The organism is Janthinobacterium sp. GL_088, from assembly GCF_057837845.1.
This window is the reverse complement of the sequence record NZ_CM174453.1, coordinates 5,933,949-6,160,083: the sequence shown is the minus strand read 5'-3', so window position 1 is coordinate 6,160,083 and position 226,135 is coordinate 5,933,949. Positions and strand designations below refer to the sequence as shown.

The 226,135-nt window shown below is 62.0% G+C and carries 209 protein-coding genes, 1 tRNA gene and 2 pseudogenes (2 of these 212 only partly in view); 114 read left to right on the top strand and 98 right to left on the bottom strand.

Annotated features, from left to right (window positions below):
- The 7 genes from AC3IQ7_RS27550 to AC3IQ7_RS27520 form a co-directional block, all read left to right on the top strand.
- Positions 1–419 carry the 3' end of an aspartate aminotransferase family protein gene (locus tag AC3IQ7_RS27550; RefSeq protein WP_489207869.1) on the top strand. Its footprint begins 1,042 nt before the window's first position, so 419 of the gene's 1,461 nt are visible here — the last part of the coding sequence; the start codon falls outside the window, past its left edge; it ends in the stop codon at positions 417–419.
- 134 nt (positions 420–553) lie between these two features.
- Entirely contained in the window at positions 554–1,702 is a 1,149-nt protein-coding gene (locus tag AC3IQ7_RS27545) for an ABC transporter ATP-binding protein (RefSeq protein ID WP_322425974.1), read from the top strand.
- 7 nt (positions 1,703–1,709) lie between these two features.
- Positions 1,710–2,639, top strand: coding sequence for an ABC transporter permease subunit (locus tag AC3IQ7_RS27540; RefSeq protein WP_219308314.1), 930 nt, complete (start codon positions 1,710–1,712; stop codon positions 2,637–2,639).
- A complete protein-coding gene (locus AC3IQ7_RS27535; RefSeq protein WP_489207868.1) occupies positions 2,636–3,481 on the top strand; it encodes an ABC transporter permease in 846 nt (281 codons plus the stop codon). Before AC3IQ7_RS27540 ends, AC3IQ7_RS27535 begins: the two co-directional genes overlap by 4 nt.
- A gap of 36 nt (positions 3,482–3,517) precedes the next feature.
- Positions 3,518–5,005, top strand: coding sequence for an aldehyde dehydrogenase (locus tag AC3IQ7_RS27530; RefSeq protein ID WP_489207867.1), 1,488 nt, complete (start codon positions 3,518–3,520; stop codon positions 5,003–5,005).
- Positions 5,006–5,152: 147 nt separating this feature from the next.
- A complete protein-coding gene (locus tag AC3IQ7_RS27525) occupies positions 5,153–6,391 on the top strand; it encodes a type II toxin-antitoxin system HipA family toxin (RefSeq protein WP_489207866.1) in 1,239 nt (412 codons plus the stop codon).
- A gap of 1 nt (position 6,392) precedes the next feature.
- Positions 6,393–6,719 (top strand): helix-turn-helix transcriptional regulator, encoded by a 327-nt coding sequence (locus AC3IQ7_RS27520; protein ID WP_322425978.1) that lies wholly within the window; start codon positions 6,393–6,395, stop codon positions 6,717–6,719.
- A 20-nt stretch (positions 6,720–6,739) separates the two neighbouring features.
- On the opposite strand, the gene panB is transcribed toward AC3IQ7_RS27520, so the two are convergent.
- The 6 genes from panB to AC3IQ7_RS27490 form a co-directional block, all read right to left on the bottom strand.
- Positions 6,740–7,615 (bottom strand): 3-methyl-2-oxobutanoate hydroxymethyltransferase, encoded by an 876-nt coding sequence (gene panB, locus AC3IQ7_RS27515; RefSeq protein ID WP_322425979.1) that lies wholly within the window; start codon positions 7,613–7,615, stop codon positions 6,740–6,742.
- A gap of 99 nt (positions 7,616–7,714) precedes the next feature.
- On the bottom strand, positions 7,715–8,203 hold the full coding sequence (gene folK / locus AC3IQ7_RS27510) for a 2-amino-4-hydroxy-6-hydroxymethyldihydropteridine diphosphokinase (RefSeq protein WP_322426420.1): 489 nt from the start codon (positions 8,201–8,203) through the stop codon (positions 7,715–7,717).
- Positions 8,203–9,573: a polynucleotide adenylyltransferase PcnB gene (pcnB, locus tag AC3IQ7_RS27505; protein WP_489207865.1), complete on the bottom strand. Its 1,371-nt coding sequence runs from the start codon at positions 9,571–9,573 to the stop codon at positions 8,203–8,205. The genes folK and pcnB overlap by 1 nt, the downstream gene beginning before the upstream one ends.
- On the bottom strand, positions 9,566–10,237 hold the full coding sequence (locus tag AC3IQ7_RS27500; RefSeq protein WP_322426421.1) for a histidinol-phosphatase: 672 nt from the start codon (positions 10,235–10,237) through the stop codon (positions 9,566–9,568). The genes pcnB and AC3IQ7_RS27500 overlap by 8 nt, the downstream gene beginning before the upstream one ends.
- Positions 10,237–10,905, bottom strand: a complete 669-nt coding sequence (gene hda / locus AC3IQ7_RS27495) for a DnaA regulatory inactivator Hda (RefSeq protein ID WP_034788687.1) — start codon at positions 10,903–10,905, stop codon at positions 10,237–10,239. The genes AC3IQ7_RS27500 and hda overlap by 1 nt, the downstream gene beginning before the upstream one ends.
- 76 nt (positions 10,906–10,981) lie before the next feature.
- Positions 10,982–12,064, bottom strand: a complete 1,083-nt coding sequence (locus tag AC3IQ7_RS27490; RefSeq protein WP_322425981.1) for an AI-2E family transporter — start codon at positions 12,062–12,064, stop codon at positions 10,982–10,984.
- 188 nt (positions 12,065–12,252) lie between these two features.
- Here AC3IQ7_RS27490 and purM point away from each other — a divergent pair, with 188 nt between their 5' ends.
- Positions 12,253–13,296 (top strand): phosphoribosylformylglycinamidine cyclo-ligase, encoded by a 1,044-nt coding sequence (gene purM / locus AC3IQ7_RS27485; protein WP_077408694.1) that lies wholly within the window; start codon positions 12,253–12,255, stop codon positions 13,294–13,296.
- Positions 13,297–13,360: 64 nt separating this feature from the next.
- Here the strand turns inward: purM and AC3IQ7_RS27480 are convergent, their stop codons facing one another.
- Both AC3IQ7_RS27480 and AC3IQ7_RS27475 read right to left on the bottom strand, forming a co-directional pair.
- A complete protein-coding gene (locus tag AC3IQ7_RS27480; RefSeq protein WP_489207864.1) occupies positions 13,361–14,692 on the bottom strand; it encodes an MFS transporter in 1,332 nt (443 codons plus the stop codon).
- 133 nt (positions 14,693–14,825) lie between these two features.
- Positions 14,826–16,442, bottom strand: a complete 1,617-nt coding sequence (locus tag AC3IQ7_RS27475; protein ID WP_489207863.1) for a GMC family oxidoreductase — start codon at positions 16,440–16,442, stop codon at positions 14,826–14,828.
- Positions 16,443–16,605: 163 nt separating this feature from the next.
- On the opposite strand from AC3IQ7_RS27475, the gene AC3IQ7_RS27470 reads away from it, so the two are divergent.
- The gene (locus AC3IQ7_RS27470) at positions 16,606–17,442 is read left to right on the top strand and encodes an IclR family transcriptional regulator (RefSeq protein ID WP_489207862.1); all 837 of its coding nucleotides are present in this window, start codon (positions 16,606–16,608) and stop codon (positions 17,440–17,442) included.
- On the opposite strand, the gene AC3IQ7_RS27465 is transcribed toward AC3IQ7_RS27470, so the two are convergent.
- The 5 genes from AC3IQ7_RS27465 to AC3IQ7_RS27445 all read right to left on the bottom strand — a co-directional run bounded on the left by AC3IQ7_RS27465 (position 17,439) and on the right by AC3IQ7_RS27445 (position 23,403).
- A complete protein-coding gene (locus tag AC3IQ7_RS27465; protein ID WP_099376367.1) occupies positions 17,439–18,665 on the bottom strand; it encodes a 6-phosphofructokinase in 1,227 nt (408 codons plus the stop codon). The two genes, AC3IQ7_RS27470 and AC3IQ7_RS27465, sit on opposite strands and share 4 nt — an antisense overlap.
- 116 nt (positions 18,666–18,781) lie before the next feature.
- On the bottom strand, positions 18,782–20,830 hold the full coding sequence (locus AC3IQ7_RS27460) for a sodium:solute symporter family protein (RefSeq protein ID WP_489207861.1): 2,049 nt from the start codon (positions 20,828–20,830) through the stop codon (positions 18,782–18,784).
- Positions 20,827–21,141, bottom strand: a complete 315-nt coding sequence (locus AC3IQ7_RS27455; RefSeq protein WP_489207860.1) for a DUF4212 domain-containing protein — start codon at positions 21,139–21,141, stop codon at positions 20,827–20,829. The genes AC3IQ7_RS27460 and AC3IQ7_RS27455 overlap by 4 nt, the downstream gene beginning before the upstream one ends.
- Positions 21,134–22,672 carry a sensor histidine kinase gene (locus AC3IQ7_RS27450; protein ID WP_489207859.1) on the bottom strand — a complete coding sequence of 513 codons (1,539 nt, stop codon included), beginning with the start codon at positions 22,670–22,672 and terminating at the stop codon, positions 21,134–21,136. Before AC3IQ7_RS27450 ends, AC3IQ7_RS27455 begins: the two co-directional genes overlap by 8 nt.
- A complete protein-coding gene (locus AC3IQ7_RS27445) occupies positions 22,669–23,403 on the bottom strand; it encodes a response regulator (protein WP_099376370.1) in 735 nt (244 codons plus the stop codon). Before AC3IQ7_RS27445 ends, AC3IQ7_RS27450 begins: the two co-directional genes overlap by 4 nt.
- Before the next feature lie 254 nt (positions 23,404–23,657).
- Between AC3IQ7_RS27445 and recA the strand changes: the two genes are divergently transcribed.
- From recA to AC3IQ7_RS27410, 7 genes are all read left to right on the top strand, one after another.
- A complete protein-coding gene (gene recA / locus AC3IQ7_RS27440) occupies positions 23,658–24,761 on the top strand; it encodes a recombinase RecA (RefSeq protein ID WP_099376371.1) in 1,104 nt (367 codons plus the stop codon).
- 135 nt (positions 24,762–24,896) lie between these two features.
- On the top strand, positions 24,897–25,352 hold the full coding sequence (gene recX, locus AC3IQ7_RS27435) for a recombination regulator RecX (protein ID WP_099376372.1): 456 nt from the start codon (positions 24,897–24,899) through the stop codon (positions 25,350–25,352).
- Positions 25,353–25,500: 148 nt separating this feature from the next.
- Complete coding sequence (locus AC3IQ7_RS27430) at positions 25,501–27,039, top strand: methyltransferase regulatory domain-containing protein (RefSeq protein ID WP_489207858.1); 1,539 nt, start codon at positions 25,501–25,503, stop codon at positions 27,037–27,039.
- Positions 27,040–27,317: 278 nt separating this feature from the next.
- Positions 27,318–27,878 carry a DUF2889 domain-containing protein gene (locus AC3IQ7_RS27425; protein ID WP_035822519.1) on the top strand — a complete coding sequence of 187 codons (561 nt, stop codon included), beginning with the start codon at positions 27,318–27,320 and terminating at the stop codon, positions 27,876–27,878.
- Between the two features lie 72 nt (positions 27,879–27,950).
- Positions 27,951–29,120 (top strand): ADP-forming succinate--CoA ligase subunit beta, encoded by a 1,170-nt coding sequence (gene sucC / locus AC3IQ7_RS27420; RefSeq protein ID WP_034746081.1) that lies wholly within the window; start codon positions 27,951–27,953, stop codon positions 29,118–29,120.
- Between the two features lie 13 nt (positions 29,121–29,133).
- A complete protein-coding gene (gene sucD, locus AC3IQ7_RS27415; RefSeq protein ID WP_034746085.1) occupies positions 29,134–30,015 on the top strand; it encodes a succinate--CoA ligase subunit alpha in 882 nt (293 codons plus the stop codon).
- A gap of 213 nt (positions 30,016–30,228) precedes the next feature.
- Positions 30,229–30,693: a pilin gene (locus AC3IQ7_RS27410; protein ID WP_489207857.1), complete on the top strand. Its 465-nt coding sequence runs from the start codon at positions 30,229–30,231 to the stop codon at positions 30,691–30,693.
- A 21-nt stretch (positions 30,694–30,714) separates the two neighbouring features.
- Here the strand turns inward: AC3IQ7_RS27410 and AC3IQ7_RS27405 are convergent, their stop codons facing one another.
- Positions 30,715–31,437, bottom strand: a complete 723-nt coding sequence (locus AC3IQ7_RS27405; RefSeq protein WP_489207856.1) for a flagellar brake protein — start codon at positions 31,435–31,437, stop codon at positions 30,715–30,717.
- A gap of 163 nt (positions 31,438–31,600) precedes the next feature.
- Between AC3IQ7_RS27405 and AC3IQ7_RS27400 the strand changes: the two genes are divergently transcribed.
- Positions 31,601–31,981 (top strand): DUF6713 family protein, encoded by a 381-nt coding sequence (locus tag AC3IQ7_RS27400; RefSeq protein ID WP_489207855.1) that lies wholly within the window; start codon positions 31,601–31,603, stop codon positions 31,979–31,981.
- Here AC3IQ7_RS27400 and AC3IQ7_RS27395 read toward each other — a convergent pair.
- Positions 31,982–32,179, bottom strand: a pseudogene (locus AC3IQ7_RS27395) (cyclic pyranopterin monophosphate synthase MoaC); the annotation flags it as partial.
- A 200-nt stretch (positions 32,180–32,379) separates the two neighbouring features.
- On the opposite strand from AC3IQ7_RS27395, the gene AC3IQ7_RS27390 reads away from it, so the two are divergent.
- Complete coding sequence (locus tag AC3IQ7_RS27390) at positions 32,380–33,144, top strand: hypothetical protein (protein WP_489207854.1); 765 nt, start codon at positions 32,380–32,382, stop codon at positions 33,142–33,144.
- Positions 33,145–33,384: 240 nt separating this feature from the next.
- On the opposite strand, the gene AC3IQ7_RS27385 is transcribed toward AC3IQ7_RS27390, so the two are convergent.
- The 5 genes from AC3IQ7_RS27385 to AC3IQ7_RS27365 all read right to left on the bottom strand — a co-directional run bounded on the left by AC3IQ7_RS27385 (position 33,385) and on the right by AC3IQ7_RS27365 (position 36,573).
- Positions 33,385–34,002 (bottom strand): GIY-YIG nuclease family protein, encoded by a 618-nt coding sequence (locus AC3IQ7_RS27385; protein WP_489207853.1) that lies wholly within the window; start codon positions 34,000–34,002, stop codon positions 33,385–33,387.
- Positions 34,003–34,297: 295 nt separating this feature from the next.
- Positions 34,298–35,065 carry a hypothetical protein gene (locus AC3IQ7_RS27380; RefSeq protein WP_489207852.1) on the bottom strand — a complete coding sequence of 256 codons (768 nt, stop codon included), beginning with the start codon at positions 35,063–35,065 and terminating at the stop codon, positions 34,298–34,300.
- Positions 35,062–35,736, bottom strand: coding sequence for a RipA family octameric membrane protein (locus tag AC3IQ7_RS27375; protein WP_489207851.1), 675 nt, complete (start codon positions 35,734–35,736; stop codon positions 35,062–35,064). Before AC3IQ7_RS27375 ends, AC3IQ7_RS27380 begins: the two co-directional genes overlap by 4 nt.
- Positions 35,733–36,344, bottom strand: coding sequence for a BglII/BstYI family type II restriction endonuclease (locus tag AC3IQ7_RS27370; protein WP_489210549.1), 612 nt, complete (start codon positions 36,342–36,344; stop codon positions 35,733–35,735). The genes AC3IQ7_RS27375 and AC3IQ7_RS27370 overlap by 4 nt, the downstream gene beginning before the upstream one ends.
- Complete coding sequence (locus AC3IQ7_RS27365; RefSeq protein WP_489207850.1) at positions 36,334–36,573, bottom strand: helix-turn-helix domain-containing protein; 240 nt, start codon at positions 36,571–36,573, stop codon at positions 36,334–36,336. The genes AC3IQ7_RS27370 and AC3IQ7_RS27365 overlap by 11 nt, the downstream gene beginning before the upstream one ends.
- A gap of 92 nt (positions 36,574–36,665) precedes the next feature.
- On the opposite strand from AC3IQ7_RS27365, the gene AC3IQ7_RS27360 reads away from it, so the two are divergent.
- Both AC3IQ7_RS27360 and AC3IQ7_RS27355 read left to right on the top strand, forming a co-directional pair.
- Entirely contained in the window at positions 36,666–37,934 is a 1,269-nt protein-coding gene (locus AC3IQ7_RS27360; RefSeq protein ID WP_489207849.1) for a DNA-methyltransferase, read from the top strand.
- 148 nt (positions 37,935–38,082) lie between these two features.
- Positions 38,083–38,778: a DUF4145 domain-containing protein gene (locus AC3IQ7_RS27355; protein ID WP_489207848.1), complete on the top strand. Its 696-nt coding sequence runs from the start codon at positions 38,083–38,085 to the stop codon at positions 38,776–38,778.
- A 239-nt stretch (positions 38,779–39,017) separates the two neighbouring features.
- Here AC3IQ7_RS27355 and AC3IQ7_RS27350 read toward each other — a convergent pair whose 3' ends face one another.
- On the bottom strand, positions 39,018–39,584 hold the full coding sequence (locus AC3IQ7_RS27350) for a recombinase family protein (protein WP_489207847.1): 567 nt from the start codon (positions 39,582–39,584) through the stop codon (positions 39,018–39,020).
- 553 nt (positions 39,585–40,137) lie between these two features.
- Here AC3IQ7_RS27350 and AC3IQ7_RS27345 point away from each other — a divergent pair.
- From AC3IQ7_RS27345 to AC3IQ7_RS27335, 3 genes are all read left to right on the top strand, one after another.
- Positions 40,138–40,581 (top strand): hypothetical protein, encoded by a 444-nt coding sequence (locus tag AC3IQ7_RS27345; protein ID WP_489207846.1) that lies wholly within the window; start codon positions 40,138–40,140, stop codon positions 40,579–40,581.
- Between the two features lie 470 nt (positions 40,582–41,051).
- Positions 41,052–42,080: a phosphoribosyltransferase-like anti-phage protein gene (locus AC3IQ7_RS27340; RefSeq protein ID WP_489207845.1), complete on the top strand. Its 1,029-nt coding sequence runs from the start codon at positions 41,052–41,054 to the stop codon at positions 42,078–42,080.
- The gene (locus tag AC3IQ7_RS27335; RefSeq protein ID WP_489207844.1) at positions 42,061–42,699 is read left to right on the top strand and encodes an NADAR family anti-phage protein; all 639 of its coding nucleotides are present in this window, start codon (positions 42,061–42,063) and stop codon (positions 42,697–42,699) included. Before AC3IQ7_RS27340 ends, AC3IQ7_RS27335 begins: the two co-directional genes overlap by 20 nt.
- A gap of 32 nt (positions 42,700–42,731) precedes the next feature.
- Here the strand turns inward: AC3IQ7_RS27335 and AC3IQ7_RS27330 are convergent, their stop codons facing one another.
- The 3 genes from AC3IQ7_RS27330 to AC3IQ7_RS27320 all read right to left on the bottom strand — a co-directional run bounded on the left by AC3IQ7_RS27330 (position 42,732) and on the right by AC3IQ7_RS27320 (position 43,999).
- On the bottom strand, positions 42,732–42,917 hold the full coding sequence (locus AC3IQ7_RS27330) for a helix-turn-helix domain-containing protein (protein ID WP_489210547.1): 186 nt from the start codon (positions 42,915–42,917) through the stop codon (positions 42,732–42,734).
- 244 nt (positions 42,918–43,161) lie between these two features.
- Positions 43,162–43,626, bottom strand: a complete 465-nt coding sequence (locus AC3IQ7_RS27325; RefSeq protein ID WP_489207843.1) for a hypothetical protein — start codon at positions 43,624–43,626, stop codon at positions 43,162–43,164.
- 28 nt (positions 43,627–43,654) lie between these two features.
- Positions 43,655–43,999, bottom strand: coding sequence for a hypothetical protein (locus AC3IQ7_RS27320; protein WP_489207842.1), 345 nt, complete (start codon positions 43,997–43,999; stop codon positions 43,655–43,657).
- A gap of 134 nt (positions 44,000–44,133) precedes the next feature.
- Here AC3IQ7_RS27320 and AC3IQ7_RS27315 point away from each other — a divergent pair, with 134 nt between their 5' ends.
- On the top strand, positions 44,134–44,370 hold the full coding sequence (locus AC3IQ7_RS27315; RefSeq protein WP_489207841.1) for a helix-turn-helix domain-containing protein: 237 nt from the start codon (positions 44,134–44,136) through the stop codon (positions 44,368–44,370).
- A gap of 721 nt (positions 44,371–45,091) precedes the next feature.
- On the opposite strand, the gene AC3IQ7_RS27310 is transcribed toward AC3IQ7_RS27315, so the two are convergent.
- The 3 genes from AC3IQ7_RS27310 to moaC form a co-directional block, all read right to left on the bottom strand.
- A complete protein-coding gene (locus AC3IQ7_RS27310; protein ID WP_489207840.1) occupies positions 45,092–45,739 on the bottom strand; it encodes a hypothetical protein in 648 nt (215 codons plus the stop codon).
- A 644-nt stretch (positions 45,740–46,383) separates the two neighbouring features.
- A complete protein-coding gene (locus tag AC3IQ7_RS27305) occupies positions 46,384–47,079 on the bottom strand; it encodes a tyrosine-type recombinase/integrase (protein ID WP_489210545.1) in 696 nt (231 codons plus the stop codon).
- 427 nt (positions 47,080–47,506) lie between these two features.
- A complete protein-coding gene (gene moaC / locus AC3IQ7_RS27300) occupies positions 47,507–48,013 on the bottom strand; it encodes a cyclic pyranopterin monophosphate synthase MoaC (protein WP_489207839.1) in 507 nt (168 codons plus the stop codon).
- A gap of 153 nt (positions 48,014–48,166) precedes the next feature.
- On the opposite strand from moaC, the gene AC3IQ7_RS27295 reads away from it, so the two are divergent.
- Positions 48,167–49,756 (top strand): beta-barrel assembly-enhancing protease, encoded by a 1,590-nt coding sequence (locus AC3IQ7_RS27295; protein WP_099376676.1) that lies wholly within the window; start codon positions 48,167–48,169, stop codon positions 49,754–49,756.
- Positions 49,757–49,759: 3 nt separating this feature from the next.
- Here AC3IQ7_RS27295 and AC3IQ7_RS27290 read toward each other — a convergent pair whose 3' ends face one another.
- From AC3IQ7_RS27290 to AC3IQ7_RS27275, 4 genes are all read right to left on the bottom strand, one after another.
- Positions 49,760–50,350, bottom strand: a complete 591-nt coding sequence (locus AC3IQ7_RS27290) for a DUF2946 family protein (protein WP_489207838.1) — start codon at positions 50,348–50,350, stop codon at positions 49,760–49,762.
- Positions 50,343–51,380 carry a YheT family hydrolase gene (locus tag AC3IQ7_RS27285; RefSeq protein ID WP_489207837.1) on the bottom strand — a complete coding sequence of 346 codons (1,038 nt, stop codon included), beginning with the start codon at positions 51,378–51,380 and terminating at the stop codon, positions 50,343–50,345. Before AC3IQ7_RS27285 ends, AC3IQ7_RS27290 begins: the two co-directional genes overlap by 8 nt.
- Positions 51,380–51,805: a YybH family protein gene (locus tag AC3IQ7_RS27280; RefSeq protein WP_034780622.1), complete on the bottom strand. Its 426-nt coding sequence runs from the start codon at positions 51,803–51,805 to the stop codon at positions 51,380–51,382. The genes AC3IQ7_RS27285 and AC3IQ7_RS27280 overlap by 1 nt, the downstream gene beginning before the upstream one ends.
- Before the next feature lie 72 nt (positions 51,806–51,877).
- The gene (locus AC3IQ7_RS27275) at positions 51,878–52,072 is read right to left on the bottom strand and encodes a zinc-finger domain-containing protein (RefSeq protein ID WP_034780619.1); all 195 of its coding nucleotides are present in this window, start codon (positions 52,070–52,072) and stop codon (positions 51,878–51,880) included.
- Positions 52,073–52,330: 258 nt separating this feature from the next.
- Here AC3IQ7_RS27275 and AC3IQ7_RS27270 point away from each other — a divergent pair, with 258 nt between their 5' ends.
- From AC3IQ7_RS27270 to AC3IQ7_RS27220, 11 genes are all read left to right on the top strand, one after another.
- Positions 52,331–53,077 carry an AzlC family ABC transporter permease gene (locus tag AC3IQ7_RS27270; RefSeq protein WP_489207836.1) on the top strand — a complete coding sequence of 249 codons (747 nt, stop codon included), beginning with the start codon at positions 52,331–52,333 and terminating at the stop codon, positions 53,075–53,077.
- Complete coding sequence (locus AC3IQ7_RS27265; protein ID WP_034780613.1) at positions 53,070–53,420, top strand: AzlD domain-containing protein; 351 nt, start codon at positions 53,070–53,072, stop codon at positions 53,418–53,420. Before AC3IQ7_RS27270 ends, AC3IQ7_RS27265 begins: the two co-directional genes overlap by 8 nt.
- A 77-nt stretch (positions 53,421–53,497) precedes the next feature.
- A complete protein-coding gene (locus AC3IQ7_RS27260; protein WP_322425999.1) occupies positions 53,498–54,709 on the top strand; it encodes a phosphoglycerate kinase in 1,212 nt (403 codons plus the stop codon).
- Between the two features lie 113 nt (positions 54,710–54,822).
- Positions 54,823–56,283, top strand: coding sequence for a pyruvate kinase (pyk, locus tag AC3IQ7_RS27255; protein WP_099376379.1), 1,461 nt, complete (start codon positions 54,823–54,825; stop codon positions 56,281–56,283).
- A gap of 78 nt (positions 56,284–56,361) precedes the next feature.
- The gene (gene fba, locus AC3IQ7_RS27250) at positions 56,362–57,426 is read left to right on the top strand and encodes a class II fructose-bisphosphate aldolase (RefSeq protein ID WP_010401625.1); all 1,065 of its coding nucleotides are present in this window, start codon (positions 56,362–56,364) and stop codon (positions 57,424–57,426) included.
- Between the two features lie 104 nt (positions 57,427–57,530).
- The gene (locus AC3IQ7_RS27245; RefSeq protein WP_489207835.1) at positions 57,531–58,424 is read left to right on the top strand and encodes a phosphoribosylaminoimidazolesuccinocarboxamide synthase; all 894 of its coding nucleotides are present in this window, start codon (positions 57,531–57,533) and stop codon (positions 58,422–58,424) included.
- 1 nt (position 58,425) lies between these two features.
- Positions 58,426–58,923: a 5-(carboxyamino)imidazole ribonucleotide mutase gene (purE, locus tag AC3IQ7_RS27240; protein ID WP_099376381.1), complete on the top strand. Its 498-nt coding sequence runs from the start codon at positions 58,426–58,428 to the stop codon at positions 58,921–58,923.
- A 15-nt stretch (positions 58,924–58,938) separates the two neighbouring features.
- Entirely contained in the window at positions 58,939–60,135 is a 1,197-nt protein-coding gene (locus AC3IQ7_RS27235; protein ID WP_489207834.1) for a 5-(carboxyamino)imidazole ribonucleotide synthase, read from the top strand.
- Between the two features lie 17 nt (positions 60,136–60,152).
- Complete coding sequence (locus tag AC3IQ7_RS27230) at positions 60,153–61,154, top strand: L-threonylcarbamoyladenylate synthase (RefSeq protein ID WP_489210543.1); 1,002 nt, start codon at positions 60,153–60,155, stop codon at positions 61,152–61,154.
- Between the two features lie 239 nt (positions 61,155–61,393).
- Positions 61,394–62,776 carry an SGNH/GDSL hydrolase family protein gene (locus AC3IQ7_RS27225; RefSeq protein ID WP_489207833.1) on the top strand — a complete coding sequence of 461 codons (1,383 nt, stop codon included), beginning with the start codon at positions 61,394–61,396 and terminating at the stop codon, positions 62,774–62,776.
- A 99-nt stretch (positions 62,777–62,875) separates the two neighbouring features.
- The gene (locus AC3IQ7_RS27220; protein WP_199534208.1) at positions 62,876–63,562 is read left to right on the top strand and encodes an OmpW/AlkL family protein; all 687 of its coding nucleotides are present in this window, start codon (positions 62,876–62,878) and stop codon (positions 63,560–63,562) included.
- Between the two features lie 45 nt (positions 63,563–63,607).
- Here the strand turns inward: AC3IQ7_RS27220 and AC3IQ7_RS27215 are convergent, their stop codons facing one another.
- Positions 63,608–64,114, bottom strand: coding sequence for a flavin reductase family protein (locus tag AC3IQ7_RS27215; RefSeq protein ID WP_077408668.1), 507 nt, complete (start codon positions 64,112–64,114; stop codon positions 63,608–63,610).
- Between the two features lie 176 nt (positions 64,115–64,290).
- On the opposite strand from AC3IQ7_RS27215, the gene msrA reads away from it, so the two are divergent.
- Complete coding sequence (gene msrA, locus AC3IQ7_RS27210) at positions 64,291–64,824, top strand: peptide-methionine (S)-S-oxide reductase MsrA (RefSeq protein ID WP_322426003.1); 534 nt, start codon at positions 64,291–64,293, stop codon at positions 64,822–64,824.
- A 16-nt stretch (positions 64,825–64,840) separates the two neighbouring features.
- Here msrA and AC3IQ7_RS27205 read toward each other — a convergent pair whose 3' ends face one another.
- Positions 64,841–66,088: an SAM-dependent methyltransferase gene (locus tag AC3IQ7_RS27205; protein ID WP_099376679.1), complete on the bottom strand. Its 1,248-nt coding sequence runs from the start codon at positions 66,086–66,088 to the stop codon at positions 64,841–64,843.
- Positions 66,089–66,215: 127 nt separating this feature from the next.
- Complete coding sequence (pdxH, locus tag AC3IQ7_RS27200) at positions 66,216–67,424, bottom strand: pyridoxamine 5'-phosphate oxidase (RefSeq protein WP_322426005.1); 1,209 nt, start codon at positions 67,422–67,424, stop codon at positions 66,216–66,218.
- Positions 67,425–67,536: 112 nt separating this feature from the next.
- Between pdxH and tcdA the strand changes: the two genes are divergently transcribed.
- Positions 67,537–68,382, top strand: coding sequence for a tRNA cyclic N6-threonylcarbamoyladenosine(37) synthase TcdA (tcdA, locus tag AC3IQ7_RS27195; RefSeq protein ID WP_489207832.1), 846 nt, complete (start codon positions 67,537–67,539; stop codon positions 68,380–68,382).
- Here the strand turns inward: tcdA and thpR are convergent.
- A complete protein-coding gene (gene thpR / locus AC3IQ7_RS27190; protein ID WP_489207831.1) occupies positions 68,379–68,897 on the bottom strand; it encodes an RNA 2',3'-cyclic phosphodiesterase in 519 nt (172 codons plus the stop codon). The genes tcdA and thpR overlap by 4 nt on opposite strands.
- 95 nt (positions 68,898–68,992) lie before the next feature.
- Between thpR and AC3IQ7_RS27185 the strand changes: the two genes are divergently transcribed.
- Positions 68,993–69,457 (top strand): FKBP-type peptidyl-prolyl cis-trans isomerase, encoded by a 465-nt coding sequence (locus AC3IQ7_RS27185; protein WP_035822462.1) that lies wholly within the window; start codon positions 68,993–68,995, stop codon positions 69,455–69,457.
- Between the two features lie 84 nt (positions 69,458–69,541).
- The gene (gene cysK, locus AC3IQ7_RS27180) at positions 69,542–70,474 is read left to right on the top strand and encodes a cysteine synthase A (RefSeq protein ID WP_099376388.1); all 933 of its coding nucleotides are present in this window, start codon (positions 69,542–69,544) and stop codon (positions 70,472–70,474) included.
- Here the strand turns inward: cysK and AC3IQ7_RS27175 are convergent.
- A complete protein-coding gene (locus tag AC3IQ7_RS27175; protein WP_489207830.1) occupies positions 70,435–71,733 on the bottom strand; it encodes an SGNH/GDSL hydrolase family protein in 1,299 nt (432 codons plus the stop codon). The genes cysK and AC3IQ7_RS27175 overlap by 40 nt on opposite strands.
- Positions 71,734–71,832: 99 nt before the next feature.
- Here AC3IQ7_RS27175 and AC3IQ7_RS27170 point away from each other — a divergent pair, with 99 nt between their 5' ends.
- Positions 71,833–72,738, top strand: a complete 906-nt coding sequence (locus tag AC3IQ7_RS27170; RefSeq protein ID WP_099376390.1) for a LysR family transcriptional regulator — start codon at positions 71,833–71,835, stop codon at positions 72,736–72,738.
- A gap of 89 nt (positions 72,739–72,827) precedes the next feature.
- Positions 72,828–73,229 (top strand): ribosomal maturation YjgA family protein, encoded by a 402-nt coding sequence (locus AC3IQ7_RS27165; protein WP_099376391.1) that lies wholly within the window; start codon positions 72,828–72,830, stop codon positions 73,227–73,229.
- A 6-nt stretch (positions 73,230–73,235) separates the two neighbouring features.
- On the opposite strand, the gene AC3IQ7_RS27160 is transcribed toward AC3IQ7_RS27165, so the two are convergent.
- From AC3IQ7_RS27160 to AC3IQ7_RS27150, 3 genes are all read right to left on the bottom strand, one after another.
- Positions 73,236–76,055 carry a M16 family metallopeptidase gene (locus AC3IQ7_RS27160; protein WP_489207828.1) on the bottom strand — a complete coding sequence of 940 codons (2,820 nt, stop codon included), beginning with the start codon at positions 76,053–76,055 and terminating at the stop codon, positions 73,236–73,238.
- A 77-nt stretch (positions 76,056–76,132) separates the two neighbouring features.
- Positions 76,133–76,474, bottom strand: coding sequence for a hypothetical protein (locus AC3IQ7_RS27155; protein ID WP_199534209.1), 342 nt, complete (start codon positions 76,472–76,474; stop codon positions 76,133–76,135).
- Positions 76,475–77,203 carry a P-loop NTPase family protein gene (locus tag AC3IQ7_RS27150; RefSeq protein WP_322426011.1) on the bottom strand — a complete coding sequence of 243 codons (729 nt, stop codon included), beginning with the start codon at positions 77,201–77,203 and terminating at the stop codon, positions 76,475–76,477.
- Between the two features lie 212 nt (positions 77,204–77,415).
- Here AC3IQ7_RS27150 and AC3IQ7_RS27145 point away from each other — a divergent pair, with 212 nt between their 5' ends.
- Positions 77,416–79,188, top strand: a complete 1,773-nt coding sequence (locus AC3IQ7_RS27145) for a GGDEF domain-containing protein (protein ID WP_233515985.1) — start codon at positions 77,416–77,418, stop codon at positions 79,186–79,188.
- Here the strand turns inward: AC3IQ7_RS27145 and AC3IQ7_RS27140 are convergent.
- Entirely contained in the window at positions 79,178–79,660 is a 483-nt protein-coding gene (locus tag AC3IQ7_RS27140; protein ID WP_489207827.1) for a CinA family protein, read from the bottom strand. The two genes, AC3IQ7_RS27145 and AC3IQ7_RS27140, sit on opposite strands and share 11 nt — an antisense overlap.
- A 224-nt stretch (positions 79,661–79,884) precedes the next feature.
- On the opposite strand from AC3IQ7_RS27140, the gene AC3IQ7_RS27135 reads away from it, so the two are divergent.
- Genes AC3IQ7_RS27135 through AC3IQ7_RS27125 form a run of 3 tightly spaced genes read left to right on the top strand, consistent with a single transcriptional unit; the run spans position 79,885 to position 85,118 of the window.
- Positions 79,885–80,502: a TOL_0243 family YfiR-like periplasmic protein gene (locus AC3IQ7_RS27135; RefSeq protein WP_158301069.1), complete on the top strand. Its 618-nt coding sequence runs from the start codon at positions 79,885–79,887 to the stop codon at positions 80,500–80,502.
- On the top strand, positions 80,503–82,533 hold the full coding sequence (locus AC3IQ7_RS27130; protein WP_278317131.1) for a sensor histidine kinase, YfiR-like protein-associated: 2,031 nt from the start codon (positions 80,503–80,505) through the stop codon (positions 82,531–82,533).
- Positions 82,530–85,118 (top strand): EAL domain-containing protein, encoded by a 2,589-nt coding sequence (locus AC3IQ7_RS27125; protein WP_322426015.1) that lies wholly within the window; start codon positions 82,530–82,532, stop codon positions 85,116–85,118. The genes AC3IQ7_RS27130 and AC3IQ7_RS27125 overlap by 4 nt, the downstream gene beginning before the upstream one ends.
- Before the next feature lies 1 nt (position 85,119).
- Here the strand turns inward: AC3IQ7_RS27125 and thiL are convergent, their stop codons facing one another.
- Positions 85,120–86,100 carry a thiamine-phosphate kinase gene (gene thiL / locus AC3IQ7_RS27120; RefSeq protein ID WP_489207826.1) on the bottom strand — a complete coding sequence of 327 codons (981 nt, stop codon included), beginning with the start codon at positions 86,098–86,100 and terminating at the stop codon, positions 85,120–85,122.
- 89 nt (positions 86,101–86,189) lie between these two features.
- On the opposite strand from thiL, the gene AC3IQ7_RS27115 reads away from it, so the two are divergent.
- Positions 86,190–86,795 (top strand): hypothetical protein, encoded by a 606-nt coding sequence (locus tag AC3IQ7_RS27115; RefSeq protein WP_489207825.1) that lies wholly within the window; start codon positions 86,190–86,192, stop codon positions 86,793–86,795.
- Here AC3IQ7_RS27115 and AC3IQ7_RS27110 read toward each other — a convergent pair.
- Entirely contained in the window at positions 86,792–87,313 is a 522-nt protein-coding gene (locus AC3IQ7_RS27110) for a MarR family winged helix-turn-helix transcriptional regulator (RefSeq protein WP_489207824.1), read from the bottom strand. The genes AC3IQ7_RS27115 and AC3IQ7_RS27110 overlap by 4 nt on opposite strands.
- 120 nt (positions 87,314–87,433) lie before the next feature.
- On the opposite strand from AC3IQ7_RS27110, the gene AC3IQ7_RS27105 reads away from it, so the two are divergent.
- The 3 genes from AC3IQ7_RS27105 to AC3IQ7_RS27095 all read left to right on the top strand — a co-directional run bounded on the left by AC3IQ7_RS27105 (position 87,434) and on the right by AC3IQ7_RS27095 (position 91,547).
- Complete coding sequence (locus AC3IQ7_RS27105) at positions 87,434–88,639, top strand: MFS transporter (protein WP_489207823.1); 1,206 nt, start codon at positions 87,434–87,436, stop codon at positions 88,637–88,639.
- A 34-nt stretch (positions 88,640–88,673) separates the two neighbouring features.
- Positions 88,674–89,054 (top strand): hypothetical protein, encoded by a 381-nt coding sequence (locus AC3IQ7_RS27100; RefSeq protein WP_489207822.1) that lies wholly within the window; start codon positions 88,674–88,676, stop codon positions 89,052–89,054.
- A gap of 174 nt (positions 89,055–89,228) precedes the next feature.
- Positions 89,229–91,547 (top strand): NADP-dependent malic enzyme, encoded by a 2,319-nt coding sequence (locus tag AC3IQ7_RS27095; RefSeq protein WP_289913004.1) that lies wholly within the window; start codon positions 89,229–89,231, stop codon positions 91,545–91,547.
- Between the two features lie 52 nt (positions 91,548–91,599).
- Here the strand turns inward: AC3IQ7_RS27095 and AC3IQ7_RS27090 are convergent, their stop codons facing one another.
- The 4 genes from AC3IQ7_RS27090 to AC3IQ7_RS27075 form a co-directional block, all read right to left on the bottom strand.
- Positions 91,600–92,469 carry a hypothetical protein gene (locus AC3IQ7_RS27090; protein ID WP_489207821.1) on the bottom strand — a complete coding sequence of 290 codons (870 nt, stop codon included), beginning with the start codon at positions 92,467–92,469 and terminating at the stop codon, positions 91,600–91,602.
- Between the two features lie 69 nt (positions 92,470–92,538).
- Positions 92,539–93,375, bottom strand: a complete 837-nt coding sequence (locus tag AC3IQ7_RS27085) for a universal stress protein (RefSeq protein WP_099376404.1) — start codon at positions 93,373–93,375, stop codon at positions 92,539–92,541.
- 312 nt (positions 93,376–93,687) lie between these two features.
- Positions 93,688–94,701, bottom strand: a complete 1,014-nt coding sequence (locus AC3IQ7_RS27080; protein ID WP_489207820.1) for a response regulator — start codon at positions 94,699–94,701, stop codon at positions 93,688–93,690.
- On the bottom strand, positions 94,698–98,048 hold the full coding sequence (locus AC3IQ7_RS27075; RefSeq protein ID WP_489207819.1) for an MHYT domain-containing protein: 3,351 nt from the start codon (positions 98,046–98,048) through the stop codon (positions 94,698–94,700). Before AC3IQ7_RS27075 ends, AC3IQ7_RS27080 begins: the two co-directional genes overlap by 4 nt.
- Before the next feature lie 293 nt (positions 98,049–98,341).
- Between AC3IQ7_RS27075 and AC3IQ7_RS27070 the strand changes: the two genes are divergently transcribed.
- On the top strand, positions 98,342–99,145 hold the full coding sequence (locus AC3IQ7_RS27070; protein WP_489207818.1) for a class I SAM-dependent methyltransferase: 804 nt from the start codon (positions 98,342–98,344) through the stop codon (positions 99,143–99,145).
- Between the two features lie 3 nt (positions 99,146–99,148).
- On the opposite strand, the gene AC3IQ7_RS27065 is transcribed toward AC3IQ7_RS27070, so the two are convergent.
- From AC3IQ7_RS27065 to AC3IQ7_RS27055, 3 genes are all read right to left on the bottom strand, one after another.
- Entirely contained in the window at positions 99,149–99,649 is a 501-nt protein-coding gene (locus tag AC3IQ7_RS27065) for a hypothetical protein (protein WP_489207817.1), read from the bottom strand.
- A 64-nt stretch (positions 99,650–99,713) separates the two neighbouring features.
- Entirely contained in the window at positions 99,714–100,436 is a 723-nt protein-coding gene (locus AC3IQ7_RS27060) for a M56 family metallopeptidase (protein WP_489207816.1), read from the bottom strand.
- A gap of 31 nt (positions 100,437–100,467) precedes the next feature.
- A complete protein-coding gene (locus AC3IQ7_RS27055; RefSeq protein WP_489207814.1) occupies positions 100,468–100,884 on the bottom strand; it encodes a GNAT family N-acetyltransferase in 417 nt (138 codons plus the stop codon).
- Positions 100,885–101,011: 127 nt separating this feature from the next.
- Here AC3IQ7_RS27055 and AC3IQ7_RS27050 point away from each other — a divergent pair, with 127 nt between their 5' ends.
- Together AC3IQ7_RS27050 and AC3IQ7_RS27045 are read left to right on the top strand one after the other, a co-directional pair.
- On the top strand, positions 101,012–101,404 hold the full coding sequence (locus AC3IQ7_RS27050; RefSeq protein ID WP_489207813.1) for an Imm10 family immunity protein: 393 nt from the start codon (positions 101,012–101,014) through the stop codon (positions 101,402–101,404).
- A 69-nt stretch (positions 101,405–101,473) separates the two neighbouring features.
- Positions 101,474–102,055, top strand: a pseudogene (locus AC3IQ7_RS27045) (NnrU family protein).
- Between the two features lie 299 nt (positions 102,056–102,354).
- Here the strand turns inward: AC3IQ7_RS27045 and AC3IQ7_RS27040 are convergent.
- From AC3IQ7_RS27040 to AC3IQ7_RS27015, 6 genes are all read right to left on the bottom strand, one after another.
- Positions 102,355–103,404 carry a hypothetical protein gene (locus AC3IQ7_RS27040; protein ID WP_489207812.1) on the bottom strand — a complete coding sequence of 350 codons (1,050 nt, stop codon included), beginning with the start codon at positions 103,402–103,404 and terminating at the stop codon, positions 102,355–102,357.
- A complete protein-coding gene (locus AC3IQ7_RS27035) occupies positions 103,391–104,821 on the bottom strand; it encodes an MBOAT family O-acyltransferase (protein ID WP_489207811.1) in 1,431 nt (476 codons plus the stop codon). Before AC3IQ7_RS27035 ends, AC3IQ7_RS27040 begins: the two co-directional genes overlap by 14 nt.
- Before the next feature lie 4 nt (positions 104,822–104,825).
- Positions 104,826–105,887 (bottom strand): hypothetical protein, encoded by a 1,062-nt coding sequence (locus AC3IQ7_RS27030; RefSeq protein WP_489207810.1) that lies wholly within the window; start codon positions 105,885–105,887, stop codon positions 104,826–104,828.
- Between the two features lie 405 nt (positions 105,888–106,292).
- A tRNA-Leu gene (locus AC3IQ7_RS27025) sits at positions 106,293–106,379 on the bottom strand.
- Between the two features lie 90 nt (positions 106,380–106,469).
- Positions 106,470–107,786: an enoyl ACP reductase FabMG family protein gene (locus tag AC3IQ7_RS27020; RefSeq protein WP_322426027.1), complete on the bottom strand. Its 1,317-nt coding sequence runs from the start codon at positions 107,784–107,786 to the stop codon at positions 106,470–106,472.
- A gap of 264 nt (positions 107,787–108,050) precedes the next feature.
- On the bottom strand, positions 108,051–110,414 hold the full coding sequence (locus tag AC3IQ7_RS27015) for a DNA polymerase II (RefSeq protein WP_489207809.1): 2,364 nt from the start codon (positions 110,412–110,414) through the stop codon (positions 108,051–108,053).
- A gap of 133 nt (positions 110,415–110,547) precedes the next feature.
- On the opposite strand from AC3IQ7_RS27015, the gene AC3IQ7_RS27010 reads away from it, so the two are divergent.
- Positions 110,548–112,227 carry an AMP-binding protein gene (locus AC3IQ7_RS27010; RefSeq protein ID WP_489207808.1) on the top strand — a complete coding sequence of 560 codons (1,680 nt, stop codon included), beginning with the start codon at positions 110,548–110,550 and terminating at the stop codon, positions 112,225–112,227.
- Between the two features lie 74 nt (positions 112,228–112,301).
- Here AC3IQ7_RS27010 and AC3IQ7_RS27005 read toward each other — a convergent pair whose 3' ends face one another.
- The 8 genes from AC3IQ7_RS27005 to hutC all read right to left on the bottom strand — a co-directional run bounded on the left by AC3IQ7_RS27005 (position 112,302) and on the right by hutC (position 122,939).
- Complete coding sequence (locus AC3IQ7_RS27005; RefSeq protein WP_099376416.1) at positions 112,302–113,282, bottom strand: choice-of-anchor A family protein; 981 nt, start codon at positions 113,280–113,282, stop codon at positions 112,302–112,304.
- 198 nt (positions 113,283–113,480) lie between these two features.
- Positions 113,481–115,205, bottom strand: a complete 1,725-nt coding sequence (locus AC3IQ7_RS27000; RefSeq protein ID WP_489207807.1) for an ArnT family glycosyltransferase — start codon at positions 115,203–115,205, stop codon at positions 113,481–113,483.
- A 152-nt stretch (positions 115,206–115,357) separates the two neighbouring features.
- Entirely contained in the window at positions 115,358–115,627 is a 270-nt protein-coding gene (locus AC3IQ7_RS26995) for a type B 50S ribosomal protein L31 (RefSeq protein ID WP_034746247.1), read from the bottom strand.
- Between the two features lie 227 nt (positions 115,628–115,854).
- Positions 115,855–117,117 carry a transcription termination factor Rho gene (gene rho / locus AC3IQ7_RS26990; protein WP_034746249.1) on the bottom strand — a complete coding sequence of 421 codons (1,263 nt, stop codon included), beginning with the start codon at positions 117,115–117,117 and terminating at the stop codon, positions 115,855–115,857.
- A gap of 155 nt (positions 117,118–117,272) precedes the next feature.
- Positions 117,273–117,599 (bottom strand): thioredoxin TrxA, encoded by a 327-nt coding sequence (gene trxA / locus AC3IQ7_RS26985; protein ID WP_034780502.1) that lies wholly within the window; start codon positions 117,597–117,599, stop codon positions 117,273–117,275.
- A 302-nt stretch (positions 117,600–117,901) separates the two neighbouring features.
- Positions 117,902–118,360 (bottom strand): response regulator, encoded by a 459-nt coding sequence (locus tag AC3IQ7_RS26980; protein WP_099376684.1) that lies wholly within the window; start codon positions 118,358–118,360, stop codon positions 117,902–117,904.
- Positions 118,361–118,430: 70 nt separating this feature from the next.
- A complete protein-coding gene (locus AC3IQ7_RS26975; protein WP_489207805.1) occupies positions 118,431–121,754 on the bottom strand; it encodes a PAS domain S-box protein in 3,324 nt (1,107 codons plus the stop codon).
- Positions 121,755–122,219: 465 nt separating this feature from the next.
- Positions 122,220–122,939 (bottom strand): histidine utilization transcriptional repressor HutC, encoded by a 720-nt coding sequence (gene hutC, locus AC3IQ7_RS26970; RefSeq protein ID WP_077408630.1) that lies wholly within the window; start codon positions 122,937–122,939, stop codon positions 122,220–122,222.
- A gap of 179 nt (positions 122,940–123,118) precedes the next feature.
- Here hutC and ada point away from each other — a divergent pair, with 179 nt between their 5' ends.
- The 3 genes from ada (at position 123,119) to AC3IQ7_RS26955 (ending at position 126,588) form a co-directional block, all read left to right on the top strand.
- Positions 123,119–124,174: a bifunctional DNA-binding transcriptional regulator/O6-methylguanine-DNA methyltransferase Ada gene (gene ada, locus AC3IQ7_RS26965; RefSeq protein WP_489207804.1), complete on the top strand. Its 1,056-nt coding sequence runs from the start codon at positions 123,119–123,121 to the stop codon at positions 124,172–124,174.
- On the top strand, positions 124,171–124,860 hold the full coding sequence (locus AC3IQ7_RS26960) for a 2OG-Fe(II) oxygenase (protein ID WP_489207803.1): 690 nt from the start codon (positions 124,171–124,173) through the stop codon (positions 124,858–124,860). Before ada ends, AC3IQ7_RS26960 begins: the two co-directional genes overlap by 4 nt.
- A 75-nt stretch (positions 124,861–124,935) precedes the next feature.
- The gene (locus tag AC3IQ7_RS26955) at positions 124,936–126,588 is read left to right on the top strand and encodes a mechanosensitive ion channel family protein (protein WP_489207802.1); all 1,653 of its coding nucleotides are present in this window, start codon (positions 124,936–124,938) and stop codon (positions 126,586–126,588) included.
- Between the two features lie 7 nt (positions 126,589–126,595).
- On the opposite strand, the gene AC3IQ7_RS26950 is transcribed toward AC3IQ7_RS26955, so the two are convergent.
- From AC3IQ7_RS26950 to AC3IQ7_RS26940, 3 genes are read right to left on the bottom strand one after another with little or no spacing between them, the layout of a single operon-like run.
- Positions 126,596–127,102, bottom strand: a complete 507-nt coding sequence (locus tag AC3IQ7_RS26950; RefSeq protein ID WP_489207801.1) for a hypothetical protein — start codon at positions 127,100–127,102, stop codon at positions 126,596–126,598.
- Between the two features lie 13 nt (positions 127,103–127,115).
- Positions 127,116–127,565: a hypothetical protein gene (locus AC3IQ7_RS26945; RefSeq protein ID WP_489207800.1), complete on the bottom strand. Its 450-nt coding sequence runs from the start codon at positions 127,563–127,565 to the stop codon at positions 127,116–127,118.
- A 10-nt stretch (positions 127,566–127,575) separates the two neighbouring features.
- The gene (locus AC3IQ7_RS26940) at positions 127,576–128,646 is read right to left on the bottom strand and encodes a hypothetical protein (protein ID WP_489207799.1); all 1,071 of its coding nucleotides are present in this window, start codon (positions 128,644–128,646) and stop codon (positions 127,576–127,578) included.
- Between the two features lie 120 nt (positions 128,647–128,766).
- On the opposite strand from AC3IQ7_RS26940, the gene AC3IQ7_RS26935 reads away from it, so the two are divergent.
- The 9 genes from AC3IQ7_RS26935 to AC3IQ7_RS26895 all read left to right on the top strand — a co-directional run bounded on the left by AC3IQ7_RS26935 (position 128,767) and on the right by AC3IQ7_RS26895 (position 140,037).
- Positions 128,767–129,381 (top strand): GNAT family N-acetyltransferase, encoded by a 615-nt coding sequence (locus AC3IQ7_RS26935; RefSeq protein ID WP_489207798.1) that lies wholly within the window; start codon positions 128,767–128,769, stop codon positions 129,379–129,381.
- Positions 129,382–129,448: 67 nt separating this feature from the next.
- Positions 129,449–131,122, top strand: a complete 1,674-nt coding sequence (locus AC3IQ7_RS26930) for an amidohydrolase (protein WP_489207797.1) — start codon at positions 129,449–129,451, stop codon at positions 131,120–131,122.
- 118 nt (positions 131,123–131,240) lie between these two features.
- The gene (hutU, locus tag AC3IQ7_RS26925) at positions 131,241–132,944 is read left to right on the top strand and encodes a urocanate hydratase (RefSeq protein WP_489207796.1); all 1,704 of its coding nucleotides are present in this window, start codon (positions 131,241–131,243) and stop codon (positions 132,942–132,944) included.
- Positions 132,945–132,963: 19 nt separating this feature from the next.
- A complete protein-coding gene (hutH, locus tag AC3IQ7_RS26920; RefSeq protein ID WP_322426042.1) occupies positions 132,964–134,523 on the top strand; it encodes a histidine ammonia-lyase in 1,560 nt (519 codons plus the stop codon).
- Positions 134,524–134,543: 20 nt separating this feature from the next.
- Complete coding sequence (hutG, locus tag AC3IQ7_RS26915) at positions 134,544–135,347, top strand: N-formylglutamate deformylase (RefSeq protein WP_489207795.1); 804 nt, start codon at positions 134,544–134,546, stop codon at positions 135,345–135,347.
- Entirely contained in the window at positions 135,332–136,708 is a 1,377-nt protein-coding gene (locus AC3IQ7_RS26910) for a formimidoylglutamate deiminase (protein WP_489207794.1), read from the top strand. The genes hutG and AC3IQ7_RS26910 overlap by 16 nt, the downstream gene beginning before the upstream one ends.
- Positions 136,708–137,283 carry a HutD/Ves family protein gene (locus AC3IQ7_RS26905; protein WP_489207793.1) on the top strand — a complete coding sequence of 192 codons (576 nt, stop codon included), beginning with the start codon at positions 136,708–136,710 and terminating at the stop codon, positions 137,281–137,283. The genes AC3IQ7_RS26910 and AC3IQ7_RS26905 overlap by 1 nt, the downstream gene beginning before the upstream one ends.
- A gap of 12 nt (positions 137,284–137,295) precedes the next feature.
- On the top strand, positions 137,296–138,522 hold the full coding sequence (gene hutI, locus AC3IQ7_RS26900) for an imidazolonepropionase (protein ID WP_489207792.1): 1,227 nt from the start codon (positions 137,296–137,298) through the stop codon (positions 138,520–138,522).
- Between the two features lie 69 nt (positions 138,523–138,591).
- The gene (locus AC3IQ7_RS26895; protein ID WP_489210541.1) at positions 138,592–140,037 is read left to right on the top strand and encodes a glycine betaine ABC transporter substrate-binding protein; all 1,446 of its coding nucleotides are present in this window, start codon (positions 138,592–138,594) and stop codon (positions 140,035–140,037) included.
- Between the two features lie 11 nt (positions 140,038–140,048).
- Here the strand turns inward: AC3IQ7_RS26895 and AC3IQ7_RS26890 are convergent, their stop codons facing one another.
- Complete coding sequence (locus AC3IQ7_RS26890; RefSeq protein ID WP_034746290.1) at positions 140,049–140,228, bottom strand: hypothetical protein; 180 nt, start codon at positions 140,226–140,228, stop codon at positions 140,049–140,051.
- Positions 140,229–140,329: 101 nt separating this feature from the next.
- On the opposite strand from AC3IQ7_RS26890, the gene AC3IQ7_RS26885 reads away from it, so the two are divergent.
- Positions 140,330–140,584, top strand: coding sequence for a hypothetical protein (locus AC3IQ7_RS26885; RefSeq protein WP_158301074.1), 255 nt, complete (start codon positions 140,330–140,332; stop codon positions 140,582–140,584).
- A gap of 224 nt (positions 140,585–140,808) precedes the next feature.
- Here the strand turns inward: AC3IQ7_RS26885 and AC3IQ7_RS26880 are convergent, their stop codons facing one another.
- From AC3IQ7_RS26880 to AC3IQ7_RS26865, 4 genes are all read right to left on the bottom strand, one after another.
- Entirely contained in the window at positions 140,809–141,315 is a 507-nt protein-coding gene (locus AC3IQ7_RS26880; RefSeq protein ID WP_099376427.1) for a GNAT family N-acetyltransferase, read from the bottom strand.
- Positions 141,312–142,256 (bottom strand): DMT family transporter, encoded by a 945-nt coding sequence (locus tag AC3IQ7_RS26875; RefSeq protein WP_489207790.1) that lies wholly within the window; start codon positions 142,254–142,256, stop codon positions 141,312–141,314. Before AC3IQ7_RS26875 ends, AC3IQ7_RS26880 begins: the two co-directional genes overlap by 4 nt.
- 321 nt (positions 142,257–142,577) lie before the next feature.
- Positions 142,578–143,027: an outer membrane lipoprotein gene (locus AC3IQ7_RS26870; protein ID WP_099376429.1), complete on the bottom strand. Its 450-nt coding sequence runs from the start codon at positions 143,025–143,027 to the stop codon at positions 142,578–142,580.
- Positions 143,028–143,172: 145 nt separating this feature from the next.
- On the bottom strand, positions 143,173–143,601 hold the full coding sequence (locus AC3IQ7_RS26865; protein ID WP_099376430.1) for an Mpo1 family 2-hydroxy fatty acid dioxygenase: 429 nt from the start codon (positions 143,599–143,601) through the stop codon (positions 143,173–143,175).
- 95 nt (positions 143,602–143,696) lie between these two features.
- On the opposite strand from AC3IQ7_RS26865, the gene AC3IQ7_RS26860 reads away from it, so the two are divergent.
- Positions 143,697–144,221, top strand: coding sequence for a DNA-deoxyinosine glycosylase (locus AC3IQ7_RS26860; RefSeq protein ID WP_322426051.1), 525 nt, complete (start codon positions 143,697–143,699; stop codon positions 144,219–144,221).
- A 17-nt stretch (positions 144,222–144,238) separates the two neighbouring features.
- Here AC3IQ7_RS26860 and AC3IQ7_RS26855 read toward each other — a convergent pair whose 3' ends face one another.
- Together AC3IQ7_RS26855 and AC3IQ7_RS26850 are read right to left on the bottom strand one after the other, a co-directional pair.
- Positions 144,239–145,447, bottom strand: a complete 1,209-nt coding sequence (locus AC3IQ7_RS26855; RefSeq protein WP_489207788.1) for a hypothetical protein — start codon at positions 145,445–145,447, stop codon at positions 144,239–144,241.
- A 107-nt stretch (positions 145,448–145,554) separates the two neighbouring features.
- Positions 145,555–146,421 (bottom strand): HDOD domain-containing protein, encoded by an 867-nt coding sequence (locus tag AC3IQ7_RS26850; protein WP_035822356.1) that lies wholly within the window; start codon positions 146,419–146,421, stop codon positions 145,555–145,557.
- Between the two features lie 290 nt (positions 146,422–146,711).
- Here AC3IQ7_RS26850 and AC3IQ7_RS26845 point away from each other — a divergent pair, with 290 nt between their 5' ends.
- The gene (locus AC3IQ7_RS26845; protein ID WP_489207787.1) at positions 146,712–147,290 is read left to right on the top strand and encodes a DNA-3-methyladenine glycosylase; all 579 of its coding nucleotides are present in this window, start codon (positions 146,712–146,714) and stop codon (positions 147,288–147,290) included.
- Here the strand turns inward: AC3IQ7_RS26845 and AC3IQ7_RS26840 are convergent.
- Positions 147,287–148,981: a methyl-accepting chemotaxis protein gene (locus tag AC3IQ7_RS26840; RefSeq protein ID WP_489207786.1), complete on the bottom strand. Its 1,695-nt coding sequence runs from the start codon at positions 148,979–148,981 to the stop codon at positions 147,287–147,289. The two genes, AC3IQ7_RS26845 and AC3IQ7_RS26840, sit on opposite strands and share 4 nt — an antisense overlap.
- Before the next feature lie 66 nt (positions 148,982–149,047).
- A complete protein-coding gene (locus AC3IQ7_RS26835; RefSeq protein WP_099376434.1) occupies positions 149,048–149,506 on the bottom strand; it encodes a cache domain-containing protein in 459 nt (152 codons plus the stop codon).
- A gap of 280 nt (positions 149,507–149,786) precedes the next feature.
- Here AC3IQ7_RS26835 and AC3IQ7_RS26830 point away from each other — a divergent pair, with 280 nt between their 5' ends.
- From AC3IQ7_RS26830 to AC3IQ7_RS26810, 5 genes are all read left to right on the top strand, one after another.
- Positions 149,787–151,151, top strand: coding sequence for a KamA family radical SAM protein (locus tag AC3IQ7_RS26830; RefSeq protein ID WP_489207785.1), 1,365 nt, complete (start codon positions 149,787–149,789; stop codon positions 151,149–151,151).
- A gap of 2 nt (positions 151,152–151,153) precedes the next feature.
- Positions 151,154–152,494, top strand: coding sequence for an MFS transporter (locus AC3IQ7_RS26825; RefSeq protein ID WP_489207784.1), 1,341 nt, complete (start codon positions 151,154–151,156; stop codon positions 152,492–152,494).
- Positions 152,439–153,287, top strand: coding sequence for a fumarylacetoacetate hydrolase family protein (locus AC3IQ7_RS26820; protein WP_322426057.1), 849 nt, complete (start codon positions 152,439–152,441; stop codon positions 153,285–153,287). The genes AC3IQ7_RS26825 and AC3IQ7_RS26820 overlap by 56 nt, the downstream gene beginning before the upstream one ends.
- Positions 153,287–153,853 carry a carboxymuconolactone decarboxylase family protein gene (locus tag AC3IQ7_RS26815; RefSeq protein ID WP_489207783.1) on the top strand — a complete coding sequence of 189 codons (567 nt, stop codon included), beginning with the start codon at positions 153,287–153,289 and terminating at the stop codon, positions 153,851–153,853. Before AC3IQ7_RS26820 ends, AC3IQ7_RS26815 begins: the two co-directional genes overlap by 1 nt.
- 94 nt (positions 153,854–153,947) lie before the next feature.
- Positions 153,948–155,495, top strand: coding sequence for a S1C family serine protease (locus AC3IQ7_RS26810; protein WP_489207782.1), 1,548 nt, complete (start codon positions 153,948–153,950; stop codon positions 155,493–155,495).
- A 56-nt stretch (positions 155,496–155,551) separates the two neighbouring features.
- On the opposite strand, the gene AC3IQ7_RS26805 is transcribed toward AC3IQ7_RS26810, so the two are convergent.
- From AC3IQ7_RS26805 to yjgA, 3 genes are all read right to left on the bottom strand, one after another.
- Positions 155,552–156,220 carry an alpha/beta hydrolase gene (locus AC3IQ7_RS26805; protein WP_099376439.1) on the bottom strand — a complete coding sequence of 223 codons (669 nt, stop codon included), beginning with the start codon at positions 156,218–156,220 and terminating at the stop codon, positions 155,552–155,554.
- Positions 156,217–156,846 (bottom strand): molybdopterin adenylyltransferase, encoded by a 630-nt coding sequence (gene mog / locus AC3IQ7_RS26800; protein ID WP_035822340.1) that lies wholly within the window; start codon positions 156,844–156,846, stop codon positions 156,217–156,219. The genes AC3IQ7_RS26805 and mog overlap by 4 nt, the downstream gene beginning before the upstream one ends.
- Before the next feature lie 76 nt (positions 156,847–156,922).
- Positions 156,923–157,522, bottom strand: coding sequence for a ribosome biogenesis factor YjgA (gene yjgA / locus AC3IQ7_RS26795; RefSeq protein ID WP_099376441.1), 600 nt, complete (start codon positions 157,520–157,522; stop codon positions 156,923–156,925).
- 92 nt (positions 157,523–157,614) lie between these two features.
- Between yjgA and pmbA the strand changes: the two genes are divergently transcribed.
- The 3 genes from pmbA to AC3IQ7_RS26780 all read left to right on the top strand — a co-directional run bounded on the left by pmbA (position 157,615) and on the right by AC3IQ7_RS26780 (position 162,951).
- On the top strand, positions 157,615–158,967 hold the full coding sequence (gene pmbA, locus AC3IQ7_RS26790; RefSeq protein WP_489207781.1) for a metalloprotease PmbA: 1,353 nt from the start codon (positions 157,615–157,617) through the stop codon (positions 158,965–158,967).
- Positions 158,968–159,211: 244 nt separating this feature from the next.
- Positions 159,212–161,614 carry a TonB-dependent receptor plug domain-containing protein gene (locus tag AC3IQ7_RS26785; RefSeq protein ID WP_489207780.1) on the top strand — a complete coding sequence of 801 codons (2,403 nt, stop codon included), beginning with the start codon at positions 159,212–159,214 and terminating at the stop codon, positions 161,612–161,614.
- 11 nt (positions 161,615–161,625) lie between these two features.
- The gene (locus AC3IQ7_RS26780; protein ID WP_099376692.1) at positions 161,626–162,951 is read left to right on the top strand and encodes an aminotransferase class V-fold PLP-dependent enzyme; all 1,326 of its coding nucleotides are present in this window, start codon (positions 161,626–161,628) and stop codon (positions 162,949–162,951) included.
- Positions 162,952–163,002: 51 nt separating this feature from the next.
- On the opposite strand, the gene AC3IQ7_RS26775 is transcribed toward AC3IQ7_RS26780, so the two are convergent.
- Positions 163,003–164,127, bottom strand: coding sequence for a M14 family metallopeptidase (locus AC3IQ7_RS26775; RefSeq protein WP_099376443.1), 1,125 nt, complete (start codon positions 164,125–164,127; stop codon positions 163,003–163,005).
- A gap of 141 nt (positions 164,128–164,268) precedes the next feature.
- On the opposite strand from AC3IQ7_RS26775, the gene AC3IQ7_RS26770 reads away from it, so the two are divergent.
- The gene (locus AC3IQ7_RS26770) at positions 164,269–164,523 is read left to right on the top strand and encodes a hypothetical protein (protein WP_099376444.1); all 255 of its coding nucleotides are present in this window, start codon (positions 164,269–164,271) and stop codon (positions 164,521–164,523) included.
- A gap of 97 nt (positions 164,524–164,620) precedes the next feature.
- Here the strand turns inward: AC3IQ7_RS26770 and paaX are convergent, their stop codons facing one another.
- A complete protein-coding gene (gene paaX / locus AC3IQ7_RS26765; protein ID WP_489207779.1) occupies positions 164,621–165,550 on the bottom strand; it encodes a phenylacetic acid degradation operon negative regulatory protein PaaX in 930 nt (309 codons plus the stop codon).
- Between the two features lie 267 nt (positions 165,551–165,817).
- Here paaX and paaA point away from each other — a divergent pair, with 267 nt between their 5' ends.
- From paaA to AC3IQ7_RS26665, 20 genes are all read left to right on the top strand, one after another.
- Positions 165,818–166,807: a 1,2-phenylacetyl-CoA epoxidase subunit PaaA gene (gene paaA, locus AC3IQ7_RS26760; protein ID WP_489207778.1), complete on the top strand. Its 990-nt coding sequence runs from the start codon at positions 165,818–165,820 to the stop codon at positions 166,805–166,807.
- Positions 166,808–166,835: 28 nt separating this feature from the next.
- Positions 166,836–167,120: a 1,2-phenylacetyl-CoA epoxidase subunit PaaB gene (paaB, locus tag AC3IQ7_RS26755; RefSeq protein ID WP_034746356.1), complete on the top strand. Its 285-nt coding sequence runs from the start codon at positions 166,836–166,838 to the stop codon at positions 167,118–167,120.
- Positions 167,120–167,887 (top strand): 1,2-phenylacetyl-CoA epoxidase subunit PaaC, encoded by a 768-nt coding sequence (gene paaC / locus AC3IQ7_RS26750; RefSeq protein WP_489207777.1) that lies wholly within the window; start codon positions 167,120–167,122, stop codon positions 167,885–167,887. Before paaB ends, paaC begins: the two co-directional genes overlap by 1 nt.
- Positions 167,888–167,892: 5 nt before the next feature.
- On the top strand, positions 167,893–168,420 hold the full coding sequence (paaD, locus tag AC3IQ7_RS26745; protein ID WP_489210539.1) for a 1,2-phenylacetyl-CoA epoxidase subunit PaaD: 528 nt from the start codon (positions 167,893–167,895) through the stop codon (positions 168,418–168,420).
- A gap of 40 nt (positions 168,421–168,460) precedes the next feature.
- Positions 168,461–169,540, top strand: coding sequence for a 1,2-phenylacetyl-CoA epoxidase subunit PaaE (gene paaE, locus AC3IQ7_RS26740; protein ID WP_099376448.1), 1,080 nt, complete (start codon positions 168,461–168,463; stop codon positions 169,538–169,540).
- 50 nt (positions 169,541–169,590) lie between these two features.
- A complete protein-coding gene (paaG, locus tag AC3IQ7_RS26735; protein WP_099376449.1) occupies positions 169,591–170,382 on the top strand; it encodes a 2-(1,2-epoxy-1,2-dihydrophenyl)acetyl-CoA isomerase PaaG in 792 nt (263 codons plus the stop codon).
- 1 nt (position 170,383) lies between these two features.
- Positions 170,384–171,952, top strand: coding sequence for a 3-hydroxyacyl-CoA dehydrogenase PaaH (paaH, locus tag AC3IQ7_RS26730; protein WP_489207776.1), 1,569 nt, complete (start codon positions 170,384–170,386; stop codon positions 171,950–171,952).
- Positions 171,942–172,388 carry a hydroxyphenylacetyl-CoA thioesterase PaaI gene (gene paaI, locus AC3IQ7_RS26725; protein ID WP_489207775.1) on the top strand — a complete coding sequence of 149 codons (447 nt, stop codon included), beginning with the start codon at positions 171,942–171,944 and terminating at the stop codon, positions 172,386–172,388. The genes paaH and paaI overlap by 11 nt, the downstream gene beginning before the upstream one ends.
- 68 nt (positions 172,389–172,456) lie before the next feature.
- Positions 172,457–173,785, top strand: coding sequence for a phenylacetate--CoA ligase PaaK (paaK, locus tag AC3IQ7_RS26720; RefSeq protein ID WP_070254579.1), 1,329 nt, complete (start codon positions 172,457–172,459; stop codon positions 173,783–173,785).
- A gap of 22 nt (positions 173,786–173,807) precedes the next feature.
- A complete protein-coding gene (pcaF, locus tag AC3IQ7_RS26715) occupies positions 173,808–175,013 on the top strand; it encodes a 3-oxoadipyl-CoA thiolase (RefSeq protein ID WP_489207774.1) in 1,206 nt (401 codons plus the stop codon).
- A 76-nt stretch (positions 175,014–175,089) separates the two neighbouring features.
- A complete protein-coding gene (locus AC3IQ7_RS26710) occupies positions 175,090–176,241 on the top strand; it encodes an ABC transporter substrate-binding protein (RefSeq protein WP_099376453.1) in 1,152 nt (383 codons plus the stop codon).
- An 84-nt stretch (positions 176,242–176,325) separates the two neighbouring features.
- Positions 176,326–177,204, top strand: a complete 879-nt coding sequence (locus tag AC3IQ7_RS26705; protein WP_034780386.1) for a branched-chain amino acid ABC transporter permease — start codon at positions 176,326–176,328, stop codon at positions 177,202–177,204.
- Positions 177,201–178,184: a branched-chain amino acid ABC transporter permease gene (locus AC3IQ7_RS26700; protein ID WP_099376454.1), complete on the top strand. Its 984-nt coding sequence runs from the start codon at positions 177,201–177,203 to the stop codon at positions 178,182–178,184. Before AC3IQ7_RS26705 ends, AC3IQ7_RS26700 begins: the two co-directional genes overlap by 4 nt.
- Position 178,185: 1 nt before the next feature.
- A complete protein-coding gene (locus AC3IQ7_RS26695) occupies positions 178,186–178,941 on the top strand; it encodes an ABC transporter ATP-binding protein (RefSeq protein WP_070311613.1) in 756 nt (251 codons plus the stop codon).
- Positions 178,941–179,672 (top strand): ABC transporter ATP-binding protein, encoded by a 732-nt coding sequence (locus AC3IQ7_RS26690; RefSeq protein ID WP_489210537.1) that lies wholly within the window; start codon positions 178,941–178,943, stop codon positions 179,670–179,672. The genes AC3IQ7_RS26695 and AC3IQ7_RS26690 overlap by 1 nt, the downstream gene beginning before the upstream one ends.
- A 9-nt stretch (positions 179,673–179,681) precedes the next feature.
- The gene (gene paaY / locus AC3IQ7_RS26685) at positions 179,682–180,296 is read left to right on the top strand and encodes a phenylacetic acid degradation protein PaaY (RefSeq protein WP_035822296.1); all 615 of its coding nucleotides are present in this window, start codon (positions 179,682–179,684) and stop codon (positions 180,294–180,296) included.
- A gap of 23 nt (positions 180,297–180,319) precedes the next feature.
- The gene (gene paaZ, locus AC3IQ7_RS26680) at positions 180,320–182,371 is read left to right on the top strand and encodes a phenylacetic acid degradation bifunctional protein PaaZ (RefSeq protein WP_489207773.1); all 2,052 of its coding nucleotides are present in this window, start codon (positions 180,320–180,322) and stop codon (positions 182,369–182,371) included.
- A 388-nt stretch (positions 182,372–182,759) separates the two neighbouring features.
- The gene (locus tag AC3IQ7_RS26675; protein WP_489207772.1) at positions 182,760–184,022 is read left to right on the top strand and encodes a hypothetical protein; all 1,263 of its coding nucleotides are present in this window, start codon (positions 182,760–182,762) and stop codon (positions 184,020–184,022) included.
- A gap of 10 nt (positions 184,023–184,032) precedes the next feature.
- Positions 184,033–184,440, top strand: coding sequence for a type 2 periplasmic-binding domain-containing protein (locus tag AC3IQ7_RS26670; RefSeq protein WP_070224256.1), 408 nt, complete (start codon positions 184,033–184,035; stop codon positions 184,438–184,440).
- A gap of 58 nt (positions 184,441–184,498) precedes the next feature.
- Entirely contained in the window at positions 184,499–186,076 is a 1,578-nt protein-coding gene (locus AC3IQ7_RS26665) for a methyl-accepting chemotaxis protein (RefSeq protein WP_099376457.1), read from the top strand.
- Here AC3IQ7_RS26665 and AC3IQ7_RS26660 read toward each other — a convergent pair.
- The 12 genes from AC3IQ7_RS26660 to AC3IQ7_RS26605 all read right to left on the bottom strand — a co-directional run bounded on the left by AC3IQ7_RS26660 (position 186,073) and on the right by AC3IQ7_RS26605 (position 198,747).
- Positions 186,073–187,296 (bottom strand): M24 family metallopeptidase, encoded by a 1,224-nt coding sequence (locus AC3IQ7_RS26660; protein WP_489207771.1) that lies wholly within the window; start codon positions 187,294–187,296, stop codon positions 186,073–186,075. The two genes, AC3IQ7_RS26665 and AC3IQ7_RS26660, sit on opposite strands and share 4 nt — an antisense overlap.
- Positions 187,297–187,341: 45 nt before the next feature.
- The gene (locus AC3IQ7_RS26655; protein ID WP_232731209.1) at positions 187,342–187,878 is read right to left on the bottom strand and encodes a type II secretion system protein; all 537 of its coding nucleotides are present in this window, start codon (positions 187,876–187,878) and stop codon (positions 187,342–187,344) included.
- Positions 187,865–188,248: a type IV pilin protein gene (locus AC3IQ7_RS26650; RefSeq protein ID WP_099376693.1), complete on the bottom strand. Its 384-nt coding sequence runs from the start codon at positions 188,246–188,248 to the stop codon at positions 187,865–187,867. Before AC3IQ7_RS26650 ends, AC3IQ7_RS26655 begins: the two co-directional genes overlap by 14 nt.
- 5 nt (positions 188,249–188,253) lie before the next feature.
- Positions 188,254–188,724 carry a type II secretion system protein gene (locus tag AC3IQ7_RS26645; protein WP_489207770.1) on the bottom strand — a complete coding sequence of 157 codons (471 nt, stop codon included), beginning with the start codon at positions 188,722–188,724 and terminating at the stop codon, positions 188,254–188,256.
- Positions 188,721–190,616, bottom strand: a complete 1,896-nt coding sequence (locus AC3IQ7_RS26640; protein ID WP_489207769.1) for a secretin and TonB N-terminal domain-containing protein — start codon at positions 190,614–190,616, stop codon at positions 188,721–188,723. The genes AC3IQ7_RS26645 and AC3IQ7_RS26640 overlap by 4 nt, the downstream gene beginning before the upstream one ends.
- Positions 190,613–191,152 carry a hypothetical protein gene (locus AC3IQ7_RS26635; protein WP_489207768.1) on the bottom strand — a complete coding sequence of 180 codons (540 nt, stop codon included), beginning with the start codon at positions 191,150–191,152 and terminating at the stop codon, positions 190,613–190,615. Before AC3IQ7_RS26635 ends, AC3IQ7_RS26640 begins: the two co-directional genes overlap by 4 nt.
- Positions 191,149–191,769 carry a hypothetical protein gene (locus AC3IQ7_RS26630; RefSeq protein ID WP_489207767.1) on the bottom strand — a complete coding sequence of 207 codons (621 nt, stop codon included), beginning with the start codon at positions 191,767–191,769 and terminating at the stop codon, positions 191,149–191,151. Before AC3IQ7_RS26630 ends, AC3IQ7_RS26635 begins: the two co-directional genes overlap by 4 nt.
- Positions 191,757–192,299, bottom strand: coding sequence for a hypothetical protein (locus tag AC3IQ7_RS26625; RefSeq protein WP_099401660.1), 543 nt, complete (start codon positions 192,297–192,299; stop codon positions 191,757–191,759). The genes AC3IQ7_RS26630 and AC3IQ7_RS26625 overlap by 13 nt, the downstream gene beginning before the upstream one ends.
- Positions 192,290–193,078 carry a hypothetical protein gene (locus AC3IQ7_RS26620; RefSeq protein ID WP_489207766.1) on the bottom strand — a complete coding sequence of 263 codons (789 nt, stop codon included), beginning with the start codon at positions 193,076–193,078 and terminating at the stop codon, positions 192,290–192,292. Before AC3IQ7_RS26620 ends, AC3IQ7_RS26625 begins: the two co-directional genes overlap by 10 nt.
- The gene (locus AC3IQ7_RS26615; RefSeq protein ID WP_489207765.1) at positions 193,065–194,762 is read right to left on the bottom strand and encodes a GspE/PulE family protein; all 1,698 of its coding nucleotides are present in this window, start codon (positions 194,760–194,762) and stop codon (positions 193,065–193,067) included. The genes AC3IQ7_RS26620 and AC3IQ7_RS26615 overlap by 14 nt, the downstream gene beginning before the upstream one ends.
- 10 nt (positions 194,763–194,772) lie before the next feature.
- Complete coding sequence (locus AC3IQ7_RS26610; RefSeq protein WP_489207764.1) at positions 194,773–195,966, bottom strand: type II secretion system F family protein; 1,194 nt, start codon at positions 195,964–195,966, stop codon at positions 194,773–194,775.
- A gap of 249 nt (positions 195,967–196,215) precedes the next feature.
- On the bottom strand, positions 196,216–198,747 hold the full coding sequence (locus AC3IQ7_RS26605; RefSeq protein WP_099376465.1) for a M4 family metallopeptidase: 2,532 nt from the start codon (positions 198,745–198,747) through the stop codon (positions 196,216–196,218).
- Between the two features lie 671 nt (positions 198,748–199,418).
- Between AC3IQ7_RS26605 and AC3IQ7_RS26600 the strand changes: the two genes are divergently transcribed.
- A complete protein-coding gene (locus AC3IQ7_RS26600) occupies positions 199,419–200,075 on the top strand; it encodes a hypothetical protein (RefSeq protein ID WP_035822266.1) in 657 nt (218 codons plus the stop codon).
- A 44-nt stretch (positions 200,076–200,119) separates the two neighbouring features.
- Here the strand turns inward: AC3IQ7_RS26600 and argH are convergent, their stop codons facing one another.
- Positions 200,120–201,517 carry an argininosuccinate lyase gene (gene argH, locus AC3IQ7_RS26595; protein ID WP_099376466.1) on the bottom strand — a complete coding sequence of 466 codons (1,398 nt, stop codon included), beginning with the start codon at positions 201,515–201,517 and terminating at the stop codon, positions 200,120–200,122.
- 265 nt (positions 201,518–201,782) lie between these two features.
- Here argH and AC3IQ7_RS26590 point away from each other — a divergent pair, with 265 nt between their 5' ends.
- Complete coding sequence (locus AC3IQ7_RS26590; protein ID WP_489207763.1) at positions 201,783–201,989, top strand: hypothetical protein; 207 nt, start codon at positions 201,783–201,785, stop codon at positions 201,987–201,989.
- A gap of 193 nt (positions 201,990–202,182) precedes the next feature.
- Here the strand turns inward: AC3IQ7_RS26590 and AC3IQ7_RS26585 are convergent, their stop codons facing one another.
- Positions 202,183–202,410, bottom strand: coding sequence for a HEAT repeat domain-containing protein (locus tag AC3IQ7_RS26585; protein ID WP_489210535.1), 228 nt, complete (start codon positions 202,408–202,410; stop codon positions 202,183–202,185).
- A gap of 158 nt (positions 202,411–202,568) precedes the next feature.
- Here AC3IQ7_RS26585 and AC3IQ7_RS26580 point away from each other — a divergent pair, with 158 nt between their 5' ends.
- The 3 genes from AC3IQ7_RS26580 (at position 202,569) to AC3IQ7_RS26570 (ending at position 204,713) form a co-directional block, all read left to right on the top strand.
- Entirely contained in the window at positions 202,569–202,766 is a 198-nt protein-coding gene (locus AC3IQ7_RS26580) for a hypothetical protein (protein ID WP_489207761.1), read from the top strand.
- A gap of 160 nt (positions 202,767–202,926) precedes the next feature.
- Entirely contained in the window at positions 202,927–203,352 is a 426-nt protein-coding gene (locus tag AC3IQ7_RS26575) for a GNAT family N-acetyltransferase (RefSeq protein ID WP_035822256.1), read from the top strand.
- A 155-nt stretch (positions 203,353–203,507) separates the two neighbouring features.
- Complete coding sequence (locus AC3IQ7_RS26570) at positions 203,508–204,713, top strand: alpha/beta hydrolase family protein (RefSeq protein WP_489207760.1); 1,206 nt, start codon at positions 203,508–203,510, stop codon at positions 204,711–204,713.
- A 28-nt stretch (positions 204,714–204,741) separates the two neighbouring features.
- On the opposite strand, the gene AC3IQ7_RS26565 is transcribed toward AC3IQ7_RS26570, so the two are convergent.
- On the bottom strand, positions 204,742–206,130 hold the full coding sequence (locus AC3IQ7_RS26565; RefSeq protein ID WP_322426085.1) for a YfcC family protein: 1,389 nt from the start codon (positions 206,128–206,130) through the stop codon (positions 204,742–204,744).
- A gap of 9 nt (positions 206,131–206,139) precedes the next feature.
- Positions 206,140–207,276, bottom strand: coding sequence for a succinylglutamate desuccinylase/aspartoacylase family protein (locus AC3IQ7_RS26560; protein ID WP_489207759.1), 1,137 nt, complete (start codon positions 207,274–207,276; stop codon positions 206,140–206,142).
- 201 nt (positions 207,277–207,477) lie between these two features.
- On the opposite strand from AC3IQ7_RS26560, the gene AC3IQ7_RS26555 reads away from it, so the two are divergent.
- From AC3IQ7_RS26555 to AC3IQ7_RS26545, 3 genes are all read left to right on the top strand, one after another.
- A complete protein-coding gene (locus AC3IQ7_RS26555; protein WP_099376471.1) occupies positions 207,478–208,479 on the top strand; it encodes a MurR/RpiR family transcriptional regulator in 1,002 nt (333 codons plus the stop codon).
- A 33-nt stretch (positions 208,480–208,512) separates the two neighbouring features.
- Positions 208,513–211,308, top strand: a complete 2,796-nt coding sequence (locus AC3IQ7_RS26550; protein ID WP_489207758.1) for a TonB-dependent receptor — start codon at positions 208,513–208,515, stop codon at positions 211,306–211,308.
- Between the two features lie 162 nt (positions 211,309–211,470).
- Complete coding sequence (locus AC3IQ7_RS26545; protein WP_099376473.1) at positions 211,471–212,724, top strand: cyanophycinase; 1,254 nt, start codon at positions 211,471–211,473, stop codon at positions 212,722–212,724.
- Here AC3IQ7_RS26545 and AC3IQ7_RS26540 read toward each other — a convergent pair.
- Both AC3IQ7_RS26540 and AC3IQ7_RS26535 read right to left on the bottom strand, forming a co-directional pair.
- On the bottom strand, positions 212,715–213,929 hold the full coding sequence (locus AC3IQ7_RS26540; RefSeq protein WP_489207757.1) for a DUF418 domain-containing protein: 1,215 nt from the start codon (positions 213,927–213,929) through the stop codon (positions 212,715–212,717). The two genes, AC3IQ7_RS26545 and AC3IQ7_RS26540, sit on opposite strands and share 10 nt — an antisense overlap.
- A complete protein-coding gene (locus tag AC3IQ7_RS26535; RefSeq protein ID WP_489207756.1) occupies positions 213,926–214,528 on the bottom strand; it encodes a TetR/AcrR family transcriptional regulator in 603 nt (200 codons plus the stop codon). Before AC3IQ7_RS26535 ends, AC3IQ7_RS26540 begins: the two co-directional genes overlap by 4 nt.
- A gap of 208 nt (positions 214,529–214,736) precedes the next feature.
- Between AC3IQ7_RS26535 and AC3IQ7_RS26530 the strand changes: the two genes are divergently transcribed.
- The 8 genes from AC3IQ7_RS26530 to AC3IQ7_RS26495 all read left to right on the top strand — a co-directional run.
- Complete coding sequence (locus tag AC3IQ7_RS26530) at positions 214,737–216,179, top strand: IgA Peptidase M64 (RefSeq protein WP_489207755.1); 1,443 nt, start codon at positions 214,737–214,739, stop codon at positions 216,177–216,179.
- 430 nt (positions 216,180–216,609) lie between these two features.
- The gene (locus AC3IQ7_RS26525; protein ID WP_322426091.1) at positions 216,610–216,795 is read left to right on the top strand and encodes a hypothetical protein; all 186 of its coding nucleotides are present in this window, start codon (positions 216,610–216,612) and stop codon (positions 216,793–216,795) included.
- The gene (fabI, locus tag AC3IQ7_RS26520) at positions 216,792–217,574 is read left to right on the top strand and encodes an enoyl-ACP reductase FabI (protein ID WP_489210533.1); all 783 of its coding nucleotides are present in this window, start codon (positions 216,792–216,794) and stop codon (positions 217,572–217,574) included. Before AC3IQ7_RS26525 ends, fabI begins: the two co-directional genes overlap by 4 nt.
- Before the next feature lie 10 nt (positions 217,575–217,584).
- Positions 217,585–219,033, top strand: coding sequence for an efflux transporter outer membrane subunit (locus tag AC3IQ7_RS26515; protein ID WP_489207754.1), 1,449 nt, complete (start codon positions 217,585–217,587; stop codon positions 219,031–219,033).
- Between the two features lie 18 nt (positions 219,034–219,051).
- Complete coding sequence (locus tag AC3IQ7_RS26510; protein ID WP_176387352.1) at positions 219,052–220,125, top strand: HlyD family secretion protein; 1,074 nt, start codon at positions 219,052–219,054, stop codon at positions 220,123–220,125.
- 2 nt (positions 220,126–220,127) lie between these two features.
- Positions 220,128–222,872: a ribosome-associated ATPase/putative transporter RbbA gene (gene rbbA, locus AC3IQ7_RS26505; protein WP_322426093.1), complete on the top strand. Its 2,745-nt coding sequence runs from the start codon at positions 220,128–220,130 to the stop codon at positions 222,870–222,872.
- A 1-nt stretch (position 222,873) separates the two neighbouring features.
- Complete coding sequence (locus AC3IQ7_RS26500; protein ID WP_099376481.1) at positions 222,874–223,998, top strand: ABC transporter permease; 1,125 nt, start codon at positions 222,874–222,876, stop codon at positions 223,996–223,998.
- A 47-nt stretch (positions 223,999–224,045) separates the two neighbouring features.
- Positions 224,046–226,135, top strand: the 5' portion of a protein-coding gene (locus AC3IQ7_RS26495; protein WP_489207753.1) for a DUF3141 domain-containing protein. The gene runs 163 nt beyond the window's last position; the window shows 2,090 of its 2,253 coding nt (coding positions 1–2,090); its start codon is at positions 224,046–224,048; the stop codon falls past the right edge of the window.

Sequence of the window (226,135 nt, the reverse complement as noted above, 5' to 3'; positions counted from 1 at the left end):
GCCACCCCGTGGCCTGCGCGGCGGCGCTGGAAAACATCCGCATCATTGAGGACGAGCAACTGGTGGCCAAGGTGGCCGAGGATACGGGGCCTTACCTGCATCAGTGCTTCGCCAGCCTGGGTGAACATCCGCTGGTCGGCTATGCGGACAGCTGCGGCCTGGTCGCGGGCCTGAACCTGGTGCGCAGGAAGGGCGCCACCGTGCACGAGAATGAGCTGTTCGACGAGGACCAGGGCGTGGGCATGATCTGCCGCGGCCACATGTTCGACAATGGCGTCATCATGCGCGCCGTGGGCGAGCGCATGATCGTCGCCCCGCCGCTGGTCATGACGCGCGCGCAGATCGATGAAATGGTGGGCTTGATACGGCTGTGCCTGGACAAGACGTACGCGGACGTGAAAGCGAAGGGCTGGGTGTAGGTTTTTTCCCCATTTTGCCGCCATCCGCGCATTTTTTGGACCGCAATGGCGGCAGTTCCGCTAAACTTCCATCCTGGCCGCTCATTGTAGCGGCCAGTTTTTCATTTTGACACCCACTTACCCAAAGCACTCACATGACGATAGCAACACCAGCCGCGTCGGCCAGCGACGCCCCAGCGCCTTTCTTGCTGATTGATCAACTGGTCAAGGAATTCGATGGCGTGCGCGCCGTCAATGATATTTCCGTGACGATCAACAAGGGCGAGATATTCGCGCTGCTGGGCAGTTCAGGTTGCGGCAAGTCGACCCTGCTGCGCATGCTGGCCGGTTTCGAGACGCCGACGTCGGGGCGCATCGCCCTGGCGGGCAACAGCATCGTCGATGTGCCGCCACACCAGCGCCCCATCAACATGATGTTCCAGTCGTACGCGCTGTTCCCGCACCTGTCCGTGTGGGACAACATCGCCTTCGGCCTGCGCCGTGATGGCTTGCCGAAGGCGGAAGTGGCGGCACGGGTCGAGCAGATGCTGGCGCTGGTGCAGCTGGGCCAGTACGCGAAGCGCAAGCCGCATCAGCTGTCGGGCGGGCAGCAGCAGCGCGTGGCGCTGGCGCGCAGCCTGGCCAAGCGGCCGCAATTGCTGCTGCTCGACGAGCCGCTGGGCGCACTGGACAAGAAACTGCGCGAACGCACGCAGATGGAACTGGTGAATATCATCGAGCAGGTGGGCGTCACCTGCGTGATGGTCACGCACGACCAGGATGAAGCCATGAGCATGGCCACGCGTATCGCCGTCATGAGCGAAGGGCGCATCCTGCAGGTGGGCGCGCCCGGCGAAATCTATGAAACGCCGAACTGCCGTTTCGTGGCCGACTTCATCGGCAGCGTCAACCTGTTCGACGGCCGCATCACGCAGGACGAAGCCGATCACGTGGTGATCGCCACGCCCGACGGCGAGCACTACGTTTCGCACGGCATCACGGGCAACCTGGGCATGGATGTCTCGGTGGCCGTGCGCCCCGAGAAAATCGGCATTCAGATCGCGCCACCTGCCCTGGACGAGCGCGCGTCACCAAAGGAACACGGCTACAACTGCGCCCAGGGCGTGATCGTCGCCATGGCGTATTTTGGCAATGAAACCAGCTATCACGTACGCCTCGACAGCGGCACGGTGGTGAAAGTCTCGCGCACCAACGCAGCCCGCCACGACGCCGCGCGCCTCGAACGCGAGCAGCGCGTGTGGCTGTGGTGGGATGGCGCCGACATCGTCGTGCTGACCAGCTGAGGCCACCATGACGTCCATTCTGCAAATGCTGCGCAACCTGGTGACCTTACGCTGGCTCACTGGCCGCAACGCCGTCATCGCCGTGCCGTCGCTGTTCCTCACGGCCGCCTTTTTGGTACCGTTTCTGATCGTGCTGCGTATCAGCCTGTCCGACATGGACACGGCGGGCAGCCCGTTCGGCGGCTTGCTGTCGTATGTCGACGGCATCGTCGTGCTGAAGGTGAAAATCGCCAATTACCTGTTCATCGCCGCCGATGAACTGTATCTGCTCACCTACCTGAGCTCACTCAAATACGCGGCCATCACCACGGCCATCTGTCTGTTCATCGGCTATCCGTTCGCCTACTTCATGGCGCGTGCCAAACCGTCCATCCGTCCCGTGCTGATGATGCTGGTGATGCTGCCGTTCTGGACCTCGTTCCTGCTGCGCGTGTATGCGTGGAAGGGCATCCTGGCCAACCACGGCTTGCTCAACGACCTGCTGATCGCGCTGGGCATCGTGAGCGAGCCGCTGCACATGATGAACACTTCGTTTTCGCTGGTGGTTGGCATGGTGTACGCCTACCTGCCGTTCATGATTTTGCCCCTGTATGCGAACCTGGTGAAAATGGACATGCGTTTCCTGGAAGCGGCGGCCGACCTGGGCGCCACGCCTTTGCAGGCGTTCTGGCGCATCACGGTGCCCCTGTCGAAATCGGGCATCATCGCCGGCGCCATGCTGGTCTTCATTCCGTCCGTGGGCGAATATGTGATTCCCGAGCTGCTGGGCGGCCCGGAAACCCTGATGATCGGCCGCGTGCTGTGGGATGAATATTTCACCAATAACGACTGGGCCATGGCTTCGTCGGTGACGGTGCTGGTGGTCTTGCTGATCCTCGTGCCGATGGCTATTTTTAACAAATACAAAACGGACCAGGACGCGGAGGAGCGCACATGAACGGACGTAATTTCCTGCAGCGCTGGTTCGGCCGCGGCTGGCTGTCGCTCGGCTATCTGTTCCTCTATCTGCCTATCATCGTGCTGATCGTTTTCTCGTTCAACAGCTCGCGCCAGGATATGGTGTGGAGCGGCTTCTCGCTGCGCTGGTACAGCGAGTTGATGAGCGATACGGAGATCATCTCGGGCTTCGGCCTGTCGCTGAAGATCGCCTTCCTGTCGGCCACCTCGTCCGTCATCCTGGGCACCTTCGCTGCCTTTGCCTTGACCAGCTACCAGCGCTTCTGTGGCCGCACCGTGTTTTCCGCCATGGTCAGCGCGCCTTTGGTGATGCCGGAAGTGATCATCGGCCTGTCTCTGCTGCTGATGCTCGTGTCCATGCAAAAGGTCTTCGGTTTTCCCGAGCGTGGCGTGCTGACGATCTGGCTCGGCCACACCTTGCTGGGCATGGCGTATGCGGCCGTGGTGGTGCAATCGCGCCTGCAGGAAATGAGCAAGTCCCTGGCCGAAGCGGCGATGGACCTGGGCTGCCGCGCGCACCAGGTGTTCTTCCTCGTGACCCTGCCGAATATCACGCAGGCGCTGGCGTCCGCCTGGCTGCTGACATTTACCCTGTCGCTCGATGACGTGGTGCTCTCGGCTTTCCTGTCCGGCCCCGGATCGACGACGATGCCGCTGGTGATCTTTTCGCGCGCGCGCCTGGGGCTCGACCCGCGCGTGAATGCGATTGCCGCGCTGACGATCCTCGTCGTGACGCTCGCCGTGATCGCGTATGCCGTGATGCTGGCGCGCGCCGACCGCAGACGCCGCAAGCAACTGTCTGCGGCGTATTTGGCGGACTAGGAGTAAGCTGGCGTTTTCATCTTGCAGGAGACGACCATGACGGAAAACACCAGCTGGCATGCACGGGCCGCAGCGCTCACGATCGATGGACGCGCCTTCATCAATGGCGAACGGGTAGGGGCCAGGTCAGGCCAGACCTTCGACAATCTGTCGCCCATCGACGGGCGCTTGCTGGGGCAAGTGGCGCGCTGCGATGGCGCCGACGTGGATGCGGCCGTGCAAGCCGCCCGCGCCGCCTTTGACGACCGCCGCTGGGCAGGCAAGTCGCCCGCGCAGCGCAAGCGGATATTGATCAAGTTTGCCGACCTGGTACAGAAATACGGTCCCGAACTGGCCCTGCTGGAAACCCTGGACATGGGCAAGCCGATCAAGTACAGCCAGAGCGTGGACGTGGGCGCCACGGCCAACTGCCTGCGCTGGTATGGCGAGGCGATCGATAAAATCTACGATGAAATCGCACCGACGCCCGCCAACAGCCTGGCCCTGATCACGCGCGAACCGGTGGGCGTCGTCGCCGCCATCGTGCCGTGGAACTACCCGATGATCATGGCGGCCTGGAAGATCGCGCCGGCCCTCGCGGCCGGCAACAGCGTGATCCTCAAACCCTCCGAAAAATCCCCGCTGACGGCCTTGCGGCTGGCCGATATCGCGCTGGAAGCGGGTGTGCCGGCGGGCGTCTTCAACGTGCTGCCCGGTTACGGCAACGAGGCGGGCGCCGCGCTGGCGCTGCACATGGATGTCGATTGCATCGGCTTTACGGGTTCCACGCGCACGGGCAAGTTGATCGTGCAAATGGCGGGCCAGTCGAATTTGAAACGGGCGTGGACGGAACTGGGCGGTAAATCCGCCAACATCGTCTGCGCCGATTGCCCGGACCTGGACAAGGCCGTGGCCGCCGCCGTCGGCTCCATCTTTTTCAACCAGGGCGAAAGCTGCAACGCGCCTTCGCGCCTGTTCGTGGAAGCATCGATCAAGGAAGAATTCCTGGCCAAGGCGTTGGCCATGCTGCCCCGCTTCCAGCCTGGCGACCCGCTCGACGAAGTTACCGTCATGGGCGCCATCGTCGACGCCACCCAGATGCAAACGGTGATGGGCTATATCGCGGCCGGCAAGAGCGAAGGCGCGCAGCTGCTCGGTGGCGGCGAGGCCGTGCGCGCGGAGACGGGTGGCTACTATGTGCAGCCGACCATCTTCGGCGTGGATGCGAGCATGACGATCGCGCGCGAAGAGATATTCGGGCCTGTCTTGTCCGTGCTGGGCTTTACGGATATCGCCGAAGCGGTGCAACAGGCCAACGCCACGCCGTACGGCTTGCAGGCGGCCGTATGGACCTCGGACATCACCAAGGCCATCCAGACGGCGCGCGCCCTGCGTGCCGGCACCGTGCACGTCAACCAGTACGACGGCGACGACATCACCGTGCCGTTCGGCGGCTACAAGCAGTCGGGCAACGGGCGTGACAAGTCGCTGCACGCACTGGACAAGTACACGGAGCTGAAGACGACTTGGATACAGGTGGGCTAGTGTGCGTCGATTATCGCGATAATTAGCTCCTATATGATCTAATTATTGGCAAAAATATGCTAAATTAGGCGTTATAGGGACTATTTTGGGGGCGGTATGGAGTGTCATTTTCAAATCTTTCATGAGGAAGTATGGAAAGATTGTGCATTGCTTACCCTGCTCGAACCCGCCGGCGGCAACCCCCGTACTGCCACGCTGTTTGAATACGACCTCGATTATGCCTTCGAGAAAAAAGTCGAACCCGTATCGCTGCGCTTTCCCGTCACGGCAGATATGCAGAAGCTGGCGCAATGGCCAGCCTTTGTGTTTGACCTGATCCCCCAGGGGAGCGGGCGTGCGTATCTGCTGGGGCAGCTGCAACTGACGGATGGTCCTGCCGCCGATTTTCCGTTGATGTGCGCCGGCGCCTTCAATCCCATCGGGTGTGTCCGAGTTGCCGAGGCAGTGCAATACTATGAACAGCATCTTGCCCGCCACGAGACCGATACACCCATGCACGGGTTGTCATTGGAAGACATCATTGGCCCCGGCGAGGTATTTCACGAACGCATGCTGGTACACAGCATGCTGGCAGCAGGTAGCCTCGGTGTCCAGGGCGCGGCGCCGAAATATTTGCTGACGACGGACCATGACGGAATGTGGCATGCGGATGGCGCATTGGCCGACGAGCTCGCGGCAGCGCATTTTATCGTCAAGCGGGCGCGGGGCAAGACCCCGAGCGATGACAAGGTGCTGAGAAATGAAGCGGCCTACATGCGCGTGGCGAGCGCGATGGGCTTGCGGACGGCTGGTGAGCTTCGCTACCAGGAAGATACCCTGTTCATTCCACGCTTTGACCGGATAGTCCGGGATGGCAAGGTACTTCGCCTGCATCAGGAAAGTGCGGCTTCGTTGGCCGGCATCGTGGGATTTGAAGCTTCGCCCAGCCAGTTCGAGCTGTTGCAGGCATTGCGCGCCGTCGTCAGCGACAAGACCACCGAGACCGTTGAATTCCTCAAGCGCGACATATTGAACCTGGCCATGCGCAATACCGATAACCACGCACGCAATACCGCCGTTCAAAAGATCGGTGCCAACGTGCGTCTCACGCCCTTGTTTGATTTCGCGCCCATGTATCTGGACCCGGCAGGCATTGCGCGGGCAGCGCGCTGGTACCATCCGATCGGTAAAAAAGAGCTGCATGCATGGCCTGCCATTCTGGCCGCCATGGATATTGCCGACGTGGAGCGCAATCACATTCAGCTTGAACTTTACCGCTTCGGCCAACGACTCGTCGAGCTGGAGCGGCACATGCTGCAGGCAGGCGTGGATGACGATATCGTCGCCTTTCTCAGGCCTCACATCGCCACACAGATCGAACAATTGAGCGCGCTGGGGGAGCACTGAGATGGCGCGCACCCATATCGACAAGGAACAGCTCAGGCAGCGCAGGGCGGTGCTCTACGACGCCATCGCGCGCGGTGAAGTCACGCTCCAGCATGCGGTGAAGGAGATGCGCGCCATCTCGCGCCTGACGCAGGCGCAATTTGCGGAACACCGAGGGGTCAGCCTGAAAACCATCAAGGAAATCGAGAGCGGCAAGGGTAATCCGACCATCCAGTCACTGAACCGGATAGGGCAGTTTTTTGGACTGGAGGTGGCGTTTGTACGGACAGAAACGCTACGCGCCAAGAAAATCGCCCCGGCAGTTACCGAGGCGATATCATCTGAATAGCAGCAATCAGAAGCCGTGTGTCAGAAGCAGTGTTCCAGCGCCGGGAAGCTGCCATCCTTGACTGCTTTGACGTAGCCGGTGACGGCGTCGTCGATGCTGGCCGCGCCTTCCATGAAGTTGCGCACGAAACGCGCCTTGCGGCCTGGGAAGACGCCCAGCATGTCGTGCATGACGAGCACCTGGCCCGAGCAGTCGGGACCTGCGCCGATGCCGATGGTGGGGATCGTCAGCATGTCGGTCACTTCCTTGCCCAGTTGCGTCGGCATCGCTTCCATCAACACGATGGCGGCGCCCGCGTTTTGCAGTACCAGCGCGTCGTTCTTCAGCTCCGCCGCGCTTTCCGTGCTCTTGCCCTGCACTTTATAGCCGCCCAGCTGGTGCACGAATTGCGGCGTCAGGCCGATGTGGGCGCAGATGGGAATGCCGCGCTCGGAGAGGAAACGGACCGTCTCGGCCAGCCAGGCGCCGCCTTCGATCTTGATCATGTGCGCGCCAGCCTGCATCAGGATGACGGCGTTGGCATAGGCTGTCTCGGGCGTGCCGTACGCGCCAAACGGCAGGTCGGCAACGATCATGGCCGACTTGCTGCCGCGCGCCACGGAAGCCGTGTGGTAAGCCAGTTCGGCCACGGTGACGGGCAGGGTGGAATTGTGGCCATTGCAGACCATGCCGAGCGAATCGCCGATCAGCAGGATCTCCACGCCGCAACGGTCCATCAGGGACGCGAAGCTGGCGTCATAGCAGGTCAGCATGGTGATTTTTTCGCCGGCGGCGCGCAGCGTGGCCAGCGTGTGGATGGTCACGGCCTTGTTGGCGACAGGTTTGGATGGCGCCGGCGCCGGTGTGGCGGCCTTGTCTTTTGCGGCCAGATCTGTTCCTTGCAAATAAGCGGACATAGGTATTCTCTAGAGTGAAAGGGGTACGACGCCGCTAGTGTAGTACTTTATGCGGCGTGCTGCAGGGACGGCATTGTAGTGTATGTCTGGCGCCGTGGCTCAGAGCTTGCTGATGGCCTGGTCGGCCACGCCCGGCAGGTAGTCCTGTGCCGGCCCGAGTCCGGGCACGACGATGGCGGGCGCCAGGGCCAGCAGCGGCACCAGCACGAAGGCGCGCTCGGTGATGCGCGGATGCGGCACCGTCAGGGTGGCGCTGGCGATCCGTTCCTCGCCGTACAGCAGCAAGTCCAGGTCCAGGGTGCGCGGGGCGTTGCGGTAGGGCCGTTCGCGCCCGTGCGCCGCCTCGATGGCGTGCAGGGCCTGCAGCAATTCTTCTGCCGGCAGGGTGGTGCTGATGCGCGCCACGGCGTTGATGTAGTCGTCACCGCTGGAATCGATGGGCGCCGTGCGGTAGCTGGCCGAGGCGTCCACCAGGGACGCGCCAGGCAGGCGCGCCAGGCGCGCAAGCGCATCGTGCACATTCGCGCGCGCGTCGCCCAGGTTGGCGCCGATGCCGATGTAAGCGGTGACCAGCGCAGGTGCGTCCATTATTCCTCGCTGCTGCCGGTGGTCGAGCCGCCCGTGCCCGTCTTGCTGCGCGTGCTGCGGCGTGGCGGGCGCTTTTTCTTGACGGCGCCCGGTGCGGCATTGGCGCTGACGAGCAGCGCTTCGCGCGTTTCCTCGTCACCTTCATAAAAGGCCGTCCACCATTCGCCGATATCCATGTCGATCTCGCCCGAGGCGCAGCGCAGCAGCAGGAAGTCGTAGCCGGCGCGGAAGCGCAGGTGCTCGAGCAGTTTGTACGGTGCCTTGCCGACCCGGCGCTCGAAGCGCGGCTGCATCGACCAGATGTCGCGCATGTCGGAACCGATCTTGCGCTGCAAGGCCAGTTTTTCCGTCTGCGAATCGAGCACGTCGTCGGCCGCCAGGTGCAGCGCGGGAATCGTCGATTCGCCGGCGGCGCGGTAGGCCGTCCATTTTTCCAGCACCTGGTGCCACAGCAGCGAGGCAAACAGGAAGCCCGGCGAGACGGTCTTGCCGGCGGCGATGCGCTGGTCCGTGGCGTCCAGCGCCAGGGTGACGAATTTCGCGCCCAGCGGCTGCTCCAGCACCACGTCGAGCAGCGGCAGCAGGCCGTGATGCAAGCCTTCCTTGCGCAGCTGCTGCAAACAGGCCAGCGCGTGGCCGCTCATCAGGAGTTTCAGCATCTCGTCGAACACGCGCGGCGCCGGCACGTTGTTGATCAGCGGCGCCATGATGGGGATCGGCGCGGCCGTGTGCGGCTCGATGGTGAATTTCAGCTTGGCGGCGAAGCGCACCACGCGCAGCATGCGCACGGGGTCTTCGCGGTAGCGCTCTTCCGGTTTGCCGATCATGCGCAAGGTCTTGGCGCGGATGTCTTCCACCCCGCCGTGGTAATCGAGCACTTCCTGCGTGGCCGGGTTGTAGTACATGGCGTTGATGGTGAAGTCGCGGCGCAGCGCGTCTTCGTGCTGCAAGCCGAAGGTGTTGTCGCGCAGGACGCGGCCATGTTCATCCTTGGGCGCGGAGTCTGCGCCGGCGCCGCGGAAGGTCGTCACTTCCAGCAAATCCTGGCCGAACATCACGTGCACGATCTGGAAGCGCTTGCCGATGATGAAGGCGCGGCGGAACAAGCGCTTGACCTGTTCCGGCGTGGCGTTGGTGGCGATGTCGAAGTCTTTCGGTTTCACGCCCAGCAGCAGGTCGCGCACGGCGCCGCCGACGACAAAGGCCTCGAAACCCGCTTCCTGCAGGCTGCTGGTGACGCGGATGGCATTCGACGACACCAGTTTCGGGTCGATTCCGTGTTGCGCAGGACCGAGCACGACGGGTGCCGTGGTGTCGCGCGCTGCCTCTTTTTTAACGCCGAGGATCTTGCGGATGAATTTTTTAATCATTGAATAAGTGGAGTGATGGCCAGCCGTGGAGGGATGCGTGTGCGCTCAAAGCGGTGTTGGGATTGGTCGCGACAGGGTGGGTCACGACCGACAGCAAGGGAATGTCGTTATGCGAATCGCTGTAAAAATAGCTGCGCTCGAACTGCCCCAGTTCCTTGCCCATCTTTTCCAGCCAGGCATGGGTGTGGGTCAGCTTGCCCGCGCCCAGGGTAGGCGTACCGACCAGCTTGCCCGTGACATTGCCTGCGTCGTCATACTCGGGCATGGCGGCCAGCAAGTGCTCGACGCCCAGCGCATCGGCGATGGGTTTGGTGATGAAATGGTTGGTCGCCGTGACGATGGCCAGCAGGTCGCCCGCGTCCTGGTGCTGTTTCAGCAGGGCCACGACTTCGGGGCGGATGGCCGGCAAGACCACTTCGGCCATGAATTGCTTGTGCAGCGCTTCCAGGCGTTCGCGCGGGAATTGCGCCAGGGTGCCGAGGGAAAATTCCAGGTATTCCACCGGATCGAGCGTGCCGGCCTGGTATTGCGCGAAAAATTCGTCGTTGCGGCGGGTGAATTCGGCGGCGTCCACGGCACCGATGCGTACCAGGAATTCGCCCCACTCATGATCCGAGTCGATGGGCAGCAGGGTGTGGTCGAGGTCAAACAGGGCCAGATTCATCATTCTTTCGCTTCCGCCTGCAACAACTCGCGCAACAATGGCAAGGTGATCGGGCGTTGGGTTTCAAGGGAGTAGAGGTCGAGAGAGTCCAGCATCGTTGACAGCGAACGCATGTCGCGCCGGAAATGGGACAGCAGATAGGGTAACACGCCGGGCGACAAGGTCAAGCCGCGGGTGGTGGCCGCCTGGGTCAGGGCGGCGATTTTTTCATCGTCGGTCAAGCCGTGGATCTGATAGATCAGGCCCCAGCCCATGCGCGTGCGCAAGTCTTCGCGCACGGGCAGCACGGCGGGCGGCACGGCGCCGCTGCACACCATATAGGCCTTGTTGGCGCGGATTTCATTGAACAGGGCAAAGGCGTCGATCTGCGCCAGCGGCGACAGTTTTTCGCAGTCGTCGAGCAGGTACAGGTCGACGTCGGGCGAATACACGAATTCGGACTCGATCGAGAATGGCGAAATATAGCGCGCGCGCTCGGTGCTGGCCAGGGCCTTGAGCAGGTGGCTCTTGCCGGCGGCCAGTTCGCCCCACAAGTAGGCAAAATGTTCGCGCGACGTGCGCGCGGCGAACTGGCGCATCAGCTGCGCCACTTCGGCATTCTGTCCCACCTCGAAGGTATCGAGGCTGTGCGCCTGGTCTGTGCCTAAATCGAGCACCAGTTGTTTCATGGCGTACGCCTTGTCCTGTTTTTCATTACTGCATGTGCATCGTGGTATTGCTAGGTTGATATGATATCCGCTTTTACTAGGTATTATAGAAGCTGCTGGAGAGGTAGTGGCGTCTTAGATGCTTAAAAGCGACCATCAGCACGGCAGAAGCGGGTAAAGCGAGCAAAACGCCGACGAAACCGAACAATTGTCCGAAAGCCAATAAAGCGAAGATCACGGCCAGCGGATTTAAACCGATGCGCTCGCCCACCAGGCGCGGCGTGAGGAAAAAGCCTTCGATGACCTGGCCGCAGCCGTAGATGACGGCCACGGCGATGACGCCGCTCCAGTCGGCAAACTGCAGCAGGGCGGCGATCAGCGCCAGCATCAGCCCCAGGCCGAAGCCCAGGTAGGGAATGAACACCAGCAAGCCAGTGATGATGCCCACAGGCAATGCCACTTCAAAACCGGCGATGGCCAGCGCCGCTGAGTAATACGTAGCCAGCACCAGCATGACGAGTAACTGGCCGCGCAGGTATTGCGCCAGCAGGGTGTCGACTTCCTGCGCCATGCCCACCGTGCGGCCGACCCAGCGGCGCGGTACGGCGCCGGCGATGCGCGCCAGCATCGGATGCCAGTCCAGCAACAGATAGAACAGCACCACGGGAATCAGCACCACGGTGGCCAGCCAGCCCAGCACGGCCGTGCCGCCGATGCGGGCCGAGGCGAGTACCGTGCTCCAGATTTCATCGCCGCTGGTGGCCATCTGCTGGCTCAACATGCGTTTGATGCCCGTGCCATCGAGGCGCACGCGGATGCCCAGATCGCGCAGTTTCGGCGCCAGGAACTCGTTCGCCTTGCTGAGAAATTGGGGGATTTGCGCCTGCAGCAAGGGGATTTCCTTCTGCAACACGGGCACGACGATCAGCACGAGCGCCGTAATGGCGAGGAAAAACAACACTACGACGACCAGCACGGCCAGCGGACGGGGTACATAAAAACGCTTGTAATGCAGGCGCTGCAATCGGTCCACGCCGGGATTGAGCACGTAGGCGAGGATGGCGGCGGCCAGGAAGGGCGTCAGGATGGGACCGAGGCTGACGAGCAGCAGCAAGAATGCCAGCCAGACCGCGATCCAAAATGCTGTTTGCTTCTGTTCGGCGGTGATGGCGAATGGCATGTAGTTTGTGCTGTTGCGTTAAAAAAAGGCAGTTAATTACGAAATGGCGGGGCAGTTTGATAAAATAGCGACTTGATCGACCGAATTCACCCGCTGGCGTCCTGCCGCACGATGTTGAAAAACATGCTTGCGCGCGCGTGCCGGCGGGTATCCGCCTTCTATTTTACCGCCTCCGCTGCCACCACACCATGAACCAGACTTCTAATGTTTCCCTTTCCTACCGTGACGCTGGCGTCGATATCGACGCAGGCGACGCTTTAGTCGAAGCAATCAAGCCGTTTGCCAAGCGCACCCTGCGCGAAGGCGTGATGGGCGGCCTGGGCGGTTTTGGCGCCATGTTTGAAATCAGCAAGAAGTACAAGGAACCGGTGCTGGTCTCGGGCACCGACGGCGTCGGTACCAAACTGCGCCTGGCGTTCGAACTGAACCGCCATGACACGGTCGGCATCGACCTGGTCGCCATGAGCGTCAACGACATCCTGGTGCAAGGCGCCGAGCCCCTGTTCTTCCTCGACTACTTCGCTTGCGGCAAGCTGGACGTGGCCATCGCCACCGACGTCATCAAGGGCATCGCCCAGGGTTGCGAACAAGCCGGTTGCGCGCTGATCGGTGGCGAAACGGCGGAAATGCCGAGCATGTACCCGGCCGGCGAATACGATCTGGCAGGTTTTGCCGTCGGCGCCGTGGAAAAATCGAAAATCATCGACGGCACCAAGATCGCCCCGGGCGACGTGGTGCTGGGCCTGGCCTCGTCGGGCGTGCACTCGAACGGTTACTCGCTGGTGCGCAAGATCATCGAAGTGGCAAAACCAGACCTGGAAGGCGACTTCCACGGCCGTAAACTCGCCGACGTGCTGATGCAGCCGACGCGCATCTACGTCAAGCCGCTGCTGGCGCTGATGGATGCGATGGAAGTCAAAGGCATGGTGCACATCACCGGTGGCGGCCTGGTGGAAAACATCCCGCGCGTGCTGCAGCCTGGCCTGGTGGCCGAGCTGGACTCGAAATCGTGGACCATGCCGCCGCTGTTCACGTGGCTGCAACAGCACGGCGGCGTGGCTGACGCCGAAATGCACCGCGTCTTCAACTGCGGCATCGGCATGACCGTCATCGTCTCGCAAGAAAACGCGGATGCCGCCATCGCCCAGCTGCAAGCGGCTGGCGAAACCGTCTCGCGCATCGGCACCATCCGCGCCCGCGTGGGTGATGAGCATCAGACCATCGTGATCTAAGTTATCACACGCATAGAAAAGGCAGGCACTCGCGAGAGGCCTGCCTTTTTTACGTCCGCAGGTCTTACCTTGCGTGCGCCGTCTTCATGCGGCCATCCGGTTGCGAGCCTCCTTTCCCGATCATGGCCACGCTGACGGCCGAGACGAGGGAGGCGAACAGGATGTAGCCGACGATGTGCCACGGCTCGCCATTGCCCGTTTTCAGCAGGTAGGTGGCGATGATGGGCGTCAGACCGCTGGCGAAGATGCCGGAGAACTGGTACACGAAGGAGATGCCCGTGTAGCGCACCTTGGCATCGAACAGGTCGCAGAACAGGGCCGCTTCCGGGCCATACACGGCTGAATACAGCACGCCCAGCGGTATGATCACGGAACACCACAGCAGCAAGGGATTGTCGGCGTGGTGGAGCATGATCCAGAAGGCGGGAATCGACGACACGCCCGTGATCAGCGAGCCCCAGAAAAACACCTTGGTACGGCCGATGCGGTCCGACAGGCGGCCGAAAAACGGAATGCAGAAGCACATCACGACGGCCGACGCCATCACGCCCATCAGCGCTTCCGTGCGGGCGATCTTGATGGTATTGGTCAGATAGGTGATGGAAAACACGCCGAAGATATTGAAGAACACGCCGTCGATATAGCGCGCGCCCATGCCCTTCAAGACATTGCCGGGATAGCGTTTCAGCAGGTCGAAGAATGGAATCTGCGTCTCCGCGTTCTTCTCCTTGACGGCCTGGAATTCGGGCGTTTCCATCACGTTCAGGCGTATCCACATGCCGATGAAGACGAGGGCGGCCGACAGGATGAAGGCCACGCGCCAGCCCCAGGACAGGAATTGCGCGTCCGTTAGGCTGTAGGACAGGATGGCCACCACGCCGGAAGCGAGGCACAAGCCGATGGCCAGGCCGATCTGCGGCAGGCTGGCGTAGAAGCCGCGCTCCTTCGGCGGTGCATATTCATACGCCATCAGCACGGCGCCGCCCCATTCGCCACCGAGGCCGATGCCCTGCAGCACGCGCAGGAACAGCAGCAGGCCGGGCGCCCAGTAGCCGATGTGGTCATACGTCGGCAGCACGCCGATCAGGAAGGTGGAGACGCCCATGATCATCAGGGTCATCACCAGCATGCTCTTGCGGCCGATCTTGTCGCCGAAGTGGCCGAAGATCACGCCGCCGATGGGGCGCGACAGAAAGCCCACGGCAAAGGTGCCGTAGGCCAGCATGGTCGAGACGAGCGGATCGCCGCCCGGGAAATACAGCTTGCTGAACACGATGCCGGCCACCACGCCGTACAGGAAGAAGTCATACCACTCGATGGTGGCGCCGATCACGCTGGCCATCACGACTTTCCGTAGCTCTTTGGCCTTTTTCGGATTGTTCGTATTGTTATCCATAATATCTAGTCTCCAATCGATATCGATTATGTGTTTTTTTCTGATGCTTGGCTTGTCGCCGAGTCATTGGAGGCGGGGCCGTCTGCCCGCCGCTGGCATCCTCCTTGCAGGGAATGGGATGAAAAGGGGCGGGTCAGGCTGCCTTGGGCAGGCGCACGGCGTCCGCCAGGATCATGTCGGCCGCTTTTTCGGCGATCATGATGGTGGGCGCGTTCGTATTGCCCGAGACGATTTCCGGCATGATCGACGCGTCGACCACGCGCAGGTGCTGCAGGCCGTGCACGCGCAGGCGGTCGTCGACGACGGCCATGGCATCGTGCCCCATCTTGCAGGTGCCGCTCGGGTGGTAGATCGACTGGCTGAAGCGCCGTGCCGCGTCCAGCAGCTGCGCATCCGTCTCGAACTGCGGGCCGGGCACGAACTCGGCAATGATGTGCGGCGCCAGCGAGGGGGCGGCGGCGATTTTTCTCGCCACGCGCAGGGCGGCAATCGCCGTTAGCTGGTCGCGCGGGTCGGACAGGTAGTTCGGGTAGATGCCCGGATACGCAAAGGGATCGGCGGACTTGATCGACACGTGGCCGCGGCTGTACGGACGCAGCTGGCACACGGACGACGTGAACGCGGAAAACGGATGCGCGCCTTCGCCCGGCTTGTCGGCGCTCAGCGGCTGCATGTGGAACTGGATGTCGGGCCGCTCCACCTCGGGCGAGGAGCGGGTAAACACCGTCACCTGGCTGGCCGCCAGGGTCAAAGGCCCCGAGCGGGAAAACACATATTGCATGCCCACCCACAGCTTGCCCCACAGGCTGTTGACTTCATCGTTCAGGGTTTTCAGCCGCGTCTTGAAGACGAGGCGGATTTGCAGATGGTCTTGCAGGTTCTGTCCCACGCCGGGCAAGTCGTGCACCAGCGGCACGCCCACTTCATCGAGCAGGGCGCGCGGGCCCACGCCCGAACATTGCAGGATTTGCGGCGAGCCGATGGCGCCCGCGCATAAAATCACTTCACCGCTGGCGCGCGCCTGGCGCAGCTGGCCATCCTGCCGGAATTCGATGCCGACGGCGCGCTTGCCCTCGAACAGCACGCGGGTGATTTGCGCGCGCACTTCCACGCGCAGGTTGGCGCGCTTGCGGGCGGGCCGAAGGAAGGCTTTCGCCGTGCTCCAGCGCAAGCCCTTGCTGGCCGTCTGCTGGAAGTAGCCGACGCCCTCCTGCGTGGCGCCGTTGTAATCGGCATTGAAGGGGATGCCGCTTTCCGTGGCGCCGGCAATAAAGTGTTCGGCGATGGGACGGCGCAGGCGCAGGTCCGACACTTTCAATGGACCGCCGACGCCGTGGTAATCGCTGGCACCCCGTTCCTGGTCTTCCGATTTCTTGAAGTAGGGTAAGACCTCGGCATAGCTCCAGCCTGCATTGCCCAGTTCGGCCCAGCGGTCGTAATCTTCCTTCTGGCCACGTACGTACAGCAAGCCGTTGAGCGAGCTGGAGCCGCCCAGCACCTTGCCGCGTGGCCATTGCAGCTGGCGCCCCGCGATGCCGGCGTCCGCTTCCGTGCGGTAGCACCAGTCCAGCTTGGGATCGTGCATGGTCTTGAAATAGCCGACCGGCACGTGTATCCACGGATTGCTGTCCTTGCCGCCCGCTTCCAGCAGCAATACCTGGTTGTTGCTGTCATGCGACAGGCGGTTGGCCAGCACGCAGCCGGCGGAACCGGCGCCGACAACGATGTAATCGTAGTGTGTTTGCAACATTGCTCTTGTCTCCTGCGTTGCGGTATCTAGCTGCCTCGACGGGCATTTTTTGCGATACACTGGTCTTTATTGATTATTTTTGGAACATCTGGTTCCATTTATAAAAGACGTGCAGCACCGGGACAAGCGGAAACAGCCGCATACGCGAGAGGTGAAACAGAACATGCATGATGCGTTTCAAAAACGGCCGGCCGAGGCCGAAGAAGGCAGCCAAGCGGGTGCCGGCACGGCGGCCAGCCATGGCGACGAGGCGCGGGGCTTGCGCGTGCTGCGGCTGATCGAGCACCTGGCCAGCGCCAGCCAGCCCTTGACCCTGTCGCAGCTGGCCGCGCGCATGCAGGTACCCAAGGCCAGCATGATGCGCCTGCTCGATACGCTGGAACAGCATGGTTATGTGCTGCGCACGCCCGTGGGACGCGGCTATGTGCCCGGTGCCGCTTCCGCCAACCTGGCGCTGGCGACCCTGCGCAACAATGCCCTGATCCGCGTGAGCCGCAGTATCCTGGGCAGCCTGGTGGCGGCCACGGGCGAGACGTGCAATCTGGCCATTCCCGAGGGCAATGCGATCGTCTATGTGGACCGGGTGGAAACGCAGGAACCGCTGCGCCTGCACCTGGTGCTGGGCACGCGCGCGCCCATGCATTGCACGGCGAGTGGAAAATTATTTCTGGCGCACATGACCCTGCTGGAGCGGCGCGAGCTGCTGGCCATGCTGGGCCTGGAAGCGCGCACGCCGAAAAGCATCACCGACCCCGTGCTGCTGGAACGCGAGATCGTGCGCATCGCCCGCCTGGGCATCGGCATCGACGATGAGGAATTTGTGCACGGCATGGTGGCCGTGGCCGTGCCCATCTGCGCGGCCGACGGGCGCATCGTGGCGGCCGTGGCCTGCCACGCGCCCGTGGCGAGAAAGTCCGTGGAGCAGCTGCTGCAGCACGTGCCGCAGCTCAAGGAGGCGGCCGTGAAACTGCGGCCGCTATTGCTGGCGGAAAACAGCTAAGGTTTCAAGACCTTCGCTACTTTTGCGGCGCGCAGGCGGAACGCATCGGGCATGCCCGAACCCAGCAGCGGGCGCAGATATAACCTGAAAGCATCGGTCACGTCCGTGCCGCTGGCGCTGATGAATTCGTCTTCCATGGTGCGCGTCTTGCCCGCCACTTCCGTCAGGGGCAGCAACTCGTAATCGACGGAATAAAAGCCCGTGCGCTTGATGGCGACGGAACCGTCACGGTCGCCCCACATGGCGAACTGCACCGCCTTCTCTCCCACTTCGCGCGCCTCGCGCTGGTCGACGTCGGAGACGCAACCGATGAAGGAGCGCTGCAGATAGCCAAAGGTATCGCCGCGCACGCGCTTGATGCCCAGCTTGGCCTTGATTTCGTCGCACAGCAGGTCGGCCAGCGCGCCCGTGCCGGACAATTGCACGTTACCGTGCGCATCGCGCTCCACTTCGTTGCCCACCTGTTTGGCCAGCAAGCTGGCGATCGGTTCGCCCGAGGCGTCGTGGATGCCTTCCGAGACGGCGATCACGCAGCGACCGTATTTTTCATAGGTTGCCTTCACGTCGGCAAGAAAATTCTCCAGCACGAAGACGCGCTCGGGCAGGTAGATCAGGTGCGGGCCATCGTCGGGGAACTTCTTGCCCAGCGCCGAGGCCGCCGTCAAAAAGCCCGCGTGGCGGCCCATTACGACGCCCACGTAGACGCCGGGCAAGGCGGCATTGTCGAGGTTGGCGCCGGCGAATGCTTGCGCGACGAAACGCGCGGCAGAGGGAAAGCCGGGCGTGTGGTCGCTGCCCACCAGGTCGTTGTCGATGGTTTTCGGGATGTGGATGCAGCGCAGCGGATAGCCGGCCTTGTGTGCTTCCTCGCTGACGATGCGCACCGTGTCGGACGAGTCGTTGCCGCCGATGTAAAAGAAATGTTCGATCTCGTGTGCGCGCAGCACTTCGAAGATTTGCTGGCAGTAGGCGATGTCGGGCTTGTCGCGCGTGGAACCGAGGGCCGAGGACGGCGTGGCGGCAACCAGTTCCAGGTTGTGGCTGGTTTCCTGCGTCAGATCAACAAATTCTTCATTGACGATGCCGCGCACGCCATGCAGCGCGCCATACACGCGCGTGACATGTTGAAAGCGCCGCGATTCGAGCACCACGCCCACCAGCGACTGGTTGATGACGGCGGTCGGGCCGCCCCCTTGGGCGACAAGAATTTTTCCAGACGGCATGGGATTTCCTCGTAAGTGGAACGGCCCTCCAGCCTACTCCTTTTTTGCCGGGGCGCTGTCTTTTCCGATCGTTCTGTCGAAGAATTGTTGCACGTCACCCAGTCTTTGCTGCGTTGTTATTCCGGCGCCCGGATATGCTCGACCAGCCCCGTGCTGCGGCGTCCCGGCGCCGGCGTCAGCCAGCTGACCAGCACGGCGGCGGCCAGGCCGGCCGGCACGCCGAAGATGCCGGCGGAAATAGGCGCGATATGGAACCATTGACCGCTGGCATTACCGCCCAGCATGGTGCTCGTGTGCAGCATGTAATACAGGCATACGCCAAAGCCCGTCAGCATGCCGGCCAGCGCGCCCTGGTAGTTGGCGCGTTTCCAGAACACGCCCAACACCAGCGGCGGGAACAGGGTCGAGGCGGCCAGGGAAAAGGCCACGCCCACCAGCGACAAAATGTCCGCCGGCTTTTGCGAGGCCGCATAGGCGGCGATGAAGGCCACGGCCAGCAGCAGCAATTTTGAAATCGTCACGCGCTTTTGCGTCGAGGCGGTGGGATCGACCACCTTGTAATACACGTCGTGCGACAGGGCGTTGGAGATGGCCAGCAGCAAGCCGTCCGCCGTCGACAGGGCGGCTGCCAGGCCGCCGGCCGCCACCAGGCCGGAAATCACGTAGGGCAGGCCGGCGATCTCGGGCGTGGCCAGCACCAGCACGTCGGCGTCGATGGAAATTTCCGCCAGTTGCACGATGCCGTCGCGGTTGACGTCGACGATGCTGATCAGGGGGCTGAGCTTGTCCACATTGGCCCAGTACGACACCCAGGTGGGCAGGTTCGCGTATTGCGTGCCCACGAGCGCCGAGTAAATGTCGTATTTGACCAGCACGGCCAGCGCGGGAATCGTGAGGTAGATCAACAAGATGAAGAACAGGGTCCAGAAGACGGAGACGCGTGTTTCGTGCACGGACGGCGTGGTGTACGATCGCATGAGGATATGCGGCAGGGCGGCCGTGCCCAGCATCATGCAGAACACGAGAGCCAGGAAATTGTTGCGCTTGATGTCGGACTGCTCCCGGTCGGCGGCGGGAAACGGCTGCGCGTGCGGAATGATCGGCTCGGCGCGTTTCTGGTTCTGCGCCTGCGCCGCCTGCCACAGCACGCGTGCCTCGTCCGGACTCTTCGGATAGGCGATCAGGTAGCGTTCCGCGTTGCGGATGTCGAACAGCGAGGCATTGCGCTGGCGCAAACTATCGAGCTGGCGCTGGGCCGTCAGATGGCCCTGTTCCCAGGAAGCGGGCAAGCCGGCTATGCGCGCCTGGTAGCTGATGGCGCGCTGGTGGAAGATGGCGCGCACCTCGTTTTCTTTCGGATCCGTTTCCAGCACGTGTTCGCGCGCGCTCAGTTGCGGCAGCACCTTGCCGTAGGCGATCTGCGGCACGGGATTGTCCGCATGCTTGACCGACAGCCATATGGCGGGAATCAGGAAGGCGACGAGGATGATGATGTACTGCGCCACCTGCGTCCAGGTGATGGCGCGCATGCCGCCCAGAAAGGAGCAGACGAGGATGCTGGCCAGGCCCAGGAAGATGCCGACGGAAAAATCCACGCCCGTGAAGCGCGAGGCGATCAGGCCGACGGCGTAGATCTGCGCCACCACATACGTAAACGACACGATGATGGTGGCGGCCACGGCCACCACGCGCACGCTGGCGCCCCGTTTGTCGGTGCCGCTGCCATAGCGGGCGGCGAGGAAATCGGGAATCGTGTACTGGCTGAACTTGCGCAGGTAGGGCGCGATCAGCAGTGCGACCAGGCAATAGCCACCCGTCCAGCCCATGATGAAGGCCAGGCCGTCGAAGCCGTTCAGATACAGGCCGCCGGCGAGGCTGATGAAGCTGGCTGCCGAAATCCAGTCGGCGGCCGTGGCCATGCCGTTGAACATGGCCGGCACCCTGCGCCCCGCCACATAGTATTCGGTGACGTTCGAGGTGCGGCTGATGACGCCGATGGTGGCGTACAGGGTGATGGTGACGAGCATGAACAGGTAGCCGATCCACGCGCGCGGCATGCCTTCCTGTTCCAGCACCGACAAAGCCAGCAGGAAGGCGGCGAAACCGGCCGTAAACAGCAGGTAGTAGCGGCACAGGCGGGCAAAGAAGCTGCGCTGGGTGCTCATGCCTGCTCCTCGGCATGAAAAGCCCGGTCGAGGCGCCGCATGCGCCAGGCATAGAAGGCGATGATGGCCAGGTACACCAGCGAGGCGCCCTGGGCCGCCATATAAAAGGGCAGCGGCCAGCCGAACAGGTTCAGATGCAACAGTTCGCGCGCATAAAACACGGTCAGGAAGCCCGTCAGCAGCCAGACCAGCAGCAGGATGGCCGTCAGGCGCCGCGTCTTGCGCCAGTGCACATCGAGGCGCGCCTGCAGCTCGGGGCCGGGCGTGCGTAGCGACCGTGTTGGCGGAACGGGTGGGCTCGGCTTATCCATACGTGATCTCATCCTCTTCTGGCGCGTCCGGCAACAGCAGGGCGATGCTCAGGCGCAGCAGGGTGCCCGGCAGCTTCGGCGACTGCGCGCGCGGATTGTTAAAAATATCGACTTCGGCGCCGTGCTGCTGCGCAATTTCGCGCACGATGGCCAGGCCCAGGCCGCTACCGTCGACATTGCTGCCGAGAATGCGGTAAAAGCGTTCGAACACGTGGGCCCGCTCGGCTTGCGGTATGCCGGGGCCCGTATCTTCCACTTCCAGGATGGCCAGTTCCAGGGTGCTGCGCACGCGCACGGTGACGCTGCCGCCGGCCGGCGTGTAGCGCAGGGCATTGTCGATCAGGTTGCTCAGCAGTTCGCGCAGCATCATGGCATTGCCGGAAATCATGATCGAATACGCGGGCTGCTCGAAGCCCAGGTCGATATGCTGGGCAAACGAGGCTTGCACCCAGTCCTGCACCACGCCGCGCGCCAGCTCGCTCAGCTCGATCGGCTCGAACGCCGTGCCCGCCTGCGGCTGGTTTTCCGCGCGCGCCAGGGCCAGCAGCTGGTTGACCAGGCGCGTGGCCGCTTCCGAACTTTTCGCCAGTTGCAGCAGCGAGCGGTGAATCTCGTCGTGGTCGGTCTGGCGCAGGGCCAGTTCGGATTGCATGCGCATGCCGGCCAGCGGCGTCTTCATCTGGTGTGCGGCATCGGCGATGAAGCGTTTCTGCATGTCGATCGACAGCGACAGCCGCGCCAGCATCTCGTTGAGCGATCCGACCAGCGGCGTGATTTCCTCGGGCACCTGGCCCGATTCGATGGGCGATAAATCGTCGGGCGGCCGGGCGCGTATGCGTTCCTGCAATTGCGCCAGCGGCGACAGGCCGCGCGCCAGGGCAAACCAGACCAGGGCCAGGATCACGGGCAGGATGATGAACTGCGGCAAGATCACGCCCTTGATGATTTCATTGGCCAGCTGGGCGCGCTTTTCCAGGGTTTCCGCCACTTGCACCAGCGCGCGGCTGGGCTCATCGTCGTTGCCGGAAGGGATGTCGAGATAGCTGAACGCCACGCGCACGGGCGTGCCATGGATGGTGTCGTTGCGAAACAGCACCATGCCGCTGCGGTATTTGTCGGCGTCCTGTGGCGGGGGCAAGTCGCGGTCGCCGTCCAGATATTCGCCGCGCGGACCCACTACCAGGTAATACAGGGTGTCGATATCGTCGCCGCGCAGGAAGTCGCGGCCGCTATTACTGCTGTTCTTTTCCGGCACGCGGCGCAGCATGGCGCCGTCGGCCTGCTTGACCTGCTGCGTCAGCACCGTCACGCTGTCTTCCAGCGCATGGTCGAACGGCTGATTGGCGATGCCCTTGGCCACCAGGTAGGTGATGGCAATGCTCATCGGCCACAGCAGCAGCAAGGGCGCCAGCATCCAGTCGAGGATTTCGCCGAACAGCGAATGCTCGATGGTGTCATCCTGTTCCGTGGTGGGCGGCTCGAACCAGTCGTCGTCTTCTGGCTCGTCCGCTGGCGCCTCGCGCGCCTTCACTTGCTGGCGGGTCCGCTGGCCGGGCTTGCCGACTCGCCCGCTTCAGCGTTCAGGCGCGCCGTTTCCGAGTATTTTTCCAGGCAATAGCCGAGGCCGCGCACGGTGGCGATGCGCACGCCGCCCACTTCGATCTTCTTGCGCAAGCGGTGGACATACACTTCGATGGCGTTGTTCGACACTTCTTCGCCCCATTCGCACAGGTGGTCGACCAGCTGCTCTTTCGAGACGAGGCGGCCGGTGCGGCCAAGCAAGATTTCCAGCAAGCCCAGTTCGCGCGCCGACAGGTCGAGCATCTGGTCGTTGATGTAGGCGCTGCGCCCCACCTGGTCGTAGCTGAGGGGGCCATGCTTGATGATGGTGGCGCCGCCGCCGGCGCCGCGGCGCGTCAGGGCGCGCACTCTTGCCTCCAGTTCCGACAGGGCGAACGGCTTGGCCATATAATCATCGGCACCGAGGTCGAGGCCATTCACGCGTTGCTCGATGGAATCGGCGGCCGTCAGTATCAGCACGGGCAACAGCGAGGCGCGCGCGCGCAGGCGGCGCAGCACTTCCAGGCCGGACATTTTCGGCAGGCCCAGGTCGAGGATCAGCAAGTCGAATTCCTGGGTGGACAGGGCCGTATCGGCCTCCTGGCCCGTCTTGACGTAGTCGATCGCATAACCGGACTGGCGCAGCGAGCGGGTCAGGCCATCGGCCAGCACGCTGTCATCTTCGGCAAGTAAAATACGCATGGTGCACTTCCTATGCTTGCGGCGGTAGAAGTTTGTATTGTGTTTCATTTTCCGCAAGGTGGCGAGTTTTTGTGAGAAACCAGGCTTGTATTGATCTGTTTCAAAACAAATCCACGTTCCGCTTGCATTGATCACTGTTTTTTTATACAGTACTGTCTGTGTAAAGAATTTAACCCACTGGCGCTATCGCAGGCTGCACGGTTCACGTAGATGCGTCTCGTGAATCCGCACCTGTAGAACGGCTGAAAGAACATATGGACGATAAAAAAGCTGTAGTACCCGCATCGGAAAAAGCCAAGGCGCTCGCCGCCGCACTGGCGCAGATCGAGAAGCAGTTTGGCAAAGGTTCGGTCATGCGCATGGATGCCAGCGCGGCGATCGAAGAAGTGCAAGTCGTGTCGACCGGTTCGCTCGGCCTCGATATCGCGCTGGGCGTGGGCGGCTTGCCGCGCGGCCGCGTGGTGGAGATCTATGGTCCGGAATCGTCGGGTAAAACCACCCTGACCCTGCAAACCATTGCTGAAATGCAAAAACTGGGCGGCACTTGCGCCTTTATCGATGCCGAGCACGCGCTGGACGTCGGTTACGCGCAAAAGCTGGGCGTGAACTTGCATGAATTGCTGATCTCGCAACCGGACACGGGCGAGCAGGCGCTGGAAATCTGCGACGCCCTCGTGCGTTCGGGCAGCGTCGACCTCGTCGTCATCGACTCCGTAGCCGCACTGACGCCACGCGCCGAGATCGAAGGCGACATGGGCGACTCCCTGCCAGGCCTGCAAGCACGCCTGATGTCGCAAGCTCTGCGCAAGCTGACCGGTTCGATCAACCGCACGAATACCCTGGTCATCTTCATCAACCAGATCCGCATGAAGATCGGCGTGATGTTCGGCAGCCCGGAAACGACCACCGGCGGCAATGCGCTGAAATTCTACGCCTCCGTGCGCCTGGATATCCGCCGCACCGGCTCGATCAAGTCCGGCGATGAAGTGATCGGCAATGAAACCAAGGTCAAGGTCGTCAAGAACAAGATCGCGCCACCGTTCAAGGAAGCGCACTTCGACATCCTGTATGGCGCCGGCACCTCGCGCGAAGGCGAAATCCTGGACCTGGGTTCGGATGCCAAGATCGTGGAAAAATCCGGTTCGTGGTATAGCTACAACGGCGAACGCATCGGCCAGGGCAAGGACAATGCCCGCGCCTTCCTGCAAGAGCGTCCGGCGCTGGCCCGTGAGATCGAAAACAAGGTCCGCGCGTCGCTGGGCGTGCGCGAACTGCCGCCGCTGGCCGCTGAAAAGCCGGAAAAAGCCGATAAAGCCGCCGACAAGGCTGCCAAGGCAGAAGCCAAGGCTGCCGAGTAAGCTGCCGTCAGCCACCATTCGCACTGGCGGATGGTGTCTGGCAAGGTGTGACCATGATCGCCGTCCCGCGCTGTTGCGCCGGGCGGCGATTGTGTTTGGGGGCTGTGATCGTGGAATGAAAGACAAGGTGGGTGTATGGCCGCAGTACAACTAAGCCTGAAGGGCAGGGCGCTCCGCTTTTTGTCGATGCGCGAGCATAGCCGCATGGAATTGCGGCGCAAGCTGCAGCGCCATGCGCAGGAGGGTGATGACGTGGAAGCCTTGCTCGACAGCCTGGAGCAAGCCAACTGGCTGTCGCAGGAGCGCTTTTCCGAGTCGCTGATCCACCGCCGCTCGGCCCGCTTCGGGAATAGCCGCATCATGGCCGAATTGCAAAGCCATGGCATAGCCGGCGAGGCGCTGCAGGAACTCAAGGCAGGCCTGGCCGAAGGCGAGACCGCACGCGCCTGCGAAGTGTGGCGCCGCAAATTTGGTGAAGTGGCGCAAGATGCCGAGCAACGCAACAAGCAGATGCGTTTTTTGATGCAGCGCGGCTTTTCGCAGCGCGCCGTGCAGGTGGCCTTGAAGGGGCTGGACCCCGACGAGGAATAAGGCTGGCCATGGCGGCCCCGTCGTGCCGCCATGAACTGCGCTCCCAAACGCCATCTGTTTCCCGTATGGCGACGCCGCGCGATCGGGTATGCTGGCGCTCGAACGCTGTGCGATGCGCGCGGCACCACTGATCGTGACAGGATGCAAGATGAGCAACTGGAATGCCGGCTATATGGCCGAAATCGCCTATACCTATGGCTATTACGAAGAATTGAATCCGTTGCGCCTGCGGCTGCCCCTGCTGGCCGCCGGCCTTGCCTTGCCGGCCAGCGGCACGGCTTGCGAGTTGGGCTTTGGCCAGGGCATCAGCGCCAACATCCATGCGGCGGCGTCCGCCACGCGCTGGTATGGCAATGATTTCAATCCTTCCCAGGCCGCCTTCGCGCAGGAGCTGGCCAGCGCGGCCGGCGCCGGAGCGCAGTTCACGGACGAATCGTTCGCGCAGTTTTGCTGCCGCGACGACTTGCCCGATTTCGACTTTATCTGCCTGCACGGGATCTGGAGCTGGGTCTCGGCGGACAATCGCGCGCTGATCGTCGACTTCCTGCGGCGCAAGCTGAAAGTCGGCGGCGTCGTCTTCATCAGTTACAACACGCAGCCAGGCTGGGCCGCCATGATGCCGATGCGCGACCTGATGGCCGAACATAGCCGCGTCATGAGTGCGCCGGGCCAGGGCGTGCTGGCCAGAGTCGCTGGCGCCATCGATTTCGTCGACAGGATGATCGCCGCGCAACCGCGCTTCCTGGAGGCCAACCCGCTCCTGGCGGACCGCATCGACAAGCTCAAGGCGATGGATGGACATTATCTTGCCCATGAGTATTTCAATGCCGACTGGCAGCCGATGGCCTTTTCCAGCGTCGCGGCCATGCTGGGCGAGGCCAAGCTCGAGTTTGCCGCGTCCGCCACCTATACCGCTCTGGTCGACATGCTGAACCTGACGGCCGAGCACCAGCAATTCCTGGCCGAGATACCCGATCCCATCTTCCGCGAGACGACACGCGCTTTCCTCGTCAACGAGCAATTCCGCAAGGATTACTGGGTCAAGGGCGCGCGCAGGCTGACGCCGCTCGCCCAGGCCAGCGCCTTGCGGGCCGTGCGCGTGATGCTGGCCGTGCCGCGCGACGAAGTGGTGTTGAGCGTGCATGGCGTGCTGGGCGACGCCGATATGGATGAGCGCGTGTATGCACCCGTGCTCGATGCCATGGCCGACCATCGCGTCTACACGATAGGCGAGCTGGAGCAGCAACTGGCGGGCAGCGAAGCCAACCTGGCTGCCTTGCTGCAGATCATGCTGGTGCTGGTCAGCAAGGGTAGCGTGCTGGCTGTCCAGGACGAGGCCGACATCGCCGTGGCGCGGCCGCAGTCGGCGCGCCTGAATGCGCACCTGCTGGAACAGGCGCTGGCAAGAACCGATTTGAACATTCTCGCCAGTCCCCTGACGGGCAGCGGCGTGGCTGTACCGCATTTACAACAGCTATTCCTGTGGGCGAAACTGCAAGGTTGTTCAACGCCGCAAGAATGGGTGCGCGCGACATGGCCGGTGTTGCTGCGCTTGAACCAGTTGGTGACGAAGGACGGGCAGCCCTTGTTGACGGAAGAGGAAAACCTGGCCGAACTGCTGGCGCACGCACAGCATTTCTCTGCGCGGAACTTGCCCATTTTGCGCATACTGGGCGTGACAGACTGAGGCGCGGCGCCGGCCAGGTTGTCGGTGCCTGCCTACCTGCTTCCGGGTTATTTGCATTGTGAATGTTTGTCATTCATTTTGCGATTTTCATTGATAATTTGCGGCGGGCGGCCAGACCAATAAATAATTATGTTGCGGCGCAACTAGCGCCCTGTGTGCTACACTTTTAGGGTTTTTGCGGCGCCGCAGGTGCGGTTGCTGTTCGTAGAAGCTGCGAACAGAGTGCTTTAGGCACATGGCTGCTTACTAATTATGGCCGCGCAAGCGGCATCGGTCTTATGCCCCTGTCAACTCCCGTATCCCGGCGCGCCCTACGGCACTCCCGCGTTATCGACGTCCAAGCGTATGTGCGCGACGACGGCCTGTGGGATATTGACGCCCGTATCACCGATATCAAAAGCTATGACGCGACCCTGGCTTCCGGCCCCCGTCCCGCCGGCGCCCCTCTGCATGACCTCCATTTACGCATTACCGTCGATCGCGAACTGACCATTGTCGAGGCCGAAGCTGCCTCCGATGCCGTGCCCTATCCCGGTTTTTGCGATACCATCGGCCCCGCTTACAGGGCGCTGATCGGTCTGAATCTATTGAAGAATTTCCGCCGCGACTTGAAACAGCGCCTGGCGGGAATCGCTGGCTGTACCCATTTGACCGAACTGGCGCAAGTCTTGCCGACTGCGACGGTTCAGGCATTTGCCGGCGATGTCTGGTCGACCCGCGACGGTGCGAATGCTGACTTATCGCATGAAAAGCCGTTTCAACTCGACAAATGCCACGCCCTGCGCACCGATGGCGGGGCGGTGGCACAGTATTACCCGCGCTGGGTAGCCAAGCCGTGACCCCGGCGCTTTCCTGTTTTTTTTGCACCACTAACCGTATTTTTACACATCAGTATCAGAAGGGAAGCCAGCATGAAAATCCATGAGTATCAAGCCAAAGAAATCCTCCGGCAGCACGGAGTGACGGTACCACGCGGTATCCCGTGCATGTCCGTCGAAGAGGCAGTCAAGGCTGCGGAAACCCTGGGCGGCCCGGTGTGGGTCGTCAAGGCACAGATCCACGCAGGTGGCCGCGGCAAGGGCGGCGGCGTGAAAGTGGCAAAATCGATCGAACAGGTCAAGGAATACGCTGACCAGATCATGGGCATGCAGCTGATCACGCATCAGACCAGCGCCGAAGGCCAGAAAGTCAACCGCCTGCTGGTAGAAGAAGGCGCCGACATCAAACAAGAACTGTACGTTTCGCTGGTCACCGACCGCGTTACCCAGAAAATCGTCCTGATGGCGTCGTCCGAAGGCGGCATGGACATCGAAGAAGTGGCCGAGAGCCACCCAGAGAAGATCCACCACGTCACCATCGATCCAGGCACCGGCCTGACCGATGCCCAGGCAGACGACATCGCCGCCAAAATCGGCGTGCCTGCCGGCTCCATCGCCGACGCGCGCGTCAACCTGCAAGGCCTGTACAAAGCGTACTGGGAAACCGACTGCTCGCTGGCCGAGATCAACCCGCTGATCGTTACCGGCAGCGGCAAAGTCATCGCCCTGGACGCCAAGTTCAACTTTGACCCGAACGCCCTGTTCCGTCATCCGGAAATCGTCGCCCTGCGCGATCTGGACGAAGAAGATCCAGCTGAAATCGAAGCGTCGAAATTCGACCTGGCCTATATCTCGCTCGACGGCAACATCGGTTGCCTGGTGAACGGTGCCGGCCTGGCCATGGCTACCATGGACACGATTAAACTGTTCGGCGGCGAGCCAGCCAACTTCCTGGACGTCGGCGGCGGCGCCACGGCAGAAAAAGTGACCGAAGCGTTCAAGATCATGCTGAAAAACCCAGGCCTGAAAGCCATCCTGGTGAACATTTTCGGCGGCATCATGCGTTGCGACGTGATCGCTGAAGGCGTGATCGCCGCAGTGAAAGCCGTCTCGCTGAACGTGCCACTGGTCGTGCGCATGAAGGGCACCAACGAAGACCTGGGCAAAAAGATGCTGGCCGATTCCGGTCTGCCTATCATCGCAGCCGACACCATGGAAGATGCAGCCAAGAGCGTCGTTGCCGCTGCTGCCGGTCAAGCTTAATTAAGGAATCAACATGTCCATTCTGATCAATAAAGATACCAAAGTCGTTACCCAAGGGATCACCGGCAAGACCGGCCAGTTCCACACCCGCGGTTGCCGCGACTACGCGAACGGCAAAGCTGCCTTCGTGGCAGGCGTGAACCCGAAGAAAGCCGGCGAAGATTTCGAAGGCATTCCTATTTTCGCTAACGTGACCGAAGCGAAAAAAGAAACCGGCGCCAACGTTTCCGTGATCTACGTACCGCCAGCAGGCGCGGCAGCGGCGATCTGGGAAGCTGTCGAAGCTGAAATGGATCTGGCCATTTGCATCACCGAAGGCATTCCTGTGCGTGACATGATGGCTCTGAAAGACCGCATGGCTAAAGCCAACAGCAAAACCTTGCTGCTGGGCCCTAACTGCCCAGGCCTGATCACGCCAGACGAAATCAAGATCGGCATCATGCCAGGTCACATCCACAAGAAGGGCCGTATCGGCGTGGTGTCGCGTTCGGGTACCCTGACCTATGAAGCAGTGGGTCAGCTGACCGCACTGGGCCTGGGCCAATCGTCGGCAGTCGGCATCGGCGGCGACCCGATCAACGGTCTGAAGCACATCGACATCATGAAGATGTTCAATGATGATCCAGATACCGACGCGGTCATCATGATCGGCGAAATCGGTGGTCCAGACGAAGCCAACGCGGCTTATTGGATCAAAGACAACATGAAAAAACCGGTCGTTGGCTTCATCGCTGGCGTGACGGCTCCTCCAGGCAAGCGCATGGGCCACGCCGGCGCGCTGATCTCGGGCGGTGCCGATACGGCACAAGCCAAGCTGGAAATCATGGAAGCTTGCGGCATCACCGTGACCAAAAACCCGTCGGAAATGGCGCGTCTGCTGAAAGCCATGCTGTAATTTCAGCCTGGTCACCGCAGTGCAAAAAAGGAGCTTCGGCTCCTTTTTTTTATCCGCAAGACAGGCCGATTCCCGGCCTGGGGGGACGGTGCTGGTCCGAACCTGCCCAAAAGTGTCGCTTTTCTTTCCACGTGTGCTGCCGCTGCCCGGGCGCGCCGCTGGCATGGCGCTTGCAACGTATCTGGCGTGAGCAATGCACCATGGGAGGATACGATGCGCGCGCAAAGCGGATTTACCCTGATAGAACTGATGATCGTGGTGGCTATCGCCGGCATCCTGGCGGCCGTGGCCATTCCCCAGTATGGCGACTACACGATGCGGGCCAAGGTCAGCAATGTGCTGGCGGCCGCTGCCCCCTTGAAAACGGCCGTGGCCCTGTGCGTGCAGGAAAACGGCGGGCTGGCTACCACCTGCAGCACGTCCACCCAGGCCGTACCCAGCGCCATCCCCGTGTTCAGTGCCACGCGCGAAGTGGCCAGTGCCAAGGTCGATAAAGGCAATATCGAGCTGACCCTGGCGGGCAATATGGGCAGCGGCATGGGCGGCCAGACGGTGAACATGGAGTTGCAGATTGGCACCAGCAGCCTGAGCTGGTTTAACAGCACCAGCGTGACGAATGCTGCAGCCAAGGAAGCCATTACCAGGAACAATATTCCGAAGGTGGTGGCGACGCAGTGAGCGGCGCCTGCCGCGCCAGTGTCAGACGATTTTTTGCCGGTCCGCGATCAGCGCTTCATAGGTGAGGTTTTGCAGCAGGGTGTAGTGGGTCGGTTCCAGGTCGATGAATTGCACGCCATACGTATAGATTTCCGCCACCTCGGCGGCATTGCCATTCGACGGCTTGCCCACGCTGACGTTCTGGATGCGGGCGCGCGTATTGACGCGCATCTGATGCTTGTTCGGCTGCACCAGCAGGGTAAAGCTCAGGGCCACGCCTTCGTCGTCCGGCGTGAGCATGCTGGGCGCTTCGATCAGCGCGCCCGAAACGCTGAGGTTGACGATGAACACGGGCACGGCTGCCACGTCGCGGTAGCTCAGCTGCGCCGGAATGTCCACTTTCACGCGCATGGCCGTGCGCAGGCTGGTGCCCTGGATGGCGTCGGGAAAGCTCAGGTGGACATAATTGAGCGGGCGGCCGAAGATACGCAGCACGCTGCAGGAAAACGAGCAGACGGTGACGCCGGAAAACACGCGGATGGTCAGCTTGTCGCCCTCGTTGAGCACGATGGACGCGCCGTTTTCCATGGGAATCTTGACGATCAAATACTCGTCTTTGACATAGCCGATCAGGGTCGAGAAATGCTGGATGGGTTTGATGGTGCGATGCGTGATGAACTGGATGCGTCCACCCACCTGCAGATTCATGGCCTCGAAGTCGAAGTCCTGGAGCTTGTTTTCCGCGGCGGGCTTGTTGCTTGTCATGCGATGCTCATCTGGATATGGTCGACTCGCAGTATGCATGATTTCTTGATGAAAAAGCATTTATATCAATGAAATTCATATTGGCATCGAAAAATGCCAGGTGCACGTGGCGCCGCGCGGTGCAGGCTTTACAATTGCATCAATATTGACGAATGTAAATCCTATGCCGCGCAGCTACTTCTGGACCATGTTGTTCCTGATCCTGCATCAAATCGATGCTGCCTACTGGAAAGAGTGGGAGATGTTCCATCTGCCGGGCGGCGTCCAGGGTTTCCTGGTGTTTAACCTGGCGGCCATTGCCCTGGTGCTGGTGGGCTACAAGCACGTGTTGCTGTCCACCGCGCGGGCACCTTTTTATGCGAGCTGCTGCGCTGGCCTGGGCGTGGCCACCTTCCTGATCCATACCGGCTTTGCGCTGGCAGGACAGGAGCAATTCCACTTGCCGCTGTCCAAGGCCATCATCGCGCTGTGCCTGTCCGGCGGCGCCTGGCTAGTGTACGATTTGCGCCGCTTCCAGGAGCGGCTGGCGCGCCAGGCACAATAATTACACCTCGGCGTGCCAATCGCCCGATTTGCCGCCATGCTTTTCCAGCACGCGCACGTTGGTCATGACCATGCCCCGGTCGACGGCCTTGCACATGTCGTAGATGGTCAGCAAACCGATCTGTACTGATGTCAGCGCTTCCATTTCCACGCCCGTCTTGCCCGTGGTGTCGACCTGGGCGCGGCAGTGCACGCTGTTGGTATCGTGGCTGAGAAATCTCGTTCTTGTCCCACAAGTGGGACAAAATTGGGACAGGATTTTTGCCCTGTCTGGGTCTAGTTTACGGGCTTACTCATCAAGGAGCAACCCCATAGTATTTCTGGTGTCGACTGTTATCGTTTGCAGCAGCACAACGAAGCCTCTACACTGCAAACGTATTTTAATACTTGGGCGAGACGATGAAATATGCATTGCTGAACGGCGCTCCTGTCGAAGCTAAATGGGCAGCTGAACTATCTGACGAAGCGTTTGCGAAAGTACGGACACAGTTTAGTTGCCTCGATTGTAAAGCTAGTGCCTACCTGAACAAAGGTTCGCCGCACCAAGGAGCCTACTTCGCATCGAAGAACCATGCTGACGACTGTGAAGAGGCGTATCAGGGTGACAGCGGAAGTGATGCCGCCTTAGTCGAAGCGAACACTATAGTGATTGTACTTGGAGGTAGTAGGGAATCCTTGAACGAGCTAAACACAACGAAGGATGTAAGCTCTCGCCGTCGAACAACTATATCTAAAGGAAACGAGGCTACGAGTATTCCGGCAAGACGTGGTGTAGATGCCGTACTGCAAGAGCTCCTTGTTAACCCCGAATTTGCTACCTCTTCAAAAAAGATCGTTGTCGGAAAAGTGGAAACCTTAGCCTCTGAATTTTTCGTCCCCTTCCTTCAGTTAGGTCGGCAACACACTGATCGTGTCATTGGCGTATGGGGCGAAGCTTTCTCTTTTCGCGAGCTAACCTCAATTGCTTTTCTGAATCGAGGTGACGGAAAGGTTGATATTCGAATACCTCAGTCGGTCTTTTCACAGCTGAAAAAGGAATATAATTGCACTTCAGATAACCAGTTAAATGGTGCTAAGTTCTTATTGATCGGTACTTTTAATTTCCTACTGGAATGTCACATCTCAGATGTCAAGGAAATTGCGCTTCAGAAAGCGAATATGTAAACGGAACGGTCACATTTGCTTTTGGCTGCGAAGTCGGCTTGTACCCTCCGTCTTCTAAGCTTAGGGTCACAGGTTCGATTCCTGTTGGGTAGGCCAATAAAATCAAAGACTTACGGAATTTGTTCCTGCTCTTACTGGTGTTTTCACGTTATTTTCATGCGCATGTAGGGTTGGTGTAGGATTTTATGTCTCCCACTTCCCTGTATGCGAGGTCGTACGGTTTCAAGCCGGAAATTATCCTCAGCTGTCTATTTGAGCATGCTGCCAAGTCTTCGCGAGAGCTAGAACATAGGACGCATTGAAACTAATGTCCTGGTAGGTCGACGTCTGAAACGAAATGGTTTCTGAAAGGTGGGCAAGTAGGGCGGTAATGCTTGCCTCACCCTCGCGTCGCGGTGCCTTTGATGAGCCGGGGACGAATTCCAAGAAGCATCCGTTGACTTCAACGTTAAAGGGAGTTCTCCGCGCGGTGGTTGCCGTAGTTTTTCCGTGCATCTGCCTTGCGAACGCAAACGGTGTTTCAATGCATCGGAGAGCGGGATTTGCAATGCCGGGAAGACATTTTGGTTCGTGGCGTAATTCTGGGCCACTGCTCTCCAGCGCAATGGAAGCTGGTGATGAACTCTTGTTTGCGCTGCGCCCATTCCAGGGCGGCGCCAAGGCTTGAATAAGGCTATCCTCCATGCCCGCAGCTAGATTTACAGGAAACTCTCCATGGTGCTGTGTTGCCAGCGCAAAGAGGGCAAAAATCTCGACTTTTGCGCCAGACGAAAGTGTGACGATAATGTTTCGATTGTTTTTTGCGTTTGTGGTTCCACCGCGTTCGGTATTGTTCGGAGGCGACCGATATGCATGCATGCGCTTTGGTAGACTTTGCGTCGTTTTCCGACGTATGCCAGCGCCCCATCAACTACAAATGCGTAGAGTACGTTCCGCTGGGGCGTGGCCGCTGTGGTCAAGGTCAACTGAAGTAGTCCGTTTGCAAGCGTCCAATTCCCAACTGGTTTGAAGCCAATGGCGAGTAGCTGTTCAAGATTCATTGGCATGACATGTGCTCCCTGCGTAGGCCAGTATCATTTCTAAACTGCACGTCCATAGCCCATTGCAAACCTGGCCGTTACGCCTTGTGAATTTTGGCAGCGCGGTCGAAAATCTACATCAACTCGAACGGAGATAGAACTCCGCACAAGTCTCCGTTGCGGTCCTGCACCAACCAAAGCATTGGGACATTGATATTATTATTCGCGCTCAGGAGGTTTTCCACTTTGGCCGTGGCTTCCACCATAATTGCATCTATTAATTCAAGCCCGTCGTTGACAGCGTCTTCGATTGAGCATGCCATGCGGCGTTTTCTACTCTCATGGCGGAGGTATTTTGCCATTGAAATTTCTGGTACCAATTTCCAGCTCTGTAGGAATACAGGCAAGTAGGAGAATGAATGGGTCAGCATTAGTTGCCGAGCGTGGGCGACTGGCTGCCACGGCATAACTATCATCGGGGCCTTAACCATGAAATCGGCCACGGTTTCTCTTGGGAGTTGTTGCTCTGCCATTAGTGCCTCTTCTAATCCTATACAGAGTTCAATTGCAGCAGACGTTGCATGGCGTGCGTACACGCCGGTATGCATTGCGTCATTTCTAGCGGCTTTTAAGCCCGCATATAGGGCATCAAAAGTGGTGAAGAGTTCAGGATACTGTTCTGTTAGAGTAGTTAAGACTATGGAATCGAAAATTAGCGGTTTAATTTTTTCAAAATAGCCATGCATCGTGGACTCTTTGCCGAGGAGGCGAAGTCCTAACGCCTCAACGGCAAAGCAAATCTCCCCAAAACCCTCGGAGTCCGCTAAAGCCGAATATCGGGATGCTCTTAGGCGGTCGCGATAGTGCAATCGTTCGTTCCATGACAGGGTAGGTCCAATCATGGCGTCTGTGCACCCGGCAAAATCGCAATGACTCGACTGCGAAGTGAGAATGTAGTCTTCTCATTGGATGAGATGCCCATAAAATACAACAGAAAAATTGCTACAACGGTAAGTAACGTAATTGCAATTTTACAAACGTCAACGGACAGTTCGTTGGATATCGGAAATAGTGATTTGATGAACAGGAGCACCCAAATTGACGTTACAAACGCGCTTAGAATTTGATTGAGTTTGCTAACGGAAAATGGACCTGCAGCCGTCAATGGGTTTTTATTGCCGACATCCTCTGCGACGACCTTGTATAGAGGGCTCAGAGTGATGTCTTCCAACAGGTCAACATGCCGCTCCCAATTATTCTGCCAATATTTACTGCCTCGATTGACTAAATACCATGTGAATGAAAAAACGAGACCAAGCGATGAAAACAATAGCGAAAGCCATGGCTCATGCTCGGATGAGTTTTTGTAGGTTAAGGCGTAGCCAGCGAAGGCAGCTGCGATAAATGCCCAAAAGTATGTCGCCCTTTTCCAGTAAAGTTCGATTTCGAACTTACGAATGTCCAAAGCGAAAGCTAGGGCACGCCCGGCCCTCGATTCGGCTGGCTTCGGAGGTTCCTTATCGAGCTCGGCAAATAGCTTCTTATACTGTTCTTGATTCGTTGGTGAGGTCATTCGGCTGCCACAGCAACTGCTGGTTGAAAGTTGGCCCATCCGTCGGTTCCTTTTGGAATCGCAGGGGCATCCCCAGATACCGCGTCGTGCTCTACAGCGAAGATAGCCAAGAGCCCTTGTAAGTCCGTTCTGCCGCGCCAGTTGTCAAAGTAAGGCAGGATTTCCTCGTAGTTGCCGACGCGGTCCGTCAGGAATTGATACATTGAGCGGGTAGGAAGCACAATGGCCCCTCCGCACAGCTCGTTGCGAAGCATGCCCAGGACCATCTTGTTGATTGCTCGGTGCGTTGACGAAATGTTGCCAGTTTCCCATTCAACGGCAAATTTTCTACCGTCACTGAAGGTCTTGACTGCATCCAATGGCCCCGGCGCGACTCCACCAATACTGGTGCGAACTTCCGTCTCCCATCCCTGCGCGCGTAAATGGCGAAGGAACTCGTGCTTGATGGGAGTGACGCCATTTCCCTTCTTGATTGGATTAATCGTGAAGTTGTCAGCGCCAACCGGCCATACGACCGTCGCGATACCGGCACGTATCTCGTTAATGGTTTCCAATCTTTCCTGGGTGTTGGCAAACGGCCCGTTGTCAACAAGGTACTCACTCCGCATCAGTCGCATTCATCGCCTCTTCTATGTGGGTCATCAACGTAGAGGGAGCTATACGAAGCGCAGCAGATAGCTGTACCATGGAGGTCAGCGTTGGCTGCCTCAAGCCGCGTTCAAGTAGCGAAATGTAGGTGCGGTCAAGATTCGACTCGAACGCTAGTTGCTCTTGAGTCAAGGCTGCCTCTAAACGAAGCTTCCGAAGTACCCTACTGAATGCTTGCTCTGGCGACATTTTCCCTCCACATCTCACAATGGGCTGTGGGAGGACAATAGTCGACGGACTATAGTCACAAAACTCTATTGCTCAAAGGATGTACAAAAAATATGCTGTTAGCTGCGCTAGGGTTGGACCCAAAAGATTTTCGCGGAATAAAAGCGGTATCGGCCAAGTCCGGCATTCCTTCGCAACGAATCAAGTTCTATGACGAGAAGGGCATCGAGCCAACTAATGAGGAGATGCGAAATTTGGCGCGCGCCATCAATCTAACCGAGATTGAACTCCGCCTAAAGAGCGGCTTCATCAATCGTACAGTCATAGAAGCATTGAGTTCTAATGCGCGTGCTATTGCTGAAATCATGGATGGCAGCCTGGCTAGTGCGGCTGATTCAGCTGCGGCGATTAGAAAGCCACTTACTCCTGTTTTAACGTCAGAAAATGGGACGCTGTTCCAGGGTGATTGCATGGACGCAATGGCCGGAATTGAATCGGAGTCAATTGATATGGTATTTGCCGACCCGCCGTTTAATCTCGATAAGCTCTATGCATCGGAAATGGACGACAACCTGCGGACGGAGCACTATCTTCAGTGGTGCGAGCAATGGTTAGATGAGTGTATTCGATTGTTAAAAGATGGAGGAGCGCTATTTATTTGGAACCTTCCGAAGTGGAACACTTATCTTTCGACCTATCTTAATCGTCATCTAAATTTCCGACATTGGATTGCTGTAGATATGAAATACAGCCTTCCTCTGCCATCGAAACTTTACCCATCCCACTATTCGCTTCTTTATTACGTCAAGGGGCCTCGTCCGAAAACGTTTCATGCAGACCGACTTCCTATGGACGTGTGTCCTGAATGCTTTACGGACCTGAAGGACTATGGCGGATATAAGGACAAAATGAATCCGTTGGGTGTAAGTCTTTGCGATGTTTGGAACGATATTCCTATTGTTCGTCATGCAAAATATAAGAAGCGGAAAGAGGCGAATGAGCTTTCTGTGAAGCTGCTCGACCGAGTAATAGAAATGTCTACGAACGAAGGCGATACCGTGTTTGACCCGTTCGGGGGATCTGGTACGACGTATGCGGTTGCAGAGCTAAAGGGGCGAAAGTGGGTTGGAGTCGAGCTAGGGCCCGTCGATGGCATTATAGAGCGCATGCACGATTTGGATGAGGAACGTGAGTACCTCCATCGAATTCGTTCGCGGTACAACTACTTATTCCTCCCGGAAACCGACCGTCGACGTAAAGCGCTGGGCCTCTGGACTGTTGGCAATATTCCGAAAGTGACGCGCAGGAAGGCCGAGGTATCCGAGAGCGCAATTGCTGTCTCCGAGCAGCTATCGCTATTAGCGCAATCCACGAGCACATAGACATCTTTGGTTCAAGTGTCGTCTAGGCTTCCCACTTCTCATCCCCCCCGCGTACGGGGGGGCATGCTGAACTGCGTCATCACTTGCATGCCTGCCGCCGGCCGCTGTGATTCATTCCGGATATCAAACACAACAATTGGAGAAGTCGATGAGTGAATTAGCGGCAGATTGTCCGCGTTGCGGCGTAAAACAAGTGACATTTGATGTTGTCGGAGCAGTGCAAATCGAAGATGGACAAATTCTTCATCGATTCGAGGCACAGTGCGGCTGTCGTCGGTGTAAAAGATCGACGGTGTTTGTTCTTCAGGTCGTCAGCCATGATGCGCAGAAATATGTTTACAACAATGGACTTGCTCACTGCCACGGATCAATTGATGATTTAGTCTGGGTTGTCGATTACGTAAGTGTGCGTGATATGAATACGGCGTCGCCGCCTTGCGACGTGCCAGAAGCGATAGCTAAGGTGTTCGCTGAGGGCGTAACGTGTTTGTCAGTCGGGTGTTACAACGCCGCTGCCACTATGTTTCGCTTGAGCATTGATTTGGCAACTAAGTCCATGCTTCCAGCCGACGATAACGACGGATTGAACAACAAGGTGCGCAGGAATCTTGGCCTACGACTTCCTTGGCTATTCAAGCACGGCCATATCCCTATTGCCCTGGAAGAACTTTCATCCTGTGTTAAGGAGGATGGTAACGATGGGGCGCATGAAGGGACGCTGGAACGGCTGGATGCCGAAGACATCATGGACTTTACGCGTATGCTGCTTGAACGGCTCTATACCGAACCTGCCCAGCTTGAGAAAGCAAACGCCCGAAGGGAAGCCCGACGTGCTGGCGGGTAAAGTGCTGGCATAACTGAAACAGGCTATTCTCTAAAAAACCCTAAAAATCCTAAAAAAATCGCAGTACCTTGCTCATGTCGTGGGTAGATTGCTGCGAAAAAGGATAAATATCTGCGAGGTCGAACGGGAGACTTAACGGCCGCGTGTACCTGGGAAAATACAATTTCTATGCCAGCAAAATATCTCATCGGCTGGCTGATGCTGGTGGCCCCACGCCGCGTGGCGTAGCCCATATTCGCTTACGCTGCGGCTTTGATAGTGGCGTACAAGGTGGCACGACTGATGCCGAACTCATCCGCCAGGGCGGTCTTGCTTTCGCCAGCAGCAGCACGGCTGCACAGTGAGGCAGTTTGATCGGCTGACAACTTGGCGGCACGTCCCATGTGTTTGCCTTCGGCACGGGCCTTTGCTTGTCCCTCTGCACGACGCTCGTTAATCATGGACAGTTCAAACGCTGCGACAGCGCCGAGCATCGTTAACAGCATTTGGTTTATCGGGTTGGTTTTCTCGCCCGTGAACGTCATACTCTCTTTCTTGAATACGATGGACACGCCCTTGCCGGTCAACTGCTCTACCAGTTGTAACAGGTCAGCAGTGTTACGGGCGAGGCGGCTAATCTCATGCACCACTACGGTGTCACCACGGCGGACGTGTGCCAGCATGGCTTTCAGTGCTGGGCGGTTCGTGTCAGAGCCGCTGCACTTATCGGTGAAGGTCTGGTCAAACGTCATTCCGTCCAGTTGGCGTGCGGTGTTCTGTCCTAACGAGCTAACCCGGATGTATGCAACTGTTTGGCCTGTCGTCATGGTGTTTCCCTTTGCTTGTTGTGTATATTAAGTATATAGAACTTTCTGGAATGTGTCTATAAAGTCCAAGCATATACTTATTGGACGAACTCTTAAGGGGCAAGCGACAGTCAATCCGATGTGTTCGGAATGTATAGCTTTCTGGAAATCTGGCTGATGTTCTGAACTACATGCCGCCTAGGAAATCTCGCATATGAAGCTTGTTTGACTACAAAACAGGATTATTGCATTTAAGAAATTGGTAAAACAATATTCCCGGCATTGGTTGTACAAGGTTTCAATGCTTTTCTTATTCTTATTTAGTTGGTTTTGAGAAATTTTTCATTAAGCAATAAATTTGTGCTCTTGGTTAAAGTTGCGATTTTGCACTATAGGAAGATTTTCTCGGTGAATTTTGACTAAATCTAGGTTTTTAAGGTTTGGCGCCACGAATAAATTACTCACTGGAAATATATCAACCATTTTCGTGAATTATTTCATACGCGCTTTTTGATTTTGTTTGCATTGGAAGCGGAAGTCGTTAATAATTGGGACAGGCATTGACGAGGTAGATATGAACAATTTCATCGAAGAAACAAAAGCAATGATCTCATCTCTTCAAGATGAACTCGATAGCGTGAATGTCAAAAAAAAAGGAATTGAAGTAAAGTTAGCCGCGCTGCGTGCTTACCTTGAGGCTGAGAATGTAGTGGTTGTTTCGCGACATACTGTGCCATTGGTGCAAACTAGTTTTGTCAAAAAGGCAACAATTAAGGGGAAAATTCTTGACAGTGCACTGAGGGCATTGGAGGGTGGAAGAATGCTTTCAACAGAACAACTTCTTGAACTCTTTATTGAAGAGGGCCTTGTCGTAGGCGGAGCTAACAAGTTAACTACAATCAGCAGCACACTTAGTCGTGACGAGCGATTTCAGGCTAGTCGAAGGTTCGGATGGTCGTTGCGAAAAAGAGAAAGCCCCGCTGTTAACGAGGCTTTCAATCTCCAACCTACGCCGTGAAGGCAACAGAGCAGAACTGTAATTTTTGCGGAAGGAGCTGCTAAATTACTTAAGCAAACCGCTTGAGGTGGCAGGAGTGGTAGGGATTCCCTGCCGTTACGACCATCTCATCAGTAAGCAAAAGCGTCTTGGCGGACAGCTCTAGTTTATTGTATGAGGCGATTGTAAGCAAGACATATCCCTTGACTTGTTCAAGGAGATGGTATGCATAAGCGTACTCGACTTAGGAATGTTTTCGTGCGGCAATACGTCAGGTTCCGTTTTGGCAAGCAAGAAAATGTTCGTCAGCACTGGCGGTCTCACCCGCTGCAGTTGACCTTGTTCTAGTGAACATGAGCCATGCTACGGAAAAGCCGTAGCGTGGCTTTTTTTACTTTACTCAATGTAATAAATCTTCCTCCGGGCCCTTGAATTACTATCATTTGGCCGCAGTTTTGAATTGCAGAACTGATAACTATGGAGGAGTTTATATGTTTGAACGGGCTACGCTGGTTGCTTCCATCGCAAAAAGAATCCAGTTCTATCGTCAGGGCGAGATTCCGCAACCGAATTCTGCTCATGTAGAACGTTGGATTCAACAATTCACCCCAGAAAACCAACTTCCGTTGCTTAAAGAGGTTGACTTTACCTTAAATAATGGTTTCATAACAATAGACGGAATTAATACGTTTCTTGGAAATTTAATAACAAATGAGAAATTAACCGGTGGTGATCCAGGCTATTTTTGGAAGAAAATCAACTTTCTTAGCGTTCAGCAAGATGGGGTTAGTCAATTAGAAATGCTCAAGCTTCTTGGGCTTCAGTTACAAAGTAAGCTCGGGTTAGCCCTGACTCAGTGCGGTGGCGACGATGGTAACTATATATATCTTGACGACATAATGTGCACAGGATCTAGGGTCGGAAGAGACCTAGAGAAATGGATTCTCAACGAAGCGCCACAGCAGGCAAAGTTGCATTTGGTTTTAGCGGTAATGCACTCGGGTGGTGCGTATTACTTGAGAACAACGCAACTTAAACAGGCGATTGAACGTTCTGGGAAGACAATTACAATTATGTATTGGCGTGCGTTGGAGCTAGAGGATAGGTTGTACTACAGAAATAATTCAGATGTATTGTGGCCAACAATATTGCCTGAAGGCAAGTGTGTGGAGGAGTATGTCTCTGCTTTGAAGTATCCGTTTAAGCATAGGACTCCTGGAGGTAGCTCCAAAACATTTTCTTCTGAACATGGCCGTCAAATTATGGAGAGCGAGATGTTGCTCGCTGGCATGAAAATTCTCTCACACTACGCAGGCCCCAAAGGCTCGCTTAAACCGCTTGGTTTCAGTAAATTTGGGCTAGGATTTGGCTCCACCCTTGCTACCTATCGAAATTGCCCCAATACGGCTCCTCTTGCGATGTGGTGGGGTGAGGGGGCAGCGCATGGGGCATTACAATGGTATCCTTTGCTTCCACGAAAAACCTATTCATCACCAGAGAATGTCTTCAGGTCACTCTAGAGCTAGTGTCAATCAACCACGCATTTATCAACGAAATGAATGTGTGGTTTTTCACACGACAAAAGATACTTTTGGCGGTCTATCAAACATGGCCGGGGGATTCCCGATTAATGTTAATGGGATTGCAATAAAAACAAGTGAGGCGTTATATCAAGCGTGTCGGTTTCCACTGCACCCTACGATTCAAAAAATGATTTTCACTGAAGCTAGTCCCATGACTGCAAAACGTGTTGTAAGCCCATACAAACACCTTACCCGTTCAGACTGGGACGATATACGCCATAAAATTATGCGATGGTCTTTAAGGGTGAAGCTGGCTCAAAACTATTCAAAATTTGGAGAGTTGCTGCTGGCAACCGGTGACAAACATATTATCGAGCAGTCTAGTAGGGATGACTATTGGGGGGCTTTCATGCAAGGTAGTGCTGTACTTGTTGGACAAAACGTCCTGGGCCGTTTGCTTATGGAGCTGCGCAGTCGCCTGCAAACAGACACGTCTCAAGAGTTGATGACTGTTGATCCATTGCCGATTGATAACTTTCTTATCTTAGGGCAGCAGATAAATACTATAAGTGGTAAAAACTCTGACCTTCCACATGGCCAACCTAGGCTATGGTAATCTGATGAAATGGACACGCACGAGTAAGGAATTTAGAGCTTCGCGTCAGCGGTTAGCTGAGTCACTGTTGTGTTGAGTCCATGTGCAACTTTTATCAGAGGTAGTATCGCTACATTGTTGTCGCCGCGTTCGACCCTGCCAAGATAAGTACGCTCAACTTTTGCCGCCCGCACCACCTTCTCTTGTGATATTCCGAGCTTTATTAGTACACGGCGAATTAGTATTCAGAAAATTTCTGGTCTGTTCCGTCCGGTTCCTGCTCTAACGTAGTGATAGAGGCTAATCGAAAATTCCCATATCAATTTACTCTATCTTTAGGATTTTGTTTTAATGATAATGTCATTAGAGTCTAATGTTTACACGGTATTTTAGGGGTTTTCTGCTGGCACTGGTAATCATTCTTCGAGCCCTGCCCATTTGATAGGGCAGGAGGCGCGTGACTGGAGCGATTGATTTATGGTGTCATTGCTTTCGTGGTATGTCGATGGCTTTCCTGTTGCTCTCGATCTCATCAAAAAAAGACTCTGCCGCAGAAAAACTGTCGAAACAGCGGTGCCCCACGCAGTACATTCCACCGCGAAACTCAACGCGGTCATCTCGCAAATTTTCACTGTTCCCTTTAGATTCGTTCTCGCTGGTAGGAATTCCTTTAGATGGCGAAAGAGTACCGATACCTGTAAGGATAGCTCCCACAATAGCAAGAAGGCCACCCATTATGAGTGTGTTTTGGCGTTGTGAGATTAGGTCAAGATTCGCTACTTTCATCTCAGGTGTTTGAATGCCAAAACCGAGATATTGGCTTTCAATTTTTACGCTGACATCCATATTCATAGCGTAGATCGCAAGTACCATACCTAGCAACAGCATTGCAATTCCTATTCGTTTCATTTGCAGTTCTCCATTTGATGACCTCGGTGTTGTTTTCATGGAAATGAGCTAGCCGAGTAAACGAATTTTATTTTCCTTTTTCAGGACAAAGCATCTCGATAGGGACTTCTTGCTCTCCTAGTGATACAAGCTGCCGTTTGATTCGATCAACTTGCTTGTCACAAATGGCCTTTGCTTCATATACCTCAATTGCCTTTTTACCTTCTTTAGCGCCTTCCCTCATATCTCCTAAATCACGGTTCATCTTCGCCGATAGGCTTAGATAGTCGCCATGGGCCTTATTAAAATTAGCGTCAGTCTTTGCCAAGCATAATTCTTTTAGTAGGGCATCCTTCGGCAGTTCCTTGAGTTCTTGATAATCGATTGGAAGACAAGTGCCAGCGGTAGCGATGCTTGCAACAGATGATGCCATGAGTGGAACGAGGTTCTTGAGTAACGTTCTGTACATAGTTTTCTTCGTGTATGTGGTTTTGATTGCCAACATAGTAACACAAGTAGACTCAAAGTCTGTAGACCTAAAGTCGTCATGGACGCACGATATTTGTTGTGCATACTACAAAAACTACTTCACTCAAACTTACTGGCAAGATACAGTTCGGCCTAGTGCTCAAGCACAGGCGGGAGAGCTTGCGACTGTCTCAAGAGGCATTAGCAGAGAAAGCTGGCCTTCACAGAACGTACATCAGTCAAGTGGAAAGAGGAGTTCGCAATCTGTCTATCGACAGCATGGAGCGACTAGCAGAAGCCGTGGGCATGGAAGTATGGGAAATGCTACGCCCCTAGCACATCCATATCAACAGGCAGCGCCAGCAACAGTAATGCAAATAAATTGCATAAGCATTCACGTGCCTACCATATCGGACAAAGGTGCTGCACATAGTAGTTGTTGGGGCATTTTTTCAGGGATTAAGTAGGCAGGTCTATCCATAGGCTATCTGACGGTTTGTAGGTGTATTAGATCAATGCTGTGGGCTTCTTGTGACTGGACTATTCGTAATTCGGCATGTATGTATCTTCGTACAGGAATGATGCTTGCTGTAATTGCTACGGCGTTGTACGTGATGTAGCTTTGTACTAGGGTAGACGGCTAACCTAATTGTATAAAATGGCGAAGCCATGTTGTATGGCGGTAGGCGGTATTGCTTAGTTGTTGCACGGTTATCAAGAAGAAAATTATATGTACATACTCCCCGAAGAGGGAGGAACTTAAGTGTACAAGAATATGTTGCACTACCTAGTTAATGCTATATTGTATAACTTAATATAGTATATGTTATACACTTAAGCACACCCTTTGGTGGTGTGTGGTTTTTTGTATTGGTACGTAATACAAATTTATACTACTATTTTATATTAATTATTTATGGTCAGTGATTTAGAAAATAACAAATTCACTGTGCTAATTGCAGTGAAATTCCATAAATCTTGCCAAGCGCAAAAGCGTGCTATCTAACTTATTAGGGTCTGATGCCTCGCTTCCGCACGGCTTTTATATAGGTGGCGTTTAATCGAGGTGTAATATTTCTTTAGTTTGTTCGATGAACTCTACATCGAATACTTCGAAGTCCCCATTCGATGATTCTTTCCCGAACGCTGCAAAAGCTGACCGAACTGAACAAACTGGGCAATTATCTTTGCCACACGGCTCGATCTCATACGTGTGATTAGGAGCGAGCCACTTTGTTTTTGCGATGGGGGCTAAGGCATTTTCGATTACACGGAGACATAGCGCAATCTTCTGAGCGTGACGTTCGGAACACTGCCGCAGTGTCAGCTGCATGTACTCTCTCACTGCCTCTGCTGAAATCACATCAAGGTGCTGAAGCAGCCTGACCATGAGCTTCTTTGACAGTGGTCGTGTGTTGCCAGCCATATCCAGATTAACCGCGCCGGTAACGATGTGGTCAAGATAAGGAAGGCGTGCTAGGGCAAATCCCGGAGCGCTAAACGCTGACAGGCAAGCTTTCAAGGAGTTGATGTGAACAATTTTTGGCCTGCCTCGTTTCTTGCTTGCGTGGGGCAGAATCGCGACGATGGCACTGTGCTCTGAGGAGGAGATTGTTATCTTCTCGATAGCGTCGATATGCCCGAAGAGGGCTGGAATGAACGGTGCGGAGTTACTGCTGTGATGAGGCGATGCGGATACGATCATGTAATGGTTTCCTTAATGTTTTGTTGTTCATAGATGTCTTGTGTCGTACAGTTGTGATGAGGTTTTTCATTGTTTTATTGGTAATTTTTATCTGGGTTTTCTCGCTATAGGCTTAATTATTAGCGACATGTCATTTGTTCAGGCGTGCGAAGTCATCAGTCGAATCCTTTCGAAGTTTTAAAAATTGTAGGGGGGAGCGAGAAATTGGCCTGCGTTGTGTGAGAGCTATTACAGGCAGCGCGGTAGCATATGGCAGAACGATCTAGTTGTCAATAATATACCGCAAAAAATACTTGCCGTATGCGCACGCTTTTGATAAGTAGTTCTGTAAGTTTTCTAAGTTCGTGACATAGAAAAGGGTGTGATTCACCTCCGTTGATGCCAGATCCGTATGGGCTTGATTAGCGGCCCCGTACGTTGTCCGTATGGCTGACGCTAGCTTTCACCAACCTGCCAGCGGTCGTTAACTGTGGGGCCTAGAGGGCCTCTAGGCTCCATCTCTGATTGCGCTGAAAGCCAAATTCCACTCGATTGTGGAAAGAGGGGGTATCTTGTACACCATCCAAGATCAGCTGCCATTGAATCGCGTGACATCACAATACCGGGAGCAGCAGCGTAGCTAAGGCTTCTCCCTTTGGCTTTGCTTAACCCAACTTCTTCGCCATAGCTTCAGGATTCGGATGGTAGTACCGCTTGAGCATTTGTATCGTCTGATGCCCAGTAACTGAAGCTAGTTCAATTACATTAGGTAGCTTCTGAGCTAATCTGCTCGTTGCCGTATGTCTAAGATCATGAAACTTTAGGTCAGAGATTGAAGCTCTCCGACATGCATCTACGAAGCAGTTGTGCATCGTCATGTGAGAAATCGGAAACACTACACCTTCCGAAGCGCGGGTAGATAAGCCTTCCAAAATCGCTACCGCTTTTTTTGATAGCGGTACGATCCTGGTCGATCCATTCTTAGTTAAGGTAAGCAGGACTGTTTGGGCCTCAAGGTTCACATTTTCCCATTGCATAGCTAATAGTTCGCCTCTTCTCATCGCAGTCTCTAGTGCAACCAAAACTAGGGGCACCATCCATGGACTTCGCCTGCGTACCGGTCGTAGTTCCTCTAGAAGACGCTCCTCCTCGTTTGCACTAAGTAGTCGCGTGCGACCTCTTGGGGTGGGCGGTTTGCGAACTAGCGTACAAGGGTTGTTCGTCGGTAGGCCCCACTCTTTCCGTGCGTGAGAGATGATTCCCGACAGAATGCTTAATTCGCGAATTATCGTACCCGCAGCGACAGTTTTTAACCTTTCGTCACGATAGCTCGCAACCACTGCCGGAACGAGGTTTGCCATGCTGTACGCAGCGATTTTCTGTCGTAGCATGAATTCGATTCCTTCCGCTTCACGCTTCGCTCCGCGTTTGGACGGAGTGACCTCCTTCATGTAGCGTCTAAGTATGTCGGCAAGAAGCAGGTCTTGAGCGTCGCGGATACTGGCATATGATCCTTGATCCATTCCTGCCTCAATGCTTCGTGACCACCTTTGTGCCTCCGCTTTGCTGCTAAATGACGCTACTTCGTCTGGGTAGCCCTTGCGTCGTACACGGGCTTGCCATACTCCAGATCGTTCTCTAATTGATGCCATACGCTTCCTCTTGGGACAAGCGTGGGACAAGAACGAAAGTTCAGCTTAAAACACATGCTTTAGCGGTGCAATAACAATGCAAGGCACTGAATGAGCACTGTCTCATTTGATATTTTTCATCCATTTAATCAACAGCTTACACCTCGGCGTGCCAATCGCCCGACTTGCCGCCATGCTTTTCCAGCACGCGCACATTCGTCATGACCATGCCCCGGTCGACGGCCTTGCACATGTCGTAGATCGTCAGCAAGCCGATCTGCACGGAGGTGAGCGCTTCCATTTCCACGCCCGTCTTGCCCGTCGTGTCGACCTGGGCGCGGCAGTGCACGCTGTTGGCCGCCTCGTCCACTTCAAAATCGACGGTGACGCGCGTGAGGGCCAGCGGGTGGCACAGGGGAATCAGGTCGCTGGTGCGCTTGGCGCCCATGATGGCGGCGATGCGGGCGATGCCCAGCACGTCGCCCTTTTTTGCATTGCCGGAAATGATCAATGCCAGGGTAGTGGGTTGCATGCGGATGGTGCCGGCGGCCACGGCGCTGCGGCGCGTGTCTTCCTTGCTGCCTACGTCCACCATATGGGCCTGGCCCGTGGCGTCGAAATGGGTCAGTTCCCCGGCGGGGGCTTGCTTGTCTGCTGTTGTCATGGCGTCAAAAATAGGTGAGGAGTGGGGCGCGGCACGCGTGGGAATGGGTGCCGCTAACAAGGTATGATAGCACCCGTGAATTCAAAAACTCCCCTCCAGACCGTACTTGAAAACGCCGCTGCCGCATGGCTGCGCCAGCCATGGCGTGCATCCCTGCTGGCCGCGCTGTGCTGCGCTGCCCCTTCTGCGCTGGCGCAAACCTATACGTCTGCGCCAGCGGCGCCGGCCGCCAGCGTGGCGGCCAAGCCGGCCGGCGGCTGGACGCCGCTGGCCGTGCCGCCGGCGCCCAACCTGCCGAACCTGGGCGATACGTCGCGCGAAGACCTGTCGCCGGCGATGGAGCGCAAGATCGGCGAGGAAATCATGCGCGGCATCCGTGGCGACCGCGATTATCTCGACGACGCGCCCTTGCTCGAATACCTGAATACCTTCGGCAACGCCCTCGTGGCCGCGCGTCCCAGCGTGCGCGGCGAAACGAATTACGACTATTTCTTCTTTGCCGTGCGCGATCCCCAGTTGAACGCGTTTGCCTTGCCTGGCGGCTTCATCGGCGTGCACTCGGCCCTGGTGCTGGCAGCGCAAACGGAGGCGGAACTGGCTTCCGTGCTGTCGCACGAGATCGGCCACGTGGCGCAGCGCCATATCGCCCGCATGCTGGGCCAGCAGCGCCAGGATGCCCTGATGCCGCTGGCCGCCATGCTGCTGGCGGCGCTCGCTTCCCGGGCGGGTGGTGACGTGGCCATGGGCGTGTTTGCCGCCGGCCAGGGCCTGGCCATCCAGCGTCAGCTCAATTTCGGCCGCGACGCCGAACGCGAGGCCGACCGCATCGGTTTCCAGATCATGGGCGAAGCCGGTTTTGATACCACCGGCATGGTGGCCTTCTTCGGCCGCATGCAGGCGGCCAGCCGTTCGTACAGCGACCTGATGCCCGCCTACCTGCAGACCCACCCGCTGACGACGGAACGCATCGCCGACATCCAGGCGCGCATCCGCGAACAGCCCTACAAGCAGCGTGCGGACAGCCTGAGTTTCCACCTGGCCCGTGCCCGTGCCCGCGTGCTGCAGGATGAAAGCGTGCAAGGCCTGTTGAATGCCAAGGCCATCTTCAAGACGCAGCTGGAACAGCAAAGCCGTTTCCAGGTGACGGCCGCCCACTATGGCTTGTCCTTTGTCGCCGTCAAGCAGGGCAAGCCGGCGGAGGCGCAAAAGGAACTCGATGCGGCCAATGCGGCCCTGCACCAGCCGGTCGGGCCGAATGTGTTGACGTCGGGTGGCACGCAGGGTCCCAATTCCCTGCTGGCGGCGATGGGGCTGGAAGTGCTGTTGATGCCGGGGCAGAAGCCGGAAGTGGCGCAACAGGCCCTGAAGGCGGCGGACGCTGCGCGCCAGCAGTTTCCCCTCTCGCGCGGCATTGCCCACCAGTATGCGGAAGCGCTGATGGCTGCCGGCAAGCTGGAGCAATCGACCCTGTATTTGCGCGAGCAGGTGCAGCTCTACAAGGAAGAGCCGGAACTCTACGATTTACTGGCGAAAGCCTATGCGGACCAGGGCAAGATGACCTTGCAGCACATGGCGCTGGCCGAATCCTATGTGTTGCAGGGCGCCACCATGGCCGCGCTGGACCAGCTGACGATCGCCCGCAAATCGACAGACGCGACCTTTTATGACCAGGCCGTGATCGATGCACGCGAGCGAGAATTGCAGGAAAAGCGCCGCGAACAGATCAAGGACCAGAAGGGCTGACTTTTATTCGGCTTGCGGCGCCTGCTGGAAGCCGAAGGTCTGCGCTACGCTGGCATAGGCCAGCGGTTGCACGGCAATCTCTTTGCCGGCATGCAATAACATCAAGTTGCCTTGAGCATGTTCCAGCCACGCCAGCAGGGCCTCGTCGCTCAAGGCTAGCCCATCGAGGCGCAGCGACGCCAGCACCTGGGCCATGTCGCGGTCATCCACCTGCGCCACGATGTCGCCATGGCGCAGGATCAGCGCGCCGTTGTCGCACAGATACGCTGCTTCGATGACCGCAAGCGGCGCGCCCGTCTGCAAGACAAAACCGTGCTGCGGGTCGCTGCGGGCGATATACGGCGTCGCTTCCAGGTTCAGGTAGACGCGTTGCGGGCCATTCTGGAAAAACCAGCAGCCCTGTTCGTCATGGTCGTAATTGCGGTTGATAAAGCTCAACAGGGCCACATGGGCGATCTTGTCGCCCGGCAGTTGTTGCTGTTGCGCATGCTGGTCGCGCATGCGCCAGTGGCCGCGCGCGTCCAGGCCCAGCCAGCCGTAGCAGTGGGGCACGTTCGGCCATTTGGCCAGGGCCTGTTTGACGAGTTCATCCATGTGTAGCGTTTTCCGTGTGAGTGCGCGCATCGCCAGCGTGACAGTTTTGCGGTGCCGATGGCGCCATGTTGCCGTTTTCAAAAAAAGAGAGCAGCCGTTGCGGCAGCCAGCGTGTGCTTCCCGGCAACTTGCCGGTGGCAAAGCCGACGTGGCCGCCGTGGCGCGGATACTCGAGCGTGACCGTCGGCGCGGCGCTGGACGGCAGGAAGCGCCCGGGCAGGAAAGGATCATTTTGCGCATTCAGTACCAGGGTCGGCACGGTGATGTCGTGCAAGACGTGCTTGGCGCTGGCGCGGTGCCAGTAATCGTCGGCGTCGCGGTAGCCGTGCAGCGGCGCCGTGACAACATTGTCGAAGGCGTGCAAGTCGCGCGCGGCCAGCATGGCGTCGCGCGCGAACAGGCCGGGAAATTGCTCGAGCTTGGCCAGACACTTCGGTTTCAAGGTGTTCAGGAACATGCGCGTGTAGAGCCGGTTGGCGCCGGAAGACAGGGCCTTGCCTCCCTGTGCCAGGTCCAGCGGCGCGGACACGGCCGCTGCCGCATCGACGAAATCGGCCTGGTGCTGCGACTGGCCCAGCCAGCACAGCAGGGCATTGCCGCCCAGCGAGACGCCGGCCGCGTAAAACTTGCCCGTGGCGCGCGGGCGCAGTGTGCGCATCACCCAGTCCACTTCCTGCGCATCGCCCGAATGGTAAAAGCGGGGCGCCAGGTTGGTCTCGCCCGAGCAGCCGCGAAAATGCGGCACGGCGCCCGACCAGCCGCGCGCGGCCACCTCGGCCATCAGGGCGCGCGCGTAATGGCTGTTCGACGAGCCTTCCAGGCCGTGGAACAGCACCACGAAGGGCTGGCCCGGTTGGCCATCGACCAGGTCGACGTCGACGAAGTCGCCATCGGGCGCTTGCCAGCGTTCGCGGCGGAAGGCCACGGCCGGCTTGGCAAGGCACACGGCCGGATAAATCGTCTGCGCGTGGCCGCCAGGCAGCCAGAGCGGGGCGGTATAGGGGGCGTTGTAGATAAGAGGCAAAGACATCAGTGCAGGATCTGCGCCCCGGTGGCATCGGCCGGTGCGCCGCCCGGCGCGATGGAGGCGTGGTGCAGCACGATGCGCCAGCCGCGCGGCGTTTTCACGTACACGTTCGTGGCCAGCAGGTGCGCCGGGCCGCCTTCTTCCTGGGTCACGCCTTCGATTACCGTGTGCACTGAACTCATCAGATTGTGCGTTTCATGCAGCTGCGCCGGCACGATATGCAGGCCGCCGCCGGCCAGGATGGTTTCCCACGAGGCGCGGATGGCGGCATGGCCGATCAGGCGCGCGCCGCCCGGGTGGATGCAGACGATCTCTTCATCGTCGGCCCACAGCGCCATCAGCGCTTCGAGGTCGGCGCGGTGCAAGGCATCGTAGAACGCCGCTTCGACTTCCGCGGCGCTGCCATTGAGTTCTTTCAGACGTTTCATGACGACTCCGGGCTGGTCGGTATAACTTGATACAAATAAAAACGGCGCGCTGGTGGCGCGCCGCTGGGCAGTTTAATGGTGGCCGGCGCTGGCGCCTTCCTTCAGGGTGTAGGCCGTGCCGCAGTACGGGCACTTGGCGATACCGTCCTTGTTGAATTCCAGGAACACGCGCGGATGCGACGACCACAGCGGCATGGCCGGGTTAGGGCAGTGGGCTGGCAAGTCTTTACTGTCGAGTTCGACCGCTGGCTGGGTGGTTTTTGTCATCTTGTCATGCTCCGTGAGGCTGTATGGAAGGAAGTCGGCTGCTGCCAAAAGCACGATTTTAACGGATTCAGGCAGACAGCAAAAATCATGGCTAAAATGTCGGCTCGATCATCTTCGGCTGCGGCGCGGGTTTTTGCGGAAATATGGCGGCTGCAGCGCCACACTGACTGGATTTGCCTTGCCGGTATTACCGTTGCGCCTTTGCGCCCCGCGCACCATTGTTGTGCAGTTACCACAGTACGCCTGCCGAGGGGACGCATGAACTCCCGCGTGAACGCCGTCCCGGCCGTCAAGGACGATGCCCTGCTGAAAGACGCCTGGCGCGCCGGCCTGAACCTGGGTGCGCCCACCCTGCTGGGCATCGCCGCCTGGGGCATGGTGGTGGGCGTGGCCATGGTGAAAAGCGGCCTGACGGTCGCGCAGGCAGGCGCCATGACCCTGTTTGTCTTTGCCGGCTCGGCCCAGCTCGCGTCCTTGCCCTTGCTGGCCGCGCAGGCGCCCGTGTGGGTGATCTTTGCCACGGCCCTCGTCGTCAATTTGCGTTTTGTCATCTTTTCCGTGCTACTGGCGCCGCATTTTTCCCATCTGCCGTGGCGCCAGCGCTTTGGTCTCGGCTATGTGGCGGGCGATATCACGGTGGGCCTGTTCCTGCAGCGCTACCCGCACGAAACACCGGACCCGGCCAAGCTGCCTTTCCTGAAAGGCTTGATCTACCCCAACTGGCTTGCCTGGCAAATCGGTTCCATCATCGGCATCGTGCTGGGTGCCGTCGTGCCGGCCGAATGGGGGCTCGGTTTTGCCGGCACCCTGGCGATCCTGTGCGTGACGGTGCCGCTGATCCTCAGCCGCGCGGCCCTGTGCGGCGTGGTCGTGGCGGGCACGGTGGCCGTGCTGGCCTTTAGCCTGCCGTACAAGCTGGGCTTGCTGGTGGCCGTGCTGGTGGGCATGGTCAGCGCCATGGCCGTGGAAGAATTGACAGAAAAATGGACAAAACGCCATGTTTGACGGCATAGACTGGGGCAGGGCCGATGTGTGGATCGCCATCGCCGTGCTGGTGGTGGCGACAGCCGCCACGCGCAGCACCTTCTGGCTGATCGGCCATCACATCACCATTCCGCGCCGCGTGGGCGAGATGCTGCGCTATGCGCCGGCCTGCGCGCTGGCCGCCATCATCGCGCCCGACATGCTGATGGAGGGCCAGCAAGTGCACTTGGAATTGTCCAATTTGAAACTGTTATCCGGTATTGCCGCCACGCTCTTTTTTGTGATCCGCCGCAATATGCTGCAAACCATCGTGTTTGGCATGCTGGTTTTCACGGGCTTGCGACTGTTGCACGTTTTTCAGTAAAGCAGGACAAATCGGGGATTTGGTCTGGTCATTGCGGTAAAATAGCGCACTTCCTTCCACTCGTCATCTGGATCGCCATGTCAGCTGTTCTCAACTTCATCCGTCTGCAAGATTTGATCGCCCAAAATGCACTGCAAGGAAAGCGCGTGTTTATCCGCGCCGACCTGAATGTCCCGCAAGATGACAGTGGCAAGATCACCGAAGATACGCGCATCCGCGCCTCGGTGCCGGCCATCCGCGCCGCCCTCGACGCTGGCGCCGCCGTCATGGTGACGTCGCACCTGGGCCGTCCGACGGAAGGCGAGTTCAAGCCTGCCGACAGCCTGGCGCCCGTGGCCGCCCGTTTGTCCGAGCTGCTGGGCCAGGAAGTTGCATTGAAACAAAATTGGGTCGATGGCGCCGGCCTGGAATCCCTGGCTGCCGGCCAGGTCGTCCTGCTGGAAAACGTGCGCGTGAACAAGGGCGAAAAGAAAAACAGTGATGAGTTGGCGCAAAAAATGGCCAAATTGTGCGATATCTACGTCAATGACGCGTTCGGCACGGCCCACCGCGCGGAAGCGTCCACGCACGGCATCGCCAAGTTCGCCCCCGTCGCCTGCGCCGGCCCGCTGCTGGCCGCCGAACTCGATGCACTGGGCAAAGCTTTGCACGCCCCAGCCCGCCCACTGCTGGCAATCGTTGCCGGTTCGAAAGTATCGAGCAAGCTGACCATTTTGAAAGCCCTGTCCGACAAGGTCGATAATCTGATCGTCGGCGGCGGCATCGCCAACACCTTCATGAAGGCCGTCGGCTTGAACGTCGGCAAGTCGCTGGTGGAAGCGGAACTCGTCGAGGAAGCCAAGGCCATCATCGAGATCATGGCCAAGCGCGGCGCGCAAGTGCCGATTCCCGTTGACGTCGTGTGCGCCAAGGAGTTTTCGCCGACGGCCGCCGCCACCGTCAAGGACGTGGCCGACGTGGCGGACGACGACATGATCCTCGATATCGGCCCGAAAACGGCTGCCCTGCTGGCGCAGCAGATCGCCGCCGCCGGCACCATCGTGTGGAACGGTCCGGTTGGCGTGTTCGAATTCGACCAGTTCGGCAACGGCACCAAGACCCTGGCGCTGGCCATTGCCGAGTCGAAAGCCTTCTCGATTGCCGGCGGTGGCGACACCCTGGCGGCGATTGCCAAATACGACATTACCGATAAAATCAGCTATATCTCGACCGGTGGCGGCGCTTTCCTGGAATTCCTGGAAGGCAAGACCCTGCCGGCAGTGGAAATCCTGATGCAACGCGCCGCTTAAGGCGCTGCAGTCAGCAGTTTAGTACCAAGCGCAGCCTGATCGCTGCGCTTTTACCTTGCCGGGCGGTTCAGCCGCCAGGTCTTGCTCACCTTCGCTCGCGCACAAGGACTCCTATGCCACGCGGTACAAAAATCGTAGCAACAATCGGCCCCGCTTCCACCGACTTCGATATCCTGGTGAAAATGATACGTGCGGGTGTCGACGTGGTGCGCTTGAATTTTTCCCACGGCAAGGCGCAAGACCATATCGACCGCGCGGCGCTGGTGCGCCTGGCGGCCGCCGAGTGCGGGCGCGAAGTGGCCATCATGGCCGACATGCAAGGGCCGAAGATTCGTGTCGGCAAGTTTGAAAACACGCGCATCGAGCTGGAAGCGGGCGAGCACTTCATTCTCGACGCCAAGTGGGGCGAAAACGGCGAATTGGGCAACCAGGAGCGCGTCGGCCTCGACTACAAGGCCTTGCCGCGCGATTTGCACAAGGGCGACGTGCTGCTGCTGAATGACGGCCTCATCGTGCTGATCGTCGAGCGCATCCACGGCAGCGAAATCCACACCACCGTCAAGATCGGCGGCGAGTTGTCGAACAACAAGGGCATCAACCGCCAGGGCGGCGGCCTGTCCGCGCCCGCGCTGACGGCCAAGGATATGGAAGATATCAAGACGGCCATGAGTTTCCAGGCCGACTATCTGGCCATTTCCTTCCCGAAATGCGCGACTGACATGGAAATGGCGCGCCAGCTGGCCAATATCGCCGGCGAACCGTACCACCACAAGCCGATGATGATCGCCAAGATCGAGCGCGCGGAAGCCATTCCTGCGCTGCAGGAAATTCTCGACGCCTCCGACGGCATCATGGTGGCGCGCGGCGACCTGGCCGTGGAAGTGGGTAATGCGGCCGTGCCGGCCTTGCAGAAACGCATGATCAAGATGGCGCGCGCGTCGAACAAGCTTGCCATTACGGCAACTCAGATGATGGAATCGATGATTGTCAACGCCGTGCCGACCCGCGCGGAAGTGTCCGACGTGGCCAATGCCGTGCTCGATGGCACGGATGCCGTCATGACGTCGGCCGAGACGGCCTCGGGCAAGTACCCGATCGAGACGGTGGAAATGATGGCCGCCATCTGCGTCGAAGCGGAACAGTCCGAATACAACAAGCTCGATGCCGATTTCCTCAACGTCACGTTTACCCGCATCGACCAGTCGATCGCCTACGGCGCGCTGTTTACCGCCCATCACCTGCGCGTCAAAGCCATCGTGGCGCTGACGGAATCCGGTTCCACCGCCTTGTGGATGAGCCGCCACAGTATCGACACGCCGATCTACGCGCTCACGCCCAGCGTGACGACTTTGCGCAAAGCCGCGCTGTACCGCAATGTTCGGGCGTATCATCTGATGCAGAACGCCCCCAGCGCGCAAGTGCTGAAGCAGGCGGAAGACTTGCTGGTGGAACAAGGTATCGTCCGCAAGGGCGATATGATCGTCGTTACCTGGGGTGAACCGATGGGTCAGGTGGGCGGCACGAATGCCCTGAAAATTGTCAAGGTAGGCGACCTCGAAGCAGTGCTGATCTGATGTAAAGAATTCAGGCGCCGCCGCGGTTATTGACCGCGAAGCGCCGCAACGGTTTCTATTGTTATCTGGAGTATTACCATGTCTCTCGTATCCATGCGTCAACTGCTGGACCATGCTGCCGAAAACGGTTATGGCATTCCTGCTTTCAACGTCAACAACCTGGAGCAAGTGCAAGCCATCATGGCCGCCGCCGATGCGCTGAACTCGCCGGTGATCATGCAAGCATCCGCTGGCGCGCGCAAGTACGCCGGTGAAGCATTCCTGCGCCACCTGATCGACGCGGCCGTCGAAGCGTATCCGCACATCCCTGTCGTCATGCACCAGGATCACGGCCAGTCGCCGGCCGTCTGCATGGCCGCCATCCGCTCGGGTTTTACTTCCGTGATGATGGACGGTTCGCTGGAAGCGGACGGCAAGTCGGTCGCATCGTACGAATACAACGTGGAAGTGTCGCGTGAAGTGGTGAAATTCTCGCACGCCATCGGCGTGACGGTGGAAGCGGAACTGGGCGTGCTCGGTTCGCTGGAAACCATGAAGGGCGACAAGGAAGACGGCCACGGCGCCGACGGCACCATGACCCGCGAGCAACTGCTGACGGACGTGGCGCAAGCGGCCGATTTCGTGCAGCGCACCCAGTGCGACGCCCTGGCGATCGCCATCGGCACCTCGCACGGCGCGTATAAATTCACGCGCAAGCCAACGGGCGACATCCTGGCCATCGACCGCATCAAGGAAATCCACGCGCGCATCCCGAACACCCATCTGGTGATGCACGGTTCTTCGTCGGTGCCGCAGGAATTGCTGGCCATCATCCGCGAATTCGGCGGCGACATGAAGGAAACCTACGGCGTGCCAGTCGAGGAAATCCAGGAAGGCATCCGTCACGGCGTGCGCAAGATCAACATCGACACCGACATCCGCCTGGCGATGACGGCCGCGATCCGCAAATACCTGTTCGAGAACCCGTCGAAATTCGACCCGCGCGACTTCCTGAAGCCAGCCCGCACCGCCGCCGAGCAAATCGTGCGCGCACGCATGCAGGCTTTCGGCTGCGAAGGCCAGGCGTCGAAAATCAAGGTCATCACGATGGAAAAGATGGCCGAGCGCTACAAGGCCGGCGAGCTGTCGCAAATTGTGAAGTAAAATTCTGTCTGGAACGGGCCGGAAGCAATGCTCCGTGCCCGATTTTCTCGACCGGCGGGCACCCCCTGCCTGCCGGTTTCGTTTCATCCAACTATTCCCCCGCTATGAACAGCCTCTATCAGACTTCCATCCACTCCCTGCCATTGCTGGGCCACGGCAAGGTCCGCGACAACTACGCCGTTGGCGACGACAAGATTTTGATCGTCACCACGGACCGCCTGTCGGCCTTCGATGTCGTCATGAACGAGCCTATCCCCGGCAAGGGCAAGGTCCTCAACCAGATGAGCGACTTCTGGTTCGAGAAACTGGGCCATATCGTGCCGAACCACCTGACCGGCGTGGCGCCGGAATCCGTGGTGGCGCCCGAGGAAGTGGAGCAAGTCAAGGGCCGCGCCGTCGTGGCCAAGCGTTTGAAACCGATCATGGTCGAGGCGGTCGTGCGCGGCTACATCATCGGTTCGGGCTGGAAAGATTACCAGGACACGGGCAGCATCTGCGGCATCCAGTTGCCAGCGGGCTTGCAACAGGCGGAAAAACTGCCGCAACCGATCTTCACCCCGGCCGCCAAGGCCGAGTTGGGCGAGCATGACGAAAACATCAGCTTTGCTGAAATGGAAGAACGCATCGGTGCCGACCTGGCCGCCAAGATGCGCGACGTGGCCATTCAACTCTACAAGACGGCGGCCGAATACGCGGCCACGCGCGGCATCATCATCGCCGACACCAAGTTCGAATTCGGCCTGGACGACAATGGCGTCATGCATCTGATGGATGAAGTGCTGACGGCCGACTCGTCGCGCTTCTGGCCTGCCGATTCCTACCAGCCAGGCATCTCGCCGCCATCGTTCGACAAGCAATTCGTGCGCGACTACCTGGAAACATTGACCTGGGGCAAGACCGCACCGGCGCCAGCGCTGCCAGCCGATGTCATCGAAAAAACCCAGGCCAAGTACTTTGAAGCCATCGAACGCCTGACGGGCGAGAAGCTGAAGGCCTGAGATGAGCGAGCAGAATAAGCCGCTGGTCGGCGTCATCATGGGTTCGTCCTCGGACTGGGACGTGATGCAGAATGCGGTTGCCATCCTGAAACAGTTTGGCGTGCCATACGAAGCGCAAGTCATTTCCGCGCACCGCATGCCCGACGAGATGTATGCGTACGCGAAAAGCGCGCGCGCGCGCGGCTTGCGCGCCATCATCGCCGGCGCCGGCGGCGCGGCCCACCTGCCTGGCATGGTGGCGGCGATGACCATCGTGCCCGTGCTGGGCGTGCCCGTGCCGTCGAAATACTTGCGTGGCGAAGATTCCATGCTGTCCATCCTGCAAATGCCCAAGGGCGTGCCGGTAGCCACCTTCGCCATCGGCGAAGCGGGCGCGGCGAATGCGGCGCTGACGGCGGTGGCGCTGCTGGCCGCCAATGACGACGCGCTGGCCGACCGCCTGGAAGCCTTCCGTACCACGCAAACGGCCGCCGCCAAGGCCATGGTCTTGCCTGACTAATGTGTTTGAAAAATAATGAATAGTAAATTGACTTCCCCATTGCTGCCCGCCGCCAATCCACCGGCGTGGCTGGGCGTGATGGGTGGCGGCCAGCTCGGCCGCATGTTTGCCCAGGCCGCTCAGGGCATGGGTTATCAGGTGGCTGTACTGGAACCTTCCGATGCCTGCCCTGCGGGGCAGGTGGCGCAGCGCCTGGTCAATGCCGGTTACAGCGATGTGGCCGGCCTCGACGCCCTGGCGGCGCAATGCCTGGCCGTCACCACGGAATTCGAAAACGTGCCGGCCGACAGCCTGTCGCGCCTGGCCGAACGCGTGTTTGTTGCCCCCAACGCCCACGGCGTGTCGGTGGCGCAGGACCGCATCGCGGAAAAACGGTTCTTTGTCGACTGTGCAAGCAAATCCGGCGTGCTGCCGGCGCCGCACATGGTGATCGCCACGCAGGCCGATATTGACGCCATAGTCGACGACTTGCTGCCGGGCATACTGAAAACCGTGCGCATGGGCTATGACGGCAAGGGCCAGTTCCGCGTGCGTACGCGCGACGACGTGCGCGCCGCTTTCGCGGAAATGGGCGAAGTAACTTGCCTGCTGGAAAAAATGCTGCCGCTGGCGTATGAAGTGTCCGTGCTGACGGCGCGCGGCGTGGACGGCGAATCCGTCGTGTATCCGATCGCCGAAAACGTGCACCGCGACGGCGTGCTGTTTACCACCACCGTGCCGGGTCCGAACGTGTCGGACGACTGCGCCGGCAAGGCGCAGCGCGCGGCGCAAGCGATGGTCGCCGAGCTTGGTTACGTCGGCGTGCTGTGCATCGAATTTTTCGTGCTGGAAGATGGCAGCCTGGTGGTCAATGAAATGGCGCCGCGTCCGCACAACAGCGGCCATTACACGATGGATGCCTGCGTCACCAGCCAGTTCGCGCAGCAGGTGCGGGCCATGGCGCGCTTGCCGTTGGGCGACGTGCGCCAGCATTCGCCGGCCGTGATGCTCAATATCCTCGGCGACGCCTGGTTTGCCGACGACAGCGACGTGGCCTGCGAACCGGCGTGGGACCAGGTGCTGGCACTGCCGGGCGCCTGCCTGCACCTGTATGGCAAGGATGATCCGCGCCGTGGCCGCAAGATGGGCCACCTGACCTTCATCGCGGCCACCTTGCCGCAGGCGCAGCAGCGTCTGCGCGACGCTTGCCTGATCCTGGGAATCGCGCCGTGAGCGTACTTGCACAAGATATGGCAGCGGCCGCTGCCGTGCTGGAAGCGGGCGGCCTCGTCGCTTTCCCGACGGAAACGGTGTATGGCCTGGGCGCCGATGCGGAAAACCCGGCTGCCGTGGCGCGCATCTATGAAGCCAAGGGCCGCCCTTCCGACCATCCCGTGATCGTGCATGTGGCGCCCGGCGCCGATCTGGCACACTGGTCCGACGACATTCCAGTCGAGGCCGAACAGCTGGTGGCCTCCTTCTGGCCCGGTCCGCTAACCCTGATCGTCAAGCGCGCCGCGCATATTCCCGACGCCGTCTCCGGCGGCCAGGATACGGTGGGCTTGCGCTGTCCATCGCATCCGGTGGCTATCGCATTGCTACGCACCTTCAAAGGCGGCAAGGGCGGCCTGGCGGCGCCGTCGGCGAACAAATTTGGTAACGTCAGCCCTACCACGGCGCAGCACGTGCGCGATGAATTCGCGGCGGAACTCGCCAGCGGCTTGCTGGGCCAGGTCCTCGATGGCGGGCAGAGCGACGTGGGTATCGAGTCGACCATCGTCGACCTGTCGCGCCTGGCCACACACGGTCCCGTGCTCTTGCGCCCCGGCCATATCAGCAGCGAACAGATCGCCGCCGTCATCGGTCGCGCGCCAGCCGTGGCGGACGCGGCCGCGCCGCGCGCCTCGGGCACCCTGGAATCGCATTACGCACCGCACACGCCTGTTGCGATGCAGCACAGCGACGACGTGAGTGCCACCTTGAACCGCCTGCTCAATGACGGGCGCCGCGTGGCCCTGATCCATTACTCGGACCTGCCACCGGCCAGCGCCAGCGTGCGCCTGGGGGCGACTCCGGAAAATTACGCACATGCGCTGTATGCCTCGCTGCGCACGATGGACCAGGTCGGCGCCGAGCTGATACTCGTCGAAGCACCGCCCACCGGCCCCGCGTGGCTGGGCGTCAACGACCGTTTGCGGCGCGCCGCCTTCGGCTCAAGTGGTATCTTGCAGCAGTTTCTGTCCGCATCATAAAAAGCCCCGCAAGGGGCTTTTTCTTGATGCAGCGCAATAGAGATGCTTGCCACGAAACATCTTATATCCTCCATAATTCAGCTGATCGCCCGGTCGTGACAGGGCGCTGGCAGTGTTGTTATTTCGTTGATTTTTAAAACATATTTTCTATACAAGCCTGAGGAACGATGGCATATTAGTTGGGTAGCGAATAGCACGCCCGTTCGTTTAGAAACCAGAAAAAAGACCGAGGAGACAAAATGCATCAAACCAAATTCGCGCTGGCCGTGCTGGCAGCGGCTGTCCTGGCAGGTTGCGGCGGCGCCAGTGGCGGTGATCAAGCCTTGAAAGTCAAATACACGGCGCAGGTGTCGTTCGGCGACAGCCTGTCCGATGTCGGTTCGTATGCCGTCGCCGGCGTCGCGGAGAGCGGTGGCGGCAAATTCACCATCAATGGTGACAATACCAAGATCAATCCTGAACTGACGGGCAAGAACTGGACCGAGCACCTGGCCGCGCAATTCGGCTTGCCGGCGCCATGCGCCGCCGAAACGGGCCTGGAAGGCAGCATACCGAGCCTGGTTGCCCCGCGCGTCAAGCATGCCGGCTGTTTCGGCTACGCCATGGGCGGTTCGCGCGTCACCAACCCCGTCGGTCCGAACAACAAATTGGCGGGCGGTGTGCTGGGCGCCCTGACCGTGCCCGTGGTGACGCAGATCGCGAACCACCTGGCAGTCTCCGGTGGCAAGTTCAGCGGCACGGAAGCCGTTTTCGTGATGGCAGGCGGTAACGACGTGCTGTTCCTGCTGGGCCAATTGCAAACGGGCGCGACGGATGCCGGCAAGAAGGCGGGCGCTGCTGCGGGTGCGCAAGCTTTCGCGACCAACCTGGCGGTGGCCCTGGCGGCCGGCGCCACCAATCCCAACACGGCAGTGGTTGCCATTGGCGCCGCCATCAAGACAGCCAGTGCGGCGCCTGGCGCCACGTCGACGACCATCGTCGGTGCCGCCGTGCAAGCTGCCATGATTGCCGGTAATGCGAATGCCCAGACGCAGGCCCCGGCCCTGGCCGCCAAGGCACAAGCCGACGCGACGGTGACAGGCAATACCGCCGGCGCCAAGGCCGGTGCCGATTTCGCTGCGGCCCAAGGGCCGCTGCTGGTCACCGCCATGGGGCAAGCCGGCAAAGAGCTGGTAGTGCTGATCAAGGACCAGATCATCGCCAAGGGTGCCAATTATGTGGTGGTCAACAACCTGCCGGACGTGGCCGGTACGCCATCGGGCTTGAGCAAGGATGCCAATACCAAGGCACTCATCAATGCCATGGTCAGCGCCTTCAACGGCGAACTGAGCGCCGGCTTGAACGGCAATGCGAAAGTCTTGCTGGTCGACGTGTTTGCCGTCAGCCATGACCAGGGCGTTAATCCTGGCCCGTATGGCTTGACCAACGTCAGCGAGACGGCGTGCGACCTGACGCCGGCGAAAAACATACTGGGCAGCTCGCTCGTGTGCAATGGTACGAATCTGAAAGCGGGCGACGTCAGCCATTACTCGTATGCCGACGATGTGCACCCTACGCCGTTCAATAACCTGTTGCTGGCCCGCTACGTGGCCAAGGACATGGTCGTGCGGGGCTGGCTGTAAGGGAGGGCCGCACCGGCTGTGCCTGGGAGGCGCGGCCGGTGCCGGCAGCGACAAGACTCGAAAGCGGAACACTCCGCACATACTGAATCAGGAGACAAGATGAAGAATCGTTTGAATACCGCTGTACGCGTGCTGGCTGCAGCCGCCGCGATGGCCATGGCGACGGGCGCTTCGGCGCAAAGCGCTGGCACCTGGATGGTCAAAGCCGGCCTCAACAAGATCACGCCGCACGTGGACAGTGGCGACATTTCCGCGCCGGCACTGCCGGGCACGAAAGCCGACGTCAAGTCGGATACCAAGCCCATCCTGACCTTTGCCTACATGATCACGGACAATGTTTCCGCTGAAATGATCCTGGGCGTGCCGTACAAGCATGACCTGATCGGCGACGGTTCCATCAAGGGCACGGGCAAGCTGGGGACGGCGGAAGCCTTGCCGCCGACGGCCTTCATCCAGTACCGTTTCTTCCAGCCCAATGCGATGATCCGCCCCTACGTGGGCGCGGGCTTGACGTATGCTTATTTCCAAAAGGAAAAAGGTTCGGGCCAGATGACGGCCTTGCTGGATCCGGGTGGGAAACCAGTGACCTACCGCATGGACAACAAGCTGACCGGCAGCCTGGTGGTCGGCAGCACCCTGGCCTTCAACGAGCGCTGGTTTGCCGATGTGGCCGTGGTCAAGACCTACCTGAAAACCAAGGCGAAATTCTCGACGGGGCAGACGCAGGACATCAAGCTCGACCCGGTTGCCGTGAGTATCAGCATCGGATACAACTTTACGCTGTAAAATAAAAAATCCGCCTCGGCGGATTTTTTTTTGTCCCGTTCACGCTCAGGCTGGCGGGGTATTGAACTTCCCATTGTGGAAGATCAAGGGCGGCTGCGCGGCAAACGCGCATTGTTCCACTTCGCCCACGAAAATGACGTGGTCGCCTTCCGGATAGCGGCTGCGGTTGTGGCATTCGAACCAGGCCGATGCGCCTTTCAGGATGGGCTGGCCCGTGCGCGACAGTTCGTACTCGACATCGTCGAAGGGATTCGGCGTGCGGCGTGAAAAACGCGTCGCCAGTTCCGCCTGGTCGGCGCCCAGCACATTGATGACGTAATGCGAGTTGCCGCTGAAAATGGGCATGCTGTTCGCCACGGAACCGAGGCTCCACAGCACCAGGGGCGGCGACAGCGAGACGGAATTGAAGGAACTGGCCGTCAAGCCACGGAAACTGCCGTCCGCCAGGCGCGTCGTGATGACCGTCACGCCGGTGGCAAACTGTGATAGTGCCTGGCGGAAATGTGTCGTATCGAATTCTTGCGCTGGCGCGCGGGGAGAGCGTGTGTTCATGGGTGACCTGTCTATTTGCTGACATTATGCCAAAAATCGGCCGCACCAGCGCAATCGTGGCCGGCATGTCCCTATGTGCGGTGCCTAACGCGCCATTTCAAGCGGCGCTGCAGGCCGTTGCGCTTTACGTTACAGTGGTGAAATGATACGTCGCAGAGGCGTTGCGGGAGGACATCATGAATCAACAGACGGAAGTGGCGGTACTGGGCGGTGGCTGTTTCTGGTGCCTCGCTGCCGTGTACGCGGAAGTGCGCGGCGTGACGCGCGTCGAGTCCGGCTACACGGGCGGCAAGGTGCCTGCCCCCACCTATGAACAGGTTTGCACGGGCGACACGGGCCACGCAGAAGTGGTGCGCCTGGAATTCGATCCCGCCGTCATCGCTTACCACGACTTGCTGGAAATCTTTTTTACGCTGCATGACCCCACCACCTTGAATCGCCAGGGAAATGATGTCGGCACGCAATACCGTTCCGTCATCTATTACCAGTCGGCCGCACAGGAAAGCGTGGCGCGCAAGGTCGTGGCCGAGATGGCCGGCGTGTGGGATGCGCCCATCGTCACGCAGCTGGCGCCGGCCGCCACCTTTTATCCGGCCGAGGATTACCATCAGAATTATGCCGAGCAGCATCCCTTGCAGGGCTATTGCGCGCTGGTCGTCGCGCCCAAGGTGGAGAAATTCCGCGCCATGTACGCGGGACGCCTGAAGTGAACGCCCCGCGCGCCTGTCAGGGCGTGAGCACGGGCGCCGGCCTTGTCTCCTGCGTATTCTCCTGCGCATACATGTAGTTGCGCGACCAGGGCAGCGTGGAAGAGCGCCGGCCCGCCTTCACGCAGACGATCTGGTACAGGCTGATCAAATCTTGCTCGAAGGCATAAGCGCAGCCGGCCAGGTAGACGTGCCAGATGCGGAAGCGCCGTTCGCCCGCCAGTGGACGGATCTGCTCGGCATGGGCTTCGAAATTTTCCGTCCACAGGGCGCAGGTGCGCGCATAGTGGCGGCGCAGGTTTTCCACGTCCAGCACTTCCAGTCCCCCCTGCTGCATGGTTTTCAGGACATTGCCGATGTGCGCCAGCTCGCCGTGCGGAAACACATATTTTTCGATGAATTCGCCGCCGCCATACGGCGTTTCGCCATTCTCCGGGTCGGTCGAGGTGATGCCGTGGTTCATCGCCATGCCGTCCGGCGCCAGCAGCTTGTGGATGATGGAAAAGTAGTCGGGCAAGTGTTTCAGGCCCACGTGCTCGAACATGCCCACGCTGGTGATGCGGTCGAACTGGCCCGTGACGTCGCGGTAATCTTGCAGGCGAATATCGATCAAGTGTGACAGGCCGGCCGCCGCCACGCGCTCGCGCGCCAGCGCATACTGGTTTTCCGACAAGGTCACGCCCACGCAGCGGGCGCCATATTGCTGCGCGGCACGGATGACGAGCGCACCCCAGCCGCAACCGATGTCGAGCAGGGTCTGGCCCGGTTGCAGCTGGATTTTCTTCAGGATATGGTCGATCTTCTTGACTTGCGCCTGCGCCAGGGTTTCATCGCCGTGTTCGAAATAGGCGCAGGAATACACGAGGGCGGGGTCGAGAAACTGTTCATAGAACGCGTTCGACACATCGTAGTGGTAGCGGATGGCTTCGGCATCCTTGCTCTTGTCGTGCGTAAAGCTGCGCACGATGCGGGCCAGCTTGCCTTCCGGCTTCAAGGTATTGCGGGCCAGGGCATTGCAGATGGCAATCATGTCCATCGCCGTGCCCTTGACCTCGATATTGCCTTCCACATAGGCCGAGCCCAGATTGGCCAGCGACGGGTTCAGCAGATAGCGGGCCGAGGCGACGGTCGGCAGGCGGATGGTGACTCTGGGCGCTTCGCTGGACAGGTCGACATGCTGGCCGTTCCACAATTCTATGCGTAGCGGCAAGGCGGTCTTGCTGCGAATGCTGGCGATCCACGACTTGAGTTGGTTTTGTACAAACAAAATGGCCTCCAATGCAGCGATTGCCGTAGCAACCGCAAATTGAGAAACAATGTCATTTAGTAACTTCTACCCTCATAGCCTACACCTATATTGACCAGCTTGCTTTGCGCCGCCTTGACTGGCTTGCTCAGGGTTGCAAGCGTTGCATGCTCCATTGCCCGTCAGCATCGCGGGTAAACACGATGCGGTCGTGGAAACGCGAACGGCGTCCCTGCCAGAACTCGATGCGTTCCGCTTGCAAGCGGTAGCCGCCCCAGTGGTCCGGGCGCGGTGGCTGCGCGTCGCCGACGGCGGCGGCCACGGCCGCGTAATTGCTTTCCAGTGCGGCCCGGCTGTCGATGGGCGCACTTTGCTGCGAGGCAATCGCCGACAGCCGGCTTTGCACAGGGCGCACATTGAAATACTCGTCGCTCTCGGCCGCCGTGGTTTTCACCACCGTGCCCTCGATGCGCACTTGCCGTTCCAGCTCGCGCCAGAAGAACAGCAGGGCGGCGTTTGGATTGTGTTCGAGTTGCTGGCCCTTGTCGCTATGGTAATTCGTGTACCAGGTAAAACCCCGTTCATCGAACTGCTTGATCAGCACGATGCGCGAGCTGGGCTTGCCTTCGACGCTGACGGTGGACAGGTCCATGGCGTTCGGCTCCATCACCTGCGCGTTGACGGCCTCGGCAAACCATTTCTGGAACTGGGCGATGGGATCGGCCAGCACGTCCGTCTCGTTCAGGCTCGATTGCACGTAGTCGGTGCGCATGGCCGCCAGCACGGCGGCCGCGTCCGGTGCTGCGGGCACTTCCGGTGCATCGGGCGCGATGCCGCGGCGGCGCTGCATGGCCGTGCCCAGCCGCTCCATCTGTTGCGCGCTGAACAGGCGCTTGGCCATCGGCGCCAAGTGCCCCTCTTCCTTGCTCATGTGGGCCTGGTAGGCGGCGACATAGGAGGCCACGCCCTCGGCGGCCAGTTGCGTGCCAGTGCCTGCCGCGATGGCGTCCAGTTCCGGGCGCAGGGTCAGCCAGGCCTGGTCCATGCGCTGGTGGTCGGCCAGAATTTCCGGCACCAGCGTGGACAGCAGAGCGGCATCGTCGCCCGTGGCGGTCGCCTGCAGCATGGGCATCAAGTCCTGCTCTTCATCGTCATGGTGCAAATGGGCGGCTTTATTGAAATATTGCAACACCGCCTTGGCCGCCTGCTGCGCGTCCGCCGTGTTGCCGTGCTGCGCCAGGTGGCCCAGCAGGTTTTGCAAGGTCGTCAGCTGCTTGCGGATCTTGTCGTGGCAATGCTTGAGCACGGCGATGGGCTGGTCAAAGCCGGGAACGGAGTCGAACAGGGGAGAGGTCATGGCGAGTTCTCGTGGTGGGCGGTGTGGGGGCGTGGCGACAGTGCGGCTTGTCGCTGTGTCAATTCGGCTATTTTAGAATATCCGCCAGCGCAGTGTCCGTTAAAATGGCGCCATGCATACCTTCACCAATGAACAAATTTCCATGGACTTGACCGAGATCGATTTTGAGCGGCGGTTTGGCGGCATTGCCCGCCTGTACGGCGCCCCCGCGTTGGCACGCTTCCGCGCCGCGCATGTGTGTGTGATCGGCGTGGGCGGCGTCGGTTCCTGGATCGTCGAAGCGCTGGCGCGCAGCGCCATCGGCCGCCTGACCCTGATCGACCTCGACAATGTTGCCGAATCGAACATCAATCGCCAGATCCAGGCCATGAGCGACACCATCGGCCAGGCGAAGATCACGGCCCTGGCCGAACGCATCGAACTGATCAACCCGTTTTGCCAAGTCACGCAGATCGAGGATTTTATTACTCCCGATAATCTGGAGCAGTTGCTGGGCGGGCGCGATTTCGACTACCTGGTCGACGCCATCGACAATGCCAAGGCGAAAGCGGCCCTGATCGCGTATTGCCGCGCGCGCAACACACCCATGCTGACCATCGGCAGCGCGGGCGGCCAGACGGACCCGACCCTGATCGCCGTGCGCGACCTGTCGAAAACGGAACAGGAACCGCTGCTCAAGCGGGTACGAAAACTGTTGCGTACTGAATATGGTTTCCCGCGTGGCGTGAAAAACAAATTCAATGTCGATGCCGTGTTTTCCATGGAACCGTTGAGCACGCCAGAGAGCGCGGAAGCGTGCGCCATCGATGGCAGCACGCCCGCAGGCGTCACGGGCCTCAATTGCGCCGGCTTCGGTTCCAGCGTGGTGGTGACGGCCAGCTTCGGCATGGTGGCGGCCGCCCATGCGCTGAAAAGCTTGCGCCAGGACAAATTAGCCGCCGTGCCGGACGCCGCCTAGCTTAATTTCCTACTGGCCAAGATGCGGTAGTCACCGCTGCTTTTGATCGATTCCACCAGCACCAGCTCGTCCGCCTGCCAGGCAATGGGCGCGAAGTCCCCGATGGCCGGTGGCGGCGCCTGGCGTGCCAGGGTGATGTGCGGCGTGAAGCGGTCGTGTTCGAAGCGCGGCGCCAGTCCCTGTTCCGCCAGGCTCTGCATGCAGGCCGTGCGCAAGTTGAGCAAGGCCGGCGAGGGCTGCGCCAGGGCGGCCCAGGCCAGCGCCAGCTGCGCAAAATGGCTGGCGTGGTCGAACAGCAGGGGCATGGCGCGCGCCGGCATGTGTTCCAGGATACCCAGCAGGGCCGGCAGATCGCTGGCCCGGCGCTGGCCCAGGAAGGCCAGGGTCAGGTGCAGCTTGTCCGCGCGCACAGGTTTGCCGTCCAGACGCGCCTGCCAGGCGGCCAGGGCCGCGCGCGTGGCCGCATCGGGCCACAGCGCGTAAAACAGGCGGGGGCAATGGGTATCGGGCGACAAGTTTTTCCTATCGTTGCGGCGGTTTGCTATTATTGGCGTTCCCTGCCGGTTTGCTGGCGCAGGGATCTCACCGAAACTCACTGAAAGAATACATCATGACGCGTAGCTCCGTTTTGTTTGCCCTGATCTGCTCCGTCGCCGCGTCGCTGGCGCAGGCACAGGCGCCAGCGCCTGTTCCCGCCTCCGCCGTCTCGCTGAGCCCCGGCCCTGTCGCCGATAAACTGATCCTGATCGACAACAAGGTCGGCACGGGCAAGGAAGCGTCCGCCGGCAATGCAGTCACCGTGCACTACACGGGCTGGCTGTATCGTCCGCTGGCGAAAGATTCGCGCGGCAAGAAATTCGACAGCTCCGTGGGCCGTGGCCCGTTTGATTTCCCGCTCGGCAAGGGCATGGTCATCAAGGGCTGGGATCAGGGCGTGGCCGGCATGAAAGTGGGCGGCAAGCGCACCCTGATCATTCCAGGCGAACTGGCTTACGGTCCGCGCGGCGCAGGCAATGGCGACATTCCGCCGAACTCGGCATTGATCTTCGACGTGGAATTGCTGGACGTTAAGTAATTGTTCAGTTTCGGCAGCGCACCACGTGCGCTGCCGTGAAAAAGCGGTAGACTGGGATTTTCTGATATAGCTGTGGAGACTCCCATGAACATCGCCAACGACGTCACTGAACTGATCGGCAACACGCCCCTGGTGCGCATCAACCGCATCGCCGCCGGCAGTGTGGCCACCATCCTGGCCAAACTCGAATTCTACAATCCCGCGCACAGCGTCAAGGACCGCATCGGCCTGTCCATGATCGTTGCGGCCGAGGCCGCCGGCAAGATCCATCCCGATACCGTCATCGTCGAGCCCACCAGCGGCAACACGGGCATCGCGCTGGCCATGGTGTGCGCCGCGCGCGGCTACCGCTGCACCCTCGTCATGCCCGACACCATGAGCCGCGAGCGGCGCATTCTGCTGCGCGCCTATGGCGCCGAGCTGGTGCTCACGCCGGGCAGCGAAGGCATGCTGGGCGCCATCCGCAAGGCCGAGGAACTGGTGGCGGCCGACCCGCGTTACCTGATGCTGCAGCAATTCAATAATCCCGCCAATCCCGCCATCCACCGCGCCACGACGGCCGAGGAAATCTGGCGCGATACGGATGGGCAAGTGGACATCGTCGTCGCCGGCGTGGGCACGGGGGGCACGATTACCGGCATCGGCGAAGTGCTGAAGGAGCGCAAGCCCGGCGTGCAAGTGATTGCCGTGGAACCGGAAGCGTCGCCGATGCTGTCGAAAGGCACCAAGGGACCGCACCCGATCCAGGGCATCGGCGCCGGTTTCGTGCCGCAGATCCTCAACACGACCATCTACGACGAAATCATCTGCGTCAAGAACGACGATGCGTTCGCCACGGCGCGCCTGGCCGCCAGCGACGAAGGCTTGTTGGTCGGCATCTCGTCGGGTGCCGCCCTGTGGGCCGCCCTGCAAGTGGCGCGCCGTCCGGAAAACGCGGGCAAGACCATCGTCACCATCATCCCGTCGTTTGGCGAACGCTACTTGAGCACGGCTTTGTACGCGGGCCTGGGCGACTGATCTTTACTGTTAAACAGTAGCGACAGGTCTATCCCTTCCGCCAGCGAGCGGTTGCCCGCGTCGCCCGGATGCAGGTGGTCGCCCGAGTCGTAGGCGGGCAGCAGGCGCAGCGGGTGGGCCGGGTCGCGAGCCCAGGCGTCGAAGTCGAGTACGGCGTCAAACAGGCCGCTGGCGCGTATCCACGCGTTCAGCTGCTGGCGCAGCGCATCTTTATCACGCTGATAATAGTCGCTCAGGGGCGTGCCGGGCAGGGCGCCTTCGAACGGCGTCAGGGTGGCAGCGATCACGCGCACGCCGCGGCTGCGGGCCTGCGCCACCAACTGGGCATAGCCGGCCGTTAATTCCTCCAGGGTGGGACGCTGTTGCTGTGGCGCAAACGCCGTGCCGGGCCAGCTGATGTCATTGATCCCCAACAAGACGATCACCGTGCGCACACCAGGCTGCGCCAGCACGTCGCGCTCGAAACGCGCCAGGGCGTTGTCTCCCATGCCGTCGGACAACAGTCGCCCACCGGAAATGCCCGCATTGATCACTGCCACGCCGTGCGGCGCCAGGCGTTCTGCCAGGAAATCGGGCCAGCGCGCATCCGTCCCCAGGCTGGCGCTGGCGCCATCGGTGATCGAGTCGCCGAGGATGGCCACTGCTTGCCCCGCCGCCGTCGCCTCCACCTGGATGGCCGTCAGTAAAAGGCGCGCCGTGGTGGTCTGCACGCCGGGCGCGTCATCAATGCGCGCGGCCCGCGTCTGGTCATGCGGCGCGATCCACGCCGTCTCGCGGCCATCCCAGTGAAACGTGGAAGTTGGACTGGCCTGTGGCAAATGGATGCTCACCGTCAGCCGCGCCAGGTCCGGCACGGACAGCTCGACGGGGTCGCTGACGAGCGGCGCGCCCGGCGCGACGCTGGCCGAGGGCTGGCCGGCAAAGGTCAGCGTGCGCAGGCTGCCGGGTTTGATGGTTGAACCGGACGCGGCCAGGGCCACGCTGGCCGCGCCGATGTGCAGCGGCACCTTGCCATACGCGTTCGACAGCACGATGCGCACGCGCGGGCCGCCCACGCTGAGGCGCGCCACCTGGCGCACGGTGTGCCCGTGCAGCACGGCGGGCACGTTGGGTGGGAAGAGGAAATCGCTGCCCCACACGGTTTGGGGGCTGGCCGTCCAGCTGGCCAGCCAGGCTTGAGGAGGTTCGGCCGCATGGGCGGAGGAAACACTCAGTGCCAGGCTCAGCAGGGCGGCGGGGAGGAGGGGAAATCGTTGCATGGCGGCTCGCTTCATCAAGGGAAATGTGCGCATGATGAAAGCAAAGCCATTTATGTACTAGACTATCTCATCGAAGAACATTTATGAGTTGAATTCACAATGGCCAGACTGGAAGTGAACCGTTCCGGCGAGCTGGAAGTGTTTGTGCGCGTGGTCGAGCTGGGCGGTTTTTCCGCCGCCGCGCGCGCCTGCGGCATGACGCCGTCGGCCGTCAGCAAGCTCGTTGCGCGGCTGGAAGAGCGCCTGGGCGCGCGATTGCTGAACCGTTCCACGCGCCAGCTGCAGCTGACGGCCGAAGGCTGCGGCCTGTACGAACGGGGGCGTCACGTGCTGGCGGCGCTGGACGAGGCCGAGCGCTGCGCCGGCATGCAGGATGTGTCGCGCGGCAAAATACGGGTCAATGCGAACGTGCCGTTCGGCCAGCATTTTTTGCTGCCGCTGGCGCCCCTGTTCCTGGAACGCTATCCCGAGGTGACGCTCGACATCGTGCTCACGGATGAAGTGGTCGATATCCTCGAGCAGCGCACGGACGTGGCCGTGCGGGCCGGTCCCCTGAAAAGCTCCAGCCTGCTGGCGCGCAAGCTGGGCCAGACGCGCATGGCGATCGTGGCGGCGCCAGCCTACCTGGCGCGGCGCGGCACGCCGCTGACGCCCGCCGAGCTGGCATCGCACAATCTGCTCGACGCCAATTACGCGCGCGCCCGCTCGGGCTGGCCGCTGCGCCTGCCTGACGGCGACGTTGTCGTGCCGGTTATTGGCAATGCGCAGGCCAGCGATGGCGAAGCCTTGCGGCAACTGGCGCTGGCGGGACTGGGGCTGGCGCGCCTGGCCGCCTTCCAGGTGCGCGCCGATATCGCGGCCGGCCGTTTGCAGACCGTGCTGGAAGAGTTCAACCCCGGTGACAGCGAGGAAGTGCATGCCGTCTTCGTGGGCCAAGGCGGGCATGTGCCGTTGCGCGTGCGCGTCTTTCTCGATTTCCTGGCGCAGAACGTCAAGTTGAACTGATGCATTAGGCTACAGGCGGACACGGCTGCGCAGTACAATATCGGACGGGCCGCAATGGTTCGGCCCGTATTGTGCCTTTGAATGGAAATATGTTCCTGGTAAAACCTGAACGCCGCCGCCTGCTGCAGGTGGGCGCAACCGTGGCTGTCATCGCGCTGGGCCTGGCCTCGCGCGCCTATCCCCAATTCGTCCCCGCCGCGCTCGGCAAGTATCCGGGCGACGCCCTGTGGGCCATGATGATCGTCTTTGCGCTGGGCATCGTTGCCACGCGCATGCGCACGTGGCAACTGGCCTTGTGGTCTCTGCTGATCTGCTTTGCCGTGGAATTCGGCCAGCTGATCCAGGCGCCGTGGCTCGTCGCGCTGCGCGCGCATCCGCTGGGGCACCTGGTGCTGGGCTCTGCCTTCGGCTGGGTCGACTTGCTCGCCTACACGGCGGGCGTGACGATCGCGGCGCTGGTGGATAAAGCGGCGCTGTTCAAGCGCCGCTAATCCTGATCACTTCACGTTGCCTTCAGCATCGCGCAATTCCACGGGCGCCAGTTTGAGCTTGCTCAATTGCGGGGCGATCTTCGCCTTGTCGCCCACGCCGATAACGATCAGCTTTTCCGGCTGCAAGTATTTTTTCGCCACCTGCTGCACTTGCTTGTCCGTCACGCTGGCAAAGCGCTGCGGCAAGGTCGTGTAATAGTCGAGGCCCAGGCCGTAGATGTACGCGTTCGCCATGCTGGCGCTGATGCTGGCGTTCGTGTCGAACTGGCCGGGCAAGGACAGCACTTGCGAGTTGCGTGCATTCGCCAATTCCTTGTTGCTCAAGGGCTTGGCGATCATGGCGCGGATTTCCCTGACGGTTTCCGACACGGCCGGGCCTGTCACATCGGTGCGCACGCTGGCGGCAATCGAGAACGGTCCAGGCTGGTTGCGGTACTGGAATTGCGAGCGCACGCCATACGTATACCCCTTTTCTTCGCGCAAGTTGGTGTTCAGGCGGCTGGTAAACAAGCCGCCCAGCGCCGCGTTCATCACTTGCAGCGGCGCGTAGTCGGGTGTGGCGCGCGGCACGGCGATGGTCGACAGGCGCACGGCCGTTTGCGGCGCGCCCGGCTTGTCGACCAGGATCAATTTTGCTTTCGTCGTCTGCGGCGCGGCGGCCACGGCCGGCGCCACCGTGCCTGGCTTCCAGCTGCCGAACTTCGCTTCGGCCAGCGCCTTCAGTTCCGCTTCGCCGATATCGCCCGAGACGATCAGCGCCGCATTATTCGGCAGATAATGCTGCTGCCAGAAACCTTGCAGATCGGCGCGGCTGGCCGCTTTCAGTGCTGCTTCCGTGCCCAGCTGGATGTAGCCATACGGATGCTGCGGGCCATACAGGGCCGCCGCTTCCACGCGGGCCGCCACCGCGCCCGCGTTTTCGCGCTGCTGTGCCAGCTGTCCGATGCGGCTGGCACGCTGGCGCTCGACTTCTTCTTGCGGGAATTGTGGGTGCAGCACCACGTCGGCCAGCACGTCCAGCGCTTGCGGGAAGGTGGCTTTGAGCGACGTCAGCTGGGCGAACGAGGCATCCGTGCCGGAGCCTGTGCTCAGCAGGGCACCCAGCTGCGCCACATCGTCGGCGATCTGCGGCGCCGTGCGCGTGGCCGTGCCTTCCTGCAGCAATTGCGCCGTAAAGCTCGACAAGCCCGGCTGCGCCAGCGGATTGGCGCCCGAGCCGCTCTTGATCACCAGCTGGCTGGAAACGAGCGGCACGGCCCCGTTGTAGTGGTGGATCACGGTCAAACCGTTCGCCAGGGTGAACGATTTTCCTTGCGGTAAAACAATCTTCGGTGCGGGACCGGCCTTCGGCACGGCATTGCGCCATGGCTCGTCGGCATTGATGGCCGTGCCTGGCGCAGGCTTGACTTTGCCAGGCGCCGGCGTCGGCACTTCCGCGCCCAGGTCCGGCTTGCCCGGCACGCCGTAGACGACGACGCGCGACTGGTTTTTCAGGTACGTGTCCACGGCGCGCTGCACGCCGGCTGCCGTCACCTGGCGGTAGCGCTCGATATCCTTGGCCAGGTAGCCGGGGTCGCCCACGTATTGGTTGTATTCGTTGAGCAAGTTGGCCACGCCGCGCCCGCCCATTTTTTCCACCTGGCTCAGCATGGTGGTCTCGATGCTGTTGCGCGCGCGTTCCAGTTCCTTCTCGGTGGGACCCTTGGCGCGCAATTGTTCCAGCTCCGACTGCAAGGCTTGCTCGATTTCCTCGGGCTGGTGGCCCGGGCGCGCCGTCGCGTCGATGGTGAAGATGGAGGTGAGGGCGTTCGATCCCTGGCTGGCGCCCACGTCCTGGGCGATCTGCTTGTCGTACACGAGCGATTTGTATAAACGGCTGGACTTGCCGCCGGCCAGGATGTGCGCGGCCATCGACAGTTCCGCGTCATCCTTGGTGTAGGCGGACGGCGTCAGCCAGGCCATGAAGACGCGCGGCAATTCGACCCGGTCCTGCACCACGATGCGGCGTTCCTGCGTGATGGGCGGCGTCACGACATCGGGTTTCGGCACGGCCGGGCCGCTCTTGAAGCTGCCGAAATATTTATTCACCAGCTCCTTGGTTTTCGCCTTGTCGATATCGCCCGCGATCACGAGGCTGGCGTTGTTGGGGCCATAGTATTTGCTGAAGAATTCCTTGATGTCGGCCAGTTTCGCGTTCTGGATATCCGCGTGCGAACCGATGACGCTGGCGTAATACGGGTGGGTCTTGGGAAACAGCTGGTGGTACAGCGCTTCCTGCACGATGCCGTAGGGCGCATTTTCCACGCTCTGGCGGCGCTCGTTGCGCACCACGTCCTGCTGGTTCGTCAGCGCCGTCTGGTCGAGCACGTCCAGCAGGTAGCCCATGCGGTCGGAATGCGTCCACAGGGCCAGTTCCAGCTGGTTCGACGGCACCGTGTCGAAATAATTGGTGCGGTCGAAATCCGTGCTGCCGTTCGAATCCGTGGCGCCCGCGCCTTCGAGCAACTGGTCGGCCATGCCGCGCGGCACGTGCTTGGTGGCGGCAAACATCATGTGCTCGAACAAATGCGCAAAGCCCGTCAGGCCCGGCGCTTCATTCGCGGGACCCACGTGGTACCAGATATTGACGGCCGTGACGGGCAATTTATGGTCTTCCACGAGAATCACGTCGAGGCCGTTCGGCAAGGTGTATTTTTCGTAGGCGATATGCGGCACGGACGTCGCGCCCGTCGCGACTGCCGCATCGGCGGCGTGGACGAGGGTGAGCGGGGCGCCGTACAGCGACAGCAGCAGGGCGGGGAGGGCCAGCAGTTTGATCGGTTTCATGCATGCTTCCAGGGTAGGTGGAGAAGACGCTGCGGCTCGCTCGTGGCTGGCGCAGCGCGACGATACTACGGTCGGTGCTACAGTTTATACAGCAGGGCCGCGCCGCCCAGCACCAGCAGCGCGCAGGCGACAGAGACGATGGCCGCGGCGCCCAGCAAGCGCCATTCGCGCGGAGAAAACCAAGGGGTGGACAGGGGCGCTTCCGGCGCAGGCTGGGGCATGGCCGCAGGCAAGCCGCCCGCCGCGCGCGCCTGGGCCGCCAGCGCCTGCGTGGCAGCATCGAGCACGGCCAGCTGGCGCTCGACTGTTTCCGCCAGCACGGCTTCGTTCAGCGCCACGAGGGCGAATATCGGGTCATCGACGTCGATCTTGATGCCCGTCTTGTCGAACACGTGGCTGCGCAGTTTGTGCTGGTCCATCTACCACTGCACCTTGTCGAGCTGTTCGAAGATGTCGCGGTAGACGACCTTGATGCGCTGCTTTTCCATGATGTTGAACTTGTCGTTCTGCAGCACTTCCTGCATCGTCAGGCGCGCCGTGTTCATTTTCTTGACGTCCGCGCCAAAGGTGTCGGGATTGCGCTGGCTCAAGGTGATGCTGCCTTTGACGCGCGCGCGGTTGTCGGCATACGACTGCGATTCGACGAACTGCTTGCCCGACGCCGATTGCAGCAGGCCGAAATGTTCGTTTTGCCACAGCACCAGCGGCACTGTCGTCGATTGGGCTGTCGCCACAAAACCCGTGGCCGTGTCGTGCAGGGTATCGCCGCCACCGACGATGGTGTGGATGTAGACCTTGCGGCCCGATTCTTCCAGCAGCGAGAAGCAGTCGTTTTCCAGCAGGTAGCCCATCAGCGGCGAAAACGTGTTCGCGCCATTGTCGACCACGCAGTTGCCGTCTTCTTCGAGGATATCGATCATCAGCGCGTCGAAGCGTTTCGGGTCGATGTTGCGCGCATCCGTCATCACGGGCACATGCTTGACGTTCATCGCCTTGTAGCGCGAGAACGTGGCGTTTTCCTGATCGGTGTCATAGCAGCGCAAAGGCGCGCCATCCTTGCCGCCTATCCACTGGGCCAGCAGGGTCGAGACGAGGGTCTTGCCGATGCCGCCCTTGCCCTGCAGGATGAAATGTACCGTGTTTTGCATTGCGACTACTCCAAGTTATTGCGTCAGTGACAATCAAAGATCCGTGACAGCGGCGCAGGCGCCCGGCCAGGCCACGACTGGCATTTTTACCACAATCCTTTGCAAATATGCCATGCGGAACAGCGAATCTGGTTATGATGTTAATCAGGATACCATTGATACAGAGCAAGTTTTGTGTGAAAAATCCACCCCAGAGTGTGAACGAGGACGCAGTGCCGATCTCCAGTCTCGATAAAGCCGACATTGACCGTCTGAATCAGCAAGCCCTGTCTTGCCTGGTCGGTAACCGCCGCCAGGCACGCCGGCTGGCGCAGATGGCGCTGGCGGCGGCGCAACGGCAACAGTATGCGCGTGGCGGCGCGTATGCGGAACTCAATCATTGCTGGCTGGCGTATTACGCGGGCGAGGCCGAACCGTCGTGCGAACGCCTGGGCGCGTATTTCCAGCACAGCGGCGACCTGGAAGGGGGCATGGAAGTGGCTGCCCTGCAGGGCGCGTATGCGAGCCGGCGCGGCGATTTTGCCGATGCCGAGCAGCATTTCCTGCAGGCGCGCAGCCAGGCCGCGCAGATACCCGATTCCTTGCACAAATTCATGCTGTACGCGCGCCTGGGCGTCGATGCCCTGAACCGTGGCGATACGCAGGACGGCCCGCGCAACTTTTTGCTGGCGCTCGACATTGCCGAGCGTTTCGGCAGCCCCGCGCACCGGGTCAACAGCCTGTCGAACCTGGCCTCGTCGCAGCATGACCTGGGCAACGATGAGGACGCGATTCCCCTGCTGGTCGAGGCGCTCGAGATCATCGGCACGCAAAAACTCAAATACCAGCAAACCATCGTCTCGGCCAACCTGGCCATGTGTTTATTAGCCACCGGCAAGCCGGCCGAGGCGCTGGCGCTGGTGGAGCCGTTTTACGAGTGGCCGGAAGAAGACCTGGCCGTGCGCGCCTTCCTGTTCTGCATCGCCGCCCACGCGGCCATCCTGCTGCGCCAGCCAGAGAGCGCCCTGCAATTGCTGTTGCGGGCCGAAGAATATGCGCGCCGGGGCCAGGACCTGGAAGAGCAGATGCATGCGTGGCTGGTGCGCGGCAAGCTGGACCTGCACGCGGGCCAGACGGCGCAGGCGCTGGCCTCGCTGACGCAGGCGCACAGCCTGCTGAGCTGGACGCGCAATCCGTTTCACCAGCAGCAGATTTTGCGCGGCTTGTCCGATATCAATGCCCAGCTGGGCGAATGGCAGGCCGCGTATGGTTTCCTGCAGCAATACCAGGCCGCCTACGAGGCCAGCAGCAAGTCGGCGCGCGCCTCGCGCAGCCTGATGCGCAACCTGGAAAAGGAAATGCACAGCTTGAAGGCCGAGCGCGACAAGGCGCTGGAACTGCAGGCGGCGCGCGAGACGGAAAACGCCAAGCTCGAGCACCTGAACCGCGAGCTGGCGCACCAGATCCTGCACGTCAATTCCCTGCAGGACAGCCTGAAGGAACAGGCCATGCGCGACCACCTGACGGGCCTGTACAACCGCCGCCATTTTGAAACGTGCCTCAATGCCATCCTGCACGAGGCCGATGCGGATGCGCCCGTGGCCATCGCCATCATCGACCTGGATTTTTTCAAGCGCGTCAACGATACCTACGGACACAACTTTGGCGATGAAGTGCTGATCCAGTTCGCGCGCCTGGTGGAAGGCCAGTTGCGCGGCAGCGACATGCTGTGCCGCTATGGCGGCGAGGAATTCTGCCTGCTGTTGCGCGAAGCCGACAGCCTCATCGCGGCGCACAAGATCGACGATATCGCCGCGCGCTACCGCCAGTTGCTGATCCAGCAGGCGCCGCACAGCTTGACGGGCTGCACCTTTTCGGCCGGCATCGCGGAATACCCGCGCCACGGCGCCGGCCGCCACGAATTGCTGATGCGCGCCGACAGCGCCCTGTATGCGGCCAAGCAGGCGGGCCGCGACCGCGCCTGCATCGCCGATGCTACTGGATAAAGCGCAGCAGTTCGCGCAGGGCGTGCGCCACGGCCTGCTCGCGCACGGCTTGCCGGTCGCCCGCAAACACCAGCCTCTGCGTCTGCACGCGCCCGTCCGTGGCCCAGCCGAAACAGACGGTGCCGACGGGCTTGCCCGGTACGCCGCCCGTGGGGCCGGCGATGCCCGTGGTCGAGACGGCCACCTGGGCTTCGCTGAGGGCCAGGGTGCCTTGCGCCATCGCGGCGGCCACTTCCTCGCTGACGGCGCCGTGTGCGGCGATCAGCGCGGCGGGCACGCCCAGCATGCCGGTCTTGGCCCCGTTGGAATAGGTGACGAAGCCCCGTTCGAACCAGGCGCTCGAGCCTGAAATATCCGTGACGGCTTGCGCCACGCCGCCGCCCGTGCACGATTCCGCCGTGGCCAGCAGCCAGCCCTTCGCCTGCAAGGCCAGGCCGACGGCGGTGGAGAGAGAGGCGAGTTCGTTGCTCATGGATGACTCCTGCATGCGGTGAAAATGGTGGCAAGACTGTAGCATGGTCAACGGTAAAAGAAACTTTCCCCGGTCACAGCGAAAATGCGTACACTCTTTTATACATTTGCTACCACTTCGGGCCGGCAGGCGCTCTGTCGCTGCGCCACCCAGGTGCGCATCGCTCGAACAGGCAAGCGGCATGGTGCCGCGCCTTCGGATTGCAATATCTTTACTCGGTTGTCATGGTAATTCTGAACTGGACCTGGTGGCGTCATCCTGGCCCCCTGCGCCGCCCCGCGCGCGGCGCTGGCCGCCGCTCTCTCCGCTTGGGCTGGTTATTGCTGCTTCTTGGCGTGCTGTGCGCCGATGCGCGGGCACAGGTGCCGGGGGAGCTGGAACGCCAGGTCAAGGCCGCGTATCTGTACAAGTTTGCCGGCTTTGTCGAATGGCCCGACGGCAGCTTTGCCCGGCCCGAATCTCCGCTGGTGATCGGCGTGGCGGGCGCCGATGCGCTGGCCGAGCAGCTCGAACAGAGCGTGGCCGGGCATAGCGTCAACGGCCGCGCCGTGCAGGTGAAAAAAGTGCGCCGTGGCGAAACGCTGGCCGGGCTGCACGTGCTGTACCTGGGCGCGCTGGAGAAACCGGCGCTGCAGGAGATGCTGGCCGCCAGCCGTGGCCTGGCGTTGTTGACGGTGTCCGATTCGGATGAGGTCTACGCGATGGGCAGCATGATCAATTTTGTAATGGCCGAAGACAAGGTCCGCTTCGACGTGGCCTTGAAACCCGTGGCGCAGGCGCATATCCGCATCAGCGCGCGCATGCTGCTGGCCGCCTACCGCGTGCAGACGGGAGGCGCCTAGATGATCAGACTGCGTTCCATCCGCCACAAGCTGATGTCGGTGGTCTTGCTGACGACCCTGGTGGCCCTCGTCATTTCGCTGGGCACCATCGTCGTCTATGACTTGCGCGCCTACCACCGCAACCTGGTGGCCGACATCAGTACCCAGGCCGAGCTGCTGGGGCACATGAGTTCGGCCGCGCTGGCCTTCGACGACGAACGCCTGGCGCTGGAAAACCTCAACCTGATGCGCATCCGCCCGCGCGTGACGGCCGGCGCCCTGTACAAGGCCGATGGCAGCCTGTTCGCCAGCTACCGCGCGAATGAGCGTGTGGGCGAGCTGCCGGCGAAGGTGGGCAAGGAAGGCGAAAACATCGCCGGCAGTTCGGTGGAGCTGTTCAAGCCCATCGTCGACAATGGCGAACTGCTGGGCACCGTGTATTTGCGCGCCGACTACGAGCTGGCCGGCCGCACGGCCGACTACCTGGCCATCGCCCTGGGCGTGACGGTACTGGCGCTGCTGGTGGCCTTGCTGCTGCTGCGCCGGCTCGATTTCGTCATCACGCAACCGATCCTCGATATCGCCGACGTGGCGCGCGAAGTGATTGAAACGGGCGACTATTCGCGCCGCGCGCGCAAGCTCAGCGTCGACGAAGTGGCGCAACTGGTCGATTCCTTCAACAAGATGCTGGCCGAGATCGAGCTGCGCACGCAGGCGCTGGAGCGCTCGAACGGCGAACTGGCGCGCGAAGGCGAGCAGCGCACTCAGGCGCAGCAGGAAGTCATGCGCCTGAACCAGGAGCTGGAAGTGCGCGTGCACGAGCGCACGGTGCAGCTGGAAATGACGAATGGCGAACTGGCCATGGCAATGGAAGAGGCGCGCAGCGCCAACTATGCCAAGTCGGCCTTCTTGTCTTCGATGAGCCATGAATTGCGCACGCCGCTCAACGCCATCCTGGGCTTCGCGCAAATCCTCAGTTCCGACCGCCTGCCGTCGACCCTGGAGCAAAAGAAGGAGTTCGCCGGGCATATCCTGAAATCGGGGCGCCATTTGTTGACATTGATCAATGAAATCCTCGACCTGGCCAAGGTGGAATCGGGCACCGTCAGCCTGTCGCTGGAACCCGTGGGCCTGGACGCCATCTTGCAGGAATGCCGTGACATGATCGCGCCGCTGGCCAGCCAGCGCGGCATCGGCATGGCCTTCCCCGATGCCTGCCCCCTGAACGTACTGGCCGACCGCACGCGCCTCAAGCAAATCCTGTTGAACCTGCTGTCGAATGCGCTCAAGTACAACCGCGAGCGGGGGCAGGTGGCCATCGATTGCGTGCCGCAAGCGGGCGGGCGGGTGCGCATCAGCGTGCGCGACACGGGCGTGGGCCTCGACGGCGAACAGGTGGCGCTGCTGTTCCAGCCCTTCAACCGGCTGGGGCAGGAAGGCGGCACGGAAGAAGGCAGCGGCATCGGCCTGGTGGTCACCAAGCGCCTGGTGGAGCTGATGGATGGCAGCATCGGCGTTTCCAGCGCGCCCGGCGAGGGCAGCACCTTCTGGATCGAGCTGCGCGTGGTCGATGCCTTGCCCGCACCCGCCACGCTGGCCTTGCCGCGGCCGGACCTGGCCGGCGCGCTGCTCGAGCACAGCGCGCCCGTGACCTTGCTGTACGTGGAAGACAATCCCGCCAACTTGACCCTGGTCGAGGAAATCGTGCGCTACTGCCCGCAATTGCAGCTGCTGACGGCCACGGATGGTCGCCTGGGCGTGGAAATGGCGCGTACACATTTGCCGCAGCTGATCCTGATGGACATCAACCTGCCGCACGTGAATGGCACGGACGCGCTGAAACTGCTGCGTGCCGATCCGCGCACGGCGCACATTCCCGTCATCGCCCTGACGGCCAACGCCATGCCGGGCGACGTCGAGCGCAGCCTGGCGCTGGGCTTCTACCGCTATCTGACCAAGCCGATCAACCTCGATGAATTTACCGAGGCGATCAACAGCACCCTGGCCTACGTGGCGCAGCAGCGCCGGCAGAAGGGAACAGGCGCGCCATGATCAGCCAGGCCGATATCTATGCGGCGAAAATTCTCATCGTCGACGACCAGGAAGTCAATTTGCGCCTGCTCGAGCATTTGCTGCAAAGCGGCGGCTACACGGCCATCAGCAGCACCCTCGACGCGCACGCCGTGGCCGGCCTGCACCAGCGCCAGCAGTTCGACCTGATCATCCTCGACCTGGTGATGCCTGGCATGAGCGGCTACGACGTGATGGATGCCTTGCGCCCGCTGGAACTGGAAGGCTATCTGCCCGTGCTGGTGATCGCCGCCGACCCGGACGCCAAGCTGGCGGCGCTGGAAGCGGGCGCGCGCGACTTCATCAGCAAGCCGTTTGACGCGCTTGAAGTGCTCACGCGCATCCGCAACATGCTCGAAGTGCGGTTGCTGCACCGCGCCGCGCGCCACTACAACACCTTGCTCGAACGCACGGTGGGCCAGCGCACGGCGGAACTGCAGCGCTTTCGCGGCGCCATGGACGCCACCACCGACGCCATCTTCCTCGTCGACGTGCTGGGCATGACCCTGGTCGACGTCAATGACGGCGCGTGCCGTTTGCTCGGCTATGCGCGCGCCGAATTGCTGGCGCTGGCGCCCGGCACCCTGCTGCCGTCACCGCCGGCCCCGCCCCTGGCCGCGCTGCCAGGCGGCCCGGCCCACCTGGCCACGGAAGTGACGGAATGCGAACTGGTGCGGCGCGACCTGAGCCTGGTGCCCGTGGAACTGGGCTGGCACTGGTATGCGCAGGCGCCCGTGGCGGGCGGCTATCCTGGCACCCCTGGCGCGGGCGGCCTGCTGCTGATCGCCGTGGCGCGCGACATCAGCGAACGGCGCCAGGCGCAGGAGCGCCTCAAGCACCTGGCCCATTACGATGGTTTGACAGGGCTGCCGAACCGCAGCCTGTTTTACCAGACGCTGGCCCAGGCCGTCGAACTGGCGCAAGAGAAAAGCTGGCGCATCGTGGTGCTGTTCATCGCGCTCGACCGTTTTAAAAGCATCAATGACACCTTGGGCGCGGCGCTGGGCGACGAATTGCTGCGCCAGTTCAGCAACCGCCTGGTCGAATGCGTGCGCCTGCGTGACACGGTGGGGCGCCTGGGCAACGACGAATTCGCGTTGATTCTGACCATGAGCCGCAACCAGCAGGAAGCCGTGGCGGTCGCCAACCAGGTGCGCGAAGCCTTGCGCGCGCCGTTCGATTTGCGCGGCCATGCGGCCACCCTGACGGCCAGCATCGGTATCGCCATGTATCCGGACGACGCCACCGACCCGGAAACCCTGATCAAATACGCGAATACGGCCATGGGCGGCGCCAAGCAGGCGGGCCGCGACGGCTACCGCTTTTTCACGGCCGGCATGAACGTGCAGGTGCTGGCGCGCCTGGACCTGGAACTGGCGCTGCGCCATGCGCTCGAACACGATCAGTTCATCCTGTACTACCAGCCGAAGGTGGATTTGCGCACGGGGCGTATCAGCGGCGTGGAAGCGCTGCTGCGCTGGCGCCGTCCCGGCTACGGCCTGGTGGCGCCGGCCGAATTCGTGCCCGTGCTGGAAGACACGGGCCTGATCGTGCGCGTGGGCGCCTGGGTGATCCAGGCTGCCTGCCGCCAGATCGCCGAGTGGCGCGACAGCGAAGTGGGACCAGTGCACGTGGCCGTGAACGTGTCGAGCCGCCAGTTTGCCGAAGGCGACCTGGAAGGCGAAGTGACGCGCGCGCTGGCGCAGTATGGCGTGGCGCCGGAATTGCTGGAACTGGAACTGACGGAAACGGCGCTGATGTCGAATGCCGAGCGCACCATTGTCGTACTGGGCAAACTGAAGAAAATCGGCGTGAAGGTGGCCATCGACGATTTCGGCACCGGCTACTCGAGCCTCGCGTATCTGCAGCGCTTCCCCATCGACAAGCTGAAAATCGACATCGCCTTCGTGCGCAACATCACCAGCAACCCGAACGACGCGGCCATCGCGCTGGCCATCGTCAGCATGGCGCACAGTCTGAAACTGAGCGTGGTGGCCGAGGGCGTGGAATCGCGCCCGCAGCTGGAATACCTGCGGCGCAACCGCTGCGACGAGATCCAGGGCTTCTATTTCAGCCGCGCCCTGCCGGCGCTGGAACTGGGGCAGATGATCGTCGCCGGCGCCGGCCTGCCGCCCGGCCACGACCCGGCCGCCCAGCCGGCGCAAACCCTGCTCATCGTCGACGACGACGTCAACGTGCTGTCGTCATTGCACCGGCTGTTCCGTCCCGAGGGCTACCAGATCCTCACGGCCAGCACGCCAGCCGAAGGGTTTGAAATGCTGGCCCTGCACCGGGTCCACGTGATCGTCTGCGACCAGCGCATGCCCAGCATGAGCGGCACGGAATTTCTCAGTAAAGTAAAAGAGCTGTACCCGGAAACCATCCGCATCATCCTGTCCGGCTACACGGGCCTGGAAGCCGTGCTCGACTCGATCAACCGGGGCGCCATCTACCGTTTTTATACGAAGCCGTGGGATGATACCCAGCTGCGCGACAATATCCGCCTGGCCTTCCAGCACTACTGGATGGTGAACCAGCCGGGGCTGGCGCGGGTGGCGGTGCGCTAGTTCAATCGCTGAAGTGGTCGAAAGAGCTCAAGGCCAGATCCAGCGGTTGCCCCTTCGCATCCACCAGCCGCAAGCCTGTGTGCGCCTCGATGCGCCCGACCCTGGTGACAGGCGTGCCGCAGCTGGCCGCCAGGGCGGCGATGGCGTCGCGCGAGGACGCTGGCGCCGTGAAGCACAGTTCATAGTCGTCGCCGCCGGCGGCCGTGTAGCGGCGGCGCAGGGCGGTGTCTTGCCGTGCCAGCACGGGGCCGGCCGGCAGGGCGTCGACGTCGAGTGTGGCACCCACCTGCGACGCTTTCAATATGTGACCGAGGTCGCCCACCAGGCCGTCCGAAATGTCGATGGCCGCATGCGCGAGGCCTGCTTCCGCCAATGAGCAACCGAGCGCCACGCGCGGCGTCGGCGTGTGCATGCGCGCGCTTGCCGTCAGCAGGTCGGCGGGTGCCAGCTCTTGTTCCATGCGGTAGCCGGCCAGCGCCAGGCGCGCGTCGCCCAAGGTGCCGCTGACCCAGATATCGTCGCCCGCCACGGCCGCGCTGCGGCGCAAGGCCTGGCCCGGCGCCAGTTCGCCAAACACCGTGATGCAGATATTCAAAGGCCCCTTGGTGGTGTCGCCGCCGATGAGTTCGCAATTAAACGCGTCGGCCAGCGCAAATAGGCCGTCGGCAAAGCCGGCCAGCCAGGCACGTTCGGCTTGCGGCAGCGCCAGGGCCAACGTGAATGCCACGGGGCGCGCGCCCATGGCGGCCAGGTCGGACAGGTTTACGGCCAGGCTTTTATGACCGAGCATGCGGGCGTTGGCGCCGGCAAAGAAGTGCCGGTCCTCGACCAGCATGTCCGAGGAGATGGCGATCTGCTTGCCGGCGCCGGGCGTGAGCAGCGCGCAATCGTCGCCGATGCCCAGGGTGGCGCGGCCGGGGCGCTGGCGCACGAAATATTGTTTGATCAGGTCGAATTCGGAAAGCGCGTCGTGTGGGGCCATGGCGTAGTCTGTGCGTTGAATGAGGGTGTGGCCCGGCTATTATAGGCTGGCCTACAATAGGCGCCTTTGCCACTGCCGATCCGCTTGCCATGCCCATCTCCGATATTCACATCCTGTTGCAATCCTGGCTCGATCATGGCTGGTTGCGCGACCCGCAAGCCGTCGGCCTGAGCACTTTCGAGGCGCAGGAGCTGGTGGCGCACGGCTTCTATCCCGTCAGCGACGTCGACCAGCTGTGCCTGTACGAGGACGAGCGCCTGTTCCGTCGCGCCGGCCGGCCCGTGCACGCATTGTTCAAGGCGTTTCTGCAGCGCGGCCGGCTGGTGGCGAATGGCCTGGGCCTCGGTGATCAGGTGCACCTGGCCGGCTTCCTGCGCGCGGCGCGGCAGCCCTTGCCGGCGTTTCGCGTGCTGCTCGAGCAGGGGGAGCGCAGCGGCGCCTTGCTGTTCGAGAATGGCCTGGTGCTGCAGTTTGCCGCCAACTTGCGCGGCAAGCCACGCCATTACTATCTGACCCTGGTCGAGGGCCACGTGGCCCATGCCCAGCTTCCCGACCGCGACAGCGATATCGACTTGCGCGCGGCCAGCGCGCGCCATGTCCAGGCCCTGTACGACAGCCGCGACCCTGCCGAACTGCAGCGCCTGGCCCGGCGCGGCAATGCGGCGCTGCGCGAGCTGGCGCACCTGCTTTCCTAAATTTTCTTCGCCTGCGCCATGCCGTGCAGCAGCTTGGCCAGCAACTGGTCGAGCTGGCGCTGCTCCTCCGAGTTCAAAGCCGAGAGCATGGCGCGCTCGTTCTCCACGTGCAGCAGCACCAGCTTTTCTATCAGTTCCAATCCCCTGGGTGTCAGGGCCACCAGCACGCCGCGCCGGTCCGTCGGGTGCTTCTGGCGTTCGATCCAGCCGGCCGTTTCCAGCCGGTCGATGCGGTTGGTCATGCCGCCCGAGGACAGCATGGCCGCTTCGTACAGGGCCGTCGGCGTCAAGCTGTAGGGCGCGCCCGAGCGGCGCAAGGTCGCCAGCACGTCGAATTCGCCCGGTTGCAAGCCGTGTTCGGCGAACAGCGGGTTGAGCCAGTCGCGCGCCATCAGCTGCGCCACCGTGCCCAATTGGCCCACCAGCTGCATGGCGCGCGTATCCATCTGCGGCAGCTCGCGCTGCCATTGTGCGGCGGCAAATTGCGCGCGCGTGTGTTCCTGCGGGGTCGTTGTCATGGGGATCCATTTATCTTGACACGAAGATAGATTTCTATCTTCGTGTTAAGATACTTTTCATCGAGTCATATTTGATGACGCATTAAACCATGTGCCTCCCAGCGAGGCAAGGACTATCCCATGCCATCCGCACGACCTGCCGCTACCCCTTCTTCTTCCGCTTCCTCGGCCCTGCTTGTGGTCGCCATCATCCTGCTGGGCTTGAACCTGCGGCCCATTCTGGCCGCCATCGGCCCCTTGCTCGACAGCATCCAGGCCAGCACGGGCCTCAGCAATGCCGACGCGGGCTTGCTGACCACCGTGCCCGTGTTTGCCATGGGTCTGTGCGCGCTGGCGGGCGCGCAGCTGCAGCGCCGGCTCGGCGTGGCGCGCGGCATCGGTATCGGCATCGCCATCATCGCCGCCGCCTGCGCGCTGCGCTGGCCCTTGCACGGCAGCGGCGGCCTGATCGCCACGGCGGCCCTGGGCGGCCTGGGCATCGCGCTGGTGCAGGCGTTGTTACCGGCCTTCATCAAGCGCCATTTCCCCGAGCGGGCCGGCCAGCTGATGGGCTTTTATACGACGGGCATCATGGGCGGCGCCGCCATTGCCGCCGCGTCCGCTTCACCGTTGGCGCAATCGCTGGGCTGGCAGGCGCTGCTGGCCCTGTGGGCGCTGCCCGCCGTGGCCGCCGCGCTGCTGTGGCGCCGCGCATCGGCTGCGCGCGTGGACGTGTCCGGCGGCGCGGGCGCCAGCCTGCCAGTGGGCAGTGGCCGCGCCTGGCTGCTGATGGTGTTTTTCGGTATTGGCACGGGCGCCTATACGCTGGTGCTGGCCTGGCTGCCGCCGTTTTATACGGAGCTGGGTTGGAGCGCGGCCGACAGCGGCTTGCTGCTCGGTGGCCTGACGCTGGTGGAAGTGCTGGCGGGACTGGTGATTTCCAGCGTCATCCACCGCTTTCCCGACCGCCGCATCCTGTTATTGTCGGTATTGCTGGCCGTGCTGGGCGGCCTGGCTTGCCTGATCGTGGCGCCCGTGCAACTGGCCATTCCTGCCGTGATATTGCTGGGCTGCGGTATCGGTTCGCTGTTCCCCTTGTCGCTGATCGTCAGCATGGACCACGTGCGTGACCCGGCCGGCGCCGGCGCGCTGCTGGGCTTTGTGCAAGGCGGCGGCTACATCATCGCCAGCAGCATGCCGTTCATCGCCGGCCTGATCCGCCAGCACTCGTCCAGCCTGGCCCAGGCGTGGATGGTGATGGCCGCTGGCGTCGTGCTGTTGCTGCTGATCGCCGTGCGCTTCGCGCCGGGAGCGCGGCTGGAGTCGCCGGCGGCAAAAATCGCGTAGGCTGTCGCCTTTTCCTTGATAGAAAGATGCCGCCATGGCTGACCATCCCGCCACGCCACCGTCCCTGCTGCCCGCCAACCGCCGCATCGTGCTGTCCGGCGAGGATGCGCTGCGCATCCTGCGCGAGATCGAATTCCTGCTGCAGTCGCTGCATCACATCGGCCGCCATTATTATCCCGACGGCGACGATGACGGCGCCGATGCCGAGCGTCGCGCGCAGTATTGCGCGGAAACGACGCGCTTCATCGATGCGCAGCAAGCGACGACCCGTCTGGCGCTGATGCGCAGCATTTTGTCCGCGCCGTTCGACAGCACCCTGGGCGCGGACGACATGGACGATATCGAGCGCGCCGTCGAAGCGCTGCCGCTATGGCGCGCCTCCGATGACCCATCACAAAAACTAATTGAAATCTAAAATTTGATAGTTTTTCCTGTTCAGGACGTTTGTGTCGCCGCACGGCTTTACAATGCTAGGTTATGCGTTTTCGTGATATCAGACTGTGGCTAGCGGAAAATACCTAGCTAATTGAAAGAATCGGTCTGATAAAATCCGGAACACCCGATCGACCAAACAGGAAGGCAGCACAGCATGGATTCGTCATCTGATAAAAAAGAAGAATTGCGTCAACAATTGCGCTTGGCCGCACTCGAGTATCACGAGTGCCCGCGCCCCGGCAAAATCAGCGTGACGCCGACCAAACAACTGACCAACCAGCGCGACCTGGCACTGGCCTACTCGCCAGGCGTGGCGGCACCGTGCGAAGAAATCGTCATCGATCCGGCGAATGCCTATAAATATACGGCGCGCGGCAACCTGGTGGCCGTCATCACCAACGGCACGGCCGTGCTGGGACTGGGCAACATCGGTCCGCTGGCCGCCAAGCCGGTGATGGAAGGCAAGGGCGTGCTGTTCAAGAAATTCGCCGGCATCGACGTCTTCGACATCGAAATCAACGAGATGGACCCGGACAAGCTGGTCGACATCATCGCTTCGCTGGAACCGACCTTCGGCGGCGTGAACCTGGAAGACATCAAGGCGCCCGAGTGCTTCTACATCGAACGCCAGCTGCGCGACCGCATGAAGATTCCCGTCTTCCATGACGACCAGCACGGCACCGCCATCATCGTCGGCGCGGCCATCCTGAACGGCCTGAAAGCCGTCGGCAAGAAAATCGAGGACTGCAAGCTGGTCGTGTCGGGCGCGGGCGCCGCGGCGCTGGCCTGCCTGGACCTGATCGTCGACCTGGGCTTCCCGCTGAAAAATATCTACGTCACCGACCTGGCCGGCGTCGTCTACAAGGGCCGCACGGAACTGATGGACCCGGACAAGGAACGCTTCGCGCAAGACACGCCGCTGCGCACCCTGGCCGAGATCATCCCGGACGCCGACATTTTCCTCGGCGTTTCCGCCGGCGGCGTGCTGAAACAGGACATGGTGCGCAAGATGGCGCCGAACCCATTGATCCTGGCGCTGGCCAATCCGAATCCGGAAATCCTGCCGGAAGAAGTCAAGGCCGTGCGCAGCGACGCCATCATCGCCACGGGCCGTTCGGACTATCCGAACCAGGTCAACAACGTGCTGTGCTTCCCGTACATCTTCCGCGGCGCCCTCGATTGCGGCGCCACGACGATCACGCGCGAAATGGAAATCGCCGTCGTACACGCGATCGCCGACCTGGCGCATGCCGAGCAGTCGGATATCGTGGCCACCACGTATGGCATCAGCAACCTGTCGTTCGGTCCTGAATACCTGATCCCGATGCCGTTCGATCCGCGCTTGCTGATCAAGATCGCGCCGGCAGTCGCCAAGGCGGCCGAGGATTCCGGCGTCGCCACGCGTCCGATCAAGGATCTGCAAGCGTACGCGGACAGCCTGCAGCAATTCGTCTACCGCAGCGGCACCTTCATGAAGCCGCTGTTCCTGATGGCCAAATCCACGCCGGCCGAACTCAAACGCATCGTCTACGCCGAAGGCGAAGAAGAGCGCGTGCTGCGCGCCGTGCAAGTGGTGGTCGATGAAAAACTGGCGCGTCCCATCCTGGTCGGCCGTCCACCGGTGCTCGAAGCGCGCATCCAGAAGTTCGGCCTGCGCCTGAAGCAAGGCGTCGACTTCGACGTCATCAACCCGGACTTCGACGAGCGCTATCGCGATTACTGGAATACGTACTACGCCATGACCAGCCGCAAAGGCGTCACCGAGGAATACGCTAAACTGGAAATGCGCCGCCGCCACACCCTGATCGGCTCGATGATGATCCACAAGGGCGACGCCGACGGCATGATCTGCGGCACCTTCGGCACCACCCAGTTGCACCTGAAATACATCGACCAGGTGCTGGGCAAGCGCGCCGGCAGCAATGTGTATGCGGCCATGAACGTGCTGATCATGCCGGAGCGTCAATTGGTGATGGTCGACACGCACGTCAATGAAAACCCGGACGCCGATCAGTTGGCCGAGATCACCATCATGGCCGCCGAAGAAATGACCCGTTTCGGCCTGTCGCCGCGCGCGGCCCTGCTGTCGCACTCGAACTTCGGTTCCAGCGACAGCGCTTCGGCGCAAAAGATGCGCGCCGCCCTGGCCATCATCAAGGAACGCGCGCCGGACCTGGAAATCGACGGCGAAATGCACGGCGATACGGCCCTCGACAGCAAGCTGCGTCAGAAAATCATGCCCAATTCGGCACTGAAGAATGACGCCAACCTGCTCGTCATGCCGAATATCGAGTCGGCCAACATCGCCTACAACCTGGTGAAGACGGCGGCAGGCAACGGCATCGCCGTGGGCCCGATCCTGCTCGGCTGCGCCAAGCCCGTGCACATTCTGACGCCATCGGCCACCGTGCGCCGTATCGTCAACATGACGGCGCTGTGCGTGGTCGACGCAGTGGCTCAGCGTAAAGTCTAAGCCTTAGCTGCTCATGAAAAGCCGCCCCGTCCGCAAGGAGGGGCGGTTTTTTTTATATTGGCGCCACGGGCAGAGTCGTGGTGGCTGGATGGCGGCGCAGGTAATAGTGGCGGTACAACATGATCTCGCCCCACACCAGCAGCAGCGCCGCCAGCGCGAACAGGCCCAGCGTGATCTTGAGCGAATTGAAATAGGCGCCGGCCTGGCGTTTGACGGCGTCGATGAAAATCATCGGCACTGATTTGTCGAGTTTGCTGAAGTCGGCCTGGCGCGCCACATCGGTGGTCAGGCGTACGGCCAGGTCGGTACCCAGACTGGCCAGTTCGCCCGTCGCCTGGCCACGGAAACCGGCGCCCTTGAGCGCTTCGCCCAGCACAGTTGCCCTGGCGATCAGTTGTTCCTGCAGCACCTGCGTCAGCAGCACGCTGCCGCGGCGCAGGATGAATTCATTGATCCAGCGCGCCTTGCTGCGTTCCCAGTAACTGCCTGATGTAGGCCGGTAATACATGTCTTGCACGAAGGGTTCGATCAGGGTGCGCATGCTGATAGCCTGGCCCGGGGCGATCAGCCTGACCTGCTGTTCCAGGTAGACGCGCAGCGCCGGCATTTGCGCTTCGACCACCGGCTGCAGGTCGCGCTCGAGGGCCTGGTTGACCACGCGGTGCACGCTGTGCACGGCGCCAAACCCGCCACCGAGCAGCGGCAGCGCGACCAGGATCAGCACATAGCTAAGCTTGGCGGCCACATGCCAGGCGGGCGGACGGCGCACCAGCAGGCATTTTCTGGCCAGCTGGTAGCAGATGCCGACCGCCAGCACAAAGCCGATCACGCCATACAGCAGCATCCACGGCAGGACTGTCCACAGCAGGTCGCTGCCGAACGGCGCCAGGGTGCTACTCCAATTGAGCAGTTGTTGCTTCATGTACATTGCCTTGAGGTAAGTAATCAGGCAATTATAGCTATTTAGCAAATAAACATGGCGCGCTTGACGTCAATGCGCCATCAGCACCGGTACCGTCATCTGGCGCAGCACCGTTTCCGTCACGCCGCCCAATAAAATTTCGCGGAAGCGCGCGTGGCCGTAGCCGCCCATCACCAGCAAGTCCGCATGCACTTCGGCGGCCATGGCCAGCAGCGCCGCGCCGATGTCGCCCGTGGTGATGGCCGAACGCACTTCGACGGGCACGCCATGGCGGCTCAGGTAGGCGGCGATGTCGGCACCCGGGTGGCGTGCCGGTTGCGCGTGGCCGGCCGGCGGGTGCAGCAGGGCCAGCACCACCAGGCGCGCCGCGCGCAAGAGGGGCAGGGCGTGGCCGATGGCGCGCGTCGCTTCCATGCTGCCATCCCAGGCCACCACGACGGTGTTGTCCACTTGCGTGAATTGGCCGCTGCGCGGCAGGATCAGCACGGGACGGGCCGCGTTCAGCATCACGTAGGGCACCAGGTCGCTCATGGCGCCGGGCAGGGCTTCGCTGTCGTCGTGCTGGCTGAGCACCGTCAAGTCGCTGTAGCGGGCGCTGACGGCCATGCCGCCATCTTCGTCGTCTTCGATCAGGCGCCGCTCCAGCGAGGCGGCGCCAGCCTGGCGCGCCAGCGTTTCAAACTGGTCGAGCGCCTGATCCGCCTGCCCATGCAAGGCTGAAATCTGCGCCGCCACGGCGCCGCCGCGCATGCCGCGGTTGTTTTCCAGGTAAAAGCGCGACAGGCCCGTCATGGCCGCGCCGATCAGGTGCGCCTGGTGCGCGTGTGCCAGCCGTGCCGCGATGGCGATGCGCTGCGGCGCATGGCGCGACAGGTCGGCGTGGACGAGGATGGATTTGTAAGCCATGGTGTCGCTCGGTAGTCATGATGGCAACAAGGCTAGAACGGCAACAGGGGCAAGTCCAGCATTGCCGTGCTGACCAGGGCTTTTCTTTTGCTGGGCTTGATATGGGTCAAAAAAATCCCGGGCATGGCCATCTGCAAGGCCACAGCCCGGAAATTGCGAGTTGTTTGATGTGCGTCAAAATGCCTGGCCCATAGCCAGCCATAATGGGATTGAACTCCTTGCTCTTCCAGTGGTCTGCATCGGCGCCGGCGCCATCTGTCCGGCACTTGTTTGTGTGACGCAACAACGCTGGCCGTGGCGGGAGTTCCCTCTTCAAGCCGGCGCGTGGTGTTCCTCTTTCTCTGCCCAGCGCAGCCGGATGGCGTCGATGGCGGGCAGTTCCTCGACAAACAGGTCGACCAGGCGCGCATCGAAATGGCTGTTTTTTTGCGCTTGCAGATAGCCCATGGCGTCCAGTACTGACCAGGCGCGCTTGTACGGGCGCACCGAGGTCAGCGCGTCGAAGACGTCGACCACGGCGATGATGCGCCCGGCCAGGGGGATCGCTTCGCCCGCCAAGCCGTTCGGGTAACCGCTGCCATCCCATTTTTCATGGTGCGACAGGGCGATTGCGCGCGCCAGCGCCAGCATGCCGCCTTCGGCATGTTCGCCGATGATGTCGCCGCCGATGCGCGCGTGCGTCTGCATGATGGCCCATTCGTCGGCGTCGAGCTTGCCCGGCTTTTGCAGGATGCGGTCGGGAATGCCGATCTTGCCCACGTCGTGCATGGGCGCCGCGTGCAGCAGGTCGTCTGCGGCGGCCTCGTCCATGCCGGCGGCCACGCCCAGCAGGCGCGCGTAATGGCTCATGCGGATCACGTGCAAGCCTGTTTCATTGTCCTTGTATTCGGCCGCCAGCCCCAGGCGCTGGACGATCTGCAGACGCGTTTCCTTCAGCTCGTCGATGCGCACCAGCGACAGGTGCGTGCGCACGCGGGCGCGCACGATGGCGGGGCTGAGCGGTTTGGTGATGTAATCGACGGCGCCCGCTTCGAAACCGCTGAGTTCATCGCGCATGTCGTTCAGGGCCGTGACGAAAATGACGGGGATGGCGGCCGTCAGCGGCGCCGCTTTCAGCTGGCGGCAGGCGTCGTGGCCGCTCATGCCGGGCATCATCACGTCGAGCAGGATCAGCGCCGGGCGCTCCTGTTGCGCCAGTGCCAACGCCCGCGCGCCATCCTTGGCGAACAGCAGCGCGTAGTCGTTCTGCAAGATCTGGCGCAGCAACTGCAAATTGGCCGCCTCATCATCGACGACGAGAATCACGGGCCGGGCTGATGCATTCATGGGGACTCCGGGGCGTAGGTGTGCAGCAAGTCGTGCAGCAGCGACTGTGCCAGGGGGAAATCAAAGTCGTCGATGGCGTGCAGCAGCGGTACCAGGTCGTCCGCTTGCGCGCCCATGGCATGCTGCAACTGTGCTTGCGCTGTGTCATCGAGTTCGCCGCGCCGCAAGGCGCTTAATAGTGCACTGGCCGCTTGCCGGGCGGCGGGCGCGTCGATGGCAGTCGCCGTTGCCGCCGGTAAGGCAGGCGGCGCCAGCCGGGCGATGGCGGCCAGGGCCGCCGGCCATTGCGTCAGCAGGGCGCCCAGCGTCTCGTCGAGCTGCTGTGCCGTGGCGGGACCGGGGCTGGCGCAGCATTGCTCCAGCGCCGCCAGGCTGGCGGCCAGTTGCTCCAGGCCGAGGTTGGCCGCCACGCCGCGCAGTTTGTGACTCTGAGGCAAGAGCGTTGCATGGTCGCGCGCCTCGATGGCGGCCAGCAGGGCAGGCGGCAGGCGGGGATGCTCGCCTCCGAAACGGGCCAGCGCCGCGCGGTAGGCGCTGTCGTTGCCGGCCCAGCGCTGCAGGGCGCCCGCATGGTGCAGCACCCGTCCGCCAGCGGGCGCCGGCGCGTGGCTATCGTCGGCGGGTTCCGCCGCCAGGCCCAGCACGCGGGCGATTTCCTGCGACAGCGCCTGCCATTCGACGGGCTTGGTGGCAAAACCGTCCATGCCGGCCGCCCGCGCCGCCTTGCGGTGCGCATCGAGCACGCTGGCCGTCATGGCGATCACGGGCACGCGCGGGCGGCCATCGCGCAGGGCGGCGGCGCGGATGGCTTGCGTGGCGGCCAGGCCATCCATGCGCGGCATTTGCAAGTCCAGCAGCAGCACGTCGAAGTTGTCCTGTTGCGCCAGCTGCAAGGCTTGCGCGCCATCGCCGGCCGTGATTACCGTGTGGCCGCGCTTGCCCAATAACAAGCTCAGCAGTTCCAGGTTTTGCGGCACGTCGTCGGCGGCCAGCACGCGCAGGGGCGGCAAGCGCACGCTGCGGCGTTCGCTGGCCGGCAGCGCCGCCTGGCGTGCCTGCAACAAGGGCAGCATGACGTGGAACACGCTGCCATGCGGCAAGGCGGCGTCGGCCCAGATGCGCCCCTGCATCAGGGTCACCAACTGCCGGCTGATGGTGGTGCCCAGGCCCGTGCCGCCAAAGCGCCGCGTGGTCGAGGCGTCGGCCTGCACGAACGGATCAAAAATGGCGTCGCGCCGTTCCGCGGGGATACCGATGCCGCTGTCCTGCACCAGCAGGTGCAACTGGCCATCGTCGCGGCGCGCCGTCAGGCTGACGGCGCCGCCGGGCGTGAACTTGATGGCGTTGTCGAGCAGGTTGCCCAGCACTTGCCGCATGCGCAATTCGTCTCCATGCAGCATGGCCGGCAGTTGCGGGTCGTACTGCACCTCCACGCGCAAACCTTTGGCGCGTGCATGGATGCCATACGTGGAGGCCAGCTCATCGACCAGCGCCAGCAGGCTGTAGTCGCGCAATTCCAGCGCCACGGCTCCCTTGTCCAGCTTGGCCGTGTCGAGCACTTCGTTGAGCAGGCGCAATAGCGAGCGGCCGGACTGGCGCACGGTATCGAGGTGGCGCCGCTGTTCCGGCGCCAGCGGCGAGTCGAGCAGCACATCGGTAAAGCCGAGGATGGAATTCATCGGCGTGCGGATTTCATGGCTCATGTTGGCGACAAAGCTGGCCCGCGTGGCGGCTGCCAGCTCCGCTTTTTCCTTGGCCATGCGCAAGTCTTCCTCCATCTGCCGCCGCTCGCTGATGTCGAGGATGACGCCGTCGACCCAGCGCACGGCGCCTGCCGCATCGTGCACCACGGTGCCCCGCTCCCACAGCCAGCGCGCCGTGCCGTCGGCATGCAGCAAGCGGTATTCGAGCAGGTAGGGCTCGCCGCTGGCGACGCTGCGCTTGAAGACGTCGATGACGTAGGCGCGCTCTTCGCTGGCGATCATGCCCGTGATGCTGCGGCGCGGCGCCGCGCCGAGAAAATCGGCGGGCGGATAGCCGGTGATGGCTTCCACGCCATCGCTGACGAACAGCATGGGCTGGTTTTCCGCCGTGGTACAGCGAAAGGCGATGCCGGGAATATTGCCGATCAGCGAGCGCAACTGCTGCTCGCTTTCGCGCAGGGCGGCCAGCATGGCGCGCCGTTCGCTGATGTCCGTAATGAACAGCACATATAAATCCTGGTCGGCCAGGCGCGCGCTGGCCATCGAGCGCTGCACGGCGACCGGGGCGCCATCCTTGCGCAGGTAGATGATTTCCTCGCTGGTGTGGACCATCTCGCCTTCGCCCGTGCGCAGGTAGTGCAGCAGGCCGTGCTGTTCCGACTGGCGCACGTCGCTGACCAGCACGCTGACATGGCGGCCGACAATTTCCGCCGACCGCCAGCCGAGGATGCGCTCGGCAGCGCCGTTGAAGTCGACGATGTTGCCGTGCCGGTCGATGGTGATGACGCCGTCGACCGTGCTCGTCAGCAGCGAACGGGTCCAGTGTTCGCTCTGGTTCAGGTGGCGAAACAGTTCGCGGTAACGCAAGATGCCCACGGCCGAGGCGACGAGGATCGTCAGGGCGATGGTCAGCAGGGTCACGCTGACCACCAGCATGGGCCGGTTGGCATCGGCATCATTGCCTGGGGGAATCGTCCCCACGAAGCGGGCCGCCTGCATGCCCATGTAATGCATCCCGGCAATCGCAGAGCCCATGACGCAGGCGCTGATCAGCGTGCGCTGCGACGAGGGCACGCGGCTGCTCCAGCCGCGCAGGCCGAAACGTATCCACAGGGCCAGGGTGGCCAGCGCTACGGCAACGACGAGCGACAGCGCGAACAGCAGCGGATCGTAGCGCAGTGACAGGCCCATGCGCATGGCGTGCATGCCCGTGTAATGCATGGCGCCAATGCCCAGGCCCACCAGCAAGCCGCTGCGCAGCAGCAGCGGCGCCGTGACGGCGCGCCGGCTGATGGTGGCCAGGGCCACGAATGAGGCCGCCACGCTGGGCACGATGGACAGCAAGGTCAGGCCGGGATCGTAGGCGACGCTGGTGCCCAGCTCGAAGGCCAGCATGCCGATGAAATGCATGGCCCACACGCCGCAGCCCAGCACCAGGCTGCCGGCGAGCAGGCACAGCAAGTGCAAGCGGCGGCTGATGCTCGCCTGCGCGCGGCTGTAAGCCGTCATCTGGAAAGCCATCCACGACGTGAAAATGGCGATCACGAGCGACAGCAGCACGAGTCCCGGCGCATGCTGGCCATGCTGCAACTGGGCCGGGTCGGCGGGAAGATGGAACAGGTGCTGGACGCTGGCAGGTATCATCGTAGGAAACAGGTGACGCGTTTGGCGCTGGCGTGGGCGCCTGCCGCCACGGCGGGTGATCGATGCGGATTACCTTACCAGATTTCCGGAAACAAATATCTTAATTGTAATTATTTTCCCTGTCGTGCAAGCGGCAAGGTGGAGCCGGACACCAGTCAATCATTGCTGTGCCCCACGACAGCTGCCATCGCGGGAAAGAAGTTGCAACTGAGAATTGTGTGGTTTTCTTGCAAACGGCGACGTCCCGCCAAGTCATGCTACATTCACCGCCTGTTTTTTCTGAAAGGATGAAGATGCCTTTAAGTAACAACTTCTTGCGGCATAATCAGCAAGCCTGGGATGCCCAGGCGGCGCAAAATAGTCCGTGGTCGCAGCCGGTCGACAGCGCCACCATCGCCGCGGCCCGCGCCGGGCAGTGGCAAATTCATTTGACGCCCGGCCCGCTGCCGGCCGGCTGGCTGGACGCCGTGCACGGCAAGCGCATCCTGTGTCTGGCCGGCGCCGGCGGGCAGCAGGCGCCCGTGCTGGCGGCTGCCGGCGCGCATGTCACCGTGTTCGATTTGTCCGGGCAGCAACTGGCGCAAGACCGCATGGTGGCAGAACGTGACGGCTTGCAGCTGGCCACGGTGCAGGGCGACATGCGCGACCTGGGTTGTTTTGCCGAGGCCAGTTTCGATGTCATCGTCCATCCAGTATCGAACCAGTACGTGCCCGACATCGCCCCCGTATGGCGCGAATGCGCGCGCGTGCTGGCCGACGGCGGCGTGCTGCTGAGCAGTTTCTTCAATCCGGCCGTATTCATCGGCGACCGCGATCCGCAATGGGCACAGCAGGGCTTGATACGGCCCCGTTTCGTGCTGCCGTATTCGGATCTGGAGGATATGGACGCCGATGCGCTGGCATCGTGCATGGAGAAGGGCGAGGCGCTGATCTTCGGCCATGGCCTGGACAGCCAGATCGGCGGCCAGCTGGCGGCGGGCTTCGTGCTGGCGGGTTACCACGAGGAAATGCATCCCCACCCGCGCTTTGAAATTGAAAAATACTTGCCCAGCTTTATCGCCACGCGCGCCATCAGGCTGGCGCGCGCAGTGCAGTGATTATCAGTTGTACGGCTGCAGATCGAGCCAGACGGCATATGACAGGCGCTTGCCATTCCACAGTCCGCCGCCGCGGATGACGGCGTCGCACGAGGTCAGCTGGCCCACCAGGTCCATGCGGCCCAGGTTGCGGCGCAGGCGCAGGGCGTCGTTGTGCGACAGGTAGCCGACCAGCTGGCCATCGATGAAGACGGCGATGGCCTTGTCCTGGAATGGATTGGCATCGTCGCAGACGAGCAGGGCCAGGCATTTTTCTTCCGCATTGCCGGGACCGTGCTCGCCGGCCAGTTTGGCGATGGCGCTCTGGTACATCGCTTCGTTTTCCACTTCCGATGCAAAGCGTCCCTCGTCGCGCCAGTGATGCGCGGGTGCGCCCGCAGGGATCGCCGGCACGTACTGGCGCACCGACATGAGCGGCTTGTGCAGCGGTTTGACGGGCGTGCGGCCGCTGAAGACGTAGTACAGCAGGGCGATGACGATCACGATGGCAAGCAGGTAAAGCATGGTATCTCTCTGATTTTGAAGGGGGGAGCCGGGAGCGCGGGCTTGCCGCGCGGCGTTGCCGCTACTATAGCAAGTTCGCCGCCCGGTTCCGCGTAAATCTGGCCATCAGATGGCGGCGCCGGCGCAGTGCGCGTGGGTCGTTCAGCACGATGGGCGAGGCGCCCGTCAAGCCCGAGTAATACTGTCCGTGCTGGCGCAGGACGATGGCATAGTCGCGCGGCGCGTGGCCGTGCGCCAGCATGCGCGCGTCGCAATCGACCTCGATGGCAAAGCGCAGACGGTGCAACTGCCACCACAGGGGCAGGTTCCACGGCATGAGAATAATCAAGGCGTACGCCAGGGCCAGCAGCAGCGGATCGCGCGCGGCCAGCCGGCATTGCGCGTGCGCCAGCAGCAGCGTCTGCTGCCGGGCTGGAATCAGTTGCAGCCAGACGGGCATCACGATGCGGGGCCGCAGCAGCCCCGCCACGCAGGGGCCGATGCCGCCGCTCAGGAAGACGGGTGTGCCCAGCAATGCTGTTTTCTGCCAGCGGCGCTGGTGCGACAGCAGCCAGGCGCTGCGCAGCGCCAACAGCAGCAGCATGCCCACCGACAAGACAAACCAGCCCAGTTTCAGCTGCGCCTGTTCCGCCGGCATGGCCGCGAGCACGCCGGGCAGCCATGCCAGCGGCAAGATGGCGGACGCGGCGATGGCCGCCAGCCACAGCCAGCGCGTCGTGCGTCCGCGCCGCTGCAGCAGGCGCTCGGCGCGCCAGGCAGCAGCGCTCAACAGTAGCGCGAATGCCATGCTGCATGCCAGCCAGGCAGGCATCGGGCGCCTAGCGCTTCAGCGCCATGCCGACGGAGGCGGGCGCCGTGTGCTTGAAACCGAATTGCGCGTACAGCGCTTGCGCCTGGCCATCGGCGATCAGGCTGACATATGCGCTCTCCGGCACCTCCGTCTCGATGAATTGCGTGATTTCGCGCATGATCAGCTTGCCCAGGCCCTTGCCCTGGTGAGCGGGCAGCACGGCGATATCGACCACCTGGAAGAAGCAGCCGCCATCGCCGATGATGCGGCCCATGCCCACCACCTCGTCGCCATGCAGCACTTGCACGGCAAACAGGGAGTTCGGCAAACCCTTGGCCGCCGCATCCGTGGTTTTCGCGCTCAGGCCGGCGGCCACGCGCAGGTGCTGGTAGATGGCGCTGGAGGGGATGGCCAGGCGGGTGGTGTAGGGCGATGCTGCGGTCAAGGCGGTCTCCTGTGCAATATGGATGGAATGACCATTATAGGGGCACGCTTTATTCGCCGCGCGCTATGTTGTCCGCGCCGCTTTTGCGCTATGGTGGCGTCATCCATCCATTTGTTGAAAGCACGCCATGTCCGCAGGATTTACCGCCACCGAGTTGTCCGTCATCAATGAAGACGACGCCCTGATCACCACCCTGGCCGCGCCAGCAGGAAAAGGCGAGCCCGTCTACCTGATGCTGCAGCGCGCCGAGGAATACGACGAGCAGGACATGGCCATGGGCATGGACGAGCCGTATATTGAATACTGCGGCCAGGAATTTGCCTGGTATGGCCACATGCACGCCGTGATCCTGCATCCGAACCGCCTGTCCGTGCAGATGGATGCCGAGGCGGCCATGCAGATGGATGACGATGGCCAGATCGACGTGCGTTTCAACCTGACGCCCGAGCGCTACGCCCAGCTGCAGCAGGCACTGCGCACCACGTTCGAGGGCTGCGATTACTATCGCGAAGAACGTTGATCTGCACGGACGACGCCGGCCATGGCGTCGTCTATGCTCGATAACTGGTATTGACTGGGGAAGAAGGCGATGACGGTGCTGATACTCGGTTTGCTGCTGTTCCTCGGCTTGCACTCGGTGCGCATCGTCGCCGACGGCTGGCGCAGCGCCCAGCTGGCGCGCCTGGGCGAAAAGCGCTGGAAGGGCCTGTATTCGCTCGTGGCGTTTGCCGGCCTGGGCCTGATCATCTGGGGCTACGCCCTGGCGCGCCAGCAGCCGTAGGTGCTGTGGACGCCACCCATGGGCTTGCGCCACGCGAGCGGCCTGCTGATGCTGTTCTCACTGATTTTACTAGCGGCGGCCAATGTGCCGCGCAACCGCATCAAGACCCTGGTGCACCATCCCATGCTGCTCGGCACGCAACTCTGGGCCGTCGCGCACCTGCTGGCCAACGGCAACGTGGCCGACGTACTGCTGTTCGGCGGCTTCCTCGCCTGGTCGTCGGTCGATCTGTATGCCGCCGTGCGGCGCGACCGTGCGGCCGGCGTGGCATACCAGGGCGGCACCATGCAAGGCACCGTGATCGCCATAGTCGCGGGCTGTGTGCTGTGGCTGCTGCTGGCGTTCTGGCTGCACGGCGTGCTGTTTGGCGTGCGGCCGTTTGGATATTGAAATAGATCAAACGATATGGGGCAGCCAGCGGCTGGCTAGGTTGCTGCAGACGCACGCGTTCGAGGCCAAGCAGGCCGTCCGCGTGCAGTTGACTGCCGACGAGCGCAAGCACAGCTCCGTGTGTTTCAGCGTGATGGATACGCGGTGGGAAGGGGGAAGGCGGCTTTGGAACACCAGCTGACCCGCTAGGCGGTGGTGTGCAGGGCTGGCTTGACCGCCGCGTGGCGCCTTCGCTTGATCGGCATGCTGTTGCTAACGACCAGTTTGGCGCGACGTCCAGATGATATTTCCAGTGTGCTTCAAGGCCCGTTGCGCGACACTTCCGGGTATGGCGGATGGATCTGCGCCATTGCTGTTAGCAATTGCTTGCCCACATGTTCAGAAAAATGGATTTCATCCCAAAACGGTGGCATTTGCAGGTTATTGTCGCTTTGCCTGACGGAAACAATGTGGTTACCATCATAATCCAGGAATTTTCCATGAAATTGCTGGGCTTGCTGGGAGATATTCTCTTTAAATTGCGCAATGATTGGATCAAGACCAGCTTGTCGCACACGTGCCCGCCAGTTTGCGCTCGCAGGAAAGGTTAGCAAGATCACCTCGGTACGATTGACTTGAGCCAATTTGAAAATGTCTGCCAAATCCCTGGCATCGGCTAGTGTGGCTGGCCGCCGCTGACAGTTGGCTGCCGTTATGTCGAAGTGGCGACGAACGCTGAGTTGATGGCCTGCTGAAGGCAAGAAACTGATGTTTTCTGCGTCATGGTAAGTACCCTGTTGATCAAAATAAGCGTCCGACATGCGCGGCCCTAGTAAATTGATTTTAAGTGTTTTTACACTCTGCATTACGGCAACCATGGGATTGAGGTGCGTGAGTGCTGGTCCGAATTTTTCGGCGATGGGGGGGTAAATGTTGACGTTCACACAGGCGTTGGAAGTAAAGTAGTCCACTTCCAGATACAATTTTTTAATATGTGTATTCTTGCTGATGGCATAAAACATATCTTTTGCAACGGATATCGGCAGGCGGTCAATTCCTGCGATCATTACTTTTCCTCCAAGCAGCTGTGAGGCATCCGTAATATTGAAGCCACGCCGTACCCGGGATGAACCTAAAATCAGCACATCCGGCGCATGTAATGCACTTTTCAGTATGGCGGTGTTCATCTGGGCAGAAAATGGGATATCAAGTTTTATCTCGTTGAAACCACTTATCGCCTCTTGTTGCCAAATCTTGTACGGGTCGATCAGAAAAACGGCTGTTAACATGGTGAGTAAAATACCAGACAGAATCGCCAGCATGCACGCAAAGAAGCGTGTTGCGGATAGCTCGCTATTAAAACCCTGCATATGTAAACTCTTTGACGCTGGAAAGGTTCAGTATTGCAAAACTGAGCGCGGTGGCGGCAATGGTCGCCCAAAGAAAATTAGGCTTCCAGGAAAATTTGCTTTCAGTGGACTTTTTCAGCTGCACGCTCCATGTAGGCAAGTCCTTGGCCAGCAGATCGATTAGCGATGGTGAAAACCAGTTGAATATGATCGCGATCATGATGGCACAGATTGGAAATGCGCTATCTGGCCAGGTGGAGCCAGATCCGCCGCCCAGCAAGCCGAGAATGACGTGCCTGGCCTCCGGCCAGTCAGGTGTGGCCCACAGGCTGACAGAAAACCCGATGGCGGCCAGCGTAAATACCCTGCCGGCCCAGTGCTGCAGCTTGCCGCCTTTGCGCGAGACGAGATTCCAGCGCCGCAAGGCGTGATTGCCCGTGACCAGCAGACCCTGATAGATGCCGAAGACAAGCAAGGGAATGGTGGCGCCATGCCAGATGGCGACGGCCATCATGACCACGAACAGGGCCACATAATGCCGCCATACCTGGCGTTTTTTGGTCAGGGGACGATACAGGTAGTCGCGCATGAAGGCGCCCAGGGTCACGTGCCAGCGCGTCCAGAATTCGACGGGGCTGGAAGACTTGAAGGGGGCATGAAAATTGACGGGCAGGTGAATGCCGAACATGCGGCTGATGCCCATGGCCATTTCCGAATAACCGCAAAAATCGTAGTACGTTTCAAACAGGAAACCCAGGCAGGCGACCCAGGTCTCGACGAGGCCGATGGGGTCGCCTTGTCCCGCGCGCAGGAAAACGTCACCCTGGGCGTAGTGAAAAATGGGCGCGATACAGGATTTTTTAAACAGCCCCATGGCGAACAGGGTGAAGCCGACGGCGTAGTCGCGCGGCGCCGGACGCAAGGAGGACGATATTCCCGGTGCGGCCAGGAATTGCGGCAACATGTCCTTGTGGGAAAGCAGCGGGCCGGAAGGAAGATGGGGAAACCAGGCCACGAAGAGCGCATATTCGAGCGGATTGGTACTGCGGGCCTGCCCCCGGGCCGTATCGACCAGGAAGGCGATTTGCGTAAACGTGAAATACGAGATGCCCAGTGGGAGCACTGGAAACGTCGTCCCGGGCACGACGAAGAATTTCGCATACTTGTAAAAGGCGAGAAAACTCAGGTTCCCCGCAATCGCCAGCGCCAGGTAGCAGGTTTTCTCGCGGTTCCTGCCAATCAGGCCAGCGAGCAGCCAGTTGGCGCCCATCGACGCGCAAAATAGCAGCAGGTTGTGCGCATCATTGAGGTAATAAAAAACCAGTGAAATCAGCAGCGGCAGCAGCAGATTGAGATGGCTTTTTGACAGCAGGTGGCGGTAGGCGTACGCGGATAACGGCAGGAAGGCGAGGACAAACCAGTACGAGGTAAAACTCATCGCATTACAGGCGTGCCGTGGCCGATTGGTCGGCGTTCAAAAACAGCTTGGCCCAGATTTCCCTGACTTCCAGCCATTTGGCGAGTTCGTCCGGTTTTCTGACGGCCTCGCGGATGCGTGACAGATAGGTCGATTGTCCCATGGCATAAGCGCGGCAGTTGCTGCAATCGATATTCGAACTGCAGCACTTGCCCTTGCCCGGTTGATGGTCGACATGGACATGTACTTGCTTGGTGACGCGGAAACCGCAGTTTTTGGCGATCTTGGTGACGGGATCGATGTCGTAAAGCTTGTCGCCCGTGACCCAGTCGTCATAATGCAGGGAATATTGCACCGTTTCCGGATAGGCGACCATGGCGCGCACAATTTCCGCGCGCGCATGGGCAAAGTCGGCTTGCGTCAGGGCCAGGCTTTGCGTGGCGCTGCTAATGCGGAAATACGCCTTGTCGTTATCCACCTTGTTTTCCAGCTTGTCCAGGTAGCGGGTCGTCGGGCTGAAATAGCTGAAGGTGAGCGGCAATCCATGGCTATTGGCAAGCTCTGCCATAACCATGATCTGCTTGATATTCAGAGACGTGATGGTAAACACGCAGACGGCACGCGGGTCGTCGCGGTAATTGTTCATCGCCTTGGTCAGCACGTCGCCGGCGCGCAATGAACTACCGATTTCATCGACACCCCAGGATGAGATATGAATGCGATAAAAGATATCGTCCGGCAAGCGTATCGTGCCATTGGTAAATACGATGCCATGCGGGATGTATTTTTGCGCCGCGCGCAGCCGGTCGGGCACCAGGCTCGGCTCCGCGCCTGCCATGTAGGCCAACGTGACACCACGCGCCGCATCGGCGGCAAACAGGGCATCCCATTCGGCAAGCGAACGGCTATCTTCGTGTCCTTCGTTTTCCTCGCCCTCGAAGAACAGGCAGCCCTCGCAGCGCAAATTGCATTTGGACGCCACGTCATAGTTGGCCGCCTTGATGTTACCCAGTCGTGCATTGAGCTCACGAAAATAGGCAAAGTCATTTTGCTTCGTGTAGGACGCAAGTTCAGAGAGGGAATTCATAAGCACCGGAGGGTAAGATCGAAAAATTTATGGACATTCAACAATGCATCCTGTGCGGCGAGGCATGGCGGCGGCTTGCGTGCCCAAGCGGGAGCCGTAAAGTGGGCGACTGCCTGAGGCGCTAGTATGCCGCTTGCACAAGTAAAATGAAATATTATCTTTAAAGTAATTTACTTTCCCACCACATATTTTTATTGCAATGCAAGATTTTCTTGACAGCATGAAATACCCCATTTCTGTCGTTTGCAGGGCCTGCGCGGCCGGTGGTGCAGCGCGTGACTAGCAAGTCGGGTGCATACGTGCGCATTTGACACGGAGGGGGCAGCGAAAGTGCGGAAAATCAGGCGAAAAAAAACCACCCGATCCTGAGGATGAGTGGTTGTTTTCCAGTACTGCGATGTCTGGTGGTGCCGGGAGCCGGAATCGAACCGGCACGCTGTTTCCAGCGCGGGATTTTGAGTCCCGTGCGTCTACCTATTCCGCCATCCCGGCAACGCGAGACGCATTATCACTGATTTATCGTGATCCGGCAAGTTTTTCGCTTTACATACTGTTTAGCGCATTTGCCGGGCGTCGTGCGATTCAGTTATGCACGGAGTTCAGCTGGCGCGCGATGATGTCGTGGTTGAGCCAGACGACGGGCGCTTGCGGTTCCGACATGGCGTGGAACATCAGCGGGCCCGTGCCTTCCAGGACCAGCGAGCTCAGGTGGTCGGTGATCAGTTCCTTGCGGTCCTTGTGCAGCTTGGTGATGTCGTCCGAGGTGCCGATCATGACGTCGGCCAGCTCTGGCGTGTTGTCCATCGGCCAGGCGGCGAAGTTGCGGAACTGCACGCTGGTGGCGTCGCCGTTGTAGGCGGCGATACGGTCGAGCAAGTCTTGCAGCGAGACGCCGTCTTCCAGCAAGCCCTGGCAGGTTTTCCATTGCTCTTCTGCCCAGGCTGCGCCGCCTTCTTTTTTCAGCGCGTCGAGCAGGGGGAACAGCGACAGTTCCACGCCAACGAAAATGTCGGACGAGTTCGTGCGGATTTCCGGGCAATTGAAGACGGTGGCCTTGATGCCCTTGTCCCACGCGGCCTTGGCCACGTTTTCCAGGCGCATCTTGGCCAGGCCCTGGGTGTAGTTGCTGTAGGTTTGCCACTGGTACTTGCCGTCGATCAAGATCTCGGTGCCGTGGTAGCCGTAGGCGCTGTAGCGCACCTGGCCGCCCGTTTGCTCGATGCGGGCGCGGATGGCGGCGCTGCCGTCGATCAGGTGCTGCAGGGTGTTGGCCGTGACTTCGTCGAAGTTCATCAGGATCAATTTACCCAGGTCGCTGTCGAGCAAGGCGCGCGAGGACATGAAGCGCTCGCCGCGGCCTTTATAGATGCGGTTGGCGATGGCCAGGAAGACTTTGACTTTCGGAATGCCACCAGCCATGGTGTGGGCGAAATACACGTTGCTGCCGTCAGGAATCAGGCTGTCCAGCTCGGCCATGGCTTTTGCCACGGAAGCGCTGAAGCGGGCGATGCCGGCTTCGCGGCAACGCTCGATCTGCGCCCAGTCCAGCTTGTCTTCCTGCCAGCTTTTCAGGGTCATGTCGGCCAGCAGGGCTGTCGGCGTCGGTTCGCCGGCTGGCGCGTCGAGGTCGAAACCGGCCATCAGCGGCACATTGATGATGCGGCCGCCCAGGTTGGCTTCGGCTTCGGCCAGCTCTTCCGCGTTCAGCGGGCGCAGCGCCATGTTTTCATCGCGGCGGCCGACCGTCATGCCGACGATATTCATGCCCGCCTTGCGCGCTTCGTCCAGCAAGCCATTCACATAGCCGCGGCCGAACAGCTCGCCGAACAGCACAAAGGTGTCGCCTTTGCGGAAGATATTTTTTTGCGGGATGTCTCTCAGGGACGTGATCTCGGTCATGGTGTCAATTCATTCAAAAATTAGCAGGGCAGATGGCTGGTGCTGCTGCCCGCTGGTTCAACATAGTTGTAAATTATGCGCCATTTCAGTGGGAAAAATCTTCTTGCGAACGATTCTCGTCTGGAATGGCATCTTCTTCTGCGGTGGAGCTCTTATTCTTTCGCCAAGGCGTATTTTACGCTGCCCCGGCGCACAGCGCCCGCGGACTGGCCCGGCAGGCGCCGATATTACCCCAGCTTGGCTGTGCCGGTCAGAAAAATTGATCTAAAACAAATCCTGCTGCCCCGAGACCAGGCGCGAAAAATCGTCGCCCAGGAAGGGCAGTATGGCGTCCGCCACGGGCTGCAGCTGGCGCGTCAGGTAGTGGTGGTAGTCGATGGGCGAGCGCTGCGTTTCCAGCGGCTCCGGCCCGGCCACCGTGATGACATAGCTGATCCAGCCGCCATTCTGGTATTGCAGCGGCCGGCCCTGCGCCAGATTGTAGGCGTCGGCCGTGCGCGCCGCGCGCACATGGGGCGGCACATTGCGCTGGTAGTCGTCGAGCGGACGGCGCAAGCGCTTGCGGTAGACCAACAAGGCATCGAATTCGCCGTGCACGGTGCGCGCCACATAGTCGCGCACATAGTCCTGGTAGGCGGCGCGCTGGAAGATGCGCAGGTACAAGGCTTGCTGGAATTGCTGCGCCAGCGGCGTCCAGTCACTGCGCACGGTTTCCAGGCCCTTGTAGACCATCTGTTCGCTGCCGTCGGGCTTGCCCACCAGGCCCGCGTAGCGTTTCTTGCTGCCTTCCTCCGAGCCGCGGATGGTGGGCATCAGGAAACGCCGGTAATGCGTCTCGAATTCCAGCTCCAGCGCATTTTCCAGGCCGAACTCCTCGCGCAGATAGGTATTCCACCAGGCATTCACATGCGCCACCAGGGCGCGGCCGATCTTGCCCGCCTCTTCATCCGTATGCGCCGTTTTGAGCCACACAAACGTGGAATCCGTGTCGCCATAGATCACTTGATACCCCTGTTCGGTGATCAGTTCGCGCGTGCAGTGCATGATGTCGTGGCCGCGCAAGGTGATCGACGAGGCCAGGCGCGGATCGAAAAAGCGGCAGCCGCTGGACCCGAGCACGCCATAAAACGCGTTCATGATGATTTTTAACGCTTGCGACAGCGGTGCATTGCGCTCGCGCTTGGCCATCTCGCGCCCTTGCCACACCTGTTCCACGATAGCCGGCAGGCAATGTTTCACACGCGAAAACTGCGCGCCCCGGTAGCCGGGCACGGTATCGGCTTCATCGCCGCTGGTGCCCACCACAAGCCCGACTGGGTCGATCAGGAAAGTGCGGATGATGGACGGGTACAGGCTTTTGTAGTCGAGCACGAGCACGGAATCGTACAAGCCCGACTGCGAATCCATGACGAAGCCGCCGGGGCTGTTTTCGCCGGAAATATCGCCTAGGTTGGGTGCCACGTAACCCTGCCGGTGCATCAGCGGCAAGTACAGGTGTTCGAACGCGGCCACGGACCCGCCGCTGCGGTCGGCCGCCAGGCCCGTCACGCTGGCCCGTTCCAGCAAGAAGGTCAGCAGCTCGGTTTTGGCAAAGATGCGCGTGACCAGTTCGCAATCCTTGAGGTTGTAGCGGGCCAGCGCGGGTTTGTCTTCGCGGAAACGCCGGTCGATCTCGGCCATGCGCTGATAGGGATTGTCGATGGACTTGCCTTCGCCCAAGAGCGTCTGCGCCACGTTTTCCAGGCTGAACGAGGAAAAATTCCACGTCGCCGACTTCAAGGCTTCGATGCCGTCGATGATCAGGCGTCCTGCGGCGGCCGCAAAATAGTGTTCTTGCTTGCCGCCATGTTCGCGCCATTCCATCACGGCGCCGCCGCGTCCCAGTTTCAACGGTACTTGATAGCGTTCGGCATGTTCCTTGAGCACGCGCAAGTCGAACTGCACCAGGTTCCAGCCGATGATGGCATCCGGATCGTGTCGCTCCATCCACGTATTCAGGCGTTCGAGGATCTGTGCGCGGCTGTCGCAGTATTCGAGGTCGAAATCCAAGGCGTCATCGCCACCGTTTGGCGGCCCCAGCATGTACACCTGGCGCTGGCCGCAGCCTTCCAGCGCCAGCGAATACAGCTCGCCATGCGCCGTCGTCTCGATATCGAGCGACACCAGTTTTAATGTGGGGCGATAGCCGGGTGCAGGTTTCAGCTGCACTTCCTGCAGTGTTTCTCCGCTGAACGTCACCGGCGCCGTGATGAAACGCTCCATCAGGTAGCGCTCGGGTGGGCGGATGTCGGCTTCGTACACGTCGATGCCGTGGGCGCGCAGTTGCTTTTCCAGCTTCAGCAAGTGCCGGTATTGCTTGCAGTACAGCCCCAGCACGGGGCGATGGTGGAAATCGCACAGCGACAGGGGACGCAGCTCCGCATGGCGCTCGCCGCGCAGCAGCTGTTGCGCCTGTTCCTGTTGCTCCATGGGAAGGAAGGCGACGGCCGTCTGCACGGGCAGGCGCACGTGGCGGGGCCCGGCATCCGTTGCCAGCCAGAAATCGACTTCCGTGCCGTCGCGCGTGTCGCGCCAGTGGCGGGTCAGGATGAAGCCCTGTTCGAGCGGGTGCTGCGTGGTGCCTGTCATGGTGCCGTGAGTGTCTGGTGTACTGGCCTGCACATTACAGCAAGCTGACCCAGGGCGGGGGCGGTTGCGGCTATAATTTTCTGCATCGAAGACGATAACAAGAGCGCGTCGCGCCACACACCCTGGAGACAGCATGCAAGCAATGAGTTATGTACACGGCGCCCACGAGACGCCGTTGATCGGTGCTACCATCGGCGCCTACCTGGACGGCATCGCCGCCCGCTACGGCCAGCACGACGCCCTGATCGTCGCGCACCAGAACGTGCGTTGGACGTATCTGGAGTTCCAGCAACGCGTGCACCGCCTGGCCGCCGGCTTGCTGAAACTGGGCTTGCAGCCGGGCGACCGGGTCGGCATCTGGTCGCAAAACTGCGCCGAATGGGTGCTGACGCAGTTTGCCACGGCGAAAGCCGGCTTGATCATGGTCAACATCAACCCCGCCTACCGGCGCTCCGAACTCGAATACGTGCTCGACAAGGTGCAATGCAGCGCGCTGATCCTGTCGCCCAGCTTCAAGTCCAGCGATTACCTGGCCATCGTGCAAGACGTGGTGCCGGAAATCGCCCGTTCGCGCGCGGGCGCCCTGCAGTCGCCGCGCCTGCCGCAATTGCGCCACGTCATCCGCCTGGGTGCGGCCGCCACGCCAGGCATGCACAACTTCGACGCCCTGATGGATGGCATTGCCGATACCGACCTGGCGCATCTGGCCGAAGTGAGCGCTACCTTGCAGTTTGACGACGCCGTCAACATTCAGTTCACGTCCGGCACCACGGGCGCGCCGAAAGGCGCCACCTTGACGCATCACAATATCCTGAATAACGGTTTCTTCATCGGCGAAGCCATGCGCCTCACCGAACAGGACCGCTTGTGCATCCCCGTGCCCCTGTACCACTGCTTCGGCATGGTGCTGGGCAACCTGGCCTGCGTCACGCATGGTGCGGCCATGGTGTTTCCCGGCGAAGGCTTCGATCCGAAAGCCGTGCTGGAAACCGTGCAGGCCGAACGCTGCACGGGGCTGCACGGCGTGCCGACCATGTTCATCGCCATCCTCGACCATCCTGACTTCAAGCAATACGATCTGTCCCAGTTGCGCACCGGTATCATGGCCGGTTCGCCATGCCCGATGGAAGTCATGACGCGGGTCATCGAATTGATGCACATGGCGGAAATCACGATTGCGTATGGCATGACGGAAACGTCGCCCGTCAGCTTCCAGACGGCGATCGAGGATCCGCGCGAAATGCGCGTGTCGTCCATCGGCCGTGTCCACCCGCACCTGGAAGTGAAAATCATCGATGCGGAAGGGCGCATCGTGCCGCGCGGCGAGAAGGGCGAATTGCTCACGCGCGGCTATTCCGTGATGCAGGGCTACTGGGGCGACCCGGAAAAGACCAGCGAAGCCATCGATGCGGCGCGCTGGATGCACACGGGCGACCTGGCCGTCATCGACGCCAACGGTTTTTGCAGCATCGTCGGCCGCTCGAAAGACATGGTGATACGCGGCGGCGAAAATATCTATCCGCGCGAAGTCGAGGAATTCCTGTACCGCCACCCGAGCGTGCTCGACGTGCAATGCGTGGGCGTGCCCGATGCCAAATATGGCGAAGAGTTGTGCGCCTGTATCATCCTGCGTCCGGGCACGCAGGCCACCAGCGACGACATCCGCGCCTTTTGCGATGGGCAGATCGCCTATTACAAGATTCCCCGCTATGTGCGTTTCGTCGAGGAATTCCCCATGACGGTGACGGGCAAGATCCAGAAATACCTGTTGCGCAAGCAGGTGGCGACGGACCTGGGCTTGAGCGCGGACTAAATTTTTCGCCAGCCCATAAAAAAACACCGGGACGCTCGCGCGGCCCGGTGTCTTGCATTGATTCAGCGTAAAGCTTAAGCCATCGCGACTTGTGGTGCGCGCGCTGGCGTGCGGCGGCGCACGAAGGCGAGCAGGCCCAGGCCGGCCAGCAGCATGGCGTAGGTGCCTGGTTCCGGCACGGCCGAGACGCTGACCGTGTTGAAGCCTGCGCCGTTCATCGAGACATGGCCATAATTGACCGAGCTGACCGAATTGGCGATCAACGTGCCGTTCATGCTGCCCGAACCGGAAAACGCGCTGTTCGGTGCCAGGATGCTGCCGTTGATGCCGACGTTGTTCAGGTTGGTGGTGGTGGCATTGGCGAAGTTGAGCAGCGTACGGTCGGCGAAGCTGCCGAAATTGTCGAAGCCGCCGCTCATGGTGATGTTGGTGGCCGTGCCATTGATGATGATGCTGGCCGTGCTTTTCAGCGACGATACGTCCAGGGTCAGGTTATGCAGGTCGTTCGCCGCGATGGTGAAGACGTTGACGTCGGCGTTGACATCGCCGACCAGCTTGAAGCCGCCGTATTGCGAGATCACGGTGCCGTTCGATTGCAGCTTGGCCACATCGCCCGACAGGGTCGTCAGTTGCTGCTGGGCAGCTGCGAAGTCCAGAGTGGAAGCATTGCCCTTGCTGAAGGTGCCCGTTGGGTACCACGATGGCGCCGTTACGCTGCCGTTGGCATTGCTCACGCCATACACGCCCGTACCGTTGATGGTGCCGCTACCGATGTTCAGGTTGTTACCTGCGACCAAGGTGTTGACGGCGCTGCCCGGCTTCTTGTTCGAGCCGACGCTGTAGCTGTCCAGGTAGATATTGCCGCCAGCAGCCAGGCTGCCGCCGACGCTGGTGAAGCCACTGGCGTTGCTGCTGCCGATGTTGCCGAAGATAAAAGCCGAGTAGCCGTTGGCGACGCCGAGGTCAATCACGGTCGCCTGGGCCGAGGCGCTGAAGGAGAAGGCGAACAGGGCGGCGCTGATGAGCGGCAAGGTGCGGGCAGTAAATAATTTCATGGACAATCTCATGGTGAATGGGGGGACGAATAGGGCGGGAAAGCAAGACACCGCCATCGCGCAAGCCATCATTATAATCTAAAAAACAATTCTAGTTCAATTTATATAATTAACTATATTTAAAAGCAACACTTTTGCCGCTTTCGAAGTTTGCTTTGCGGGTAAGAAAAAACCGGGACAGGCCCGGTTTTTTGTGTGTTACCTGACGCGCTGGTACAGGCGGAAGCGTTCCACGTCATCCGTGGGACGGCGCCCTTCCCACAGCTTGATCCAGTCCGCCCCGTGGTGCTCGGGCAGTTGTTCCTTGCTGTCGGGAACCTTGATGCTGTCTTGCAACAGGAACACCTCGCATTGCTGCTGCCCCACCTTGGCAAACGGCAAGTGGCCGAAGTAGGCGAACGAGGCGCGCTGGGCGGCGCCGACGTTGCTGTTGATGCACTTGCTGCCTGGCGGCAGGTGGATGGAAATCTGGTGCGCCACGCTGGCGTAGCTCTTGCTGTAGTTCAGCGGCGGCAGGAACAAGGTCATGATCAGCACCCAGATCAGGATCAGGCCGCCGGACGACAGCACCACGGCGCGCCACAGCACGGCCGGCTGGCGCGAGATGCGCCAGTGCACCAGCGCCACCCAGCCTGCGCTGGCGCAGGCTGCCACGAAAAAGGCCAGCAAGTCCAGCTCGGGCTTGAAACCTGGCATCAGTTTCAGGGCATTGTGCGACAGTTTTGGCGGCCAGCCCGTCAGGATGGCGAACCAGAACAGCCACAGCGCGAGGGCGCAGATGGTCAGCACCATCACGGAGAACCAGTCGATGGCGTTGATGGCGCCCCGTTTCATCGTCAGCAGGCCGAACGCGGCCATCACGGCCAGCGGCGGCAGCAGCGGCAGCAGCTGGCTCGGGTCGGGATCGGGATGGCACAGGCCCAGGATGGCCAGCATGGCAACAAAGGTCAGCGGCACGACGATGTGCAGCACGTGGTGCTGACGGCGCCAGGCATACACGGCCCAGGCGGCGAACGGCCACGCGGGCCAGAAGAACCAGATGCCGACACGCAAGAAATACTGCACGCTTTTCAGGCTTGGGGCGCTGAACTGGCGGCAATTCCATTCCATCCACGCTTGCAGCGGCGAGTGGCCGTACGGCCGCAGCCATTCGCCCGGCAGCAGCCAGACGAGGGTCAGCGCGACGCCGATCAATATGGCCAGCGCCAGGTGGCGTATGCTGCGCAGCAAGGGCAGGCGCAGGAAGATGGTGCACAGCAGCAAGGCGATGCTCAGTGCCGCCGGCGTGATCCAGCCGCGCGCCAGGGTCAGGCCGCCCATCGCCAGGCCCAGCAGGGCCGCATTGCGCACGGACGGGCCTTCCATGTAGCGCACGGCGCGGTACAGCAGATAGGCCATCAGGGACACGTACAGCGCTTCGGCCGTGATGTCGTGGCTGTGCTGCAGCAGGCCCAGGCAACCCAGGTAGATGAGCACGGCGGCATCGGCCAGGGTGCGGCCGAAGTCGTCCGGCTCGGGCTGGCCGCCGAAGGCCAGGCGCAAAGGCTGGGCGTCGTTGCGGCGGCCCAGGTTGAAAGCGGTGTACCAGACGGACAGGGTGCTGACGACGAAGATGCCGATGGTCGACATGCGCGCGCCAAAGACGTCGCCGTCGATCCAGCCGAACAGCTTGATGAAAATGGCGCCCAGCCAGAAGGCCAGCGGGCCTTCATCGGGCAGCGACAGGCCGGCCACGTTGGGCCACAGCCAGTCGTTCAGGCCGCCATGCGCCATGGTCCACATGATGCCGAAACTGGCGGCATCATCGTTCTTCCACGGTTCGCGGCCGATCAGGCCAGGCAGGATGTACAGCAGGCCAAGCGCAAACAAGGCCCATCGTGGCAGCGCGAGTGTGGCAGCGGCAGGAAGGCGGACTGGCTTCATCGATAATCGGTATCAGAATAGTGGCAAGACGCGACGAATGGCGTCGGGTATGCGCGAGTATAAAGTAAAGCGGCCAAAGACAAAAAAGGCAGCCGTAGCTGCCTTTTCTCTGGTAGCCGAAGCTGCCCTTTTTTGCCGCAAAGCGGCAAAAATCAGCCTGCTGCGACTGCGGTTTTCGAACCAACCGAACCGAACTTCTGACGGAACTTCTCGACGCGACCAGCGGTATCGACGATTTTGTGCTTGCCCGTGAAGAATGGGTGCGATTCAGCCGAAACCTCGATCTTCACCAGTGGGTATTCTTTACCGTCGTGGGTGATTTTTTCGCGGGTTTGGATGGTCGAGCGGGTGACGAATTTGAAATCGCACGACAGATCGTGGAAAACAACTTCGCGGTATTCTGGATGGGTATCGACTTTCATGGTCTTCTCTCTAGTTTGGTAGCCAAACAGCACTTCGTCGGTCGTCCTGCTTCTTGACCCGATTGCCGATCACTTGCCAGGGTTTAAAATAATGCAACCGTCGATTATATAGCGCTTTCGGGCAGACGGCAATAAAAAAGCCGCTCAATGAGCGGCCTTGCGGGATGATCAGCGGACGGCTGGGGTCAGACGGGGTCGCCTAGACCCGCCGGGTCTGACCCCTAAAATCAGCCGCCGCGGCGCATCATGTCGAAGAACTCGGCGTTGTTCTTCGTGGCTTTCATCTTGTCGAGAATGAACTCCATCGCCTCGATCTCGTCCATCGAGTACAGCAACTTGCGCAGGATCCAGATTTTTTGCAGTTCGTTCGGCTTGATCAGCAGCTCTTCGCGGCGGGTACCCGATTTGTTCAGGTTGATTGCCGGGTAGACGCGTTTTTCGGCCAGACGGCGTTCCAGATGCACTTCCATGTTGCCGGTACCCTTGAATTCTTCAAAGATCACGTCATCCATGCGCGAACCCGTTTCGATCAGCGCCGTGGCGATGATGGTCAGCGAGCCGCCTTCTTCGATATTGCGCGCGGCGCCGAAGAAGCGTTTTGGACGTTGCAGCGCGTTCGCGTCGACACCACCGGTCAGGACCTTGCCCGAGGCAGGGATGACGGTGTTGTAGGCGCGTGCCAGACGGGTGATCGAGTCGAGCAGGATGACCACGTCTTTTTTCATTTCGACCAGGCGCTTGGCTTTTTCCAGCACCATCTCGGCCACTTGCACGTGGCGCGTGGCCGGTTCGTCGAAGGTCGAGGCGACGACTTCGCCGCGCACGGAGCGTTGCATTTCGGTAACTTCTTCCGGACGTTCGTCGATCAGCAGCACGATCAGGGTGATGTCCGGGTGGTTGGCCGTGATCGCATGCGCGATGTGCTGCAGGATCACGGATTTACCGGATTTCGGCGATGCCACCAGCAAGCCGCGCTGGCCTTTGCCGATCGGGGCGATCAGGTCGATGATGCGGCCGGTGATGTTTTCCTGGCCATTCATTTCACGTTCCAGGCGCAGCGGCTCGTTCGGGTGCAGCGGCGTCAGGTTTTCAAACAGGATGCGGTGTTTCGACATCTCCGGCGATTCGCCGTTGACCTTGTCGACTTTGACCAATGCGAAATAGCGTTCGCCATCTTTCGGGGTCCGTACCTCGCCTTCGATCGAATCGCCGGTGTGCAGATTGAAGCGGCGGATTTGCGAAGGGGAGATGTAAATGTCGTCGGTGGACGCCATGTAGCTGGCGTCGGGCGAGCGCAGGAAGCCGAAGCCGTCAGGCAGCACTTCCAGGGCGCCGTCGCCAAAAATCTGTTCGCCGGACTTGGCGCGTTTTTTCAGGATAGCGAACATCAGCTCCTGTTTGCGCAAGCGGGCTGCGTTGTCAATGTCAAGACCGATCGCCATCTCAAGCAGGGCGGATACGTGTAGGGCCTTTAGTTCGGATAAATGCATATGTGTTGAGTGTCCCGAGACGGGATGTAAAGGTAGGGGAGGGGACTGCGTGGCGTTGATTAATTATTGGGGAAGGCTGTGCACGAATGAGGCAAAGCCGCTTCCCGGACGTTCCAGTCAGGCGGCGCTGCGGGCGCAGCGCTGCCTATCATACATTAAATGTTGCTGTCGACGAAAGCGGTCAACTGGCCCTTGGCCATGGCGCCCACTTTTTGAGCAGCCGCAACACCATCCTTGAACAGGATCAGGGTCGGGATGCCGCGGATGCCGAACTTGGCAGGCACTGCCTGGTTGGCGTCCACGTCCATCTTGGCGATCTGGATGCGGCCGGCGTATTCCTTGGCCACTTCTTCCAGGATCGGGGCGATGGCCTTGCAGGGACCGCACCATTCTGCCCAGAAGTCGACCAGTACTGGCAACTCGGATTTCAGGACGTCTGCTTCAAAAGATGCATCGCTAATGTGTTTGATATTTTCGCTCATATTTTCCTCAAATGAGGGTGGGATCAATAATGCCTGGAATTAACCATACGCTGGTTCGCCATCCATGCTTCCTGGAATGCAGTGAGAAGATGGGGACAATGGGCACGACTTCAATGTCTTGGAAGGTGCGACCAGAGGTATGCAGGCGGGGATGGCTGAAATAATAACCCATTTTTTCAAAGCGTGGCGATTATTGCAGAAAAACTTGAGGCATATCGTCCCCATGCGTGCCGGCAGGGCGGCAAAGCCGCATGCCTGCTGGCCTGCAGCGCCGTGTCCGCCCTCCCGTCCGGCCTGCGCGCTCAGGCTTGTACGCTGGCCTGACGCGCCGTGTGCTGCAGTTGCAAGTTCACCATCAGCTGCAATTCCGCGCTTTCCATCGGCTTGCGGAAGGTGCCCAATATATGCAGGCCGTTGGCCATGGCCAGACGTTCGGCCGCCAGGCGCACGGCCGAATGCAGGCCCGACAACAGGACCACGCCGCCGCGGAAGCCGTTTTCCGCCGCCATGCGCAAAAATTCGATGCCGTCGATGTCAGGCATGGACAGGTCGCAGATCAGCAGGTCGGGCTGGTGCTGCTTCAGGGTCGACAGCGCCTGTTCGCTGTGCGATTCGCAGCGAATGTCGAACTGGCCCATTTGCTCGAGCATGTCGCTGAGCACGTCGAGCATGAAAACGTCGTCGTCCAGCAGCAGCACGCGCAATGGCGCCAGGCCTGCTTCGTTGTGTTCCCGGCTTGCTTGGTTTGATACAGTGTTCATCGTCATGTCTTTCTGTTGATATGCATCGCTGTCGATGCCGATACCTTGCCGCAACCCAATTTGGCGATAGCTAATCGTCATTGGCAAAGCTGGTGTTATTCATGATTTGTTCGGTAATCTGTTCCAGCAGGGGCCACAGGCGCGTGACGATGTGCCGTGCCCGCTCTGCTTCGTCGTCCGGTTCGCCCGGCGCCAGGGTTTCCAGGTTGTGGCACAGCTCGGCCAGCCCCAGGGCGCCCACGGTGCGCGCCGACGACTTGATGCGGTGCCCCAGTTCGCGCACCTGGTGCACGTCGCCGCGCGCCAGGGCCGCATCGATGTCGCCAAAGCCATCCTGCGTGGTCTGCAGGAACTTGAAGGCGAACTTGCGCACTTTTTCCGGGTTGTAGCCCAGCAACTTGGCCAGGATGGACAGGTCGATCACTTGCGGGTCGCCTGCCAAGGTGGTCTTGAAGGCGGGCGCGGCGCGGCTGCGCGCCGGTGGCGGCGGCGTTTCGTGTGCCGGCAGCCAGCTGGCGATGGTCTGGTACATCATGGCTGGCTGGATGGGCTTGGAAATGAAATCGTCCATGCCCGCCTCCAGGCAGCGCACGCGGTCTTCGCTGGTGGCCGTGGCCGTCATGGCCAGCACGCGCAGGTGCGCCAGCTGCGGGTCGGCGCGGATGTGGCGCGTCGCCTGCAAGCCATCCATCAGCGGCATCTGCACGTCCATCAGCACGCAGTCGAACTGGGTCTGGCGCAGCAGGTCGAGCGCTTCTTCGCCATTGTTGGCCAGGCAGACGGAGGCGCCCGCTTCCTCCAGCAATTCCAGCGCCACTTGCTGGTTGAACGTATTGTCTTCCACCAGCAGGATGCGCGCATGCTTGAGCGTGCGCATCACCAGGGCCGCGTCGGCGCTGGCGCGCATGGCGGCCGCCGTCTGCACCATGCTGTCGAGCATGGCGGGCGCGGCCTGGTCGGAAATGCCCAGGTTGGCCGTGAACCAGAAGGTGCTGCCGGCGCCGGGACGGCTGTCGACTCCCACGTCGCCGCCCATCAGCTGCGCCAGCTGCTTGCAGATGGCCAGGCCCAGGCCCGTGCCGCCATATTCGCGCGTGGTGGAGGTGTCGGCTTGCTGGAAGGACTGGAAGAGTTTGCTCATTTCATCCTGCGACAGGCCGATGCCGTGGTCGCACACTTCAAAGCGCACCAGGCAGTGTTTCGCGTCCGCCACCACCCTGCGCACTTTCACGGTAATGCTGCCCTGTTCGCTGAACTTGATGGCGTTATTGGCGTAGTTGATCAGCACTTGCCCCAGGCGCAGCGGGTCGCCCACCAGCACGGCGGGCAATTGCGGGTCGATTTCGAACAGCAGTTCCAGGTTCTTGCCGGCGGCGCGCGGCGCCACCACCGTCATCAGGGTTTGCACGACGTGGTCGAAACTGAAGTTGACGTGCTCGATTTCCAGCTTGCCCGCCTCGATTTTCGAGATGTCGAGAATATCGTCGATGATGCCCAGCAAGTGCTCGCCGGCAAAGCGGATTTTTTCCAGGTAGTCGCGCTGGCGCGGCTCCAGGTCCGTCTTCAGGGCCAGATAGGCCATGCCGATCACGCCATTCATCGGCGTGCGGATTTCATGGCTCATGTTGGCCAGGAATTGTCCCTTCGCCAGGCTCGCTTCTTCGGCCACCTGCTTGGCCTGGTCCAGCTGCTCCGTGCGCTGCGCCACGCGCTCTTCCAGATGTTCATTGAGCTCGCGCAAGGCGCTCTCGCTGCGCTTGTGATACGTGATGTCCGTCAGGCTGGCCACCACCATGCCCACCTTGCCATATTCATCGCGGATGGCCTCGGTATTCACGGATAGCCACGACAGGCTGCCGTCGGGTTGCTGCACACCCATCAGCACGTCGCGCATGGCTTCGCCCGTCGACAGGGTGATGTGCACGGGATGGCTGCGCTGGTCGAAGGCGGAACCGTCTTCCCGGATGGCTTGCCACAGGCTGTTGCCGGCCGGACTGGCCGCCAGCATGCGCTCGGCGGCGGCATTGCTTTCCAGGATGTGGCCGTGGCTGTCCTGCACCACCAGGCCATTCGTCACGGCGCCGAACACGGAGGCCATGCGCTGGCTTGAGTTCGACAGCGCGATCGACGCCTGGCGCCGTTCCGTGATGTCGGTGATCATCGCCAGGGTGCCGCCCGGTTCGCCGTTGTCCGACTGGATGCTGGTGCTCGACAGCAAGCCCCACAGGCTGGACTGATCCTTGCGGAAGAAGCGGAAATCGACCTGGTCCGGCTGGCTGGCCAGGCTGCCGTGGCTGGCCAGCCGGCGCTGCATCAGCAACTGGCTGTCGCGGTCCATGAAATCGAGCAGGGGACGGCCCAGCATTTCCTGTACCGTGTAACCGAGCATGTGCGCCATCTTCGGGTTGACGAAGGTGGTCTTGCCGTTCGCATCCGTCATCCAGATGCCTTCGGCGGCCGTCTGCACGATCAGGCGGTAGCGTTCCGAACTGGCGTGCAGCGCTTCCTCGGCGCGTTGCCGCTGCGTCATGTCGCGCAGCGAGACGATGGAAAACACTTGCCCTGCCATGCGCAGCGGCGACAGGCTGACCTTGGCGGGGAAGTGCGTGCCGTCGCGGCGGCGCGCCATCATTACCCGGCCTGGCAGGCTGTGCCGCCCTTGCGGGTCGCTCACGGAGTGGCTGGTCGTGCTTTCCGGTACCAATTGCTCCAGCGACATGCCCGTCAATTCGGCCAGCGGATAGCCGAAACAGCGCGCGCCGATCTGGTTGGCGTAATGCACCTTGCCCTCGACGTCGGCCACCAGCATGGCTTCGGGGGCCGCTTCCAGCATCGAGCGCATGCGCGCTTGCTCGTCCTGCTTGCGTTCGCTGATATCGCAGACGATGCCGCTGGCCTGCGTGGCGGCGCCATCCGAGGCGCGCGACAGGACGGCACCGCGCGCCAGCAGCCAGCGCCAGTGGCCGTCGCTGTGGCGCAAACGGAATTCGCAATTGAAGGTGCCGGGTGTCTGGCCCTCCAGATGCTGGCGAAATGCAAGGCTCAGGCGCGCGCGGTCGTCGCGGTGGACTTCGGCCAGCCAGTCGGCCAGTGCATGGTCGAGCCTGGCATGCTTGTCGCCCAGGACGTCCTGGTACTGGGGCGCGAACTGCAGCCGGTCGGACTGGCGCCGCCAGGTCCAGCCGGCCATGGTGGCGCCGCGCAAGGCTTGCACGGCATCCTGTTCGGCCTGGGCCTGCGCGGGTTGGGGTTGGCGGTGCAACTGCTGGCGCAAGCGCCAGGCTTGCCAGCAAGCCAGTCCCGCCAGGGCGGTGGCGCTGGCGGCAGCATACGGCCACAGCAATGCCGGCGCCATGCCGTGCGCCGCCGCCTGCACCGGTAGCGAAAGCACCATGCCTGCCGCCAGCATCGTACGCGCGAGCCGGCGCAGCGCAGGGCGCCGTGGGCGTGGTGCGCCGAAACTCGTATGGCTGCAATACGACAAATGCATCCCTTTCTGGGGCGTGATTGGACTAGGCTGGCAGTACATGAGGCGCGCTCAAATAAACGCCTGCGGCGCTTTCTGGCGGCAACTATAGCATCGAATATTTACTCGGAGTATTTAAGTTCAGAAACGGCCCAAACGGGATTTTTTTCGCCCCGAAATGGCTGTTTTTTTCGCGATTTGGTGAGAATTCGTGAGAAAGTTTGCGCGAAATCGTGCTACGGAATCCAGCGATCTGTAGAGCACCTGATAAAACCGTAGCGAGCGGCAGCGAGGCTCGGCGCCCCCTTGTGTCCGAGACGCGCAGCTGTGCTGAAGCACAGCGAGCATCACAGGCCGCAAAGCGCGACGCGCAGTAGGTTTTTCCAGGTGTTCTTAGGTAAAGCTGCCGGCGAACTGATAGCGGTGTCCGGGATGCCACATGGTGGCGATCGAGGCGATCTTGCCGCCCGAGCGCGTCTGGCGGCGCAGCACCAGGCAAGGCTGTTTGGTGTCGATGGCCAGCATTTCGGCGATGTCGCGCGGCGCCGACAGCGCTTCGATGCTGTAGGTGGCGCCTTGCAGGGGCGCGGCGGCCATCAGGTATTCGTTCGGCGTGATGCTGGAAAAATCCTGCGTCATGTAGTCGGGCGCGCATTCGGGATTGACCCAGCGGTCTTCCACCTGGATCGGCACGCCGTTTTCAAAATGCACGATCAGAGAATGAAACAGCGGGTGTTCCGGCGGCAGGCCGAATTGCTTGGCCAGCAAGTCGGAGGCCTTGGTACGTTCCAGCAATTGCAGGCTGCTGCGGTGGATATGTCCGCGCGCCCGCACTTCATCGGCGATACTCTTGATTTCCAACAAGGTCGCCTGGTATTTTTGCTGCGCCACGTAGGTGCCGGAACCCTGGCGTCGCGTCAACACTTGCTCGCTGGTCAGTTCGCGCACGGCACGGTTGACCGTCATGCGCGAGACGCCGAATTGCTTTACCAATGCTTGCTCGGAGGGAATCACGTCGCCTTCCTTCCAGCGTCCGGCGGCGATGCCGGCCAGCAGAAAATCCTTGATGCGCTGGAAAATGGGCGTATTTTCTTGTGTAGTGTGGTCGTCCAATGCGGTTTCTCCGGGGCACGGGCAGGGCGCGCCGCCGGCTGGAGGCGCGATGGCCGATTTTAGCACCGAGCACGATGCCTGCCGCCAGCCTTTTTGAATTCAAAAGCAAGCGCCGGAGTGTGGCGCGCATGGGCGCTGGCTATGCTGGTGACTTGTTATTGACTTGTACGGAGTTCGCCATGGAACACGCTTACCTGACCGACGATGAACGCTGGGATGCCCTGCAGCGGCGCGCGCCCGACGCTGACGGCGTCTTTTACTATTCGGTGCGCACGACGGGCGTGTATTGCCGGCCATCCTGCGCCGCGCGTCCCGCCTTGCGCCGCAACGTGGCTTTCCACGCCAGTTGCGAGCAGGCGGAAGCGGCCGGCTTTCGTCCCTGCCTGCGCTGCAAGCCGAACCTGCCGCCTCTGGCCCAGCGCCAGGCGGCCATCGTGGCCGACATCTGCCGTTTGATCGACGCCAGCGACGAGCTGCCTGACCTGGACAGCCTTGCCAGGGCCGCCGGCATGAGCCGCTTTCACTTTCACCGCGTCTTCAAGGCGCACACGGGCATCACGCCGAAAGCGTACGCGGCGGCGCGGCGCGGCGAGCGCCTGAAGGCTGGCTTGCAGGGCGCGGGCAACGTCACGGAAACGCTATATGCGGCCGGCTTCAATTCCAGCGGCCGCCTGTATGCCGCCACGCCGGGCTTGCTGGGCATGACGCCGGGCGCCTTTCGCGCCGGCGGCAGCGGCGCCGTGATCCGCTTTGCCATCGGCGCCTGCTCGCTGGGCGCCATCCTCGTGGCCAGCACGGACAAGGGCATTTGCGCGATTCTGATCGATGACGACCCGGAAGTGCTGCTGCGCGACTTGCAGGACCGTTTTCCGCAAGCCGAGCTGCGCGGTGCGGAGCTCGAGTATGAACAGACGGTGGCGCAAGTGGTCGGCCTGGTCGAGGCGCCCGCTATCGGCCTGGACTTGCCGCTCGACGTGCGTGGCACGGTGTTCCAGCAGCGCGTGTGGCAAGCTTTGCGCGAGATTCCCGCCGGCAGCACGGTCAGCTATGCCGAGCTGGCGCGGCGCATCGGCGCCCCGCAAGGCGCGCGCGCCGTAGCCGGTGCCTGCGCGGCGAACGCGCTGGCCGTCGCCATTCCCTGCCACCGCGTGGTGCGCAACGATGGCGCGCTGTCCGGCTACCGCTGGGGCGTGGAACGCAAGCAGGCGCTGCTGCAACGCGAGGGCGAACGATGAGGGCGCTGGATTGGCAGCAGATCGAGGATGATCTCAATCAATACGGCTGCGCCGTCATGCCGGGCTTGCTGGATGCGGACGCCTGCGTGGTGCTGGCGGCGCAGTATGACGACGCGTCGCGTTTTCGCAGCAAGGTAGTGATGCAGCGCCATGGCTTTGGACAGGGCGAATACCAGTATTTCGCCCATCCGCTGCCTGACCTGGTGGCCGCGTTGCGCATGGGCTTGTATTCCCCCTTGGCGGTCATCTCCAACCGCTGGCACGCCAGCATGGGCCTCGCTAGCCGCTTTCCGTCCAGTCACGCCGATTTCCTCGCGCGCTGCCATGCTGCCGGGCAAAACCGGCCCACGCCCCTGCTGTTGCGCTACCGCGAGGGTGACTACAACTGCCTGCATCAGGACCTGTATGGCGAGCACGTGTTTCCGCTGCAACTGGCCGTGCTGCTGTCGCGCCCGCAAGACGATTTCACGGGCGGCGAGTTCGTGCTGACGGAGCAGCGCCCGCGCATGCAGTCGCGCGCCGAGGTCGTGCCGCTGGCGCAGGGCGACGCCGTCCTCTTTCCCGTCGCGCAGCGTCCCGTCAACGGCACGCGCGGCAGTTACCGCGTGAACATGCGCCACGGCGTGTCGCGTTTGCGTTCGGGCTTGCGCCATACCCTGGGCATCATTTTTCATGATGCGAGCTGAACGGTAGTTGCGGCGCTTGAGTTTCCAGGATTACATGGCATGATGGCTGCTCCTTGTCACTCTTTCTTTTCTGCCATGTCCGCGTTGCTCCGCCTGTTATGCCTGTTGACCATGTTTTTGCTGCCCGCAGCCCATGCGGACGAGGGCGTGCCCGCGCTCGTTGCGGAGGCCGCGTCCGCCGTGGCGCCGTCGCAGCTTGCGGCCAGGACGGCGCCGCTGATGTTTGCCAACCGCAAGGTATTTGTCTTCCGCGCCGCGCTGGCCGGCTATCCGCCCGATGAACGCGCCGTTGGCGCGCAGCGCCGCCTGGAAGGCGTGCTGGCGAAGAATGGCCCCCTGCAGACGAGCACGCGCATGATTCCCGAAGGCACGCAAGTGCTGCTCGATGGCGTGCAACTGTTCGTCGTCGTGCCCGGCGACGTCAACCAGTTGGCCGGCGACACGACAGAAAGCGTGGCGAAAACGGCGGCCGGCGAGTTGAGCAAGGCCGTACTCGACTATCGCGAGCAGAGCAGCTGGCGCTACCTGGCGATCGCCGCCGCCGTGTGCGCTGCCGCCACCCTCGTGTTCTGGCTGGTGTGGCTGGGCTTGACGCGCTTTTACCGCTGGGCCAAGCGCCGCAGCGGCATCCTGCTGGCCTCGCGCCTGCGCGACGTGCGCCTGAAAAACGTGCGTGTGCTCGACGCGGAGCACTACATCGCCTTCGCCTATCAACTGCTGAGCGCGGTGCTGTGGGGCTTGCGTCTGATGGCTACGTATCTGTGGGCCGCCTTCGTGCTGGGCCGCCTGCCCTACACGCGTTCCTGGGGCGAAAGCCTGAGCGGTTATCTGTTCGACGTGGCGGCCGATGTCTTCCACGCCATCATCGGCGCCTTGCCGGGACTGGTGCTGGTCTGCGTCATCTTCGCCATCGCGCGCCTGATCGCGGCCACGGCCGCCTCGCTGTTCAAGCGCGTGGAAAGCGGAGAATTGCAAATCGGCTGGCTGGACAAGGACACGGCCCTGCCCACGCGCCGCATCGCCAGCGTGGTGATCTGGCTGTTCGCGCTGGCCATGGCGTACCCGTATCTGCCCGGCTCGCACACGGCCGCCTTCCAGGGCCTGTCCGTGCTGGTGGGGCTGATGGTGTCGATCGGCGCGTCGAGCATCGTGGGCCAGGGCGCCAGCGGCCTGATCCTGATGTACACGCGCGCCCTGCGCAAGGGCGAATATGTGCGCGTGGGCGACAGCGAAGGCACGGTGGTCGACGTGGGCATGTTCGAGACGCGCCTGCGCACGGGACTGGGCGAAGAGGTCGCCTTGCCGAACGCCTGGGTCATGTCGCAAACGACAAAGAATTATTCGCGCGCCCAGCCCGGCGGCGGCTTCGTGCTCGACTCCACCGTCACCATCGGCTACGCCACGCCATGGCGGCAAGTGCACGCCATGCTGGAACTGGCCGCCTCGCGCACGCCGGAACTGTCGACCACGCCAAAACCGTACGTGATGCAGCTGGCCCTGCAGGATTACTACGTGCAATACCGCCTCGTCGCCTACGCCAGCGCCGAAGTCCCCCGCCAGCGCGCCGAAGTGCTGAACCGCTTGCACCAGAACATCATCGACGTCTTCAACGAATTCGACGTGCAGATTACGTCGCCGCACTACATCGATGATCCGAAAGAGTCGCAGGTGGTACCGCCGGAGCAGTGGTTCAGGGCGCCGGCGAAGCGGGGGGAGGAAGATAAATAACGTCGAATTATGGGTGTGATAGATGGGATGGACAGATTTCAGTGCGCCACTCCTGCATGTCGCTGCTAAAAGGCATGACTTGCTGACCGCCAGCAGCCGTAGCTTTCACGCAGAATTTTCCTTGATAGCCATAGGTTGGATCGGATGGATCTTTGGGGCGGCCATTCAGGAATACGCTATAGAAATGTCCGGGTATCAGCTTTCCAGCGCGTATGCCCGTCGCACCGGTAGGCACGTTTCCATAGCGGATGCATGTGCTGGCACGGATGGATAAGGGCATGTCTGGCGGTAGGGAGAACCCCCATACTTCCTTTACCGGTTGCACGGACATGTCAGAAACCATGAGTGCGCCAAGAAATGGCAGGCCATTGCGTGCCTCTTCTTTTTTTGTAATGGAGAAGCAGGGCATGCCGTTGACAGAGTGAATGAGGGCATCAGCGATGCGCGACCACGCCGAGGCATCGATAGCCGTCAGGGTGGCAAGCAGGAATAGCAGCGTGTGACGATATGGCATGGCGACCCTCGCACTATCTGATGAGCGAATGTTCTGGACAGATTTCATCTATCCAGGCTTGGCTATCGCTGTCGATACGGAGAATTTTTCGCTCCCCGGAGATGCCGGTGATTAAGCAAAATTTCCCCACGTAACCGCGAGTAGGGTCCGATGGATCGGCTGGCCCACCGTTCAGAAAGACGTCATACATGCGCCCCGTTTTCAGTGGCGGGGCTTTGGGTGGTTTGACCTCTGCTGTTGCTGGTGCAACTCCATACAGAAGACAGAACTTGGCATGCACAGGAATAGTCGCTGCGCCCGGTAAAAGAAAAGACCATACTTTGACTGCTGGCTTGACGGATACATCTGTCAGTACGACCGCACTAATCTGCGGAACCCCGTTACGCGCTTCTTCCTTTTCAGAAATAGAGAAACAGGGAGTGCCATTTTTTAGCTGTACTTCCGCGTATGCCATGCGGGACATGCCGAAAGCGTCATGGTATGTCAAACAAAGGCTCATGCTCAGCATTACGGCCAGGCAGATTTGCCTTGCTTTTCCTATCTTTAAAAAACTCATGTAGTACCTCTTCATAAAGTTTTAGTGAGTGTTGATATTTAGGTTGACGCATTGCGTCTGGATCTTTTAAGTACTTCAATGTGTGATAGTCGGCGAGCAGATCACCCTGGGCTTCCATGTTGTAGTCTGATAATTTTTTCTTCGGAAGTAGCACATACTTGTAATCCAAACCTAGCCTGACAAGTCCCCGTATCGCTACTGGATAATTCAATTGATGCTGCCAAACATGCACCATTTCATGCATGAACCAGTTTTTTGGCCTTGGTTTCTCCTTTGAGAAGTCCTTTCGGAATTCCGACTCATGAAAATACATCTCCCCATCCGGTGTCATGGCCACATTTTTGGGCTGCAAGCCAAACCATAGATACGGCTCCCCATGCACCTTGACCTTGTCGTAGTCGATCGCATCCTGGAACAGCATCCACGCCATGTCGATCTCGCCCTTGGTCAGCGGGCGAACCTTGTCCTTCACTTTGACCTGTTTCACGGACGAACCGACATCCTTGTCGGTCGTCTTGATGCCTTCCAGCTGAATGACCTTGACCGCAGGCGCAGCGTGTTTTGGCGCGGCGGCGCAGCATGGTGATTTATCCGCGTGCGGCAGGAATTCGGCCTGGATGATTTGCGCTTCCTGCTTGCTGGCCACGCGCCCCGTGCGTCCCCTGGCATCCGTCGTCCCCGTCCACGTTTCGCCATTGCTCAAGGTGAGCCGGTAGTCGGCGTGCGCCAGCGGCACCTTGTTTTGCGAGACGAATTCCAGCTGCTCGTCATAGCCGCAGCACCAGCACTCGTCGGGCTGACCGGCCAGGCGGTGCAGTTCGCAGCCGCTTGTCGCGTTGCGCAGGGTGGCGCCCAGCACGGGCTGGCCACCGGCGCTGAAGGTGACGATCATGCTGTCGAAGCGCGCGCCCAGGCTGCTCTTCTGGTGCGCCACGAGCTTGAAGAACACGTCGCACGCGGTGGTGCTGATGACATGGTGCCTGGCCATGGGGTATTCCACCTGAAAACCTCAGCGTAGACCTGTGGAGCCTTGCAAGTATTGACTGGGCGCAAGGCCTGCGCGCTTGCGTTAAGATGCCGGGCGTTTCAATGAGAAGAAAGAGTCCCCATGTCCAGTCCATCCAACATCGAATCCTCCCGCACCGCCCGCAGCTTGGCCGCCGCCCTGGTCGGCGATCCGTTCTACCGCACCGTCACGGTGGCGTGCGGCGACGACGAGGCGGCGCGGCACGCCATGCTGGAAGCCTACTTCGCGCTGGCGCTGGCCGAGGGGTGGCAGGCGGGGCGCGTCGATATGGCGGATGACGCGGGCAATGGCGCCGCCATCTGGACGACGGATACGCCGGCGGCCGTGCGCCAGGCCGCGTATGCGCAACGCGAAGCCGCCTTGCACGCGTTGCTGGGGGAGCGCGGTTTCGCGCATTTCACGGCCATCGTCGGGAATATGGAGCTCGCGCTGGCGCCGCACGGGTTGCAGGACGCCTGGTATCTGTCGATCGCCGGCATCGCTCCGGCCGCGCAAGGGCAGGGGCTGGGTGCGTCCGTGCTGGCGCCGGGCCTGGCGGCCGTCGATGCGGCCGGCGCCGCGTGCTTCCTGGAGACGTATAACGAACGCAGCCTGCCGTTCTATGCCCGCCTGGGCTTCGTGGTGGCGGGGCGGTACGCGGAAGCTGTCACGGGCTGCGATTACTGGCTGATGGTAAGGGAGCCTCACGCTGCCTGATTGACCATTTTGCCAATTTCTATACACTCGTCTTTTCATTCATTCACTAAAAGACCTGGAGATGGAAATGCCGACCCTGCCCTTGCGCCGTACCCTGCTCACGCTCGCCTGCCTGGGCGCCCTTGGCCACGTGCATGCCGACACGGTCATCCATAATGCCAACGGTTACACGCTCAACGCAGCCGGCAAGGTGGTGCGCTTCAAGGCGCTGGCCTTTGACGACGCTGGCAAACTGCTTGCCGTCGGCAGCGCCGCGCAAGTGAAACGCAAGGCGGCCAAGGGCGCGACCCACGTCGACGTACAGGGAAAAACCGTGCTGCCTGGCCTGATCGACGCGCACGGCCACGTGTTCGGCCTGGGGACGATCGCCAGCGGCGTGATGTTGTACGGTTCGTCCTCGCTGCCGGCCGCCGTGCAGACCGTGGGCGACTTCGCGCGCGCGCATCCGGATCGCAGCTGGGTCGTCGGCAATGGCTGGAACCAGGAAATCTGGAAGCTGGGGCGCTTTCCCACGGCTTTGGAACTCGATGCGGCGGAAAGCGCGCGGCCTGTGTGGCTGCGCCGGGTCGATGGCCACGCGGGCTGGGCCAACAGCCGCGCGCTGGCGCTGGCCGGCATCACGCGCGCCACGCCAGATCCGGCGGGCGGCAAGATCGAACGCGATGCGGACGGCAATGCCACCGGCGTGCTGGTCGACAATGCCATGGACTTGATGGACGCCGTGCTGCCCAAGCCCGGCGACGTGGAAAACCGCGCCGCCCTCGATGGCGCGCTGGCGCAGCTGTCGCAGGTTGGCCTGACCAGCGTGCACGATGCGGGCATCGGCCAGATGCAGGACCGGCTGTTCCGCGACTATGCGGACCACGGCAAGCTGACGGTGCGCGTGTACGGCATGATTGCCGACACGACGGACGACTTTGACGCGCTGGCGAAAAACGGTCCCTTAAATAGTTATGCGCGCGACCTGTACGCCCTGCGCGCCGTGAAACTGCTGTCCGACGGCGCCCTGGGTAGCCGCGGCGCGGCCCTGCTGGCGCCGTACAGCGACGATCCGTCCACCAGCGGCCTGCTGTTCTTCAAAGATGACGCCATGCGCGCAAAAATGGAAAAAGCCATGCGCGCCGGCTACCAGGTGAATGTGCACGCCATCGGCGACGCGGGCAACCATCAGATTCTCGACGGCTATGCCGCCTTGACCGCGCAGTACCGCAGCGTGGGCCTGCGCCACCGCATGGAGCATGCGCAGGTGGTGAAACTGAGCGACATCCCCCGTTTCAAGAGCCTTGGCATCGTGCCGTCGATGCAGCCGACACACGCTACCTCGGACCAGAACATGGCGGAGCAGCGCGTGGGCCACGAGCGCATCAAGGGCGCGTATGCGTGGCGCACCTTCCTCCAGCAAGGTTCTCGCATCGCCTGCGGATCGGACTTTCCCATCGAGTCGCCGAACCCGTTCGAAGGCATCCACGCGGCCGTCACGCGGCAAAACAGCGAGGGGTTCCCGGCCGGCGGCTGGTATCCGCAGCAAGCGATGACGGTGACGGAGGCGCTGCGCTGTTTCACCCTCGACGCGGCGTGGGCGGCGCACCAGGAAAAGGTCATCGGCACCCTGGAAGCGGGCAAATGGGCGGATTTCATCGTCGTCGACCAGGACCTGTTTACCGTCGCGCCAGCAGCCATCGGCAAGACGCAGGTGTTGCAAACGTGGGTGGCGGGCAAGCGCGTGTTCGAGAAAAAGTAGACTGTTTTCGCTTGCAAAAATCTGTTGACTTGGTTGTATAGACAACCTATGCTGGGAGCACCAGAGCGGGCCACGTAGTGGGCCAAGTATGCCCGCTCGCACCCTACGAGGAGACAGCATGAACAGCACAATGGACACCGATCCACGCTTTGATGCCAGCCGTACCATCCGCGCCCCGCGCGGTACGGTCATGGCTTGCAAGAGTTGGCAGGCCGAGGCGGCCTACCGCATGTTGCAAAATAACCTGGACCCGGAAGTGGCGGAAAATCCGCAGCACCTGGTCGTCTACGGCGGCATCGGCCGCGCGGCCCGCAACTGGGCCTGTTTCGACCAGATCCTCGCCTCGCTGCGCGAACTGGAAGACGACCAGACCTTGCTCATCCAGTCCGGCAAGCCGGTGGGCGTGTTCCAGACCCACGCGGACGCGCCGCGCGTGCTGATCGCCAATTCCAACCTGGTGCCGAAATGGGCCAACTGGGAACACTTCAACGAACTCGATCGCCAGGGCCTGTTCATGTACGGCCAGATGACGGCCGGCAGCTGGATCTATATCGGCACGCAGGGTATCGTGCAGGGCACGTATGAAACCTTCGCCGAAGCGGGCCGCCAGCATTTCGGCGGCGACTGGGGCGGGCGCTGGATATTGACGGCGGGCCTGGGCGGCATGGGCGGCGCGCAGCCGCTGGCCGCCACCATGGCGGGCGCCGTCTCGCTCAATATCGAATGCCAGCAAAGCAGTATCGACTTCCGACTGCGCACGCGCTACCTGGACAAGCAGGCGGCCAGCCTGGATGAAGCCCTGGAACTGGTCAAATATCACACCGAACGCAAGGAAGCCATTTCCATTGGCTTGCTGGGCAACGCGGCCGAAGTGCTGCCGGAACTGGTGCGCCGCGCGAAAGCGGGCGGCCTGGTGCCGGACCTGGTGACGGACCAGACGTCCGCGCATGACCTGGTCAACGGCTACCTGCCGCGCGGCTGGAGCGTGTCGGACTGGAAGGCGGCGCAGCAAGACCCGCAGCGCCATGCGCGCTTGACGGTGGCGGCCTCTGACTCTTGCGCCGCCCACGTGCAGGCCATGCTCGATTTCCACGCCATGGGCGTGCACACCGTCGATTACGGCAACAACATCCGCCAGGTGGCGTTCGACCAGGGCGTGCAGAATGCCTTCGATTTCCCCGGTTTCGTGCCCGCGTATATCCGCCCGCAGTTCTGCGAGGGCCGTGGCCCGTTCCGCTGGGTGGCCCTGTCGGGGGATCCGGAAGACATCTATAAAACGGATGCGAAGATCAAGGAGCTGTTCCCGCACCACACGCAGGTGCACCACTGGCTGGACATGGCGCGCGAGCGCATCGCCTTCCAGGGCCTGCCGGCGCGCATCTGCTGGCTGGGACTGGGCGAGCGCCACATCGCCGGCCTGGCCTTCAACGAGATGGTGCGCACGGGCGAACTGAAGGCGCCCATCGTCATCGGCCGCGACCACCTGGACACGGGTTCCGTCGCCAGCCCGAACCGCGAGACGGAAAGCATGAAGGATGGCACGGACGCCGTCTCCGACTGGCCGCTGCTGAACGCCATGCTGAACACGGCCGGCGGCGCCACCTGGGTCTCGCTGCACCATGGCGGCGGCGTGGGAATGGGGTATTCTCAGCATGCGGGCATGGTCATCGTGGCCGACGGCACGGAAAGCGCGGCGAAACGCCTGGCCAGGGTGCTGGTCAACGACAGCGGTTCGGGCGTGATGCGTCATGCCGATGCCGGCTACGAAACAGCGGCCGCCTGCGCCAAGCGCAACGGCCTGATTCTTCCCATGCTTCCTTGAGACTTAGACGCGAATGACTATGACACAGCACTCCAAAAGTTGGACCCTGAAACCGGGCGCGATGACCCTGGGCGACCTGCGCGCCGTCTGGGCCGCACCGGCCAAACTGATCCTCGCCGCCGAAGCCTATCCCGTCATCGAGGCGTCGGCCGCCGCCGTGCAAGCCATCGTCGCCAAGGGCGATGCGGCGTATGGCATCAACACGGGTTTCGGCCTGCTCGCCAAGACGCGCATCCCCGATGAAAAACTCGAGCAATTGCAGCGCAACCTGATCCTGTCGCACTCCGTCGGCACGGGCGAGCTGCTGTCCGACGCCGTCGTGCGCCTGATCATGCTGATGAAGATCGGCAGCCTGGCGCGCGGCTATTCCGGCGTGCGCCCGCTGATCGTCGACACCCTGATCGCCCTGTATAACGCGGGCATCATGCCGGCCATTCCCGCCAAGGGTTCCGTCGGCGCTTCGGGCGATCTGGCGCCCCTGTCGCACATGACCCTGGCCATGCTGGGCGTGGGCGACGTGCGCGTCAACGGCGAACTGATGCCGGCGCCCGAAGCGCTGGCGCAGGCGGGCATCGCGCCCGTGGTGCTGGCAGCGAAAGAGGGCCTGGCGCTGATCAACGGCACGCAAGTGTCGAACGCGCTGGCGCTGCATGGCTTGTTCATGGCCGAGCGCCTGCTGGAAGCGGCCATGGTCACGGGCGCGCTGTCGCTCGACGCGGCCAAGGGCAGCGACTCGCCGTTCGACGCGCGCGTGCATGCCGTGCGCGGGCAGCCGGGACAGATTCTGGCCGCGCAGATGTACCGCCAGCTGGTGGCGCACAGCGCGATCCGCGCCTCGCACCTGGAAGGCGACGAGCGCGTGCAGGACCCGTACAGCCTGCGCTGCCAGCCGCAAGTCATGGGCGCCTGCCTCGATTTGATCGGCAATGTGGGCCGCACCCTGCTGATCGAAGCCAACGCCGTGACGGACAATCCGCTGATCTTCCAGGACGGTCCCAACGGCCAGGCGGAAATCGTCTCGGGAGGGAACTTCCACGCCGAGCCGGTGGCCTTTGCCGCCGACACGCTGGCGCTGGCGATCGCCGAAATCGGCGCGCTGGCCGAGCGCCGCATCGCGCTGCTGATCGATGCGACCCTGTCCGGCCTGCCGCCCTTCCTCGTGCGCGATCCGGGCGTCAATTCCGGCTTCATGATCGCCCACGTGACGGCGGCCGCGCTGGCGTCGGAAAACAAGTCGCTCGCGCATCCGGCCAGCGTCGACAGCCTGCCGACATCGGCCAACCAGGAAGACCATGTGAGCATGGCCACGTTTGCCGGGCGCCGCCTGGACGATATGGCGCACAACACGGCCGTCATCGTCGGCATCGAACTGCTGGCCGCCGCGCAGGGCATCGATTTCCACCGTCCGCTGAAAACCTCGCCGCACCTCGAACATGTACACCAGCAGTTGCGCCAGAAGGTGCCGTTCTTCGACGCCGACCGCTTCTTCGCGCCGGATATCGAAGCGGCCAAGCAGATGGTGTTGCACGGTGAGTTGAGCAGCACGTGCAAGAATTTGTTCGCCCCGCTGTACGCTTGAGCGGGAGCAAGGAGACAGGCATGGATTTCCGCTTCAACGAAGGCAGCATCCCGCTGCTGGTGTCGATGCCCCACGTGGGCACCGACATACCCGACGATATCGCCGCGCGCATGACGCCGCAGGCCTTGATCAAGGCCGACACGGACTGGCATTTGCGCGAGCTGTATGGCTTCTTGCAGGAGATGGATGCGTCCGTGCTGTCGGCGCGCTGGTCGCGCTACACCATCGACTTGAACCGCCCGCAGGAAGACACGAATCTGTATCCGGGCCAGGATACGACGGGCTTGCTGCCCAATGATACCTTTCACCGCGAGCCGCTGTACCTGGCCGGCCGCGAACCCGATGCGCAGGACGTGCAGCGGCGTTTGCAGCGCTACTGGGCGCCGTATCATGCGCAGCTGCGCGCGGAACTGGACCGCATGCTGCGCGTGCATGGCGCCGTGGTGCTGTGGGATGCCCATTCCATCGCCTCGCGCGTGCCGCGCTTCTTTGACGGCAAGCTGCCCGACCTGAATTTCGGCACGGCCGATGGCGTCAGTTGCGATGCGGGCCTGACGTCCGCGGTGATCGATATCGCGCGCGCGCAGGATGCCTTTACCGTGGCCTTGAATGGCCGCTTCAAGGGCGGGCATATCACGCGCCATTACGGCCAGCCGGCCGGCCGCGTGCATGCGATCCAGCTGGAGATGTGCCAGTGCCTGTACATGAATGAACCTGGCATGGATGAAGCGGCGCCATTTGGCTACCGGCCCGACCTGGCGGCAAAGGTGCAGCCGCTGCTGCGCCAGATGATGGAAGCGGCCGTGGCATGGGTGGCGCGTTGAGCGGCTGGCTGTTCGCGCGCCACGCGCTGCTGCCGCAAGGCTGGCGCCGCGACGTGCTGCTGGAGTGGGACGCGGCTGGCGATTTGATGGCGGTGACCGACAATGCTGCACCGCCGAACGGCGTGGAAGTGGCCGAATATGTCTTGCCCGGCATGGTCAACCTGCATTCGCACGCGTTCCAGCGGGCGCTGGGCGGCATGACGGAAGTCGCCGGTGATGGGCCGGACAGCTTCTGGACCTGGCGCGATCTGATGTACCGTTTCGCGCGCCATATCACGCCGGAGCAGATGGAGGCAATCGCCGCGCAGCTGTTTGCGGAATGCCTGCGCCATGGCTATACGGCCGTGTGCGAATTCCACTACCTGCAGCGCGATGCGGCCGGTGCGCTGTATGCGCGTCCCGCCGAAACGGCGGAACGGGTGCTGGCCGCGGCCCGTAGCAGCGGCATCGGCCTGACCATGCTGCCTGTGCTGTACAGCCATGCGGGTTTCGGCGCACAGCCCCTCAAACCCGAGCAGGCGCGCTTCCGCACCGATGCGGATGATGTGCTGCGCATCGTCGAGGCGCTGGCGCCGCAGCGCGGCGGGCAGGTGGAGGTGGGCTTTGCGCCGCACTCGCTGCGTGCGGCCGGCGTGGCGCAGATCCGCGAAGTGGCGCAAGCGCTGCCCGCGGGCCGCCCCATCCACATCCACATCGCCGAGCAGCAGGGCGAAGTGCGCCAGTGCCTGGACTACTGCGGCCGGCGCCCGGTGCAGTACTTGTACGACCAGGTCGGCGTCGATGCGCGCTGGTGCCTCGTGCATGCGACGCATGTGCAGCCCGATGAAGTGGCGCTGATGGCGGCCAGCGGCGCCGTGGCGGGCCTGTGTCCGACGACGGAAGCAAACCTGGGCGACGGCTTGTTCCCGCTGGCCGAATTCATTGCCGCCGGCGGGCGTTTCGGCGTTGGCAGCGACAGCCACGTGTCGCAGTCGCCGGTGGAAGAATTGCGCTGGCTCGAATATGGCCAGCGCCTGCAACGGCAGCAACGCAATGTGGCCGCCACGGCAGATGAACGCCGCGTGGGAGATTACCTGTGGCAGGCGGCCCTGCAGGGCGGCGCGCAGGCGGCCGGGCGCAAGCTCGGTGCCCTGGCGCCGGGCTGCCGCGCCGACTTGCTGGTGCTCGACGACGCGCATGTGAACCTGTGTGGCGTGGCCATCGCCGATGTGCTGGGCAGCGTACTTTTCTGCGGCAACGATAGCCTGGTGCGCGACGTGCTGTGCGGCGGCCAGTGGCAGGTGCGCGATGGGCGCCACGTGGCGCAGGACGCCATCGCCACCGCCTACAAGCGCACCCTGGCGCAATTGAGGGCACTCTGATGGCGACCTTCATCCCGCAGGAATGCCTGCGCGCCGCGCCGTGGAAAAACGGCGGCGGCAGCACGATGGAAATCGCCATTTCTCCGCCCGGTGCCGGCCTGACGGAATTCGACTGGCGTATCAGCCTGGCGACGATCACGGCCAGCGGGCCGTTTTCCAGCTTTCCCGGCATCGACCGCAGCCTGATGCTGGTCGATGGCGACAGCGTGCAGCTGACGCTCGATGGCGCGCGCAAGGTGACGTTGAGCGCGGCGCAACCGATGCTGTGGTTTCCCGGCGAGGCGATCGTGGAGGCGCAAGTCAAGGGGACAACGACGGATTTCAATGTGATGACGCGGCGCGACCGCTGCCGCCACCAGCTGGAAAAAATCACGGCCCCGTGCCGGCTGGTGCGGCGCAGCGCGGCGACCTTGCTGTTTGTCGCCGGAGAAGGCCACGTGCTGGCCCGCGGTGGCGACCAGCAGTTCGCGCTGGCCCGCCATGACGCGCTGTTGCTGGACGCTGACGATGCGCAGGAATGGCGGCTCGACGCCTTGCAGCGCTCGGCCGTGTTGTGCGTTGACCTGTTTATCTAGGAAGGAAACACCATGCAAGACTGGGATCTGGTCATCCACAACGTCCACCTGGCCACCATGGAACACGGTTATGGCGAACTGCTGGACGCGGCCATCGCCGTCAAGGATGGCCGCATCGCCTGGTTCGGCCCTGGCGACGAGTTGCCGGCCAGCGGCGCGGTGCTGCAGGACGGCCAGGGTTGCTGGCTCACGCCCGGCCTGATCGACTGCCACACGCATATCGTCCACGCGGGCAACCGCAGCGACGAATTCGAGGCGCGCCTGAATGGCGCCAGCTATGAAGACATCAGCCGCGCCGGCGGCGGCATCATGTCCACCGTGCGCGCCACGCGCGCGGCCAGCGACGATGAATTGCTGCGGCAAAGCCTGCCCCGCGTGCTGGCGCTGCTGGCCGAGGGCGTGACCACCCTGGAGATCAAGTCCGGCTATGGTCTCGACGCGGACAGCGAAGCGAAGATGCTGCGCGTGGCGCGCCGCATCGGGCAAGAGCTGCCCGTGTCCGTGCGCACCACCTTTCTTGGCGCGCACGCGCTGCCGCCCGAATATGCGGGCCAGGCCGACTCTTATATCGACCTGCTGTGCGCGCAGATGCTGCCCCAGCTGGCCAGTGACGGCCTGGTCGACGCCGTCGACGCGTTTTGCGAGCGCATCGGTTTTACGTCGGCGCAGACCGAAAGGGTGTTTGCGGCGGCGCGCGCCTTGAACCTGCCCGTCAAATTGCATGCGGAGCAGCTGTCGGACCTGGGTGGCGCGGCGCTGGTGGCGCGCTACGGCGGCCTGTCAGCCGACCATCTGGAATTCCTGTCGGAAGAGGGTGTCGCCGCCATGGCGCAACACGGCACGGTGGCCGTGCTGCTGCCGGGCGCGTATTACTTTTTGCGCGAGACGCAGCCGCCGCCTGTCGCGGCCTTGCGCGCGGCCGGCGTGCCGATGGCAGTGTCCACCGATTGCAATCCGGGTACGTCGCCGATGACGTCCCTGCTGCTGGCGATGAACATGGCGTGCACCTGGTGGCGCTTGACGCCGCAGGAAGCGCTGGCCGGTGCTACCTGCCATGCGGCGCGCGCGCTGGGCTTGCAGCATGAAACGGGCAGCCTGGTGGTGGGCAAGCGCGCCGATTTTGCCCTGTGGCGCATCGCGCGCCCGGCCGACCTGGCGTATGCGCTGGGCCTGAACCCGTGCGCGGGCGTGGTGCATGGCGGTGTCTGGCGCGCGCCGGTGGTAAGCTTGCCGGATTGATCATTTGTCCTGGAGCGCCGCGTGCGTGTTGTTTACCTGTTGTTGTTGCTGGTCTTCGCCGCCGCGCCCATGTCCTCCCTTGCCATGGATGGGGGCACCCTGAAGGTGGGCTCGAAGCGTTTCACGGAATCGTATATTCTCGGCGAAATCCTCCAGCAGAGCGCCGCGCCGCACGTCAAGGCGCAGCACCGCCAGGGCCTGGGCAACACGGCCATCGTGCTGGCCGCGCTGCAGGCGGGCAGCATCGACGTGTATGCCGAATACATGGGCACCATCGGCAGCGAAATCCTCAAGCATGACAAAGCCATTGACCTGGAACAGATGCGGCGCGAACTGGCGGCGCTGGGCCTGGGTGTGGCCGTGCCGCTGGGCTTTAACAATACGTATGCGCTGGCCATGCGCAGCGACGAAAAATCGATTGCCAGCCTGGCGCAGCTGGCGCAACACCCGGCCCTGACATTCGGCCTGTCGCATGAGTTCATCGGCAGGGTCGATGGCTGGCCGGGTCTGGCCGCGCGCTATGGCTTGCCGCAGCGCCCGCGCGGGCTCGATCACGGCATCGCCTATGAAGCGCTGGCGCAGCGGCAGGTGGACGTGATCGACATCTATTCGACGGACGCGAAAATACGCCAGTACGGCTTGCGCGTGCTGGCCGACACGCAGCAGTATTTTCCCCGCTACGACGCCATGGTCCTGTACCGGCTCGACGTGCCGCAGCGTTTTCCCGCCGCCTGGCTGGCGCTGCAAGGCTTGCAGGGGCGTATCAGCGAGAGCGACATGATCGCCATGAATGCGGCCGTGGAAATCGATGGCAAGACTTTTTCTGACGTGGCGCGCCAGTGGCTGGCGTCCGGCACGCAGGCGAACAAACCGGGCGCCACGCGCAGCAAGCTGCTCGATAAAATCATCGGCGACGATTTGTGGACCCTGACGCGCCAGCATCTGACCCTGGTGCTGCTGTCGGTGGCATTGGCGTGCGTGATCGGCATTCCGCTGGGCGTGCTGGCGGCATTTTCGGCGCCGCTGCGGCAAACGGTGCTGGCCTTCGTCGGCGTGCTGCAGACGGTGCCGTCGCTGGCCCTGCTGGCGATATTGATCCCCGTGCTGGGCATGATCGGCACGGTGCCGGCGCTGGTGGCCCTATTCGTGTATGCCTTGCTGCCCATCGTGCGCAACACGTGCACGGGCATCTTGCAGGTGCCGCAAGGCTTGCGTATGGCGGCGTTGGCGCTGGGCTTGAGCAAGCGCGACCGCCTGCTGCATGTGGACTTGCCGCTGGCCTTGCCCGTCATGCTGGCAGGCGTGAAAACGGCGGCCGTGATGAGCGTGGGCACGGCCACCATCGCCGCCTTCATCGGCGCGGGCGGTTACGGCGAACGCATCACCATCGGCCTGGCGCTGAACGACAACGACATGCTGCTGGCCGGCGCGATCCCCGCAGCCGTGCTGGCCCTGCTGACGCAAGGTCTGTTCGAGCTGGTGGAGCGCTGGGCCGTGGCCGGCCGGCAGCACTGACGGCATCACGGTTACAGCGAATGCAGTTTGGAGCGCACCGAGACGACGGCCTGGTGCAGGATGCGTTCAGCCTGGAAGTCGTTCTCGCGCTGTTCGGCGATGGCTTGCAAGTCGCGCGTGTAACGCTCCAGGCGGGAGCGCAGGTAGGCGCGGTAGATTTTCATGACGAGCGGTTTGGCAGAAACATTCATGATGTGGCTCCCAGGTGCGTAATGATGCGTTCATTTTGTGTGAGCGGAATGCCGCCACTTTGCGCCATATCAAATGCCATGACCCCGTCAAATTGGCGTGTTTGACATTGCACAATGCCCGCCAGGGCGAAGATGCCACACTGAATCTTCCCTGCTCGCCTGGTCATCATCAGGTGCTGCGGACCCTGATTCCTTCAAGCATATTCAAGGAGCGTCGCATGGTCATTTTTGCCGTGGTTGCTGGCTGCACCGCCTGCCTGACAGTGTACCAAATCTATAGAAAATCGCAGGGTGGCAGTGGGGTTACGCAACAACATATCGGCTTGCACGGCACATTGATTGAACCACGGAAATAATCAGTGTCTTTCGAGCGACACTCGGTGACACTTGGTTAGCGGATTTAAGTCAAATGTAAGGCCCGGTAAGCAAATGTAAAGGTCGGCGCCGTGGCAAGCGGCAGCGTTTATATTGATAACCGTTGATTGCATTCTCCCCCTCCCACTTGACAATGGGTTCACCCCGCGGTGCCGCTAGCCCGCGGGGATTTTTTTTGGAACTTACGCTTACAGTTCCCCTCCAATCAGGCAAGCTTTGGCGTACCCGCCGACAATTGCGTCAAGGCATCGCCAGCGACCCGGCAGATGCGCCAGTCCGGCATCACGTCCGCGCCCATGCCCTTGTAGAAGTTGATCGCGTTTTCATTCCAGTCCAGCACCGACCATTCGAAGCGGCCGCAATCGCGTTCGACGGCCAGTTGCGCCAGCGCCACGAGCATCTGCTTGCCATAACCCTTGCCGCGCACCGACTGTTTCACATACAGGTCTTCCAGGTACAAGCCCTTGCGGCACAGGAAGGTGGAAAAATTATGGAAGAACAGGGCGAACGTCACCACTTCGCCATTTTCTTCGCCCACCAGCGCTTCGCATGCGGGATGGGCGCCGAACAAGCTGTCGTGCAGCATGGATTCCCTGGCGATCATCATGTGTTCGAGTTTTTCAAACACGGCCAGTTCGTGGATCATGCCAAAGATGGCGGCCACGTCGGATGCGGTGGCGGGACGGATGGCGAGGGAGGAAGAGGTGCTCATGTTGCCTTTGTTGATGAAGTGGTGGAAAGGGAAGCGATGGGATTCGTCTTGCGCGCCCCCGACGTCAGGGCCCAGGCCACGCTGGACAGGCACAGCACCATGCCCACCCATTCGATGGCGGCGGGCCGGTAGTGTTCGAACTGCACCGACAGCAGCACGGAAATGACGGGCGTGACGACACCGATGTACACGGTCTTTTGCGTGCCGATGCGGGCGATTAAGGTGAAATAGGCGCTGAAGGCGATCACCGAGCCGAAGATGGCCAGGTACACCAATCCCATCCAGTAACTGGGGCGCGTGGGCAATTGCCAGGACTGTCCCGTGGCGATGGCCCAGACGGCCACCATCAAGGTGCCCCACAGCATGGTCCAGGCCATGGTCAGCATCACGTTGCCGGAGTGTTCGCGCACTTTCATGACGAGGGCATTGCCCACCGTGCTGGACACGGTGGCTACCAGGGCCAGCATGAAGCCGAGCAGAAAATGACCATTGCCGCCACCGAGAATATCGTGCAGCGCCGCGCCGATGGACTGGTAAAACAGCAGCACGATGCCGCAGATGGCGACGAACGCCGCGCAACACGTGCTCCAGGTGATCGGTGTGCCGAAAGCGATGCGGTTAAGCAACGGCGTCCAGAACACCATCAGCGCGAACAGCACGCTGACGAGGGCCGACACCAGGTATTGCTCCGAGCTGTAGGTGCACACATAGCTGAGGGCAAACGAGGCCAGGCCCTGCAGCAGCATCCATTTTTGCGCGCGCCAGGGCAGGCGCAGGCGGTCGCCGCGCACGGCGCACCAGGCAAACAGGGTGGCGGACGCGAGGCCGAAGCGGTAGACCACGGAAACGGCGGGGGCGACGTCGCCCAGCTGCAAGGTGATGGCCCAGAAGGTGGAGCCCCAGATCAGGCAGGCAATGATGAACAGGAGAGGAGAGGACATCGCGCAAGTATACGGGCATCGCGCGGGGATGGCGAGTCTTGGTCGAGCTTGCTCACAGAGCGGTCAGGAGACAGCCGGGCATTGAGCCAGCGCAGTGCTTCTGGAAAATGTTGAATTTATGAAAATATTTACTTTATTATCAAGTAAATATTTTCTGCATTGCATCTTTGAAAGGGAACCGCCATGCCAGCCTCACTGCAGATCAAAGTCTGGAGCCTGCTTGTGTATGTCCTTGTGACCGCTGTGATTGCCATCTGGCTGCACCCGTCTGCCTTGCTCGCTGCCGGCGCCTTCGGCTGAGCGCATGCGCCGGCAAACGGATCAGTGCGTGACGCGGGTCTTGCGGCCATCGGACAGCAGGCGCACGCGCTCGCCCGGACGGAACAGCTCGTCCGCGTCTTGCACGATGGCGCGCATGTCGCCATTGTCCAGGCGCACGGTGATTTCCAGGCCGGGCTTGTTCGAGGCATTCGCTTCAATGCTCTTGCCGGCCATGCCGCCGGCGACGGCGCCGAGGATGCTGGCCGCGATGGCGCCCTTGCCACCGCCGACAGTCGAGCCGGCCACGCCGCCCAGCGCCGCGCCAGCCAACACTCCCGTGCCCGTTTCACCCTTGTCGATGGTTACCTGGCGCACGGATTCAACCGTACCCATGCGAACCGATTGTTCATTCTGCGCCTGGCGCGCATTGTAGACATTTGCCGAGTTCGGTTGTACGGCGCAGCCGGCCAGGGTGGCGAGCAATGCCAATGCAATAATTGGTGCTTTCATGTAGGACTCCCTTGGACAAAAGTTGGTTGCCGATTGCGTCGACCGGCAGTTGATGACTTATCATAAGGACACTTGCCTCAGATAACTAGTTGTGAATAGTAAAAATCTGTTACCGCTCCTGTGTGACCACGGGGCCACCTGCCGCTCAATACGCTAGCCGCAGGCGCCGGTACAAAAATCCCAGCACAAACAGCGGCCCCACCAGTAAAAAGCGCACATCGTCGAGGAACGACGGTTTCTTGCCTTCGATCTGGTGGCCGATGAACTGGCCTATCCAGGCCAGCACGAACAGCGCCAGCGACACGGGCAGGATGGTCAGCGGCGGCATGAGCAACAGCAGGCCCAGCATGGCGGCCAGCATGACCAGCATGCCCGCCGCAAACGGGCGCGACAGCTTGTAATAATAGTATAAGGCCAGAATACTGCCGAGCAGCGCCACGCTGGGATGCACGCTCCACAGCAGCCCCAGCAAGCTGAAAACAATCAGTGGCACGCACACGATGTGCACCCATTCATTGACATGGTTGCGGTGGCTTTCGCCATACTGGGCCAGCAGGGTGTCGATGGTGCGCATGGGCGGTCTCTGGTGTAGGGATAGTTGTCCGGGAATTCTACACCGTCGCGTCGCCGGGTAAAATGATCCTTCATTTTCCCTTTCGGACCGCTCATTTGAATAGCCCAGCCTTCCTGCCAGAGCATGCCGCCGACCCGCGCAAGCGCTGTTTCGATCCCGTCGTCGACGCCGGCACGCGCCTGCTGATACTGGGCAGCCTGCCCGGCGAAAAATCGCTGGCGCACAGCCAGTACTATGCGCATCCGCAAAACAAGTTCTGGATGTTGCTGGGCGAAGTGCTGGGCGTGGAGTTGACCAGCCTGCCTTATGCGACCCGCTTGAGCACTTTGCTGGCGCACGGCGTGGGCCTGTGGGATGTGGTGGCGCAGGCGCAGCGCACGGGCAGCCTGGACAGCAATATCCGCGAACGCGACGACAACGACCTGGTGGCACTGGCCGCCAGCCTGCCGCAACTGCAAACGATCGCCTTCAATGGCGGCACGGCCGCGAAGCTGGGCATCAAGGTGCTGGGTGAACATGCGCAGCGCTACCGCATCGTCAGCTTGCCGTCGAGCAGCCCCGCCTACACGCTCGCGTATGGCGCCAAGTTGCTGCAATGGAAAACATTGCAGCCGTTGTAATAAGGTGAGTCAGTTGCTTACGCTGGGGCGTACGGCTGCGCTTCCAGCGGCTGTCCCTTGGCGTCGAATTTCAGCGCCACGGATAAGTTGCTGACGCCGATGGTGGCCAGCGCATCGCAGATGTCGTCGACTTCGTCCTGCAGGTCGGCGGCCAGGTCCAGCGGCTTGTCGGCGCTGTGCAGCAGCTGGCCGCTTGCCGTGCTGACGTTGACGCGCAACAGCATTTCACCGTGTTCATCGGCCGGGCCGACGACGACTGATACATCGCCGGCGTCCACTTTGTTTTCCTCCAAGGCATGGTTGATGCCAGACATCATCTGCAGCATCGCATACTCGCTCATGCCTTGTTCCTTGCCGCCGTGGAACAGATCCTGATAGAGGAAACTCACTTCCAGGGCGTTGCCGGCGGGCGCCAGGCAGCGTTTCACCAGATCGCCGACTTCCGTCGTCCATTGCTGGTAGCGGGCCATGCGCGCGTCGAACCAGGCGTCGAGCGCCGCTTCGTCCTTCGGTTCCGCATAGAACGGGTCGTCCACGCGTTTCAAGGCAAAGCCCAGCAGGAAGCGCAGCTCGACGGCCGTGTCCTGCGGGCCGAAGGCCGTTTCGCTCCAGCCGACGATGCTGCTTTCCAGGCCCGGCGTGGCAACGATTTTCTTGTCCGTCATCGAGCTATAGGCATCGCGCACCATCTCGTGCAAATGGCTATACGTGATGCGGTCGATTTCATCGAGGTCGTAGGCATGGCTCATCAGCACCACCTTGGCCTTGGCGCTTTCTAGTTCTGCCTGCTGGAAACTTTTCACCAGCGCTTCGAAGGCGTCCTGGTCCTGGAAACTGTCCGCTTCCTTCAGGCCGCCCGTGCTTTGCACGAGCAGGGGCACGACGAAGGCATTGATTTCCATGGCCGGGGCATTCTCGCGGCGGATCACGGAAATGGAGGCCGCTTCCTCGATATGGCTGCGCAAATACTGGTAGGCGCCAACGTCTTCGTATTTGGAACGCTCGATGGCGTCGTACAGGATTTCATCCTTCTTTTGATTCAATGCCTTGCGGATCAGGCGGCCGAATTCGACGGCTTGCTCGGCCAGCACCGTGCCCTGCGATTCGCTGTCTTCCTGCTCCGCCAGGTTCAGGGCCATCGTGCACAGCATGCGTGTGACGGATTCATCCTTGTCTTCAGGCGTGTTGGCGGATTTACGGGGGACAGGGCGCTTATTTTTGGGCATGGCGATCAACAGGTTAAGAAAGACGGGTCAGGCAAACGGAAACAGGCGCCGAGGCTCAGGCCAGGCGCCGGGACAGATCATACAGGCGGACGCGGCCGCCTGATACCTCAATGGTCGGTATCGAACATCTCGTGCAATTCGTCGAGCAGGTCGGCGGCTTCTTCCTGCGACAGGCCAAGATGCTGGCAGGCAAGTTCGCCGCCCTTGTCCCACTCCAGCGAGGTACTGTTGCCATGGTAGCGCTGAATGCCCTTTTCGGCCAGCAGGGACAGGGCGACGAGCGAGCGGATGGCGTCGTCCGTGGACGGGTCCGCCAGCACCGTGTAGTCGTGGTGGTGCAAGATCGCCCAGGACACGTCGGAGGACAGGCCCCAGTTGCGCGCCAGCAAGCAGCCGATGGCCGCGTGGTTGGTCTGGTGGCGCGCGTCTTCCAGTGCCGTAAAACAATTGTTCGCATCGTTGGCCGCCGCCGCATACGTGTTGACGTAGTCGGGAAAGCGGTTCATCAGCAGGGGCACGCCGATATCGCAGAACAGGCCGAAGGTGTGGGCGATGTCGGGCGGGGCGATGCGCAGCTTGCGCGAGGTAAATACCAGGGCGCGCGCGCGTTTGGCCGACACGTCCCAGAAGTTGGTCAGTTCCACGCCTTCCGCTTCCAGCGCCTGGCGTGCCAGCAAGCCCGTCATCATGGCGCTGCATTGGTTGATGCCGAGAAAATTGATGCCTTGCTCGACGGACTTGGCCTTGCGCGCGGCGCCATAGAACGGCGAATTCGCCAATTTCAGCAGGGCGCCCGACATGCCGACATCGTCGGCGATGATGCGCGCGATGCGGCGCGGCGACGGGTCTTGTTCCGCCAGTTCGCGCTGCAAGTCGACCAGCAGGCTGGGACGCGGCGGGATACGGATGGAACGCATCAAGGCGTCAACCGGATCTTCCTGCACTACCTGCTTTTGCGCTGCCGCTCTCATCATCACGCTTTCATCATCATTTTTGTGCCCGGTGCTTATTCTGTCGCGCGCTGCCGCTGCCCGCTTCATGAGCGTCTGGCGCAGTGCCCGACGATTATCGCTGTTTATGCATGGCAATAGTTCATATCTGCAATATATTCTGGAAAAAATCCCCGTTTTGGCCTGGTCCGGCCGTGATTTTCGTCATTTTACGACGCCGTCCATTCCGACATTCATGATGAAAATATCAAGTTTTATTTGTTTTCAAGGCGGGGCAAGGCGTGCGGCGGGATGCGCGGCAGTACAATTGCCGGATGAAAAAAATCCTTGCGGGTATCGATTTCGCGGACGACTCCAGCAGCGTGGCGCACCAGCTGATCGGCGTGACGGTGCTGGTCGACGGTGTGGGCGGGCGCATCGTGGAAACGGAAGCGTATGACCGGTTGGATCCGGCCTCGCACACGTATGGGGGCATGACGCCGCGCAATGCGGCCATGTTCGGCCCGCCCGGGCACGCCTATGTCTACCGCTCGTACGGCATCCACTGGTGCCTGAACTTTGTGTGCCGGGAAGCAGGGCATGGCGCAGGCGTGCTGATCCGCGCCATCGAACCCGTGGAGGGACTCGACATCATGCGCGAGCGGCGCGGTGTCGAGGATGCGCGGCTGCTGTGCTCTGGGCCGGGCAAGGTGTGTCAGGCGCTCGGTGTGAGCCATCTGCAGAACCGGCTGGCGCTCGATGCGCCGCCGTTCATGCTGTTGCCCCGCGAGGAAGAAGTGACGGTGCGCACTGGCCCGCGCATCGGCATTTCCAAAGCGATGGACACGCCTTGGCGTTTCGTACTGGCCGGCTCGCGCTACCTCAGTAAACCGATGCGCGCGCCTGCCGCCTAGCTACGCCGGCGCTGCGGCGTCGTGTTTGTGCCGGGCAAGGCGGACTTGCCGCGCAACGGGTTGTGCAGTGCGCGCCGGTCCTGCTGCGCACTGGCCGGATGCTGGAATGCTTCTTCTTCGGTAGGGCCGCTCGGCGCGGCCGGGCGCTCGTCCAGGGTGAAAACGGCCACGGCCGCCGACAATTTGACGGCCTGGTCCTGCAAACTGGCCGCGGCTGCCGCCGCCTGCTCCACCAGGGCCGCATTTTGCTGGGTGACATCATCCATTTGCGTGACGGCCTGATTCACTTCCGTGATGCCCGACGCCTGCTCCGCGCTGGCCTGTTTCACGCGCTGGATGATTTCATTGACTTGCTGCACCGAGGCCACGATGGCACCCATGCTGTCGCCCGCTTGCTGCACGGCCACGCTGCCGCCATCGATGGTGGTGACGGAGGTGGCGATCAGGGTCTTGATCTCTTTGGCCGCCTGTGCCGAGCGCTGCGCCAGGGTGCGTACTTCGGACGCCACCACGGCAAAGCCGCGGCCTTGCTCGCCCGCGCGCGCCGCTTCCACCGCCGCGTTCAGTGCGAGGATATTGGTCTGGAAGGAAATGCCGTCGATCACGCCGATAATATCCACGATCTGGCGCGAATTGGCGCGTATTGTCGCCATCGTCGTCACCGCCTGCTGCATCGACGCGCCCCCTTGCACGGCCAGGGTGGAGGCTTGCCCCGCCAGCTCGCAGGCCAGCTGGGCATTGTCGGCGTTGTCATTGACGGCTTGCGTCAGCGCTTCCATGGCGCTTGACGTTTCTTCCAGTGAACTGGCCTGCATTTCCGTGCGCGCCGATAAATCCAGGTTGCCGGTGGCAATTTCGTGCGAGGCCGTGTCGATCGATTGCACGGCGCCCATGATGGTGCGCAAGGTCTGGTTCAGGTGGGCAATGGTCTGGTCCAGCACGCGCGAGGTGGCGGCGATTTCGTCATTGCCCTGTTTGGGCGCGCCGGCCGTCAGCTTGCCCGCCGCCAGGTCTTGCACGGCGTCGGCGATACCGCGGATTTCCACCAGCATGGCGCGCCGCACCAGCATGGTCACCACGATGGAGACGAGGATAGACAGCAGGACCGTCAGCAGCATGCTCCAGCCCAGGGTGCGAAACTCGGCGCTGGCCGTCGCATGGGCCTGGCTGCTGAGCGTTGTTTCCAGAGCCGACAGTTGCGCCAGCTGCGTATTGAACTGGCCGAATTGCGTTTCCGCCTTGAGCATGGAATTGGTGGCGATCGACTGGTCCATCTGCGCCATTTCCATGGTTTCCAGCACGGCCTTGCGATAGCCGGCCAGCGCCGCGATGGCTGCATCGACGAGGGTGCGTTCGGTGCCCGTGGCCGTGGCGCGCAGCGTGGTCAGCTGGGTGCCGATGGCCGCGTGGCGCGCCTTGATCTGTTGTTCAAGTGCATCGAGGCGGGCCTTGGCGAAGCTGCCATTCGTCCACGACAGCAACTGGTACATATTGCCATGCACCTGCCTGGCCTCGCCGAGTACGTCGGCGGCCGCCTTCAAATGCGTGATGCGCACCCGCGCCATGTTTTCCAGCGAGGCATTTTGCCGCACCATGCCATACCAGGCGCCGGTCGAGCTGAGTATCAGCAGCAGCAAGACCAGGGTGGGCGCCAGCAATAATTTTGGTCCGATGCGTAAGTGATTGAGCATGCTTGACTCCCGGCTATGGCTGTTCCAGGCGCAGGCGGCGCGCGGCGTGCGTGCGCCGCCCCTGCCTTATTTTTTGTAGATCCCCGCTTCCAGCACTACATCGTTGACGCGCAGGATGTACGTGGTCTTCGGCTCGATCTTGCCGCTGGTGGGATTCTTGTACTGGTAATCGACCCAGCCCTTGCCCTGCTTTTGCGCCAGCTCAATGATTTCACGGCGATATTTCTTGCCATTCGCGTCGGGCACATCCGTCAAATCCTTACCCACGATGGAAGGATTGATGGGGTGGGCCAGCACGATACCCGTCTTGATGTCGCGCATGTCCACGTATAGCGAGCCCTGCACGAAGTCCGGGTCTTTCGCCGTGATTTTCTTCATCATTTCTTCCTTGCCATGCGCCTTCATGAAGGCGGCGCCCCGTTCGGCCATGGCGATGGCGTCTTTTTCCGTTGGTTCGACGGCGGCGCTGACGTTGCCACCGGCAAATGCCAGGCACAGCAGGCTACCCGTGAATAAGCGTTTCATGAAAGCTCCTTGTGATATCGAGGGATGTGTTGCCAAGCCGTAATTTACGTCGCCGACGCTTTCCTCAAATTGCGATGGAACAAACTAAGGTGTTGCTTGTAGGCAGCATGCAACGTATCGACGGCTTGTTGATATGTAGCAATTTGGTTCCAAACAGCAAGAACTATGATGACTTTCACAGCATGCCGAGGTGACGTGGCATGGGAGGAAGAGGCTGGAATTGGCCGATATGGGGCTGGTTTCATGCAAGTTATCGTTATTTCCAGGCAAGGAGCCTACCGTGTCCGCACTCATTACCGAGCCGTTTCCACCCAAGTTCAAGCCGTATACGCGGCAAACCATACAACAGGCGCGGCAGTGGGAATGGCTGCCGGAAGAGCAGCGCGAAGCCGTGCAAGTGGTGTCGCACGTCTTGCCGTTCCGCACCAATGCCTATGTGCTCGATCAGCTGATCGACTGGAACAATATTCCTGACGACCCCATCTACCGCCTCGTCTTTCCCCACCGCGACATGCTGCCGCCCGAGCAGTACGCGCACTTGCGCGACCTTGTGCTGGTGCAGCGGGACAAGGCCGCCATCGATGCCTATGTGCACGGCTTGCGCCTGGGCATGAATCCCCATCCGGCCGGCCAGATGACGCATAACGTGCCAAAGGTCAACGACGTGCCCGTGCGCGGCTTGCAGCATAAATATGCGCAAACGGTGCTGTTTTTTCCCAGCGCGGGACAGACGTGCCACGCGTATTGCACCTTCTGCTTCCGCTGGCCCCAGTTCGTCGGCATGGACGACATGAAGTTCGATGCGCGCGAGTCGCATGAGCTGGCCGCCTACCTGAAACTGCATCCGGAAGTGACGGACGTGCTGATCACGGGCGGCGACCCGATGATCATGAATACGCGGCAACTGGCCGCCTACCTGGAACCTCTGCTGGCGCCGGGCCTGGAGCACATCCAGAACATTCGTATCGGCACCAAGGCGGTGGCGTATTGGCCGCAGCGTTTTGTCTCCGACCGCGATGCGGATGACCTGATGCGCCTGTTCGAGCGCATCGTCAAGGCGGGCAAGAACCTGGCCGTGATGGGCCATTACAGCCATGCCGTCGAGCTGCGCCAGGACATAGCCCAGCAAGCCGTGAAACGCATCGTTTCCACGGGCGCCACCCTGCGCATGCAGGGGCCGCTGATCCGCCACATCAATGAAGACCCGGCAAGCTGGGCCGAGCTGTGGCAGACGGGCACGCGCCTGGGAGCGGTTCCGTATTACATGTTTGTCGAGCGCGACACGGGGCCGCGCGGTTATTTCGAGTTGCCTCTGGCGAAGGCGCACGAGATTTTCCAGGCCGCCTACCAGATGGTGTCCGGCCTGTCGCGCACGGTGCGCGGGCCTTCCATGAGCGCCTTTCCCGGCAAGATCGTGATCGACGGTATCGTCACCATCCACGGTGAAAAACTGTTTGCCCTACAATTTTTGCAGGCGCGCAATCCGGACTGGGTGCGCCGGCCGTTTTACGCCAAGTTCGATGCGGAAGCGACGTGGATGGATGATTTGAAGCCGGCCTTTGGGCAGGAGAAATTCTTTTTTGAAACGGATGATCCCGTGCCGCAGGTGCCGCATAAAATCATCCGCCTGGCACAGGCCGCCTGAGCATGTACGGCCACGGTGCGCCTGCCCGCTCCGGCGTGGCCGTGTTTTGCCTCGTGTTCCTGCCGTTTGCGCTCGGGCATTATCTGTCGTGCCTGCTGCGCGGTGTGAATGCCGTGCTGACGGCCGAGTTGCTGGGTGCCATCGCCCTGACGCCAGCCCAGCTGGGGCTGTTGACCAGCGCCTTTTTTCTCGCCTTTGCACTGGTGCAACTGCCGGTCGGCATGGCGCTCGACCGCTACGGTCCCCGCACGGTGCAACTGTGGCTGCTGGCGCTGGCGGCGCTGGGCGTGTGGCTGTTCAGCCGGGGCCACAGCTTTGCCGAGCTGATGTGGGCGCGCGCCTTGATGGGAGCGGGCCTGGGCGGCTGTTTCATGGCTGCCGTGAAAGCGGTCTCGTGCGCCATCGCGCCAGCTCGCCTGCCTTCCGTGCATGGCTACCTGATCGCCGTGGGCGGCCTGGGTGCGGCGACGGCCACCATGCCCGTCAAGCTGGCCCTGCACTACACGGACTGGCGCGGCGTGTTCCTGGGGCTGGCGCTGGCGGCGCTGTTCATCGGCTTGCTGATCCGCCTGCTGTCGCCGGCCATGCCCGCGCCCGCCGTAACCATGAGCAAGGTCAGCGTGTGGAGTGTCTATCGTGACCCGGCCTTTCGCCGCACCATCGCGCTGATCCTGCTGCCGCACACGGTGTTCTTTGGCGTGCAGGGTTTATGGATAGGGCGCTGGCTAGCCGATGTGGGCGGCATGTCCGATGACAACGTGGCGTATTTGTTGTACCTGGGCATGGCGGCCGTCATCTTCGGCGCCATCGGCATGGGCATGCTGACGGAGTGGGCGGGGCGACGTGCGATTGAACCCATGCAAGTGGCGGGCGCCGGCATCGTCCTGTTTGTCGCCGTGCAAGTGGCGATGGCATGCAACGTGGCGCTCAGCCTGCCGTTGCTGTCCGTGCTGTTTACCTTGCTGGGCACGGTGACAGGGCTCGAGTATGCGATCGTCGCGCAAAGCATGCCGGCCAGCTTGACGGGCAGGGCGGCCACCTGCCTCAATCTGCTCATTTTCACGGGCGCCTTCCTGGTGCAGGCGGGTTTTGGCCTGATCCTCGGCTGCTGGCCCCTGAACAGCCAGCAGCAGTATCCACCGCAGGCGTATCAGGCGGCGTTTGGCGTGCTGGCGGCCTTGCAATTGCCGGGACTTGCGATGTTTTTCATTCACCGCTACAGGCGTGCCGGGCCATCCGGTAAAATGGCAGCCTGCACAGCGGCAATGATCAACTCCAAGGAAGACTATGAAACTCGTTCGTTATGGACGTCCAGGCAAGGAAAAACCGGGCCTGATCGATGAAGAAGGCAAACTGCGCGACCTGTCCGGCGTGGTCCAGGATATTGACGGTGCGCAATTGTCCGACAAGGCCCTGCGCAAGCTGGCCAAGCTCGACGAAAAGACCTTGCCTTTGGTGCGCGGCAATCCACGCTTCGGCGTGCCGCTGGCGAAAGTCGGCAAGTTCATCGGCATCGGCCTCAATTACGCGGATCACGCGGCCGAGTCCGGCATGCCGATCCCGGCCGAACCGATCGTGTTCATGAAGGCCATTACTTGCCTGAATGGCCCGGACGACAATGTCGTGTTGCCAAAAGGCTCGAAAAAGACGGATTGGGAAGTGGAGCTGGGCGTGATCATCGGCACGCGTGCGCAATACGTGAGCGAAGAGGACGCCCTGAAATACGTAGCCGGTTACTGCGTCGTCAACGATATCTCCGAGCGCTCGTTCCAGCTGGAGCGGGGCGGTCAATGGGATAAAGGCAAGGGCTGCGACACCTTCGGCCCCATCGGCCCGTGGCTGGTGACGCGCGATGAAATCATCGATGAGCAGGATCTGGACCTGTACCTGGAAGTCAATGGCAAGCGCATGCAGACTGGCAATACGCAAACCATGATCTTCACGGTGGCGCAGATCGTCAGCTACCTGTCGCAATTCATGACCCTGGAACCGGGCGACGTCATCGCCACGGGCACGCCGCCGGGCGTAGGCCAGGGCCGCAAGCCGCAGCGTTTCCTCAAAAAAGGCGACAGCATGCGCCTGGGCATCCCCGGCCTGGGCGAACAGCAGCAGGACGTGGTCGCCTGGACTGCCTGATGGCCGGTAGCGATATCGACCGTTTGCCGCCGCTGCCTTTGGCGCAGCTCAACGCCCAGCAGCGCGCAGCTGCGCAAGCCATCATCGACGGTCCGCGCGGGGCGCTGTACGGCCCCTTCGTGCCGCTGATCCGCAGCCCCGAGCTGATGGAAACGGCGCAGCGCATGGGAGAATATTTGCGCTACCGCAGCGCCATCGGCACGCGGCTGTCGGAACTGGCGATCCTGGTAACGGCGCGCCAGTGGGACCAGCAAGTCGAGTGGGCCATCCACGCGCCGCTGGCCGTGCAGAACGGCATCGCGCAAGCGGCCGTGGACGCCATTGCTGAACGGCGCTTGCCGCCTGCCCTGAAGGAAGATGAGCAAGCCGTGCACGACTTTTGCATCGAGTTGCAGCAGAACAAGAGGGTCAGCGACGCCACGTATGCACGGGCGCTGGCGCTGTTCGGCGAACACGGCGTGGTCGACTTGATGGGCATCAATGGCTATTACACCTTCCTGGCCATGGTGATGAATGGCGCGCAGACGGCCGTGCCGGCCTTGGGTGTGCCGCCCATGCCCGCCTGATTCGAGGGCTTATTCGGCAAAGATGGACAAAGTGTAATGAAGTTGCAATTATTCAATATATAATTTTACTTCCCTTCCATTGCCAACAAGCTCAATGAAAACTCGTCCGTGCTTCACCCTGATGGGCCGTATCTTGCTGGTACTGGCCCTTGGTCCCTTGATGACGGTGCGTGCGCTGGCCGCCGAGACGGCCGCCAGCGCCAGTGCTTCCGCCCTGGAAAACTCCGTCGTCAAGGTGTTTTCCACCCTGCGCGGGCCGGACCCGTACAAGCCGTGGAGCAAGGCGGCGCCGCAAGAGGTGACGGGTTCCGGCGTCGTCATCGAAGGCCGCCGCATCCTCACCAATGCGCACGTGGTCGGCTATGCCAGTCAGGTGCAGATCCAGGCCAATGGCGCCGGCGACAAGATCCCTGCGACCGTGCTGGCCATCTCGCGCGGCATGGACCTGGCCTTGCTGAAAATCGACGACGACAGTTTTTTTTCCAGCCACAAAGCCGTGCCGCGCGCCAATGTCTTGCCGGACGTGCGCGATGCCGTGCTGGCATATGGCTATCCGACGGGCGGCACGTCATTGTCGATCACCAAGGGCATCGTTTCGCGCATCGAATTCGTGCGCTACAACTTTCCTGTCTCCGGCCTGCGCATCCAGATCGATGCGGCCATCAACCCGGGCAATAGCGGCGGCCCCGTGATTGCCGGCGACAAGATGATCGGCCTGGCCTTTGCCGGCATGCTCAATGCGCAAAACATTGGCTACATCATCCCCAACGAGGAAATCGAGCTGTTCCTGCGCGACCAGGACAGCGGCGCGCCCAAGGGCAAGCCGGCCATGCGCGACGTGACGCAAACGCTGGAAAACTCCGCGCTGCGCACCTATTTGAAGCTGGCCAAGGGTGTCGAGGGCGCCGTCGTGATGTCGCCGGCCAGCAAGGATGCGGCCTATCCGCTCAAGGAGTGGGATGTCATCACGCATATCGGCGATTTTCCCATCGACAACCAGGGCATGGTCAAGCTGAACGCCAACAGCCGCGTGCGCTTCCAGTACCGGGTGCAGCAGCTGGCTAAAGATGGCGAATTGCCGCTGACGGTGGTGCGCCAGGGCGCGCCCCTGAAAATCAAGGTGCCCGTCTCGGCCGCACATCCGATGCTGATCGCCGGCCTGCAGGGCAATTACCCATCCTATTTCATCTTCGGCCCCATGGTGTTTTCACGCGCCACCACGGAATTCATGGCGGCGCCGAATGGCAATCCAGCAATCTTGGGCGGCATGGCGTTTGCCGGCAATCCGCTGGCCACGCGGCGCGGCGATGCGCCCGACAGCGAACGCGAAGAGCTGGTGGTGATCGCCGCGCCGTTCTTCCCGCACAAGCTGATGAATGGCTACAGCACCCGTTTCTTCTCGGTCGTCGATTCCGTCAATGGCGTGCGCGTGCGCAGCCTAGCGCACCTGGTGGCCTTGCTGCGCGACCAGACGGATGAATTGCTGACGTTCCGCTTCCAGCAGCGCGATGCGGAAATGGTCGTCGTGCCCCGCAAGGACATGCTGGCAGCGACGGAATCGGTGCTGACGGACAATGGCATCCGCTCGGAAGCGTCGCCCGACATGCTGAAAATCTGGAATGAAAAAACGCCGGTAAACTGATCGTTCCCGGCGTTCCGCAAGACAACAGGCGCGGCGCACACTGCGCCTGTTTTACTTTATGCCAATACTTTTTTCAGCCACGCGCCGATGGCGTCGATCTCTTCCTGGCACAGCGAGTGCTGCATCATGTACTCGTGCCACTCCACCTTGTAACCCATGCCGGTGAGCAAGTCGCGCGACTGTTGTGCGCGGCCGATCTGCACAACGGGGTCGGCCGTGCCATGCGCCATGAAGATCGGCGTCTGCAGGCTTGCCGGCGTGCGTTCCGCCGCCGTCTTGTCGGCCAGGGGCAGGTAGCCGGACAGGCACATCAGGCCGGCCAGCGGCTCCGCGTGGCGCAAGCCCGTCTGCAAGGTCATGGCGCAACCTTGCGAGAAACCGGCCAGGATGATGCGGCTGGCGGGAATGCCGCGCGCCTTTTCGCGCGCGATCAGCGCTTCGACCTGAGCCTGCGAGGCGCGCAAGCCGTTCTCATCTTCGCGGCGCACGAGGTCGCTCACGAGGATGTCGTACCAGGCGCGCATCACATAGCCGTTATTGATGGTGACGGGCATGGTGCCGGCGCTGGGGAAAATGAAGCGGATGGCAGGACAGCCGCGCAGGTCGAGTTCTTTCACCAGGGGAACGAAGTCGTTGCCGTCGGCGCCCAGGCCGTGCATCCAGATGATGGAGACGGTGGGATTCGGTGCGCTGTCGAGTTCTATGGTTTCCAGCAAGGTGCTCATGTATTTTCCTCAGGTAAAGGTTGCGCCGGACGCAGCGCCGATTTGGGACGGAAGGCCTTGCAGATGGCCGGGTCGGTTTCCATATAGGGGCCGCCGATGAGGTCGATGCAATACGGCACGGCGGCAAAGATGCCGTTGACCAGTTGCACGCCGTCGGCATCCTTCAAGCCTTCCAGGGTTTCCTTGATGGCTTTCGGCTGGCCCGGCAAGTTCATGATCAGGGCGGCGCGCTCCGGCGTCTCGCGGATCACGGCCACCTGGCGCGACAAAATCGCCGTCGGCACGAATTGCAGGCTGATCTGGCGCATCTGTTCGCCGAAACCGGGCATTTCCTTGGTTCCGACGCTGAGCGTGGCGTCTGGCGTCACATCGCGCCGCGCCGGTCCCGTGCCGCCCGTCGTCAGTATCAAATGGCAGTGGCTCAGGTCGACCATGTCGATCAGGGTGTTTTCAATCTGCGAGCGCTCGTCCGGGATCAGGCGCTTTTCCAGGCGGAATGGCGTGCGGATGGCGGCGGACAGCCAGCTTTCCAGGGCGGGGATGCCCAGGTCTTCATACACGCCGCCGCTGGCGCGGTCCGAGATCGACACGAGGCCGATAATCAATTCGTCTTCTATCGTGGTCATGGGGCACCTGTCTATGTCGTAAAAAAACCGGGCAGATCCCGGTTTTTCGTAAATTTTGGGGGCAGACCCCAGCTGTTTACTCGTCTTCTTCTGGCTCGACGCCATCTTCGTCGGCATCTTTCTTGCCGCCGTTCTTCTTCTTGGCGATCTCTTTCAAGATCTGGAAGATTTCGCGGTAGGCTTTGGGCGGCTTGTTCTCGGCTTGCTCCTTGCGGGCATTGCGGATCAAGGTGCGCAGGTGCTGCACGTCCAGTTCCGGGTTTTCCGACAGCAAGACGGTCAACGCCTTGTCATCCGTCAAGAGTTTGTCGCGGCGGCGTTCCATCGCGTGCATATTGGCCGTGTCGGCTTTCGACAAGCCTTTCCAGCTATCGATTGTGCGTTGGATGGCGGCAACTTCTTCCTCATCCAGGGTGCGCATCTTCTTGCCCACGTATTGCAGCTGGCGGCGGCGGCCTTCGTGATCCTTGATTTGCTGGCATTCGAGAATGGCGTCGCGCACGTCTTCCGGCATCGGGACGCGCTTGACGCGGTCACGGGCCTCATTGACGAGTTCTTCGCCCAGCTTTTGCAGGACGGTCATCTGGCGCTTGAGTTCCGACTTCGATGGACGTTCATATTCCTGTTCGAATTCGGTCGATTGGAAGCCGCAAGCTCCCCGGTTTGGATTTGGCATGATAAGGCGGGATTGGCCGCGTAGGCCGCACCTGTAAACTGTAAACGACTGCTATGATAACCTTTTTAGCGGCTTTCCGAAGAAAACAGCGCATGAACGACTCCGTATTTACCCATAGTCAAGAGCAATTGCAGCAACTGGCCCGTGATGTGTTGTCTTTTGCGCGGGAAGCGGGCGGCACCGACGCAGCCGTCGAAGTCAGCGAAGGCGGTGGCCTGTCCGTTTCTGTTAGAAAAGGCAAGATCGAGACGATCGAGCAAAACAAGGACAAGGGCATGGGCGTGACCGTGTTTGTCGGCAAGAAGCGCGGCAATGCCAGCACCTCCGATTTCTCTCCGGCCGCCTTGCGCGCCACGGTGGACGCCGCCTACAACATCGCCCGCTTCACGGCCGAGGACGATTGCGCCGGCCTGGCCGACGCCGACATGCTGGAAATGGCGCCCCGCGACTTGCAATTGTTCTATCCCTGGCGCATTTCTACCGAGGAAGCCGTCGCACTGGCCCAGCGGGCCGAAGCGGCCGCGTTTGCCGTTGACCCGCGCATCACGAACAGCGAGGGCGCCAGCGTGCACGTGCAGCAATCACACTTTGTGTCCGCCAATTCGCGCGGCTTCATCGGCGGCTACCCATTCTCTCGCCACACCCTGTCCGTGGCGCCCATCGCCGGCAAGGGCGCCAAGATGCAGCGCGACGACTGGTATTCGTCCGTGCGCGACGCCTCCAAAATGTCGAGCCCGGAAGCCATCGGCCGGTACGCCGCCGAGCGTGCCCTGTCGCGCCTGAACGCGCGCAAGCTGGGCACGCGCACCTGCCCCGTGCTGTTCGAGGCGCCGCTGGCAGCCGGTTTGCTCGGTACCTATGTGCAAGCGACTTCGGGCGGCGCCCTGTACCGCAATTCCACGTTCCTGAACGATTCCCTGGGCACGCAAGTGCTGCCGTCGCACGTGCAGATATTTGAAGACCCGCACGTGATCGGCGGCGTCGGTTCCGCCCCGTTCGACGAAGAGGGCGTCAAGACGGTCAGCCGCGACGTCGTCAAGGATGGCGTGGTGCAAGGCTATTTCCTGTCGACTTACACGGCCCGCAAGCTGGGTATGCAGACGACGGGCAACGCGGGCGGTTCGCACAATCTGTACCTGACCTCGAAGCTGACGGCCGCCAGCGACGATTTTAGTGCCATGCTGAAAAAGCTGGGCACGGGCTTGCTGGTGACGGAACTGATGGGACAGGGAACCAATTACGTGACGGGCGACTATTCGCGCGGCGCCTCCGGTTTCTGGGTGGAAAACGGCGTGATCCAGTATCCGGTGGAAGAAATCACCATCGCCGGCAACATGAAGGACATGCTGCGCAACATCGTGGCCGTGGGCGCGGACGCCTTGCGCCGCGGCACCAAAGAGACGGGTTCCATCCTCATCGAGAGCATGGTGGTGGCGGGCGGTTGACTGCTGTGACTGCTTTCTGCAAAGGCGCCGCTGGCGCCTTTTTTCATGGGCGTGTGGTTTTTTGAACGGGCTTCCATCGTCATACGGATGAAATATTGCCTTCGTATGATGTCGCCATCTGACGTTATCTGCGCTGTTTAGATGCTTTTAATGTAAGTAAGCCGAACTTCGTGATATTTCATGCAAGATGCGAGTCTTGCCGTGACGCGTTGTTGTTGATTCAACCTGCATAGTGACCCTCTCCATGACCTACTCCCGTACCCGCATCGCCCGCGCGGTGGCCCTGTTGTGTGCCATGAACGCCCTGTTCGCCCATCCGGCCCAAGCCCATGGCGCTGCTCCAGTTTCCGCCAACGACTCGCTCGACGCCCCGCAAGCCGTCATCGTCACGGGCACGCGCGGCAGCAACCGCACGCAGTTCGACACCATGGCGCCCGTCGATGTGTTCAACCGCGAAGATATCGGCGCCGTTGAATCGTCGGACTTGAACGATGTGCTGGCGCAACTCGTGCCTTCATATGTGGTACAGCGTCTGCCGATGGCTGACGGGCAAGTGTTCGTGCGTCCCGCCACCCTGCGCGGCCTGTCGCCGGACCAGACCCTGGTGCTGGTCAATGGCAAGCGTTTCCACCGCAGCGCCTTGCTGGGCGCGCGCGGCGCGCAGGCGCCGGACCTGGCGCAGATTCCCGTCTCCGCCATCAAGCGCATCGAGGTGCTGCGCGACGGCGCTTCCGCCCAGTACGGTTCCGATGCGATTGCCGGCGTGATCAACATCATTCTCGACGATACGCTCGGCACGGAGGTCTCCGTGCACCATTCGCAATATTCGGAAGGCGACGGCAAGGGCAACGAAGTGAACCTGAAGACGGGCTTTGCCTTTGGCGAGACGGGCAAGGCGACGATTTTCGGCGCGCTGGCCAAGTCCGACCCCACGTCGCGCACGCGCCAGCGGGCCGACGCGATTGCTTTCCAGAATGCGCATCCGGAACTGAAGGTGCCGAATCCCGTGCAGCGCTGGGGCCAGCCTGAACTCGACAGCAAGCGCATCGGCTTCAACGCCAGCATGGCCCTGTCCGACACGACGGAACTGTACGGTTTTGGCCTGTTCAGCCGCAGTGACGGCACCTCGGATTTCAACTGGCGCAACCCGGACACGAGCACGGGCGCATATAAAACCAGCAGCCTGTTCCCAGGCTGGGACTTGCGCAGCATCTATCCGCTGGGCTTCAGTCCCAGCTATTCGAACGAGCAGGATGATGTACAGGTGGTGGCCGGCGTCCGCGGCCATTTCAACGACCGCTTCGGCTGGGACGTGAGCGCTTCCTGGGGGCGCAACCGCATCGATTACAAGCTGGCCAATTCCATCAACGCCTCGATGGGACCGGGCAGCCCGACATCGTTTTACCTGGGCCAGTTGTCGCAGGTGGAAAAGATTCTCAACGCCAACTTCAACTATGAATTGCCCGTGGCGTCCCTGCCGCAACCGGTCAACATCGCCTTCGGCGCGGAGGCGCGCAATGAAACCTATGGCGTGAAGGCGGGCGACGTGGCGTCCTGGACGGTGGGACCGGGCGCGGCCATCGGCCTCGACGCGAATGCGAATGGCGCGCCAGGCTTCAGCGACCGCCAGGCGGGCAGCTGGGGCCAGGACAGCTATGCGGCCTACCTGGACGTGGAAGTGCCCGTCACGAAGGCCTTGAGCCTGGGCGGCGCGGCCCGCTATGAACATTTCTCGGAATTCGGCAGCACCGTTAACGGCAAGTTGTCGGCCCGCTATGCCTTGAGCGAAGACATGGCCTTGCGCGGCTCCTACTCGACGGGTTTCCGTGCACCAACGCCGGGCCAGTCGAACACCAACAGCACGAATCAAGGCCTCGACACCAAGACCCTGCTGCTGTTTACCAGCGGCCGCCTGGCCAACAACGATCCGCTGGCCATCCTGCTGGGCGCCAAGGCATTGAAGCCGGAAAAATCGAAGAACCTGTCGCTGGGCTTTACGTGGAAGACATCGGCGGGCTTCTCCGGTTCCGTCGACGTGTATGACATCAAGGTCAGCGACCGCTTCAGCACGTCCGCCGCGTTTGCCGTGCCGGCCGGCGTGGCCAATCCGCTGCGCTATACCTCGGTCAGCTATTTCACGAACGACTTCGACACCACCACGCGCGGCATCGATATCGTCGGCAGCCACCTGAGCCGTATCGGCGACGGCAAGCTGAACCTGACCCTGGCCTACAACTACAACACGACGAAAGTCGACGACGGCAAGTCCAGCCTGGTGACGAATGCGGCCCAGCGCCAGGTCTTCGAGGAGCGCTTGCCGCGCCAGAAAGCCACCATCAGCGGCAACTATGACCTGGGCAACTGGAATACCCTGGCCCGCGTGCGCTATTACGGCGCGTGGACGGACAATTCCGGCAATGCCACGGGCGATATCTTCCAGCGTTTTGGCGCCATGCAATTCCTCGACCTGGCGGCCAGCTACAAGATCAGCGACAAGCAGTCCGTGCGCGTGGGTATCGACAACGTGCTGGACAAGTATCCTGACGAAGCAACCTTCCAGGCCAGCCGCGGTCTGATCTATTCGCGCAATGCGCCGTACGACACGGACGGGCGTAACCTGTACGTCGAGTACAAAGTGAAATTTTAAGGGAGATGACGATGAATCCACAACGCCGCGCCCTGTTGCGCGCGGGTTCGCTGGCGGCAGCGCTGCCCATGGCGGCGGGCGCAGGATCGGCTGCGGCAGCATCTGCCGCCCTGCCTCCGTCCTTGCCATCGGTGCCGGCCGGCACCGCGCCGGAAGTCCTGGCCAGCAACCAGGCTTACTGGCAGGCCGTGGCCGCGCAGTACGACACGACCGATGCCATCGTGCAACTCGACAATGCTTTCTGGGGTTCGATGGCCAGGCCCGTGCTGCGCCACTACGAGCAGCAGCTGGCCATGGTCAACCGCGACAACGCCTGGTATGCGCGCATGCGCTTTCCGGCCGACTTCGAGGCGGCGCGCGCGGCGGCGGCCAGGGCGCTGGGCGTGGCCATCGATGAAATCGTGCTGACGCGCGGTGCGACGGAAGCGCTGCAAGTCCTGATCGCCGGCTATAACCGCTTGCGTCCCGGCGATACGGTGCTGTACGCGGATATCGATTATGACAATATGATCACCGTCACGCGCTGGCTGCAGCAGCGGCGCGGCGCCCAGGTCGTGTCGATTGCCATGCCGGAACCGTTTACGCATGACGGCGTCATCGCCGCCTATGTTGCTGCCATGGAACGGCATCCGGCATTGAAACTGATGCTGCTCACGCACGTCAATCACCGCAACGGCATGGTCTTGCCCGTGGCCGAGATCAGCCGCCTGGCACGCGCACGGGGCATCGACGTGATCGTCGATACGGCGCACGGCTTCGGCCAGCTGGACATGACGATTCCTGACCTGCAGGCGGATTTTGCCGGCATCAACCTGCATAAATGGATAGGCGCGCCTGTCGGCGTGGGTGCTGCGTATATCAAGCGGGGCAGGGTGGCCGATATCGACCCGTACATGGGGGAACTGCGGGGAGAAAAGGCGGGCGACGATATCCGCACGCGCGTGCACACGGGCACGGTCAATTTCGCCGCTTATCTGAGCTTGCCGACGGCGCTGGACTTGCATGCGCAGATCGGCGTGGCCAACAAGCAGGCGCGGCTGCGGCTGCTGCGCAACCGCTGGGTGGAAGCGGCGCGCGCCATCGAAGGCATCGAGGTGCTGGCGTCAGCCGATCCGCGCCTGACGAGCGCCATCGCTTCGTTCCGCCTGAAGGGCAAGACGAGCGTGGCCGACAGCTATGCGCTGTCGAAAAAGCTGGTACAGGAACACGGCATCTTTGCCGTGCCGCGCGACGGCCTTGCCAGTGGCGCGTGCGTGCGCGTCACGCCAGGCATCTTTACGCCCGAGTCGCATCTGGACCGGTTGGTGGAAGCCTTGCGCAAGGTAGCCAAGGGCTGAGAGAAAAGCGCGGCCCGCCTGCGAGGTCGGGCCGCGTGACTGCGGTAAGGCTTAAGCGCGCAAGGTGGCCAGGATCGGTTGCAATACGGCAGCACCCAGGGCGGCGCTGCGGGCGCCGCTCCAGCCCGTTTGCGGGTCGGGATCGTTGGCATTGTCCTTGAACGGCAATTCCAGGGTCAACGACAGGCAGCCGAAGGCGTGCGTGATGTGGGGCGAACCCATGGTCAGCACTTCCGGCGTGAACGGGCCGTCTTCGTAGCCGTGCTCATCCTGGAAATCGGGGCTGGCCACCTTGAAGTCGGCGATGAAGCGGTCTTGCTCGGCTTTTTGTGCTGGCGTGAAATTTTCCAGCGCATCGCTGCCAGCCACGAAGACGTACGGCAGGCCTTCGTCGCCATGCACGTCGAGGAACAGGTCGCAGCCGATTTCATGCATTTTCTGTTTCACCAGGAACACTTCCGGGCTGCGCTCCATGGTCGGCGTCATCCATTCGCGGTTCAGGTTGGCGCCGGCCGCATTGGTGCGCAGGTTGCCATGCACGGAACCGTCCGGGTTCATGTTCGGCACCACGTAGAAGACGGCGTCTTGCAGGCACTGGCGGGCAAATGGATTGGCCTGGTCCAGCAAGGCTTCGAGCATGCCTTCGACAAACCATTCCGCCATCGTTTCACCGGGATGCTGGCGCGCGATGACCCAGACTTTTTTCTCGGCATCGGCGTCGCCGACCACCAGCAGGTTCATGTCGCGGCCTTCGACGGTGCTGCCCAGGTCGATCAAGCGTACCAGCGGCGACGCTTGCGCGCTGTCGATCAGGGCCAGGTGACGGTCCCATGGATACGGTTCGAAGTAGGCGTAGTACACGCTTTCTTCCTCCGGCGTGTGTGCTATGGTCATCACGGTGCCATCAAAGCTGGTCGGCACGCGGAACCAGGTTTCGCGGTCATAGCTGGCGACAGCCTGGTAATCTTTCCAGCCGTCCGGGTAGGCTGACTTGCCTGCATTCATGAAGCGGATCGTGCACGCCTCGCCTTGCGCGCCTTGCAGGCGGAAGTAAAACCACTGCGTGATGTCGGCGTGGGAATCCTTGCGGATGTTCAGCTCGATGGATAGTGCATCGTCGGCGCGCAGCACCTCGATCGCGCCGGCGTCGAATTGCTGGCTGATTTTAATGGTCATGTGTGTTCCTGATAAAAACGTATGGGTTTTGCATCGTGTGCAATGGCGCGATGATACCCGTTTTAGCGGCGTCTTTGTGCTGGCGCAAACGACGCGGGACATGCTTTGCTAACGTGATAGCTCCAACATGAGGAGAGCATCATGGACGACAACGGCAAACACATACGCGAACTGGAAAAGAAAGTCAGCGCCCTCAGCGATGCGCTGGCGCACCTGGGCAAGGGCACGACCTTGCAGGAATTGCTGCGCATCATACGTTTCCCCGGCTATACGACGCCAGCCGAATTCACTTTCAACGTCGCCATCCTCGACACCATGCTGGTGCAGGCCAATGCGCTGGAAAAGCTGGGGCAGGATTTGCTGGCTGGTGCCAAGCAGGTGGTGGTAAAACAGTGAACGCCTGAGAAAATGTCCATGGCGGCGTTGCGTTGCCTTGGCGTACTAGTCGTACTGCCTGCGGCCACGCGCCTGGCCCTGAACATTTTTCAGACGTTCAAGTAGTCAGACCGCCAAATCGTTCGTAGAACCACGGCTCGACAGATGCCGCCTGCTCATCCTCGCGCCGCAGGGTGGCCAGGATATGTTCCTCGGCGGCCGCATACGTGATGCGGTACAGGTCGCGCGCCAATGCGTAGGCTTGCGTGCCGGGCCACGGTTCGGGCAGCAGTTCGACGGGCAGTTGCGGGTCATGCAATTGCACGCGTCGGTAGGCGTGCGTCAGCAGCGAGCGGATGACGAAGGCTTGCTCGGCATCGAACACGGGCGCCTCTTGCAGCAGGGTCAGCAGGGGCTGGAAGCTGGCGATGAATTTTTCGTAGCCGGCCATCACTTCCGACAAGTCCCAGCAGTCGCCCACCATGTCGCGCAGCGGGCGCGTGCTGACACCCGGCAACTCTGTTGTGTGGCAGACATACAACTTGCCCTGCACCTCGTTGCGCACGAGGATATCTTCCAGCGCCTCCGTATTGCTGGCCGGATGGCCAAAGATGCCGGGAGAGATCAAACCATAGCCGGCCCATAATAATTCCTTGCGCAGCGCCCCCCGCTCGGCGGCGCCGATGCTACCGGCCGGCCCGATCACCAGGGTCCAGCTGCCATCCCAGTGCACGACCAGCGGCGCATAGATGCGGCGATAGGCACGTTCGAAGCGGGCCAGCGCCTCCGGGCGTATCGTATAGGCGCTGCGGCGGCCGTCGCGCTGCGAGCTGAGCCAGCCTTCCTGCGCCAGGCGGAACACGCTGGTGCGCAACAAACGGTCATTGACGCCGAATGGCGCCAGCAGTTCGATCAGGCTGCCCAGCCAGATGGCGCCGCCGCGCGGCACGATGGCGTCGCCAAAGATGGTCATCACCAGGGACTTCGAGCGCGGTGGGTCGCTTTCCAGGAAATCGGCTATCCATGCCGTGCAGCGGGTGTTCTTCATGTGGTTCCGGTCTGGCCGTGTTGCGGTCGGTTCAATAAAAGCAGCAGTTTACTTGGCTGCGCGGGTAGCGCGGCAATAATTTGCCGGAAGCGCTGGTGGCGCTTCGTGGTGTTTTCTCATCAGCAATATCATACGCACAAAAAAGCTGCACAAGATACGAATTTTTAAAATGATTCATATCAAGTGTATGCAAATCGTTTTTTGTATCGTATTATCTGTTCATCGCACCGCGTTGCTGCGCAAAATCAAAGACATGGGAGACAGATCATGTACGCACAAATGGTTGAAACCGGCCTCAAGAACGTCCGTTCCCTCGACGACATGGGCCAGGAAGAACGCGCTTTCCAGGCGCGCATCGACGAAGGCATCAAGATCGAGGCCAAGGACTGGATGCCGGACGCCTATCGCAAGACCCTGATCCGCCAGATTTCGCAGCACGCGCACTCGGAAATCGTCGGCCAATTGCCTGAAGGTAACTGGGTCACGCGCGCGCCTACCCTGAAACGCAAATCGATCCTGCTGGCCAAGATCCAGGATGAAGCGGGCCATGGCCTGTACCTGTATAGCGCCGCAGAAACCCTGGGCGTATCGCGCGATGACTTGCTGGCCGCCTTACACTCGGGCAAAGCCAAGTATTCCAGCATCTTTAATTATCCAACCCTGTCGTGGGCGGACATGGGCGCCATCGGCTGGCTGGTCGACGGTTCCGCCATCATCAACCAGATTCCCCTGTGCCGTTGTTCCTACGGTCCGTATGCGCGCGCCATGATCCGCGTCTGCAAGGAAGAATCGTTCCATGCGCGCCAGGGCTACGACATCATGATGTCGCTCTGCAAGGGAACGCCCGAGCAAAAAGCCATGGCGCAGGATGCCTTGAACCGCTGGTGGTGGCCTTCGCTGATGATGTTCGGTCCGTCCGACGCCGCTTCCGTCAACAGCGCCCAATCGGCGCAATGGCGCATCAAGCTGTTCTCGAACGACGAATTGCGCCAGCGCATGGTCGACCAGACCGTGCCGCAGATTGAATACCTGGGCCTGGCCGTGCCCGATCCCGACCTGAAGTTCAATGCGGAAACGGGCCACTATGAGTTCGGCGAGATCGACTGGTCCGAGTTCAACAATGTCCTGAAGGGCAATGGCCCGTGCAACCGCGAACGCCTGCAAACGCGCGTGAAAGCGTATGAAGACGGTGAATGGTTCCGCGATGCCTTGGTCGCGTATGCAGACAAGCAAGCTGCTAACAAAGCGGCAGCGTAAATACATAAGACAGATAGGGGATAGCAACATGAGCAAAGAATGGCCATTGTGGGAAGTTTTCATCCGCAGCCAGCACGGCCTGGCGCACAAGCATGTGGGCAGCCTGCACGCTTCCGACGCCACCATGGCGGTCAACCATGCGCGCGACGTCTACACGCGCCGCAATGAAGGCGTGAGCATCTGGGTGGTGCGCGCGGCCGATATCGTCGCCAGCAGCCCCGGCGACAAGGGCGCCCTGTTCGAACCGTCGAACAGCAAGGTGTACCGCCATCCCACCTTCTTCCCGATGCCGGAAGAAGTCAAGAACCTGTGATGGGAGCGCTTGCAATGGATGATAAGGTCAACTACCTTTTGCGCCTGGGCGACAATGCCCTGATCCTCAGCCAGCAGCTGTCGCAGCTGTGCGGCAAGGGTCCTGCGCTGGAAGAAGACATGGCGCTGACCAACGTGGCGCTGGATCTGCTGGGCCAGACGCGTTTGTGGTTCAGCTACGCGGCCGAACTGGAAAACGCGGGCCGCGACGAGGACGACATCGCTTTTTTACGCGACGCCCACGATTTCAAGAACTGCCTGCTGCTCGAACAGCCGAACGGCAATTACGCCGACACGATGATGCGCCAGTTCTTCTTCGACAGCTGGCACTATTTCCAGCTGCTGGAACTGACGAAATCGACGGATGCGCGCATCGTCGAAGTGGCGCAAAAGTCGATCAAGGAAGTCACCTATCATTTGCGCCGCAGCGGCGATCTTGTTGTGCGCCTCGGCGACGGCACGGCGGACAGCCACGCCAAGACGCAGGCTGCCGCCGACCAGCTGTGGATGTACACGGGCGAGATGTTCAAGTACGACGCCGTCGACCAGGCCATGGTCGCCGTCGGCATCGCGCCGCCATCGGACGTGCTGCGCCGGGCTTTCCTCGAACACGTGGCCGAGATCTTCGCCGAAGCGACGCTTGTCATGCCGGCGCCCGACGCCTGGATGCAAAAGGGCGGCAAGCAGGGCACGCACACGGAGCACCTGGGTTTTATCCTGGCCGAGATGCAGTTCCTGCAGCGCGCCTATCCCGGGGCGGAGTGGTAATGAACATGGTCGCTGGCGCCGCGGCGCTGGACGCCGCCCAGGTCTGGGCCTGGCTCGGTGACGTGCCGGACCCGGAAATCCCCGTCATTTCGGTGGTGGACCTGGGCATCGTGCGCGCCGTCGAAGTCACGGATAGTGATGCCTGCATCGTGACGATCACGCCCACGTATTCGGGCTGCCCGGCCATGCAGGTGATCGCCGATGCCGTCACGGATGCCTTGCGCAGCCATGGCGTGGCCAAGGTGACGCTGGTGAACCAGCTGGCGCCCGCCTGGACCACGGACTGGATGAGCGAAGCGGGCAAGGCCAAGCTGAAAGGCTATGGCATCGCCCCGCCGCAGCAGCAGGTGATCGACATCAGCGGTTTGAAAGGCGGTGTCAAGCGCCAGGCGATGCCAAAGCTGGACGTGATCTGCCCGAACTGCGGCTCGTCGCATACGCAGCTGACCAGCCAGTTCGGCTCCACGCCGTGCAAAGCCCTGTACAAATGCCTGGCTTGCCGTGAACCGTTTGACTACTTCAAGTGCCACTAAAAAAATCAGGCACACGTTCCGAAGAAACTGGAGATGAAGCATGAGTAAATTTTATCCGCTGTGCGTAGCGAACGTGCGCAACGAAACGCGCGACACCATCGCCGTCACGTTCGACGTGCCAGCCGAGCTGCAGCAGCAGTTCCGCTTCCAGCAGGGCCAGCACCTGACCTTGCGCGCCCATATCAATGCAGAAGACGTGCGCCGCTCGTATTCCATCTGTTCCGCGGTGCAGGACGGCACCCTGCGTGTGGCCATCAAGCGCACGCCGGGTGGCGCTTTTTCCACCTGGGCGAACGACACCTTGAAGGCCGGCGCCACCATCGAGGTGATGCCACCCATGGGCCACTTCAACGTGCCGCTCGATTGCGTCAACCGCAAGCACTACCTGGCGTTCGCGGCCGGCAGCGGCATCACACCCATCCTCTCCATCATCAAGACGACATTGCTGACGGAACCACTGAGCCGCTTCACCCTGTTTTACGGTAACCGCGCCTCGTCGTCCGTCATCTTCAAGGAAGAATTGACGGACCTGAAGGATGTGTACCTGGAGCGTTTGAACCTCGTCTATGTGATGAGCCGCGAGCAGCAGGACATCGAACTGTTCAACGGCCGCATCACGCAGGAAAAATGCGAGCAGTTCCTGCAGCACTGGATCCGTGTGGAAGACTACGACAACGCCTTTATCTGCGGGCCGGAAGACATGATGCTGGGCGTCTCCGCCGCCCTGCAGGCAGCCGGCATGCCCAAGCAAAATATCAAGATCGAACTGTTCGCCGCCAGCATCCCGAAAAACGCCCACAAGCCGCGCGCCCAGCTCGATGCTGGCGTGGTGCAGGAAACGGAAGTGACTGTCATCATGGATGGCAATCACACCACTTTCACGATGGACAAGGACAAGGAATCCATCCTCGACGCGGGCCTGCGCCAAGGCATCGATATGCGCTACTCGTGCAAGGGCGGCGTGTGCTCTACCTGCCGCTGCAAGATCCTCGACGGCAAGGTTGAAATGGACGTCAACTACGCGCTGGAAGACTATGAGGTGGCGCGCGGCTTCGTCCTCAGTTGCCAGAGTTTTCCGCTCACCGACAAGGTCGTGGTCGACTTCGATCAGGCTGAATAAAGCCGGCGCAGGGCTGGTGCCCTGCCGTACCCATTAAAAAGCGAGACGCCATGAGCTACCAAAACATCCTCTTTACCATCGAGCAGGGCATCGCCACCCTGACCCTGAACCGCCCCGACAAGCTCAATAGCTTTACACAAGCCATGCACGAGGAAGTGCGCGACGCGATTGCCAAGGTCAATGCCGACAGCGCCGTGCGCGTCTTCGTGCTGACGGGTGCGGGCCGCGGCTTTTGCGCGGGCCAGGATCTGTCCGACCGCGCCGTCGAACCGGGTTCGAAGGGTGTGGACCTGGGCGAATCCGTGGAAAAGAACTATGCGCCGCTGGTGCTGGCCTTGAAAGCCTTGCCGATGCCCGTGATCTGCGCCGTCAACGGCGTGGCCGCCGGCGCGGGCGCCAACCTGGCGCTGGCCTGCGACATCGTCATCGCCGGCAAGTCGGCCAGTTTTGTCGAAGTGTTCTGCAAACTGGGCCTGATCCCGGACACGGGCGGCACCTTCTTCCTGCCGCGCCTGATCGGTTCGGCGCGCGCCATGGGCCTGGCCATGCTCGGCGAAAAACTGACGGCGGAAAAGGCGGAAGACTGGGGCCTGATCTGGAAATGCGTCGAGGATGCGGAACTGGCGCAGGAAACGCGCAAGCTGGCCGTGCATTTTTCCACGGCGCCGACCAAGGGCCTGGCCTACACCAAGCAGGCGCTGGCCGCCAGCGGCGCCAATACCCTTCCGCAGCAGCTTGCGCTGGAAGCGCGCATGATGAGCGATCTCGGTAACAGCGACGATTACCGCGAAGGCGTGGCCGCCTTCATGGAAAAGCGCGCACCGCAATTCAAGGGACATTGATATGACCGCATTGGCAAATAACAGTATCGTCGCCGTCATCGGTAGCGGCGCCATGGGCGCCGGCATCGCGCAGGTGGCCGCGGCCGCCGGCTACAGAGTCAAACTGTATGACACGCGGGCGGAAGCGGTGAGCAAGGCCTTGCTTGACATCGGCAAGATGTATGCGAAGCTGGCCGACAAGGGCCGCATGACGCTTGACGAAGCCACTGCCGCCACGGCGCGCCTGCAGGCGGCCGGCAGCCTGGCCGATGTGAGCGATGCTGCCCTGGTGGTGGAAGCCATCGTGGAAAATCTCGATGTCAAGCGCGGCCTGTTCGCCGAACTGGAATCACTGGTGGCCGACGACTGCATCCTGGCGACGAACACTTCTTCGATTTCCGTCACGGCGATTGCCGCCAAGCTGCGCCGCCCTGAACGCCTGGTCGGCATGCATTTCTTTAATCCCGTGCCCTTGATGGCGCTGGTGGAAGTGATCAGTGGCCTGGCCACCAGCGAGCAGGTTGCCGCCACCGTCTACGACACCTCGATTGCCTGGGGCAAGAACCCCGTGCATGCGAAATCGACGCCGGGCTTCATCGTCAACCGCGTCGCCCGTCCGTTTTACGCGGAAGGCTGGCGCTTGCTGAACGAACAGGCGGGCGATGCCGCCACCATCGATGCCGTGCTGCGCGAGGCGGGCGGATTCCGCATGGGCCCATTCGAATTGATGGACCTGATCGGTCATGACGTGAATTTCTCTGTCACCCAATCCGTGTTCGGCGCCTATTTCAACGACCCGCGCTTCACGCCATCCGTGCTGCAGCAGGAAATGGTCAACGCCGGTTTCCTGGGCCGCAAATCGGGCCGTGGCTTTTACCCGTATGGCGAAGGTGCCGTTGCCCCCGTGGCGCAGGCGGAAAGCGCACAGCCGAAGCCGGAATTCGTCGCCCTGTCGGCAGCCATCGGCGGCGATGGCCGTGGCCACAGCGGCATCATCCACAGCCTGGTGCAGCGCCTGGAGCACGCGGGCATCACCGTCAGCCGCCGCGTGACGCAGGAAGGCCAGGCGCATGACGAGGCGCCTGCCCTGCATTGCCATGGCGCCGCGATCTATCTGACAGATGGCCGCAGCGCCACCCAGCGCGCGCACGACAACCAGCATCCGGATACGGTGCTGTTCGACCTGGCGCTCGATTACGCCGGTGCCAAGCGCATCGTCGTGGCCCGTGCGGACCACTGCAGCGACACCGCCTACGCGGCCGTCGTCGGCCTGTTCCAGGCGGCCGGTTTCATCGTCACGCGCCTGGATGACGTGCCGGGCCTGGCCGTCATGCGCACCGTCGCCATGTTGGCCAATGAAGCGGCAGACGCCGTCAACCAGGGCGTGTGCACGGTGGCTGCCGTCGATATCGCCATGCAGAAGGGCGTCAACTATCCACGTGGACCGCTGGCCTGGGCCGATGCCGTCGGCGTCCAACACATTGTGACCGTACTGCAGCACCTGGCGCTGGGCTATGGCGAAGACCGCTACAGGGTCTCGCCGCTGCTGCGCCGCAAACTTGCCAATGGAGATCGCTTTCATGCCGAATGAAGACCATAACATGAGCGCGCAAGCCCTGGCCGAAGCGGCCGCCGCATCGATGCTGTCGCGCGATAACGCCACCGCCGCCATGGGCATCGCCCTGGCCGAAGTGGGCCCCGGCCACGCGCGCATGACCATGACGGTGCGCGCCGACATGCTCAATGGCCACCAGACCTGCCACGGCGGTTTTATCTTCGCCCTGGCCGACAGTGCTTTTGCGTTTGCCTGCAACAGCTACAACATGAATACCGTGGGCGCCGGCTGCACCATCGATTACCTGGCGCCTGGCCGCGAAGGCGACGTGCTGACGGCGCATGCCGTCGAACAGGCGCTGGCCGGCAAGAGCGGCGTGTATGACGTCAAGGTCAGCAACCAGGACGGGCGCGCCATCGCGCTCTTCCGTGGCAAGTCGATACGCGTGGCGGGTGAAGTCATCAGCAATTGAAGTGACAAGAGCAGGCTTGAACTGCCGGAACGAATTACACAGTTATAGAACCGAATCAGGAGACAGAGATGGTCCAGAGAACCCCAGCACCGAATGACCTCGAACCGATCGAGCGCGCCAGCAAGGATGAACTGCAGGCGCTGCAGCTCGAACGCATGAAGTGGACGCTCAAGCACGCGTATGACAACGTGCCCCATTACCGCGCCGCTTTTGACGAAGCGGGCGTGCATCCCGACGACCTGAAATCGCTGTCCGATCTGGCCAAATTCCCGTTCACCGATAAAAAAGTCTTGCGCGACAATTACCCGTTCGGCCTGTTCGCCGTACCGCGCGAGCAAGTGGTGCGCATCCATGCGTCCAGCGGCACGACGGGCAAGGCCACGGTGGTCGGCTACACGCAGAACGACATCGATACCTGGGCCAACGTGGTGGCGCGCTCGATCCGCGCCGGCGGCGGCCGCGCGGGCGACATGGTGCACATCTCCTACGGCTACGGCCTGTTCACGGGTGGCCTGGGCGCGCATTACGGCGCCGAGCGCCTCGGTTGCACGGTCATTCCGATGTCCGGCGGGCAGACGGAAAAGCAGGTGCAACTGATCCAGGATTTCAAGCCGTCTATCATCATGGTCACGCCATCGTACATGCTCAACATCATCGAGGAATTCACGCGCCAGGGCCTGGACCCGGCTGAATCGTCGCTGAAGGTGGGCATCTTCGGAGCCGAGCCGTGGACGGATGCCATGCGTTCGGAAATCGAAGCGCGCGCCGGCATCGACGCCGTCGATATCTATGGCCTGTCCGAAGTGATGGGCCCTGGCGTGGCGTCCGAATGCATCGAAAGCAAGGACGGTCCGGTCATCTGGGAAGACCATTTCTACCCCGAGATCATCGATCCGGAAACGGGCGAAGTGCTGCCGGATGGCGAAGAGGGTGAGCTGGTGTTTACCTCGCTGTCGAAAGAAGCGCTGCCCATCATCCGCTACCGCACGCGCGACCTGACCCGCTTGCTGCCGCCGACTTCGCGCTCGATGCGCCGCATCGGCAAGATCACGGGCCGCTCGGACGACATGCTGATCATTCGCGGCGTGAACGTCTTCCCCACGCAGATCGAAGAGCTGATTCTCAAAATGCCGAAGCTGGCGCCGCAATACCAGCTGGTGGTGACGCGCGACGGCCACCTCGACAAGCTGGAAGTGGTGGCCGAGCTGCGCATCGACCTGACCGCCACCATCTCGGCCAGCGAAACGGATGCACTGGCGCGCGAGCTGGAACACCGCATCAAGACGCACGTGGGCGTGAGTACGCGCGTGCGCCTCGTGGCCGCCGCCGGCATCGAACGCACCCTGACGGGCAAGGCCCGCCGCGTGGTCGACCAGCGCCCGAAGATTTTCTCCTGATAGCCCGAACAAGGAAGCAAACATGAACGAAGCCTTTATCTGTGACGCCGTACGCACACCCTTCGGCCGTTATGGCGGTGCGCTGTCCAGCGTGCGCGCGGACGACCTGGGCGCGCTGCCGATTGCCGCGTTGATTGCCCGCAATCCATCCGTCGACTGGGCTGCCATCGACGACGTGTTCTACGGCTGCGCCAATCAGGCGGGCGAGGACAACCGCAACGTGGGCCGCATGGCCGCGCTGCTGGCTGGCTTGCCGGCGGCCGTGCCGGCCAATACCATCAACCGCCTGTGCGGCTCCAGCCTGGATGCAGTCGGCATGGCCGCCCGCTCCATCAAGGCGGGCGAGGCGGAACTGATCATCGCCGGTGGCGTGGAAAGCATGACGCGCGCGCCGTTCGTGATGGGCAAGGCCGACAGCGCGTTTTCGCGCGCGGCGAAAATCGAAGACACCACCCTGGGCTGGCGTTTTGTGAACGGCAAGATGAAGGCGCAGTACGGCATCGACACGATGCCGGAAACGGCGGAAAACGTGGCCGTGGAATTTGGCATCAGCCGCGCCGACCAGGATGCGTTGGCACTGCGCAGCCAGCAGCGCTGGGCGGCAGCCAACGCGGCTGGCGTGTTTGATCGTGAAATCGTGCCCGTCGCCGTGCCGCAGAAAAAAGGCGAGCCGAAGATGGTGACGATGGATGAACATCCGCGCCCGGACACTTCGATCGAGATGCTGGCAAAGCTCAAGGGTGTCGTCAAGCCGGACGGCACAGTTACGGCCGGCAATGCCTCGGGCTTGAACGACGGTGCCTGCGCCATCCTGCTGGCGTCTGCCGCCGCTGTCGATAAATACAAATTGACGCCGCGCGCAAAAGTGCTGGGCATGGCCACGGCCGGCCTGGCGCCGCGCATCATGGGTTTTGGCCCTTCGCCGGCGTCGCGCAAGGTGCTGGCGCAAACGGGATTGACCATCGAGCAGATGGACGTCATCGAACTCAATGAAGCGTTTGCCGCGCAGGCGCTGGCTGTCACGCGCGACCTGGGCCTGGCGGACGATGCGGCCCACGTCAATCCGAATGGCGGCGCGATCGCCATCGGCCACCCGCTGGGCGCATCGGGCGCGCGCCTGGTGATGGCCGCATTGAACCAGCTGGAGCGCACTGGCGGGCGCTATGCGCTGTGCACCATGTGCATCGGCGTGGGGCAGGGTATTGCTGTAGTGATTGAACGCGTATAAAAAGTAAAAAAGGCGCAGGCTTGTAAAAAAGCGCCAACCATACATTGACCGTAGTGCCAACCTGGTGGAGACCACAATGATTGCCAATATCTTCAAGAAAACCCTGATCGCCGGCGTGCTGGCCATGTCCGCCGCAGGCGCGTATGCGGCCGATAACATCAAGATCGGTTCCGTGCTGTCCGTCACGGGACCGGCCGCCTTCCTGGGCGACCCTGAATTGAAAACCCTGCAGCTGTACATCGAGAAGATCAACGCGGCCGGCGGCGTCCTGGGGCGCAAGCTGGAACTGGTGCATTACGACGATGGCAGCGATGCCGCCAAGGCCAACGGCTTTACCAAGCGCCTGATCGAGTCGGACAAGGTCGACGTGCTGATCGGCGGCACCACCACCGGTGCGACGATGGCGATGGCGCCGCTGGTGGATCGCGCCAGCATGCCGTTCATCTCGCTGGCTGGCGCCGTGGTCATCATCGACCCGGTCAAGAAATGGGTTTTCAAGACGCCGCACACGGACCGCATGGCGGCCGAGAAGGTGTTCGAGGATATGAAGAAGCGCGGCATCAGCAAGGTGGGCCTGCTGTCGGAAACGAGCGGCTTTGGCGCCTCGGGCCGCAAGGAATCGCAAATCGTCGCCTCCAAATACGGCATCACGCTGGTGGCCGATGAAACCTATGGCCCGAAAGACACGGACATCACGGCACAGCTCACGCGCATCAAGAACACCGCCGGCGTGCAAGCCGTCTTCGTCTTCGGCCTGGGCCAGGGCCCGGCGGTCGTGACCAAGAACTACGGCCAGTTGGGCATGGCTGCGTTGCCGCTGTACCAGTCGCACGGCGTGGCGTCGGACGAATACCTGAAGCTGTCGGGCAAGGCCGCAGAAGGCGTGCGCCTGCCGACGCCGGCCTTGCTGATCGGCGCCATGCTGCCGGATGCCGATGCGCAGAAAGCCATCGTGGTCGGCTACGACAAGACGTATAAGGAGCGCTACAAGATCGATCCGTCGACTTTCGGCGGCTATGCGCTCGACGCGCTGAACCTGTCGGTGGACGCCATCAAGCGCGCCGGCGGAACGGATCGCGAAAAAGTGCGGGCGGCGCTGGAATCGACCAAGGGTTTTGTGGGGACGACGGGGGTGTTCAATATGTCGGCCAAAGACCACATGGGCCTGGACCTGTCGGCGTTCCGCATGGTGGAAGTGAAGAACGGCGAATGGCAATTGTCGAAGTGATGTTCGAAATAAGGTAAGCCAGAAGTACCTGCGCGGGCCGCCCTTGAAGGCGGCCCGCGCATAGCCGAACATAATGGAGACACCATGGAAGTCGCTCAATTTCTACAATTTCTGTATTCCGGGATGACGGTCGGTTCCGCCTATGCGCTGGCGGCGCTGGGCTTTACCATCATCTACAACACCAGCGGCGTGATCAACTTCGCCCAGGGCGAATTCATCATGCTGGGCGGGATGCTGGCCGCCGTGATGTCCGCCGCTGGCGTGCCGCTGCCGCTGGCCATCATCCTGGCCGTCATCGCCACCGGTATCGTTGGCCTGCTGATGGAAAAAACCGTGATCGAGCCGGCGCAGAACGCGCAGGTCATCACGCTGTTGATCATCACCATCGGTGCCTCGCTGGTGCTGCGCGGCCTCGTGCAAATCTGGCTGGGCAAGGATACGCACTCGCTGCCGGCCTTTTCCGGCGACGCGCCGATCGAATTTTTGGGTGCCAGCCTGCTGCCGCAAAGCCTGTGGGTGCTGGGCGTGACCGTCGTCATCGTGCTGGTTTTGGGCTGGTTCTTCGGGCGCACCCTGATGGGCAAGGCCATGCTGGCCACTTCGCACAACAAGCTGGCCGCGCAACTGGTGGGCATCAACACGCGCAAGGTGCTGCTGTTCTCGTTCGGCCTGTCGGCCCTGCTGGGCGCTGCGGGCGGCATCCTTGTTGCGCCGATCACGTATACCTCGTACGACGCGGGCATCATGCTGGGCCTGAAAGGCTTTGTCGCCGCCGTCCTCGGTGGCCTGGGCGGTGGCGCGGGCGCGATTGCCGGTGGCCTGATCCTGGGCATCGCCGAAGCCATGACGGCCGGATATATCTCGTCGGCTTATAAAGATGCTGTCCCCTTCGTGCTGATTTTATTGATCCTGTTCTTCCTGCCGCAAGGCTTGTTTGGCGCTAAAAATTCGGAGCGTGTATGAAGAATTTCTTGACCCGCTCACGCCACGGTGGCTTGCTGGTGCTCGCCCTGGTGCTGGCCATCCTGCCCCTGTTCCTCACCAATGCGTTCTATTATGACGTGGCGATCCGCATCGCCCTGAACGCCATCGTCGTCATCGGCCTGAACCTGTTGATGGGCTACACGGGCCAGATCAGCCTCGGTCACGCGGGTTTCTATGGCCTGGGCGCGTATGCGTCGGCCGTGCTGACCACGCACTACTACTGGCCGCCGCTGGCTGCCTTGGCCGCCGGCGCTGTCGCCACCGGTCTGCTGGCCCTGCTGCTGGCCCGTCCCGTGCTGAAACTCAAGGGCCATACCCTGGCCATGGCGACCCTGGGACTGGGCATCATCATTTCCATCGTCATCAACAACGAGACGCAGTGGACGGGTGGCCCGGACGGTATCGGCGTCTCGGCCTTCAGTGTCGCCGGCCTGGAAATCGCCGGTGAAAAATCGTGGTATCTGGTGTGCGCCGTGCTGCTGTTGCTGGTGACGTGGCTGGCCCTGAACTTGATCGATTCGCCTGTCGGCCGCGCGCTGCAAGCGATTCACGGTTCGGAAGTGGCGGCCCGCGTGGTCGGCGTCGATACGACCCGTTTCAAGGTGCGCGTGTTCGTGCTGTCGGCCGTCATTGCCAGCATCGCGGGCAGCATCAGCGCCCATTACATCGGTTTTATTACCCCGAACCTGGCCGGCTTCTTCCACTCGATCGAGCTGGTGACGATGGTGGTGGTGGGCGGCATGGCATCGATCTTCGGCTCCATCATCGGCGCGGCGCTGCTGACGATCCTGCCGCAACTGCTGTCCAGTTTTGAAGGCTGGGAAACGGTGGTGTTTGGCGTGATCCTGATGGCGACCATGATCTTCATGCCGAAAGGCCTGGTACCGAGCCTGGCCAGCCGTTCGCGCAAGCGTTCTGCTACGCCGAAAGCACCGCCTAAATCTGCACAGGAGGTCTGAGATGCTGACGATTAATAACCTGAGCAAGAGCTTTGGCGGCGTGCATGCGGTGCAGGATGTCAGTTTTACCGTCAAGGAGGGCAATATCCATTCCGTGATCGGACCGAACGGCGCCGGCAAGACGACCCTGTTCAACCTGATCACCGGCGTCTACACGCCGACCAAAGGCGAGATACTGCTCAATGGCGAGAACGTGGCCGCCATGTCGCCGGACGCGCTGGCGCGGCGCGGCATGAGTCGCACCTTCCAGAACCTGCAAGTGTGCATGAACATGACGGCAATCGACAATGTGATGGTGGGCGCGCACCTGCGCCTGAACCAGAACCTGTTCGCGTCCATGCTGCGTTTACCGTCCGTGCGTCGCGCGGATGCGGCCTGCCGCGACGAGGCGGCGGGCTTGATGGAGTTTGTCGGCGTGGGCCGGCATATCGATGACGAGGCGGGACAGATGTCGTATGGCGCCTTGAAACGCCTTGAAATCGCCCGCGCGCTGGCGGCCAAGCCGAAAGTGCTGCTGCTCGATGAGCCGGCCGCGGGCTTGAACCACACGGAGACGGGCGAGATCGAAGCCCTGATCCGCAAGGTGGCGCAATCGGGCGTGACGGTGGTGCTGGTCGAGCATGACATGAAACTGGTGATGAATCTGTCGGACCATATTTTGGTGCTCGACTATGGCAAGAAGCTGGCCGAAGGGACTGCCGCCGAAGTGCGCGCCAATCCCGACGTGGTGGCGGCCTATCTGGGAGTGGCGGCATGATGAAGATGGAAAAACCTCAGACTCCGCTGGTGCTCGATATCGCCGGCCTGACCAGCCACTATGGCCGTATCCAGGCCTTGCATGGCATCGACCTGCAGGTGCGCCAGGGCCAGCTGGTGGCGCTGGTGGGTGCGAATGGCGCCGGCAAGACGACCCTGCTGCGCGCCATCTCCGGCGTGCAGCCGATCAGCGCCGGCAGCATCGCCTTCGCCGGCCAGGACGTCAGCCGCATGAGCGCCGACAAGCGCGTGCGCAGCGGCATCTGCCAGGTGCCGGAAGGGCGCCAGGTGTTCGGCCCCATGACGGTGGATGACAATCTGCGCCTGGGCGCGTTTACACGTCCCGCACAGGACGTGGCGGGCGACATGGAACGCATGTATGGCCTGTTCCCGATTCTGAAGGAAAAGCGCCTGCTGCTGGCCGGGACCTTATCTGGCGGACAGCAGCAGATGCTGGCCATGGCGCGCGCGCTGATGGGCCGTCCGCAACTGCTGCTGCTCGATGAGCCGAGCATGGGCCTGGCGCCCCTGCTGATCGCGGAGATCTTCCGCATCGTGGCCGAACTGCGCGACCAGGGCATCACCATCTTCCTCGTTGAACAGAACGCGCATGCCGCCCTGTCGATTGCCGACGTGGGCTATGTGATCGAGACGGGCGCCATCACGCTGTCCGGCCCCGGTCCAGAATTGCTGCATAACGAGCAGGTACAAAGCGCCTATCTGGGCATGTAAGGAGTCAGTATGGTCAAAGTCTACGAAATCAACGGCGTTACCCCCGTCGTCCACCCCAGCGCCTATGTGCACCCGTCGGCCGTGCTGATTGGCGACGTGATCGTCGGCCCGCGCTGCTATATCGGTCCGCTGGCCTCGATCCGCGGCGACTTCGGCCGATTGATCCTGGAGGAGGGCGCGAACCTGCAGGATACCTGCGTCATGCACGGCTTCCCCGGCTGCGACACGGTGGTCGAAGTCGACGGCCATATCGGCCATGGCGCCGTGCTGCATGGCTGCCGCATCGGCCGCAATGCGCTCGTCGGCATGAACGCCGTGGTGATGGATAACGCCGTGATCGGCGAGGAATCCATCGTTGCGGCCATGAGTTTCGTCAAGGCGGGCATGATCGTCGCGCCGCGCAGCATGGTGGTGGGCACGCCCGCCAAGATCATCCGCGCGCTGACCGACGATGAAATCAAATGGAAAAGCTCGGGCACGGGCCAGTACCACGAACTGGCCGTGCGCTCGATGCAGACAATGCGCGAAGTGGAAGCCCTGACGGAAGTCGAGGCGAACCGCCAGCGCCTGAATTTCGAATCGGCCTTGCCGCTGCACCTGCACAAGAACGCAGCGGCGCAGTAAAAACCTACATAGGAGTAAACCACATGGCTCAAATATCCACCCTGCAAAGCCTGATTGCCGGCCGCTGGCTGGGCGAAAGTGCCGCCGTGCCCCTGCACAGCGCCTTGAACAACCGCGTCATCTATCACACGCATGCGGAAAAGATCGACTTCGATGAAGCCGTCACGTATGCGCGCAAGACGGGCGTGCCGGGTCTGATGGCGCTCGATTTCCAGCAGCGCGCCGCGCGCCTGAAGGCGCTGGCCCTGTATCTGGTCGAGCGCAAGGAAGAACTGTACGCGATCTCGCATTTGTCGGGTGCCACGCGCGCCGATAGCTGGGTCGACATCGAAGGCGGCACGGGCACCCTGTTCGCCTACGCCAGCATGGGCAGCAACGAGCTGCCGTCGTCGAACGTGCTGCATGAAGGCCCGGCCATCGCGCTGGGCAAGAAGGGCGGTTTCGCCGGCACGCACATCCTGGTGCCGCGCGGCGGCCTGGCCGTGCACATCAACGCCTTCAATTTCCCTATCTGGGGCTTGCTGGAAAAATTCGCACCCAGCTTCCTGGCGGCCATGCCCTGTATCGCCAAGCCGGCCACGGCGACGAGCTACCTGACGCAGGCCGTCGTGCGCATGATGCATGAATCGGGCTTGCTGCCGGCCGGCAGCCTGCAGTTGGTGATCGGCTCCACGGGCGACTTGCTGGACCGCCTGAATGGCCAGGATTTCGTGACATTCACAGGATCGGCCGCGACTGCCGCCAAGCTGCGCACCAATTCCAACCTGATCGCCCAGTCCGTGCCGTTCAACGGCGAAGCCGATTCGCTCAATTGCGCCATCCTGGCGCCGGACGTCACGCCAGACGACGTGGAATTCGACCTGTTCGTCAAGGAAGTCGTGCGCGAAATGACGGGCAAGTCGGGCCAGAAATGCACGGCGATTCGCCGCATCATCGTACCCGAACACCTGATGGACGCCGTCGGCACGCGCTTGCGCGAACGCCTGGCCAAGGTGGTGGTGGGCGATCCGTCCATCGAAGGCGTGCGCATGGGCGCTCTGGCCTCGAAAGAGCAGCAGAACGACGTGGCCGAACGTGTCGCCACCCTGTCGCAGGGCAACGAGGTGGTATTTGGCGCGGCCGACGGTTTCAATCCGCTCGGCGATGGCGCGCAGGATGGCAGCTTCTTCTCGCCGACCTTGCTGCTGTGCCGCGACGCCTTCGGCAACGACGCCGTGCATGACGTGGAAGCGTTCGGCCCCGTCAGCACCATGATGGGCTATAACGATATCGACGAGGCGCTGGCCCTGGCCGCGCGCGGCAAGGGCAGCCTGGTGAGCACCCTGGTGACGCGTGATCCGAAGATTGCCGCGCGCGTGGTGCCGCAAGTGGCGGCCACGCATGGCCGCGTGCACGTGCTCGAGCGCGTGGCGTCCGTCGATTCGACGGGCCATGGCTCGCCCCTGCCGCAACTGAAGCACGGCGGCCCTGGCCGCGCGGGCGGCGGCGAAGAGCTGGGCGGCGTGCGCGCCGTGCGCCACTACCTGCAACGGGCGGCCGTGCAAGGCTCGCCCACCATGCTGGCGGCCATCACCGGCGAATACGTGCGCGGCGCGGACGTCAACGAAAGCCCGATCCACCCGTTCCGCAAGCACTTCGAAGACTTGAAGACGGGCGACTCGCTGCTGACGCACCGCCGTACCGTCAGCGAAGCGGACATCGTCGCCTTTGGCGGCATCTCGGGCGACTTCTTCTACATGCACTTCGACGAAATCGCGGCCAAGGAATCGCAGTTCGGCAAGCGCATCGCCCACGGCTACTTCGTGCTGTCGGCCGCCGCCGGCCTGTTCGTCTCGCCGGGCGTCGGTCCCGTGCTGGCCAACTATGGCCTGGACAACCTGCGTTTCGTCGCGCCCGTCGCCATCGGCGACACCATCCGCGCGCGCCTGACGTGCAAGCGCAAGGTCGACCGCAACCGCAAGGACGTGTTTGGCGTGGGCCAGGGCGTGGTCGCGTGGGACGTGCAGGTGACGAACCAGAACGAGGAGCTGGTGGCCAGCTACGACATTCTGACCCTGGTGTCGAAGCGCGAGTAAGCGTTTTCGGCAGGACTGGTTTGAACGGCGCCACCCGCGATCTTCGCACGGGTGGCGCTTTTTTTATTCCGCTTCTTTTCGTCTTGAATTATCCATAAGTGTATGAAAAATATAGCGAAAGTGTGGTTTTGCACGGCGTGCTATTTAGATAAACCCCTCTAGAACGCGTGCTTTTTTCGTGAAAAGGGGCGAATTCACTCATTGCCTCAAGAAAACTTTCCAACGTAAAACCTTTTCTCTGTAGCATGGTTTTACTCACTGGTCACGCCGCCATGCACGCTCCTCGACGCGATGGCGGCGCGAAAAAAACGGACCCGGCCTTTTACGGCCGGTGAGCCATCGACCGCGAGTCCCATTCCACGTTCACCGCTACGGGTATTTAATTACTATGAATAAACACGTCCTGATTTTCCTGCTGGCCATGCCCCTGGCCATCAGCCATGCCTACGCCGAAGAGGCCACTGGCCCCGCGGTCAAGATCAGCGGTTACGGCACGGCCGCCCTGACCATGGCCGATACCGACAACGCCCAGTTCGCGCGCCCGAACCAGGCGGCTGGCGCCAGCAAGACAGCCCGCACGGGCGTCGATTCCAACCTGGGACTGCAAGCCAATGTCACCGTCAATCCCTGGCTGTCGGCCACCGTGCAGGGCCTGGCGCGCAAGGATGGCGAGGACGATTTCGGCGCCGAACTGGCCTGGGCCTTTGCCAAGGCCAAGGTGTCGGACAGCTTCAGCGTGCGCGTCGGCCGCATGGGCCTGCCCGTCTTCATGATTTCCGATTACCGCAACGTCGGCTATGCCAACACCATGCTGCGCCCGCCCGGTGAAATGTATTCGCAGGTACCCCTGAACAGCATCGACGGCATCGACGGCACCTACCAGTTCAGCGCTGGCGATACCAGCATCACCACGCAGCTGGCGCTGGGCCGGACCAAGGCCACCCTGGCCACGGGACCCGCGTCGACCGTGCAGGTGGAAGGCAAGTCCATCGTCGCCCTCAACGTGGTGGCCGAGCATGGCCCCGTCACCGTGCGCTTCGGCCGTGCCGAGACCAAGCTGACGATCAACGATTCGCCCAGCCTGAATACCTTGATGGGCAGCTTGCGCGCGGCCGGCAGCGGCTACAGGATCGCCCAGCTGGGCGCTCTGGCCGATGCGCTGGAAGTCAAGGGCAAGAAGGCGTCGTTCACGTCCGTGGGCCTGGGCCTGGACTGGAACAATGTGCTGCTGCAGTCGGAATATGCGAAGCGCAAGACGGACAGCTATGTCAGCGACAGCACCTCGTGGTACGTGATGGGCGGCTACCGCATCGGCGCCTTTTTGCCCTACTACAGCCACGCCAGCCTGAAGGCCGATGGCCGCGTGAACAACACCGTGCCCGCATCCTGCCCTGCCGGCTATCCTGCCGCCTGCACGCCGACCCTGCGCGCCCTGTCGGCCGGCGTCGACACCCTGGCTTATACGCGCAACCAGCTCGAGCAATCGACGGACAGCATCGGCGTGCGCTGGGATTTCCACCGTTCGGCCGCGCTGAAAGTGCAGATCGATCGCATCAAGCCGAAGAATGGTCCTGGCCTGTTCGTGCAAGCCAAGCCAGGTTTCCATGGCCCCGTCACGGTGGCTGCCGCCGCCATCGATTTCGTTTTCTAAGGAGCGCCGCATGAAACCATTGATCTTGAATGTGGCTGCCTTGCTGGCGCTGTCGACCGCCGTTCCCGCCATGGCCGAAGTGGTCGTGGTGGTCAATCCGAAGAGTGCCGCGGGCGCCATGACGAATGAACAGGTGGCGCAGTTTTTCCTCGGTAAATCGACGGCCATGACGCCGATCGACCAGCCGGAAAGCGCGCCCGTGCGCGCCGAGTTCTACAAGAAGGTGACGGACAAGGAACCGTCGCAGGCGAAGGCCTTGTGGTCCAAGCTGGTCTTCACGGGCAAGGCGACCTTGCCGAAGGAAGTGGCCAATAGCGCCGACGTGAAGAAGGCCGTGGCCGCCGATCCGAAAGCCATCGGCTATATCGAAAAGAGTGCCGTCGACGCCAGCGTCAAAGTGGTGCTGACGGCGCCATAAAGCCGGCCCGGGCCGCGCGCCATGCGGCGGCCCGGTACACATACATCAGGAGACAGCAATGAGCATCAAACGCAAGATATGGGCGCTGCCTGTCGTCTCGGCCGTGATTTTCGGGCTGGGGCTGGCCGTCAGCGCCTATCTGTCCACGGCCACGCTCAATTCCATCCACGCCACCGAAAGTGCCGACTATCCCGTGCTCGACATGGCCAAGTCACTGACCCTGGACGTGGCCGCCGTCGGCGATGCCCTGCGCGACGCCGTCAGCGAAGGCGACAAGGAGCGCATCGGACAAGTCGGCGGCCAGGCAGTCAAGCTGCGCGAAAAACTGACCGCCTTTGCGGCGATCCCCGGCCAGCGCGAGCAGGGCCAGCGGCTGGCCAGGGAATTCGATGCCTACTATGCGCCGGCGCTGAGCGCGGCGCGCATCATGCTGGAAATGGAAGAGGGCGACCCGCAAGCGACCGTGGCACGCATGCAGGGCGCGCTGGCGGTGCTCAACACGGACCTGGCCAGGACCAACGAACAGGCGCAATTGCAATTCAAGCAGGGCATCGAACGCAGCGCGGCCAATGTGCGCAATGCGCTCAATACCAGCATCGTCGTGGCGCTGGCCGTCATCGTCTGCCTGGTGGCCGTGTCGCATTTCGTCGTGCGCGCCATCTGGCAGCAGCTGGGCGGCGAGCCCGAATACGCGCGCCAGATCGCGCGCGCCGTGGCCGATGGCGACCTCTCGATGGAGATCGCCACCGAGGCAGGCGACCAGGCCAGCCTGCTGGCGGCATTGAAAGAGATGCGCGGCCGGCTAGCCGGCATGGTGTCCGGTATCAAGGCGTCGGCCGAAACCATCCAGGTGGCCAGCGCCGAAATCGCGCAGGGCAATGCGGACCTGGCGGCACGCACGGAATCGCAGGCGGGCAGTCTGGATCAGACGGCGCGCAGCATGGACAGCTTGACCTCCACCGTGCGCGACAACGCCGCCAACGCGGGCCAGGCGCACGAACTGGTTGTGTCGGCATCGTCGGTGGCCGTGAAGGGTGGGCAAGTGGTCAGCCAGGTGGTCACCACCATGGGCGAGATCAACGATTCATCCAAACGCATCGTCGACATCATCGGCGTGATCGACGGCATCGCTTTCCAGACCAATATCCTTGCCTTGAATGCGGCCGTGGAAGCGGCGCGCGCGGGTGAACAGGGACGCGGCTTTGCCGTGGTGGCGTCCGAAGTGCGCAACCTGGCGCAGCGCAGCGCGGCAGCGGCGCGTGAAATCAAGCAATTGATCGGCGATTCGGTGGCCAAGGTGAATGTCGGCTCGAAGCTGGTTGACGAGGCGGGTCTGACCATGGGCCAGATCGTCGACTCCGTGAAAAAGGTGGCCGACATCATGGCCGAGATCAGCGCCGCGAGCCAGGCGCAAAGCGCCGGCATCGGGGACATCGGCGTGGCCATCGGCAGCATGGACCAGATGACGCAGCAAAATTCCGCACTGGTGGAAGAAGCATCTGCTGCGGCAGAATCGCTGCAGGAACAGGCCGTGCAGCTGGGCACGGCGCTGGCCGTGTTCAAGCTGGCGCAGGGTGGTTTGGCGCCGATTGCCACCGTGCCGGCGGCACGGCGGCTGGCGTTGACGAAGGCTTAAGCGCGCAAGCCGAACGGATCGTCGATGCTGTGCGCTGGTTCGGTGAACCAGCGTGCGCCGTTTTCCGTCATGTAAAAATGATCTTCGTGGCGGATACCGAATTCGCCGGGGATGCAGATCATCGGCTCGTTCGAGAAGCACATGCCCACGTCGAGCGGCGTCGTGTCATTGCCCACCAGGTAAGGCCACTCGTGGATATCGAGGCCGATGCCGTGTCCCGTGCGGTGCGGCAGGCCGGGCAGCTTGTAGCCGGGGCCGAAGCCGTCTGCCTCCAGCGACACGCGCGCGGCGCGGTCCACGTCGCCGCAGGGCACGCCCAGCTGCGCGGCCGCGAATGCGGCGGCCTGCGCCGCCTTTTCGCTGTTCCATACGCTGCGCTGGCGTTCGCTGATGTCGCCAAACACATAGGTGCGCGTGATGTCGGAGATGTAGTTCATCACCTGGCAGCCCGTGTCGATCAGCACCGTGTCGCCCGCCTTCAGGGTTTGCACGTAATTGACGCCATGCGGATACGCGGTCGCTTCGCCGAACAGCACGATGCAGAAATACGAGCGGGGTGCCCCCACCTTGCGGTGCGCACGCTGGATGAATTCTTCCACTTCCACCGTCGTGATGCCTTCGACCAGCATGCTGGCCGTGGCCACGTGTACGGCCAGGGTCATGTCCATCACGCGCTGCATCAGGGCGATTTCCGCCGCTGACTTGCGGCTGCGGCAGTACGCCGTGACGGCGCGGGCGTTTTCCAGCGCATAGCCGGGCGCCAGCGGTTTGACGCCGTCGTAGATGAAGAAGGCGGCGCTTTCGCAGATGCCCACGCGCGGGGCCGTAGCCGCATCCTGGGCGATCCCCATGCGCGCCAATACGTCAACGAACAGCTGGTACGGGCTTTCATGCTCTTCCCAGCAATTGACCTTGCCTTCAATGAGCATGAAGCCCGTCAAGGTGCTTTCCTCGAAGGCGGGGGCGATGTATTCGATGTCGCCGCTGGCTGGCAGGATGGCGCCCACCATGCGTTCGCTGGCATACCATTTGGTGCCCGTGAAATAGGTGAGATTGGCGCCCGCGTTCAGGTAGACCGCAGCGATGCCCTGTTTGCGCATGAACGCTTGCGCCTTGGCGATGCGTTGCGCATGTTCGTCCTTGCCGATGGCGACCATGCCGCCCGTCATGTCCGACAGCGATGCCAATGCCTGTTCGATGGAAGTGCCACCTATGCTCATGCCTGCTCCTTTGCTCAATGCGGAATATGGAATGCGGGCATGATATCAGTTCGCGCCTTTCGGCTTGAGTCCGGGCGCGCCGCCGGCGGCATCGGGCGGCGCCAGCACCAGGTCGTGCGGATAGGTGAAGTGCCAGTCTGCGTAGCGCTGCTTGCGGCGCAGGCTGGCGTCTTCGTCGAGAAAATTGTCCTGCTTGATGGGCAGCTGCGGCGACAGCGAATGGATGCCGACAATGCGTCCCTCCTGCCGCAGCAGCCCCCATTCCGCCTTGCCCGTGACGGGGTCCGCATACAGGCGGCGCAAGTGCCGCCGGGCGTTGGCGAAACGCGGGTCGCGCAGCAATTCCTGCAGGGTCAATGGATAGCGGGGCCGCCCGTCGCCCGGCGTGCTGTCGTAGTAGCGGCCCAGCGCATTGCGAAATTCATGGCCGATGAACAGCAGCTCGCGTTCCTTGTCGCGCCGCGCGGCCGTGGCATGCAATTCGCTGGCCAGCACCAGGCCGACGCCCATGAAGGCCACCAGCATCAGGGTCCAGATATACGCGAAGCCCCGTGCGCGGCGTCGAAAATCAGAGCTGCTCAAAGGGGATGCCCTCGCGCGTCTTGCCCTTGGCGCCGCTGCGCACGTCGGCCACGCCGCCGATCTCGCCATTCGGCGAAGGAATCAGCTGCCAGGTGGCGGCGGACTCCGTGACGGGATCGAGCGGCACGCTGCGGAAGTAATGGTGGGTCACCAGGTCGGCCAGCGCGGCCGGATACTCGCCTTTGTCGGCATAGTATTTATCCAGGCCACTCCTGAGCACCTGCAGGTTTTCCTTCAGCGCGACTTCCTTCGATTTTTCTACGGAGCCGAAATAGCGGGGAATGGCGATCGTCAGCAGCAGCGAGATGATGGCCAGCACCACCAGTAGTTCGACCAGCGTAAAACCGCGGCGAGGAGAAGAGACTGGCATCGGGTTCACCATTGATTGAGCGGCATGCCGTTCAGGCCCACCTTGGTCGAGCGCGAGGCGACGTCGAACACGTCTTCGCCTTCGCTGGGATTGTCGGGCGGCGAGGCATAGGCGCGCTTGCTCCAGCTATCGGCCGCGCTGCCTTCTTCCCTGGGCTGGAACGGGTCGCGCGGCAGGCGGCGAAGGAAATAGATGTTCTGCTTGGACGGGCTGCGCTGGTCGGGCACGCCCTCGACCAGTTCCTCGAGTTTTTTCGGATAGCCGGAAGCGCCCAGCGACAGTTTGATGCGGCCATTGTCCGAGGCGCGCTTGTAGGTATCGATCGCCTCGCGCATCTCGATCAGGGCGCTGCGCAATTGCTGTTCCTTCGCCCGTTGCTGCGCCACCTGCGCCATCGGCACGGCCACCGTGGCCAGGGTCGCCATGATGGCCAGGGTGATCATCAGTTCGATGAAGGTAAAGCCCTGCTCTTTCACTGGCCACCCTTGACAGTGGCCTTGTCGCCGGTGGCGGGAGCCTCGTCGCCGCCCGTCATGGGCGAGCCGGTGCGCGCCGGGGCTTGCTCCGGCGCGGCGATAGCCTCTGGGGAGCCGCCCACGCTGGCGCGGCCGCCCACGGAGGCCTCGGTGCCGGAGTTGAATTCGGCTGTCGTCAGGTCCGGACGGCGTATGCTGCGCAGCAGGCGCGGCGTGATCGACAGCACGATCTCGCTGCGCATGGCGTCGTCCTTCTGGCTGCCGAACAGGCGGTTCAGCACGGGCAGTTCGCCCACGCCAGGCACCTTGTTGGCTGTGCCCCGGTCTTCATCGCTGATCAGGCCCGCCAGCACCTGCGTCTCGCCATCCTTCAGGCGCAGGACCGTGGAGGCGCTGCGCGTGCCGATCTGGTAAGCCTGCGTGCCCGTCTTGCTGATGACTTCCTTGACGACGTTCGACACTTCCAGGTTGATCTTGATGGCCACTTCGTCGTCCAGGTAGACGTTCGGTTCCACGTCGAGTTTCAGGCCCACATCGATGTAGTTGACACTGTCGGAACTGACGCCGTTATTCGTCGTCACGGTAATGACGGGCACGCGGTCGCCGATCAGGATCTTGGCTTTTTCCTTGTTGCGCACGCGGATGCGCGGGTTGGCCAGGATATTGCTGTCGCTGTCCGTCTTGTTGGCGTTCAGGGTGACGCCGCCGATGCCCAGATTGATATTGTCGCCATTGATGCGGTGCAGGTCCGCCACCTTCAGGCCGCCCAGGCCTCCCGTAATACCTGCAGCACCGGCCAGTGTCAGGCTGGCCTGGTCTGGCCAGCGCACGCCCAGTTCCATCAGGCGCGTGCGCTTGACTTCCAGCACCTCGACTTCCAGCATCACTTCCGGATCGGCCAGGTCTTGCACATTGATGATGCGCTCGGCCATGCGCACCATTTCCGGCGTATCGCGCAGCATGATGATGCCCAGGCGTTCATCCGTGACGACATCCTTGGCCTTGAGCAGGGTCTTGATGGAAAACGCCACGGTCTTGACGTCCGCATTGGCGAGAAAGAAGGTGCGCACCACCAGTTGCTGGTAATCCTTCACCTTTTGCGGCGTGTTCGGGTAAATCGTGATCGACTTGTCGCTGGTGACGCTTTGTTCCAGCTGGTTGGCGCCCAGCAGCATGGCAATCGCCTCTTCGATGCTGGTGTCGCGCACGGAAATGGTGGCGCGCAGGGCCGGGTCGACTTCCTTGTCGAAGACGAAGTTCAGGCCCGAGACTTTGCTGATGAAGTCGAACACGGAACGCAGCGGCGCGTCGCGAAATTCGAGGGTCACGGGTTTGCGGTAGGCGGCCGCCAGCTTGCCTCCAGCCGGCAGGCTTTTGGATTGTGCCTCGCCGATGCGGCCTTTCAGGGCCAGCGCCTCGCGCTGTGCGGGGCGCTCCTGCAACACCTGGCGCAACGCTTCCTGCGCTTGCGCGATATTCGCCTCGCCGCCGCGCTGGTAGCTGGCCTGCGCTTCCTGCACCAGCTTGCGGTGCCGTTCATCCTGCGCCACCCCGGCCAGGCCCCGCTGCGCCACGTCGTTGCTGGCGTCCAGTGCCAGCGCCTGCTGGTACAGCGCTTGCGCTTCGGGCAGCTTGCCCTGCTGGCGCAGCGCCTCGGCGCGACCATTCAGATTGTTCAGCGCGCGCATCCTGCCATTCGTGACGGCGATACGGTACTTGGCGTTGGTCGGCTCGGCTTGCGCCGCCTGTTCCAGCAGGGCCAGGCCCTGTTCCGTGCGCCCCGCGCCCAGCATGGCCTGGCCATCGTTATACGCCTGGTTGCCGGCACAGGCGGCCAGCAGGAACAGCATCGGCAGCAGGGTGATGCCAGTACGTGGTATGCGTTGTTTCAATTGAGATCCCCTACGGCGAGTGTCTGTTTCAGGTTGAGCGGCAGATAGGTAAATTGCAGAGAACCCTGCACCACGCCATCGAAGCGGTAGCGCTCTTCGAGCGTATCGCCGGGACGCGCCACCACGTTGCGTTCGCCCGCCTGCAGGAAGTAGGCCGCCTTGCCTTCATCGACAAAGAGGCCCAGGAATTGAAAGGGCAGCGGTGGCGGCGCGTTCGCATCCACGCGGGCCGCGGGCAGCGCGGCCTGGGCCGCCTGCTGGTCGAGCATGATCTTTTTCGGCGTCTCTGGCTGCCAGCTTTGCTTGGCGAACAGGGTGGCGGCTTCGTCGTCGTCGTCGAGTCCCCGGCGCGGTTCGATGGCCAGCGCGCGATTGATTGGTGGAACGGTGGCTGCAGCGAGGGGGGCTGGCGCCACCCGCTCCACCTGGCGCGTGGTGGCCGTGGCCGGTCCCACGATGCTGCCTTCATCCTCGGGCGCGAAGAGGGCGGCAAGCAAGGTCGCCACGGCGGCGCCTCCCAGTACGGCTTTTTTCATCGGCGCACCTCCGCCTTTTTCACCAGCAGGATGAACTGGATGCGCGCGTCGATCTCGCCCGCTTCGATCTGCTCGCGCTTGAAGAGAACCGAATCGAGCGTGAGGGTCGGTAGCGCCTGGAGGGCGTCGACGATAAAGGTTTGCAGCTGCGCGTATTCGGCTTTTACCGGCAGGGTGATCTGGTAGCGCAGGAAGGCCGTGTTACCGTCTTCCTGCGGCTTGTAGTCGGCCTTGGCCAGGGTGACACCGCTCTTTTGCGCCACTTCCAGCAAGGCCTTCAATTGTTCGGGAATGCTGTCATGCGCGGGCAGGTAGGCGTGAAAGGCGGCCAGGCTGTCGGCATCCGCATCGAGCGTGATTGCTGCCTGCGGCAGTGCCGACTGTCTGGCAGCCGTGGCCAGTTGCGCCGCCAGTTGCTGCTGGCGTTCGGCCAGCGCATCGCCCTGCTGCACGGCGAAAGCGGTCAGCGCCAGGCCGGCGGCGCCGAGGGCGCAAGGCCAGCCCAGGGGGCGCCACAGACGCGAAGCCTCCCACGCCAGGCGCGGGGGCATGCGCAGCTGCAGGCGCGCGCGGGCCACGGGCGTGCCGGCTTTGAATACGGGTTTTATTGCCGCCATTGCGCCTCCAGCTGAAAACGGTAAGGGTGTTCGGGGGCGTTCGCATTCATCTCGTGTTTGAGCAGATACACGGAGCTGAACATGGGCTGCTGGTTCAGGAAGGCCAGGTAGTTGAGCATGTCCTGCGGTGTTTCCGCCTCGGCGGCGATTTTCAGGACGCTGGCGCCATCCTGTCCCTGCTGCGCGTTCAAGTCCAGTCCCAGCAAGGCCACGCGCACGTCGCGCGGCGCCTGCACCGTCCTGACCAGGCGCGTGACGGGCAGGTTGAGCTGGCGCACGGCGGCGGCCACCTGTTTCAGTTCGAGGTCGCGTTCGCGTTGCTGGCTTGCCGAGAGGGGCGTGCGCACGGGACGCGCGGGTTGTAGCTGCGCCAGTTGCGCTTCCAGGCGCCGCGTTTCCTGTGCCTGCACCAGCCAGTACACGGCGGCCGGCAACAGCATCAGGCCGCCCGCCAGGCACAGGGCCAGGCGCCAGCCCTTGAAGGTCTGCACCGTGCCGGGCGCCAGCAATTCCAGGCGGCTCAGGCCCATGCGGCCTCCCGCATCAGGTGGGCGGCGCCGGCCACGGGGAGGGGCTGAAAGCGCGCCGGCAGCTCTTCCTGCGGCACGCCGCTCAGGTCGAGCAGCGCCACGTGTTCGATGGCGTCCAGTTGCGGCGCGCGCAAGTTCCAGCGCCGCCATGCCCGATCCAGTTCGTCGCCCCAGGCAGCGCCGCAGGATTGGCTGTGCAGGGCCGTGATGCGCCCGCCACTCGTCGTTGCCAGCAGCAGCCGTCCCGCTTCCACCAGGGCGAAGGCGGCAGGTTTTCCGCCGGCGATGCTGCGCCAGGCCGGCCCGACGATGGGTTCGAGGGACAGGCAGCGCCGTCCATGCGCGGCCGCCGCATCCTGCACGCCTTGCAGCAGGGCCGCATCGATGCCGCAGGCCAGGCGTGGCTTGCCATAGGGTGCATCGTCGGCAGCCAGGCGCCAGGCGCGCGCGCCATCGCCGTAGACGGCAGCGAACTGGCTATGCAGGAAACGCTGCGCGCTGGTTCGGTCGAGCAGGGCGCCGCTCCACGGCACCATCAGCATGGCGCACCAGCGGCTGGCCAGGCTGATGGCCAACGGCAGTTTTTTTTCATTGTGCTGTTCGAGCCAGCCACGCAGGGCGGCCAGCGCCACTTCCCAGCTGGCGTCGGGGTTCAGGATCGGCAAATGGAATGCGCTGTCTGCCACGGGACGGCCGGCGCGGCGCTGCACGCCGTGCAATCCGTGCGGCGCCAGGTGCAGGCACAGGGTGGCGCGGGTAATACGTTCAATAAGTGACACGATTGAGCTCCGCTAAAGTGGTTTCGCCGCGCCGCACCAGGTCCAGGCCCGCTTCGCGCGCCAGGCGAAAGCCGTTGCGCGCCGCTTCTTCCTTCATCTGGCTCAGGGGCGCCCGCGTGCAGATCATTTCGCGCATCGCGTCGCTGAGCATCAGCACTTCGGCGACGGCCTTGCGGCCCTTGTAACCGGTGCCGCGGCAATGGCCGCAGCCTTTGCCGGCCATGAATTGCCAGTCCTGTACCTGGTGCAGGGCCAGGCCGCTGTCGCGCAGCTGCTGCGCATCGGCCAGCACCTCGGCGCTGGCGTCGATGGCGCAATGGGCGCAATTGAGACGCAGCAGGCGCTGCGCCACGATGCCGTTCAGGGCCGCCGCAAAGCTGTAGGCATCGACACCCATGTGCAGGAAGCGCCCCACCACGTCGAAGACGTTGTTCGCGTGCACGGTGGTAAATACCAGGTGGCCCGTGAGCGCCGCCTGCACGGCGATCTGCGCCGTTTCGTCATCGCGGATTTCGCCGATCATGATCTTGTCAGGATCGTGGCGCAGGATGGAGCGCAGGCCGCGCGCGAAGGTCAGTCCCTTTTTTTCGTTGACGGGGATCTGCAGCACGCGCGGCAAGCGGTATTCGACAGGGTCTTCGATGGTGACGATCTTGTCGCGCCCCGTATTGATTTCCGTGATGGCCGCGTACAGGGTGGTGGTCTTGCCGGAACCCGTGGGCCCCGTCACCAGCAGCATGCCGTGCGGCTTGGCGGCCAGGCGGCGGATCTGCTCGATGGCGTCCTCGTTCAGGCCCAGGCTTTCCAGGCGCAGCGCCTGCGCCGCCTCCGTCAGCGCGCGCCGGTCCAGCAGGCGCAGCACGGCGTCTTCGCCAAAGATATTGGGCATGATGGAAACGCGAAAGTCGATCTCTGCCCCTTTCACGCGCACCTTGAAGCGGCCATCCTGCGGGATGCGGCGCTCGGCGATGTCGAGGTCGGCCATCACCTTGATGCGCGAGATGATCTGTTCGGCCATCGCCAGTCCCTGCACCTGGCCTGCCTGCACCAGCACGCCGTCGACGCGGTACTTGATGACCAGGCTGGCCACGTCGCATTCGAGGTGGATGTCGCTGGCCTGGAATTTCAGGGCATCGTAGATGGTGGAGTTCACCAGTTTGACCACCGGGCTGCTGTCCTCGCTGATGCGGATCAATGAAATGTCCTCGATGCTCTGGTCGAGGCCCGGCACATCATCACCGTGCTGCATTTCCTGCATCGCCTGTTGCACGCTTTCCTGCTGCAGCAGATAGGCGGCAAGGTCGTCCGGGTGCGCCAGCGCCACCGTGAAGGGCGTGGACAGGGCGAAGTCGGCCCATTGCAGCAAGTCTTCGGCAAACGGGTTGCCGATGACGAGCACGGGCGGCGCGCCGGGAACGCCCGGCTGCAGCAGCACGCAGTCGCGCTGGGCGCAATCCGTGTAGGACAGCAGGGCAAAGGCGGGCAAGGCGGCCTGCAGTTCGGCCATCGTCCAGGCCGGGTAGCGGAACAGGGCGGCCAGCTGGCGCAAGAAGACTTCGGGCGGCAGGGCTGCCGTTTCCTGCAGCACGGCCATCTGCGGGCGGCCCTGTTCCAGTGCGCTGGCGTGGGCCCGCCGCAGCATGGCCGCATCGAGCACGGCCCGTTCTTCGTCGCGTGCGTTCATGTCATGACTCTCACGATAAGCTCCCGGCCAGTTCAAAGATCGGCATGTACATCAGCACCACCACGCCGCCAATCACCACGCCGATGATGGTCATCAAGAGCGGTTCGAGCAGGCGCGACGCCCAGTCCACCCAGCGGGCGAATTCCTCGTCATGGAACTTGGCCGAGCGTTCCAGCATGTCGCCCAGGCGGCCCGTGTTCTCGCCCACTTTCAGCAGCGATTGCGCCACCGGCGTGGCCATGCCGGCGTGTTCCAGCGCGGTGGAAAACGGCATGCCTTCCTGTACCGCGCGGCGCGCCTGCGCCAGTTGCTCCTGCTGCGCCGGCAGCAGCATGGGCGCGACCATGGCCAGCGCCTTGTGCAGCGGGATGCCCGCATGCAGCAGCAGGCTGAGGGCACGGTAGAAGCGGGCCAGGCGAAATTCCGCTGCCTTGTCCGCCAGCACGGGCAGGCGCAGCAGGCGCAGGACGAGGGCCTGGCGCGCACCGGCATTGGCGATGCCAAAGACTACGGCGGCCACCACGGCGGCCAGCGCGCTGGCGCACAGCAGCGGATGCGCGGCCAGGGTCTGGCCAAAGCCCAGCAGCATTTGCGACATCCACGGGATGTCGCGCCCCGAACTTTCGTAGACGACGCTGAATTTGGGCACCACGTAGCCGAGCAGGAACAGCGTCACCAGGCCGCCGACGACGAGCAGCATGCACGGGTAGATGGCGGCGGAAATGAGTTTTTTACGGATGGCGTCGAATTGCAGCTGGTAGCCGACGAAGCGCGCCAGCGCCTCGGGCAGGTTGCCCGAGCGTTCGGCCGCATGCACGGTGGCGATGTAAATGTCGGGGAAGATGTCGGGGAAACCGGCCAGGGTGTCGGAAAAGCTTTGCCCTTGCTGCAGGGTGAGCACGATGGCGGCCAGGGTGGCCTTGGCGCCTGGGCGCGTTTCCTTGTTGTGCAGGGTCGTCATGGCCTCGCCCAGGTTCAGGCCCGCTTCGAGCAGGGCCAGCAGCTCCTGGCTGAATTGCAGCAGGGGCAGGCCCTGTTTGCCCGGACGCGCCGGCGCGCCGCCTTCCCCGCTGCTGCTGTCGCCCACGGCCAGCACGCGCCAGCCGCCGCGCACGGCCGCGCGGATCGCTTCGGCCTCGCTGGCGGCGTCGATGGCCAGCGCCTGGCTGCCTGCCGGGCCCTGCACCTTGAGGTGGAACTGCATGACCGCGTCAGGCGAACATGACGAGGGCCTGGGGCGTGAAAATGGGGTGATGTGAAAAGGGGAATGCGCGTGCGGACAAGGTCGAAGTAGGCATCGGTCAGGAACAATCCAAAAAAAGTTCAATTCGTCGCGGGTACCGGCAGCAGGCAAGATGCAATCACTGCCTCAGGGTAGACTGAAATTGCCAGGAAATCAATCGTGCTGTGCGGGCAAGCCTTGCATCGATGGCTTGCCCGCATGTTCAGCCGCTTACTGGGTAACCAGGCTGACCTTGTCGATCACGAACGAGGTTTGCAGCGATGCATCCTCGGTCGCGGCAAACGAGATCTGCACGGTCTGGCCCTTGTAGGCGATCAGGTCAAACGTGCGGATCTGGTAGCCGGCCGCCTTGTTCACGTTCGAGTACGAGGCCAGGGTGCCCAGCACCGTGCCGGCGCTGTTCTTCACGGTGACGACCAGCTTGTCGTACACGGTATTGCCCGTTTCAGCCGTGTCGATATGCAGCGCGAAGGTCAAGCTGGCCGAAGTGGCGGCAGCCGGAATGGCCACGCTTTGCGTCAGCGATTCGCTGGCCGTGGCGCCATTGCCGCCCAGCCAGGCGTACTTCGTGCCTTCGTATGCGGTTTGGCCCGTGAAGGTGCCGATGGCGCCCGTGGTGCCGCTCCAGCCCGTGGCGCCGGACTCGAAGCCGCCGTTCGTCACGCGTTCGGTGGCGCTGCTCGTGCCCACCGTCAGCGTGGCGTTGTTCGACGTGGCCGTCACGGCAGGCGACGAGGAATCCGTCACCGTGGCCTTGAACACGGCACCGCTGTCGGCCGCTACGGTCGTGAAGCTGTAGGCAGGCGACGTGGCGCCGCTGATCACGGCGCCATTGCGGAACCACTTGTAGGTGTACGGTGCCGTACCGCCGCCCGCGCCCACGGCGAACGAGGCGGTGGCGCCCGGTGCGACGGTGATGCTGGCCGGCTGGCTGGTGATGGTCACCGCGCCGCCCGTGGTCGATTCATCGACGTCGGCGCCCACGTTGATGGCCGCGTACGCGCGCTTGACGGCGGTCGCTTCGGCGCTGCCCACGCCATATAGTTCCTCGGCTGCCAGCAGCACCTTGTTGCGCGCGTCGGCGTAGTTGGTCGACGAGGTGAACTTGGTGGTGGCGGCCTTGAACCAGATGCGGTAAGCCTTGTCGCTGCCGATACCGGTCATGGCCAGCGGGCTTTTGTTCAGGTAGGAGCTGTAGTAGTCGCTGCTGGACGTGGAGTTCGAACCTTGCGACAGGAAGTAGAACATGCGGTTGTTCGGGCCGCTGCTGTAGTGGACGTCGAGGTTCTTGATGGTGCTGCTCCATGCATTCGGGCTGCTGCCATCCTTGCTTGGCTTGTACAGCCAACGCAGCGGCTGGCCATTCTTGGCGATTTCCTTGCCCGTCATCCAATCGTTGCCCGTGTTGGGGATGCTGGTGCCTGTGCCACCGGCGCGCGCATACGCTTCCACCATTTCACCGGCGATGTCCGAGCTCGATTCATTCAAGCCGCCCGACTCTTGCGAGTAGATCAGGCCCGAGGTGGCGTCCGTGATGCCGTGACCCATTTCGTGGCCGATCACGTCGATGGAGCCGAGGTTGTTGAACGAGCTGCCGCCGTCGCCGATGTACATGCACTTGCAGCTGCTGTCGTAATAGGCGTTGTCGTAGGCCGTGTTGACGTGGGCTGCGATGTGGGTGGCCGTGTTGTTGCCGTCCAGGCTGGACCAGCCCAGCACATTCTTGTGCGTGTCGTAGGTGTTCATCAGGCCCCACATCGCGTTCACGGCCGCCGTCTGGCCGTTGGCGTTGGTGGTGCTGCCGCCGTTGATGTATTGCTGGCCGTCGCCCCAGGTATTGCTGGTGCTGCTGTACACGCTGCCCGAACTGGTGCCGTGGTTGGCATTCGTGATGGCCATGCCGCCGAAGCTGCCGCCCGTGCCGCGGCTCGGGTCTTTCATGGTGTAGGTGCTGCCCGTGAGCGTCGTGTTGAGCGGTACCTGGCCGTTGTATTGGCTGTTGCCGATGCCGGCCACGGTTTTCAGGGCTTTCCATTGACGCAGGATGCGGCCATCCTTGGCGCTGACGATGGTGTCGTAGTAGACCGGCTTGTTACCGCTGATCATGCGCGTTTGCACCAGGTAGGCCAGCTCGTAGTGGTCGACCACGTCCTGCACGTCGAGCGCGTTCAGCGCCGCTTCCGACTTGTTCTCGGCGCCGGCCACGCGCACCGTTTTCATCACGGGGTAGATCAGCAGTTGCGCATGCGGCGGCACGTGGTCGACGGCCTGCACGCCGATGCTTTTCACGGCGGCGGCGATGGCGGCGGCGGCGCTGACGGCCGGCGTGGTGTCGATATCGGTGGTGGCGCTGCGGGTGACGGAATTGACGCCGCCGCTACCGAGGCCGGAAGCGCGGTCCGACACGGATTCGCTGACGATGTCGCCGGCGTTGTTGCTGACCACGACCGTCTCGGAACCGAAGACGGGCAGGCCCTTGTAGGTGTGCTGTACGCGGCTCACGCGCGTGCCGCTGACGCCCGGATGCTGGGCGCCGACGGCAAAGCCATGCTCGGTATTCAAGCCGCGGCTGCGTGCCTGTGCGGCCAGCTTGTTGACCAGGCCGGCGTTCTCTTGTGGAGAGGCCAGGGTCACCGGGGCAGCCATCAGGGTCTGTGGCAGCGGCGTGGCGGCGTCCGCCGTGGTGGCCATCAGCGGCAGGGCGGCGATGGATGCGGCAACTATCGTCAAACGTAAATTCATTTCTGCTCCATGGTATCGGTTAAGGAAATGGTGAATGAGCTGGCCGCGATGCCTGATGGCCACCCCGGCGTGCCTGGCAGGCGGATAGCCTGCCGTTTTGTGGTGGCATGACACCGGGTAGGGGGACACTAAACTTGTCGAGATCGCCATGTCAAAAAATTCAAGAAATGGGTCACCAGGCGAATTTTTGTTAAGAATTGAACATTTATCGGCGCTGCATGAGCGCAAAGTTTGATCTACCACAAGCTGCAACTTTTGTTTTGGACTACTTCCCCTAATGGCGCGCTCTGTTGGAAAAACACTGTTGCATTTTCTAAATGTTGCGATCTACACTAGGTCTTCGCGTAGCCCCCAGCGGACCACGCGAAGACAAAAAAAGCGCACGCGGCAATGACCGCGTCCAGATACAGCGCATCGGGAAAAAAAATCGGGAGTTTCACATGACGTCAGTTCTGTTTTCTGCTGTTGGTTTCAGCCATTTCCCCTCTGGAGCGGCATTCATGCTGCATCCGCCTTCCTAGCCGCCGCCAACCGGCTCTTCCCCCGCGAGGGGGTTCTTTTCCGCGAGTCCGACCGCGCCGCCCGGCGCGGCCGCTGGCGCAGTGCATCCTTTTTTCAGGAAGGGTTGCCGGCTCCTGGTGCGTGCACCGGAATCCCCGGCCCGACGAACTATGCTTTCGATAGCGACCAAAGTGGAACAGATCGTGATGGAATCGGCCTTTCTCAGCGAGGGATTGGGCCGGGGCTTGCTGAACTTGTCGGAACTGGCGCGCCAGCTGCAGCCGCAATTGCAGAGCGACCTATGGAAACCGGTGGGGCAGGCTGCCGTGGTGATGGCCCTGCGCCGTCTGGCGGAACGGATGCCGCAGCAGAAAAGCGGCGAGATCGTGCTGGCGCACCGGGCGGGAGAGCTGTCCACGCGCAGTGAATTGATGATTTTTACCTACCGCTATTCCGACCAGACCTATGACTGCCAGCGCCAGTTGCTGGCGCTGGCCGCGCCCCAGCGGGGCACCTTCATCACGGTCACGCGTGGCGTCAACGAGGTGATGGTGATCTGCAGCCGCAGTCTGCATGCGCTGGTGGATGAGGTTTTTGGCGGCGAGCAGGAACTTGCGCGCCTCGAGCGCGTGACGGCCGTGACCCTGCACCTGGCACCCGAAACCTGCTACACGCCAGGCGTGTATCACGCCATCCTCAAGCGCCTGGCCTGGGAACGCATCAACCTGATCAACATTATCTGCACCTACACGGAGCTGACCTTGCTGCTGGAAGCATCGCAGACGGGGGCCGCCTTTTCCGTGCTGTCGAAAATCGTCGCCCAATGAAAAACGCCCCGCTGCAGCGGGGCGCTTGGGTGCGCAAGCGCGGTTTATTTTTCCAGCTGCGTGCGCACGCGGGCGATCGCGGCGCGGACCTGGCGTGGCGCGGTGCCGCCCACGTGGTCGCGCGCGGCGACGGAGCCTTCCAGTGTCAGCACGGCAAACACGTCTTCGTCCGTCAACGGGGAAAACGCGCGCAACTGCTCCAGCGACAGGTCGGCCAGGTCGCAGCCGGCGTCGACGCAGGCGCGCACGGCCAGGGCCACCGCTTCATGGGCGTCGCGGAACGGCAAGCCCTTCTTGACCAGGTAGTCGGCCAGGTCGGTCGCCGTGGCGTAGCCCTGCAGGGCTGCTGCGCGCATGGCTTCCGGTTTCACCGTGATGCCGCCAGCCATGTCGGCGAAGATGCGCAGGGTGTCGATAACGGTGTCGACGGTGTCGAACAGCGGTTCCTTGTCTTCCTGGTTGTCCTTGTTGTAGGCCAGCGGCTGGCCTTTCATCAGGGTCAACAGTCCGGTCAGGTGGCCGTAGACGCGGCCCGTCTTGCCACGCGCCAGTTCCGGGACGTCCGGGTTTTTCTTTTGCGGCATGATCGACGAGCCGGTGCAGAAGCGGTCGGCGATGTCGATGAAGCCGATGCGTGGGCTCATCCAGATCACCAGTTCTTCGGCCATGCGCGACACGTGCATCATCAGCACGGCGGAGGCGGCGCAAAATTCGATGGCGAAATCGCGGTCCGAGACGGCGTCGAGCGAGTTGTGGCAGACGTCGTCAAAGCCCAGCGTTTTTGCCACGCGCAGGCGGTCGATGGGGAAGGTGGTGCCGGCCAGGGCGGCGGCGCCCAGCGGCAGGCGGTTGACGCGCTTGCGGCAGTCGGCCATGCGCTCGGCGTCGCGGCCGAACATTTCGACATACGCCAGCATGTGGTGGCCGAAGGTGATCGGCTGGGCCACCTGCATGTGCGTAAAGCCGGGCATGATGGTGTCGGCATGCTGCTCGGCCAGGTCCGTCAGCGCGCTGCGGAACGTCGCCAGCAGGGCGGTGATGTCGTCGATGGCGGAACGCACGTACAGGCGGATGTCGGTCGCCACCTGGTCGTTGCGCGAACGGCCTGTGTGCAGGCGCTTGCCCGCATCGCCTACCAGTTCGGTCAGGCGCTTTTCAATATTCAGGTGGACATCTTCCAGGTCCAGCAGCCATTCGAACTGGCCGGCGGCGATTTCCTGCGAGATTTGCGCCATGCCGCGCTGGATTTCCGCGTAGTCGGCCGGGCTGATGATGGCTTGCGCATGCAGCATTTCCGCATGGGCCAGCGAACCTTCGATGTCGAACAGCGCCAGGCGCTTGTCAAAAAATACAGAAGCTGTGTAGCGCTTGACGAGGTCCGAGACCGGTTCGGAAAACCGGGCCGACCAGGCTTCGCCCTTTTTGGAGAATTGATCAGTCATGAAAGAAGTCCTTTAGTGTAGGGCGATTATAAACAAGGTTGGCCGGCGGTAGGGCTTTTAGGGGTTTGCAGGGCGCTGAAATGGCCAGGAATGGGGCTGGCAAGCCTCAAATGCCACGGTGCGGGCAGGTTGTGCGTTCCATCCCGGCTTTTTGTATTCTGTCCCGCGAATCGTGCGTTTGGTCGCAATCCGATGGCAGTTCAGGGGGGATCGGCCTACAGTTCAATCATCGCAGCACACAACCAGCCACTCAAAGGACATCATCATGAACATCGCTAAAAACATGGAAGCCATCTTCGTCGCCATCATCGCCATCGCCGCTGCCACCAGCCTGGCCACCGCCGCCGTGCCGAAGTTCCGCGCCGCGCCAGCCGCTTCCGCCGCCCTCGTTGCCAGCGCCGATCAAGCCACCATGCATACCGTGTATGTCAGCGCCAAGCGTCTGAGCGCCGAAGAAAAAGCCGCCCTGTAAGCGTGGCAATGCCATGCAGGCAGTATCAGTAACAGCAGTAGCCGCACCGCATCTTGCAGCACCTTGCAGTATCCCATCATGGGCAATCGGAACGGGCGGCGCCCCCGGTTCTCTCCAACCCAGATGACAGCAGCAATACCCAACACACAGTAGCCGCAGGCAGAACGCGCGCTTCCAGCCAGGCAGCCTATTTTCACCAGACAGCCCTCAGTGACCATCGGCATCGCGCCGGCGGCAGTGGACAGCCACGCCCTGGCGCATTTCGTTCAATGCCCAGCGCAGCGGCAGCCTCGGCGCGCACCGAGGCGTCGTGATCGGCCAGCAGCGCCGCCGCGGCGGGAGCCATTTCGGGAAAACGCATTTCACTGAAGGCCCAGACGGCAAGCTGGCGCACGACAGGCTGCGGGTCGAGCAAGGCCAGCAGCAGCGCGGCCAGCGCGGCTTCCTGCCTTTCATCGGGTCACTTGGTATTCTGTCCCTTCTTTTGGGCGGTTTGTCGCAATCCGGTGGAGATGGTGGGCCGATGCGCCTACAGTTCCATCATCGCAGCAGACAACCAGCCATCCAAAGGACACCATCATGAACATCGCTAAAAACATGGAAGCCATCTTCGTCGCCATCATCGCCATCGCCGCTGCCACCAGCTTGGCCACCGCCGCCGTGCCGAAGTTCCGCGCCGCGCCGGCACCGATCGTTGCCAGCGCCGATCAAGCCACCATGCATACCGTGTATGTCAGCGCCAAGCGTCTGAACGCCGAAGAAAAAGCCGCGCTGTAAGCATGGCGGCAGCGTGCCAGTCGCAGCTACGGCAGCAGCAGGCAGAGTACCCCCGTCATCAGCAGTCAGAAGGGGAGGCAGCCCGATTCTTTCCTGCCCAGGTGACAGCAGCGCGCAAATCGCCGATGATCAGGTTTTACCACGACAGGCGGACAGCGTGATGCCACACTTGAAGATCAGTAGCGACAAGGCGGAACTTGACGTTCCGGCCATTCACCATTTTCTCAGTACGCAATCGACATGGGCCATCGGCATCGCGCAGGCCACCGTACAGCGTGCCATTGACCATTCGCTATGCTTCGGCGGCACGCTGGACGGTCGTCAAGTGGCGTTCGCCCGCGTGGTCAGCGACTACGCCACGTTTGCCTATCTGGTCGACGTGTATGTGCTGGAAGAGTGCCGCGGCCGCGGCTACAGCAAGCGCCTGATGGAGGCCGTGATGGCGCATCCCGACTTGCAGGGTTTGCGCCGTTTCATGCTGGCCACCAGCACGGCGCATGGCTTGTATGCGCGTCACGGCTTTACGGCGCCACTCAGGCCGGAGACGCTGATGGAGCGGTATTTTCCCGATATTTATCGGCGTTGAACAGCTGACGCGGTTTGTGCGCGCCCCCAGTCTTGGCCTGATATCGCCATTTTCCTGATCAACAACGCGACAGCTCCCTAGCGGATACTGACTCCATGACTTCTTATTTTCTCTGGCCTCTCCTTGTCGCATCGCTCACGGCGACTGCCGCACCGATGCCGGAGGCATTCAGTCCGGCGCCTTGCGAGACGGGTATTTTTCGCCAGGACCAGACGGGCTTCGTCGCCCTCACCCAAGGGGGAAAAGGGTACGCCTATACCTTCAGCGACGGGACCGTCGGCAACACGCAGGATGCCGGCGCGTTGCTGGCGTGCGGAAAGGACGCCGTGCTTGTCAACGGCAAGGAACGCTGGCCGAAAGTGGCATTGGCCGAAGCGGATACGCGTTTTGAATCGCATGGCATCATGCTCGCGGGCCGTTTGCTGGAAGCGCCGGGCGCCGGCAAGGATACGCCGCTGGTCGTGTATGCCCATGGCTCCGAAAGCAGCGGTTGGATAGACCGCGCGCGCGACCCTTACCAGATGGTTGGACGGGGCGTGTCCGTTTTCGTGTATGACAAGCGCGGTACGGGGCTGTCCGAAGGCGAATATACGCAGAATTTCCCACGCCTGGCCGATGACCTGGTGGCTGCGTCGCGTGAAGCAAAACGGCTGGCGCAAGGGCGCTACGGCCGCTTCGGCCTGATGGGCGTGAGCCAGGGTGGCTGGATCGCCTCGCTGGCGCAGGCGCGCGCCAAGGCGCAATTTCTCGGCATTGGCTATGGCCTGGCAGTCGATATCACGGAACAGGATGCGGCGCAGGTCGCCAGGGAATTGCAGGATAAGGGCTATGGCGACGACGTCATCGCCAAGGCCAGGACGGTGACGGATATCACGGCCAGAATCGTCAAATCCAGCTACCAGGATGGACTGGACGACCTGTCGGCATTCCAGCAGCAGTTTGGCAAGGAAGCGTGGTTTGGCCTCATCAAGGGAGGCTACACGGGGGTGTTGCTGGGCATGCCGGCCGAGGAGTTGCGCAAGCATGGCATACCGCGGTTCGACAAGCTCGATATCGACTGGTCGCTCGATCCCGTGCAGGTTGTCAGTCAAGTCACGGCGCCGCAGTTTTGGGTCCTGGCGGAGGACGACCGCCAGGCACCGCCGGCTGTCACCGTGGAGCGCCTGACGGCGTTACGTGGCCAGGGCCAGGCCATCTCTGTCTACGTTTTCCCGCAGGCCGATCACGGCATGCGCGGCTACGTTCAGGCGCCGGATGGAACGCGCAAGTCCACCGTCATCACGCCCGGGTTTTACGACCTGATGGCCGACTGGGCAAAGGGCGGCATCCATGGCGCCTACGGACAGGCGTACCGCAAATAAGAAAGCCAAGGCGATGGTGCCGCCGTGCTTACTGCCAGTGCATCAGGCACGGCGGAATCAGCAGCAGCAGCGCCAGCACCAGGTAAATCAGCTGCAGCGGAATCATCCACTTGGCCCACGTAATCCAGGGCACGCGCGCCAGTGCCAGCACGCCGACGGTGATGCCGGACGTGGGGATCATCGGCGTGGTGAATTCGCCGAACTGGAAGGCCAGGATGGCGGTCTGGCGCGTCACGCCCACCAGGTCGGCCAGCGGCGCCATGATCGGCATGGTCAGCGCCGCCTGGCCGCTGCCGGAATGGATGAAGAAGTTGATCACCGACTGCATGAAGAACATCTTTTGCGCGGCGAAGACGGGGCTCGACGACGCCACCAGTGGCGTCAAGGCATGCAGCATGGTGTCGATGATCTGCGCGTCGCGCGCCAGGATCATGGTGCCGCGCGCCAGCGCGATGACCAGTGCCACGCTGACCATGTCGCGCGCGCCCTGCACGAACGACGCCACCAGGCTGTCCATGTCGAGCCGGCCGACCAGGCCGACGATGATGGCCATCACCAGGAAAAGGGCGGCGATTTCATCGATGAACCAGTCGTACTTGACGACGCCGATGACCATCGTCAGCAGGGTCGCCATGAAAATCCACAGCACGGCGCGGTGCGTACGCGTCATGCCGGCAAAGCTGCTCAGGTCCAGTGTATGCTCGCTGCGCTTTTCGATGTCGAGCAGGTAGGTCGGGCTTTTTTCCGGGTGGCGCTTGATGCGCGCCGCGTACCACATCAAGAACACGATGCTGACCGCCGTGGCGATGGCCCACACGATCAGGCGGTAGCCGATGCCGGAAAAGATCGGCACGCCGGCGATGCCCTGCGCGATGCCGACATTGAACGGGTTCAAAAAGGCGGCGGAAAAGCCCACCTGCGAGCCGATGAAGGGAATCGACACGCCGGTGATGGTGTCATAGCCCAGGGCCAGGGCCAGCGGCACGAAGATCAGGATGAAGGGGATGGCTTCCTCGTTCATGCCAAAGGTGGCGCCGCCCAGCGAAAACATGGTGAAGAACACGGGGATGATGGCGGCGCGCACGAAGCGCGAACTGGTGTGCGCCTTGGCGATGGCCTTGATCAGCGAATCGAAGGCTTCCGTTTTTTGCAGCACGGCGAAGGCGCCGCCGACGATCAGCACGAAGCCGATGATCAGGCTGGCGTCGACAAAACCCTTGATGGGCGCCATCATCAGGGCGGCGAGTCCCTGCGGCTTGTTGTCGACATAGTGGAAGGTGCCGGGGATGATCAGCTGCTTGCCGTTCACCAACTGGGTGTCGAATTTCCCGCCCGGCACCAGCCACGTCGCCAGGGCGATCATGGCCAGGATGCCGCACAGCAGGACGAAGGTATTGGGGAGCTTGAATTTTCTCATGGGTGTCATTTATTGGCTCAACAGGCTGCCGCCGCGGAAGGCGATGCTGCCCGCGACCTTGCCGACGTTCATGCCGCGCAGGACATGGCGGTGGGCGCTGCGCGCAAAAAAGACGCCGGCGACGGTGCAGCGCAAGGTCGTCGTTTCCCCGCTGACGGGATCGATCAGGTCGGCCACGGCGTCGCCGGCGGCCAGCACCTCGCCCATTTCGCGCAGGTAGACCAGCACGCCGTGATGCGGCGCGAGGATCGGTTCCACGCCGGCCAGCGGCGTCGGTTCGCATTGTGGTGCGGGCAGGTCGTCGCCGGCGCCGGCTATCTCCAGCACGCCTTCGATGGCGAGAAAGCGCAGCAGGGCGGCGGCGTCGCGTTCGGCCAGGGCGTAGCTCACTTCCACTTCGCCGCGCAACTCGACGGTGGTCGACAGGCAGGCGGCGGGAATCGGATAGCGTCCGCCGAAGTGCGCGTCGAGATCCCACCACAAGCGGCTGCAGGCTTCGTCGAACGGCTCTTCGCCGGCCGCCAGTTCCAGCAGCACGGCGCGCGCGCCCAGGAGCGCGGACAGGGGCGCGATCTGCGCCGCCAGCGGCGTGCCCGTGTAGATGTGCAGGGCCGCCTCGTTATCGCAATGCAGATCGAGCACGATGTCGGCGTCGATCGCCATGCCCAGCAGGGTTTTCTTCAAGGTCTCCGCATCGGTGCCCGGCCGCCAGGCGGCGACGGCGGCGCGCGCATGCTCGCGTATCAGGGCCACGTTGGCCTGCGCATCCTGTCCCAGCAGGCCGTCGAGCGTGGTTTTCAGTTCATCGGCCACGTGGCGGTAGGCACGGTTGAAGTTGATGCCGGTGGTCAGGTCGAAGCGGCCGAACGGCGCGCCATGGATAGCTTGCGCCAGGCCGATCGGGTTGGCGGCCGGCACCAGGATGATTTCGCCGTGGATCTTGCCCGCCGCTTCCAGCGCCAGCAGTTCGCGGCGCAGGAATTGCGACACCAGCATGCCCGGCACTTCATCCGCATGCAGCGCCGCCTGGATGTACACCTTCTTGCCGCTGCGGCTACCGGCGGCCGGACCGCCGAAGTGGAAGCTGCTCAATTGGCACGCTACGCTGGCGTGCGCGGTGGAGATGGGGTGCTGTTGTACTTGCATGGTGAATTCGCCCCAAAACGGGGCGCGGTTGATGGATTTCGGTCGATTATGTAGCAATATTTTCACGAAGTAAATCAATGAAAATCCTTTTACAAATATTTGTTGAGTTTTCTTTTTGATATGAGTACAGTAAGTTCCAGCGACCCGATTTCGCCTTCCGCCAGTGATCCGCAGTACCCCAGAATACAGGCCGCCAGTGATATGAGAGCATCCGCCAGTCCTGCACGCAGCAGTCCCCACACGCCACGGGTTGGCACGCTGTCGGCACCCGATGCCGCCTTCGCGCAGTCTCCGCTGGGGCAGGCGCTGATGCACGTGCTGGCCAGCGGCTCGGCTTCGCAGCGGCAGATCGCCGATTACCTGCTGCGCAACCAGATGCGGGTGACGGCGCTGGGTATCGAGGAACTGGCCGACAGCTGCCAGGTATCGACGGCCACCATCAGCCGCTTCGCACGCGATATCGGCCAGAAGAATTATTCGGCCATGCGCGGCGCCATGGCCGAAACCCTGCAATCGCTGTTGCAGCCAGTCGACAAACTGCGCCGCACGATAGAGCGGCGCGCGCGAGCCACCTCGCCCATCACGGAAAGCCTGGAATATGCGGCCGCGAACATTGCAGCCACGTCCGATGCCCTGTCGCCGCCCGCCATGCAGGCCGTGGTGCGTCGCCTGACGCGCGCCAAGGTCGTGTATGTGATGGGGTTTGGCCTGTCGGCCAACCTGGCCGGCATGCTGGTGCAGCATCTGCAGCCGTTTTGCCCGCATGTGGTGGAAGTGGTGGGCATCGGCGGCTCGGAAGTGGCGGCCGGCCATCTGGTCAACCTGACGGCGCACGACGTGCTGGTGGTGATCTCGTTCCCCCGTTACACGCTCGACTGCATCGGCCTGGCCAGCTTCGCGCGCGACCGCGGCGCCTGCATCGTGGCGCTCACCGACTCGCCCGCCTCGCCCCTGGCCGAACTGGCCGATCATGCGCTGTATGCGCAAAGCACGCATCCCGTCCTGCCCAGCAGCGCCAGCACGGCGCTGGCCATGATCGAGGCGCTTGCCGTGGCGCTGATGGTATCGAACAAGAAGAACGTTGAAAAAGCGGCCCGCCTGAGCGAAGTCATCGCCGCCTATCTGTACGGCGGCGAGCATGGCGTGTCGGGTACCCGGAAAACGGCAGCAAAGCAGCGCAAGGCAGTGCCGCAGTCATTATAAAAATCAGGGTTAACACCATCTGGGAGAGTTTGCATGCAAGCAGAAAAACAAGACGGCAGTTGCGTACTGCCACGCGAATCGGCGCTGGCGCAAGGCGTGCGCCTGGCGCTGGGGGCCTTGAGCGTGTCGGCTGCGCTGGGCATGCTGGCCGGCGGCGCGCAGGCGCAGGAGCAGACGCAGGATGAAGAGCCTGCACCAAAAAAAATGCAGCGCGTGGAGATCACCGGGTCGGCCATCAAACGGCTCGAATCGGAGACGGCGCTGCCGGTGCAGATCATCACGCGCGCAGAGATCGAAAAGGCGGGCGTGACGACGGCGGCCGAGCTGATGGCGCGCGTCTCGGCCAACGTGGGCGGCCTGACCGATGGCGCCAGCATCAATATCGGCGGCGACCAGCGCGGCTTCAACAGCGCCAACCTGCGCGGCGTGGGCACATCGTCGACCCTGGTGCTGCTCAACGGCCGGCGCATGGCCAATTTTGCCTCGCCCGGCGACGATGCGGGCGTGGACCTGAATAACATTCCCGCCGCCGCTCTGCAACGCGTGGAAGTGCTGCTCGACGGCGCCTCGGCCCTGTACGGCACGGACGCCATCGGCGGCGTCATCAATTTCATTACGCGCAAGGATTACCAGGGCGTGGAGCTGAACGTCTACGGCAGCCGCACCGATGAAGGCGGCGCGGGCAAGCGCACGGCCAGCATCACGGCCGGCACGGGCGACCTGGGCACGGATGGCTACAATATCTTTGCCGTGGTCGACCTGCAAAAAACCGACCGCCTCAGTTCCTCGCAGCGCAAGTTCATTCCGAACCTGCAGGTTCCGCAGCGCCTGGGGCATTTGCTGTCGAGTTTTACCAGCCCGGCGAATATCCGCCTGTCGGGGGAGCAGCGCGACTATTTGCAGGAGAATGGCTTCCTGCTCAACGGCCAGCCGATTACCAATCGCCAGATCAACCCGTCGATCCCGAACTGTTCGCCGCCGGCCAACCTGTACCTGCCGGCGGGAACGGGTGGTGTCGATGCCTGTACTTATGACTACATGGGCGACACGGAGCTGTATCCGAAGACGGACAAGCAGAACCTGCTCACGCGCGGTGTACTGAAGCTCAATAACGACCATCAGCTGTACGCGGAAGTGGCGCTGAGCCGCTCGCGCAGTTATTACGTGGGCTCGTCGGCGCGGGTGATCGGCTATCTCGATTACAGCAAGGTGCCGCAGCTGGCCAATACTGGCCTCGATAGCATCGTCGACGAAGACGGCAATCCGACTGCGCGCGAACTGGAGCTGCGCATGCGGCTGAACGAGGCGGGCATGCGCACCAGCCAGTTGACCAGCGAGAGCCAGCGCTTCGTGGTGGGCGCCAGCGGCACGCTCGCTGGCTGGGATTATGACGTGGGCTTCAATCACAGCGTCAATGTCGTGAAGGACCGCGATACGCATGGCTATGTCCTGTACGACAAGCTGTTGGAAGGCATCGCCTCCGGCGACATCAACCCGTTTGGCCCATCGAGCGCGAAGGGCAAGGCGCTGCTCGACAGCATCCAGGTCAATGACGAAGTACGGCATGCGCGCGGCACCATGGATGCGCTCGACTTCAAGGCATCGCGCGCGCTGATGGCCTTGGGCGGCGGCGACATGGCGCTGGCCGTGGGCGGCGAAGTGCGCCGCGAGCGCACCGAATTCCGTCCGTCGGCGTTGCTGATGAGCGACAACATCAATAACGACGCGGCGCCCGAAGGCGGCGTGGCCACCAGCGACAGCCGCAAGGTGCAAGCCATCTACAGCGAATTGCTGCTGCCGTTTACCAAGCAGTGGCAGGCGCAGTTATCGGGCCGTTACGACCATTACCAGCAGGTAGGCGGCGCCCTCAGTCCGAAGATCGGACTGACCTACATGCCCAGCAAGCAGGTGCTGCTGCGCGCTTCGGCCGGCAAGGGCTTCCGCGCGCCATCGATGTCCGACCTGCACCGGCCCACTGCCTACAGCAGCACGGCGACCTTGCCCGATCCCGTGTATTGCGCGAGCGAGAACAATGATTACTCCGTCTGCGCGGATAACTGGGATACGCGCCGCTACAGCAACGACAAGCTGAAACCGGAGCGCAGCCGCCAGTTCACGGCCGGTCTGGTGCTCGAGCCGAGCCAGCACTGGACCTTCAGTGCCGACTACTGGAACATCAAGCGCACGGACCTGATCAGCGAAATCGGCGACGACATCATCCTCGGCAACCTGGCCAAGTACGGCGACCTGGTACACCGCAACAAGGACAATGAGATCGACTACATAGAGCTGCGCAAGGAAAACCGCGGCGCGCAAAAAGCGACGGGCATCGATATCACGGCCGACCTGCATGGCGTGAAGACGGCCTGGGGACGTTTTGGCGCGCACCTGAGCGGCACGTACGTACTCGATTCGAAAATCCAGACCAGCCCTGGCGAGGTCTTTATCAGCAACCTCAATAAATTCGTCACGGACGGCGTGGTGCAGCGCTGGCGCCATACGATCACCCTCGACTGGGACAATGGTCCGTATTCGGCCAGCCTGTCGAACACCTATTCGAGCGGCTACGATGACCAGAATTCGGCCATCAATATCGACGATGGCAGCGTCGTCAAAGCAAACCGGGTGAAGGCCTACACGCTGTGGGACATGTCGGGCGCGTACGCCGTCAGCAAGCAGTTCAAGCTGCGCGCGGGCATACAGAATCTGTTCAATACCAGCCCGCCTTACTCGAACCAGGCCTACTTTTTCCTCTCCGGCTATGACCCGACCTACACGGACCCGCGCGGCCGGCGCTTTTATGCGAGCGCCAATTACAGCTTCAAGTAAGCAGTTTTACATAGAAACCCGGAGATACCGCAACAACGCTGTCATATGCAGCAAGTAGTATTGCAGTTTGATGCAGTTGGGTTGCAAGCAGCAGTATTGGCAGCAAGGGCGCGTTCCTGTATCAACAAGCGTGCGCCACTTTCCTTGTATTTGAAAGGCACCATGAAATCATCCGCAAGCCTGTATCACACCATCCGCGCCGCGCTGCTGTTCGCGCTCGCATTGTGCAGCGTCCATGCCGTGGCGGCGCCGGGCGGCAGCGCCATCGGCAGCGCGCCGCAGGGCACGCTCGTCATCATCGGTGGCGGCCTGCGCGCCGACAATGCCGAAGTCTGGCAGCGCATCGTCAAGTTGTCGGGCGGGCCAGGCGCGCGCATCGCCGTGCTGGCCTCGGCCGCGATGAACCCGGAAAAATCGGGCGAAAGCATCATCAAGAAGCTGAACCAGTATGGCGCCGACGCCTTTTTCGTGCCGCTTGCCGTCAAGCTGGCCAATCGTGATTACCGCAAGGCCGCCGAAGACCCGGCCATCGTCACGCAGATCAAGTCGGCCAGCGGCATTTATTTTGCCGGCGGCGACCAGGGACGTATCACGCAAGCCTTGCTGCGCCCGGACGGCAGCCGCACGGCCGCGCTGGAAGCCATCTGGTCGGTCTACCGCAATGGCGGCGTGATCGCCGGTTCCAGCGCCGGCGCGGCCATCATGAGCACCACCATGTTCTACGATGCCAAGCCCGTGCTCGACATGCTCAAGATGGGCGTGACGGACGGCCGTGAAATCGCGCCTGGCCTGGGCTTCATCGGCAGCGATGTTTTCGTGGATCAGCATCTGCTGGTGCGCGGACGCTTTGCCCGCATGATTCCCGTGATGCTGAAAAAGGGCTATCACCTGGGACTGGGCATCGATGAAAACAGCGCCATGGTGGTCGACGCCATGCGCGACGTGGAAGTCATCGGCTACAGCGGTGCCTTGCTGATCGATCTGTCGGGCGCCATCAGCGACCGTGGCGTGAAAAATTTCAATATCAGCAATGCGGCCATCAGCTACCTGGACCGGGGCGACAAATTCAACCTCGTCACGCGCGTGTTTACGCCCTCGCCGGACAAGGCCGACAATAAGCTCGATCCGAACCAGCCCGACATGCGCGAGCCCGTGTTCACCAACGATATCCTCGGCAATAACGCCGTGCTCGACCTGATGGGCAACCTGATCGACAATGCCCAGCAGGAGGCGATCGGCATCGCCTTCGGCAACCCGCGTGACCCGTACCCGGACCTGGGCTTCGAGTTCCGCTTCAGTAAAACAGTCAACAGCGTCGGCTACAGCTCGACCGAGGCGGAAGCGTATTCGGTGCTGAAGCTGCGCCTCGATATCCGTCCGATCCAGCTGCGCCAGCCCCTGTACCGCTACAAGTAAGCCGCGCGCTGGCGCCGCCAGCGCGGCCACGCGGCGATCGTCATGGCCCGCAGCAGCCACTCGACGGGGCCATATGCATGGCCGCGCAACCACCAGCGGCTTAATGGCAGCTGCGCGCAAAAGATGATGGCGGCCAGCGCTAGCGCCCCCAGCGGCGACACACTCCCCATCAGCCGGGCGCCATATGCGAGGAACAGCACGGCGCAGATGGCTGACTGCAGCAGGTAGTTCGACAGGGCCATGCGGCCCGTGTCGGCCAGCAGGGAAAACAGCATGCCGTCGCGCAGACGCTCGAACAGGGCCAGCGCCAATGCCAGGTAGGCGCCCGCCAGCAGCGGCGCACTTGCCAGTCCCACGGCCAGTCCCGCCACCTGCCATGCCTGGCTATCCCCATATACGGAGGTCCACGCATAGAAGACGGCGCCAGGCAATCCTGCCAGCGCACCGGCCCACAGCAGGCGGTGGCGCAGCGGCAGATAATCGCTGGCGTGCAGCAGCATCTCGCGCTTGCCGGCGGCCAGGCCGCACAGGAACATGGCCAGCGCGCACGGTGCCTGCACCAGCAGCAGGACGATCCAGATTTCGCTCAGTTCGCGCAGGTGCTGATGGACGACGGCGGCCGGCGTGGCGTGGTAGGCGGCCAGCGCGCTTGCCGCCTTTTGCGCCATCGCCACGGCGTTGTCGGCAGTGTCGCCCGCCGGCTGCAGGCTTTGCAGCCAGGCCATGCCCGCCCAGAATGCCACGCAGACGGCAACGAGCATCAGCGCCAGGGACAGTGCCTGGCGTTCGCCGCAGCGGTGTAGCGCCAGCAGCACGATGCCCAGCAGGGCGTAGGTCGTGAGTATGTCGCCATGGAACAGGAACACGGCATGCAGGGCGCCGATCAGCCACAGGCCCGCTTGCCGGCGCAGCATGCGCGGCACGAATGGCGCATCGGCGCGCGCAGCCGCCTGCATCTGCAAGGTGAAGCTGTAGCCGAACAGGAAGGAAAACAGCAGGTAGAACTTGGTCTCGAACAGCAGGGCGACGAGGAAGTGCGTGGCGCGGTCCACGCCGCCGTGAAAGGCGGGATCGGTCAAGCCCAGGCCGAACCAGGGCGTGGCGAAGGCACAGATATTGACGACCAAAATGCCGAACAGGGCGCAGCCGCGCAGGGCGTCGACGTCGGCGATGCGCGCGGGCCGGGTTTGTATGACGGCGTTCATGCCAGGGCAGGGCGCAGGAAGCGCGCCAGTAGCAGGTGCAGGCTGGTGCGTTGCGCCAGCGGTGCATAATCGGGATCGACGGCGACCCGGTTGAAGATGCCGTCGATTAGCGCGGCGATCCAGCTGGCAGTTTGCGCCGCGTCCAGCGCGGCGTCGACCTGGCCTCCTGCGGCCGCCTCTTCCAGCAAGGCTTGCAGGCCGTCGCGCAGGCTGGCGTCGTTGCGCGCCACCCTGGCCGCGATATCCGTGTCGCGCATCGCTTCGGCGGCAATGTCCAGCGCCAGTCCCGCAAAATCCGCGTCGGCCGCCAGCGCCAGCACCAGATCCATGAAGTCGAGCAGGGCGCCGTAGGCATCGGCGCTGCCTTGCACGCCGGCGAAGTAGGCGGCCGTCTCGCTGCCTTCCTGGTCGACGATGGCGGCGATGATCGCTTGCTTGGTGGGGAAGTAATGAAACAGGTTACCGGGACTCATGCCTGCTTGCGCGCAGATGGCGGCGGTGCTGGTCTGGTGAAAGCCCTTGCGCGCAAAGCAGTGGCGCGCGGCGGCGAGAATGGCGTCGCGGCGGGCCGCGTGTTTATCGGGATCGATGGTGCGCATGGACTTACCTTTAATTAATTGACTAGTCAGTCTAATATATGCCGATTGGCTCGCCTGGTCAAGCGAATCGGATGAAAAGGGCGCTTTGCACGCTCGCTTCCTGTCGCTACAATGTGCCGCAGCGGTTTTTCCCGCGCCTGCCGGCAGGCCCGCCGATTGTTTGGAAAACCGTTCCCTTCACCTGTTTTTCTACCGTTTTAGGAATGACATGCAGCAGACTCCGATTCGATCCTTCCTCTGCGCGCTGGCGCTGGCCGCCGGCATCGTCCCTGCCGCGTACGCTGCCAGTGCCGCCCAGCCGGCCACCATGCGCCTCGATTACCAGCATAGCGGCAATGCGCTGGGCGAACACTATGCGGTCGAGCGCGTGCTGGTCGAGCCCCTGCCATGGCCGGGCAACCTGGCGCGTCCCATCGATGACAGCAATCGCGGCAACAACCTGCTGGAAGTGGTCGACATCAAGTCGGGCAAGGTGCTGTACTCGCGCGGCTTTTCCACCATCTTCGGCGAGTGGGCCAGCACCGATGAAGCGAAAACCACCACGCGCGCCTTCCAGGAATCCGTGCGCTTCCCGCAGCCCGAGCACCCCGTGCGCGTGCGCATCCTCAAGCGCGATGAGCGCGGCCTGTTTTCCGTGGTGTGGAGCACCGATGTCGATCCGGCCGCGCAGGACGTGATCCGCAAACAGCCGCCGGCGCCCGTCAAGCCGATCCCGATCCGCATCAGTGGTCCCTCCAGCGACAAGGTCGACCTCCTGATCATGGGCGATGGCTACACGGCCGCCGAAATGGGCAAGTTCGAAGAGACGGCACGCAAGCTGGCTGACCATCTTTTCACCGTCTCGCCATTCCGCGAGCGGGCCAAGGACTTCAATGTGTGGGCCATGGCCGCACCGACCCAGGAATCGGGCGTGTCGCGCCCTTCGACGGGCGTGCATCACGCCTCGCCGCTGGGCACGCGCTATGACATCTTCGGCAGCGAGCGTTATGTGCTGACGACGGACAACCGCGCGCTGCGCGACCTGGCGCAGTACGCGCCGTATGAGTTCATTGAAATCCTCGTCAATAATGATACCTATGGCGGCGGCGGCATCTTCGGCCAGTTCAGCACGGCGGCGGCGAACAACGACTGGGCCAATTACCTGTTCGTGCACGAATTCGGTCACCATTTCGCCGGCCTGGCCGACGAGTACTACACCTCGCCCGTGGCCTATCAGTCGAATGGCGAACGCCAGGAACCGTGGGAGCCGAACGCCACGGCGCTGCGCGATCCGGCCAGGCTGAAATGGAAGAACCACGTCAAGGCGGGCACGCCGCTGCCGACGCCATGGCCGAAGGAAGCGTATGACAGCCATGCGCGCGAATATCAGCAGCAGCGCGCGGCCCTGCGCGCGGCCAACCGTCCTGAAAGCGAAATGAGCGACTTGTTCAAGGCCGACCTGGCGTACACGCAGCAGCTGTTCTCGAAGGCGCCGCAGCGCCATGCGGTGGGCGCCTTCGAAGGCGCGAACTACGAGTCGTCCGGCTACTACCGCCCCGAGATGCAGTGCATCATGTTCGATCGCAGCGAGACGTTCTGCTCCGTGTGCCAGGATGGCATCAGCACCATCATCGACCTGTATTCGCGTCCCGCCCCGGCGCCGGGCAAATAAGACCGTTCAAGTCTGTCCTGTAATGCATGGTGGGCCATGTTGCAATGCAATAGCATGGCCCCCTTTTCTCCTCTCTCCTAGCGCCTGTCTTCCGCCACTGCCCAGCGCCGCTTGTTTTCCAGGCAATACCAATTGTCGCTCGCAGGCGCGCCTTTCTTTCTGCCAGCCCAGTGATATTATCAAATCAATATGCCCACACGCTTGCCTGAAAAATATTTCATTTAGATAATATTGAGGTAAAATTTGATTTACATCAATGTTGCATTGCCGCAATCGCACTTATAGTTGACCTAGCTCAAAGCGTCATGGAATGCGGATCGGACTCATCACGAATCACGCGTCTAAATGCTGTAGAGTAATTTCGCCCCGTACCAGTTCCTCGAGAATGCACTGGTGCTGGCCTCGAATTTCAGTGACGGAAGCCCGATTCATGAAGATGCAGATCCCCGCGCCTGACGCATGCAGTACCTTACATCCCCACACTCCCATTGCCTTGCCGTATGCGCGCGCCGGTGGCGTTACGCTGGCCGCTTGCGCCGCCGCCATGCGCGCCGGCGGGGTGCGCTGCGTGCATGCGGCCACGCCGTGGCCCGCCCTGCGTCCAGTCCCGGCATGACGGCCGACTTGCGGCACTTGCCTTTGCAGGGCAAGCGGGGCTTGGTGGTGGGCATCGCCAACACGCAAAGCATCGCCTGGGGCTGCGCCAGCGCCCTGCGCGCGGCAGGCGCCGAACTGGCCGTGACCTGGCTCAATGACAAGGCCAGGCCGCACGTGGAGCCGCTGGCGCAGCAAGTGCAGGCGGCCATCATGGCGCCGCTCGACGTGGGCATGCCGGGTCAATTGGAGGCGCTGTTCGCGCAGATCGAACGGCAGTGGGGGCGGCTCGATTTCGTCGTCCATTCCATCGCCTATGCGCCGAAGCAGGACTTGCATGGCCGCGTGACGGACAGTTCGGCCGACGGCTTTGCGCAGGCGATGGATATCTCCTGCCACTCTTTCATGCGCATGGCGAAGCTGGCCGAACCGCTGATGCCGGACGGTGGCAGCTTGATGACCATGAGTTATCTGGGTGCGGAGGAAGTCATCGCCGACTATGGCCTGATGGGGCCCGTAAAAGCGGCGCTGGAAGCGTCGGTGCGCTACCTGGCGTCCGAACTGGGCCCGCAAGGCATCCGCGTCAACGCCATTTCGCCGGGACCACTGGAGACGCGCGCCGCTTCCGGCATCGCCCATTTCGACCGGCTGATGGCCGACGCCATCGAACGCTCGCCCATGCGGCGCCTGGCCACCATCGAGGACGTAGGCGCGCTGTGCGCCTTCCTCGCCGGCGACGGCGCGCGCGCCATCACGGGCGGCACCCTGTATGTCGATGGCGGCTACAACATTCTGAATTGACTGGAAGAAGATGACCATGGCTGTTTCTACTTTGCCCAACCGCGCCAGGATGGCTGCGCTGGCCGCCACGCTGGCCCTGGCCGGCTGCGCCTCGATGGCGCCGCCGTATGCGCCACCGCCGCTGCCCGTGGCTACGCAGTATCCGGAGGCCGATCCTGCCGGCGCGCCCGCGCCCGACGTCGCCTGGCAGGCCTACTTTGCCGACCCGCGCCTGCAGGCGCTGATTGCGCAGGCGCTGGCCAGCAACCGCGACATCCGCATCGCCGCCCTGCGCGTGGAAGAGGCGCGCGCCGCGTATGGCATCCAGCGCGCCGAACAATTTCCCACCATCGCGCTGGGCGCCTCCGGCAGCCGCGCGCGCGTACCGGCTGACCTGAGCCCGACTGGCCGCGCCATGACGAGCGCGCAGTACCAGGCGGGCTTGAACGTGAGCGCCTGGGAACTCGATTTCTGGGGCCGGGTGCGCAGCCTGAAGGACAGCGCCCTGCAAACCCTGCTGGCCAGCGACGAGGCGCGTCGCGCCGTCGGCGTGGCCCTGGTGGCGCAGGTGGCCAATGGCTACCTGGGCTTGCGCGAACTCGATGAGCGGGTGGCGCTGGCGCGTGCCACGGTCGACAGCCGCGCCGAATCGCTGCGCATCTTCACGCGCCGCTTTGAAGTCGGGTCGATTTCCAAGCTGGACCTGACGCAGGTGGAAACCCTGCTCAGCCAGGCCTTGTCGCTGTCGGCCCAGCTGGAACAGGCGCGCGCCGTGCAGGCGCATGCGCTGGCCCAGCTGGTGGGCGGTCCCGTCGACCTGACGCCGGTGGCTGGTGAGGTGCGCCGCTTCGACGACGCCAGCGTGCTGCAGCCGCTGCATGCGGGCTTGCCCTCGGCTTTGCTCACGCAGCGCCCCGACCTGATCGCGGCTGAACACCAGCTGCGCGCCGCGCAAGCGAATATCGGCGCCGCGCGCGCCGCCTTCTTCCCGACGATATCCCTGACGGCGGCCTACGGCACGGCCAGCGCGGAATTGAACGGCCTGTTCGATTCCGGCAGCGGCGCCTGGAATCTTGCGCCGCGCCTGGTGCTGCCGATCTTTGACGCGGGCCGCCTGCGCGCCAACATGGACCTGGCCGAGGTGCGCCGCGACGTGGCTGTGGCCAATTATGAAAAGAGCGTGCAGGGCGCGTTTCGCGAAGTGGCCGATGCGCTGTCGAACCGGCGCTGGCTGGCGCTGCAGGTCGACATCGGCAAGACGACGCTGGCCGCGCAGAGCGAACGGGCGCGCCTGGCCAAGCTGCGCTACGACAATGGCGCCGCGCCCTACCTGGAAGTGCTCGATGCGCAGCGCGACTTGCTGACGGTGGAGCAGCAACTGGTGCAGACGCGCCGCGCGCTGCTCTCGAGCCAGGTCAGCCTGTATGCCGCCCTGGGCGGCGGCGCACCCGTCGCCTCCGCCGCCGCTTCCACCCACTAATTTGATCGCCCCGATACCATGAATGCTCAATTGAAGAAAAAACTCATCCCCGCGGCGCTGGTCGTGGCCGTTCTCGTGCTGGGCTATGTGGCCTGGCAAAAAATGCGTCCCACGGGCCCCGGTGAAGGTTTTGTCAGCGGCAATGGCCGCATCGAAGCGACGGAAGTCGACGTCGCCACCAAGCTGGCGGGCCGGGTCAAGGAGATCCTCGTGCGCGAGGGCGACTTCGTCAAGGCGGGCCAGCCGCTGGCCAGCATGCAGGTCGATTCGCTGACGGCCCAGCGCGACGAGGCGCGCGCGCGCCAGCAGCAGGCGCTGGACGCCGTGGTCGGCGTGCAGGCGCAGGTGGCCGTGCGCGAAAGCGACAAGGCGGCCGCGCTGGCCATGGTGGCGCAGCGTGAAAGCGAACTCGATGCGGCCAAGCGCCGCCTGGCCCGCTCGGAAACCTTGTCGAAAGAGGGCGCTTCCTCGGTGCAGGAACTCGACGACGACCGCGCCCGCGTGCGCAGCGTGGCCGCCGCCCTGAATGCGGCCAAGGCGCAAGTGACGGCGGCGCAGGCGGCCATCGACGCGGCAAAAGCGCAGGTGGTCGGCTCGCGCTCCGCCGTCGTGGCGGCCGAGGCGACGACGGCGCGCATCGATGCCGACCTGGCCGATGGCCAGCTGGCGGCGCCGCGCGACGGCCGCGTGCAATACCTGGTGGCGCAGCAGGGCGAAGTGCTGGCCGGCGGCGGCAAGGTGCTCAACCTGGTCGACCTGTCGGACGTCTACATGACCTTCTTCCTGCCCGAAACGGCGGCCGGCAAGGTGGCGCTGGGCGGCGAAGTGCGCATCATCCTCGATGCGGCGCCGAACTATGTGATTCCCGCGACGATCTCGTTTGTCGCCGCCAGCGCGCAGTTCACGCCGAAAACGGTGGAAACGGCCAGCGAGCGCCAGAAGCTGATGTTCCGCGTGAAAGCGCAGATCAGCCGCGAGCTGCTGCAAAAACACCTGGCGCTGGTGAAAGTGGGCTTGCCCGGCGTGGCCTGGGTGCGTCTCGATGCCAAGCAGCCATGGCCCGCTGAACTGACGGCCAAGGTCCCGCAGTGACTGTGGCTTCCACTTCCCCAGTCGTCAGCATCAAGGGCGTCAGCCAGCATTACGGCAAGACGGTGGCGCTAGCCGCCATCGATCTCGATGTGCCGGCCGGCTGCATGGTGGGCTTGATCGGGCCCGATGGCGTGGGCAAATCGAGTTTGCTGTCGCTGGTGGCCGGCGCGCGCGCCGTGCAGCAGGGCACAGTGATGGCGCTGGGCGGCGACATGCGCGATGCGCGCCACCGCGACGAGGTCTGTCCGCGTATCGCCTACATGCCGCAAGGCCTGGGCAAGAATCTGTATCCGACCCTGTCGGTCGAGGAAAACCTGCAGTTCTTCGCGCGCCTGTTCGGCCACGACGCGGCCGAACGCCGGCGCCGCATCGACCAGCTGACCCGCAGCACGGGCTTGCAGCCGTTCCTGGCGCGTCCGGCGGGCAAGCTGTCGGGCGGCATGAAGCAGAAGCTGGGCCTGTGCTGCGCCCTGATCCACGATCCCGACCTGCTCATTCTCGATGAACCGACCACCGGCGTCGATCCGCTGGCGCGGGCCCAGTTCTGGGACCTGATCGCCGGCATCCGCGTGCAGCGCCCGCAAATGAGCGTGATGGTGGCCACGGCCTACATGGACGAGGCGCAGCGCTTCGATTGGCTGGTGGCCATGGATGACGGCAAGGTGCTCGATACGGGCACGCCGGCCGAACTGCTGGCGCGCACGCAAAGCGATACCCTGGAATCGGCCTTCATCAAGCTGCTGCCCGAAGCCAAGCGCGCCGGCCACCAGCCCGTCGTCATCACGCCGCTGGACGCCGCCAGCGCGCAGGACGTCGCCATCGAGGCGCAGGACCTGACCATGCGCTTCGGTGACTTCACGGCCGTCGACCATGTGAATTTCCGCATCGGCCGTGGCGAGATATTCGGCTTTCTCGGTTCGAACGGCTGCGGCAAGTCGACCACCATGAAGATGCTCACGGGCCTGTTGCCGGCCACGGAAGGCAAGGCCTGGCTGTTCGGCAAGGAGGTCGACTCCAGCGATATCGACACGCGCCGCAGGGTCGGCTACATGTCGCAGGCATTCTCTCTGTACAGCGAGCTGACGGTGCGCCAAAACCTGGTGCTGCACGCGCGCCTGTTCCACGTGCCAGAGGGCGAGATACCTGCGCGCATCGACGAGATGGCGCAGCGCTTCGATTTGCGCGCGGTGATGGACGACTTGCCTGACAGCCTGCCGCTGGGGATCCGCCAGCGGCTGTCGCTGGCCGTGGCCATGGTACACAAGCCGGAAATGCTGATCCTCGACGAGCCGACGTCCGGCGTCGACCCCATCGCGCGCGACAATTTCTGGCGCCTGATGATCGAGCTGGCGCGGCGCGACCACGTCACCATTTTCATTTCCACCCACTTCATGAACGAGGCCGAGCGCTGCGACCGCATCTCGCTGATGCACGCGGGTAAAGTGCTGGTCAGCGATGCGCCGGCCGAACTGGTGCGCAAGAAGGGCGCGCCATCGCTGGAAGCGGCCTTCATCGCCTACCTGGAAGAGGCGGGCGGCGGCACGGCAGCGGCGACGCAGGAAAGCGAGGCGCCGGGCCAAAAGGCGGCAGTGCAGGCGCCACAGCAGAAGCACCAGCGCAGCCGCTTCAGCCTGGGCCGCATGCTCAGCTACATGTGGCGAGAGACGCTGGAATTGCGCCGCGATCCCGTGCGCCTGACCCTGGCGCTGGGCGGCTCCGTGCTGCTGCTGTTCGTCATCGGCTTCGGCATCAGTCTCGACGTCGAAGACCTCAGTTATGCGGTGCTTGACCACGACCAGACGACGTTGAGCCAGAATTACACGAACAACCTGGCCGGTTCTCGCTACTTCATCGAACGCCCGCCCCTGCGCGACTATGCCGATATCGACAAGCGCATGCGCAGCGGCGAACTGTCGCTGGCAATCGAAATCCCGCCCGGCTTCGCGCGCGACGTGCAGCGCGGCGCGCCGGCCCAGGTGGGCGCGTGGATCGATGGCGCCATGCCGATGCGCGCGGAAACCGTGCAGGGCTACGTGCAGGGCATGCACCAGCTATGGCTGGCCGACCAGGCCTTGCACCGTTACGGTATCAAGATGAACAATCCGGTCGCCATCCAGACCCGCTACCGCTACAACCCGGACGTGAAAAGCCTGCCGGCCATGGTGCCGGCTGTGATTCCCTTATTGCTGCTGATGCTGCCGGCCATGCTGGCGGCGCTGTCCGTGGTGCGCGAAAAGGAACTCGGTTCCATCATCAACCTGTACGTGACGCCTGTCACGCGCCTGGAATTCTTGCTTGGCAAGCAGGTGCCGTATGTGGCGCTGGCCATGTTCAACTTCCTCCTCATGGCGCTGCTGGCGGTGACCGCCTTCGGCGTGCCGGTCAAGGGCAGCTTGCTGACCTTGATCGGCGCCACCTTCATCTTCAATGTCTGCGCCACCGGCATCGGCTTGTTCGCCTCGACGTTTACGCGCAGCCAGATCGCGGCCCTGTTCGTGACCATGATTGGCACCATGATCCCGGCCATCCAGTTTTCCGGCCTGCTCAATCCCGTCTCGTCGATGGAAGGCGTGGGCAAGGCCATCGGCCTGATGTACCCGGCCACGCACATGCTCAATATCAGCCGGGGCGTGTTCAACAAGGCGCTGGGCTTTGGCGACTTGCACGCCTCGTTCTGGCCATTGATCATCGCCATTCCCGTGATCCTCGGCGTGACGGTGGCGCTGCTGAAGAAACAGGAGAGCTGATATGCGGCATCTTGAAAATATCTACCGCCTGGGCGTGAAGGAAATCTGGAGCCTGATCCGCGATCCCATGATGCTGATCCTGATCCTCTACACGTTTACTTTGGCCATCTACGTGGCCGCCACGGCCAAGCCGGAAACCCTGCACATGGCCTCGATCGCCATCGTCGACGAGGATGGCTCGCCCCTGTCCGGGCGCATCGCCTCGGCCTTCTTCCCGCCGCAATTCACGCCGCCGGCCATGATCAACCAGGGCCAGGTCGATGCGGGCCTGGACGCGGGCCAGTACACCTTCGTGCTGACGATACCGCCCAAGCTGCAGGCGGACGTGCTGGGCGGGCGCCACGCGGAGCTGCAGCTGAACGTGGACGCCACGCGCATGAGCCAGGCTTTCAGCGGCAGCGGCTACATCCAGCAGATCGTCGCCGGCGAGATATCGGAATTCGCCAAGCGCTATCGGGGCGCGACCGTCTCGCCGGTGGAGCTGGTGATGCGCGCGCGCTTCAATCCGTCGCTGAGCCAGGCGTGGTTTGGCTCGTTGATGGAGCTCATCAACCAGGTGACGATGCTGTCGATCATTTTGACGGGGGCAGCGCTGATACGCGAGCGCGAACATGGCACCATCGAGCACTTGCTGGTGATGCCCGTGACGCCGGCCGAGATCATGCTGGGCAAGGTCTGGTCGATGGGTCTCGTGGTGCTGTTGGCCGCCGCCCTGTCGCTGAACCTGGTGGTGCGCGGCATGCTGCACGTGCCCATCGAAGGCTCGATCGCGCTGTTCCTGTGCGGCGCGGCACTGCACTTGTTTGCCACCACCTCGATGGGCATTTTCCTCGCCACCGTGGCGCGCAGCATGCCGCAGTTCGGCATGCTGTTGATCCTCGTGCTGCTGCCGCTGCAGATGCTGTCGGGCGGCAGCACGCCGCGCGAAAGCATGCCCCAGCTTGTGCAGAACATCATGCTGATTGCGCCGACCACGCATTTCGTCGAATTGAGCCAGGCGATCCTGTACCGGGGCGCCGGCATTGACGTGGTGTGGAAACCGTTCCTGTCCTTGCTGGCCATCGGCACGGCCCTGTTCACGTTTGCCCTTGCCCGTTTTCGCAAGACCATCAGCCAGATGGCATAGCTCCCGCGCCGGAATGGTCCGGCGTTTTTTGCATGAAAAGGATAGCCATGAAGATCGAAGCTGCACCATTTTTCTCCACCGGCGGCTTGCCGCCGCTGGGCGTGCTGGGCGACTATGCGCGCGACTCGTGGCAGCGCATCGTGCTGTACGCGGACGTGATGCGCCGGCGCGGCAACCAGTACCAGGAGCACATGGCCGAGGAAGTGCCGAACGTGCTGGACTTCCCCGCCGAGCTGGTGATGTCGGGCCTGGAACTGGCGCGCCCCGTCAACTACGGCCTCGCGCGCATCCTGACGCCCGATTTGCCCGAACCCGATCCATCGAAGCGCCCTTTCGTCGTCGTCGACCCGCGCGCCGGGCACGGCCCCGGCATCGGCGGCTTCAAGGCCGAGAGCGAGATCGGCGTGGCCCTGCGCGCCGGCCATCCGTGCTACTTCATCGGTTTCCTGCCCGACCCCGTGCCGGGACAGACGGTGGAAGACGTGATGCATGCCGAAGCGGCCTTCCTGGAAAAAGTCATCGCCCTGCATCCGCTCAGCGAGGGTAAACCCGTCGTCATCGGCAATTGCCAGGCGGGCTGGCAAATCCTCATGACGGCGGCCATGCGCCCGGAATTGTTCGGCCCCATCATCGTGGCCGGCGCGCCCGTGTCGTACTGGGCCGGCTGGCATGGTCGCAATCCGATGCGCTATGCGGGTGGCTTGATGGGCGGCAGCTGGGCCACGGCGCTGGCGGGCGACCTGGGCAACGGCCGCTTCGATGGCGCCAGTCTGGTGCAGAATTTCGAGAAGCTCAACCCGGCCAACACCCTGTGGAGCAAGCAGTACAACCTGTACGCGAACATCGATACGGAAGCACCGCGTTACCTGGAATTTGAAAAATACTGGGGCGGCCACGTCTTCCTCAACGACGTCGAGATGCAGTACATCGTCGACAATCTGTTCATCGGCAACCGCCTGGCCACGGCCGAATTGATCACCTCGGACGGCGTGCGCCTGGACTTGCGCAACATCCGCTCACCCATCGTCGTGTTCTGCTCGAACGGCGACAACATCACGCCGCCGCCGCAGGCCCTGGGCTGGATCACGGACCTGTACCGCGACGACAAGGACGTGCTGCTGCACGACCAGACCATCGTGTATGCCGTGCATGATAGCATCGGCCACCTGGGCATTTTTGTGTCGGCCAAAGTGGGGCACAAAGAGCACCAGAAATTCGCCAGCAATATCGATCTGATCAACCTGCTGCCGGCCGGCATCTACGAAGCGAGGATCGTCGACAAGACGCCCGATACGCCGAACGCGGACCTGGCCAGCGGCGATTATGTGCTGCAGGTCGAGCACCGCGGCATCGACGACGTGCGCGCCATCGTGCAGCCGAGCGTGGAAAACGACCGCAAGTTCGCCGCCGCCGCGCGCGTGTCCGAAGTGAACCTGGCCCTGTACCGCACGTTTGCGCAGCCGTGGGTGCGCGCCATGGTCACGCCGCAGACGGCGCGCTTTTTGCAGCTCGCGCATCCGCTGCGCGTGTCGTACGAGCGCTGGACGGATCACAATCCGCTGGCCAGGCTGGTGGCCAAAGAGGCCGACAAAGTGCGCGCCCAGCGCCAGCCGGTATCGCCCGACAATCCGCTGCTGGCCATGCAGGAAGCCATCTCCGGCGCCATCACGGCTGGCTTGAACGGCTGGCGCGACTGGCGCGACAGCGTGCAGGAAACCACCTTCGACCTGGTGTACGGCTCGCCCCTGGTGCAGGCGCTGACGGGACAAGCCATCGGCGACACGACGCCGCCGCGCCCGCATCCCGGCATTTCGCCCGAGCATTGCGAATACGTGCGCTGCGAAACGCGCAAGATGGACGAGGACATGCAGCGGGGCGGCCTGGTGGAAGCGGCCGTGCGCGCGCTGTTCTACATCTACCGCTTCCGCATGATCGCCGACGAGCGCAGGGTCAACCTGGCCCTCAAACTGATCAAGCCGCAATACCGGCAGGATGTCGGCATGGAGGAGTTCCGCGGTATCGTGCGCCAGCAGGCGCGCTTGATGCTGCATGATTTCGATACCGCCATCGCCGCCTTGCCGGCCTTGCTGTCGCGCGCCGACCCGGACGACATCGGCGCGCTGGCCGAATGGCTGCA

Excerpts from the sequence above, each read along its gene's own strand:
- AC3IQ7_RS27545 (WP_322425974.1), top strand. The coding sequence starts at position 554 with ATGACGATAGCAACACCAGCCGCGTCGGCCAGCGACGCCCCAGCGCCT.
- AC3IQ7_RS27540 (WP_219308314.1), top strand. The coding sequence starts at position 1,710 with ATGACGTCCATTCTGCAAATGCTGCGCAACCTGGTGACCTTACGCTGG.
- AC3IQ7_RS27535 (WP_489207868.1), top strand. The coding sequence starts at position 2,636 with ATGAACGGACGTAATTTCCTGCAGCGCTGGTTCGGCCGCGGCTGGCTG.
- AC3IQ7_RS27530 (WP_489207867.1), top strand. The coding sequence starts at position 3,518 with ATGACGGAAAACACCAGCTGGCATGCACGGGCCGCAGCGCTCACGATC.
- AC3IQ7_RS27520 (WP_322425978.1), top strand. The coding sequence starts at position 6,393 with ATGGCGCGCACCCATATCGACAAGGAACAGCTCAGGCAGCGCAGGGCG.
- panB (WP_322425979.1), bottom strand. The coding sequence starts at position 7,615 with ATGTCCGCTTATTTGCAAGGAACAGATCTGGCCGCAAAAGACAAGGCC.
- folK (WP_322426420.1), bottom strand. The coding sequence starts at position 8,203 with ATGGACGCACCTGCGCTGGTCACCGCTTACATCGGCATCGGCGCCAAC.
- pcnB (WP_489207865.1), bottom strand. The coding sequence starts at position 9,573 with ATGATTAAAAAATTCATCCGCAAGATCCTCGGCGTTAAAAAAGAGGCA.
- AC3IQ7_RS27500 (WP_322426421.1), bottom strand. The coding sequence starts at position 10,237 with ATGAATCTGGCCCTGTTTGACCTCGACCACACCCTGCTGCCCATCGAC.
- hda (WP_034788687.1), bottom strand. The coding sequence starts at position 10,905 with ATGAAACAACTGGTGCTCGATTTAGGCACAGACCAGGCGCACAGCCTC.
- AC3IQ7_RS27490 (WP_322425981.1), bottom strand. The coding sequence starts at position 12,064 with ATGCCATTCGCCATCACCGCCGAACAGAAGCAAACAGCATTTTGGATC.
- purM (WP_077408694.1), top strand. The coding sequence starts at position 12,253 with ATGAACCAGACTTCTAATGTTTCCCTTTCCTACCGTGACGCTGGCGTC.
- AC3IQ7_RS27480 (WP_489207864.1), bottom strand. The coding sequence starts at position 14,692 with ATGGATAACAATACGAACAATCCGAAAAAGGCCAAAGAGCTACGGAAA.
- AC3IQ7_RS27475 (WP_489207863.1), bottom strand. The coding sequence starts at position 16,442 with ATGTTGCAAACACACTACGATTACATCGTTGTCGGCGCCGGTTCCGCC.
- AC3IQ7_RS27470 (WP_489207862.1), top strand. The coding sequence starts at position 16,606 with ATGCATGATGCGTTTCAAAAACGGCCGGCCGAGGCCGAAGAAGGCAGC.
- AC3IQ7_RS27465 (WP_099376367.1), bottom strand. The coding sequence starts at position 18,665 with ATGCCGTCTGGAAAAATTCTTGTCGCCCAAGGGGGCGGCCCGACCGCC.
- AC3IQ7_RS27460 (WP_489207861.1), bottom strand. The coding sequence starts at position 20,830 with ATGAGCACCCAGCGCAGCTTCTTTGCCCGCCTGTGCCGCTACTACCTG.
- AC3IQ7_RS27455 (WP_489207860.1), bottom strand. The coding sequence starts at position 21,141 with ATGGATAAGCCGAGCCCACCCGTTCCGCCAACACGGTCGCTACGCACG.
- AC3IQ7_RS27445 (WP_099376370.1), bottom strand. The coding sequence starts at position 23,403 with ATGCGTATTTTACTTGCCGAAGATGACAGCGTGCTGGCCGATGGCCTG.
- recA (WP_099376371.1), top strand. The coding sequence starts at position 23,658 with ATGGACGATAAAAAAGCTGTAGTACCCGCATCGGAAAAAGCCAAGGCG.
- recX (WP_099376372.1), top strand. The coding sequence starts at position 24,897 with ATGGCCGCAGTACAACTAAGCCTGAAGGGCAGGGCGCTCCGCTTTTTG.
- AC3IQ7_RS27430 (WP_489207858.1), top strand. The coding sequence starts at position 25,501 with ATGAGCAACTGGAATGCCGGCTATATGGCCGAAATCGCCTATACCTAT.
- AC3IQ7_RS27425 (WP_035822519.1), top strand. The coding sequence starts at position 27,318 with ATGCCCCTGTCAACTCCCGTATCCCGGCGCGCCCTACGGCACTCCCGC.
- sucC (WP_034746081.1), top strand. The coding sequence starts at position 27,951 with ATGAAAATCCATGAGTATCAAGCCAAAGAAATCCTCCGGCAGCACGGA.
- sucD (WP_034746085.1), top strand. The coding sequence starts at position 29,134 with ATGTCCATTCTGATCAATAAAGATACCAAAGTCGTTACCCAAGGGATC.
- AC3IQ7_RS27410 (WP_489207857.1), top strand. The coding sequence starts at position 30,229 with ATGCGCGCGCAAAGCGGATTTACCCTGATAGAACTGATGATCGTGGTG.
- AC3IQ7_RS27405 (WP_489207856.1), bottom strand. The coding sequence starts at position 31,437 with ATGACAAGCAACAAGCCCGCCGCGGAAAACAAGCTCCAGGACTTCGAC.
- AC3IQ7_RS27400 (WP_489207855.1), top strand. The coding sequence starts at position 31,601 with ATGCCGCGCAGCTACTTCTGGACCATGTTGTTCCTGATCCTGCATCAA.
- AC3IQ7_RS27390 (WP_489207854.1), top strand. The coding sequence starts at position 32,380 with ATGAAATATGCATTGCTGAACGGCGCTCCTGTCGAAGCTAAATGGGCA.
- AC3IQ7_RS27385 (WP_489207853.1), bottom strand. The coding sequence starts at position 34,002 with ATGCATGCATATCGGTCGCCTCCGAACAATACCGAACGCGGTGGAACC.
- AC3IQ7_RS27380 (WP_489207852.1), bottom strand. The coding sequence starts at position 35,065 with ATGATTGGACCTACCCTGTCATGGAACGAACGATTGCACTATCGCGAC.
- AC3IQ7_RS27375 (WP_489207851.1), bottom strand. The coding sequence starts at position 35,736 with ATGACCTCACCAACGAATCAAGAACAGTATAAGAAGCTATTTGCCGAG.
- AC3IQ7_RS27370 (WP_489210549.1), bottom strand. The coding sequence starts at position 36,344 with ATGCGGAGTGAGTACCTTGTTGACAACGGGCCGTTTGCCAACACCCAG.
- AC3IQ7_RS27365 (WP_489207850.1), bottom strand. The coding sequence starts at position 36,573 with ATGTCGCCAGAGCAAGCATTCAGTAGGGTACTTCGGAAGCTTCGTTTA.
- AC3IQ7_RS27360 (WP_489207849.1), top strand. The coding sequence starts at position 36,666 with ATGCTGTTAGCTGCGCTAGGGTTGGACCCAAAAGATTTTCGCGGAATA.
- AC3IQ7_RS27355 (WP_489207848.1), top strand. The coding sequence starts at position 38,083 with ATGAGTGAATTAGCGGCAGATTGTCCGCGTTGCGGCGTAAAACAAGTG.
- AC3IQ7_RS27350 (WP_489207847.1), bottom strand. The coding sequence starts at position 39,584 with ATGACGACAGGCCAAACAGTTGCATACATCCGGGTTAGCTCGTTAGGA.
- AC3IQ7_RS27345 (WP_489207846.1), top strand. The coding sequence starts at position 40,138 with ATGAACAATTTCATCGAAGAAACAAAAGCAATGATCTCATCTCTTCAA.
- AC3IQ7_RS27340 (WP_489207845.1), top strand. The coding sequence starts at position 41,052 with ATGTTTGAACGGGCTACGCTGGTTGCTTCCATCGCAAAAAGAATCCAG.
- AC3IQ7_RS27335 (WP_489207844.1), top strand. The coding sequence starts at position 42,061 with ATGTCTTCAGGTCACTCTAGAGCTAGTGTCAATCAACCACGCATTTAT.
- AC3IQ7_RS27325 (WP_489207843.1), bottom strand. The coding sequence starts at position 43,626 with ATGAAAACAACACCGAGGTCATCAAATGGAGAACTGCAAATGAAACGA.
- AC3IQ7_RS27320 (WP_489207842.1), bottom strand. The coding sequence starts at position 43,999 with ATGGCATCATCTGTTGCAAGCATCGCTACCGCTGGCACTTGTCTTCCA.
- AC3IQ7_RS27310 (WP_489207840.1), bottom strand. The coding sequence starts at position 45,739 with ATGATCGTATCCGCATCGCCTCATCACAGCAGTAACTCCGCACCGTTC.
- AC3IQ7_RS27305 (WP_489210545.1), bottom strand. The coding sequence starts at position 47,079 with ATGGCAAACCTCGTTCCGGCAGTGGTTGCGAGCTATCGTGACGAAAGG.
- moaC (WP_489207839.1), bottom strand. The coding sequence starts at position 48,013 with ATGACAACAGCAGACAAGCAAGCCCCCGCCGGGGAACTGACCCATTTC.
- AC3IQ7_RS27290 (WP_489207838.1), bottom strand. The coding sequence starts at position 50,350 with ATGGATGAACTCGTCAAACAGGCCCTGGCCAAATGGCCGAACGTGCCC.
- AC3IQ7_RS27285 (WP_489207837.1), bottom strand. The coding sequence starts at position 51,380 with ATGTCTTTGCCTCTTATCTACAACGCCCCCTATACCGCCCCGCTCTGG.
- AC3IQ7_RS27280 (WP_034780622.1), bottom strand. The coding sequence starts at position 51,805 with ATGAAACGTCTGAAAGAACTCAATGGCAGCGCCGCGGAAGTCGAAGCG.
- AC3IQ7_RS27275 (WP_034780619.1), bottom strand. The coding sequence starts at position 52,072 with ATGACAAAAACCACCCAGCCAGCGGTCGAACTCGACAGTAAAGACTTG.
- AC3IQ7_RS27270 (WP_489207836.1), top strand. The coding sequence starts at position 52,331 with ATGAACTCCCGCGTGAACGCCGTCCCGGCCGTCAAGGACGATGCCCTG.
- AC3IQ7_RS27265 (WP_034780613.1), top strand. The coding sequence starts at position 53,070 with ATGTTTGACGGCATAGACTGGGGCAGGGCCGATGTGTGGATCGCCATC.
- AC3IQ7_RS27260 (WP_322425999.1), top strand. The coding sequence starts at position 53,498 with ATGTCAGCTGTTCTCAACTTCATCCGTCTGCAAGATTTGATCGCCCAA.
- pyk (WP_099376379.1), top strand. The coding sequence starts at position 54,823 with ATGCCACGCGGTACAAAAATCGTAGCAACAATCGGCCCCGCTTCCACC.
- fba (WP_010401625.1), top strand. The coding sequence starts at position 56,362 with ATGTCTCTCGTATCCATGCGTCAACTGCTGGACCATGCTGCCGAAAAC.
- AC3IQ7_RS27245 (WP_489207835.1), top strand. The coding sequence starts at position 57,531 with ATGAACAGCCTCTATCAGACTTCCATCCACTCCCTGCCATTGCTGGGC.
- purE (WP_099376381.1), top strand. The coding sequence starts at position 58,426 with ATGAGCGAGCAGAATAAGCCGCTGGTCGGCGTCATCATGGGTTCGTCC.
- AC3IQ7_RS27235 (WP_489207834.1), top strand. The coding sequence starts at position 58,939 with ATGAATAGTAAATTGACTTCCCCATTGCTGCCCGCCGCCAATCCACCG.
- AC3IQ7_RS27230 (WP_489210543.1), top strand. The coding sequence starts at position 60,153 with ATGGCAGCGGCCGCTGCCGTGCTGGAAGCGGGCGGCCTCGTCGCTTTC.
- AC3IQ7_RS27225 (WP_489207833.1), top strand. The coding sequence starts at position 61,394 with ATGCATCAAACCAAATTCGCGCTGGCCGTGCTGGCAGCGGCTGTCCTG.
- AC3IQ7_RS27220 (WP_199534208.1), top strand. The coding sequence starts at position 62,876 with ATGAAGAATCGTTTGAATACCGCTGTACGCGTGCTGGCTGCAGCCGCC.
- AC3IQ7_RS27215 (WP_077408668.1), bottom strand. The coding sequence starts at position 64,114 with ATGAACACACGCTCTCCCCGCGCGCCAGCGCAAGAATTCGATACGACA.
- msrA (WP_322426003.1), top strand. The coding sequence starts at position 64,291 with ATGAATCAACAGACGGAAGTGGCGGTACTGGGCGGTGGCTGTTTCTGG.
- pdxH (WP_322426005.1), bottom strand. The coding sequence starts at position 67,424 with ATGACCTCTCCCCTGTTCGACTCCGTTCCCGGCTTTGACCAGCCCATC.
- tcdA (WP_489207832.1), top strand. The coding sequence starts at position 67,537 with ATGCATACCTTCACCAATGAACAAATTTCCATGGACTTGACCGAGATC.
- AC3IQ7_RS27185 (WP_035822462.1), top strand. The coding sequence starts at position 68,993 with ATGACGCGTAGCTCCGTTTTGTTTGCCCTGATCTGCTCCGTCGCCGCG.
- cysK (WP_099376388.1), top strand. The coding sequence starts at position 69,542 with ATGAACATCGCCAACGACGTCACTGAACTGATCGGCAACACGCCCCTG.
- AC3IQ7_RS27175 (WP_489207830.1), bottom strand. The coding sequence starts at position 71,733 with ATGCAACGATTTCCCCTCCTCCCCGCCGCCCTGCTGAGCCTGGCACTG.
- AC3IQ7_RS27170 (WP_099376390.1), top strand. The coding sequence starts at position 71,833 with ATGGCCAGACTGGAAGTGAACCGTTCCGGCGAGCTGGAAGTGTTTGTG.
- AC3IQ7_RS27165 (WP_099376391.1), top strand. The coding sequence starts at position 72,828 with ATGTTCCTGGTAAAACCTGAACGCCGCCGCCTGCTGCAGGTGGGCGCA.
- AC3IQ7_RS27160 (WP_489207828.1), bottom strand. The coding sequence starts at position 76,055 with ATGAAACCGATCAAACTGCTGGCCCTCCCCGCCCTGCTGCTGTCGCTG.
- AC3IQ7_RS27155 (WP_199534209.1), bottom strand. The coding sequence starts at position 76,474 with ATGGACCAGCACAAACTGCGCAGCCACGTGTTCGACAAGACGGGCATC.
- AC3IQ7_RS27150 (WP_322426011.1), bottom strand. The coding sequence starts at position 77,203 with ATGCAAAACACGGTACATTTCATCCTGCAGGGCAAGGGCGGCATCGGC.
- AC3IQ7_RS27140 (WP_489207827.1), bottom strand. The coding sequence starts at position 79,660 with ATGAGCAACGAACTCGCCTCTCTCTCCACCGCCGTCGGCCTGGCCTTG.
- AC3IQ7_RS27135 (WP_158301069.1), top strand. The coding sequence starts at position 79,885 with ATGGTAATTCTGAACTGGACCTGGTGGCGTCATCCTGGCCCCCTGCGC.
- AC3IQ7_RS27130 (WP_278317131.1), top strand. The coding sequence starts at position 80,503 with ATGATCAGACTGCGTTCCATCCGCCACAAGCTGATGTCGGTGGTCTTG.
- AC3IQ7_RS27125 (WP_322426015.1), top strand. The coding sequence starts at position 82,530 with ATGATCAGCCAGGCCGATATCTATGCGGCGAAAATTCTCATCGTCGAC.
- thiL (WP_489207826.1), bottom strand. The coding sequence starts at position 86,100 with ATGGCCCCACACGACGCGCTTTCCGAATTCGACCTGATCAAACAATAT.
- AC3IQ7_RS27115 (WP_489207825.1), top strand. The coding sequence starts at position 86,190 with ATGCCCATCTCCGATATTCACATCCTGTTGCAATCCTGGCTCGATCAT.
- AC3IQ7_RS27110 (WP_489207824.1), bottom strand. The coding sequence starts at position 87,313 with ATGACAACGACCCCGCAGGAACACACGCGCGCGCAATTTGCCGCCGCA.
- AC3IQ7_RS27105 (WP_489207823.1), top strand. The coding sequence starts at position 87,434 with ATGCCATCCGCACGACCTGCCGCTACCCCTTCTTCTTCCGCTTCCTCG.
- AC3IQ7_RS27100 (WP_489207822.1), top strand. The coding sequence starts at position 88,674 with ATGGCTGACCATCCCGCCACGCCACCGTCCCTGCTGCCCGCCAACCGC.
- AC3IQ7_RS27095 (WP_289913004.1), top strand. The coding sequence starts at position 89,229 with ATGGATTCGTCATCTGATAAAAAAGAAGAATTGCGTCAACAATTGCGC.
- AC3IQ7_RS27090 (WP_489207821.1), bottom strand. The coding sequence starts at position 92,469 with ATGAAGCAACAACTGCTCAATTGGAGTAGCACCCTGGCGCCGTTCGGC.
- AC3IQ7_RS27085 (WP_099376404.1), bottom strand. The coding sequence starts at position 93,375 with ATGGCTTACAAATCCATCCTCGTCCACGCCGACCTGTCGCGCCATGCG.
- AC3IQ7_RS27080 (WP_489207820.1), bottom strand. The coding sequence starts at position 94,701 with ATGAATGCATCAGCCCGGCCCGTGATTCTCGTCGTCGATGATGAGGCG.
- AC3IQ7_RS27075 (WP_489207819.1), bottom strand. The coding sequence starts at position 98,048 with ATGATACCTGCCAGCGTCCAGCACCTGTTCCATCTTCCCGCCGACCCG.
- AC3IQ7_RS27070 (WP_489207818.1), top strand. The coding sequence starts at position 98,342 with ATGCCTTTAAGTAACAACTTCTTGCGGCATAATCAGCAAGCCTGGGAT.
- AC3IQ7_RS27065 (WP_489207817.1), bottom strand. The coding sequence starts at position 99,649 with ATGCTTTACCTGCTTGCCATCGTGATCGTCATCGCCCTGCTGTACTAC.
- AC3IQ7_RS27060 (WP_489207816.1), bottom strand. The coding sequence starts at position 100,436 with ATGGCATTCGCGCTACTGTTGAGCGCTGCTGCCTGGCGCGCCGAGCGC.
- AC3IQ7_RS27050 (WP_489207813.1), top strand. The coding sequence starts at position 101,012 with ATGTCCGCAGGATTTACCGCCACCGAGTTGTCCGTCATCAATGAAGAC.
- AC3IQ7_RS27040 (WP_489207812.1), bottom strand. The coding sequence starts at position 103,404 with ATGCAGGGTTTTAATAGCGAGCTATCCGCAACACGCTTCTTTGCGTGC.
- AC3IQ7_RS27035 (WP_489207811.1), bottom strand. The coding sequence starts at position 104,821 with ATGAGTTTTACCTCGTACTGGTTTGTCCTCGCCTTCCTGCCGTTATCC.
- AC3IQ7_RS27030 (WP_489207810.1), bottom strand. The coding sequence starts at position 105,887 with ATGAATTCCCTCTCTGAACTTGCGTCCTACACGAAGCAAAATGACTTT.
- AC3IQ7_RS27020 (WP_322426027.1), bottom strand. The coding sequence starts at position 107,786 with ATGACCGAGATCACGTCCCTGAGAGACATCCCGCAAAAAAATATCTTC.
- AC3IQ7_RS27015 (WP_489207809.1), bottom strand. The coding sequence starts at position 110,414 with ATGACAGGCACCACGCAGCACCCGCTCGAACAGGGCTTCATCCTGACC.
- AC3IQ7_RS27010 (WP_489207808.1), top strand. The coding sequence starts at position 110,548 with ATGCAAGCAATGAGTTATGTACACGGCGCCCACGAGACGCCGTTGATC.
- AC3IQ7_RS27005 (WP_099376416.1), bottom strand. The coding sequence starts at position 113,282 with ATGAAATTATTTACTGCCCGCACCTTGCCGCTCATCAGCGCCGCCCTG.
- AC3IQ7_RS27000 (WP_489207807.1), bottom strand. The coding sequence starts at position 115,205 with ATGAAGCCAGTCCGCCTTCCTGCCGCTGCCACACTCGCGCTGCCACGA.
- AC3IQ7_RS26995 (WP_034746247.1), bottom strand. The coding sequence starts at position 115,627 with ATGAAAGTCGATACCCATCCAGAATACCGCGAAGTTGTTTTCCACGAT.
- rho (WP_034746249.1), bottom strand. The coding sequence starts at position 117,117 with ATGCATTTATCCGAACTAAAGGCCCTACACGTATCCGCCCTGCTTGAG.
- trxA (WP_034780502.1), bottom strand. The coding sequence starts at position 117,599 with ATGAGCGAAAATATCAAACACATTAGCGATGCATCTTTTGAAGCAGAC.
- AC3IQ7_RS26980 (WP_099376684.1), bottom strand. The coding sequence starts at position 118,360 with ATGAACACTGTATCAAACCAAGCAAGCCGGGAACACAACGAAGCAGGC.
- AC3IQ7_RS26975 (WP_489207805.1), bottom strand. The coding sequence starts at position 121,754 with ATGGTGCTTTCGCTACCGGTGCAGGCGGCGGCGCACGGCATGGCGCCG.
- ada (WP_489207804.1), top strand. The coding sequence starts at position 123,119 with ATGGAACACGCTTACCTGACCGACGATGAACGCTGGGATGCCCTGCAG.
- AC3IQ7_RS26960 (WP_489207803.1), top strand. The coding sequence starts at position 124,171 with ATGAGGGCGCTGGATTGGCAGCAGATCGAGGATGATCTCAATCAATAC.
- AC3IQ7_RS26955 (WP_489207802.1), top strand. The coding sequence starts at position 124,936 with ATGTCCGCGTTGCTCCGCCTGTTATGCCTGTTGACCATGTTTTTGCTG.
- AC3IQ7_RS26950 (WP_489207801.1), bottom strand. The coding sequence starts at position 127,102 with ATGCCATATCGTCACACGCTGCTATTCCTGCTTGCCACCCTGACGGCT.
- AC3IQ7_RS26945 (WP_489207800.1), bottom strand. The coding sequence starts at position 127,565 with ATGTCCCGCATGGCATACGCGGAAGTACAGCTAAAAAATGGCACTCCC.
- AC3IQ7_RS26940 (WP_489207799.1), bottom strand. The coding sequence starts at position 128,646 with ATGGCCAGGCACCATGTCATCAGCACCACCGCGTGCGACGTGTTCTTC.
- AC3IQ7_RS26935 (WP_489207798.1), top strand. The coding sequence starts at position 128,767 with ATGTCCAGTCCATCCAACATCGAATCCTCCCGCACCGCCCGCAGCTTG.
- AC3IQ7_RS26930 (WP_489207797.1), top strand. The coding sequence starts at position 129,449 with ATGCCGACCCTGCCCTTGCGCCGTACCCTGCTCACGCTCGCCTGCCTG.
- hutU (WP_489207796.1), top strand. The coding sequence starts at position 131,241 with ATGAACAGCACAATGGACACCGATCCACGCTTTGATGCCAGCCGTACC.
- hutH (WP_322426042.1), top strand. The coding sequence starts at position 132,964 with ATGACACAGCACTCCAAAAGTTGGACCCTGAAACCGGGCGCGATGACC.
- hutG (WP_489207795.1), top strand. The coding sequence starts at position 134,544 with ATGGATTTCCGCTTCAACGAAGGCAGCATCCCGCTGCTGGTGTCGATG.
- AC3IQ7_RS26910 (WP_489207794.1), top strand. The coding sequence starts at position 135,332 with ATGGGTGGCGCGTTGAGCGGCTGGCTGTTCGCGCGCCACGCGCTGCTG.
- AC3IQ7_RS26905 (WP_489207793.1), top strand. The coding sequence starts at position 136,708 with ATGGCGACCTTCATCCCGCAGGAATGCCTGCGCGCCGCGCCGTGGAAA.
- hutI (WP_489207792.1), top strand. The coding sequence starts at position 137,296 with ATGCAAGACTGGGATCTGGTCATCCACAACGTCCACCTGGCCACCATG.
- AC3IQ7_RS26895 (WP_489210541.1), top strand. The coding sequence starts at position 138,592 with ATGTCCTCCCTTGCCATGGATGGGGGCACCCTGAAGGTGGGCTCGAAG.
- AC3IQ7_RS26890 (WP_034746290.1), bottom strand. The coding sequence starts at position 140,228 with ATGAATGTTTCTGCCAAACCGCTCGTCATGAAAATCTACCGCGCCTAC.
- AC3IQ7_RS26880 (WP_099376427.1), bottom strand. The coding sequence starts at position 141,315 with ATGAGCACCTCTTCCTCCCTCGCCATCCGTCCCGCCACCGCATCCGAC.
- AC3IQ7_RS26875 (WP_489207790.1), bottom strand. The coding sequence starts at position 142,256 with ATGTCCTCTCCTCTCCTGTTCATCATTGCCTGCCTGATCTGGGGCTCC.
- AC3IQ7_RS26870 (WP_099376429.1), bottom strand. The coding sequence starts at position 143,027 with ATGAAAGCACCAATTATTGCATTGGCATTGCTCGCCACCCTGGCCGGC.
- AC3IQ7_RS26865 (WP_099376430.1), bottom strand. The coding sequence starts at position 143,601 with ATGCGCACCATCGACACCCTGCTGGCCCAGTATGGCGAAAGCCACCGC.
- AC3IQ7_RS26855 (WP_489207788.1), bottom strand. The coding sequence starts at position 145,447 with ATGCCCAAAAATAAGCGCCCTGTCCCCCGTAAATCCGCCAACACGCCT.
- AC3IQ7_RS26850 (WP_035822356.1), bottom strand. The coding sequence starts at position 146,421 with ATGATGAGAGCGGCAGCGCAAAAGCAGGTAGTGCAGGAAGATCCGGTT.
- AC3IQ7_RS26845 (WP_489207787.1), top strand. The coding sequence starts at position 146,712 with ATGAAAAAAATCCTTGCGGGTATCGATTTCGCGGACGACTCCAGCAGC.
- AC3IQ7_RS26840 (WP_489207786.1), bottom strand. The coding sequence starts at position 148,981 with ATGCTCAATCACTTACGCATCGGACCAAAATTATTGCTGGCGCCCACC.
- AC3IQ7_RS26835 (WP_099376434.1), bottom strand. The coding sequence starts at position 149,506 with ATGAAACGCTTATTCACGGGTAGCCTGCTGTGCCTGGCATTTGCCGGT.
- AC3IQ7_RS26825 (WP_489207784.1), top strand. The coding sequence starts at position 151,154 with ATGTACGGCCACGGTGCGCCTGCCCGCTCCGGCGTGGCCGTGTTTTGC.
- AC3IQ7_RS26820 (WP_322426057.1), top strand. The coding sequence starts at position 152,439 with ATGAAACTCGTTCGTTATGGACGTCCAGGCAAGGAAAAACCGGGCCTG.
- AC3IQ7_RS26815 (WP_489207783.1), top strand. The coding sequence starts at position 153,287 with ATGGCCGGTAGCGATATCGACCGTTTGCCGCCGCTGCCTTTGGCGCAG.
- AC3IQ7_RS26810 (WP_489207782.1), top strand. The coding sequence starts at position 153,948 with ATGAAAACTCGTCCGTGCTTCACCCTGATGGGCCGTATCTTGCTGGTA.
- AC3IQ7_RS26805 (WP_099376439.1), bottom strand. The coding sequence starts at position 156,220 with ATGAGCACCTTGCTGGAAACCATAGAACTCGACAGCGCACCGAATCCC.
- mog (WP_035822340.1), bottom strand. The coding sequence starts at position 156,846 with ATGACCACGATAGAAGACGAATTGATTATCGGCCTCGTGTCGATCTCG.
- yjgA (WP_099376441.1), bottom strand. The coding sequence starts at position 157,522 with ATGCCAAATCCAAACCGGGGAGCTTGCGGCTTCCAATCGACCGAATTC.
- pmbA (WP_489207781.1), top strand. The coding sequence starts at position 157,615 with ATGAACGACTCCGTATTTACCCATAGTCAAGAGCAATTGCAGCAACTG.
- AC3IQ7_RS26785 (WP_489207780.1), top strand. The coding sequence starts at position 159,212 with ATGACCTACTCCCGTACCCGCATCGCCCGCGCGGTGGCCCTGTTGTGT.
- AC3IQ7_RS26780 (WP_099376692.1), top strand. The coding sequence starts at position 161,626 with ATGAATCCACAACGCCGCGCCCTGTTGCGCGCGGGTTCGCTGGCGGCA.
- AC3IQ7_RS26775 (WP_099376443.1), bottom strand. The coding sequence starts at position 164,127 with ATGACCATTAAAATCAGCCAGCAATTCGACGCCGGCGCGATCGAGGTG.
- AC3IQ7_RS26770 (WP_099376444.1), top strand. The coding sequence starts at position 164,269 with ATGGACGACAACGGCAAACACATACGCGAACTGGAAAAGAAAGTCAGC.
- paaX (WP_489207779.1), bottom strand. The coding sequence starts at position 165,550 with ATGAAGAACACCCGCTGCACGGCATGGATAGCCGATTTCCTGGAAAGC.
- paaA (WP_489207778.1), top strand. The coding sequence starts at position 165,818 with ATGTACGCACAAATGGTTGAAACCGGCCTCAAGAACGTCCGTTCCCTC.
- paaB (WP_034746356.1), top strand. The coding sequence starts at position 166,836 with ATGAGCAAAGAATGGCCATTGTGGGAAGTTTTCATCCGCAGCCAGCAC.
- paaC (WP_489207777.1), top strand. The coding sequence starts at position 167,120 with ATGGGAGCGCTTGCAATGGATGATAAGGTCAACTACCTTTTGCGCCTG.
- paaD (WP_489210539.1), top strand. The coding sequence starts at position 167,893 with ATGGTCGCTGGCGCCGCGGCGCTGGACGCCGCCCAGGTCTGGGCCTGG.
- paaE (WP_099376448.1), top strand. The coding sequence starts at position 168,461 with ATGAGTAAATTTTATCCGCTGTGCGTAGCGAACGTGCGCAACGAAACG.
- paaG (WP_099376449.1), top strand. The coding sequence starts at position 169,591 with ATGAGCTACCAAAACATCCTCTTTACCATCGAGCAGGGCATCGCCACC.
- paaH (WP_489207776.1), top strand. The coding sequence starts at position 170,384 with ATGACCGCATTGGCAAATAACAGTATCGTCGCCGTCATCGGTAGCGGC.
- paaI (WP_489207775.1), top strand. The coding sequence starts at position 171,942 with ATGCCGAATGAAGACCATAACATGAGCGCGCAAGCCCTGGCCGAAGCG.
- paaK (WP_070254579.1), top strand. The coding sequence starts at position 172,457 with ATGGTCCAGAGAACCCCAGCACCGAATGACCTCGAACCGATCGAGCGC.
- pcaF (WP_489207774.1), top strand. The coding sequence starts at position 173,808 with ATGAACGAAGCCTTTATCTGTGACGCCGTACGCACACCCTTCGGCCGT.
- AC3IQ7_RS26710 (WP_099376453.1), top strand. The coding sequence starts at position 175,090 with ATGATTGCCAATATCTTCAAGAAAACCCTGATCGCCGGCGTGCTGGCC.
- AC3IQ7_RS26705 (WP_034780386.1), top strand. The coding sequence starts at position 176,326 with ATGGAAGTCGCTCAATTTCTACAATTTCTGTATTCCGGGATGACGGTC.
- AC3IQ7_RS26700 (WP_099376454.1), top strand. The coding sequence starts at position 177,201 with ATGAAGAATTTCTTGACCCGCTCACGCCACGGTGGCTTGCTGGTGCTC.
- AC3IQ7_RS26695 (WP_070311613.1), top strand. The coding sequence starts at position 178,186 with ATGCTGACGATTAATAACCTGAGCAAGAGCTTTGGCGGCGTGCATGCG.
- AC3IQ7_RS26690 (WP_489210537.1), top strand. The coding sequence starts at position 178,941 with ATGAAGATGGAAAAACCTCAGACTCCGCTGGTGCTCGATATCGCCGGC.
- paaY (WP_035822296.1), top strand. The coding sequence starts at position 179,682 with ATGGTCAAAGTCTACGAAATCAACGGCGTTACCCCCGTCGTCCACCCC.
- paaZ (WP_489207773.1), top strand. The coding sequence starts at position 180,320 with ATGGCTCAAATATCCACCCTGCAAAGCCTGATTGCCGGCCGCTGGCTG.
- AC3IQ7_RS26675 (WP_489207772.1), top strand. The coding sequence starts at position 182,760 with ATGAATAAACACGTCCTGATTTTCCTGCTGGCCATGCCCCTGGCCATC.
- AC3IQ7_RS26670 (WP_070224256.1), top strand. The coding sequence starts at position 184,033 with ATGAAACCATTGATCTTGAATGTGGCTGCCTTGCTGGCGCTGTCGACC.
- AC3IQ7_RS26665 (WP_099376457.1), top strand. The coding sequence starts at position 184,499 with ATGAGCATCAAACGCAAGATATGGGCGCTGCCTGTCGTCTCGGCCGTG.
- AC3IQ7_RS26660 (WP_489207771.1), bottom strand. The coding sequence starts at position 187,296 with ATGAGCATAGGTGGCACTTCCATCGAACAGGCATTGGCATCGCTGTCG.
- AC3IQ7_RS26650 (WP_099376693.1), bottom strand. The coding sequence starts at position 188,248 with ATGCCAGTCTCTTCTCCTCGCCGCGGTTTTACGCTGGTCGAACTACTG.
- AC3IQ7_RS26635 (WP_489207768.1), bottom strand. The coding sequence starts at position 191,152 with ATGAAAAAAGCCGTACTGGGAGGCGCCGCCGTGGCGACCTTGCTTGCC.
- AC3IQ7_RS26630 (WP_489207767.1), bottom strand. The coding sequence starts at position 191,769 with ATGGCGGCAATAAAACCCGTATTCAAAGCCGGCACGCCCGTGGCCCGC.
- AC3IQ7_RS26625 (WP_099401660.1), bottom strand. The coding sequence starts at position 192,299 with ATGGGCCTGAGCCGCCTGGAATTGCTGGCGCCCGGCACGGTGCAGACC.
- AC3IQ7_RS26615 (WP_489207765.1), bottom strand. The coding sequence starts at position 194,762 with ATGAACGCACGCGACGAAGAACGGGCCGTGCTCGATGCGGCCATGCTG.
- AC3IQ7_RS26610 (WP_489207764.1), bottom strand. The coding sequence starts at position 195,966 with ATGCAGTTCCACCTCAAGGTGCAGGGCCCGGCAGGCAGCCAGGCGCTG.
- AC3IQ7_RS26605 (WP_099376465.1), bottom strand. The coding sequence starts at position 198,747 with ATGAATTTACGTTTGACGATAGTTGCCGCATCCATCGCCGCCCTGCCG.
- AC3IQ7_RS26600 (WP_035822266.1), top strand. The coding sequence starts at position 199,419 with ATGCTTTCGATAGCGACCAAAGTGGAACAGATCGTGATGGAATCGGCC.
- argH (WP_099376466.1), bottom strand. The coding sequence starts at position 201,517 with ATGACTGATCAATTCTCCAAAAAGGGCGAAGCCTGGTCGGCCCGGTTT.
- AC3IQ7_RS26590 (WP_489207763.1), top strand. The coding sequence starts at position 201,783 with ATGAACATCGCTAAAAACATGGAAGCCATCTTCGTCGCCATCATCGCC.
- AC3IQ7_RS26580 (WP_489207761.1), top strand. The coding sequence starts at position 202,569 with ATGAACATCGCTAAAAACATGGAAGCCATCTTCGTCGCCATCATCGCC.
- AC3IQ7_RS26575 (WP_035822256.1), top strand. The coding sequence starts at position 202,927 with ATGCCACACTTGAAGATCAGTAGCGACAAGGCGGAACTTGACGTTCCG.
- AC3IQ7_RS26570 (WP_489207760.1), top strand. The coding sequence starts at position 203,508 with ATGCCGGAGGCATTCAGTCCGGCGCCTTGCGAGACGGGTATTTTTCGC.
- AC3IQ7_RS26565 (WP_322426085.1), bottom strand. The coding sequence starts at position 206,130 with ATGAGAAAATTCAAGCTCCCCAATACCTTCGTCCTGCTGTGCGGCATC.
- AC3IQ7_RS26560 (WP_489207759.1), bottom strand. The coding sequence starts at position 207,276 with ATGCAAGTACAACAGCACCCCATCTCCACCGCGCACGCCAGCGTAGCG.
- AC3IQ7_RS26555 (WP_099376471.1), top strand. The coding sequence starts at position 207,478 with ATGAGAGCATCCGCCAGTCCTGCACGCAGCAGTCCCCACACGCCACGG.
- AC3IQ7_RS26550 (WP_489207758.1), top strand. The coding sequence starts at position 208,513 with ATGCAAGCAGAAAAACAAGACGGCAGTTGCGTACTGCCACGCGAATCG.
- AC3IQ7_RS26545 (WP_099376473.1), top strand. The coding sequence starts at position 211,471 with ATGAAATCATCCGCAAGCCTGTATCACACCATCCGCGCCGCGCTGCTG.
- AC3IQ7_RS26540 (WP_489207757.1), bottom strand. The coding sequence starts at position 213,929 with ATGAACGCCGTCATACAAACCCGGCCCGCGCGCATCGCCGACGTCGAC.
- AC3IQ7_RS26535 (WP_489207756.1), bottom strand. The coding sequence starts at position 214,528 with ATGCGCACCATCGATCCCGATAAACACGCGGCCCGCCGCGACGCCATT.
- AC3IQ7_RS26530 (WP_489207755.1), top strand. The coding sequence starts at position 214,737 with ATGCAGCAGACTCCGATTCGATCCTTCCTCTGCGCGCTGGCGCTGGCC.
- AC3IQ7_RS26525 (WP_322426091.1), top strand. The coding sequence starts at position 216,610 with ATGAAGATGCAGATCCCCGCGCCTGACGCATGCAGTACCTTACATCCC.
- fabI (WP_489210533.1), top strand. The coding sequence starts at position 216,792 with ATGACGGCCGACTTGCGGCACTTGCCTTTGCAGGGCAAGCGGGGCTTG.
- AC3IQ7_RS26515 (WP_489207754.1), top strand. The coding sequence starts at position 217,585 with ATGACCATGGCTGTTTCTACTTTGCCCAACCGCGCCAGGATGGCTGCG.
- AC3IQ7_RS26510 (WP_176387352.1), top strand. The coding sequence starts at position 219,052 with ATGAATGCTCAATTGAAGAAAAAACTCATCCCCGCGGCGCTGGTCGTG.
- AC3IQ7_RS26500 (WP_099376481.1), top strand. The coding sequence starts at position 222,874 with ATGCGGCATCTTGAAAATATCTACCGCCTGGGCGTGAAGGAAATCTGG.